The 230,686-nt window shown below is 73.5% G+C and carries 196 protein-coding genes and 4 pseudogenes (2 of these 200 only partly in view); 109 read left to right on the plus strand and 91 right to left on the minus strand.

Translation table 11 applies throughout. From position 1 onward, the window contains the following. The 11 genes from CP973_RS28270 to CP973_RS28320 form a co-directional block, all read left to right on the plus strand. A protein-coding gene (locus CP973_RS28270) for a TIM barrel protein (RefSeq protein ID WP_150246737.1) crosses the window boundary here: on the plus strand, positions 1-608 show its 3' portion. 253 nt of this gene lie to the left of the window's left edge; the window shows 608 of its 861 coding nt (coding positions 254-861); the start codon falls outside the window, past its left edge; it ends in the stop codon at positions 606-608. A 26-nt stretch (positions 609-634) separates the two neighbouring features. After that, positions 635-1,528, plus strand: a complete 894-nt coding sequence (locus tag CP973_RS28275; RefSeq protein WP_150246738.1) for a 2-hydroxy-3-oxopropionate reductase — start codon at positions 635-637, stop codon at positions 1,526-1,528. Continuing rightward, positions 1,525-1,965 carry a thiamine pyrophosphate-dependent enzyme gene (locus tag CP973_RS28280; RefSeq protein ID WP_150246739.1) on the plus strand — a complete coding sequence of 147 codons (441 nt, stop codon included), beginning with the start codon at positions 1,525-1,527 and terminating at the stop codon, positions 1,963-1,965. Before CP973_RS28275 ends, CP973_RS28280 begins: the two co-directional genes overlap by 4 nt. 269 nt (positions 1,966-2,234) lie before the next feature. After that, the gene (locus CP973_RS28285) at positions 2,235-3,704 is read left to right on the plus strand and encodes a catalase (protein WP_150246740.1); all 1,470 of its coding nucleotides are present in this window, start codon (positions 2,235-2,237) and stop codon (positions 3,702-3,704) included. Between the two features lie 349 nt (positions 3,705-4,053). Further along, complete coding sequence (locus CP973_RS28290; protein WP_150246741.1) at positions 4,054-4,788, plus strand: hypothetical protein; 735 nt, start codon at positions 4,054-4,056, stop codon at positions 4,786-4,788. Positions 4,789-4,884: 96 nt separating this feature from the next. Continuing rightward, positions 4,885-5,589: an ABC transporter ATP-binding protein gene (locus tag CP973_RS28295; RefSeq protein ID WP_150246742.1), complete on the plus strand. Its 705-nt coding sequence runs from the start codon at positions 4,885-4,887 to the stop codon at positions 5,587-5,589. After that, complete coding sequence (locus tag CP973_RS28300; protein ID WP_150246743.1) at positions 5,586-7,289, plus strand: DUF6297 family protein; 1,704 nt, start codon at positions 5,586-5,588, stop codon at positions 7,287-7,289. Before CP973_RS28295 ends, CP973_RS28300 begins: the two co-directional genes overlap by 4 nt. A gap of 102 nt (positions 7,290-7,391) precedes the next feature. Further along, the gene (locus CP973_RS28305) at positions 7,392-7,967 is read left to right on the plus strand and encodes a short chain dehydrogenase (protein ID WP_150246744.1); all 576 of its coding nucleotides are present in this window, start codon (positions 7,392-7,394) and stop codon (positions 7,965-7,967) included. A 61-nt stretch (positions 7,968-8,028) separates the two neighbouring features. Next, positions 8,029-8,571 (plus strand): GNAT family N-acetyltransferase, encoded by a 543-nt coding sequence (locus CP973_RS28310; protein WP_150246745.1) that lies wholly within the window; start codon positions 8,029-8,031, stop codon positions 8,569-8,571. 52 nt (positions 8,572-8,623) lie between these two features. Next, positions 8,624-9,661 carry a CopD family protein gene (locus CP973_RS28315; RefSeq protein ID WP_244410050.1) on the plus strand — a complete coding sequence of 346 codons (1,038 nt, stop codon included), beginning with the start codon at positions 8,624-8,626 and terminating at the stop codon, positions 9,659-9,661. 82 nt (positions 9,662-9,743) lie between these two features. Continuing rightward, positions 9,744-10,118: an MmcQ/YjbR family DNA-binding protein gene (locus CP973_RS28320; RefSeq protein WP_150246746.1), complete on the plus strand. Its 375-nt coding sequence runs from the start codon at positions 9,744-9,746 to the stop codon at positions 10,116-10,118. A gap of 51 nt (positions 10,119-10,169) precedes the next feature. On the opposite strand, the gene CP973_RS28325 is transcribed toward CP973_RS28320, so the two are convergent. Both CP973_RS28325 and CP973_RS28330 read right to left on the minus strand, forming a co-directional pair. Further along, a complete protein-coding gene (locus tag CP973_RS28325; protein WP_150246747.1) occupies positions 10,170-11,924 on the minus strand; it encodes an AMP-binding protein in 1,755 nt (584 codons plus the stop codon). Next, complete coding sequence (locus CP973_RS28330; protein WP_244410051.1) at positions 11,921-13,729, minus strand: AMP-binding protein; 1,809 nt, start codon at positions 13,727-13,729, stop codon at positions 11,921-11,923. The genes CP973_RS28325 and CP973_RS28330 overlap by 4 nt, the downstream gene beginning before the upstream one ends. A 93-nt stretch (positions 13,730-13,822) precedes the next feature. On the opposite strand from CP973_RS28330, the gene CP973_RS28335 reads away from it, so the two are divergent. Continuing rightward, entirely contained in the window at positions 13,823-14,665 is an 843-nt protein-coding gene (locus tag CP973_RS28335; protein ID WP_150246748.1) for a helix-turn-helix domain-containing protein, read from the plus strand. A gap of 66 nt (positions 14,666-14,731) precedes the next feature. Here CP973_RS28335 and CP973_RS28340 read toward each other — a convergent pair whose 3' ends face one another. The 6 genes from CP973_RS28340 to mgtA all read right to left on the minus strand — a co-directional run bounded on the left by CP973_RS28340 (position 14,732) and on the right by mgtA (position 21,475). Continuing rightward, positions 14,732-15,079, minus strand: a complete 348-nt coding sequence (locus tag CP973_RS28340; RefSeq protein ID WP_150246749.1) for a PRC-barrel domain-containing protein — start codon at positions 15,077-15,079, stop codon at positions 14,732-14,734. 133 nt (positions 15,080-15,212) lie between these two features. Next, on the minus strand, positions 15,213-15,395 hold the full coding sequence (gene dmpI / locus CP973_RS28345) for a 4-oxalocrotonate tautomerase DmpI (protein WP_150246750.1): 183 nt from the start codon (positions 15,393-15,395) through the stop codon (positions 15,213-15,215). A gap of 115 nt (positions 15,396-15,510) precedes the next feature. Continuing rightward, positions 15,511-16,458 (minus strand): LysR family transcriptional regulator, encoded by a 948-nt coding sequence (locus tag CP973_RS28350; RefSeq protein WP_150246751.1) that lies wholly within the window; start codon positions 16,456-16,458, stop codon positions 15,511-15,513. Between the two features lie 113 nt (positions 16,459-16,571). Further along, a complete protein-coding gene (locus CP973_RS28355; RefSeq protein ID WP_150246752.1) occupies positions 16,572-17,777 on the minus strand; it encodes a GNAT family N-acetyltransferase in 1,206 nt (401 codons plus the stop codon). Between the two features lie 31 nt (positions 17,778-17,808). Continuing rightward, complete coding sequence (locus tag CP973_RS28360) at positions 17,809-18,615, minus strand: MgtC/SapB family protein (RefSeq protein ID WP_150246753.1); 807 nt, start codon at positions 18,613-18,615, stop codon at positions 17,809-17,811. Positions 18,616-18,682: 67 nt separating this feature from the next. Further along, positions 18,683-21,475: a magnesium-translocating P-type ATPase gene (gene mgtA, locus CP973_RS28365; RefSeq protein ID WP_150246754.1), complete on the minus strand. Its 2,793-nt coding sequence runs from the start codon at positions 21,473-21,475 to the stop codon at positions 18,683-18,685. 579 nt (positions 21,476-22,054) lie between these two features. On the opposite strand from mgtA, the gene CP973_RS28370 reads away from it, so the two are divergent. After that, positions 22,055-23,071, plus strand: coding sequence for an endonuclease/exonuclease/phosphatase family protein (locus CP973_RS28370; RefSeq protein ID WP_150246755.1), 1,017 nt, complete (start codon positions 22,055-22,057; stop codon positions 23,069-23,071). 15 nt (positions 23,072-23,086) lie between these two features. On the opposite strand, the gene CP973_RS28375 is transcribed toward CP973_RS28370, so the two are convergent. Continuing rightward, complete coding sequence (locus CP973_RS28375; RefSeq protein WP_150246756.1) at positions 23,087-23,563, minus strand: winged helix-turn-helix transcriptional regulator; 477 nt, start codon at positions 23,561-23,563, stop codon at positions 23,087-23,089. Between the two features lie 115 nt (positions 23,564-23,678). On the opposite strand from CP973_RS28375, the pseudogene CP973_RS28380 reads away from it, so the two are divergent. Continuing rightward, positions 23,679-25,046: pseudogene (locus tag CP973_RS28380) on the plus strand (MFS transporter); the annotation flags it as partial. On the opposite strand, the gene CP973_RS28385 reads toward CP973_RS28380, so the two are convergent. From CP973_RS28385 to CP973_RS28405, 5 genes are all read right to left on the minus strand, one after another. Next, a complete protein-coding gene (locus CP973_RS28385) occupies positions 25,047-26,408 on the minus strand; it encodes an XdhC family protein (RefSeq protein ID WP_150246757.1) in 1,362 nt (453 codons plus the stop codon). Positions 26,409-26,442: 34 nt separating this feature from the next. Then, positions 26,443-27,900, minus strand: a complete 1,458-nt coding sequence (locus tag CP973_RS28390) for an NCS2 family permease (protein ID WP_150246758.1) — start codon at positions 27,898-27,900, stop codon at positions 26,443-26,445. A gap of 169 nt (positions 27,901-28,069) precedes the next feature. Next, positions 28,070-30,454 carry a xanthine dehydrogenase family protein molybdopterin-binding subunit gene (locus CP973_RS28395; protein WP_150246759.1) on the minus strand — a complete coding sequence of 795 codons (2,385 nt, stop codon included), beginning with the start codon at positions 30,452-30,454 and terminating at the stop codon, positions 28,070-28,072. Between the two features lie 2 nt (positions 30,455-30,456). After that, a complete protein-coding gene (locus CP973_RS28400) occupies positions 30,457-31,056 on the minus strand; it encodes a (2Fe-2S)-binding protein (protein WP_150246760.1) in 600 nt (199 codons plus the stop codon). After that, complete coding sequence (locus tag CP973_RS28405) at positions 31,047-31,934, minus strand: FAD binding domain-containing protein (protein WP_150246761.1); 888 nt, start codon at positions 31,932-31,934, stop codon at positions 31,047-31,049. Before CP973_RS28405 ends, CP973_RS28400 begins: the two co-directional genes overlap by 10 nt. 316 nt (positions 31,935-32,250) lie before the next feature. On the opposite strand from CP973_RS28405, the gene CP973_RS28410 reads away from it, so the two are divergent. The 3 genes from CP973_RS28410 to CP973_RS28420 all read left to right on the plus strand — a co-directional run bounded on the left by CP973_RS28410 (position 32,251) and on the right by CP973_RS28420 (position 36,393). Continuing rightward, positions 32,251-33,924, plus strand: a complete 1,674-nt coding sequence (locus CP973_RS28410) for a PucR family transcriptional regulator (RefSeq protein ID WP_150246762.1) — start codon at positions 32,251-32,253, stop codon at positions 33,922-33,924. A 516-nt stretch (positions 33,925-34,440) separates the two neighbouring features. After that, positions 34,441-35,319, plus strand: coding sequence for a hypothetical protein (locus CP973_RS28415; protein ID WP_425282029.1), 879 nt, complete (start codon positions 34,441-34,443; stop codon positions 35,317-35,319). Positions 35,320-35,517: 198 nt separating this feature from the next. After that, on the plus strand, positions 35,518-36,393 hold the full coding sequence (locus CP973_RS28420; RefSeq protein WP_150246763.1) for a hypothetical protein: 876 nt from the start codon (positions 35,518-35,520) through the stop codon (positions 36,391-36,393). Positions 36,394-36,421: 28 nt separating this feature from the next. On the opposite strand, the gene CP973_RS28425 is transcribed toward CP973_RS28420, so the two are convergent. After that, positions 36,422-37,288: a GntR family transcriptional regulator gene (locus CP973_RS28425; RefSeq protein ID WP_150246764.1), complete on the minus strand. Its 867-nt coding sequence runs from the start codon at positions 37,286-37,288 to the stop codon at positions 36,422-36,424. Positions 37,289-37,418: 130 nt separating this feature from the next. Here CP973_RS28425 and CP973_RS28430 point away from each other — a divergent pair, with 130 nt between their 5' ends. Together CP973_RS28430 and CP973_RS28435 are read left to right on the plus strand one after the other, a co-directional pair. Continuing rightward, positions 37,419-38,258 (plus strand): (2Fe-2S)-binding protein, encoded by an 840-nt coding sequence (locus CP973_RS28430; RefSeq protein ID WP_150246765.1) that lies wholly within the window; start codon positions 37,419-37,421, stop codon positions 38,256-38,258. 195 nt (positions 38,259-38,453) lie between these two features. After that, positions 38,454-39,569, plus strand: a complete 1,116-nt coding sequence (locus CP973_RS28435; RefSeq protein WP_150246766.1) for a DUF2637 domain-containing protein — start codon at positions 38,454-38,456, stop codon at positions 39,567-39,569. A gap of 156 nt (positions 39,570-39,725) precedes the next feature. Here the strand turns inward: CP973_RS28435 and CP973_RS28445 are convergent, their stop codons facing one another. From CP973_RS28445 to CP973_RS28455, 3 genes are all read right to left on the minus strand, one after another. Next, positions 39,726-40,184: an ATP-binding protein gene (locus CP973_RS28445; protein WP_425282030.1), complete on the minus strand. Its 459-nt coding sequence runs from the start codon at positions 40,182-40,184 to the stop codon at positions 39,726-39,728. A gap of 151 nt (positions 40,185-40,335) precedes the next feature. Further along, a complete protein-coding gene (locus CP973_RS28450; protein ID WP_150246767.1) occupies positions 40,336-42,078 on the minus strand; it encodes a pyruvate dehydrogenase in 1,743 nt (580 codons plus the stop codon). Positions 42,079-42,207: 129 nt separating this feature from the next. Then, the gene (locus CP973_RS28455; protein WP_150246768.1) at positions 42,208-43,545 is read right to left on the minus strand and encodes a protein phosphatase 2C domain-containing protein; all 1,338 of its coding nucleotides are present in this window, start codon (positions 43,543-43,545) and stop codon (positions 42,208-42,210) included. Positions 43,546-43,662: 117 nt separating this feature from the next. Between CP973_RS28455 and CP973_RS28460 the strand changes: the two are divergent. Beyond that, a pseudogene (locus CP973_RS28460) lies at positions 43,663-44,136 on the plus strand (DUF456 domain-containing protein); the annotation flags it as partial. Here CP973_RS28460 and CP973_RS28465 read toward each other — a convergent pair. The 3 genes from CP973_RS28465 to CP973_RS28475 form a co-directional block, all read right to left on the minus strand. After that, positions 44,022-45,599: a DNA-3-methyladenine glycosylase 2 family protein gene (locus CP973_RS28465; protein ID WP_167538535.1), complete on the minus strand. Its 1,578-nt coding sequence runs from the start codon at positions 45,597-45,599 to the stop codon at positions 44,022-44,024. The pseudogene CP973_RS28460 and the gene CP973_RS28465 sit on opposite strands and share 115 nt — an antisense overlap. Positions 45,600-45,703: 104 nt before the next feature. Next, a complete protein-coding gene (gene rsgA / locus CP973_RS28470; protein ID WP_150246770.1) occupies positions 45,704-46,846 on the minus strand; it encodes a ribosome small subunit-dependent GTPase A in 1,143 nt (380 codons plus the stop codon). Between the two features lie 432 nt (positions 46,847-47,278). Further along, positions 47,279-47,875 (minus strand): TetR/AcrR family transcriptional regulator, encoded by a 597-nt coding sequence (locus CP973_RS28475; protein ID WP_150246771.1) that lies wholly within the window; start codon positions 47,873-47,875, stop codon positions 47,279-47,281. Between the two features lie 56 nt (positions 47,876-47,931). Here CP973_RS28475 and CP973_RS28480 point away from each other — a divergent pair, with 56 nt between their 5' ends. Next, positions 47,932-48,333, plus strand: coding sequence for an STAS domain-containing protein (locus tag CP973_RS28480; protein ID WP_150246772.1), 402 nt, complete (start codon positions 47,932-47,934; stop codon positions 48,331-48,333). Positions 48,334-48,475: 142 nt separating this feature from the next. Here the strand turns inward: CP973_RS28480 and CP973_RS28485 are convergent, their stop codons facing one another. Further along, complete coding sequence (locus CP973_RS28485; protein ID WP_150246773.1) at positions 48,476-49,432, minus strand: LLM class F420-dependent oxidoreductase; 957 nt, start codon at positions 49,430-49,432, stop codon at positions 48,476-48,478. A gap of 298 nt (positions 49,433-49,730) precedes the next feature. Here CP973_RS28485 and CP973_RS28490 point away from each other — a divergent pair, with 298 nt between their 5' ends. From CP973_RS28490 to CP973_RS28520, 7 genes are all read left to right on the plus strand, one after another. Beyond that, on the plus strand, positions 49,731-50,921 hold the full coding sequence (locus CP973_RS28490) for a zinc-dependent alcohol dehydrogenase (RefSeq protein WP_150246774.1): 1,191 nt from the start codon (positions 49,731-49,733) through the stop codon (positions 50,919-50,921). A 55-nt stretch (positions 50,922-50,976) separates the two neighbouring features. Continuing rightward, the gene (locus CP973_RS28495; protein ID WP_150246775.1) at positions 50,977-51,999 is read left to right on the plus strand and encodes an SDR family NAD(P)-dependent oxidoreductase; all 1,023 of its coding nucleotides are present in this window, start codon (positions 50,977-50,979) and stop codon (positions 51,997-51,999) included. Beyond that, positions 51,996-52,673: an HAD family hydrolase gene (locus tag CP973_RS28500; RefSeq protein ID WP_150246776.1), complete on the plus strand. Its 678-nt coding sequence runs from the start codon at positions 51,996-51,998 to the stop codon at positions 52,671-52,673. The genes CP973_RS28495 and CP973_RS28500 overlap by 4 nt, the downstream gene beginning before the upstream one ends. 148 nt (positions 52,674-52,821) lie before the next feature. Further along, positions 52,822-54,627, plus strand: a complete 1,806-nt coding sequence (locus tag CP973_RS28505) for a thiamine pyrophosphate-requiring protein (RefSeq protein WP_150246777.1) — start codon at positions 52,822-52,824, stop codon at positions 54,625-54,627. An 87-nt stretch (positions 54,628-54,714) separates the two neighbouring features. Beyond that, complete coding sequence (locus CP973_RS28510; RefSeq protein WP_150246778.1) at positions 54,715-55,338, plus strand: diguanylate cyclase; 624 nt, start codon at positions 54,715-54,717, stop codon at positions 55,336-55,338. Positions 55,339-55,509: 171 nt separating this feature from the next. Continuing rightward, on the plus strand, positions 55,510-55,842 hold the full coding sequence (locus CP973_RS28515) for a hypothetical protein (RefSeq protein WP_003983312.1): 333 nt from the start codon (positions 55,510-55,512) through the stop codon (positions 55,840-55,842). Positions 55,843-55,856: 14 nt separating this feature from the next. Beyond that, positions 55,857-56,546: a DNA polymerase ligase N-terminal domain-containing protein gene (locus CP973_RS28520; protein WP_150246779.1), complete on the plus strand. Its 690-nt coding sequence runs from the start codon at positions 55,857-55,859 to the stop codon at positions 56,544-56,546. Between the two features lie 20 nt (positions 56,547-56,566). Here CP973_RS28520 and CP973_RS28525 read toward each other — a convergent pair whose 3' ends face one another. Further along, on the minus strand, positions 56,567-56,869 hold the full coding sequence (locus CP973_RS28525; RefSeq protein ID WP_150246780.1) for a helix-turn-helix transcriptional regulator: 303 nt from the start codon (positions 56,867-56,869) through the stop codon (positions 56,567-56,569). A 66-nt stretch (positions 56,870-56,935) separates the two neighbouring features. Here CP973_RS28525 and map point away from each other — a divergent pair, with 66 nt between their 5' ends. Continuing rightward, on the plus strand, positions 56,936-57,709 hold the full coding sequence (gene map, locus CP973_RS28530) for a type I methionyl aminopeptidase (RefSeq protein ID WP_150246781.1): 774 nt from the start codon (positions 56,936-56,938) through the stop codon (positions 57,707-57,709). Here the strand turns inward: map and CP973_RS28535 are convergent. From CP973_RS28535 to CP973_RS28570, 8 genes are all read right to left on the minus strand, one after another. After that, on the minus strand, positions 57,693-58,928 hold the full coding sequence (locus tag CP973_RS28535) for a 4-hydroxybenzoate 3-monooxygenase (protein WP_150246782.1): 1,236 nt from the start codon (positions 58,926-58,928) through the stop codon (positions 57,693-57,695). The two genes, map and CP973_RS28535, sit on opposite strands and share 17 nt — an antisense overlap. Positions 58,929-58,933: 5 nt before the next feature. Beyond that, a complete protein-coding gene (pcaDC, locus tag CP973_RS28540) occupies positions 58,934-60,235 on the minus strand; it encodes a bifunctional 3-oxoadipate enol-lactonase/4-carboxymuconolactone decarboxylase PcaDC (protein WP_150246783.1) in 1,302 nt (433 codons plus the stop codon). Next, positions 60,232-61,728, minus strand: coding sequence for a 3-carboxy-cis,cis-muconate cycloisomerase (gene pcaB / locus CP973_RS28545; protein WP_425282031.1), 1,497 nt, complete (start codon positions 61,726-61,728; stop codon positions 60,232-60,234). Before pcaB ends, pcaDC begins: the two co-directional genes overlap by 4 nt. Further along, a complete protein-coding gene (gene pcaG, locus CP973_RS28550; protein WP_150246784.1) occupies positions 61,715-62,413 on the minus strand; it encodes a protocatechuate 3,4-dioxygenase subunit alpha in 699 nt (232 codons plus the stop codon). Before pcaG ends, pcaB begins: the two co-directional genes overlap by 14 nt. After that, complete coding sequence (gene pcaH, locus CP973_RS28555) at positions 62,413-63,252, minus strand: protocatechuate 3,4-dioxygenase subunit beta (protein WP_244410052.1); 840 nt, start codon at positions 63,250-63,252, stop codon at positions 62,413-62,415. Before pcaH ends, pcaG begins: the two co-directional genes overlap by 1 nt. A gap of 85 nt (positions 63,253-63,337) precedes the next feature. After that, the gene (locus CP973_RS28560) at positions 63,338-64,528 is read right to left on the minus strand and encodes a thiolase family protein (RefSeq protein WP_150250394.1); all 1,191 of its coding nucleotides are present in this window, start codon (positions 64,526-64,528) and stop codon (positions 63,338-63,340) included. Between the two features lie 5 nt (positions 64,529-64,533). Next, positions 64,534-65,271 carry a CoA-transferase subunit beta gene (locus tag CP973_RS28565; protein ID WP_150250396.1) on the minus strand — a complete coding sequence of 246 codons (738 nt, stop codon included), beginning with the start codon at positions 65,269-65,271 and terminating at the stop codon, positions 64,534-64,536. Positions 65,272-65,384: 113 nt separating this feature from the next. Continuing rightward, positions 65,385-66,200: a CoA transferase subunit A gene (locus CP973_RS28570; RefSeq protein WP_150246785.1), complete on the minus strand. Its 816-nt coding sequence runs from the start codon at positions 66,198-66,200 to the stop codon at positions 65,385-65,387. 210 nt (positions 66,201-66,410) lie between these two features. Here CP973_RS28570 and CP973_RS28575 point away from each other — a divergent pair, with 210 nt between their 5' ends. Continuing rightward, positions 66,411-68,102, plus strand: a complete 1,692-nt coding sequence (locus CP973_RS28575) for an IclR family transcriptional regulator domain-containing protein (RefSeq protein ID WP_150246786.1) — start codon at positions 66,411-66,413, stop codon at positions 68,100-68,102. 9 nt (positions 68,103-68,111) lie between these two features. Here CP973_RS28575 and CP973_RS41485 read toward each other — a convergent pair whose 3' ends face one another. The 3 genes from CP973_RS41485 to CP973_RS28590 form a co-directional block, all read right to left on the minus strand. Further along, positions 68,112-68,858, minus strand: coding sequence for a restriction endonuclease (locus CP973_RS41485; protein ID WP_150250398.1), 747 nt, complete (start codon positions 68,856-68,858; stop codon positions 68,112-68,114). A 173-nt stretch (positions 68,859-69,031) separates the two neighbouring features. Further along, the gene (locus CP973_RS28585; protein ID WP_150246787.1) at positions 69,032-69,706 is read right to left on the minus strand and encodes an MFS transporter; all 675 of its coding nucleotides are present in this window, start codon (positions 69,704-69,706) and stop codon (positions 69,032-69,034) included. A 27-nt stretch (positions 69,707-69,733) separates the two neighbouring features. Continuing rightward, on the minus strand, positions 69,734-70,198 hold the full coding sequence (locus tag CP973_RS28590; protein ID WP_150246788.1) for a hypothetical protein: 465 nt from the start codon (positions 70,196-70,198) through the stop codon (positions 69,734-69,736). A 206-nt stretch (positions 70,199-70,404) separates the two neighbouring features. Here CP973_RS28590 and CP973_RS28595 point away from each other — a divergent pair, with 206 nt between their 5' ends. After that, complete coding sequence (locus CP973_RS28595) at positions 70,405-70,590, plus strand: DUF1737 domain-containing protein (protein WP_150246789.1); 186 nt, start codon at positions 70,405-70,407, stop codon at positions 70,588-70,590. An 18-nt stretch (positions 70,591-70,608) separates the two neighbouring features. On the opposite strand, the gene CP973_RS28600 is transcribed toward CP973_RS28595, so the two are convergent. Further along, complete coding sequence (locus CP973_RS28600) at positions 70,609-71,910, minus strand: MFS transporter (RefSeq protein WP_150246790.1); 1,302 nt, start codon at positions 71,908-71,910, stop codon at positions 70,609-70,611. A gap of 86 nt (positions 71,911-71,996) precedes the next feature. Here CP973_RS28600 and CP973_RS28605 point away from each other — a divergent pair, with 86 nt between their 5' ends. Then, positions 71,997-72,341: an ArsR/SmtB family transcription factor gene (locus CP973_RS28605; RefSeq protein ID WP_150246791.1), complete on the plus strand. Its 345-nt coding sequence runs from the start codon at positions 71,997-71,999 to the stop codon at positions 72,339-72,341. Between the two features lie 15 nt (positions 72,342-72,356). Here the strand turns inward: CP973_RS28605 and CP973_RS40220 are convergent. Together CP973_RS40220 and CP973_RS28610 are read right to left on the minus strand one after the other, a co-directional pair. Further along, positions 72,357-72,464, minus strand: a pseudogene (locus CP973_RS40220) (XRE family transcriptional regulator); the annotation flags it as partial. 47 nt (positions 72,465-72,511) lie between these two features. Then, positions 72,512-73,699 (minus strand): YihY/virulence factor BrkB family protein, encoded by a 1,188-nt coding sequence (locus CP973_RS28610; protein WP_244410053.1) that lies wholly within the window; start codon positions 73,697-73,699, stop codon positions 72,512-72,514. A gap of 18 nt (positions 73,700-73,717) precedes the next feature. Between CP973_RS28610 and CP973_RS28615 the strand changes: the two genes are divergently transcribed. The 3 genes from CP973_RS28615 (at position 73,718) to CP973_RS28625 (ending at position 78,462) form a co-directional block, all read left to right on the plus strand. Beyond that, positions 73,718-75,400, plus strand: a complete 1,683-nt coding sequence (locus tag CP973_RS28615; RefSeq protein WP_150246793.1) for an acyl-CoA dehydrogenase family protein — start codon at positions 73,718-73,720, stop codon at positions 75,398-75,400. A gap of 600 nt (positions 75,401-76,000) precedes the next feature. Beyond that, positions 76,001-77,281 (plus strand): GAF domain-containing protein, encoded by a 1,281-nt coding sequence (locus CP973_RS28620; protein ID WP_150246794.1) that lies wholly within the window; start codon positions 76,001-76,003, stop codon positions 77,279-77,281. A gap of 329 nt (positions 77,282-77,610) precedes the next feature. Then, a complete protein-coding gene (locus CP973_RS28625) occupies positions 77,611-78,462 on the plus strand; it encodes an LLM class flavin-dependent oxidoreductase (RefSeq protein WP_150246795.1) in 852 nt (283 codons plus the stop codon). On the opposite strand, the gene CP973_RS28630 is transcribed toward CP973_RS28625, so the two are convergent. Next, complete coding sequence (locus CP973_RS28630) at positions 78,398-78,952, minus strand: hypothetical protein (RefSeq protein ID WP_244410054.1); 555 nt, start codon at positions 78,950-78,952, stop codon at positions 78,398-78,400. The genes CP973_RS28625 and CP973_RS28630 overlap by 65 nt on opposite strands. A gap of 45 nt (positions 78,953-78,997) precedes the next feature. Between CP973_RS28630 and CP973_RS28635 the strand changes: the two genes are divergently transcribed. From CP973_RS28635 to CP973_RS28690, 12 genes are all read left to right on the plus strand, one after another. Continuing rightward, a complete protein-coding gene (locus CP973_RS28635) occupies positions 78,998-79,564 on the plus strand; it encodes a GNAT family N-acetyltransferase (RefSeq protein ID WP_150246796.1) in 567 nt (188 codons plus the stop codon). A 214-nt stretch (positions 79,565-79,778) separates the two neighbouring features. Further along, complete coding sequence (locus CP973_RS41675; protein WP_312024626.1) at positions 79,779-79,862, plus strand: putative leader peptide; 84 nt, start codon at positions 79,779-79,781, stop codon at positions 79,860-79,862. Positions 79,863-80,056: 194 nt separating this feature from the next. Further along, entirely contained in the window at positions 80,057-81,754 is a 1,698-nt protein-coding gene (locus CP973_RS28640) for a nitrite/sulfite reductase (RefSeq protein ID WP_150246797.1), read from the plus strand. Then, positions 81,751-81,948 carry a hypothetical protein gene (locus CP973_RS28645; protein WP_150246798.1) on the plus strand — a complete coding sequence of 66 codons (198 nt, stop codon included), beginning with the start codon at positions 81,751-81,753 and terminating at the stop codon, positions 81,946-81,948. The genes CP973_RS28640 and CP973_RS28645 overlap by 4 nt, the downstream gene beginning before the upstream one ends. Then, complete coding sequence (locus CP973_RS28650; protein ID WP_150246799.1) at positions 81,945-82,652, plus strand: phosphoadenylyl-sulfate reductase; 708 nt, start codon at positions 81,945-81,947, stop codon at positions 82,650-82,652. The genes CP973_RS28645 and CP973_RS28650 overlap by 4 nt, the downstream gene beginning before the upstream one ends. Before the next feature lie 68 nt (positions 82,653-82,720). Continuing rightward, positions 82,721-83,254 (plus strand): adenylyl-sulfate kinase, encoded by a 534-nt coding sequence (gene cysC, locus CP973_RS28655; protein ID WP_150246800.1) that lies wholly within the window; start codon positions 82,721-82,723, stop codon positions 83,252-83,254. Next, positions 83,251-84,222 carry a sulfate adenylyltransferase subunit CysD gene (gene cysD / locus CP973_RS28660; protein WP_244410055.1) on the plus strand — a complete coding sequence of 324 codons (972 nt, stop codon included), beginning with the start codon at positions 83,251-83,253 and terminating at the stop codon, positions 84,220-84,222. Before cysC ends, cysD begins: the two co-directional genes overlap by 4 nt. A 2-nt stretch (positions 84,223-84,224) precedes the next feature. Then, on the plus strand, positions 84,225-85,574 hold the full coding sequence (locus CP973_RS28665) for a sulfate adenylyltransferase subunit 1 (RefSeq protein WP_150246801.1): 1,350 nt from the start codon (positions 84,225-84,227) through the stop codon (positions 85,572-85,574). 211 nt (positions 85,575-85,785) lie between these two features. Next, on the plus strand, positions 85,786-86,892 hold the full coding sequence (locus CP973_RS28675; protein ID WP_150246802.1) for an aliphatic sulfonate ABC transporter substrate-binding protein: 1,107 nt from the start codon (positions 85,786-85,788) through the stop codon (positions 86,890-86,892). Between the two features lie 32 nt (positions 86,893-86,924). Continuing rightward, positions 86,925-87,767 (plus strand): ABC transporter ATP-binding protein, encoded by an 843-nt coding sequence (locus tag CP973_RS28680; protein ID WP_150246803.1) that lies wholly within the window; start codon positions 86,925-86,927, stop codon positions 87,765-87,767. Further along, a complete protein-coding gene (locus CP973_RS28685; protein WP_150246804.1) occupies positions 87,754-88,707 on the plus strand; it encodes an ABC transporter permease in 954 nt (317 codons plus the stop codon). Before CP973_RS28680 ends, CP973_RS28685 begins: the two co-directional genes overlap by 14 nt. Positions 88,708-88,710: 3 nt before the next feature. Next, positions 88,711-89,469, plus strand: a complete 759-nt coding sequence (locus CP973_RS28690) for a sirohydrochlorin chelatase (protein ID WP_150246805.1) — start codon at positions 88,711-88,713, stop codon at positions 89,467-89,469. A 10-nt stretch (positions 89,470-89,479) separates the two neighbouring features. Here the strand turns inward: CP973_RS28690 and CP973_RS28695 are convergent, their stop codons facing one another. The 3 genes from CP973_RS28695 to CP973_RS28705 form a co-directional block, all read right to left on the minus strand. Next, a complete protein-coding gene (locus tag CP973_RS28695) occupies positions 89,480-89,986 on the minus strand; it encodes a metallophosphoesterase family protein (RefSeq protein WP_150246806.1) in 507 nt (168 codons plus the stop codon). Positions 89,987-90,021: 35 nt separating this feature from the next. Continuing rightward, positions 90,022-92,055, minus strand: coding sequence for a CocE/NonD family hydrolase (locus CP973_RS28700; protein ID WP_150246807.1), 2,034 nt, complete (start codon positions 92,053-92,055; stop codon positions 90,022-90,024). A gap of 62 nt (positions 92,056-92,117) precedes the next feature. Further along, positions 92,118-93,416: an ATP-grasp domain-containing protein gene (locus CP973_RS28705; protein ID WP_150246808.1), complete on the minus strand. Its 1,299-nt coding sequence runs from the start codon at positions 93,414-93,416 to the stop codon at positions 92,118-92,120. A 209-nt stretch (positions 93,417-93,625) separates the two neighbouring features. On the opposite strand from CP973_RS28705, the gene CP973_RS28710 reads away from it, so the two are divergent. Further along, the gene (locus CP973_RS28710; protein WP_150246809.1) at positions 93,626-93,820 is read left to right on the plus strand and encodes a DUF2795 domain-containing protein; all 195 of its coding nucleotides are present in this window, start codon (positions 93,626-93,628) and stop codon (positions 93,818-93,820) included. Between the two features lie 86 nt (positions 93,821-93,906). Here CP973_RS28710 and CP973_RS28715 read toward each other — a convergent pair whose 3' ends face one another. The 3 genes from CP973_RS28715 to CP973_RS28725 all read right to left on the minus strand — a co-directional run bounded on the left by CP973_RS28715 (position 93,907) and on the right by CP973_RS28725 (position 96,335). Beyond that, the gene (locus tag CP973_RS28715) at positions 93,907-95,184 is read right to left on the minus strand and encodes an MFS transporter (RefSeq protein WP_244410274.1); all 1,278 of its coding nucleotides are present in this window, start codon (positions 95,182-95,184) and stop codon (positions 93,907-93,909) included. Between the two features lie 516 nt (positions 95,185-95,700). Next, positions 95,701-96,069, minus strand: coding sequence for a PIN domain-containing protein (locus tag CP973_RS28720; RefSeq protein ID WP_150250405.1), 369 nt, complete (start codon positions 96,067-96,069; stop codon positions 95,701-95,703). Between the two features lie 8 nt (positions 96,070-96,077). After that, positions 96,078-96,335 carry a hypothetical protein gene (locus CP973_RS28725; RefSeq protein ID WP_150246810.1) on the minus strand — a complete coding sequence of 86 codons (258 nt, stop codon included), beginning with the start codon at positions 96,333-96,335 and terminating at the stop codon, positions 96,078-96,080. A gap of 260 nt (positions 96,336-96,595) precedes the next feature. Between CP973_RS28725 and CP973_RS28730 the strand changes: the two genes are divergently transcribed. From CP973_RS28730 to CP973_RS28790, 13 genes are all read left to right on the plus strand, one after another. Further along, positions 96,596-97,813 (plus strand): glycosyltransferase family 9 protein, encoded by a 1,218-nt coding sequence (locus CP973_RS28730; RefSeq protein ID WP_244410056.1) that lies wholly within the window; start codon positions 96,596-96,598, stop codon positions 97,811-97,813. 101 nt (positions 97,814-97,914) lie between these two features. Further along, positions 97,915-98,772 (plus strand): polysaccharide pyruvyl transferase family protein, encoded by an 858-nt coding sequence (locus CP973_RS28735; RefSeq protein WP_244410275.1) that lies wholly within the window; start codon positions 97,915-97,917, stop codon positions 98,770-98,772. Positions 98,773-98,999: 227 nt separating this feature from the next. Beyond that, entirely contained in the window at positions 99,000-99,962 is a 963-nt protein-coding gene (locus CP973_RS28740; RefSeq protein WP_208853321.1) for a UDP-glucuronic acid decarboxylase family protein, read from the plus strand. A gap of 102 nt (positions 99,963-100,064) precedes the next feature. Beyond that, positions 100,065-101,861, plus strand: a complete 1,797-nt coding sequence (locus CP973_RS28745; protein ID WP_150246811.1) for a carbamoyltransferase family protein — start codon at positions 100,065-100,067, stop codon at positions 101,859-101,861. Beyond that, positions 101,858-102,910 (plus strand): glycosyltransferase family 2 protein, encoded by a 1,053-nt coding sequence (locus CP973_RS28750; RefSeq protein WP_150246812.1) that lies wholly within the window; start codon positions 101,858-101,860, stop codon positions 102,908-102,910. The genes CP973_RS28745 and CP973_RS28750 overlap by 4 nt, the downstream gene beginning before the upstream one ends. 3 nt (positions 102,911-102,913) lie before the next feature. After that, on the plus strand, positions 102,914-103,615 hold the full coding sequence (locus tag CP973_RS28755) for a D-glycero-alpha-D-manno-heptose-1,7-bisphosphate 7-phosphatase (protein ID WP_150246813.1): 702 nt from the start codon (positions 102,914-102,916) through the stop codon (positions 103,613-103,615). Continuing rightward, positions 103,612-104,709, plus strand: coding sequence for a glycosyltransferase family 9 protein (locus CP973_RS28760; protein WP_150246814.1), 1,098 nt, complete (start codon positions 103,612-103,614; stop codon positions 104,707-104,709). The genes CP973_RS28755 and CP973_RS28760 overlap by 4 nt, the downstream gene beginning before the upstream one ends. Then, on the plus strand, positions 104,706-105,671 hold the full coding sequence (locus CP973_RS28765; RefSeq protein WP_150246815.1) for a glycosyltransferase: 966 nt from the start codon (positions 104,706-104,708) through the stop codon (positions 105,669-105,671). Before CP973_RS28760 ends, CP973_RS28765 begins: the two co-directional genes overlap by 4 nt. Further along, complete coding sequence (locus CP973_RS28770) at positions 105,668-106,909, plus strand: glycosyltransferase (protein ID WP_150246816.1); 1,242 nt, start codon at positions 105,668-105,670, stop codon at positions 106,907-106,909. The genes CP973_RS28765 and CP973_RS28770 overlap by 4 nt, the downstream gene beginning before the upstream one ends. A gap of 114 nt (positions 106,910-107,023) precedes the next feature. Further along, positions 107,024-107,683 (plus strand): D-sedoheptulose-7-phosphate isomerase, encoded by a 660-nt coding sequence (locus CP973_RS28775; protein WP_150246817.1) that lies wholly within the window; start codon positions 107,024-107,026, stop codon positions 107,681-107,683. Between the two features lie 34 nt (positions 107,684-107,717). Then, a complete protein-coding gene (gene rfaE2 / locus CP973_RS28780) occupies positions 107,718-109,121 on the plus strand; it encodes a D-glycero-beta-D-manno-heptose 1-phosphate adenylyltransferase (protein ID WP_150246818.1) in 1,404 nt (467 codons plus the stop codon). After that, positions 109,118-110,041, plus strand: coding sequence for a glycosyltransferase family 2 protein (locus tag CP973_RS28785; protein ID WP_150246819.1), 924 nt, complete (start codon positions 109,118-109,120; stop codon positions 110,039-110,041). The genes rfaE2 and CP973_RS28785 overlap by 4 nt, the downstream gene beginning before the upstream one ends. A 112-nt stretch (positions 110,042-110,153) precedes the next feature. Beyond that, positions 110,154-111,101: a glycosyltransferase family 2 protein gene (locus tag CP973_RS28790; RefSeq protein ID WP_150246820.1), complete on the plus strand. Its 948-nt coding sequence runs from the start codon at positions 110,154-110,156 to the stop codon at positions 111,099-111,101. A 530-nt stretch (positions 111,102-111,631) separates the two neighbouring features. Here CP973_RS28790 and CP973_RS28795 read toward each other — a convergent pair. From CP973_RS28795 to CP973_RS28815, 5 genes are all read right to left on the minus strand, one after another. Beyond that, positions 111,632-112,858, minus strand: coding sequence for a S8 family peptidase (locus CP973_RS28795; RefSeq protein WP_150246821.1), 1,227 nt, complete (start codon positions 112,856-112,858; stop codon positions 111,632-111,634). 568 nt (positions 112,859-113,426) lie between these two features. Further along, positions 113,427-114,656, minus strand: a complete 1,230-nt coding sequence (locus tag CP973_RS28800) for a macrolide family glycosyltransferase (protein WP_244410057.1) — start codon at positions 114,654-114,656, stop codon at positions 113,427-113,429. A gap of 337 nt (positions 114,657-114,993) precedes the next feature. Then, positions 114,994-116,313 (minus strand): ABC transporter substrate-binding protein, encoded by a 1,320-nt coding sequence (locus CP973_RS28805; protein WP_150246822.1) that lies wholly within the window; start codon positions 116,311-116,313, stop codon positions 114,994-114,996. After that, positions 116,313-117,197 (minus strand): carbohydrate ABC transporter permease, encoded by an 885-nt coding sequence (locus CP973_RS28810; RefSeq protein ID WP_150246823.1) that lies wholly within the window; start codon positions 117,195-117,197, stop codon positions 116,313-116,315. Before CP973_RS28810 ends, CP973_RS28805 begins: the two co-directional genes overlap by 1 nt. Beyond that, positions 117,194-118,120: a carbohydrate ABC transporter permease gene (locus CP973_RS28815; RefSeq protein ID WP_425282032.1), complete on the minus strand. Its 927-nt coding sequence runs from the start codon at positions 118,118-118,120 to the stop codon at positions 117,194-117,196. Before CP973_RS28815 ends, CP973_RS28810 begins: the two co-directional genes overlap by 4 nt. A gap of 317 nt (positions 118,121-118,437) precedes the next feature. Between CP973_RS28815 and CP973_RS28820 the strand changes: the two genes are divergently transcribed. Further along, positions 118,438-119,328 (plus strand): aminoglycoside phosphotransferase family protein, encoded by an 891-nt coding sequence (locus CP973_RS28820; RefSeq protein ID WP_150246824.1) that lies wholly within the window; start codon positions 118,438-118,440, stop codon positions 119,326-119,328. 72 nt (positions 119,329-119,400) lie between these two features. On the opposite strand, the gene CP973_RS28825 is transcribed toward CP973_RS28820, so the two are convergent. Together CP973_RS28825 and CP973_RS28830 are read right to left on the minus strand one after the other, a co-directional pair. Next, the gene (locus tag CP973_RS28825; RefSeq protein ID WP_150246825.1) at positions 119,401-120,171 is read right to left on the minus strand and encodes a 3'-5' exonuclease; all 771 of its coding nucleotides are present in this window, start codon (positions 120,169-120,171) and stop codon (positions 119,401-119,403) included. A 191-nt stretch (positions 120,172-120,362) separates the two neighbouring features. Continuing rightward, positions 120,363-123,701, minus strand: coding sequence for an AfsR/SARP family transcriptional regulator (locus CP973_RS28830; protein ID WP_150246826.1), 3,339 nt, complete (start codon positions 123,699-123,701; stop codon positions 120,363-120,365). A 63-nt stretch (positions 123,702-123,764) separates the two neighbouring features. Here CP973_RS28830 and CP973_RS28835 point away from each other — a divergent pair, with 63 nt between their 5' ends. Next, positions 123,765-123,944, plus strand: coding sequence for a hypothetical protein (locus CP973_RS28835; protein ID WP_150246827.1), 180 nt, complete (start codon positions 123,765-123,767; stop codon positions 123,942-123,944). An 11-nt stretch (positions 123,945-123,955) separates the two neighbouring features. On the opposite strand, the gene CP973_RS28840 is transcribed toward CP973_RS28835, so the two are convergent. The 3 genes from CP973_RS28840 to CP973_RS28850 form a co-directional block, all read right to left on the minus strand. Continuing rightward, positions 123,956-125,221 carry an SAV2148 family HEPN domain-containing protein gene (locus CP973_RS28840; RefSeq protein WP_150246828.1) on the minus strand — a complete coding sequence of 422 codons (1,266 nt, stop codon included), beginning with the start codon at positions 125,219-125,221 and terminating at the stop codon, positions 123,956-123,958. Positions 125,222-125,323: 102 nt separating this feature from the next. Next, positions 125,324-126,703, minus strand: a complete 1,380-nt coding sequence (locus tag CP973_RS28845; protein ID WP_244410058.1) for a copper amine oxidase — start codon at positions 126,701-126,703, stop codon at positions 125,324-125,326. Positions 126,704-126,860: 157 nt separating this feature from the next. After that, entirely contained in the window at positions 126,861-127,661 is an 801-nt protein-coding gene (locus CP973_RS28850) for a Tat pathway signal sequence domain protein (protein ID WP_150246829.1), read from the minus strand. Between the two features lie 238 nt (positions 127,662-127,899). Between CP973_RS28850 and glgX the strand changes: the two genes are divergently transcribed. After that, a complete protein-coding gene (glgX, locus tag CP973_RS28855) occupies positions 127,900-130,200 on the plus strand; it encodes a glycogen debranching protein GlgX (RefSeq protein ID WP_150246830.1) in 2,301 nt (766 codons plus the stop codon). 302 nt (positions 130,201-130,502) lie between these two features. Continuing rightward, positions 130,503-132,947 carry a malto-oligosyltrehalose synthase gene (gene treY, locus CP973_RS28860; RefSeq protein WP_150246831.1) on the plus strand — a complete coding sequence of 815 codons (2,445 nt, stop codon included), beginning with the start codon at positions 130,503-130,505 and terminating at the stop codon, positions 132,945-132,947. Between the two features lie 108 nt (positions 132,948-133,055). Here treY and CP973_RS28865 read toward each other — a convergent pair whose 3' ends face one another. Further along, positions 133,056-133,934, minus strand: coding sequence for a LysR family transcriptional regulator (locus CP973_RS28865; RefSeq protein WP_150246832.1), 879 nt, complete (start codon positions 133,932-133,934; stop codon positions 133,056-133,058). Positions 133,935-134,030: 96 nt separating this feature from the next. Between CP973_RS28865 and lpdA the strand changes: the two genes are divergently transcribed. Next, entirely contained in the window at positions 134,031-135,500 is a 1,470-nt protein-coding gene (gene lpdA, locus CP973_RS28870) for a dihydrolipoyl dehydrogenase (protein WP_208853322.1), read from the plus strand. A gap of 381 nt (positions 135,501-135,881) precedes the next feature. Then, the gene (locus tag CP973_RS28880; RefSeq protein WP_150246834.1) at positions 135,882-136,613 is read left to right on the plus strand and encodes a lipoprotein; all 732 of its coding nucleotides are present in this window, start codon (positions 135,882-135,884) and stop codon (positions 136,611-136,613) included. Between the two features lie 30 nt (positions 136,614-136,643). On the opposite strand, the gene CP973_RS28885 is transcribed toward CP973_RS28880, so the two are convergent. Continuing rightward, positions 136,644-137,189, minus strand: coding sequence for a DUF1707 and FHA domain-containing protein (locus CP973_RS28885; RefSeq protein ID WP_150246835.1), 546 nt, complete (start codon positions 137,187-137,189; stop codon positions 136,644-136,646). A gap of 261 nt (positions 137,190-137,450) precedes the next feature. Between CP973_RS28885 and CP973_RS28890 the strand changes: the two genes are divergently transcribed. Next, positions 137,451-138,377, plus strand: a complete 927-nt coding sequence (locus CP973_RS28890) for a GNAT family N-acetyltransferase (RefSeq protein WP_150246836.1) — start codon at positions 137,451-137,453, stop codon at positions 138,375-138,377. Positions 138,378-138,426: 49 nt separating this feature from the next. Beyond that, the gene (treZ, locus tag CP973_RS28895) at positions 138,427-140,304 is read left to right on the plus strand and encodes a malto-oligosyltrehalose trehalohydrolase (protein WP_208853323.1); all 1,878 of its coding nucleotides are present in this window, start codon (positions 138,427-138,429) and stop codon (positions 140,302-140,304) included. 19 nt (positions 140,305-140,323) lie between these two features. Here the strand turns inward: treZ and CP973_RS28900 are convergent, their stop codons facing one another. Then, the gene (locus CP973_RS28900; RefSeq protein WP_150246837.1) at positions 140,324-140,857 is read right to left on the minus strand and encodes a type 1 glutamine amidotransferase domain-containing protein; all 534 of its coding nucleotides are present in this window, start codon (positions 140,855-140,857) and stop codon (positions 140,324-140,326) included. Positions 140,858-141,071: 214 nt separating this feature from the next. Here CP973_RS28900 and CP973_RS28905 point away from each other — a divergent pair, with 214 nt between their 5' ends. Further along, positions 141,072-142,610 (plus strand): PucR family transcriptional regulator, encoded by a 1,539-nt coding sequence (locus CP973_RS28905; protein ID WP_150246838.1) that lies wholly within the window; start codon positions 141,072-141,074, stop codon positions 142,608-142,610. Positions 142,611-142,777: 167 nt separating this feature from the next. Then, entirely contained in the window at positions 142,778-143,683 is a 906-nt protein-coding gene (locus CP973_RS28910) for a metallophosphoesterase family protein (protein ID WP_150246839.1), read from the plus strand. A gap of 99 nt (positions 143,684-143,782) precedes the next feature. Here CP973_RS28910 and msrB read toward each other — a convergent pair whose 3' ends face one another. The 4 genes from msrB to CP973_RS28930 form a co-directional block, all read right to left on the minus strand. Next, positions 143,783-144,190, minus strand: a complete 408-nt coding sequence (gene msrB, locus CP973_RS28915) for a peptide-methionine (R)-S-oxide reductase MsrB (RefSeq protein ID WP_150246840.1) — start codon at positions 144,188-144,190, stop codon at positions 143,783-143,785. Between the two features lie 19 nt (positions 144,191-144,209). Then, entirely contained in the window at positions 144,210-145,613 is a 1,404-nt protein-coding gene (gene murC / locus CP973_RS28920) for a UDP-N-acetylmuramate--L-alanine ligase (RefSeq protein WP_150246841.1), read from the minus strand. Positions 145,614-145,708: 95 nt separating this feature from the next. Then, on the minus strand, positions 145,709-146,365 hold the full coding sequence (locus CP973_RS28925; RefSeq protein ID WP_150246842.1) for a response regulator transcription factor: 657 nt from the start codon (positions 146,363-146,365) through the stop codon (positions 145,709-145,711). Next, complete coding sequence (locus CP973_RS28930; RefSeq protein ID WP_150250423.1) at positions 146,362-147,600, minus strand: sensor histidine kinase; 1,239 nt, start codon at positions 147,598-147,600, stop codon at positions 146,362-146,364. The genes CP973_RS28925 and CP973_RS28930 overlap by 4 nt, the downstream gene beginning before the upstream one ends. Before the next feature lie 241 nt (positions 147,601-147,841). Here CP973_RS28930 and CP973_RS28935 point away from each other — a divergent pair, with 241 nt between their 5' ends. Both CP973_RS28935 and CP973_RS28940 read left to right on the plus strand, forming a co-directional pair. Beyond that, positions 147,842-148,963: an ABC transporter permease gene (locus CP973_RS28935; RefSeq protein WP_150246843.1), complete on the plus strand. Its 1,122-nt coding sequence runs from the start codon at positions 147,842-147,844 to the stop codon at positions 148,961-148,963. Between the two features lie 493 nt (positions 148,964-149,456). Beyond that, positions 149,457-150,188 (plus strand): ABC transporter ATP-binding protein, encoded by a 732-nt coding sequence (locus CP973_RS28940; protein WP_150246844.1) that lies wholly within the window; start codon positions 149,457-149,459, stop codon positions 150,186-150,188. Here CP973_RS28940 and CP973_RS28945 read toward each other — a convergent pair. Then, the gene (locus CP973_RS28945) at positions 150,154-150,681 is read right to left on the minus strand and encodes an indole-3-glycerol phosphate synthase (protein ID WP_150246845.1); all 528 of its coding nucleotides are present in this window, start codon (positions 150,679-150,681) and stop codon (positions 150,154-150,156) included. The two genes, CP973_RS28940 and CP973_RS28945, sit on opposite strands and share 35 nt — an antisense overlap. A 161-nt stretch (positions 150,682-150,842) precedes the next feature. Then, entirely contained in the window at positions 150,843-151,586 is a 744-nt protein-coding gene (locus CP973_RS28950; RefSeq protein ID WP_150250424.1) for a pyrimidine reductase family protein, read from the minus strand. A 347-nt stretch (positions 151,587-151,933) separates the two neighbouring features. Here CP973_RS28950 and zapE point away from each other — a divergent pair, with 347 nt between their 5' ends. Continuing rightward, on the plus strand, positions 151,934-153,019 hold the full coding sequence (gene zapE / locus CP973_RS28955) for a cell division protein ZapE (RefSeq protein WP_150250426.1): 1,086 nt from the start codon (positions 151,934-151,936) through the stop codon (positions 153,017-153,019). Between the two features lie 197 nt (positions 153,020-153,216). Beyond that, a complete protein-coding gene (locus tag CP973_RS28960; protein WP_150246846.1) occupies positions 153,217-154,584 on the plus strand; it encodes an alkaline phosphatase PhoX in 1,368 nt (455 codons plus the stop codon). A 12-nt stretch (positions 154,585-154,596) separates the two neighbouring features. Here the strand turns inward: CP973_RS28960 and CP973_RS28965 are convergent, their stop codons facing one another. From CP973_RS28965 to CP973_RS28975, 3 genes are all read right to left on the minus strand, one after another. After that, on the minus strand, positions 154,597-155,265 hold the full coding sequence (locus CP973_RS28965; protein WP_150246847.1) for an ABC transporter: 669 nt from the start codon (positions 155,263-155,265) through the stop codon (positions 154,597-154,599). Beyond that, on the minus strand, positions 155,262-156,179 hold the full coding sequence (locus CP973_RS28970) for an ATP-binding cassette domain-containing protein (protein WP_150250428.1): 918 nt from the start codon (positions 156,177-156,179) through the stop codon (positions 155,262-155,264). Before CP973_RS28970 ends, CP973_RS28965 begins: the two co-directional genes overlap by 4 nt. A gap of 136 nt (positions 156,180-156,315) precedes the next feature. Then, positions 156,316-156,993 (minus strand): AIM24 family protein, encoded by a 678-nt coding sequence (locus CP973_RS28975; protein WP_150246848.1) that lies wholly within the window; start codon positions 156,991-156,993, stop codon positions 156,316-156,318. Positions 156,994-157,079: 86 nt separating this feature from the next. On the opposite strand from CP973_RS28975, the gene CP973_RS28980 reads away from it, so the two are divergent. After that, positions 157,080-157,859: a peptidyl-tRNA hydrolase gene (locus CP973_RS28980; protein ID WP_150246849.1), complete on the plus strand. Its 780-nt coding sequence runs from the start codon at positions 157,080-157,082 to the stop codon at positions 157,857-157,859. A 163-nt stretch (positions 157,860-158,022) separates the two neighbouring features. Here CP973_RS28980 and CP973_RS28985 read toward each other — a convergent pair whose 3' ends face one another. Beyond that, positions 158,023-158,394 (minus strand): darcynin family protein, encoded by a 372-nt coding sequence (locus CP973_RS28985; protein WP_150246850.1) that lies wholly within the window; start codon positions 158,392-158,394, stop codon positions 158,023-158,025. A gap of 224 nt (positions 158,395-158,618) precedes the next feature. On the opposite strand from CP973_RS28985, the gene CP973_RS28990 reads away from it, so the two are divergent. After that, entirely contained in the window at positions 158,619-159,542 is a 924-nt protein-coding gene (locus CP973_RS28990; protein WP_150250430.1) for a LysR family transcriptional regulator, read from the plus strand. A gap of 75 nt (positions 159,543-159,617) precedes the next feature. On the opposite strand, the gene CP973_RS28995 is transcribed toward CP973_RS28990, so the two are convergent. Next, positions 159,618-160,388: a nuclease-related domain-containing protein gene (locus CP973_RS28995; RefSeq protein ID WP_150246851.1), complete on the minus strand. Its 771-nt coding sequence runs from the start codon at positions 160,386-160,388 to the stop codon at positions 159,618-159,620. A 112-nt stretch (positions 160,389-160,500) separates the two neighbouring features. On the opposite strand from CP973_RS28995, the gene CP973_RS29000 reads away from it, so the two are divergent. From CP973_RS29000 to CP973_RS29025, 6 genes and pseudogenes are all read left to right on the plus strand, one after another. After that, on the plus strand, positions 160,501-161,157 hold the full coding sequence (locus CP973_RS29000; protein WP_244410059.1) for a LysE family translocator: 657 nt from the start codon (positions 160,501-160,503) through the stop codon (positions 161,155-161,157). A gap of 298 nt (positions 161,158-161,455) precedes the next feature. Further along, positions 161,456-162,898: an MbnB/TglH/ChrH family RiPP precursor modification enzyme gene (locus CP973_RS29005; RefSeq protein ID WP_150246852.1), complete on the plus strand. Its 1,443-nt coding sequence runs from the start codon at positions 161,456-161,458 to the stop codon at positions 162,896-162,898. 5 nt (positions 162,899-162,903) lie between these two features. Next, positions 162,904-163,953 carry a TIGR04222 domain-containing membrane protein gene (locus CP973_RS29010; protein WP_150246853.1) on the plus strand — a complete coding sequence of 350 codons (1,050 nt, stop codon included), beginning with the start codon at positions 162,904-162,906 and terminating at the stop codon, positions 163,951-163,953. A gap of 207 nt (positions 163,954-164,160) precedes the next feature. After that, a pseudogene (locus CP973_RS29015) lies at positions 164,161-164,886 on the plus strand (DUF4142 domain-containing protein); the annotation flags it as partial. A 359-nt stretch (positions 164,887-165,245) separates the two neighbouring features. Then, entirely contained in the window at positions 165,246-166,277 is a 1,032-nt protein-coding gene (locus CP973_RS29020) for a DUF1996 domain-containing protein (RefSeq protein WP_341874862.1), read from the plus strand. Positions 166,278-166,484: 207 nt separating this feature from the next. Next, positions 166,485-168,134: an alpha/beta hydrolase gene (locus CP973_RS29025; protein ID WP_150246856.1), complete on the plus strand. Its 1,650-nt coding sequence runs from the start codon at positions 166,485-166,487 to the stop codon at positions 168,132-168,134. 96 nt (positions 168,135-168,230) lie between these two features. On the opposite strand, the gene hemQ is transcribed toward CP973_RS29025, so the two are convergent. Both hemQ and hemG read right to left on the minus strand, forming a co-directional pair. Then, entirely contained in the window at positions 168,231-168,959 is a 729-nt protein-coding gene (gene hemQ, locus CP973_RS29030) for a hydrogen peroxide-dependent heme synthase (RefSeq protein WP_150246857.1), read from the minus strand. A 10-nt stretch (positions 168,960-168,969) separates the two neighbouring features. Beyond that, complete coding sequence (gene hemG, locus CP973_RS29035) at positions 168,970-170,436, minus strand: protoporphyrinogen oxidase (RefSeq protein WP_150246858.1); 1,467 nt, start codon at positions 170,434-170,436, stop codon at positions 168,970-168,972. 144 nt (positions 170,437-170,580) lie between these two features. On the opposite strand from hemG, the gene CP973_RS29040 reads away from it, so the two are divergent. Both CP973_RS29040 and CP973_RS29045 read left to right on the plus strand, forming a co-directional pair. Then, entirely contained in the window at positions 170,581-171,585 is a 1,005-nt protein-coding gene (locus CP973_RS29040; protein WP_150246859.1) for a DUF4349 domain-containing protein, read from the plus strand. 70 nt (positions 171,586-171,655) lie between these two features. Next, positions 171,656-172,876 (plus strand): thiolase family protein, encoded by a 1,221-nt coding sequence (locus CP973_RS29045; RefSeq protein WP_150246860.1) that lies wholly within the window; start codon positions 171,656-171,658, stop codon positions 172,874-172,876. On the opposite strand, the gene CP973_RS29050 is transcribed toward CP973_RS29045, so the two are convergent. Beyond that, complete coding sequence (locus CP973_RS29050) at positions 172,873-173,400, minus strand: hypothetical protein (RefSeq protein ID WP_150246861.1); 528 nt, start codon at positions 173,398-173,400, stop codon at positions 172,873-172,875. The genes CP973_RS29045 and CP973_RS29050 overlap by 4 nt on opposite strands. 162 nt (positions 173,401-173,562) lie before the next feature. On the opposite strand from CP973_RS29050, the gene CP973_RS29055 reads away from it, so the two are divergent. Together CP973_RS29055 and CP973_RS29060 are read left to right on the plus strand one after the other, a co-directional pair. Beyond that, positions 173,563-174,993: an aldehyde dehydrogenase family protein gene (locus CP973_RS29055; protein WP_150246862.1), complete on the plus strand. Its 1,431-nt coding sequence runs from the start codon at positions 173,563-173,565 to the stop codon at positions 174,991-174,993. A 94-nt stretch (positions 174,994-175,087) separates the two neighbouring features. After that, a complete protein-coding gene (locus tag CP973_RS29060) occupies positions 175,088-176,470 on the plus strand; it encodes an FAD-dependent oxidoreductase (protein WP_150246863.1) in 1,383 nt (460 codons plus the stop codon). 30 nt (positions 176,471-176,500) lie between these two features. On the opposite strand, the gene hemE is transcribed toward CP973_RS29060, so the two are convergent. After that, positions 176,501-177,565, minus strand: a complete 1,065-nt coding sequence (hemE, locus tag CP973_RS29065; protein ID WP_150246864.1) for a uroporphyrinogen decarboxylase — start codon at positions 177,563-177,565, stop codon at positions 176,501-176,503. A 102-nt stretch (positions 177,566-177,667) separates the two neighbouring features. On the opposite strand from hemE, the gene CP973_RS29070 reads away from it, so the two are divergent. The 3 genes from CP973_RS29070 (at position 177,668) to CP973_RS29080 (ending at position 180,734) form a co-directional block, all read left to right on the plus strand. Continuing rightward, a complete protein-coding gene (locus CP973_RS29070; RefSeq protein WP_150246865.1) occupies positions 177,668-178,324 on the plus strand; it encodes a DUF3000 domain-containing protein in 657 nt (218 codons plus the stop codon). Between the two features lie 387 nt (positions 178,325-178,711). Then, positions 178,712-179,374, plus strand: a complete 663-nt coding sequence (locus tag CP973_RS29075; protein ID WP_003985651.1) for a response regulator transcription factor — start codon at positions 178,712-178,714, stop codon at positions 179,372-179,374. Positions 179,375-179,459: 85 nt separating this feature from the next. Further along, entirely contained in the window at positions 179,460-180,734 is a 1,275-nt protein-coding gene (locus CP973_RS29080; protein WP_150246866.1) for an HRDC domain-containing protein, read from the plus strand. A 44-nt stretch (positions 180,735-180,778) separates the two neighbouring features. On the opposite strand, the gene CP973_RS29085 is transcribed toward CP973_RS29080, so the two are convergent. Continuing rightward, entirely contained in the window at positions 180,779-181,267 is a 489-nt protein-coding gene (locus tag CP973_RS29085) for a PepSY domain-containing protein (RefSeq protein ID WP_150246867.1), read from the minus strand. A gap of 504 nt (positions 181,268-181,771) precedes the next feature. On the opposite strand from CP973_RS29085, the gene CP973_RS29095 reads away from it, so the two are divergent. Then, complete coding sequence (locus tag CP973_RS29095; protein ID WP_150246869.1) at positions 181,772-182,992, plus strand: thiolase family protein; 1,221 nt, start codon at positions 181,772-181,774, stop codon at positions 182,990-182,992. Continuing rightward, positions 182,989-185,115: a 3-hydroxyacyl-CoA dehydrogenase NAD-binding domain-containing protein gene (locus CP973_RS29100; protein WP_150246870.1), complete on the plus strand. Its 2,127-nt coding sequence runs from the start codon at positions 182,989-182,991 to the stop codon at positions 185,113-185,115. Before CP973_RS29095 ends, CP973_RS29100 begins: the two co-directional genes overlap by 4 nt. A gap of 93 nt (positions 185,116-185,208) precedes the next feature. Here the strand turns inward: CP973_RS29100 and CP973_RS29105 are convergent, their stop codons facing one another. Continuing rightward, entirely contained in the window at positions 185,209-185,724 is a 516-nt protein-coding gene (locus tag CP973_RS29105) for an NUDIX hydrolase (RefSeq protein ID WP_150246871.1), read from the minus strand. 64 nt (positions 185,725-185,788) lie between these two features. Here CP973_RS29105 and CP973_RS29110 point away from each other — a divergent pair, with 64 nt between their 5' ends. Then, positions 185,789-186,172, plus strand: a complete 384-nt coding sequence (locus tag CP973_RS29110; RefSeq protein ID WP_150246872.1) for an NYN domain-containing protein — start codon at positions 185,789-185,791, stop codon at positions 186,170-186,172. Between the two features lie 18 nt (positions 186,173-186,190). Here the strand turns inward: CP973_RS29110 and CP973_RS29115 are convergent, their stop codons facing one another. The 9 genes from CP973_RS29115 to ngcE all read right to left on the minus strand — a co-directional run bounded on the left by CP973_RS29115 (position 186,191) and on the right by ngcE (position 199,232). Next, positions 186,191-187,783: an amino acid permease gene (locus CP973_RS29115; protein ID WP_244410060.1), complete on the minus strand. Its 1,593-nt coding sequence runs from the start codon at positions 187,781-187,783 to the stop codon at positions 186,191-186,193. Between the two features lie 325 nt (positions 187,784-188,108). Continuing rightward, a complete protein-coding gene (gene dxs / locus CP973_RS29120) occupies positions 188,109-190,079 on the minus strand; it encodes a 1-deoxy-D-xylulose-5-phosphate synthase (protein WP_150246873.1) in 1,971 nt (656 codons plus the stop codon). Positions 190,080-190,916: 837 nt separating this feature from the next. Next, positions 190,917-192,227: a sugar ABC transporter permease gene (locus tag CP973_RS29125; protein WP_150246874.1), complete on the minus strand. Its 1,311-nt coding sequence runs from the start codon at positions 192,225-192,227 to the stop codon at positions 190,917-190,919. After that, positions 192,224-193,018, minus strand: a complete 795-nt coding sequence (locus CP973_RS29130; RefSeq protein ID WP_150246875.1) for an ATP-binding cassette domain-containing protein — start codon at positions 193,016-193,018, stop codon at positions 192,224-192,226. Before CP973_RS29130 ends, CP973_RS29125 begins: the two co-directional genes overlap by 4 nt. A gap of 73 nt (positions 193,019-193,091) precedes the next feature. After that, complete coding sequence (locus CP973_RS29135; protein ID WP_167538536.1) at positions 193,092-194,201, minus strand: substrate-binding domain-containing protein; 1,110 nt, start codon at positions 194,199-194,201, stop codon at positions 193,092-193,094. A gap of 149 nt (positions 194,202-194,350) precedes the next feature. Further along, entirely contained in the window at positions 194,351-195,628 is a 1,278-nt protein-coding gene (locus tag CP973_RS29140) for an ROK family transcriptional regulator (RefSeq protein ID WP_150246876.1), read from the minus strand. Positions 195,629-195,884: 256 nt separating this feature from the next. After that, positions 195,885-196,796 (minus strand): carbohydrate ABC transporter permease, encoded by a 912-nt coding sequence (locus CP973_RS29145; RefSeq protein WP_425282033.1) that lies wholly within the window; start codon positions 196,794-196,796, stop codon positions 195,885-195,887. Continuing rightward, entirely contained in the window at positions 196,796-197,719 is a 924-nt protein-coding gene (locus CP973_RS29150; protein ID WP_150246877.1) for a carbohydrate ABC transporter permease, read from the minus strand. The genes CP973_RS29145 and CP973_RS29150 overlap by 1 nt, the downstream gene beginning before the upstream one ends. Positions 197,720-197,789: 70 nt before the next feature. Further along, entirely contained in the window at positions 197,790-199,232 is a 1,443-nt protein-coding gene (ngcE, locus tag CP973_RS29155) for an N-acetylglucosamine/diacetylchitobiose ABC transporter substrate-binding protein (RefSeq protein ID WP_150246878.1), read from the minus strand. Between the two features lie 419 nt (positions 199,233-199,651). Here ngcE and CP973_RS29160 point away from each other — a divergent pair, with 419 nt between their 5' ends. Next, complete coding sequence (locus CP973_RS29160; RefSeq protein ID WP_150246879.1) at positions 199,652-203,077, plus strand: GH92 family glycosyl hydrolase; 3,426 nt, start codon at positions 199,652-199,654, stop codon at positions 203,075-203,077. Between the two features lie 117 nt (positions 203,078-203,194). Continuing rightward, entirely contained in the window at positions 203,195-204,148 is a 954-nt protein-coding gene (locus CP973_RS29165) for an FG-GAP repeat domain-containing protein (RefSeq protein ID WP_150246880.1), read from the plus strand. Between the two features lie 190 nt (positions 204,149-204,338). Here the strand turns inward: CP973_RS29165 and acnA are convergent, their stop codons facing one another. Next, positions 204,339-207,056, minus strand: a complete 2,718-nt coding sequence (gene acnA / locus CP973_RS29170) for an aconitate hydratase AcnA (RefSeq protein ID WP_150246881.1) — start codon at positions 207,054-207,056, stop codon at positions 204,339-204,341. A 261-nt stretch (positions 207,057-207,317) separates the two neighbouring features. On the opposite strand from acnA, the gene CP973_RS29175 reads away from it, so the two are divergent. The 6 genes from CP973_RS29175 (at position 207,318) to CP973_RS29200 (ending at position 213,526) form a co-directional block, all read left to right on the plus strand. Further along, a complete protein-coding gene (locus tag CP973_RS29175) occupies positions 207,318-207,974 on the plus strand; it encodes a class I SAM-dependent methyltransferase (protein WP_150246882.1) in 657 nt (218 codons plus the stop codon). Between the two features lie 100 nt (positions 207,975-208,074). Beyond that, entirely contained in the window at positions 208,075-209,046 is a 972-nt protein-coding gene (locus CP973_RS29180) for an ABC transporter ATP-binding protein (RefSeq protein ID WP_150246883.1), read from the plus strand. Next, entirely contained in the window at positions 209,043-210,020 is a 978-nt protein-coding gene (locus CP973_RS29185) for an ABC transporter substrate-binding protein (protein ID WP_150246884.1), read from the plus strand. Before CP973_RS29180 ends, CP973_RS29185 begins: the two co-directional genes overlap by 4 nt. Further along, positions 210,017-212,122, plus strand: coding sequence for an iron ABC transporter permease (locus CP973_RS29190; RefSeq protein WP_280119038.1), 2,106 nt, complete (start codon positions 210,017-210,019; stop codon positions 212,120-212,122). Before CP973_RS29185 ends, CP973_RS29190 begins: the two co-directional genes overlap by 4 nt. Positions 212,123-212,252: 130 nt before the next feature. After that, on the plus strand, positions 212,253-212,690 hold the full coding sequence (locus CP973_RS29195; protein WP_208853325.1) for a helix-turn-helix domain-containing protein: 438 nt from the start codon (positions 212,253-212,255) through the stop codon (positions 212,688-212,690). Beyond that, complete coding sequence (locus CP973_RS29200; RefSeq protein ID WP_150246886.1) at positions 212,687-213,526, plus strand: alpha/beta fold hydrolase; 840 nt, start codon at positions 212,687-212,689, stop codon at positions 213,524-213,526. Before CP973_RS29195 ends, CP973_RS29200 begins: the two co-directional genes overlap by 4 nt. 116 nt (positions 213,527-213,642) lie before the next feature. Here the strand turns inward: CP973_RS29200 and CP973_RS29205 are convergent, their stop codons facing one another. Together CP973_RS29205 and CP973_RS29210 are read right to left on the minus strand one after the other, a co-directional pair. After that, complete coding sequence (locus tag CP973_RS29205; protein ID WP_150246887.1) at positions 213,643-214,002, minus strand: GntR family transcriptional regulator; 360 nt, start codon at positions 214,000-214,002, stop codon at positions 213,643-213,645. Position 214,003: 1 nt separating this feature from the next. After that, positions 214,004-215,041: a DUF1648 domain-containing protein gene (locus tag CP973_RS29210; RefSeq protein ID WP_150246888.1), complete on the minus strand. Its 1,038-nt coding sequence runs from the start codon at positions 215,039-215,041 to the stop codon at positions 214,004-214,006. A 124-nt stretch (positions 215,042-215,165) separates the two neighbouring features. On the opposite strand from CP973_RS29210, the gene CP973_RS29215 reads away from it, so the two are divergent. Beyond that, positions 215,166-216,695 (plus strand): helix-turn-helix domain-containing protein, encoded by a 1,530-nt coding sequence (locus tag CP973_RS29215; RefSeq protein ID WP_150246889.1) that lies wholly within the window; start codon positions 215,166-215,168, stop codon positions 216,693-216,695. A 158-nt stretch (positions 216,696-216,853) separates the two neighbouring features. Further along, positions 216,854-218,773, plus strand: a complete 1,920-nt coding sequence (locus CP973_RS29220; protein WP_150246890.1) for a TerD family protein — start codon at positions 216,854-216,856, stop codon at positions 218,771-218,773. A gap of 14 nt (positions 218,774-218,787) precedes the next feature. Here CP973_RS29220 and CP973_RS29225 read toward each other — a convergent pair whose 3' ends face one another. From CP973_RS29225 to CP973_RS29240, 4 genes are all read right to left on the minus strand, one after another. Continuing rightward, the gene (locus CP973_RS29225) at positions 218,788-220,878 is read right to left on the minus strand and encodes a nuclease-related domain-containing DEAD/DEAH box helicase (RefSeq protein ID WP_150246891.1); all 2,091 of its coding nucleotides are present in this window, start codon (positions 220,876-220,878) and stop codon (positions 218,788-218,790) included. Between the two features lie 92 nt (positions 220,879-220,970). Continuing rightward, complete coding sequence (locus tag CP973_RS29230; protein ID WP_150246892.1) at positions 220,971-221,468, minus strand: PTS sugar transporter subunit IIA; 498 nt, start codon at positions 221,466-221,468, stop codon at positions 220,971-220,973. Then, positions 221,465-222,634, minus strand: a complete 1,170-nt coding sequence (locus CP973_RS29235) for an MFS transporter (RefSeq protein ID WP_244410277.1) — start codon at positions 222,632-222,634, stop codon at positions 221,465-221,467. The genes CP973_RS29230 and CP973_RS29235 overlap by 4 nt, the downstream gene beginning before the upstream one ends. A 290-nt stretch (positions 222,635-222,924) precedes the next feature. After that, positions 222,925-223,683, minus strand: coding sequence for a DeoR/GlpR family DNA-binding transcription regulator (locus tag CP973_RS29240; RefSeq protein WP_244410061.1), 759 nt, complete (start codon positions 223,681-223,683; stop codon positions 222,925-222,927). Between the two features lie 210 nt (positions 223,684-223,893). Between CP973_RS29240 and CP973_RS29245 the strand changes: the two genes are divergently transcribed. The 4 genes from CP973_RS29245 to CP973_RS29260 all read left to right on the plus strand — a co-directional run bounded on the left by CP973_RS29245 (position 223,894) and on the right by CP973_RS29260 (position 228,653). Continuing rightward, positions 223,894-224,484: an HAD family hydrolase gene (locus CP973_RS29245; protein WP_150246895.1), complete on the plus strand. Its 591-nt coding sequence runs from the start codon at positions 223,894-223,896 to the stop codon at positions 224,482-224,484. Between the two features lie 904 nt (positions 224,485-225,388). Beyond that, on the plus strand, positions 225,389-226,657 hold the full coding sequence (locus CP973_RS29250) for an aspartate aminotransferase family protein (protein WP_150246896.1): 1,269 nt from the start codon (positions 225,389-225,391) through the stop codon (positions 226,655-226,657). After that, a complete protein-coding gene (locus CP973_RS29255; RefSeq protein ID WP_244410062.1) occupies positions 226,654-227,640 on the plus strand; it encodes an inositol monophosphatase family protein in 987 nt (328 codons plus the stop codon). The genes CP973_RS29250 and CP973_RS29255 overlap by 4 nt, the downstream gene beginning before the upstream one ends. After that, complete coding sequence (locus tag CP973_RS29260) at positions 227,637-228,653, plus strand: zinc-dependent alcohol dehydrogenase (RefSeq protein WP_150246897.1); 1,017 nt, start codon at positions 227,637-227,639, stop codon at positions 228,651-228,653. The genes CP973_RS29255 and CP973_RS29260 overlap by 4 nt, the downstream gene beginning before the upstream one ends. 176 nt (positions 228,654-228,829) lie before the next feature. Here CP973_RS29260 and CP973_RS29265 read toward each other — a convergent pair whose 3' ends face one another. Then, entirely contained in the window at positions 228,830-229,189 is a 360-nt protein-coding gene (locus CP973_RS29265; protein WP_150246898.1) for a hypothetical protein, read from the minus strand. Between the two features lie 95 nt (positions 229,190-229,284). Here CP973_RS29265 and CP973_RS29270 point away from each other — a divergent pair, with 95 nt between their 5' ends. Beyond that, a complete protein-coding gene (locus CP973_RS29270) occupies positions 229,285-229,698 on the plus strand; it encodes a hypothetical protein (RefSeq protein WP_208853326.1) in 414 nt (137 codons plus the stop codon). 218 nt (positions 229,699-229,916) lie between these two features. Continuing rightward, positions 229,917-230,686: the 5' portion of a short-chain fatty acyl-CoA regulator family protein gene (locus tag CP973_RS29275; RefSeq protein WP_150246899.1), read on the plus strand. Its footprint extends 637 nt past the window's final position; 770 of the gene's 1,407 nt are visible here — the first part of the coding sequence; it begins with the start codon at positions 229,917-229,919; its stop codon lies off the right edge, out of view.

The following is a 230,686-nucleotide window of genomic DNA, read 5'->3' on the forward strand; positions in this document are numbered from 1 at the left end:
TGTCCCTGCCGGGCGAGGAATCCGCGCGCTTCCGGGCGAACGTGGAGGTGGCGGCCGACTTCGCGCAGTCGCTGGGCTGCACCGCACTCAACGCCCTGTACGGCAACCGTCTCGACGGGGCGGACCCGGACGCGCAGGACGCGCTGGCCCTGGAGAACCTGGCCCTGGCGGCGCGCGCCGCGCACCGCATCGGCGCCACGCTGCTGATCGAGGCGCTCAACGCCCCCGAGTCGCCGCGCTGCCCGATCACCTCCGCGCCGAAGGCGATCGAGGTGGTCGAGGCGGTCAACGCCGCCACCGGCCTGGACAACGCCCGCTTCCTGATGGACCTCTACCACCTGGCCAGGAACGGCGAGGACCTGGAGCAGGTCATCGACCGCTACACCCCGCTGACCGGGCACGTCCAGATCGCCGACAGCCCCGGCCGCGGCGCCCCCGGCACCGGCACCCTGCCGCTGGAGGCCCTCCTGGAGCGCCTGCACCACAACGGCTACCGGGGCTGGACCGGCCTGGAATACCAGCCCGGCGAGCGTCCCGGCGCGAAGGCCTTCGGCTGGCTGCCGCGCCCGCTGCGCGCCGCCGCCCCCACCACCCCCGCCACCCCCTGACACCCCGCGTACGAAAGGCACCACCGATGAGCACTCTGCCAAAGATCGCCTGGATCGGGCTGGGCATCATGGGCGCGCCCATGGCCGAAAACCTCCTCAAGGCCGGCTACCAGGTCACCGGATACACCCTGGAGGCCGACAAACTGGAGCGGCTGGCCGCGGCCGGCGGCACCCCGGCCGCCTCCATCGCCGAGGCGGTGGCCGGGGCGGACGTCATCATCACCATGGTGCCGGCCTCCCCGCAGGTCGAGGCCGTCGCCTACGGGCCCGACGGCATCCTGGAGAACGCCCGCCGCGGCGCCCTGCTGATCGACATGTCCTCGATCACCCCGCAGACCTCCGTGGAACTGGCCGCCGCCGCGGCCGAGAAGGGCGTCCGGGTGCTGGACGCGCCGGTCTCCGGCGGCGAGGCCGGCGCCGTCGAGGCGGTGCTGTCCATCATGGTCGGCGGCGCCCAGGAGGACTTCGACGCCGCCCACCCCCTCTTCCAGGCCCTGGGCACCACCATCGTGCGCTGCGGGCCGCACGGCGCCGGCCAGACCGTCAAGGCCGCCAACCAGCTCATCGTCGCCGTCAACATCCAGGCCTGCGCCGAGGCCGTCGTCTTCCTGGAGAAGTCCGGCGTCGACCTCGGGGCCGCCCTGGAGGTCCTCAACGGAGGCCTGGCCGGCTCCACCGTGCTGGCCCGCAAGAAGGACAACTTCCTCCGGCGCGACTTCACCCCGGGCTTCCGCATCGATCTGCACCACAAGGACATGGGCATCGTCACCGACGCCGCCCGCACCGTCGGCGCCGCCCTGCCCGTCGGCAACCTGACCGCCTCCCTGGTCGCCGCCCTGCGCGCCCAGGGCGACGGCGGCCTCGACCACTCCGCCCTCCTGCGCGGCGTCGAACGCCTCTCCGGCCACACTGCCGCTTGACGGCCTGTCAGGTAATCGACGAAGCCGTCGGCGCGGACGCGCGCATCGTCACCGACGCCGGACTCCGCCGGCTCTGCGGCACCCCGCACCGGTCGTCGCGGCACCACGCACACCGCTATGTGGTGTGCGGCCGGAACGGCCCGCCCGGCAGGCAGGTGCCGGTCACGGTCGGCGTGCGGGTGGCGCTGGACGCCCTGGGCCACCGGGACACCGTGGCCGTCGCACTCCTCCGCGCCGACGAACTTCCGTACGTCACTGCCCCGTTGGCGTACGCCGTGCGACACGAGGTGCCGTTCGTGCTGGCGGCGATCGGGCCCGGCGGCCGGGCCGGCGAGCAGGCGCTGAAGCTGATGCGGGTGTACGGCTGCTCGGCGCACCGGGTGGACGACCCGGCGGCCTGCGCTCAGCGGCCATCTGGGCCCGCAAGGAAGCCGTGACCACCGCGCGGCCGGTCCTGCTGCTGGCCGCCCCGCGCGTGCCACCCGAGGCGTAGGCCCCGGCACCCCTCCAAGACTTCCCGGCGGCGGCGCCGACACCTGTCCTGTCGCGCCCAGGCGCCGCCGCCGGGAACACCCTCCGAGCGGGCCGAATGCCGCTCCTCAGCACCACCCCGCAACTTTTCAACAAAGTGTTGACGATGGTGGGGGTGCTCCATACGCTCCATCACGCGGAAGCCGACTTCCGCGCTCTCGTACGGAAGGTCACCATGCCGAAGCCCACGACGACGCGCCGTCTCACCACGGAGGCCGGCGCCCCGATCGCCGACAACCAGAACTCCGCCACCGCCGGCGTCGGTGGCCCGCTGCTCCTCCAGGACCAGCACCTCCTGGAGAAGCTGGCCCGCTTCAACCGTGAGCGCATCCCGGAGCGGGTGGTGCACGCCCGCGGCTCGGGCGCGTACGGGTACTTCGAGGTGACCGACGACGTCACCGCCTACACCCGCGCGGACTTCCTGAGCGCGGTCGGCCGGCGCACCGACCTGTTCATCCGCTTCTCGACCGTCGCCGACAGCCTCGGCGGCCCGGACGCCGCCCGTGACCCGCGCGGCTTCGCGGTCAAGTTCTATACCGAGGAGGGCAATTACGACCTCGTCGGCAACAACACCCCGGTCTTCTTCATCAAGGACCCGCTGAAGTTCCCGGACTTCATCCACTCGCAGAAGCGCGACCCGTTCACCGGCAAGCAGGAGCCGGACAACGTCTGGGACTTCTGGGCCCACTCCCCCGAGGCCACCCACCAGGTCACCTGGCTGATGGGCGACCGCGGCATCCCGGCCTCGTACCGGCACATGAACGGCTACGGCTCGCACACGTACCAGTGGACGAACGCCGACGGCGAGGGCTTCTTCGTCAAGTACCACTTCAAGACCAACCAGGGCATCCGCTGCCTGAGCAGCGACCAGGCCGCCGAGCTGGCGGGCAAGGACCCCAACAGCCACCAGACCGACCTGCTGCAGTCCATCGAGCGCGGCGTGTACCCGTCCTGGACGCTGTACGTGCAGATCATGCCGGCGGCCGAGGCGGCGGACTACCGCTTCAACCCGTTCGACCTGACGAAGGTGTGGCCGCACGCCGACTACCCGCTGCGGCGCGTCGGCCGGATGGTGCTCGACCGCAACCCGGACAACGTCTTCGCCGAGGTCGAGCAGGCCGCGTTCTCGCCCAACAACTTCGTGCCCGGCATCGGCCCGTCCCCGGACAAGATGCTCCAGGGCCGGCTGTTCGCCTACGCCGACGCGCACCGCTACCGCCTGGGCGTCAACCACACCCAGCTGCCGGTCAACGCGCCGAAGGCGACCGTGGCGAACAACTACGGCCGGGACGGTCTGATGGCGTCCAACGCCTACGGCCGGCACGCCAAGAACTACGAGCCCAACTCCTACGGCGGCCCCGTGCAGTCGGACCAGCCGCTGGCCGCGCCCTTCGCGCTCACCGGCCACACCGGCACCCACGCGGCCCCGGCGCACGCCAAGGACGACGACTTCTTCCAGGCCGGCGAGCTGTACCGGCTGATGTCCGAGGACGAGAAGAACCGCCTGGCGGCGAACATCGCCGGCGGCCTGGCGCAGGTCTCGCGGGACGACGTGGTCGAGAAGAACCTCGCCCACTTCCACGCGGCCGACCCGGAGTACGGCAAGCGCGTCGAGGCGAAGGTCCACGAGCTGCGCGAGGACTGAACCCCCGGTCGGCGCGGGGGCCCGACGGGAGGTCCGGCCCCCGCGCGCCCGTGCCGGCCGGTCCGCTGAGGGGTGGCCGGCCGGCACGGCACTCCCCCCGAAACCCCGCCCGGCGGTGCGATCGTCCTGTCGCGCCCGACTCCCGTGCCGCCGGGCGGCACCATCTTCTACGCGCCGGTGCGGACGGAACCGCTCACGGTGTCCGTACGATCCGGGCAAAAGCCCGGCCCGCGCGCATATCCCTGCGGTATGGTCGGCCTCCCACCGTGAGCCTCCCCCCAACGCCAGCTGGGGGATCATGGACGGCAGTGGAGAATCCTGTCTGCCGACCTACTTGCCAGGAGCGACCATGGCCGACAGCGTCCCGGTGCGCTGCCCGACGTGCCGCCGCGAGAACGCCTTCACCCCGCCGACGTTCCCGTGCGCCTGCGGGGCACCGCTGACCCTGCCGGTGCTGCGCGGCGGCGTGCCGGTGGAGATCGTGCACCGTACGTGGCAGAGCTCCTGGGTGGAGGTGCGCTGCGACACCTGCGGGCGGCTGGACGAGTGGCCGGCGCCGGAGTCGGGCTGTGTGTGCGGCACGGTGGTGCGCGTCCCCGTCGTCCCCGTACCGAATCCGCCCCCGCCGAACCCGCGGGCGCCCGGCAGCCCGCCGGCGGACGCGCCCGAGCCGCACGCCGCGCCGCCGGTGCTGCGCCCGGCCTTCCGCCCGGTCACCATCCGTACGGCCCGCGACTGTGTCACCGCCGCCGCCCAGTACCTGAAGTGGCTCGGCTTCACCGACGTCACGGCGGCGCAGGAGCGCAGCGCGTCCGGCGTGGACCTGCGCGGCACCGGCGTGGTGGCCCAGGTGGACCCGACGACCCGGGCGACCAAGCTGCGGGAGATCGAATGCCTGTGGCTCAACGGACTCAGTGATTCCGCGATCGCGGTCTGCTTCTCCCTGGCGGGCTACTCCCGCGACGCCCGCGCCCGCGCCGACGCCCTGCACCTCCCGCTGTTCGTCATGGACCTCACCGGCACCCCGCAGCCGGTCAACGACCCGGCCGACGAGCTGATCAGGGACGGCGCCACGGGGCGGTAGGGACGGCGGCGAGGCCGTCGGCGGGGGCGGCGGCCGGCCGGGCGGGCCCGGCTGGTTAGGGTCGGTGGGTTCCCGACCAGCGTACGGAGAGGCTCGATGACGGCCAGGAACAGCGCGGACGCGCTGCTGCAACTGCGCGGGGTCAGCCGGCGCTACGGCGACCGGCAGGCCCTGCACCCGATCGACCACGACCTGGCCGCGGGCCGCTGCACCGCGCTGTTCGGGCACAACGGGTCCGGCAAGTCCACCCTGCTGCGGATCGCGTGCGGCCGGGACGCGCCGACCGGCGGCCGGGCGCTGTTCGCGGGCCGTACGGTCGCCGAGGACGACCCGGAGGTACGGGCGCGGGTCGCGGTCGTCGGCGACAGCGTGGCCTGCTATCCGGACCTCACCGTCCGCGAACACCTCGAACTCGTCACGGTCGCGCACGCGGTGGACGACGCCCCGGCCTGGATCGACCAGGTGCTCGCCGACCGGCGGCTGGCCGACCACGCCGACGCGCTGCCCAACGCGCTCTCCTCCGGCCAGTTGCAGTCGCTGCTGCTGGCCGCCGCACTGGTCCGGCCGCGCGACCTGCTCGTCCTGGACGAGCCGGAACAGCGGCTCGACCCCGACGCCCGCGCGCGCCTGGCCGCCCTCCTGGTCGCCGAGAAGGAGGGCGGCGTGGCCGTCCTGCTCGCCACGCACCAGGCCGAGCTGGCCGAGGAGGTCGCGGACCACATGATCGCGCTGGAGGACGGCCGGGTGATCGAGCAGGGCGCTCCGGCGGAGGTGCTGCGGAAGCTGGGTGTGCGCTCATGACGGCGCGCGCTACGGACACGGAGCCGCGCGCGGCGGAGGAGGAGACCGCCGGCCCGGCCGTCTGGAACGAGCAGGAGGACGACCGCACCGCCGAGACGCTGCGCTGGCTGCGCACGAAGCGTCGCGCGCACCAGCGCCGGCGCCGCCGCGACCGTGCCGTCCTCGCGTACTGCGTGGTGCTCGCCGCCCTCGGCTACGGCGGCGGCTACACCCTTCGCTTCCTGCGGTCGCTGGAGCTCGGCGCGGACCACGGCACCCTCGGCGCGGACCTCCGGCGCACCCTGCCGGCCGCCTTCGTCGCCGTGGCCCTCGCGCTGGCCGTGCTCGCCGCCCGCGACGCGCTGTGGCGCGGGCCGGTGGTCGTGTCCGGACCGTCCGCGGGCTGGCTGCTGGCCCAGCCCGTACGGCGCGGCGCGGTGCTGCGGCCCGCCTTCCGCCTGTCCGCCCTGCTGGCGACGGCCGCCGGGGCGCTCGCCGCGTCGGCCGCGGCCGTCGTCCTGCACGTCACCGGCCTGGCGTCCTTCGGCGGCGCGCTGGCCGCCGTGCTCCCGGCCGGGGTCTGCCTGCCGCTGCTGGCCGTGTCGCTGGGCATGGCGGTCGAGCGCAGGCCGCGACCGGCCCGTCTCGTACGGCGGCTGACCGCGCCCGCCGCCCTGCTCCTGGCGCTCGCGGCCGGCCAGGCGGCGCTGGCCTTCGGCGGCCGTCGCTGGGCGCCTCTGGAATGGGCCGAACTGTGGTCCGGCCCGTGGGGCTGGGCAGCGCAGCCGGTGGTGGCGGTCACCGGCGGCCCGGCCCCGGGCTGGCCGGTCGCGCTCGTACTCCTCGCGGCTGTCACCGCCGCCGCTGCCGGGTACGCGCACCGGGACGCCGCGCACGTGCCCAACGCCCAGCTGCGCGGCCGCGCGGCAACGGCCTCGGCCGTCACGTCCGGCGTGTTCGCCCTGGAACTGCGGGCCGCGAAGCTGGCCGTCCTGGAAGCGGGCGGTGACGCGCCCAAGCGCCGGGTCCGGCTCCCGGCGCCCCCGCACCGGTACCTGATCGTGGTGTGGCGCGATCTGCTGGCCCTGCTGCGCATGCCGGGGCGGCTGGGGCGGGCGGTCGCCTGGACGGCCGCCGCGGGCGCGGCGGTGGGCCTCGGTGCCGGGCCGGTCGCCGAGCGGCGCGTGCTCGGCCTGGCCGTGGGGCTGCTGTGCGGGTACGCCGCGGTCGGCGCCCTCGCCGAACCGGCCCGCCTGGAGACGGACGACGCGCGGCGGGCGGCCTGGTCACCGTTCCGGCTGCGGACGCTGATGCTGCACCATGCCGTCGTGCCGGGCGTGCTCGGCGCGCTGCTGGGTCTGCTGGCGGCCGTACCGTACGCGCTCGCCGGCGCGGGATGGGCCCTGCTGATGATGCCGCTGTGCGCGGGGCCGTTCGCCGCGGCGGCGGTCTTCGGCGCCTGCCGCGGCCCGGCCCGCACGGACCTGCTGTTCGCCGGGGGTGCCACCCCGATGGGCGGCCCGGGCCCGTTCCTCTTCGCCGCCTGGTACGCCGCCGGGCCCCTGGTCTCGGTCACCGGACTCGCCCTCGCCCTGAACGCGGCCCTCGCCCACGGACCGGACGCGCGGTCGGCGCTGCACGTCGCCGTCGTGGCCGTACTGCTGACGGCCGGTCTGCTGTTCTTCGCGGCCCGCTCGGCGGACCGGCTCGTACGGCACTGAGCCGTCCGGCCGGGGCTCGCCGGCCGGGGAAGGAAACGACCGCTCCGGCGGTTGTGTCCGGCTGTGACAGCCGACCGCACGCGCGAGGAGCCGGGGGCCCGTATGAAGGTGATCGTCATCGGAGCGAGCGGGGTCATCGGCAGCGCGGTCGCCGACGAGCTGGAGGGGCGCGGGCACACGGTCGTCCGAGCCGCGCGGCGCGGACCGGTGCGGGTGGACATGGAGGATCCGGCGTCCGTGGACGCGCTGTTCGAGAACCCGGCCGTGCGGGGCGCGGACGCGGTGGTCTGCTGCGCGGCGAGCGGCCGGCTCGTCCCGCTGGACGAGCCCTCCGACGCCGAGTTCACCCGTGGCCTGCACGGCAAGCTGCTCGGGCAGGTGCAGCTGACCCGGCGCGCGCTGCACCACCTTCAGGACGGCGGGGCCGTCGTGCTCACCGGCGGACGGTTCGACGAGCCCACGCCGGGCGGCGCGTTCACCGCGCTGGTGAACTCGGGGCTGGACGCCTTCGCACAGGCCGCGGCGCCTGAGATGCCCCGTGGGCTGCGGCTGACCGCCATCAGCCCCGGCTGGGTCGGCGAGACCCTGGAGCGGCTGGGCACGGACCCGTCCGCGGGTATCCCGGCCGCCGAACTGGCCCGTACGTACGCGGACGCCGTGGAGGGACGTACCGCCTGACCCGGCGCCGGACCCGGGAAAACCGGCTGCCCTCCGCCGCGCGACCTGCGACGGTGCTGCCATGAAGGCATCCGGCACCCGCCCCGACCCCGTCATCCGTCCGGCCGCCCCCGGCGACCTCCCCGCGCTGCGCGACATCGAGCGCGCGGCCGGGGAGTCGTTCCGCGCCCTGGGCATGGACCTGATCGCGGACGACGAACCGCCGTCGCTGACAGAACTGACTCACCATCAGCGGGCCGGACGGGCGCTGGTCGCCGAGGACGGCTCGGCGGACGGCGCGCCGCTCGCGTATCTGCTGTGGGAGCCGGTCGACGGCTGCGCCCACATCGAACAGGTCTCGGTCCACCCGGACGGTGCCCGCCGCGGCCTCGGCCGGGCGCTCATCGAGCGGGCGTGGCGGGACAGCGGGCTCCCGGCGCTGACCCTGACCACGTTCGCGGACGTGCCGTGGAACGCCCCGTACTACGCCCGCCTCGGCTTCCGTGTCCTCGGCGGGGCCGAACTGACCCCGGGGCTGCGGGCGGTCCGCCGACGGGAGGGTGAGCTGGGGCTGGACCGGTGGACGCGGGTGTGTATGCGCCGGGACGCCGGCCTGGCGGGGTGACCTCCGGACAGGCCCGCTTGCCGGTGCTCCGGGTGCCGGGGACCATCGCCGGATGAAGCCACCGATGAATCCGCCGCAGCCGGCCTCCCGGCGCCCGTCCGGCCCGTTCGCCGTCGGCCGGACGTGCGCGCCGCCCGCTCCCCTGTCCCCCGCCCGGCGCGTCCTCGCCCTGGCCGCGTCCGCCGCCGTCGTCGTCCTCGTGCCGCTGCTCGGTACGGGGCTCGTGGTCGACGAGTCGTACGAGGTCCGATTACCCGGGGACGGGGCCACCGCGCTGCTGCGCGCGGTGCTGCTGGCCGCGCTGTGCGTGCACCTCGGGGAGTTGGCGGGGGTGCGGCTGGCGCGGCGGGTGGCCGGGGCTCCGGCGGGGCTGCCGCGGCCGTGGGCGGTGCGGGCCGCGTGGGCGGGGGTGGCGGCGGCGGTGGGGCAGTTGCTGCTGGTGGCGGGGAGCGGCTCGCCGGTGGCGGGGCTGTCCGGGCCCGCCCTCGTCGAGGCGTACGGCACCCGGCCCGGCCTGCTCGCGCTGCTGGAGGCCAACGCGTTCCTGCTGGCCGCCCTGTGCGCCGCTTCCGGACGCCCGGGGTGGGCGGCCGTCCCGCTGGCGGCCATCGTGTTCGGCGAGGCGCTGCGGGCCCATCCCGAGCCGTACACCCCGGAGACCGGTACGGCTCTGACCCTCGTGCACCTGACGGCGACCGCGCTGTGGACCGGCGGGCTGCTGTACGTGCTGCGGACGCGGTGGCGGTGGCGGCACGACGCGGCGGCCGGCCGGGAGTTGCTGACGCGGTACGCGCGGCCGGCGGCGCTGCTGTTCGCCGCGATCACCGCGACCGGCGTGTGCAGCACGCTGCGCCGGCTGCCGCTCGCGGAGACGCTCGCCACGGGGTACGGGCGGGTGCTGCTGGCCAAGCTGGTGCTCGTCCTGCTCGTGAGCGGGCTGGCGCTGGCCGCGCGCGGACGGCTGCGGCGGGAGGCGGCCGTGCCGGGCGCGGCCACCCGGCCGGCCCGCGCGGAGCTGGTGGCGCTGGCGGCGGTGGTACTGGTCTCCGCCGTGCTGACCGCCGTACCGCTGCCGCCCGCGCCGGTCTGAGCGGCTGCGGGCGGTGCCGGGCGGAGCCCCGGTGCGGCGGCCGGGCCCGGGGCCGGACCGGACAGCGCGCCATAATGCCTGCATGTTCGATGCCAAGCGGCTGCGGGCCGTGTGTCTGGACTTCAACGGAGCGGTCGAGGAGTTCCCGTTTCCCCGGCACCCGGAGGTGTCCACGTTCAAGGTCGGCGGAAAGATCTTCGCGCTGACCACCCTGGACGCCGTGCCGCTGACCGTGAGCCTGAAGTGCGACCCGGAGCTGGCCGAGCGGCTGCGCGCCGCGCACCCCGAGATCGTGCCGGGTCACCACCTCAACAAGCGGCACTGGAACACGGTCACGCTGACGGGGGCGCTGGACGACCGGCTCGTCCTCGACATGATCGAGGATTCGTACGACCTGATCGTGGCGCGGCTGCCGCGCGCCCGGCAGCTGGCGCTGGACTGGCCGGGCCACGCCTGATCCCCGTCCCCCGGTGGTGCGCGGCCCGGCCGTACCGCGGCTGACGGCCCGTTACGTCTGGGCGGCCTCGACCGGCCCCGCGGCGCCCGCGCCCGTCGGGCGTACCGGCGCCGCCGTCGCCTCCGCCTCCGCCGCCAGCCGCGCCGCCAGCCGTTCCCGCAGCTCGATCTTGCGGACCTTGCCGCTGACGGTCATCGGGAAGGCGTCGAGGACGTGGACGTAGCGCGGGACCTTGTAGTGCGCCAGCCGCGAGCGGCAGAAGCGGGCCAGCTCGTCGCGGGTGAGGCCGGCCGCGGGGTCGCGCAGGATGACGCAGGCGGCGATCTCCTCGCCGTACTTGGCGTCCGGCACGCCGACCACCTGCACGTCCGCGATCTTCGGGTGGGTGTAGAGGAACTCCTCGATCTCGCGCGGGTAGACGTTCTCCCCGCCCCGGATGATCATGTCCTTGATGCGGCCGACGATCCGCAGATAGCCGTCGTCGTTCATCACCGCGAGGTCGCCGGTGTGCATCCAGCGCTCCGCGTCGATCGCCTCGTCGGTGCGCTCCGGCTCCTCCCAGTAGCCCAGCATCACGCTGTAGCCGCGGGTGCACAGCTCACCCGGCTCGCCGCGCGGCACGGTCGCGCCGGTCGCCGGGTCCACCACCTTGACCTCGATGTGCGGCAGCACCCGGCCCACCGTGCCGGTGCGGTGCGCCAGGTCGTCGTCGCGCCGGGTCTGGGTGGAGACCGGCGAGGTCTCGGTCATGCCGTAGCAGATGGAGACCTCGGCCATGTGCATCTCGGAGACGACCCGCCGCATCACCTCCTCGGGGCACGGCGAGCCCGCCATGATCCCGGTGCGCAGCGACGACAGGTCGAACGTGGCGAAGTCCGGGTGGTCCAGTTCGGCGATGAACATGGTCGGCACGCCGTACAGGGACGTGCAGCGCTCCTGCTCGACGGCGCGCAGGGTGGCCGCCGCGTCGAAGGCGGGCGCCGGGATGACGATGCACGCGCCGTGCGAGGTGGCCCCCAGATTGCCCATCACCATGCCGAAGCAGTGGTAGAAGGGCACCGGCAGACAGACCCGGTCGTGTTCCGTGTAGCCGACCGTCTCGCCCACCCAGAAGCCGTTGTTGAGGATGTTGTGGTGGGAGAGGGTGGCGCCTTTCGGGAAACCGGTGGTGCCGGAGGTGTACTGGATGTTGACCGGGTCGTGCGGCGACAGTTCCTTCGCGCAGGCCGCCAGCCGCTCGTGCGGCACCCCGGCGCCCGCCGCCAGCAGCCCGTCCCAGGTCGGGTCGTCGATGTAGACCACGTCGCGCAGCGCCCGGCTCTCGGCCCGCACCTGCTCGATCATCCGCCGGTAGTCGCTGGACTTGTGGGCGACGGCGGAGACCAGGACGCTCATCCCGGCCTGCTTGAGCACATACGCCAATTCGTGGACACGGTAGGCCGGATTGATGTTGACCATGATGGCGCCGATGCGGGCGGTGGCGTACTGCACCAGCACCCACTCGGGGCAGTTGGGCGCCCAGATGCCGACCCGGTCGCCCTTGCGCACGCCCTTGGCCAGCAGGCCGAGCGCCACCTCGTCCACCGCCCGCCCCAGCTCCGCGTACGTCCAGCGGCGGCCGCCCGCCACGTCCACCAGCGCCTCGCGGTCCCCGAAGCGGCTGATCGCGCGCTCCAGGTCGGCGCCGATGGTGCGGTCGAGCAGCGGCCGGCCGCTGTCGCCCCGGGCGTACGCCGGCTGGCGACCCGCCGCACCGCTCTCCCGGGGTCCCGGCGGGTGGCCCGGTGGCCTGCTCATGTCGGTCATCGGTGGTCTTCCTCTCGGTACTCGGCGGCGCCCCCGCCCTCCTCGGCGGTGCGCTCGCGCAGTTCCACGCGACGGATCTTGCCCGAGACCGTCTTGGGCAGGTCCGCGAACTCCAGCCGCCGTACGCGCTTGTACGGGGCGAGCACCGCCCGGGAGTGGGCGAAGAGCACCGCCGCGGTCTCGGGTCCAGGTTCCCAGCCGGCCGCCAGCACCACGTACGCCTTGGGCACGGCCAGCCGGACGGGGTCGGGCGCGGGCACCACGGCGGCCTCGGCCACCGCTTCGTGCTCCAGGAGTGCGCTCTCCAGCTCGAAGGGTGAAATCTTGTAATCAGATGCCTTGAACACGTCGTCGGCCCGTCCCACGTACGTGATGTAGCCGTCCGCGTCGCGGGAGCCGATGTCGCCGGTGCGGTAGTAGCCGCCGGCCATCGCCTCGGCGGTGCGGTCCGGGTCGCCGTGGTAGCCGGTGGTCAGGCCGACCGGGCGGGCCGACAGGTCGAGGGCGATCTCGCCCTCGTCGGCGGGCTCGCCGGTGACCGGGTCCAGCAGCACGACCTCGAAGCCGGGCAGGGGGCGGCCCATGGAGCCCGGTTTGAGGGGCTGTCCCGGGGTGTTGGCGACCTGGACGGCGGTCTCGGTCTGCCCGAAGCCGTCGCGGATGGTGACGCCCCACACCTCCCGCACCCGCTCGATGATCTCCGGGTTGAGCGGCTCTCCGGCCGCGACGATCTCCCGCGGCGGGTTCTTCAGCGCCGTCAGATCGGCCTGGATGAGCATCCGCCAGACGGTGGGCGGCGCGCAGAAGCTGGTGACGCCCGCGCGGTCCATCTCGGCCATCAGCCGGGCCGCGTCGAAGCGGGTGTAGTTGTGGATGAAGACGGTGGCCTCGGCGTTCCAGGGCGCGAAGAGGTTGGACCAGGCGTGCTTGGCCCAGCCCGGCGAGGAGATGTTCAGGTGGACGTCGCCGGGTTTCAGGCCGATCCAGTACATCGTCGCCAAGTGGCCGACGGGGTACGAGGTGTGGGTGTGCTCGACCAGCTTGGGGCGGGCCGTGGTGCCGGAGGTGAAGTAGAGCATCAGGGTGTCGTCGGCGTGGGTGGGGCCCGTGGGCTCGTACGTCTCGGCGGCGGAGTACGCGTCCTCGTAGGCGAGCCAGCCCGCCGCCGCGGCCTCCGCGCCGCCGCCGACCGCGATCCGGGTGTAGTCGCCGGGCACGTCGGCGAACTTGCCGATGTCGGCGCCCCGTACGAGCACGTGCCGGGCCCGGCCGCGCCCGACGCGGTCGGCGAGGTCGAGCGGGCCGAGCAGCGGGGTGGCGGGGATGACCACGGCGCGCAGCTTCATCGCGGCGAGGGCGGTCTCCCACAGCTCGATCTGGTTGCCGAGCATGACCACGATCCGGTCGTCGGCGCGTACGCCCTGCGCGGCCAGCCAGTTCGCGGCCTGGTTCGAGCGGCGGCGCAGCTCGTCGAAGGTGCGGCGGGTGTGGGTGCCGTCCTCCTCGACGATGTGCAGGGCGGTGCGGCCGTTGCCGTCGGCGATGCGGTCGAACCAGTCCAGCGCCCAGTTGAAGTACGCGGGGCGGGGCCAGGTGAAGCCCTCGCGCGCGCCGTCGTAGTCCTCGCGGTGGCGCAGGAGGAAGTCCCGGGCCGCGCGGAACGCGGCGGTCGGGCCGGTGCCGGTGGCGTCGGCACCCGTTACGGCGCCCGAGGGATCCGCCGCACCCGCCACCCCCGCAACGGGCACAACCCCGCCCTTATCACCCGTACCACCCATCACACCGGTCTCTTCCGTGTCCGCCATGTGTCCTCCTCATTGCCGCACCGCCTACCGCCATCGTGTAATCAGTGACGCAGGTCTCACCACCCCCGAACGGGGGGAAGCGGAGGTTTCGGCGTGCGGGTCGAGTCAGAGTCCGGCGGGTCCGTGGACATACGGGCGGCGCTGTCGCGGCTGCGGCGGGCGAGTGGGCTGCCGGTGGCGTTCGGCGGGCTGCGGTCCGGCACCGGCCGCTACCGCATCGGCGAGCTGGCGGGCACCAGGTCCGCCGTGCTGCACGGGCTCGCCATCCGGCACGGCAACGGCCTCGGCGGCAAGGCCGCGGCGCTCACCCGGCCCTTCGCGGTGACCGACTACCGCTCCTCCCCCGTGATCAGCCACGAGTACGACGCGGCCGTGGCGGCCGAGGGCCTGTGTTCCGTGCTCGCGGTGCCGGTCGTGGTGCGCCGCCGGGTGCGCGGCGTCCTGTACGGGGCACTGCGGCACCCCGTACAGCTCGGCGACCGCTCGCTGTCCGCCGCCATGGCGGTCGCCCGGGAACTGGAACAGGCCCTGCTGCTCCAGGACGAGGCCCAGCGGCTGCTGTCGGTCGCCCGGCAGCCGGCCGCCGCCGACCCGGCGGTGTGGGAGGAAGTGCGGGAGGCGCACGGCGAGCTGCGCGCGCTGGCCCAGCGCATCGCGGACCCGGCCCTGCGCCGGGAGCTGCTAGCGGCCTGCGGACGGCTGGCGGCGGCGTCCTCCCCCGGCCACGGCACGCAGGACACGGTCCCGCTGGCACCGCGCGAGGTGGACGTCCTGGCGTGCGTGGCCACCGGCGCGACCAACGCGGTGGCGGCGGAGCGGCTGGGTCTGCGCCCGGAGACGGTCAAGAGCTATCTGCGCTCGGCCATGCGCAAACTGGGCGTGCACTCCCGCCTTCAGGCGGTGGTGGCGGCGCGGCGGGCGGGGGTGCTGCCGTAGCCCTTCCGCCGAACGCGGCGCGGGTCCGGCCGGGTGTCCGGCCGGACCCGCGCGTGGCGCGTGGTGTCACGTGTGATGCGGCTGGTAGTAGCGCCCGAGCTGTTCGTGGTAATCGGGGTTGCCGAGGTGCTTTTCCTTGTCGAACTCCGGCGAGTTCTTGATCTCTTCCTTGGTGCGGGAGACGAAGATCTTGCGTTCGGCGTTGTCCACCGACGCGATGACACCGGCCGGCAGCAGGACGCTCTTGCCGAAGATCCATACGCCGGTGTCCACCACGATCCAGGCGGCGCCCACCTCGTCGGAGTGCTTGTCGACCTTGCCGATGCTGCCGTCCGTGGCCTCGACCTTGTACCCGACGAGGTCCGTGCCCGCCGTGTGCCCGGCGGAGGCGGGGTAGCCCCAGATGTCGGTCATGGAGAGCTCCTTCGCACGTTCGGGAGTCGCAACACGGCGCCGGGTGCCCGGGGGCACGGCGGGCAAACGGCGGCGCGGCGCGGTGCCGTGACTTCCGGCCACCGCGCCGCGCCGCCGTTTCCGGCCGCCCCGCCTACTTGTCGGCGGTCAGCTTCCCGGCCGAGCCCCAGCTGTCGGTGGGCACCTCGTGGATCCACACCTGCACGCTCTCGGCGGGTACGTGCAGCGTGTCCACGAACGCGTCGGTGATCTGCCGGACCAGCTCGCGCTTGAGCTCGGTGCTGCGCGGGCCCTGCTGAACGGTGACGACGGGCATGGCGGAACTCCCCTCACGGCGGCGGCCGCCCGGCCTTTCCGGGCGGCTCTTCCGCAGGTCCCCAGTTCATCCGGAGCGGGCCCCGCGACCAAGAAGCAGTCCGCGCTCGCTGCGATCACGGATCGAGATCGTGTGCGGCGGCCGCACACGCCGCGAGCAGCGCGTCGAGGCACGCGGGCGGCGCGGTGCGGTGCACGGCCAGCGAGGTGGTGAGCGTGAGGGGCGTACGGAAGGGGCGGAAGGCGACGCGCGGGGTGCGCAGTTGGCGGGCGTGCGCGGCGTACACCACGGTCCAGGACGGGTCGGCGGGCCCGGCGGCACCGATCGCGGCCAGGCTGTCCTGGAGCGAGCCGCCCGGCGGGCCCGGTACCGGCACGGGCTCGAAGCCCGCTTCGTGGCAGGCGGACAGGACGCGGTCGACGAGGGCCGGATTGGTGCGGCGGGCGGTCAGGCGCAGCGGTACGGCGGCCAGCTCGGCCAGGTCCACGCCCTCGCCCTCCCCCGGCCCGGGGGCCGCGAGGGGGTGCGCGGCGGGCAGGACGGCGACGAGCGGGTCCGGCCACAGCGGTACGTGGCGGAGCGCGCCGCCGGTACCGCCGCTGTCCGTGCCGACGCTGTCCGTGTCCCGTACGAACGCGGCGTCCAGCTCGCCCTTGGCCACCCGGTCCAGGCGTTCGCGCGTCGGCGCGGAGACCAGGTGGACACCGAGGCCGGGGGCGGTACGGGACAGGGCGTCCAGGACCCGGTCCAGGTGGTCGCCCAGGCCCGCGCTCGTCCCGAGCCGCAGGGCTCCGCGCCGCGTGCCGATCAGCTCGGCGACGACGGCGAGCGCGCGTTCCTCCGCGGCGAGCAGGGCCCGTGCCTCGGGCAGGAACCGTTCTCCGGCGGCGGTGAGCCGTACCTGCCGGGCCGACCGGTCGAACAGGTCCGCGCCCACCTCCCGCTCCAGCCGCCGCACCTGCTGGCTGACCGCCGACTGCACGATGTGCAGCCGCTCGGCGGCCCGCCCGAAGTGCAGTTCCTGCGCGACCGCGACGAAATACCGCACCTGCCGCAGCTCCACGCCGCCCTCCCCCGTCCGTCCGTACGGGGTCATTCTCGCGGAACGCGGAGGCCGGAAGCCGACCGCCCCTCAGGGGCCCTCCCGGCGGTTCAGTGGCCCTCCGGGCGGTCGGCTCAGTAGTCCTCGCCCGTGAACGGCAGGTGCTCCGTCTCCAGCGCGGCGTCCAGCAGCCGGGCCGCGCCGGGCGTGCGCTCCTCCACCAGCCCGGCCCGCACCAGCCGCCGCAGCGGGGTGCCGCCCAGGTAGCAGGACGCCAGGTCCCGTACGTCCAGGGCCAGGTCGGCCGGGGCGCCGGCGGGCTCGTACGTGGCGCCGGACGGGTCCGCGGTCAGCCGGAAGCGGCCGGCGTTGGCGGGCAGCGTGGCGTCGCGCACCTCCAGCACCAGGTCGGCGGGCGCCGCCCAGGAGCGGGCGGTCAGCGCCTCCGCCACGTCCACCAGCCGCAGCCACAGCGCGGGCCACTGGCCGGTGACGCGCACCTGGTCGCGGTCGGCGGCGAACAGCAGCAGCGGGTCGTCGGCGGCCACCCAGGCGCGCACCTTGCGCGTCAGGTCGATGGAGGCGAGGTACGTCCAGAGGGCCGCGGCGGCGGGCGCGTCGGCCGCCTCCATCTCCTGGACGGTGACGGCGCCCTTCTCCCCCACCCGGTAGATGACGTATCCGGCGGCGGGCGCGCCCTTGTCGCCGAGGACGACGATGCGCGCCGGGCCGTCGTCGTCATCGTCGTCCTCGTCCTGGGCGAGCACCGAGCGCCGCCACCACGCCTCGTCGCGGACGAGCAGTCCGGCGCGCCGCGCCCGGCTCGCCTGGTACAGCGGCGCGATCACCGGTACCGCGGCCTCGGGCGCGAGCAGCCGCAGCGGGCGCCGGTCGGGCGTGATGCGCAGGTCCAGGGGGCGGCTGGAGTCGATCTCGACGGCGTACGCCTCGGTGGCCGGGCCGAAGCCGAAGCGGCCGTAGATCGCGTCCTCCGACGCCCACAGGCAGGCCAGCGGGCGGCGGCCGGCGGCGCACCGGCGCCACAGCTCGTCCAGCATGCCGGTGAGCACACCGCGCCGCCGGTGGGTGGGCGCGACGGAGACGAAGTCCAGTTCGGCGGCGGGCAGTTCGCCGCCCGGTACGGAAAGGCCCAGACGGTGCGCCGCCGTGAAGCCGACGATCTCCTCGCCGTCGTACGCGCCCACCCGTTCGCAGTCCAGCAGCATTTCGCGCTGGCGCTTACGGGCGGCGTCCCCGGTCTTCGCGTGGAAGGCCAGGTCGGCGAGTTCCAGGGCCCGGTCGAGGTGTGCTTCGGGGATGTCCCGGATGTCCGTGGTCACCCCGCGACGCTAACCCGGGCCCCGCGCGCCGTCATCCGGTTTTCCGGGGCGGCCGGTCCCGGTAGCCGTCGCCGAAGTTCCCGGCGCAGTCCTCCTCGCCGCCGTCCGGGTGGTTCAGGACGGTCCAGCTCACGGCCGACACCGCGGGCTCCAGCGAGAGCCTGCTGACGGCCTCTTCGAGCAGGCTGTCGTCGCGCCGCTCGGTGGTCAGCTCGGCGGCGACGGTGACCTTCGCCGGCGTACCGTCGTCCGCCTGCCCGGTGCCGTCGTCCCGGCTGTGCACCGCCCGCAGCCGGAAGCCCGGCCGGCTGACGGCCTGTACGACCAGCGCCCTGATGTGGGCCTCCTCGGGCTCGGTGCACACCGCCTCGAAGTAGTAGTCGGTGGCGACCTCGGCGCCGCCGCCGGGCTCCCGGTCCAGCCGGCGGCCCAGCGGGCGCAGCACCAGGTTGGCGCCGACCACCCCGGCCGTGCCGAGCGCCGCGACCACGTACAGCCCGGTTCCCGCCAGGGCGCCGACCGCGGCCGAGCACCAGAGCGTGGCCGCGGTGTTCAGGCCGCGGACGTTCAGCCCGTCGCGCATGATGACGCCGGCGCCGAGGAAGCCGATGCCGGAGACGATCTGCGCGGCGACCCGCGAACCGTCGTAGCCCGTGGTGCTGGTAGCCGCCGCGAAGCCGTACTGCGAGAGCAGGACGAAGAGCGCGGCACCGGCGGCGACCAGCGCGTTCGTGCGCAGGCCCGCCATCCGGGCGCGCCACTGCCGCTCCAGGCCGATGATCGCCCCGAAGCCCAGGCCGGCCGCGATGTTCGCGGCCAGCTGCCACTCGTTCACCATGATCCGCGCTCCTCCTCGTGCGCCGGTGCGGGGCCGCCCGGGGGCGGCCCCCTTTCTCATCGGCGGTTCACAGCCAGGTGTTGAACCGGCGGATGTACCAGGTCTTCACGCCCTGGGTGAGCAGGCAGTACGCCAGCAGCGTCCCGGCCAGCCACGGGAAGTAGCCGAGCGGCAGCGCCTGCATGCCGAGTGCCGGGGCCAGCGGCGAGAACGGCAGGGCGATGCCGAACGCCATGACCAGGGCGGTCATCAGCAGCACCGGCCAGGTGGCCCGGGACCGCACGAACGGGATGCGGCGGGTGCGCAGCATGTGCACCACGAGCGTCTGCGTCAGCAGCCCCTCGACGAACCAGCCGGACTGGAACAGCGCCTGGTGCGCCTCGCTGTCCGCCCCGAAGACGTGCCACATCAGCAGGAACGTGGTGATGTCGAAGACCGAGCTGGTCGGTCCCAGGACGAGCATGAAGCGCCCGATGCCCCGGGCGTCCCAGGCGCGCGGCTTGCGCAGGTACTCCTCGTCCATCCGGTCCCAGGGCGTGGCGAGCTGCGAGATGTCGTAGCAGAGGTTCTGTACGAGCAGCTGGGTCGCCAGCATCGGCTGGAAGGGGATGAACGCGGAGGCGGCCAGTACCGAGAAGACGTTCCCGAAGTTCGAGGAGGCCGTCATCTTGATGTACTTGATGGTGTTGCCGAAGGTCCGGCGGCCCTGGAGGACGCCCTGGCCGAGGACGGTCAGGTCCTTCTCCAGGAGGATGATGTCGGCGGACTCCTTGGCGATGTCCACGGCGGTGTCGACGGACACGCCGACGTCCGCCTCGCGCAGCGCCGCGGCGTCGTTGATGCCGTCGCCGAGGAAGCCGACCGTGTGCCCCGCCCGCTGGAGGGCGCGCACGATCCGGGCCTTCTGCACCGGGTTGACCTTGGCGAACACGGTGGTCGTACGGACCAGTTCGGCCAGGTCCGGCTCGTCGAGCAGGTCCAGGTACGGGCCCGTGACGACGGTGCCCGTCTCGATGCCCACCTCGGCGCAGACCCGCGCCGCGACCGCCTCGTTGTCGCCGGTGACGACCTTGACGGCGACACCGCTGCCGGCCAGGGCCCGCAGCGCCTCGGCGGCGTCCGGCTTCGGCGGGTCGAGGAAGGCCAGGAAGCCGCGCAGCGTCAGCTCCGCCTCGTCGGCGACGCCGTACGTGTCGCCGTGCGCCTCCCCGTCCATGCCGTCGTAGGTGTCGCCGACCGCCGGGAACTCGCGGGTCGCCACCGCCAGGACCCGCAGGCCCTGCCGGTTGTGGTCCTCGGCGGCCCCGGCGACCTGCCGGCGCAGCGCGTCGGTCAGCGGCACGCGCCGCCCGCCGTCGGCGAGGTGGGTGCACAGCGCGAGGACCTCCTCGACCGCGCCCTTGGTGACCATGAGGTGCCCCTCGTCCGGGCCGTCGAGTCCGTCGCGCCGCAGCACCACCGACATCCGGCGCCGCGCGAAGTCGAAGGGGACCTCGTCGACGAGCGTGAAGCGGGCGTCGACGACCACCTCCTCGGCCTCGTGCATCCGGGCGACGACGGCCTGGTCCATGGGGTTGCGCAGACCGGTCTGGAAGTGGCTGTTGAGGTAGGCGTACTCCAGCACCTCGCCGCCCCGGTCCGTGTCCCCGGCCCCGCTCCCGTCGCCCGTCTCTCTGCCGTACGCGTCGAGGCAGCGGCGCAGGACCACGCGGTCCTCGGTCAGCGTGCCGGTCTTGTCGGTGCACAGCACGTCCATCGCGCCGAGGTTCTGGATGGCGTTCAGGCGCTTGACGACGACCTTGCGCCGCGCCATGGCGACCGCGCCGCGCGCCAGGTTGGTGGTCACCACCATCGGCAGCATCTCGGGGGTCAGCCCCACCGCGACGGCCACCGAGAAGGTCACCGCCTCGGCCCAGTCGCCCTTGGTCAGCCCGTTGAGGACGAACACCAGCGGCACCATGACCAGCATGAAGCGGATCAGCAGGAAGCTGACCTTCTTCACGCCGACGTCGAAGCCGGTCTCCGGCCGCTCACCGGCCAGCGAACCGGCCATCGACCCGAAGTAGGTGTCCGCTCCGGTGGCCACGACCACGCCGGTCGCGGTGCCGGAGGTCACCGACGTGCCGGCCAGCACCAGGTTGTCCGCCTCCACCGGGTCGGCGCTCCCGCCGCGGTCCCGCGCCGGGGTGTCGGCCTTGGCGACGGGCAGCGACTCGCCGGTCAGCGCGCCCTGCGCGACCATCAGGTCCTTGGCGGACAGCAGCCGCAGGTCGGCCGGTACGAGGTCGCCGGCGGCCAGCTTGACGATGTCGCCGCGCACCACGTCCGCGACGGGGATCTCGACGGTGGCCGGCGCCTGCGTCCGGCCGGACCGGCGCTGTACGGCGGTGGTCGTGGTGACCAGGGCGCGCAGCGCGGCGGCCGAGCTGTTCGAGCGGTATTCCTGCCAGAACCGCAGCAGCCCGCTGATCAGCACCATCGCGCCGAGGATCGGGATCTTCGGGTCGAAGGGCTCGGTGTCCGCGGCCTGGAGCCACTGCGCGTACATGACGGCGGCCAGGGCGGCGAGGACGAGGATGAACGGGTTCCAGAAGGCCTTGGCCAGCTGGACGTACCAGCGCGGGACGCGCTCGTGCGCGACGACGTTGGGCCCCTCGCGCTCCAGGCGCGCCACGGCGTTGTCGTACAGCAGCCCGTCGCGGCCGGTGCGCAGGTCCTGAAGGACGCGGGAGACCGGGCGTGCGCCGATCTCGGCCAGGTGCGCGCCGACGGCGCGGGTACGGGCTTCGAGCTCGGCGGCCCGGCGCTCCCGGCGACGGCCCGGCGGCGCGAGCTTCTCGGGGGTCAGCAGGTGGGTCATGACGAAACCTCCCTCCGTACGGGCGCGCGGCGGCGCCGAGACACGGCGGCATATCGGCATGACGGCGTGCCCCGGTGGCGCGCGGCGCCGGAACGGGGAATTCGGCGATCGTGAATTACGGAGTTACGGAATTACCGGAGGCACGGAAATGCGGGCACGCCGGAATACGCCGTGACGCGGCGGTGCGCATTCGGGACGCACGGCGGCAGGCGCAGGACGTACGGGCATTCCGCACGGAGGAGAGAAAACGCAGGGCACACCGACCGGACCGTATGCGACGACGAGGCGCGTCGGACGTATCGCCCGCCGCCGGTCGCCCACGGCGAATTCACCGGTCAGCCGACCAGCCGGTACTGATCAGCCGGCCACTGCAACGCTGCGGCAAGGACTTCCTTCGGGACTCATCCCGATCACCTCCTTGCTCGCGCGGACACAAACGCGGTGCCGCGTGTTCCGGCACCCGCACCACCGAATAATGCCATACGCCCCGCCGTTCCCTCCCCCTTTTCGGCCAAGAATTCCCCAAATACCCGTGTGATCCGGCTCGCACCCGCCGGCCGGTACGGCACCATCGTCACCATGGCGACGGAAAACGCCACGGCCGCGCGCACCGGTACGGGGACGGGTCCGGGCCGGGCACCACGGAGACGGCGGGCGGCCCGCGTCGGTGCGGCCCTGCTCCTGTTCGTCGCCACCGCGCCCTTGGTGTTCCGCGCCGCCGGCTCGGACGGGGTGACACCCGTGCCCCAACTCCTCGCCTTCCTGCCGTGGTTGACGGCACCCGCCGGGCTCGCCCTGGCGCTGTCGCTCGCGGCCCGCTGGCGGCCCGGCCTGTTCTGGGCCGCCGCCGCGCTGCTCGTCACGGCCGCGTTCGTCCGGCCGTACGGTGCCGAGGCCCCCGCGCCGCACGGCCCGGTCCTCGCCCGCCTCCGCGTGCTGACCGCCAACCTCGAATTCGGCCGGGCGACGGACGGGCTGCTCGCCACGCTGCGCCGGGAGCGCCCCGACCTGGTCGCGGTCCAGGAGTGCGACCGGGACCGCTGCGCCGCCGCCCTGGACTCCGCGCCCGTCCGCGCGGCCTACCCGTACCGCCTGCGCGCGGGGTACGGCGCGGCCGAGGGCTCCGCCGTACTGAGCCGCTTCCCGCTCACCCGGGACGGCGCGGTCGCGGGCGAACTGGCCATGCCGCGCGCGGCCGTCACCGTCGCCGGGCAGCGGCTGCACTTCCAGGTCGCCCATCCGATGCCGCCGCTGCCCGCCTCCCTGGGCACCTGGCGCGCCGAACTCGGCCGCCTGCGCGCCCTGGCCGCCGCCCGCGGCCACGAACCGCTGATCATCGCGGGCGACTTCAACTCCAGCCAGGACCACGCCGCCTTCCGCGCCCTCCTCGACACCGGCCTGCGCGACAGCGCCCGCCGGACAGGCCACCCCCGCACCCCGTCCTGGCCGTCCCGGACGACCCCCGTCCTGGGCGCCCAGATCGACCACGTCCTGGTCAGCGACGCACTGCGCCCGCACGCGGCACGCTTCCTCGACCTGCCGGACACGGATCACCGGGCGCTGCTCGTCGAACTCGATCTCCACGCGCCCCGCTGAGGCCCGCCCCCGCGGTCACCCCTCCCGCTCGCGGCGGTCGTAGGCGGCGCGCGCCTCGGCGATCTCGCTCTGGTGCACCTCGGTCCAGGTGACCAGCGCCTGGATCGTGTCGTGCAGGGTCGCGCCCAGCGGCGTCAGCTCGTAGTCCACCCGGGGCGGCACGACGGGGTGCACCGTACGGCGGACGAGGCCGTCGCGTTCGAGCTGGCGCAGGGTGACCGTCAGCATCCGCTGGCTGATGCCGTCCACCTCGCGGCGCAGCTCGGTGAAGCGCAGCGTGCGGCGGTCCAGCAGCGCGATGACGAGCAGCGACCACTTGTCGGCGACCCGGTCGAGGATCTGCCGGACCTCGCAGCCCTCCCGTACGTCCCACTGCCGGGCGTCGTAGTCGCACCCGTCGCCGGGAGCACCGCCGTACGCGCCGTCGCCGCACGCCTCGGCCGGATGGGTTACTCCGGTGTGCCCGGGTGACTTCGAAGTGCCTTCTTCCATGGCCGTACACGGTGCCGGAAGATGCGGTCGGTAACAAGAGGTAACCGACCAGCACAGGAGGAACCGAGCCATGACGTCCGACGGTCCGGCCCCGTCGCCCGGGGACGGCGCCCGCATGAGCGGCCGCACCTGGGGCGTGCTGCTCGTCCTCTGCGGCGCGATCTTCCTGGAGGGGATCGACGTCGCCATGCTGAACGCGGCGCTGCCGTCGATCCGCGCCGAACTCGACCTGACCACCGGCGAGTTGCAGTGGGTGATGAGCGCGTATGTGCTCGGCTACGGCGGCTTCATGCTGCTCGGCGGGCGGGCCGCCGACCTGTTCGGACGGCGGCGGATGTTCCTGCTGCCGCTCGGCGTCTTCCTCGTCTTCTCCGGCCTGGGCGGTATCGCCGGCGACGGCTGGACGCTCGTCCTCGCCCGGTTCGTGACGGGCGCGTGCGCCGCGTTCATGACGCCCGCCGGGCTTTCGGTCATCACCACCGGCTTCCCCGCCGGACCGCACCGCACCAAGGCGCTGCTGGTCTACTCGGGTACCGGGGGCGGCGGGTTCTCGGTCGGTCTGATCGTCGGCGGCCTGCTGACGGCGGCCGACTGGCGGTGGGTGTTCTTCGCCCCGGTGGTGCTGGCGGCCCTGATCCTCGCCGCGGGGCTGCCGCTGATCCCGCGTACGGAGCCGGCCCGTGCGGCGGGCAGGCGTCCGGGGTGCGGCCGCCCGCCCCGCCCCCACCTGGACCTGCCCGGAGCGCTCACCGTGACCGGCGCGCTCCTCCTGTTCGTGCTGGGCGTCGAGCGCGCCCCGCACGCCCCGGTGGCCCAGACCCTGGCGGCCCTCGCCGCTTCCCTGGGCCTCCTGCTCGCTTTCGTACGGATCGAGCGGCGCTCCCCCGCCCCGCTGGTGCGGCCCGGCATCTTCCGTACGTGCTCGCTGGTCCGCGCCAACCTCACCGGACTGCTGTTCACCGGCGGGTTCTTCGGGTTCCAGTTCGTCGTCGTGCTGTACCTGCGCGAGCTGCGCGGATGGTCGACGGTGCAGACGAGCCTCGCGATGCTGGCGATGGGCGCCGACGCGGTGCTCGCCCCCGTCCTGACGCCCCGGCTCGTCCGGCGGTTCGGCAACGCGCGGGTGATCCTCGGCGGCCTGCTGCTGGCGGCCGTCGCCTACGCCGCGTTCCTGCCGCTCGGCACGGACCGCGCGTACGCGGCGATGTTCCCCAGCCTCCTGCTGATCGGCATCGCCTTCGCACTGGTCCACGGCCCCCTGACCATCGTCGCCACGGACGGCGTCGACCACCGCGAACAGGGCCTGGCCGGCGGCCTCCTCCACACGTCCTTCCAGTTCGGCGCGGCCCTCGGCCTGTCGGCGACAACAGCCGCCATGCCCCTCGGCGACACCGCCCCGCTCACCGCCTATCGGACCGCGCTTCTGGTTCCGCTTGTGTTCGCCGTACTGGCGGTGGTCATCCGTCCGCGGGGGCGTGCCTCCTCACGCCGCCGAGACCGGCCCGATCCGGTCCAGAGGCGCCGGCGCGTCGTGGTGGATGGGCGTATGCGCGCCGGTCAGCGGCGTGCCCGTGCCGCCGCGGCGGTTGGCGATGATTTCGGCGGCGATGGACAGGGCCGTCTCCTCGGGGGTGCGGGCGCCGAGGTCGAGGCCGATCGGTGAGCGCAGGCGGGTGAGTTCGAGCTCGGTCAGGCCTGCGGCGCGGAGGCGGTCCAGGCGGTCCAGGTGGGTGCGGCGGGAGCCCATGGCGCCGACGTAGGCGACGGGGAGGCGCAGGGCGCGCTCCAGGAGGGGGACGTCGAACTTCGGGTCGTGGGTCAGGACGCACAGCACCGCGCGGGCGTCGAGGTCCTGGGTTTCGAGGTAGCGGTGCGGCCAGTCGACGACGATCTCGTCCGCGTCGGGGAAGCGGGCGCGGGTGGCGAAGACGGGGCGGGCGTCGCAGACCGTGACGTGGTGGCCGAGGAACTTGCCGGCGCGCACCAGGGCGGCGGCGAAGTCGATGGCACCGAAGACGATCATGCGCGGTGCGGGCACGGAGGATTCGACGAGGAGGGTGACGGGTTCGCCGCAGCGGGAGCCGTCGGCGCCGATCTCGACGGTGGCGGTGCGGCCCGCGTCCAGGAGGGCGCGGGTCTCGTGAACGGCGGTGCGGTCCAGGCCCGGGTGACCGCCGAGGGTGCCGGTGACACCGCCGTCGGGGCGTACCAGCAGGGCGCGGCCCAGGAGGTGCGCCGGGCCGCGGACGACCCGGGCCACCGCCGCCGCTTCGCCCGAGGCGGCGGCTGCCAGGGCGGTGGTGAGGGTGGAGCTGGTCGTGGCGGTGGCGGTGGTGGCGGCGGTGGCGGCGTCCGTCGCGGGCTCGGTGCGGGGGGTGCCGTTTCCCGGCCCGGCTTCCGTACGGGGGCCGCCGTTTCCCGCTCCGGTCTCCGTACGCGGGCCGCCGCCTCCCGGCCCGGTCTCCGTGCGCGGGCCGCCGTCTCCCGCCCCCTCCGTCCCGGCATCGCCGTCCCCCGCCCCCTCCGTACCGTACAGCCGTACCGGAGTGATCAGGATGTCGATGACGCCTCCGCAGGTCAGGCCGACCGCGAAGGCGTCGTCGTCGCTGTAGCCGAAGCGCTCCAGAACCGTTTCGCCGGTGCGCAGCGCCTCCTGGCACAGTTCGTAGACCGCGCCCTCCACGCATCCGCCGGAGACCGACCCGACCGCCGCGCCGTCGCTGTCGACGGCCAGTGCGGCGCCCGGTTGGCGGGGCGCGCTGCCGCTGGTGGCCACGACCGTGGCCACCGCGAAGGGGCGTCCCTGCCGGGCCCACCGGTGCAGCTCGTCGGCGATGTCCAGCATGTCGGTCTCCTTACGGTGAGTGCGGGGCGGGGCGTTACTTGACGCCCAGCCAGTTCTCGATGGGGTGCAGCGCGAAGTAGCCGAGGAAGATCAGCGCGAGTACCCACATGAAGGCGCCGACCTCCCGCCACTTGCCCTGCGCGGTCTTGATGGCGGTGTAGGCGATGACGCCCGCGCCGACGCCCGCGGTGATGTTGTACGTGAAGGGCATCAGCGCCACGGTGAGGAACACCGGTATGGACACCGATCGGTCGCTCCAGTCCACGTGCTTGGCGGCACTCATCATCATCGAGCCGATCACGACGAGGGCGGCCGCGGCGACCTGGGCGGGCACGAGCTGGGTGAGCGGGGTGAAGAAGAGGCAGGCGGCGAAGAACAGGCCGGTGACGACCGAGGACAGACCGGTGCGGGCGCCTTCGCCGACACCGCTGGCCGACTCGATGAACACGGTCTGTCCCGACGCGCCCGCCACGCCGCCGATCGCGCCGCCCGCGCCGTCGATGAACAGCGCCTTGGACAGGCCGGGCATCCGCCCCTTGTCGTCGGCGAGCTTCGCTTCCGTACCGACGCCGATGATGGTGGCCATGGCGTCGAAGAACCCGGCGAGCACGAGGGTGAAGACGATCATGCCGACGGTGAGCGCGCCGATCCGGTCCCAGCCGCCGAACTCGACGTGCCCGAAGAGCCCGAAGTCGGGCATGGCGACGGCGCTGCCGTGCAGCTCGGGCGAGGTGCCGCCCCAGTCCTTGTCGGTGAGGCCGCCGAGGGTGGTGGCGAGCACGGACAGGACCGTGCCGACGACGATGCCGATGAGGATGGCGCCGGGCACGTTGCGGGCCTGGAGCATGAAGATCAGCACCAGGGTGACGGCGAAGAAGAGGACCGGCCAGCCGGACAGTTCCCCGGTCAGACCGAGCTGGACGGGACCGCCGGTGCCCTTGCCGACGAAGCCCGCCTTCACCAGGCCGAGCAGGGCGACGAACATGCCGATGCCCATGGTGATGGCGTGCTTGAGGGCCAGCGGGATGGCGTTCATGATCATCTCGCGCAGCCCGGTGACCACCAGGAGCATGATGACCACGCCGTACAGCACGCACATGCCCATCGCCTGCGGCCAGGTCATGTACGGCACGACCTGCGAGGTCAGCGCCGCCGAGACGTTCAGCCCGGCGGCCAGGGCCAGCGGCACCTTGCCGATGAACCCCATGAGCAGGGTGCAGACCGCCGCGCCCAGGGCCGTGGCGGTCACCACGCCGGCGCTCGCGAGCGTGTGCTCCCCGGCGTCCGGCGTCGACAGGATGAGGGGGTTGAGCAGGAGGATGTAGCACATCGCCATGAAGGTGGTGATGCCGCCGCGCACCTCGCGCGCGACCGTCGATCCTCTGTCGGAGATGTGGAAGTACCGGTCGAGCCAGGACCGGCCGGCGGGCTGACGCGTGCCCGCGCCCGCGTCTTCCGCCGTGGTCCTCGGCTCCAGGAACTGCTGGGTCATGGTGCCTTACTCCCAAGGTTCATAGGGGCCCTCGCGCCGCGCACGCACCGCGGCGCGAGATTTGGGATGGAACTTCGGCTGCACGACCCGGGGGACGGCCCAGGTGCCTGCGGCGGGACGGCCGTACGGCGGTGAACGGCACCGCCGTACGGCTGCCCCGCCCGCGCGGCTATGTGCCGGTGAGATGCTCCGGCCGGACCGGGGTCCGGTTCAGTTCCAGCCCGGTCGCGTTCCGGATCGCCGCGAGGACGGCCGGGGTGGACGACAGGGTGGGTGCCTCGCCGATGCCGCGCAGCCCGTACGGGGCGTGCTCGTCGGCGAGTTCGAGCACGTCGACCGGGATGGTCGGCGTGTCGAGGATCGTGGGGATCAGGTAGTCCGTGAAGGACGGGTTGCGCACCTTCGCGGTCTTCGGGTCGACGATGATCTCCTCCATCACCGCGACGCCGAGGCCCTGTGTCGTACCGCCCTGGATCTGCCCGACCACGGACAGCGGGTTCAGGGCCTTGCCGACGTCCTGGGCGCAGGCCAGCTCCACGACCTTGACCAGGCCGAGCGCGGTGTCCACCTCGACGACCGCGCGGTGCGCCGCGAAGGAGTACTGGACGTGGCCGTTGCCCTGGCCGGTGCGCAGGTCGAACGGTTCGGTCGGGCGGTGCCGCCATTCCAGTTCGAGGTCGATGGCCTCGTCCTCCAGGACGTCCGCCACATCGGCCAGCACCTCGCCGCCGTCGGTGACGGCCTTGCCGTTCTCCAGCAGGAGTTCGGCGGTGGCCCACGCCGGGTGGTACGTGCCGAACTTGCGCCGGCCCAGTTCCAGGACCTGTTCGCGCACGTGCTCGCAGGTGTTCTTCACCGCGCCGCCGGTGACGTAGGTCTGCCGGGAGGCGGAGGTGGAGCCGGCCGAGCCGACCCGGGTGTCCGCCGGGTGGATGGTGACCTGGTCGACGCCCAGTTCCGTACGGGCGATCTGCGCGTGGACGGTGACGCCGCCCTGGCCGACCTCCGCCATCGCCGTGTGCACGGTCGCGACCGGCACACCGCCGACGACCTCCATGCGGACCCGGGCGGTCGAGTAGTCGTCGAAGCCCTCGGAGAAGCCGACGTTCTTGATGCCGACCGCGTAGCCGATGCCGCGTACGACGTCCTCGCCGTGCGTGGTGTTGGACAGTCCGCCGGGCAGCGCGCGGACGTCGGCGCCCTCGGTGGTCTCCCACTGGTTCTCCGGCGGCAGCGGCATCGCCTTGACGCGGCGCAGCAGCTCGGCGACGGGCGCCGGGGAGTCCACGACCTGCCCGGTGGGCAGCGGGGTGCCCTGTTCCATGGCGTTCAGCTGCCGGAACTCGACCGGGTCCATGCCCAGCTTCTGCGCGAGCTTGTCCATCTGCGCCTCGTACGCGAAGCACGCCTGGACCGCGCCGAAGCCGCGCATGGCGCCGCAGGGCGGGTTGTTCGTGTAGAGGGCGATGGCCTCGATGTCCACGTCGTCGACCGCGTACGGGCCGACGGACAGGGACGAGGCGTTGCCGACGACGGCCGGGGAGGCGGACGCGTAGGCGCCGCCGTCCAGCACGATGCGGCACTTCATGTGGGTGAGCTTGCCGTCCTTGGTGGCGCCGTGCTCGTACCAGAGCTTGGCGGGGTGCCGGTGGACGTGGCCGAAGAACGACTCGAACCGGTTGTAGACGATCTTGACGGGCTTGCCGGTGCGCAGTGCGAGCAGACAGCCGTGGATCTGCATCGACAGGTCCTCGCGGCCGCCGAAGGCGCCGCCGACGCCGGACAGCGTCATGCGGACCTTGTCCTCGGGCAGGCCCAGGACCGGGGCGATCTGGCGCAGATCGGAGTGCAGCCACTGGGTGGCGACGTACAGGTCGACGCCGCCGTCCTCGGCGGGCACCGCGAGGCCCGACTCCGGGCCGAGGAACGCCTGGTCCTGCATGCCGAAGACGTACTCGCCGGAGACGATCACATCGGCGCGGCGGGCGGCCGCGTCGGCGTCGCCGCGCACGATCGGCTGGCGGTGCACGATGTTCGGGTGCGGTACGTGCCCGGCGTGGTGATCCTTTCGGTTCTCGTGGACCAGCGGCGCGTCCTCGGCCAGCGCGGACGCCTCGTCGGTGACCACCGGCAGCTCGGCGTACTCGACCTTGATCTTGGCGGCGGCGCGGCGGGCGGTCTCCGGGTGGTCGGCGGCGACCAGCGCGACCGGCTCGCCGTGGTGGCGGACCTTGCCGTGCGCCAGGACGGGCGTGTCCTGGATCTCCAGGCCGTAGTTCTTCACCTCGGTGGGCAGGTCGTCATAGGTGAGGACCGCGTACACGCCGGACTGGGCGAGCGCCTCGGAGGTGTCGATGGAGACGATCTCGGCGTGCGCGACGGTGGAGCGCAGCGTGCAGCCCCACAGCATGTCCTCGTGCCACAGGTCGGAGGAGTACGCGAACTCGCCGGTCACCTTCAGCGTGCCGTCCGGGCGCAGCGTGGAGGCGCCGATGCCCGCGTCGGCCGTGCCGCCCTGGGTCAGGTGGGTGGGTGTGCGGGTGACTCCGCTCATGGTCAGGCCCCCGTTCCGGCGGTCCGCGCGTCGCCGCGGGCGGCGGCGAGCCGTACCGCGTCGAGGATCTTCTCGTAGCCCGTGCAGCGGCACAGGTTGCCGGACAGCGCCTCGCGGATGTCCGCGTCGGACGGCTGGGCGTTGCGCTCCAGCAGTTCGTCGGCGGCGACCAGCAGGCCGGGCGTGCAGAAGCCGCACTGGACGGCGCCCGCGTCGATGAACGCCTGCTGAACGGGTGAGAGCTTGACCTGCCCTTCGGCGGCGGGCTTGGCCTGCCGGCGCTGGGCGGCGTCGACGCTCGTACCGGCGGAGCCGCAGGCGCCGGTGGCGCAGCCGCCGTGCTGGGCGCGCTGCTCGGCGTAGTCGGCCAGGCCCTCGACGGTGACGACCTCCCGGCCCTCGGCCTGGCCGGCCGCGACCAGGCACGAACACACCGGCACACCGTCCAGGCGGACCGTGCAGGAGCCGCATTCGCCCTGCTCACAGGCGTTCTTCGAGCCCGGCAGGCCCATCCGCTCGCGCAGCACGTACAGCAGGCTCTCGCCCTCCCATACGTCGTCGGCCTGCTGCTCGCGGCCGTTGACGGTGAACTTCACGCGCACTGGGCGCTCCTCTCGTTGCCGCGGTAGGACTCCCAGGTCCAGCCGAGGGTGCGGCGCGCCATGATCCCCACCGCGTGGCGCCGGTACTTCGCGCTGCCGCGCACATCGTCGATCGGGTTGCAGGCGCCGGTGGCCAGCTCGGCGAACCGCTTCGCCACGGACGGCGGAATGGGCCGCCCCGACTCCCAGAAGCCGCCCTCCTCCAGGGCCGCCGTCAGGAACTCCTCGGCGGCCCTGGCCCGTACGGGTGTGGGGGCGGCCGAGCCGATGCCGGTGCGTACGGTGCGGGTGCGCGGGTGCAGCGCGAGGCCGAAGGCGCACACCGCGATGACCATCGCGTTGCGGGTGCCGACCTTGGAGAACTGCTGCGGTCCGTCCGCCTTGGGCAGGTGCACGGCGCGGATCAGCTCGTCCGGCTCCAGCGCGTTGCGCTTGACGCCCAGATAGAAGTCGTCGACGGGGATCATGCGGCGGCCGCGTACCGACTCGGCCTCGACCTCGCCGCCGGAGGCGAGCAGCGCCGGGTGCGCGTCCCCGGCCGGGGAGGCGGTGCCCAGGTTGCCGCCGACACCGCCGCGGTTGCGGATCTGCGGGGAGGCGACGGTGTGCGAGGCGAGCGCCAGGCCGGGCAGCTCGGTGCGCAGGTTCTCCATGATCTGCGTGTACGGCACGGACGCGCCGAGCCGTACGGTCTCCTCGCCCACCTCCCACTCCCGCAGGTCATCGACGCGGTTCAGGTCGAGCAGGTACTCGGGGCGGCGGTGGTCGAAGTTGATCTCGACCATGACATCGGTGCCGCCCGCGATCGGCACAGCCGTGGGGTGCTCGGCCTTGGCGGCGAGCGCCTCCTCCCAGCTGCCGGGGCGAAGGAAGTCCATACGAGGCTCTCTTCTACGAAATCTTCGGTGCGTCCGGGCGCCGGACGCACCGGCGCGGGCACCGCTCGCGAAATCGGGTCGTCCGCTGCCCGCGGTGAGGACCAACGGTCCTCGACTGCGGGGGCCGTTCCTGTCCTGTCAACGCGGTTGGGCCCAGTGAACGCGCCCCGCACCCGCCGGGTGCAGTCACCGAAACCATGAAGCGGTTGGCTGGCCACGGCGCATGTCTTGTAGATTCGAACGAAAGGCGGGGCGCAGAAACCTCGCGGTATTCCACCGGCAACATCAGTCAGAACAGAACGGCGGGCGAGAGACCATGCGGCTCCGCGCACTCCTGGACACCGGCACTCTCGGCCTGCGGCTGCTGGGCGGCGAGGAGGAACTGGACCGTACCGTGCGCGGGGTCATGACCACCGACCTGCGCGACCCCAGCCGCTACCTGTCCGGCGGCGAACTGGTGCTGACGGGGCTGGCCTGGCGCCGCGAGCCGGCGGACTCCGAGCGGTTCGTGCGCATCCTGGCCGCGGCCGGGGTCGCCGGGCTGGCCGCGGGCGAGGCCGAGCTGGGCGCGGTGCCCGAGGACCTGGTGGCGGCCTGCGCCCGGCACCGTCTGCCGCTGTTCTCCGTGGTGGAGGACGTCTCCTTCGCCTCGATCACCGAGTACGTCGTACGCCAGGTCTCCGGCGAGCGGGCGGGCGACCTGGCCGCCGTGGTGGACCGGCACCGCCGCCTGATGACCTCGGGGCCCGCGGGCGGCGGCCCGGAGGCCGTCCTGGAGCTGCTCGGCTCCGACCTGGACCTGCGCGCCTGGGTGCTGTCCCCCACCGGCCGGCAGATCGCCGGGTCCAGCCTGGCCGGATCGGGGCCCGAGCTGCCCGCCGAGACCGGCGCCCGGCTGGCGGGCGAGCACCTGGCCGCCTCCCGCACCGGCCGCCGCGGCCCCTACCGGCTCCCGCTCGGCAGCACCACGTACTCCCTCTTCCCGATCCGCGGCAACGGCCGCGACCTGCGCGAGACGGTCCTGTCCGACTGGCTGCTGGCGGTCGAGGCGGACGCCGGCGACTGGGCCGAGGAGCGCCTGGACCTGCTGCACGGCGTCACCCAGCTGATCGCCGTCGAGCGCGACCGCCGCGACGCGGCCCGTACGGTGCGCAGACGCCTCGCCCAGGAGGTCCTGGAGCTGGTGCAGGCGGGCGCCGCGCCCGCGGAGATCGCGGCCCGGCTCCGGGTGGCCGCGCCCGTGCTGCTGCCCGGGCTGGGCACGGCGCCGCACTGGCAGGTCGTCGTGGCCCGCGTCGAGTGGACGGGCGGGGACGTGCCCGGCGGGCCGGTCGCGCAGACGCTGCTGGAGGAGGTGCTGGTCGACCCCGGCACGTTCGGGCCCGACCCGTCCGACCGGATCGCCGTCGCGCACACCGGCGACGAGGCGGTGGCCCTGGTGCCGCTGCCGGCCGTGCCGGACGACGACGCGCGGGACGGCCACGCGTCCACCGCCGGGCTCCAGGCCGACGCCCTGCTCGCCGCCGTCCAGGAGCCGCTGACCCGGGGCCTGGGCGACGACGGCCGCCTGACCATCGGCGTCAGCGCCTCCGTCCACTCGGCGGAGGGCCTGCGCGGCGCCCTGGAGGAGGCCCGGCACGCCCGCCGGGTCGCCGCCGCCCGTCCGGGCCGGGTCTGCGCGGCCGGCCACGAGGAGCTGGCCTCGCACGTCCTGCTGCTGCCCTTCGTCCCCGACGACGTGCGCCGTGCCTTCACCGCCCGGCTCCTGGACCCGCTGCGCGACTACGACCGCCGCCACCGCGCCGAGCTGATCCCCACCCTGGAGGCGTTCCTCGACTGCGACGGCTCCTGGACCCGCTGCGCCACCCGCCTCCACCTGCACGTCAACACCCTGCGCTACCGGGTCGGCCGCATCGAGCAGCTGACCGGCCGCGACCTGGCGCGCCTGGAGGACAAGCTGGACTTCTTCCTGGCGCTGCGGATGAGCTGAGGCGGCGGGCGGACAGCGGAACGTACGGCGGGGGCAGCGCTGGAACGTACGGCCGATAGGCGGAACGTACGGCCGGTACGGCGGAACGTACGGCCGGTACGGCGGAACGTACGGCCGGTACGGCGGAACGCATGGCCGGGGCGGCCGTGCACACGGCCCACATTCGGCCACGTATGAATGGCGGATATGCGCCCCTTGCCGGACCGGCGCGCAACGCCCGCCGCGCCAGGCTCGGTTGACCGATCGTCAGCAAAGGTCCCCGGGGCGGCGGTAATCCCTGATCACGCGTCACCCGTTCGGACGTATCCCGACGCCGCTCCCCACCGCCGCATCCGCCCCACCCCGCCCCTCGGGGCGCCGTGTACTGCCGGTTTCGGGCCGCCACGGTGCCCCCGGGAGGCGGCGAAGCGATTGTGAAATCATTCACCTTCCCCCTTGGCCGGGCGGCCGGATTCGTGCTGAGATGCGCCCACTGCTTCTCAGTTCCAGCTCAACGGTGCGCTCGGGGAGGGCAATGTGGCGGACACCGCCATGTCAGGAGCCGCGGGAACCGCGGGAACCGCACAGCCCGGGGAACCGGTGCCCGACATCCCGGCGGCCCGGTCGGCGGCCGGGGCGGACGCCCTGGACCGGGCCGTGTGGCGGCTGCGGTCACGGGGGTGCTGGGACGACGCGGCGGCCCTGCTGGAACCGCACGCGGCGGGACATCCCCCGTACGCCATCCGCCGCGCAGCGCTCCTCGTGGAGCGCTGCATGTTCACCGCCACCGGGTGGGCCACGGCCGAGGACGCGCTGCGCGCCGCCGAGGCGGTGGCGGGCGACAACGACGAGCGGGGCGCCGCGGCCTGCGAGCGCGGCCACCTGGCGTACGCCGCCACGGTCCTGGGCGTACGGGACCGTGCCGACGAGGCGCGGTCCGCGCTCGGCCGGGCCGCGGCCCTGCTGGCCCCCACCGCGCCCGGCCGGGCACTGCTGGACTACCGGCGCGGCCTGATGGCCGAACACGTCGCGCACAGCCCGGAATCCGCGCGCGCCGCCTACCGCCGCGCCCACGCGGGCGCCACCGCGCACGGCGACACCCTGCTGCTCTCCTTCACCTGGCGCCACCTCGCCGGGCTCGCCCTGCGCGACGGCGAACTCGCCGAGGCCCGGCACGGTTTCGCCGAGTCCCTGCGCATCCGCGAGGAACTGGGCTTCCTGGTCGGTACGGCACCGGCGCTGGTCGCCCTCGCCGACGCGGCGCCGCCCGAGGAGGCCGAGGGGCTGCGCATCGAGGCCGCCCGGCTCTTCCGGCTCATGGGCGGCGTACCGACCTGGCTCGCGGAGCACCTGGAGGGCGTACCGGCGGCCCCGGACGCCCCGCCGGCACCCCCGGCACACCGGGCAGGCCACTAGATCCGTTCGCCAGGCGCCCGCCCGCCGCCCGCCCGCCGCCCGGCCGGCTCCGCGTGCGCGCCCCTGGCATATGTGGCTCCGCGGACCCCACCCACCCCGAATTTGGCCTCAAGTCGCACTGTCCGTACGGGACTTGTCCCTGGATGCTGGTGCGGTTCGACTCCCGACCTACGGCAGCGCCTTTCAGGAGGCCACACCTTGGCAGCAGGAGCACCGCACCCATCGGCCGGCTCGGACTGGGGAAAGGCGGATTTCGAGGCCATCTACGACTGCCCCGATCCTCGTACGTACTTCCGGACGCTGCGCCCGCTCGACTACCAGATCCCGCACCACGGCCAAGGGGTGTTCCGCGCCCTGGCCGAGCACCTGCAACGGCGCCGGCCCGGCCGCCGGCCGCTCCAGGTCGTCGACCTGTGCTGTTCCTACGGCGTCAACGCGGCGCTGCTCAACCACAAACTGGGCCTCGCGGACCTGTACGACCGGTACACCGACGCGCGGGAGACCGGCGGCCTGTCGGCGGCCCGGCTGGCCGGCGAGGACCGGGCGTTCTTCGACGAGCTGCGCCGCCCGGAAGCCGTGCGGACCATCGGCATCGACGCGGCCCGGCGCGCGGTCGGCTACGCCGAGCGGGTCGGCCTGCTGGACGCCGGGTTCGCCGAGAACCTGGAGGCCGCCGAACCGTCCGCACGCCTGCGGCACGCCCTGGCGGGCACCGACCTGATCACCGTGACGGGCGGCGTGGGCTACATCTCCGCCACCACCTTCGGGCGGCTGCTCGCCTGCACGCCGGAGCCGCCGTGGGTCGCCGCCTTCGTCCTGCGGACCGTGTCGTACGCCCCGATAGCCGATCTCCTCGCCCGGTCCGGCCTGGTGACCGAACGCTTCCCGGCCCGCACCTTCCGCCAGCGCCGCTTCGCCGACCTGGCCGAACGCCGCGCCGCCTTCACCGCCCTGCAAAGCCGCGACCTGGACACCACCGGCAAGGAGTCGGACGGCTTCTACCACGCCGACCTGTACCTCTCCCGGCCGGCGGCGGATGCGGCGGACGTGGCGCTGGAGCGGCTGGTGCCCTGACCGGGTGGTCGCTCCGGGGCCCGGGCTCTCAGTGCCCCCGCCGCCCCGGCGAGAGGTGTTCGCGGGCGATGCGTTCGACGATGGCGTACTCGCGGGCCATCAGGGCGTCCAGCAGGGCCGTGTGTTCGGAGGCGGCGGCGAGGAGGTCGGCCGTGCGGGACGGGGGGCTGCCGGGGACCGGGGTGCGGGTGCGGCGGTGGAGGTCGTCGGCGACCTGGACGAGCTGGCGGTTGCCCGTGAGGGTGAGCAGGGCGTGGTGGAAGGCGTGGTCCGCGTCGGCGTAACCGGTCCGGTCGCCGTGGGCCGCGGCGGCGACGCCCGCGGCGGCCAGCGGGCGCAGGTCTTCCCACCGCTCGGCCGGCAGCGTCCGCGCCAGCCGCAGCAGCGCCGGTACTTCGAGCATCGCGCGCACCTCGGCCAGCTCCGCGAGGTCGCGGTGGGTGCGCTCGGCGACGCGGAAGCCGCGGTTCGGGGCGACCTCGACCGCGCCCTCGCAGGCGAGCAGCTGCATGGCTTCCCGTACGGGGGTGGCGGAGACGCCGTAGCGGACGGCGAGCGCGGGGGCCGAGTAGACCTCGCCGGGGACCAGTTCGCCGGCCGTCAGGGCTTCGCGCAGCGCGGCCAGCACCTGGCCCCGTACGGAGTGCCGCTGGGGCTGCCTGCGGGGGGCGGAGGAGGGACCGGCGGGCGCCGGTATGTATGCCGTGGCGGGGTCCGGGACGCCGGAGTGGTGCTCGTGGGCGGCGTCCGGCGCGGTGCCGTGCCCGGCGTGCCCGGCCGGGCGGTTCCCGGGGCCTTCGTGGCCGGTGTGCTCGCCCCGCACGGGCTGCGAGCCGCCCTGTGCGGGCACCTGGGCGCGCAGCCGCGGCGCCGGTTCCGCTCTGCCCTGCTCCATGCGGGTTCCTCCTCACGTCCTCCAGCACCATAGGCGCCCCCTGTGACAGTGCAAACCCGGCTCAAACCCGCCGAAGATCGGGTAAGGTAAGGCTTACCTGCCAGCGAACGCGATATCGGTGGTGTCCCGTATGCGTCCTCTGCTCGCCGCCCGACCGCGCATCGAGCCCCTGGCCGGGGCGTATGCCCGGCTCACCGAGGTGTTCCCCGCACTGCGGGTGACCGAGTGGGAGACGGCACCGCCGCGGGGCGAGGGCTGGGTGACCGCCGCCGCGCTGGCCACCGACCCCACGGTCCTGGACGCCTTCCTGGCCTGGGACGACGCGCAGGTCGTACGGGATTACGGGCAGCGGGCCCGCCCCGATGTCGTCGCCGCGTTCGCCCTCCACCGCTACGCCTGGCCCGCCTGTCTGCTGATCACCGTCCCGTGGTTCCTGCACCGCCGGGTGCCGCGGCTGTCCGTCGAGGACGTGGCGTACCACCGCGAGCAGGGCCGGATGGCCGTACGGGTCCGCTCGTTCGCCTGTCTGCCCGGCGACCCGGCGGCGGAGCTGCCCGGCGCGCGGGTCGTACCGGACGAGGAGGCGCTGCGCGCCGAGGTCCGGGAGGCGGTCGCCGAGCACCTCGGGCCCGTCCTGGACGGTTTCCGGCCCCGGCTGCGGCGCGGTCCGCGCGCCCTGTGGGGCATGGCCTCGGACGAGATCGTCGAAGGCCTGTGGTACCTCGGGCACCTGCTGGGCGAGGAGCCGCGCGCGGTGGCCGAGGCGGCCCGGCTGCTCCCGGGCGGCACGGCCCCGTACGCCGGCGGCGCCGCCTTCCGCGAGCTGACCGGCCCGGACGGCACGGCGCTGCCCACCCGGGACCGGGCGAGCTGCTGCATGTTCTACACGCTGCGCCCCGAGGACACCTGTGTGACCTGCCCCCGTACGTGCGACGCGGACCGCATCAAGCGCCTCACCGCAACCACCTGACCCCCACACCACCCGATCGGGTCGCCGGAATCGAACCCAACCCCGCCCCCACCAGCGGCAGTTCGATCCGAACGCGCTCTTCCGCGCGCCCCTGCACCCCCTTGGCGTCCTCCTTTCCCGAAAGCCCCGGCGGGACGGCCGGATTCCGCCAGGATGACGCGCGAAAGCGCGTACGCCGAGGCAAGGGGCCACAGCATGAGAATGACCGATATATCGCTTGGTTGGCTGGCTCCGGGGGTCCTGCTGCTCGTCGGAGTCACCGCGGCCGTGGTCGTGGTCCTGCGCGGCCGGCGTACGGCCGACGCGACGCCGGGCGAGGACTCCTGGGAGCGCAGCCAGGAGCGGCGGCGCCGCAAGGAGGCCGTCTACGGCACCGCCTCGTACGTGCTGCTGTTCTGCTGCGCCGCGGTCGCGGCGGCGCTCTCCTTCCACGGGCTGGTCGGCTTCGGCGTGTCCAACCTCAACCTCTCCGGAGGCTGGGAGTACCTGGTGCCGTTCGGGCTCGACGGCGCGGCGATGTTCTGCTCCGTGCTCGCGGTGCGCGAGGCCAGCCACGGCGACGCGGCGCTCGGCTCGCGCCTGCTGGTGTGGCTGTTCGCGGGCGCCGCGGCCTGGTTCAACTGGGTGCACGCGCCCCGCGGGTTCGGCCATGACGGCGCGCCGCAGTTCTTCGCCGGGATGTCGCTGTCGGCGGCGGTCCTCTTCGACCGGGCGCTGAAGCAGACCCGGCGGGCCGCGCTGCGCGAGCAGGGTCTGGTGCCGCGTCCGTTGCCGCAGATCCGGGTCGTACGGTGGCTGCGGGCCCCCCGCGAGACGTTCGGCGCCTGGTCGCTGATGCTGCTGGAAGGCGTACGGACCCTGGACGAGGCCGTCGAGGAGGTCCGTGAGGACCGCCGTCAGAACGAGCGCAACCGCCACCGCAGGCGCGAGCAGGACAAGCTGGACCGGGCCCGGATCAAAGCGATCAACCGCCAGCACCGCAACTGGAACCGCGGGCGCGGCGGCCGGCAGGTGCCGCTGACGGCGGGCACGCCGACGGCGCACGGCTCCCCCGCCGCCGCACAGCAGGCCGCCGGCGCGGAACCTGCGATAGCCGCCGACCCGGAAGCCCTGCCGCCCGGACTGTCCGCGGGGGCCGATCCGGTGCCCCCGGCCGGTCCCCGTCCGGCGCTGAAGGCCGTGCACGGCGCCGAGGCCGCGGACGCGTATCCGCGGACGGTGGATCTGACCGCCGAGGACGACACCCAGGCGCTGCCCCGGCTGGACTCCCTGGAGGAGAAGCTGGCGCGGATCGAGAAGCGGTTCGGCTGATCCGCGGCGGACCGGGCCCGCACCCCCGGGCTTTCGTCAGGCCGGTCCGCCGCCCGGCCCCCACCATGGGGCCGGCCCGCCGCCCGGCTCACACCATCGGGCCGGTCCGCCGCCCAGCTCACGCCGTCGGGCCGGCCCGCCGCCCGGCCCCCGCCGTCAGGGCGATCCGCCGCCCAGTTCGAACCACACGCATTTGCCCACTCCGTGGGCGCGTACTCCCCAGGCGTCCGCGAGGGAGTGCACCAGCATCAGCCCCCTTCCCGAGGTGCCGTCCGTCGTCGGCGGGCGCAGCCGGGGCCGCCGCCCGGCGAAGTCCCGCACCTCCACGCGCAGCCGGTCGGTGACCGTCGCGGTCACGATGGCGCCCCCGTTCGTGTGGACGAGGGCGTTGGTGACCAGCTCGCTGACGAGCAGTTCGGCTATGTCGCTGTCCCAGGCTCCCCCCCACTGGCGCAACAGCTGGCGCAGCTCGGCGCGGACCCCGGCCACCGCCGTCAGGTCCGCGTGCCGCAGTGTGCGTTCCATCTTCCCCGGCAGCCGGGTGCCGTTGTGGACGCCGATGCGTCCGGCCGCCGGCCCGGCTCTGTTCTCGCGTCGCACAGACTGACGCTTCATCCTCCCCGCCCCGAACGCTTCAGGTCCCTCTCCCTCGAACAGCTTCACGGTCATGCATGCCCATCGGACCCGGTGCCATGCGCCGGCCCACGAGTCCGCGGAACGCCAGGCCGCAGGCATGTGCCTGCGGCGCGGCGGGCGTAATGCCCGGTCAGGGGCGGGGAATGTTACGCAGGTTGGAGCGGGCCATCTGGACCATGCGGCCGACCCCGCCCTCCAGCACGATCTTGCCGGCGGAGAGGGCGAAGCCCTGGACCATGTCCCGGCTGATCTTCGGCGGCATGGACAGCGCGTTGGGGTCGGTGACCACGTCGACCAGGGCCGGGCCCTTGTGCCTGAAGGCGTCGCGCAGCGCGCCGCGCAGTTCCTTGGGCTTCTCGACCCGTACGCCGTGGGCCCCGGCCGCCCGCGCGATGGCGGCGAAGTCCGGGTTGTGGTTGGCGGTCCCGTACGCGGGCAGCCCGGCGACCATCATCTCCAGCTCGACCATGCCCAGCGAGGAGTTGTTGGAGAGGGCCACCTTCACCGGCAGGTCGTACTGGACGAGGGTGAGGAAGTCGCCCATCAGCATGGAGAAGCCGCCGTCGCCGGACATCGAGACGACCTGGCGGCGGCGGTCGGTGAACTGGGCGCCGATCGCCTGCGGCAGCGCGTTGGCCATCGATCCGTGGGTGAAGGAACCGATCACGCGGCGGCGGCCGTTGGGGCTGATGTAGCGCGCCGCCCAGACGTTGCACATCCCGGTGTCGACGGTGAAGACCGCGTCGTCCGCGGCCTCCTCGTCCAGGACGGACGCGACGAATTCCGGGTGGATCGGCGTGTGCTTCTCGACCTTGCGCGTGTAGGCCTTGACGACGCCTTCCAGGGCGTCGGCGTGCTTCTTCAGCATCCGGTCGAGGAACTTGCGGCTCTTCCTGGGCGTGATGCGCGGGTTGAGGCAGCGCAGGGTCTCGCGCACATCGCCCCAGACCGCGAGGTCCAGTTTGGAGCGGCGGCCGAGCCGTTCGGGGCGCACGTCCACCTGGACGATCTTGACGTCGTCCGGCAGGAAGGCGTTGTACGGGAAGTCCGTGCCCAGCAGGATCAGCAGGTCGCACTCGTGCGTGGCCTCGTAGGCGGCGCCGTAGCCGAGCAGGCCGCTCATGCCGACGTCGTACGGGTTGTCGTACTGGATCCACTCCTTGCCGCGCAGCGCGTGGCCCACCGGCGCCTTGAGGCGCTCGGCCAGCTCCATCACCTCGGCGTGCGCGCCCGCGGTGCCGCTGCCGCAGAACAGCGTGACCTTGCCGGCCTCCTCGATCATCCGGAGCAGCTGGTCGATCTCCGCGTCGCCGGGGCGCACGGTGGGGCGCGAGGTGACCAGCGCGTGCTCGATGGAGCGCTCGGGCGCCTCCTGGTCGGCGATGTCGCCGGGCAGCGAGACGACGGAGACGCCGCTGAGCCCGATGGCGTTCTGCACGGCTGTCTGGAGCACCCGCGGCATCTGGTCGCGGCTGGAGATCATCTCGCTGTAGTGGCTGCACTCGGTGAACAGCCGGTCCGGGTGGGTCTCCTGGAAGAAGCCGGTGCCGATCTCGCTGGAGGGGATGTGCGAGGCGAGCGCGAGCACCGGGGCCATCGAGCGGTGGGCGTCGAAGAGGCCGTTGATCAGGTGCAGGTTGCCGGGGCCGCAGGAGCCCGCGCAGGCCGCCAGCCGTCCGGCGATCTGGGCCTCGGCGCCCGCCGCGAAGGCGGCGACCTCTTCGTGGCGGACCTGGATCCAGTCGATGCCCGCGGTGCGGCGGACCGCGTCGACGATCGGGTTGAGGCTGTCGCCGACGACCCCGTAGAGCCGCTGGACACCGGCGCGCACCAGGATGTCGACGAACTGCCCGGCCACGGTCTGCTTCGCCATGCGCTGTCGCTCCTCCGGACGCGGGGCCGCGGGCGGGCACCACCCTCCGGCGGTGGCCCGTTTCGCGGCATTCCTTCCTGGTTCTACCACTCCCCCGGGCCGGTGTCCGTCCGGACTACGCCTGCCGCGTCACCCGGGCCGGGCCGCCTCCCACACCGCCACGGCCGTACGGTCCTGCCCGTACCCCTCCGCACGCAGCCGGACATCGGCCAGGAACGCCGCGAGCCCCGGCGGCCCGGCGGCCGTCCAGCGGGCGGCCAGGCGGCTGCCGAACCCGGCCGCCTCGGTCAGCGGGCCCGCCAGCCCGGCGCTGCACAACAGCAGGAGGTCGCCGGGCCGCGCGGCCACGGTCCGGAAGCGGAACGGCTCCGGCGAGGTGCGCGGAGCGGGCTCGTACGGCGGCTGCCAGGGCCGCCCGGACGGCGCGCGGGGCAGGCCGGGAACGGTGGCCCCGAAGTCGGGAAGGAGGGCGCCCGCATCGGGCGCGATCGGCACATCCGGCACATCTGACAGGTGCGATACGTCCGGCACATCCAGTACATCCGGCGCGAGGGCGTCCGGGCCGGGCGCGCCGGGCACCGGCCACGGCGACGTGTCCACGAGCGTCTCCTCCGAGCCCGCCCCGCCCCCGGGTGCCGGGCCGCCCGTCGCGCCCTCCTGGGGCGGCGGTGGCTCCAGGTCCTGCCAGACGCCGTCGCTCAGCCGGAAGAACCCGCCCGCGCCGACACCGAAGAAGACCCTGGTGCGGCAGGCCGGGTCGGCGGGCAGCAGGAGGCAGCGCAGCGCCGCCGTGTACTGCCCGGGGTCCATCCCGTGCTCGTCCGCGTGCGCGCGGAGCTTGCCGTAGCTGCGGTCGGTCAGGCGGTGCAGGCCGGACCTGAGGGCGTCGCGGCTGCCCGTACGGATGTCCTCGGCCAGCCGGGTGTAGCTGCGGCCGACGGCCCCGCCTATCCAGCGGCAGACGTCGCGGGCCGCACGGTGGGCGCCGCCGTACGCGTACGAGCCGCCGGGGGCCGCGGTGGCCACGGCGGCCAGGAGCAGCGCGTGCTGCCCGGCGCCGAAGCGCGCGGTGAGCAGGGCGTCGCCGCGCGGCTCACCGCGGTGGCGGGCGGCCTCGCCGCGCAGCGAGGCGGCACGCAGGGTCAGCGTTGCGTAACCGGCGCCGTCCAGCTCCGTGTCCGGTACGAGATCGTCCAGCGCGGCCGGGTCGGCGGCGGGCAGGGCCATCGGCTCGGGGCAGGGCCCGGCCGGCGTCCCCCCATCCGTGCCCCCGCCCGCCTCGGCGGACGGTACGGACCCGGCACCGGGCTCCTGCCCCACCGCGCGGAACGCGGAGTCCACCCGGTCGTCGAGCGAGTCCCGGGCCGCGTCCGCGGGGCCGGTGTCCCGGGCGGCGGCACCGTCGTCCCCGTACAACTCCCGCCACCACGTGTCCTCGTGACGGCGCCGGTCCCCCTGTCGGTCCATGGGCCGCATTGTCCACCGGCCGGGGCCGCGGAGACAGGGCGCGGCCGGGCGTCGCCGCGCCGCCCGGCCGGTACGCGCCAAGGGGCGCACCCGACCCGCTTCCGGCACGCTGGGGCCATGGGCGGATGGCAGTTGCTCACGGTCGGCCTGGTCCTGGCCCTCGGGCTGCTGGGCGTGCTGGCCCCGGGGGTGCCGGGGCCGCCGATCGTGTGGGCGGGTGTGCTGTGGTGGGCGATGGCCGAGCAGACCACCCTGGCCTGGTTCGTCCTGATCGGCACGAGCGCCGTGCTGCTGCTCGCCCAGGTTCTCGCCTGGCTGCTGCCGCCCCGCGACCCCCGGGCCGCCGGCGCCCCGTACCGGACCCTGTACGTGAGCGGCGCCGCGGGCATCCTCGGCTTCTTCGTGGTGCCCGTGGTGGGGGCCGTGCTGGGCTCGGTCGGCGCGCTCTACCTGCTGGAACGGGCGCGCCTGGGCAGTCACGGCGACGCGTGGGCCGCCACCCGTACGGCCATGCGGGCCCTCGGGTTCGCCGTGCTGGTCGAGCTGTACGCCTGCCTGCTGGCGGTCGGCGCCTGGACCGGCGCCGTCATCGCGAGCTGATCCTCCCGCGCGCCCGCGCCCTGCCACAGGTGGTGCAGGGCGTACGACCGCCAGGGCCGCCACGCCTCCGGCGACGCCGCGCCGCCGTTCGCCGGCCCCACGTCCGGGTCGCCCAGTGCCCGCATCCTGATGTACGCGGCTGCCGCCGGGCCCACCCCGGGCACGGCGCGCAGCGCGCGCTCGGCGGCGTCCCGGTCCGCGCCCGCGTCCAGCCGGACCGTCCCTTCGGCGAGCGCGCCGCACAGCGCGCGCACCGGCTCCGGCACCCCGGGGCCGGTCAGCGCGGCGGGCTCGGGGAAGAGGTGGGTGAGCGTGCCGTGCGCCGCGTCCAGCGGCTTGCCGTACGTCCGTACCAGCTCGGCGACGCGTTCCGGCGGCCCGCCGGCGACGGCCCGTACGGCCAGTTCCTCGGGGTCGGCGGCGCCCGGCGACCGCAGTCCGGGGCGGGCCGCGACCAGCGGTGCGAGCAGCGGGTCGGCGCCCAGGCGCTCGGCGACGGCGTACGGGTCGGCGTCCAGGTCGAACAGGCGGCGCATCCGCTGGACGGCGGTGGGCAGGTCCCGCAGATCGGTCAGGTGCAGCCGGCACTCCAGCCAGCCGCCGTCCGCGCCCCGGGCGGCCGGGCACACCAGTCCGGCGCGCGGCCGGCGCGGCTGCCGGGAGCCGGCGTGCTCGTCGACCTCGGCGATGCCGCTGCCGTGGGCGAGCCGCAGCGTACGGCGGTACGTACGGGAGCCCCGCGCACCGCGCACCTCCTCCACGCCGGACACCGCGCGCTCCTGGAGGAAGTCGAAGATCTCGGCGGCGGCGTACGGCCCCCGGTAGGCCAGCCGCAGCGGGACACCGGCGGGTGCCCCGTGCCGCGCGCCGCCGGACGGGCCCGTACGCGCCCCCGTACGCGCCCCCGCCGCGCGCAGCTCGCTCGGCGTGCTGGCGTAGATCTCGCGCATCGTGTCGTTGAACTGCCGGATGCTGGCGAATCCGGCGGCGAAGGCCAGGTCGGTGACCGGCAGCGCGGTGGTCTGGAGGAGGAGCCGCGCGGTGTGCGCGCGGCGGGCCCGCGCCAGGGCCACCGGCCCGGCGCCCAGCTCGGCCGTGAGCTGCCGCTGCACCTGCCGCGCGCTGTACCCCAGCCGCCGCGCGAGGCCGCCGACGCCTTCCCGGTCGACCACGCCGTCGTCGATGAACCGCATGGCGCGGCCGACCAGGTCGGCCCGGACGTTCCACTCCGCCGAGCCCGGCACGGCGTCCGGGCGGCAGCGGCGGCAGGCCCGGAACCCGGCGCCCTGCGCGGCCGCCGCGGAGGCGTAGAACCGTACGTTCGGACGCTTCGGGGTGACCGCCGGGCAGCTCGGGCGGCAGTAGATCCCGGTCGTCACGACGGCGAAGAAGAACTCGCCGTCGAACCGCGCGTCCCGGCTCGACACCGCCTCGTACCTGGTCTCGTCGTCCATCACACGATCCAGTGTGCGCGACGCCCGGGAGGTTTCCTGGCGGGAATCGGACATCGCGCTGGGGCGGGGCCGGGCCGCCCGCACCGCGGCGGGCGGCCCCCGCTCTACCTGTCGCCCCTGACCCCCTTGACCCCCCGCTTCCGCTCCATCATGTGGCGGCCCAGGGCCTGCTTCTGCTTCCAGTCCCTGCGGAGCTCCGCCCGCAGCCGGGCGTCGGTCTTGGCCACGATGCGCTCGTTCTCGCGCAGCAGCTTGCGGTAGCTCTCCAGCCGCCGCTGCGGCAGCGCGCCGCTCTCGATGGCCGCCAGCACCGCGCACCCGGGCTCCGTGGCGTGCGCGCAGTCGTGGAAGCGGCACTCGGCGGCCAGTTCCTCGACGTCCGAGAAGGCCCGCGCGAGCCCGGTGTCGGCGTCCCACATGCCGACGCCCCGCAGGCCGGGGGTGTCGATGAGCACCCCGCCGCCGGGCAGCACCAGCAGGTCCCGGGTGGTCGTGGTGTGCCGGCCCTTGCCGTCCCGGTCGCGGGCGGCCCGTACGTCCTGCACGTCCTCGCCCACCAGCGCGTTGGCGAGCGTCGACTTGCCCGCACCGGACTGTCCGAGCAGTACGGACGTGCCGCCGGCCAGTACCGCGGCGAGGACGTCCAGCCCGTCACCGGCGGCCGCGCTGACGGCCAGCACCTGCACCCCGGGCGCGGCGGTCTCCGCGTCCGCGACCAGGTGCGCCAGCACGTCCGGATCACCGGCCAGGTCGGCCTTGGTCAGCACGAGCAGCGGCTGCGCCCCGCTCTCCCAGGCCAGGGAGACGAAGCGCTCGATGCGCCCGAGGTCCAGGTCCACGGCGAGCGAGACCGCGACCACGGCGTGGTCCACGTTCGCCGCCAGCACCTGCCCCTCGGACCGCTTGGAGGACGTCGAGCGCACGAACGCGGTACGCCGCGGCAGCAGCGCCCGCACCACACCGTCCCGGCCCGCGCCGACCTCGCCGAGGTCGATCACGGCCCAGTCCCCGGTGCACGGCACCCGCATCGGATCACTGGTGGCCACCAGCGCGGTGTCCGCCAGCACGGTACGGACACCGTCCCCGTCGGGCACCACGGCGTCCACCCGCCCGCGGTCCACGCGGACGACACGGCCGGGCACGAACCCCTGCCCGGCGTGAGCGGCGAAACTCTCCGCGAAGCCGTCGTCCCAGCCGTAGGCGGTCAGCGGGCGCGGCGAAGCGGAGGAAGAGGAAGACGATTGCAAGGGAAACCCTTCACAAGGGTGGCCCCGGCCCCACGCGCCCGGCGCGTGGTGGGAAATGAGGTCGAGTCAGCCGGAGACCACGGAGGTGGAATGGATGGTCTTCTGATTGCGGGCAGCGCCCAGCGCAATGACAGCCATCGGGTCACACCTCCTGAATCTTCACGGCCGGCCGCGGCAGCCGGACGGCCACCGCGAGGAACGGGCTCACCCTAGCCCGGGCAGGATTCCGGCGCCAACGTATTTTGCGCGCCTCCGCCGTTCCCGTGAGAGCCGTGCCCCGCCAGCACCTACCGGCACGCCTCTGTCAACGGTGCCAGCCAAGCGGCCCGCTGCTGGTAGGCGGGAGAGGCGCCGCTGCCGTCGTCGAAGGCGTAGGTGGGGGCGAGGGCGGTCACGAGCCGTCCGTCCTGCCCCCGTACGGCCCGGGCCGGCTCACCGATGCTGTTCGATCAGGCAGCGGGCCATCGTCTGCGCACGGCGTGCGGCGTGCGGGTCGCCCTCGGCGGCGGAGATGATCGAGCCCTTCATGAGGATGTGCCAGGAGCGGGCGAAGCCGTCGCAGTCGCGCAGGTCCGCCTCTTCGGCCAAGGTGCGGACCACGATCCGGACGTTTTCCAGGCAGCGGATGCTGGCCCGGCCCAGCGGGTGCTGCCAGCCCATCTCCAGCAGGACGTTGATGAAGGTGCAGGCGTCGAAGTCGGGGTGGCGGAACCAGTCGTCGAACACGTCGAAGACGGCCAGCAGGCGTTCCTCGGGGGTGCTGCCGCGGCGGCGGGCGCCGGCCTCGATCAGGCCGCGCGTCCACTGCTGTTCACGGCGGTCGAGGAAGGCGAGGACCAGGTCGTCCTTGGAGGGGAAGTGGCGGTAGAAGGTCGCCTTGGCCACCTGGGAGCGGTGGATGACCTCGTTGACGCCGACATCGCGGATGCCCCAGCGCGAGAACAGCTCGTAGGCGGCGCTCAGCACTCGCTCGCGAGCGCCGGGCCGACCCCCGGCGTGCGACGTGGCCGGCGCGCACTCGGTCGTCATGGTGACACCCAGTGTAGGCGTGGACAGACCGGTTTGACTCCTGACACGATGGGGTCATGTCCCTACAGACAGACCGGTCTTCCCAGGCCGGTCCGGATGCCCTGGGGGTCCGCACCCGGCTGTTCGGCTCCTCGGCCGTCCTGACCGTGCGGGGCGAGATCGACTACGGCACCGTACCCGTCCTGGACCAGGCCGTCGCGGAGTTACCGTCCGGCCTGGGGAGCGTGGTCCTCGAAATGACCGGGGTCACCTTCATGGACGCGGCCGGACTGCACTTCCTGCGCCGGCTGGACGCTTACGGCCGGCGGCGCCAGATCCCGGTCCGGGCCCTCAACCTCCGCCGCCAGCCCCGCCGTGTGCTGGAGCTGGCCCGCACGTGGCCCGGCACGCCACGGGCGGAGAAGTTCTTCGGCCGGGTGGCGCCGGCCGGTGCGCCGGTGGCCCAGGAGCCGCAGTGAGAGGGCGGGGTGACGGGCCGTCACCCCGGCGCGCCGCCGCCTCCCTCGTCCCGCTTCATGACCTGTGTTCCGCTTCGCGAGCTGTGTCCAGCTCCATGACCTGTGTCCCGCTCCGTGAGCTGCGCCCCGCCTACCCGTCCCGCTAGTCCGTGACCTGCGGGAGCACCTTCGTCCGGTAGAAGTCGAAGAACCCCCGCTGGTCCGGGCCGATCTGGCCGACGTAGACGGTGTCGAAGCCCGCGTCCACGAAGGCGCGCAGCGCGGAGACGTGCATGTCGACATCGTCGCCGCAGGGGAACCCCTTCGCCGCGTGCTCCGGCGTGACCAGCTGGGACGCCTGCTCGAAGTGGCGCGGGGTGGGGAGGATCTGGGCCAGTTCGCCGGGGAGCAGTTCGCTGGGCCACAGGCGGTGCGCGGTGCGTACGCACTCGTCCCGGTCGGGGCCGTAGCAGACCTTCAGCCCGGCCTGTACGGGCTTGTTGCCGCCGCCGCCCCGGCGGAAGCGTTCGACGGCGTCCGCGTCCGGCGCCATGGTCACGAAGCCGTCGCCGACGCGGGCGGCCAGTTCGGTGGCGTTGGGGCCGAACGCGGAGACGTCGATGGGCACCGGCTCGTCGGGAACGGTGTAGAGGCGGGCGTTCTCCACGGTGTAGTGCTTGCCGTGGTGGCTGACCTCGCCGCCCTCGAAGAGCTGCCGCATCACCTGGACGGCTTCCTCCAGCATCTCCAGGCGCACCGACGCCTGTGGCCAGTGGTCCCCGAGGATGTGCTCGTTGAGCGCTTCGCCGCTGCCCACGCCGAGCCGGAAGCGGCCGTCGAGGAGCACCGCGCTGGTGGCCGCCGCCTGCGCCGTGACCACCGGGTGCAGCCGCATGGTGGGGCAGGTCACCGCGGTCTCCACCGGCAGCGAGGTGACCTGGGACAGCGCGCCGATCACCGACCAGACGAACGGGCTCTGGCCCTGTGCGTCGTTCCACGGGTGGAAGTGGTCGGAGATCCACAGTTTGGTGAACCCGGCCTGTTCCGCCATGCGGGCCTGTTCGACCAGCTCCGCGGGGCTGTGCTCCTCGCAGGCGAGGAAGTATCCGTACTCGGTCATCGGGGCTCCGTGCGCTCTCGACGGCCCGCGCGGGGCCGGGTGGGTGGGTAGGTGGGTTCGCCCCCTCGGGTGAGGCGCCGGGTAACCGTTTTCCCGGCCGGGGAAACCCGTGCGGCGGGCGGTCGGGGCCCGTGGCACCGCCGTACGGAAACGATTCGGCCCGGGCGATGCGGGTACTGGAGCTGCCACGGCGAAGAACACCGCTTTAGACTCAAAAGCGGCTTTTGGGTTACCGGGCGGTCGGCGCTCCCGGCCGGGTCCGTCCGGTGGGCCGGCCGCCAGGACAAGGAGATCCGCGATGCGAGCCACCGTCTGGCACGGCAAGCGGGACGTCCGCGTGGAGCACGTCCCCGATCCACAGATCAAGAAGCCGACCGACGCGATCATCAAGATCACCTCCAGTGGGCTGTGCGGCTCCGACCTGCACCTGTACGAGGTGCTGACCCCTTTCATGACGCCCGGCGACATCCTGGGGCACGAGCCGATGGGGATCGTCGAGGAGACCGGCTCCGGGGTGCCGGACCTCAGTCCCGGCGACCGGGTGGTCATCCCGTTCCAGATCGCCTGCGGCACCTGCCGGATGTGCGGCGACGGCCTCCAGACGCAGTGCGAGACGACCCAGGTGCGCGAGCACGGCTCCGGCGCCGCGCTGTTCGGGTACACCAAGCTCTACGGCTCGGTGCCGGGCGCCCAGGCCGAGTACCTGCGCGTACCCCAGGCGCAGTACGGGCCGATCAAGGTGCCGCACGGCCCGGCCGACGACCGCTTCGTCTATCTCTCGGACGTGCTGCCCACCGCCTGGCAGGCGGTGAGGTACGCGGACGTCACCAAGGGCAGCAGCGTCGCCGTCCTGGGCCTGGGGCCGATCGGCGCGATGTCCTGCCGGATCGCCCGGCATCTGGGCGCCGGGCAGGTGATCGGCATCGACCACGTCCCCGAGCGGCTGGCGCGGGCCCGCCGCGACGGGGCGACCGTCTTCGACCTGGACGCCTTCGACGACGAGGGCGGGCTGATCGACGCCGTCAAGGACGTCACCGACGGCCGCGGCCCGGACGCCGTGATCGACGCGGTGGGCACCGAGGCGCACGGCAGCCCGGCCGGGAAGCTGGCGCAGCAGGCCGCCGGGCTGATGCCCTCGCGCTGGGCCGAGAAGCTGATGAGCAGGGCGGGCGTGGACCGGCTGAGCGCCCTGCACCTGGCCGTCTCCCTGGCGCGCCGCGGCGGCACGGTCTCCATCAGCGGGGTGTACGGCGGGATGACGGACCCGATGCCGATGCTGGTGATGTTCGACAAGCAGCTCACGTTCCGGATGGGCCAGGCCAACGTACGGCGCTGGGCGGACGACATCGTCCCGCTGCTGACGGACGACGACCCGCTGGGCGTGGACGACTTCGCCACGCACCGGTTGCCGCTGGAGAAGGCGCCCGAGGCGTACGAGATGTTCCAGAAGAAGGCGGACGGCGCCATCAAGGTGCTGTTCACGCCGTGACGGGACGGCGCGGGGCACACCGCAGGGCGTTCAGGCCGAGGTGAAGGGACCGGGCATGCCGCATTTCGCTTCCGCACCGCCGATCGCGGGGCTGTCGGCCCTGGTGACGGGCGGGTCGCGCGGACTGGGCCTGCTGATGGCCCGTCAGCTCCTGGCGCGCGGCGCCCGCGTGACCATCCTGGCCCGGGACGGGCAGGAGCTGGCCGAGGCCGCCCGGTCGCTGCGCCGCCCCGGCGGGCCGCCGGTCGCCACCGCCGTGTGCGACGTACGCGACCGCGCGGCGGTCGACCGGGCCGTCGGGGAGGCCGCGGCGCGCGAGGGCGGGCTGGACATCGTCATCGGCAACGCCGGGGTCATCCAGGTGGGCCCGGCCGCCTCACTGGGGCACCAGGCGTTTCACGACGCGATGGCGTCGATCTTCGACGGGGCGCTCAACACGTCCCTGGCGGCCCTCCCCCACCTCCGGCGCAGTCCGGCGGGCGGGCGGCTGGCGCTGATCGGGTCGGTCGGCGGGCTGCTGGCCGTACCGCATCTGCTGCCGTACTCCTGCGCCAAGTTCGCCGTCGCCGCGCTGGCCGAGGGGCTGCACGCGGAGGAGAGCGGGTACGGGGTGTCGGTGACGGCGGTGCATCCGGGGCTGATGCGTACCGGCTCCCATCTGCACGCGCAGTTCGGCGGGGACGCCGCACGGGAGTACGCCTGGTTCTCGGCGCTGGCGGGCACGCCCGTCCTGTCGATGAACGCCGAACGCGCCGCCGGGCGGATCGTCTCCGGGGTGCAGCGCCGCCGTCCCCGTGTCGTGCTGACCCCGGCCGCCCGGCTGGCCGCCACGGCGCACGGCCTGGCTCCCGTGACCACCACCCGCCTGTCCTCGGCCCTGGCGCGGGTGCTGCCGCGGGACGCGGTCGGCGAGCCGGGCGTCACCGAGGGCGCCGCGGTGGAGAGCGGCGGGCGCCGGGCACCGGCCCCGCGGCTGCGCAAGGTGCTCGGCGCGCTCAACGACCGGGCCGCGGGGCGGTTCAACCAGTGCGGCCGGGCGGCACCGCCCGGCCCCCACGGAAGGAGGAACGACGGGTGAGCCCACGCGGAGCGGCACTCTTCGACGTCGACGGAACGCTGGTCGACAGCACCTATCTGCACGCCGTCACCTGGTGGGAGGCGTTCCGCCAGGCCGGGCACCGGGTGCCGATGGCGGACATCCACCGGGCCATCGGCATGGGGTCCGACCATCTGCTGGACCATCTGCTGAGCGGGGACCGGGACCGCGACCGGGACGAGGCGATCCGTACGGCGCACGGCACGCTCTTCGCGCAGTACTGGGAGCGGCTGGCCCCGCTCGACGGCGCGGCCGACCTGCTGCGGGCCTGCGCGAAGCGCGGCTGGACGGTGGTGCTGGCGAGTTCGGCGCACGGCCCCGAGCTGGCCGCGATGCGCCGCGCGCTGGACGCGGAGGACGCGATCACCGCCGTCACCGGCTCCGACGACGTCTCGGCGAGCAAGCCGGCGCCCGACCTGATCAAAAGCGCCCTGGAGCACGCCGGCGTCTCCGCCGACGAGGCGGTCTTCGTCGGCGACACGGTCTGGGACGTGCGGGCCAGTCACCGGGCGGACGTGCCGTGCCTGGCGGTGCTCAGCGGCGGCTATCCGGAGCACGACCTGCGCGAGGCCGGTGCGTACGAGGTCTACGACGGCCCGGCCGACCTGGCCCGGCGGCTGGACAGCAGCCTCCTCGCGGCACCGGGTGAGCGGTGACGTCCCGTACCCGGGCGTCCGGATACGGCCGGCATGCGGACATCCGGACGAGAACCGTCCGGACGGCCGTGCATCCGTACCGGCCCGGACGGGCACACGGAAAGCCGGCCCGGCACCCGCCGTCACGATCGTGAGAGGAAACATCCGCATGTCCACCAAAGTCTCCGACCACATCCTCCAGCGCCTGCGCGCCTGGGACGTCGACCATGTCTTCTCGTACGCGGGGGACGGCATCAACGGGCTGCTGGCCGCCTGGGGCCGGGCCGACAACCGGCCGAAGTTCGTACAGGCCCGGCACGAGGAGATGGCCGCGTTCCAGGCCGTCGGGTACGCCAAGTTCTCCGGCAAGGTGGGCGTGTGCGCGGCGACCTCCGGTCCCGGCGCCATCCACCTGCTGAACGGCCTCTACGACGCGAAGCTGGACCACGTACCGGTGGTGGCCATCGTGGGGCAGACCGCGCGCAGCGCCATGGGCGGCTCCTACCAGCAGGAAGTCGACCTGATGGCCCTGTACAAGGACGTCGCCTCGGAGTTCTGCGAGATGGTGACGGTCCCCGAGCAGCTGCCGAACGTCCTCGACCGGGCGATCCGCACCGCGTACGCCAAGCGCACCGTCACGGCCCTCATCATCCCCGCCGACGTGCAGGAGCTGGAGTACAGCGCGCCCACGCACGAGTTCAAGATGGTGCCGTCCAGCCTGGGCGTGTCGCAGTACGCGCCGGTACCGGCCGACGAGGACCTGCGGCGCGCCGCCGAGGTGCTCAACGCGGGCGAGAAGGTGGCGATCCTGGTCGGGCAGGGCGCCCGCGGGGCCCGTGAGCGGGTCGAGGAGGCCGCCGAGCTGCTCGGCGCCGGGGTGGCCAAGGCGCTGCTCGGCAAGGACGTGCTGTCCGACGAGCTGCCGTACGTGACCGGCGCGACCGGTCTGCTGGGCACCCGTCCCAGCTATGAGCTGATGCAGGAGTGCGACACGCTGCTGGTGATCGGCTCCAGCTTCCCGTACTCGCAGTTCCTGCCGGAGTACGGGCAGGCCCGCGCCGTGCAGATCGACATCGACCCCTTCATGGTCGGGCTGCGCTATCCCTTCGAGGTCAACCTCGTCGGTGACGCGTCCAAGACGCTGGAGCGGCTGCTGCCGCTGCTCCGGCACAAGAAGGCGCGCAAGTGGCGGGAGAAGATCGAGTCGAACGTCGAGCGCTGGTGGAAGGTCATGGAGCGGCGCGCCGCCGTCGAGGCCGACCCGATGAACCCCGAGTACGTGGTGCACGCGCTCGACGCGCTGCTGCCGGACAACGTGATCCTGGCCGCGGACTCCGGCTCGGCGGCCAACTGGTACGCCCGCCACCTGCGGATGCGCGGCAGCATGCGCGGTTCGCTGTCCGGCACGCTGGCCACCATGGGCCCCGGTGTGCCGTATGTGATCGGCGCGAAGTTCGCGCACCCGGAGCGGCCGGCGCTGGCGATCGTCGGTGACGGGGCGATGCAGATGAACGGCATGGCCGAGCTGATCACCGCGTCGAAGTACTGGCGGGAGTGGAGCGACCCGCGCATGATCGTCGCCGTCCTGAACAACGAGGACCTCAACCAGGTGACGTGGGAGATGCGGGCCATGTCGGGCGCGCCGCAGTTCGAGGAGTCGCAGCGCATCCCGGACGTGCCGTACGCCGACTTCGCGCGCTCCATCGGCCTCGGCGGCGTGCGGGTCGAGCGGCCCGACGAGGTGGAGAGCGCGTGGCGGCAGGCGCTCGCCGCCGACCGGCCGTTCGTCATCGACTTCCGTACCGACCCCAACGTGCCGCCCATCCCGCCGCACGCCACGCTCGACCAGATCGAGGCGGCGGCGACCGCGATCCTCAAGGGCGACCCGGAGACGGCGGGGGTGCTCAAGCAGGGCGTCAAGGCGAAGATCCAGGAGTTCCTGCCGGGCAAGGGCCACGGGGACGACCGGAAGTGACCGGCGGACCGGGCCCCGGGCGGCCCGGTCCCGTCCCCCGCCCACCGACCGACCACCACCGACTTCCACGACTTCCAAGGAGGGCCCGTGGCCAGGCTGACGGCACTGAAGGACTGGCGGAACTGGCGGCAGGGGCGAAGGCTGCGCCCCTCCCCCGGCGCCGACGACGTCGAGAACGCGGCACAGCGCGTCCTGTTGTACGGCATCCTGCCCATGTGGTTCGTGCCGGCCGTCGCCGACTGGGTGATGCACCGGCGCACGAACATCGAGAAGACCACCGGGGTCAAGGAGTCGGCGATCCACGCGGTGATGATGGCCGAGGCCGGGGTGCCGGTGCTGGCCGGCCTGGTCGCGCGGGTCAACCCGCTGGTGCTGTCGCTGATGGGCGGTGCCGCCGCCGCGCACAGCGCGACCGCGATCTGGGACGTGACGGTGGCCACCGAGGACCGCGAGGTGCGCCCGGTGGAGCAGCACATCCACAGCTTCCTGGAGGTGCTGCCGCTGGCGGCGGTCGCCTTCACCGCCTGCCTGCACTGGGAGTCCGTACGGGACCTGGCGCGCGGCGGCAAGCGGCCGGACGCCTGGAAACTGCTGCCGAAGGAGCACCCGCTGCCCGGGAAATACCTCGCGGGGATCGCGGCCGGGGTGGGCGCTTGCGTCGCCCTGCCGTACGCGGAGGAATTCATCCGGTGCGTGCGCGCCCGCAAGTGAGGAACGGACCGGTCCGGACCCCGCACGTTCGGCCCGTCGGGGCAGTCGCGGGGCCCGTTCGTTACAGCCCGGAATTCACGGGTAACCGTAGTCCGGGAAACGCCATACGGCAGGCCCGGGACAGGTACGCCGTACGTGTCCGGGGCGTGTGTGAGACAGAGGAGAAACACCATGCCCGCAGGATCGAACGCCAAGCGTGAGCGCCAGTACGAGCACATCAAGGAAGGCGCCGAGAAGCGCGGTACGTCCAAGGGCCGGGCGAAGGAGATCGCGGCCCGTACGGTGAACAAGGAGCGCGCCCGCTCCGGCGAGTCGAAGACGGCCAGCAAGTCCTCGACCCAGGACCGCAAGTCGGCGCCCGAGCGCGGCGGCCAGCGCTCCGGCAACCGCACCGGCTCCAAGGGCCCCACGCGCGACCAGCTCTACAACGAGGCCAAGAAGCGCGGTGTGGAAGGCCGGTCGAACATGAACAAGGACCAGCTGGCCAAGGCCCTCGGCCGCTGACCCGGCGGGCCGGGATGAACGAGGGGCCGCTGCGGACCTATCTCTCGAAACGGCATTTCGACCGGACGTCGGAGCCGCGGGGCGGCGAGGCGTCGGCCTCCTCCGAGAAGCCGCGGTTCGTGGTGCAGATCCATGACGCGAGCACCATGCACTTCGACTTCCGGCTGGAGGCCGACGGGGTCCTCAAATCGTGGTCCGTGCCGAAGGGCCCGTCCACGGACCCGAAGGACAAAAGGCTGGCCATGCCCACCGAGGACCACCCGCTGGACTACCGGGATTTCGAGGGCGTCATTCCGCAGGGCGAATACGGCGGCGGCACGGTGATCGTGTGGGACCAGGGCCGTTACCGCCCGACCACGCACGACAAAAAGGGCCGCCCGGTACCGTTCACCGAAGCCCTGGAAAAGGGCCATGTGACGTTCTGGATGGAGGGCAGGAAACTGCGGGGCGGTTATGCCCTCACCCGTTTCCGCGGCGGCCCGGACAGCGACGAACGGGAATCCTGGCTGCTGGTGAAGGCCGACGACGAGCACGCCGGCGGCCGGGGCACCCCCGACCCGCGGCGGGCCCGCTCGGCCCTGAGCGGGCACACGCTCAAACAGGTGGCCGAGGACGTGGCGGCGGAGACCGGCGCGGCCGAGGACACCGGCGGGACCGGGAAGAAGACAGCGCGGAAGCGGGGCGGGGGCGGCGGGCGCGGGTGAGTCCCCCGCCGCAGGAGAACCTACGCGGTCAACGGCTCACGTGCGCGCCGACCGGACCCGGCCGGTTCGACGCCGGGCCCGGGCCGGCTGATGTCGGCCCACACCGCGTCGAGGGAGAGGCCGAGGACATCGGCGATCGCCGCGATGGTCGGGAAGGAGGGCGTGGCCACCCGGCCCGACTCGATCTTGCGGAGGGTCTCCGGTGACACCCGGGCGTCGAGTGCGACATCGAGCATCGAGCGGTCTCCCCTGGCCCGGCGGAGCACGGCGCCGAGACGCTGACCGCGTTCGACCTCTTCGGGAGTGAGCGGCAACCTGACCATGGGACCGATTCTAGTACCGGTATAGTATGGCCGGTATAGTTATTGGCCGCATGACAAGGACGTCGCATGATCGAGATCCTCAACCCCACCCTGCTGACCCGGGCGAGAGGCGCGGGCGCCCTGGTCGCCGACATCCTCCGGACGCTGAAGGGCCGCAGCACGGTCGGCACCAATCTGCTGGACATCGACCGGTGGGCCAAGGAGATGATCGTCGACGCGGGAGCGCAGTCCTGTTACGTCGACTACGCGCCGTCCTTCGGACGCGGCCCGTTCGGCCACTACATCTGCACGGCCGTCAACGACGCCGTGCTCCACGGCCGGCCGTACGACTACCCGCTCGCCGACGGCGACCTGCTGACGCTCGACCTCGCCGTCTCCAAGGGCGGCATCGCCGCGGACGCCGCCATCAGCTTCATCGTCGGCGACGCGGCGCCGCACCCGGAGAGCGTCGCGATGATCAGCGCGACCGAACGCGCGCTGGCCGCGGGGATCGCCGCCGCGAAGCCCGGGGCCCGCGTCGGCGACATCTCCCATGCCATCGGGACGGTCCTCGGCGCGGCGGGATACCCGATCAACACCGAGTTCGGAGGCCATGGCATCGGCTCGACGATGCACCAGGACCCGCACGTCTCGAACACCGGACGGCCCGGCCGTGGCTACACACTGCGCCCCGGACTGCTGCTGGCGCTGGAACCGTGGGTCATGGCCGACACCGCCGAACTCGTCACCGATGCCGACGGATGGACGCTCCGGAGCGCGACCGGCTGCCGGACCGCGCACAGCGAGCACACGATCGCCATCACCGAGGACGGGGCCGAGATCCTCACCCTGCCGAAGTAGCCGCGGGCGTACGGGCGAACGGCAACCCCGTGTAGTTCTCCGCCAGTTCGGCCGCGGCATGCGGGGAAGCCGCGATCCGGTCGAGCTGCGCGAGCTGCAACCGGGTGTCGAAGGCGCTCTGGCCCGGGTCGGTGTGCAGCGTCGTCGTCATGAAGTACGAGAACTGCTCGGCGCGCCAGACGCGGCGCAGGCAGGTGTCGGACCAGCCGTCCAGCAGCTCCGTGGAGCCGGTTTCCTTCAGGTGGGCGAAGGCGTGGGCCAGTTCGGTGACGTCGGAGGCGGCGAGGTTCAGGCCCTTCGCCCCGGTCGGCGGGACGATGTGCGCCGCGTCCCCGGCGAGCAGCACCCGCCCGTACCGCATCGGCTCGGTGACCACGCTGCGCATCGGCAGGACGGACTTGGCGGTGATCGGGCCGCGGGCGAGGCTCCACGGCCCGTCGGTGGCCGAGCGGGCGTCGAGTTCGTCCCAGATCCGCTCGTCCGGCCAGTCGGCGGGGTCGGTGCCGTTGGGGACCTGGAGGTAGAGCCGGCTGACGGTGGGCGAGCGCATGCTGAACAGCGCGAAGCCCCGCTCGGAGTGGGCGTAGACCAGTTCGTCGCAGGACGGCGGCACGTCGGCGAGGACGCCGAGCCAGGAGTACGGGTAGCCGCGCTCGTACGTACGGCGGGCACCGGCCGGCACCGCGTTTCGCACGACGCCGTGGAAGCCGTCGCAGCCGACGACGTAGTCGCAGGTCAGGGTATGTTCCCGGCCCTGGTGCAGATAGCGGATCACGGGCTGTTCGGTGTCCACGCGCTCCACCGCGAGCGCGCGCGCCCCGAACACCAGCGGCGGTCCTTCCGCGAGCTGGAGGGCGATGAGGTCCTTGACCACCTCGGTCTGCGCGTAGACGAGCACGCTGCGGCCGCCGGTCAGGGACGGGAAGTCGATGCGGTGGGAGCGCCCGGCGAAACGCAGCCGGATGCCGTGGTGGACGATGCCCTCCCGGTCCAGGCGCTCCCCCGCGCCGCAGGCGCGCAGCGTGTCGGCGGTGCCCTGCTCCAGGATTCCGGCGCGCTGCCGCTGTTCGACGTAGGCCCGGTCGCGGCTCTCCAGGACGACGCAGTCGATGCCGGAGCGGTGCAGCAGCCGGGCCAGCAGCAGCCCCGCCGGGCCGCCGCCGACGATGCCGACCGTCGTGGCGGCGGGGGCCGGGGCCGCGGAGGACGCGGGGCGCATCGGGGTCACTTTCCTTTCCGGTGGTCGGTGATGTCACCCCGGTGTTCGGCGATGACACGGTCGGCCAGCGCGAACGCGGAGTTCGCGGCCGGTACTCCGCAGTAGACGGCCGTCTGGAGCAGGACTTCCTGGATGTCCTCGGCGCTCAGGCCGTTGCGCAGCGCGGCGCGCAGGTGCAGTCCCAGCTCTTCGTGGTGACCGCGCGCGACCAGCGCGGTGATCGTCACGCAGCTGCGGGTGTGCCGGGACAGCCCGGGCCGGGTCCAGATCTCGCCCCAGGCGTAGCGGGTGATGAAGTCCTGGAAGACGGCGGTGAAGGGCGTGCTGCGGGCGGCCGCGCGGTCGACGTGGGCGTCGCCGAGCACGGCGCGGCGGACGGCGGTACCGGCGGCGCGGCGTGTGTGGTCGTCGGCGGCGCCACCGTCCTCCGGATACGCCGCGAGGTGGCCGAGCAGCGCGGCGAGCACCTGCACGGGCCGTTCGGCACTGGCCAGGTGGGCGGCCCCGGCCAGCTCGGTGAGGCTCGCGGCGGGGATGCCGTCGGCGAGTTCGCGGGCGTGCGCGGGCGGGGTCGCGGGGTCGTCGCGGCCCGCGACGACGAGGGTGGGCGCGCCGATCCGGCCCAGGTCGCCGCGCAGGTCGTAGGCGGCGAGCGCGTCGCAGCACGCCGCGTATCCCTCGGGCACCACCGTCCGCAGCCCGGCCAGGAGGTCGCGCGCCCGGGGGCTGTCGGCGAACGCCGGGGTGAACCAGCGGCCGGGCGTGGTCCCGGCGACCGCCGCGATGCCCTGTTCCCGTACCAGCGCGGCACGCGCGTACCACCCTTCCGGCTCGCCGAAGCGCGCCGAGGAGCAGACCAGCGCGAGGGACGCGATCCGCTCGGGGTGGTGGACCGCGAGCCAGGCGCCGACCGCGCCGCCCAGGGAGATCCCGGCGTACGCGAACCGGTCGATGCCGAGGGAGTCCGCGAGGGCGAGGACGAGCCCGGCCAGGTCCGCGACCGTAAGGGCGGTCCCGTCCGCACGGGCGGTTCCTTGCGGACGGGCAGCCTCGTCCGTACGGGTGGTTCCTTGCGTACGGGCAGTCCCGTCCGTACGGGCAGTCCCGTCCGTACGGACCGCGAGTACGTCGTACGGAGTCCCGCCGTGCCCGGGAAGGTCCCAGCGCACGACACGGAACTGACGCGCCAGTGCCACCACTTGGGGCTCCCATACCGCGAGCGACGTACCGAGGGACGGGCCCAGGATGAGCGGGGGCGCGTCGGCGGGCCCGTCTTCCCGGTGGTGCGGGAGGGTGGGGGAGGTCATGCGTTCTCCTGCGGGGTCGGTGCGGCGGGGTGCGTGCCGGGGCGGCGCAGGGCGCGGTCCACGAGCGCTCCGGCCGAGCCGGTGTACGCGGCCGGGTCGGCCAGTTCGCGCAGCCGGGCGGCGGGGAAGGCGTCGGCGACGGCGGGATGCCGGGCGCGCAGGGCCCGGCCCAGCGTCCCGGCCAGGCCGGTGCCGTCCTCCCTGGCTCGGCGCGCCACATCGGTGAGCAGCCGTTTGGCCGCGTCCCGGCCGAGGTGGGCGCCGAGCACGGCCGCGAGGCGTTCGGCGACGATCCCGCCGCCGGTCGCGTCGAGATTGGCGCGCATCCGCTCCGGGCGCACCCGTAGTCCGGCGGTCAGTTCCGCGGCGTCCCGGGCCGCGCCGCCCACCAGCCGCAGGGCGTCGCGCAGCGGCTGCCACTCCGCGTGCCAGGCCCCGGCCGGCCGTTCGTCCTCGGCGGCCAGGGCCCCGTACAGCACTCCGGCCAGCGCCGGGACCTGCCGGGCAGCGGCGGCGATCAGCGTGGCCCGTACGGGGTTGGCCTTGTGCGGCATGGCGGAGGAGCCGCCGCCGCTGCCCTCGGCCAGCTCGCCGGTCTCCGTACGGGACAGGGCCAGCACGTCGGCGGCGACCTTGCCGAGGGCGCCGGCGGTGTGGGCCAGCGCGCCGGCGAGGTCGGCGACGGGGGTGCGCAGTGTGTGCCAGGGCAGTACGGGTTCGGCGAGGCCGGTCTCGGCCGCGTACGCGGCGAGCAGCCGCAGCCCGAGGTCGGATCCGGGCACCGGCTCGCGGCCGTCGGCCTCCGCGAACGCGTGGAACGCGGCGAGGGTGCCCGCCGCGCCGCCCAACTGGGCGGGCAGCGCGGCCCGTACGGCGGCGAGCCGGTCCCGGGCGTCCAGCACCAGCTCCCGCCATCCGGCGGCCTTGAGGCCGAACGTGGTCGGCACCGCGTGCTGGGTGAGCGTACGGCCCGCCATCGGTGTGTCGCGGTGCTCGGCCGCCGCCCGGGCCAGGGCGGCCGCGGTGTCGTCCAGGTCGCCGAGCACCGCGGCCAGCGCACGTGAACAGACCAGCATCGTGGCCGTGTCGACGATGTCCTGGCTGGTGGCGCCGCGGTGGACGTATGCGGCGGCACCGGCGTCCCGTTCGGACACGGCCGTGGTGAGGGCGTCGACCAGCGGAATGACCGGATTGCCGCCGGAGCGGGCCCGTACCGCGAGGTCGCGGGCGTCGTACCGGCCGGTGTCCCGCGCGGCCGCGGTGACGGCCTCGGCCGCCGCGGGCGGCACCAGGCCGACGGCCGCCTGCGCCCGGATCAGCGCCACTTCCGCGTCCAGCAGGGCACGTACGTACGCGGCGTCGCCGGTGGCGGTCTCGACGGCGGAGTCCACCCGGCCCGGGGCCAGCAGGCCGTCGTCCGAGGCCGACGGACCGTCGTCCGAGGGCAGCGGGCCGTCGTCCGAGGGCAGCGGGCCGTCGTCAGCGGAACTCAAGGAAGACCGTCTCCTCGCACGTGCCGTCGTCCGCTGTCGTGCCCGCGTCGGCCGGGGCCTGGAGACGGATGTCGAAGCGGTAGCGCCGCTCGCCGTCGGCGCGCGCGACCAGGGTGCGCGCCCGGTGCGCCGGGAGCTGTGACAGCAGCGGATCGGCCGCGTGGACCGCCGTGTCCTCGGGGAAGTACACCCGGGTGAACAAGTGGTGCAGCAGGCCGCGGGCGAAGACGCACACCGCGATGTACGGTGCCGCGTCCGGCCGGCCCGCCGGCGCGGTGGCGGGCAAGGTGCGCAGCGCGTAACGGCCGTCGGCGTCGGTCGGCACCCGGCCGAAACCGGTGAACTCCACCCCGTCGCGCCCGATGACCGCGCCGGTCGCCGGGTCGCGGCGCAGCGAGCCGGGCGCGCCGCGCAGGCTCCCGTCCGGACCGGCCTGCCAGAACTCCAGCAGCGCGTCCGGCACGGGCTCGCCCGCGCCGTCGAGGACGCGGCCGTGCAGGGTGATGGTGTCGGGGTGACCGGCGGGGGCCATGTCCCCGCCGCCGGGGAACGGCAGCGCGTAGCCGTAGAAGGGGCCGATGGTCTGGGAGGGGGTGGGGGCGAGGGTCCCGGGTGTCTCCCCGGCCTCCGGGGCGGGCTGGTGCGGTACGCCCGGGTACTCGTGCGGTGTGGAGGTGGCGGACATCAGCGTTCCTCCTCGGTCCAGGTGGCGGACGGTCCGTCCAGCACGATGTCCCAGCGGTAGCCGAGGGACCACTCCGCGCGGGCGAGTTCCGGGTCGTACGCGCAGACCAGCCGGGCGCGGGCCCGCGGGTCGGTGCACGAGGCGAGGATCGGGTCGTACGGGAACAGCGGGTCGCCGGGGAAGTACATCTGGGTGACGAGCCGCTGGGTGAAGGCGGTGCCGAAGAGCGAGAAGTGGATGTGCGCCGGGCGCCAGGCGTTGTGATGGTTGCGCCACGGGTAGGCGCCGGGCCGGACGGTGGTGAACGCGTACCGCCCCGCGTCGTCCGTCAGACACCGGCCGACGCCGGTGAAGTTGGGGTCGAGCGGCGCCGGGTGCTGGTCCCGCCGGTGGGCGTACCGGCCGGCGGCGTTGGCCTGCCAGATCTCCACGAGCTGGCCGCGCACCGGGCGGCCCGCGCGGTCCCGCACCCGGCCGGTGACGGTGATCCGCTCGCCGAGCGGTTCACCGGCGTGCTGCCGGGTCAGATCGGCGTCCAGGGCGGTCACGTCGGTGACGCCGAAGGCGGGCCCGGACAGCTCGACGGCCTCCGGGTCGCGCAGTGCGTCGATCGCGGCGAGCGGCTGCCGCGGGTGGCGCAGACGGGTGCTGCGGTACGGGGCGAAGTCGCGGCCGGGATGCGCCGGTACGGGTCCGCCCGCCGCGCGGGCGTCGGCGGCGGCGCCGTGCAGCGCGGCGATCTCGCGGTCGATGACGGACTGCGGTTCGGGGCCCGGGGGCAGCGGTGCAGGGGCCGCCACGGGGTGCGCCGGGGCGGCGGACGCGCTCGGTGGAGTCATCGGGCTTCTCCAGACGTAGGGCCTGCGGGGGCTTTCGGGCTGGTGGTTACGGGCCGGAGGCACGGTCGCCGTGCGGGCGGACCGGTCATCGTTCGAGGGTGAGGGCGAGTCCTTGGCCGACGCCGATGCACAGGGCCGCCAGGCCCGTGCCGGAGGAGCCGCGGGCGGCCAGCTGGTGGGCGACCGCCCCGGCCAGCCGGGCCCCGGAGGCACCCAGCGGATGCCCCAGCGCAATCGCCCCGCCCCGCGGGTTGACCACCTGCGGATCCAGCTGCGGCCACTGCGCCAGACAGCCCAGCGCCTGCGCCGCGAACGCCTCGTTCAACTCCACCACCGCCAGCTCCGCCAGAGTCCGCCCGGCCCGCTCCAGAGCCCGGCGGACGGCCTCGACCGGCCCCAGACCGAACAACTGCGGCTCGATCCCGCTCACCGCACCCGCCCCGATCCGGGCCAGCGGCTCCCGCCCGGTCGCCCGCAACCCCTCCTCATCGGCCAGCAGCAGGGCAGCGGCCCCGTCGCTCAGCGGCGAGGCATTGCCCGCCGTCACCGTGCCGCCCTCGCTGCGGAAGGCCGGACGGAGCCTGGCCAGCGCCTGCGGGGTGGTGGTGGGGCGGATCGCCTCGTCACGGGCCAGGTCGGTGTCCGCCAGCGGCACCACCTCACCGTCATACGCCCCCGCCTCCCACGCCCCGGCGGCCTTGCGGTGGCTGGCCAGCGCGAACGCGTCCTGCTGCGCGCGCCCGATGCCGAACTTCTCCGCGATCAGCTCGGCACCCTCACCCAGCGCCACCGTCCACTCAGGCGCCATACGGGGGTTGGTCATCCGCCAGCCCAGCGTGGAGGAGAACAGCTCCTGATGCCCGGCCGGAAAGGCCCGCTCGGCCTTGGGCAGGACGTAGGGGGCGCGGCTCATCGACTCCACCCCGCCCGCCAGCACGATGTGCGCGTCCCCGAGGGCGATGGCGCGGGCGGCCTGGAGGACGGCCTCCAGGCCGGAGCCGCACAGCCGGTTGACCGTCACCCCCGGCACCGTCACCGGCAGCCCGGCCAGCAGCACCGCCATCCGCGCCACATTCCGGTTGTCCTCCCCCGCCCCGTTCGCATCCCCGAACACGACATCATCGATCCGCCCCGGATCCAGCCGCGGGGTCCGCTCCACCAGCGCCCGCACCACATGCGCCGCCAGATCATCAGGACGCACCCCACTGAGCCCACCCCCGTACTTCCCGAACGGCGTCCGCACCGCATCCACCACATACACATCACGGGCGCCCATGGGGCTCATGCCGCCCTCCTTCCGGCCGCCTTGAGCGCGCGCAGAGCGGTCAGTTCGCCTTCTGTCGGCGCTTCGGTGACCGTCAGGTCCGCCGCCACGCGCAGGTCCCAGCCGGTCGCTTGCCGGGCCTGTTCCACCGTGGCACCGGGGTGCAGCGCCGTCAGCACCAGTTCGGCGGTGCCCGGGTCCGGGCGCAGGATGCCGAGGTCGGTGATGACGGCGGTGGGTCCGGCGCCGCGCATGCCGAGGGCGGCGCGGTCGCCCGGCCCGGTGCCGTGGCCGAGGGTGGTGACGAAGTCGAGCGCGGGCACGAGGTTACGGCGGGTGTGCCGCAGCACGATCAGTACCTCGCCGCAGTTGGCGGCGATCTCGGGGGCGCCGCCGGCGCCGGGCAGCCGGCCCTCCGGCTGGCCCGGGCCGCGGTCCACGACCGTGGTGTTGATGTTGGCGAACCGGTCGAGCTGGGCGGCGCCGAGGAAGCCCACGTCGATCCGGCCACCCTGGAGCCAGTAGTTGAACATCTCCGGCACCGAGACCACCGCGTCGGCGGTGTCGGCCAGTTCGCCGTCGCCGATGGACAGCGGCAACCGGGTCGGCCGGGAGCCGATGGTGCCGGATTCGTAGACCAGGACCAGGTCCGGGTTGACGGTGCGGCGCGCGAGGTTGGCGGCCGTGCTGGGCAGCCCGATCCCGACGAAGCAGCTGCGCGCGCCGGCCAGCGCACGGGCCGCGTTGATCTCCATCAGCTCGTCGCGCCCGCACCGGGCGCCGTCGTCCGTACCGCTCGTGCAGCTTGCTCCGCCCGTACCGCTTGCTCCGCCCGTACCGCTTGCTCCGCCCCTGCCGCCCCTGCCGCTCATCGGGATTCCTTCCGTACGTTGTCGTCCAGCCAGCGCGTGAACGTGTCCCGGTCGCGGGAGACGGCGTCCCACTCCTGGTAGAAGTCGTTGTCCCGGACCGAGTACCCGGCCGCGTACGAGGGGTGGGCGCCGCCGGGCACCGCCGCGACGGCGTCGATCACCCAGCCGGGCAGCACCACCGAGCCGGGCCGGGGCTCCAGCGCTCCGTCGACGATCTCCTCGACGGTGACCAGCACCCGCCGGGCGGCCAGCACCGCTTCCTTCTGCACCCCGGTCAGGCCCCACAGCTGTACGTTGCCGTCGCGGTCGGCCTGCTGGGCGTGGATGACCGTGACGTCCGGGTTGAGGGCGGCCACGGCGGCCAGTTCCTCGCCGGTGAAGGGGCAGGTGACGGTGGCGACGGTGTCCGTACGGCCGGGAATGCCGCTGCCGCGGTAGCCGCGCAGCACCGCGAACGGCAGCCGCGAGGCGCCGGCGACATAGCGGTTGGCCATCCCCGCGTGGCTGTGCTCGTCCAGTTCCAGCGGGCGCGGCCAGCCGTTCTCGACCGCGTCGCGGAAGCGGTGCAGGGATCCCACGCCGGGGTTGCCGCCCCAGGAGAAGACCAGTTTGCGGGCCGCGCCCGCGCCGATGAGCTGGTCGTAGACCACGTCCGGCGTCATGCGGACCAGGGTCAGGCCGGTGATGTCCTGCCGGATGATCTCGTGCGCCGCGGCGAACGGGATCAGGTGGGTGAAGCCCTCCAGCGCGACGGTGTCCCCGTCGTGGACCAGGTCCCCGACGGCGTCGTGCAGGGAACGGATGTCGGCCATGTCCTCACCCTCGCGTCGATCTGCGGCACCGGGCGCCCGAAGCCGTACGGCCCGCCCGCACTCATCTTGTCCGCCACTTCGCCCGCCCTTTGTTCGCCACGTGAACTGAAGTTCACGATCGGGCGTGCCCAGAGTCTGTCCCCCTCTCCCGGCCCTGTCAACGGGTCACCGGGTACGGTTCCGACGAGATTTCCGCACCGTGGAGAGCCCATGACGCACCCCGCCACCGACGCCCCGCCGCCGCCCCAGGAGGCGGTGGGCCCGCTGATGCGCAGCCTGTCCGTGCTGCGCGCGCTCTCCACGGGCGGCGGGCGGCAGGCCGTCGGCGACCTCGTCCGCGCGACCGGGCTGGCGCGCTCCACCGTCGACCGCGTCCTGAGCACCCTGGCCCGCCTCGGGTACGTACGCGTCGAGGGCCGGGACGCGGTGCTCGCGCCCGGACTGTTGGAACTGGGCAACGCCTACCTGGCCGCCTCCGCACTGCCCGACCGGCTCGGCCCGGCCGCCGAACGGCTCGCCGACGCGCTCGACGAGTCGGTCTCGCTCGCCGTGCCGGACGGCGACGGGGTGCGCTTCGTCCACCAGGCGACACGGCGGCGCGCGATGTCGCTCGCGTTCCGCATCGGCGACCTGCTGCCCGCCGAACGCGGTGCCCCCGGCGCCCTGTTCGCGGCCGGCTGGGACGAGGACGCCTGGCGGCGCTGGCGGGAGCGGCGCGCGGCGGACCCCACGGACGCGGGCTTTCCGGCTGTACCGCCGCGCCGGGACACGAACGGCGGTACGGGCGGCCCGGAGCACCCCGGCGCGGACTTCGCGTCCCGGGTCGAGGCGGCCCGTACCGCGGGCTGGTCCCTGGACGACCAGCTGATCGAACCGGGTCTGGTCGCCGTCGCCGTGCCCGTGCGCGACCCCCGGGGCCGCCCGGTGTGCGCGGTCAGCGTCGTCAGCCACACCAGCCGGCTGGCCGCCGCCGACCTGCCCGCCGCCGTACTCCCCCGGCTGCGCGAGACCGTCGCCGAGATGGAACGCGCCCTGGCCGATCCCGTCCCGCCCCGCCCCGTCCCCGAGCCCGCCGCCACCCGGCACGCCTCCTGGATGCGCGCCTCCAAGCAGGAGCTGGGCCCGGAGTTCGTCGAGTCACTGGCCCGCGGCCTGCTCACGCTCACCGCGTTCGGCACCGGCCGCGCCGAACTCCCGCTGACCGCCGTCGCCCAGGCCACCGGCCTCGCCCGGGCCACCGCCCGGCGCGCCCTGATCACTCTGGAGCACCTCGGCTACCTCGCCTCGGACGGGCGCCTCTTCCGCCCCACACCGAAGGTGCTCGACCTGGGCTTCGCCCCGCTGTCGGGCCTGACGCTGCCCGAGATCGCCCAGCCCCACCTGGCCGCGCTGGTGGAGCAGGTGCACGACTCCGCGTCGATGGCGGTGCTGTCCGGTACGGACATCCAGTACGTGGCGCGGGTCCCCACCGTACGGATCATGAGCGTCAACATCACCGTGGGCACCCGCTTCCCGGCCTACCCCACCTCCATGGGCCGGGTCCTGCTCGCCGGCCTCCCCCCGGCAGAACGCACCGCCCGTCTCACCCGCACCGCCCTCACCCCGCTCACCCAGCACACGGTCACCTCCCCCGAACGCCTCGCGGCCCTGCTGGAGCAGGCCGGCGAAGAGGGATACGCCCTGGTGGACGAGGAGTTGGAGGAGGGCCTGCGCTCGATCGCCGTTCCCATACGCGACCGCGACTCCCGCGTCGTCGCCGCCGTCAACATCTCCACCCACGCGGGCCGCCGTTCCCCCGCCGAGGACCGCGACGCCTTCCTGCCCCCGCTGCGGGCTGCCGCGGCGCGCATCGAGGCGGATCTGCGTACGGCGGGGCGGTATCTGCGGATCGCGGCGGCGTAGGTGGCCGGGTCACGCCCAGGGCGCCGCCCCGCCCCCGTTCGCCCAGGCGACCAGCCGTTCGCCGTCGAAGCAGCGGATGCCGCAGGTGGCGGCGTAGTCGGCGGCGGGTTCGGTGAAGGTGCTCGTGGTGACGACGGCGGCGACCTCGGCCTCGTGCACCGTGAAGCAGGTGCCGCCGAAACGCTGTACGTCCTGGGAGCCGACCTTGTTCGTCCCGCCGTACCGCTTGCACTGGATGATGATCCGCCGGCCGTCGGACGCGGTGGCCAGTACGTCCGCGCCCAGGTCCCCCGCGCCGCCGACCACCTGGACGTCCCGGCAGCCGTCGCGTTCGCAGAGGCGGGCTATCGCCTGCTCGAAGCCGTCCGCGTCCAGGGCGAGGAAGTCCTCGACACGCCAGGGCGCCGCGTCGGCCGTCCCGGCCCCGGCCGTCGGACCGGTCTCCGCGACCGGGCCGGCCTCCGTCATCGGACCGGCCTCCGTCATCGGAGCGGCCGGAGCGGCCGCGGCCATCGCCGCCACCTCCGCCTCGGCCTCCGCCTTCCCCTCCCGCGCCGCCCGCCGCAGCTCACGCAGCCGCGGCATGCCACGCACCGCCACCACGGCCACGGCCACGAGCAGCGGGAGGACCACGGCGCCCACGCCGAGCGCCGGGCCCGGGTGCGCGACCGCCCACCGGACCGCTTCCCGTACGGCGAGGTATCCGCCGCAGAGCAGGGCGCCGACCACGGCCAGGACGAACACCGTCCGCCGCATCGGGTACGCGCGGGCACCGGTACGGGAACGGGCACGGACGCCGGGGCGGAGCGAGCCGGGTGACGTGCCGTCAACTCTCCATGGTGCGGCCACGGGCGGGGCTCCTTCACTTCCGCGGGACGGGTACGACTGCGCTGATCACCTCCTGCCCCGCGGAACCGCATCCATGATCGTCACTGGGTCGCGGCCGCCTCCGCCCGAGCCCGCCCCACACCTCGCCCGACGCCCCGGCGCGCCACCGGCGCCAGCGCGACGCTCACCGCCCCGACCAGCCCCGCCAGAGCGAACGCGGCGAATCCGAGGCGGTCGTCGCCGCTCGCGGCCGGCGTGCCGCCGAGCCAGGGCCCGGCGACCGCGCCCGTACGGCCGATGCCGGTGACCCAGCCCGGGCCGGTGGCGCGGCCGGCGGGCGGGTACACGCGGTCGGCCGCCGTGTACACCATGACCTGCGCGCTGAACAGCCAGACGCCGGTGACCGCCACGACCGCGTACGTCAGCCCGAGCGGCAGCCGCGCGCCCAGCGGCAGCGCTCCGGCGGCGGTGAGCAGGAACCAGACGGCCGAGACGCGGACCGGGCCGAAACGGCCGGCGGTGCGGCCGGCCACCAGCATGCCGACGATGCCGCCCGCGTTGACGGCCATCAGGAAGCCGGCCGAGGACGTGAGGCCGTAGCCCGAGGCGCGCATCATCTGCGGCAGCCACGTACTGATCCCGTACACGAGCATCAGGCCGCAGAAGGAGGCGGCCCAGAGGAGGGGCGTCGCCCAGCGGGTGCCGGGTCCGGACAGGCCGAGGACCGCGCCGAGGCGCCCCTTCGCTCCAGCGGACGGCACGTCGGCCGCGGCCACGGATCAGCACGCCGCCCCGACCCCCTGTCAACGCCCCGCGCGCCCCTTCCCCGCGCCCGCCCGCCGCCGGTTCCGCAGGTCGCGCCCCACCGCGGCGGCCACGGCTCCCACGATGATCAGCACCGCCCCCAGCGCGGCCACCGCGGTCAGCGGGCCTCCGCCGGTGGCGGGCAGGGCGGGGCGCCCCGTCGGCGGGGAGGCGGGCCCGGCTCCCGTACGGAGACCGGGGCCGGGCGTCAGAACCACCGGCTCCGGAAGGCAGTCGCCGGGAGTGGAACAGCGGACCGTTCCGTCCGTCCCGTCGGACGGCATGGCCGGATCGCCGGTCGGTACGGGCGGGGCCACCACGGCCGACGACCGGTCGCCGGGCGGCGCGACGGCGTACGCGCCGCCGGGAGAACCGCACACGAGAACCAGGAGCGCGGCGAGCAGCAGTGCGACGGGCCCGCCGGGACGCGGATGCCGCGGCGCACAGAGGGGAAGTGCGTGCACGGCGCTCTCCTGACGGGCGGTGAAATCCGGTTCGCTGCCAGCACTGTGCAGCAAAGCCACCGGCCGCACGCCGTCGCTCGCGGCCCGTCGCCGCCCCGATCACCCGTATTCCGCACACGGCAGTGTCCGGCCGGCGGCCGTACGCGGGGTGCGTACGACCGCGCCCGCCCGTTCGACGGACGGGCAGGTCTGGAATCCTCCTCCTCATGAGCACACCACCAGACGGGCTACCCGCCTACCGCGTCCTGACCGGACCGGACGATGCCACGTTCTGCCGGCGCGTGAGCGAAATGCTGGAGCTCGGTTACGAGTTGCACGAAGGCCCCGCCGTCGCCTTCAACGGCGAGCGCGTCATCGTCGCCCAGGCGCTGATCTGGCCGACACGACCGTAGGGACCCGGCCAGGCACGGTCAATCGCCCCTGAGCCCGTGCGTCCGCGTGCCGCGGCGCGCGCGGGCGTGGGCGACGGCCAGGGCGAGCAGTACCGCCAGGCACAGCACGGCGGTCGCGCAGGCGAAGTACTGCACGGCAGCGAGAAGCCCGACCGCAGCGGCGAGGAGGCCCACGCCGATGACGGGCAGGCCGACGCCGAGGTAGATGATCACGTAGAAGCTGGAGAGCACGTCGGCCCGGCGCTCGGCGGGGGCCGCCGCGTTGACCGCCGTCAGGCCGCCCAGGAAGACCAGTCCCTGGCCGACACCGGCGATCACGGTCGCGGCGAGCAGCAGGGGCAGCGAGGCGAGGCCGCCCGCGAGGGCGAGCAGTGCCAGCCCGGTGGCCAGCAGCGGGAGTCCGGCGAGTTCCAGGGCCCGCGCCGGCCTGCCGTAGCCGAGGAGCTGGGCGAGGGCGGAGCAGGCCAGCATCAGGGCCACGGCCGCGCCGCCCAGGAGCAGATTGCCGCTGCCGGAGAGCGTGGCGACGTAGGTGGGCACGAGGGTCAGGAACAGTCCGATCACGGCGAACGCGAGGAATCCCGCCGTCCCGCTGGTCGCGAACACCGCCCGCACGGCGTGCGGGATCCCCGGCCGGCGGGGGCGCCACCGCCTGCCGGGACGGGCCGCGGGCAGCGCGAGGACGGCTGCCGCCGCGGGGATCAGCAGGGCGATCTCGATCGCGTAGGGCAGGACGTACGGCGCCGGGGCGTACTCGGCGAGCAGACCGGCCAGTACGGGGCCGAGCCCCAGCCCGCCCACGGAGGCCACGGTGGAGACCAGCGCCGCCTTGCGGCGGTCGCCGGCCGGTTCGAGTTCCGTCAGCGCCGCGGTGAGCGGTCCCGAAGCCGCTCCGACGGCGAGGCCTTGCAACACCCGGGCGGCGAACAGCCATCCCGTACCGTCGGCGAGGGCGAGGACCAGCGACCCCAGCAAGGCCACCGCCACCGCCGGCAGCAGCACCCTGCGAGGGCCGACCGCGTCCGAGAGCGGGCCGGCCAGCAGCAGACAGGGGATCAGCACGGCGACGTACGCGGCGAAGATCAGCGTGACGACCAGCGGCGAGAACCCGAAGCGCGCCGCATAGCCCCGGTACAACGGCGTCGGCAGATTCGTGCCGGCCAGCAGGACCAGCAGCGCGTACGCGGCGCCCCGGAACCGCCACCGCCCTCCGGGCGAGGGCCGCCCGGTCGCATGCGGTGAGCCGGAAGACCGGGCGATCCGGCGGGTGGCGCGTGGCGGCCGGTGGCCGGCCCCCACGGCGAGGCGATCGAGCGGCATCCATTCCTCCCCAGGCAACATGTTCAGAGTCGCCGAACATAGCAGATGTTCGGGGGCGTCGAACATGCTTGGGTATCCTGGGGACCATGGCCAGCCGCACCGCGACCGAACTCGTCCACCCCGCCCGCGACCACCTGCGGTTCACCACCGTGCTGGCCGCCCTGAGCGACCCGGTCCGGCTGGCCGTCGTCGCCCGCCTCGCCGACGCCGGACCCGACGGGGAACTGGCGTGCACGACGTTCGCGCTGCCGGTCAGCAAGTCGACGCAGAGCGGGCACTTCAAAGTCCTGCGGGAGGCCGGCGTGATCCGCCAGCGCGACGAAGGCACCCGGCGACTGAACCGACTGCGCCGGGACGACCTCGACGCCCGCTTCCCCGGCCTGCTCGACCTCGCCATCCCCCAGGGCCGCGAGATCATCGCCGGCTGGTGACCGGCACCCTTCCCCCTACGCGGCTACGCGGCTCCCCCGCCCCCACAACTCCTCGGCGTGTTCCGCGAACCGGTCGAACATGCCGCCGTCCTCCTGCCTGCGCAAATGCAGCAGCGGCGCGTCGCGCGCGCCGCGTCCCGCCACCTGCAGCATACGAGCCGCCCCGCCCCTCAGTGCCGCCACCGCCGCTTCGCGTACGCATACAGCCGGGCCTTGACGTCGGCCGGTGGCAGGAACTCGGCCCAGCGTTCGGGGTACTCGGCGGGGGGTGGGGTGTCGTCGTCCTCGGTGTCGTCGTCCTCGGTGTCGTCGTCCTCTTCGTCGTCCGGGTCCGGGGCGGCGTCCGCGGCGGTACTGCCCAGGCCCATGGTGGCGAGGGCCGTGCGCCGGGGCGCGGCCGCCTCGCGGGCGCGGCGTTCCTTCTCGGCACGGCCGGCGGCGGTGGCGACCGAGGGCCACACGCGGTCCAGGGCGGCGTTCATGGCGGCGCCGACCAGGACCGCGAAGGCGGAGACGCCGATCCACAGGAGGACGGCGACCGGTGCGGCGAGGGAGCCGTAGATGGTGGGGCCCTCGACGGTCTGGGTGAGGTAGACGCGCAGGAGGAGGCTGCCCAGCACCCACATGGCCAGGGCGACGACCGCGCCCGGGATGTCCTCGCGCCAGGGTGAGCGCACGGGAACGGACACGTGGTAGAGGGTGGTGAGGAAGGCGACGGAGAGGATCAGGACGACGGGCCAGTACAGGACGCGGATGGCGGTCCCGCTCGCCGGCATCCAGCTCACGACGGTGTCCGGACCGACCACCATCAGCGGCAGCGCCACGGCGCCGACGACCAGCGCGGCCAGGTAGAGCACGAAGGCCAGCAGGCGGGTCCGGACGATGCCGCGCCGCCCGTCCAGCCCGTACATGATCGTGATGGTGTCGACGAAGACGTTGACGGCGCGGGAGCCGGACCACAGGGCGATGGCGAAGCCGAGGGAGATCACGTCCGGGCGGCGGCCGGTGAAGATGTCGTCGAGCAGCGGCCGGGCGATCTCGTTGACGCCCTTGCTGGACAGCAGCGTGTCGGACGCGCTGAGGATGTTCTCGCGGATGTGGTCGATGGTCTCCCGGCCGATCCAGGGCTCCATGTAGCCGAGCAGGCCGATGAAGCCGAGGAGCAGCGGCGGCAGCGACAGCAGGCAGAAGAACGCGGCCTCGGCGGCGAGCCCGGTGACGCGGTACTCCATGCAGGAGTTGACGGTGTCCTTCAGCAGCAGCCAGGCGAGGCGGCGTTTGGAGACGTTCCGATACAGGACCCGGGCCCTGTGCAGACGGCCGGACGGCCGCTGCGCTGCTTCTTTCACTGGCTGCACCTCCTTACCGTATCTGCCATGGCAGCCACCACTCATACGGTCACGAACCAGCCTCCGCCGCTGGTCGGGTACGACGTCTTCGCCGCCGACGCGGCGCTCACCGAGGGCGTCGAGCGGCACGTCCCGTCCGCTCTCCGGGAGGAGGTACGGGGCGAACTGGGCGAGCTGGGCCGCGCGGCGGGCTCCGCGCACGCGCAGCGCTGGGGCGCGCTGGCCGACGGCAATCCGCCCGTCCTGCGCACCCACGACCGCTACGGGCACCGGGTGGACGAGGTGGACTTCCACCCGGCGTGGCACCGGCTGCTGGGGCACGCCGTGTCGGCCGGGCTCACCGACGCCTGGTCGCGGCCGGCCGGGCACGTACGGCGTACGGCCGGGTTCCTGGTGTGGACGCAGGCCGAGGCGGGCCACGGCTGCCCGCTGTCGATGACGCACGCGGCGGTGCCGGCCCTGCGGGCGGACCCGGCACTGGCGGCGGAGTGGGAGCCGCTGCTGACCTCGCGGGTGTACGAGCCGGGGCTGCGGCCGGTGGCGGAGAAGCCGGGCGCGCTGGCCGGGATGGCGATGACGGAGAAGCAGGGCGGGAGCGACGTACGGGCGGTGACGACCGTCGCCGAGCCGCTGGCCGCCGATGGGGAGTATGTGCTGACGGGGCACAAGTGGTTCTGCTCGGCGCCGATGTCGGACGCGTTCCTGGTGCTGGCGCGGACGTCCGGGGGCGTGGGCGGAGGGCCGGACGGGGACGGGGACGGGCTCACCTGTTTCCTGCTCCCGCGGGTGCTGCCGGACGGCAGCCGCAACTCCTTCCGCATCCAGCGGCTCAAGGACAAGCTGGGCAACCGCTCGAACGCGTCGGCCGAGGTCGAGTTCGACGGCGCGACCTGGGCGCGGCGGGTCGGCGAGGAGGGGCGCGGGGTGGCGACGATCATCGAGATGGTCGCGGCGACCCGGCTGGACTGTGTGACGGGGTCGGCGGCGGTGATGCGGCAGGCGGTCGCGCAGGCGCTGCACCACACCGCGTACCGGCAGGCGTTCGGCAGGCCGCTGGCGGACCAGCCGCTGATGCGCAACGTCCTGGCGGACCTGGCGCTGGAGTCCGAGGCGGCGACGGCGCTGGCGCTGCGGCTGGCGGCGGCGTACGACGCGGACACCGAGCGGGAGCGCGCCTTCCTGCGGATGGCGGTCCCGGCGGCCAAGTACTGGGTGACCAAGCGCTGCACCCCGGTGGCCGCCGAGGCGCTGGAGTGCCTGGGCGGCAACGGCTACGTGGAGGAGTCCGGCATGCCGCGGCTGCTGCGCGAGTCGCCGCTGAACTCCGTCTGGGAGGGGTCGGGCAGCATCCAGGCACTGGACGTGCTGCGGGCGCTGCGCCGCGAACCCGCGGCGCTGCACGCGTTCCTGACGGAGATCGGTACGGCACGGGGCGCCGACCACCGCCTGGACGCCGCCATCAAAGAACTGCTCACGGAACTGGCCGACCTGGAGGGCATCGAGGCCCGCGCCCGGCGCCTGGCGGAGCGGATGGCGCTGGTGCTACAGGGTTCGCTGCTGGTCCGGTACGCGCCGTCCGAGGTCGCCGACGCGTTCTGCGCCTCGCGCCTGGGCACCGACCACGGCGCCTCGTTCGGCACCCTGCCGCCCACGCTCGGCCTGCGCGCCATCGTGGAGCGGGCGCGGCCGGTGGTGGACGGTCAGGGGTGAGGGCGGCGTGCCCGTTCCGCCGTACGGCCGGCCCCGTCGTGCGCCCGGCCCCCTCCTCGCCGTCCGTTGCGTCCGGCAGGGCCGGGGAAACCGGAGAAGGTGCGGTGGCGGGCCCCGATCCCTGAGGAGGGGGGTGGGGTTCGAGGCCCGCCACCGCTGTTGCGGGAATCGGTGCCGCGCCGACCCGGCACCGCTTCCCGGACTCGGACCGGCTCTTGGAGCCGGCCCTCAGGGCCTGTTCCCGCCCGTGTGCGCGGCGCCTCGATCGCCGCGGCGGAGTCCGCGGCCCCGGTCGCGGCCGCCGGAAGGTGACGGCATCCGGCGGCCGGCGCCGGGGCGGGGCGGAGCGCCGTGGGGCCGCGCGGGGTGCGCGGCGCGGGCCGTACGGACGCCGTGCGCCGCATGCGCCACGGCGGCGCGAGGAGTGCTGTTCACCATGGCGCCGCCCCCTCTCCGTACTGCCGGTCACCTTCCTCGCCCCCGTCATACGCCACAACAGTTGCAGCCCGTTGCAACCAATTGGCGCAATCCCCCGTTCGGACCGGCCCGGTGGCGGCACCATGGGCGGCAACCGCGGACAGTGCACTACGGAGAGACAGCGTGAGCGACAGACCGATCGACATGGGTATCTGGTCGGCCCAGGAGATACGCGCGACCACGCGCCGGCTCGCCTCGGTCCGTGAGGCCGCGCTCTGCGGTGACCGGCCGGCCACCGCGCCCCGTGCGGTGATCTGCGAGTCCTGGCGCCGGGTGCTCGGCTCCGGCGTCGACCCGGAAAGGGACCGCAGGGAGCGCCCGCTGACCGTGGAGGAGCTGGAGCACCGGCGGCACAGCTCGCAGCTCGCGTCGCTGCTGCCGCTGTTCAACAGCGGTCTGCTGCCGGCCGTCGACGCCGCCCAGCAGATCATGGTCGTCACGGACGGCGAGGGCCGGGTGCTGTGGCGGGAGGGCTGTGCGGCGGTGCGGCGGATGGCCGACCGGCACGGCTTCGAGAAGGGCGCGGACTGGACCGAGGAGGTCGTCGGCACCAACGCCATCGGGACCGCGCTGGTGGCCCGCCGCCCCGTCCTGGTGCACACCACCGAGCACTTCGTCCGCACCCACCACCAGTGGACGTGCGCCGCGGCGCCGCTGCACGACCCGCGCGACGGGCGGCTGCTGGGCATCGTGGACGTGAGCGGCCCGGCGCACACCTTCCACCCCACCACCCTGTCGCTGGTCTCCGCGGTGGCCCGGCTCGCGGAGGGCGAGCTGCGCGAGCGGCACCACGGCGCGCTGGACCGGCTGCGGGCGAGCGCCGCCCCCGTACTGGCCCGGCTCGGCGGCCAGGCGCTGGCCGTGGACATGGACGGCTGGACGGCCGCGGTGACCGGGCTGGCCCCGCCGGACCGGGTCGCGCTCCCCAAGTCCCCCGAGGCCGGGCCGCTGTGGCTGCCGCGCTACGGCATGTGCACGCTGGAACCGCTGCCCGGCGGCTGGCTGATCCGCGTCGGCGGACCGCAGGGCGACGCGCCCCGGCCCAGCCGGGTGCTGCTGGACCTCAGCAGCCGCGCCCGGCCGGCGGTCACGGTCACCGGCCCGGCGGGCAGCTGGTCGCACGAGCTGAGCCCGCGCCACGCCGAGGTGCTGTTCGTGCTGGCGCACCGGCCGCAGGGGCGCAGCGCCGCCGACCTGGCGCAGGACCTGTTCGGGGACCGCGGCCGCACGGTGACGGTACGGGCCGAACTGTCGCGGCTGCGCCGCCACCTCGCGAGTGTGCTGGCACACCGCCCGTACCGCTTCGCCGACGGGGTGGACGTGGAGCTGCGCCTGCCGCCGCGCCCGGTGGACCTGCTGCCGCACTCGACGGCCCCGGCGGTGGTGGCGGCTCGGCACGGGTGACCGTGGCGAGGTGACCGTGGCGCGGCGTGGGTGACCGTAGCGCGGCGGCCGGATCGCTAGGGGGCGTCCGGCCCGCGCACCGTCCGTCCGGTCCGCGCACCGTCCGTCCTGCCCGCGCGCCGCCCGTCCCCCGTGGACCGCGCACCATCCGCCCCATAAATACAGTGCGGCCCCGCGCACCCTTCAGATACCCTCGTCCCGCTTCGAACATCAGCTCCCCAGGAGGACCGTCGCAGAACGGGAGCGACCCACGCCACAGCGCGCGTGCGGCCAAGTGAGCGGGCGACACGACATTTCGCGATCGACCCTGCCCTCCTGGAGGACCTGTCATGTCTGTCGGCCTCGGCCTGCCCATCGGCGACCCCGCAACCCTGCTGACCTGGGCCCGGCGCGCCGACGCCGCCCCGTTCCGCAGCATCGCGCTGCTCGACCGGCTGGTGTACGGCAACCCCGAACCGCTGATCACCCTGGCCGCCCTCGCCGGCGCCACCTCCCGCGTCCGGCTGCAGACCGAGGTGCTGCTCGCGCCGCTGCACCGCACCGCGCTGCTCGCCAAGCAGGCCGCCACGCTCGACCTGCTGTCCGACGCCCGCTTCACGCTCGGCATCGGGCTGGGCGGACGCGCGGACGACTACGCGGCGGTGGGCGTCGACCAGCGCACCCGCGGCCGGCGGCTGGACGGGCAGATGGCCCGGCTGCGGTCCCTGTGGGCCGGTGAGCCGTACGGCGCGGACGTCGGCCCGATCGGCCCGGCCCCGGCCCGCGCCGGCGGCCCGGAGGTCCTGTTCGGCGGCTTCGTACCGGCCGTGGTCCGGCGGGTGGCCCGCTGGGGCGACGGCTTCCTCGGCGCGGCGCTGCCCGCGCCGATGATGGACGGGCTGTTCCGCGAGGTGGAGGCGGCCTGGGACGAGGCGGGGCGGCCCGGCCGCCCGCGGCTGGTCGCCCAGGTGAACGTGGCGCTCGGCCCGGAGGCCGTCCTCGACGAGGCCCGGCGCGAGGCGCGCGCGTACTACGGTCCGTTCGAGTACACCGACCACGTCGTGAACGGCCTGCTCACCACGGAACGGCAGCTCCGCGACGCGGTGGCCGCCTTCCGCGCGATCGGCGCCGACGAGGTCATGCTCTACTGCTGGGCCACCGACCCGGACCAGGTGGACCGCATCGCGGACGCGGTGCTGTGATCCGTCCGGGCCGCGCGGGAGCTGCCGCGCGGCCCGGGCCTGGGCGCGGTCGGCCGAGAGCGGGGTGCGCGAGGTCCAGCGTCAGCCGGTTTCCCCAGTCGTTGGTGAAGACGGCGCTCGTGCCCTCGTACCGCACGCCGACGAACGGGTTGGAGCGGAACATCACGGCGACCCACCGCACCGAGCGGCCGGCGTCGAGACGGGCGAGGTGGCCGATGTTGCCCATTCCGCCGCCACCGCCGGTCAGCCACCCCGTCCCGTCCGGCAGCGGGCTCTCGAAGAAGGTGTCCACCTCGTCGGCACCGTGTTCCTCGACGGCCCGGGCGACATCGAACGGTCCCCCGATACGGAACGGGACCGGCTGCCCGGCATCCGGGTGGTAGGCCCCCGGACCTTCGACGTACAGTTCCGAGCCGGTGTCGTCCGGCCGGTACAGCCCGTCGCGGCCCGGCATCTCCCCGGCGCGCCAGAGTTCCTCGACCCGGCCCATGCCCCGTCCCCCGTCCTCGCGTCGGGCCTGTGATGTGCTGCCCCCATGACCATCACCGTAACGACCTGGCACCTCGAACAGACCGCCCCCGGCGACCTCGCCCCGGCCACCGCTCCCCCGGCGGAGCAGCGGGTGGAGATCGTCCGTGCGGAGGTGGCGTCGCCTGAATTCAGCCGGTTCCTGTACGCCTCCGTCGGCGGGGACATCGCGTGGACGGACCGGCTGGGGTGGTCGCCCGCGCGGTGGCGGGAGTTCCTGGAACGGCCCGGGGTGGAGACCTGGGTGGCGTACGAGCGGGGGACGCCGGCCGGGTACATCGAGCTGGACGCGCAGCCCGAAGGCGTCGTGGAGATCAGCTACTTCGGGCTGCTGCCGGCGTTCCGCGGCCGCCGCATAGGGGGGCACCTGCTGGCGTACGGTACGGCGCGCGCCTGGGACCTGGCCGGGCGGTGGCCGGAGCGGGCGAAGACGCGGCGGGTGTGGGTGCACACGTGCAGCCAGGACGGTCCGCACGCGCTGGAGAACTACCGCAGGCGCGGCTTCCGGGTGTTCGCGACCGAGGTGACCGAGGAGCCGGAGGCGCCCGCTCCGGGCCCGTGGCCGGGCGTCTGAGCGGAAGCGGGGCCTCCGGGCGCAGAAGGGCTTTCCGGCGGAAGAGGACCTCCTGACGGGCAGGTACCTCCCGGCCAAAAGGGGGAGGGCGGGGTCCGGAGGCCCGCCCTCCCATGGCGTGACCGGCGTCACATCGTCTCGCCCTGCGGGACGGCCCAGTCCACACTCCGGACGGCGGTGGACTGGCTCAAGAGCGCCATGACACGCTTCCGTCATGTCTACAGCTGGAATTGCCTTGGTGAGTCGGCGGCACGTCGACCTCGGCCGCATGTCCAGCGCCATCTGTCCGGCGGGCTGACAGTCTCAGCAACGTCGCTCCTTTTCGCCGTCCCCACCGCCGCGGACGCGCGGGCACCCTGTTCCGACCTGCCCCGGACACCCTTGCACCGGCACCTCGCACCGCTCTGCGACGAGGCACGTCTTCGCAGGTCAGCGCGGGGCTGCCGCTGCCCGCTCCCGCCCTCACCGAGCCGCCCAGAAGGACGTACCGCCATGGCCGCCACCTCCGATCGACCCAGCCCCGCCACGACCCGCCGCAAGGCCGGACGCCACCGCGGGGAAGGGCAGTGGGCCGTAGGTCACTTCACGCCGCTGAACGGCAACGAGCAGTTCAAGAAGGACGACGACGGTCTCAATGTGCGGACACGCATTGAGACGATCTACGCGAAGACGGGCTTCGCCTCCATCGACCCCAACGACCTGCGCGGCCGGATGCGCTGGTGGGGCCTGTACACCCAGCGCAAGCCCGGGATCGACGGCGGCAAGACCGCGGTCCTGGAGCCCGAGGAGCTGGAGGACGAGCACTTCATGCTGCGGGTGCGCGTCGACGGCGGGCGGCTGAGCGTCGCGCAGCTGCGGGCCATCGGCGAGATCTCCCAGGAGTACGCGCGCGGCACCGCGGACATCACCGACCGGCAGAACATCCAGCTGCACTGGATCCGCATCGAGGACGTCCCGGCGATCTGGGAGAAGCTGGAGTCGGTGGGCCTGTCGACGACCGAGGCGTGCGGCGACTGCCCCCGCGTCATCATCGGCTCGCCGGTCGCCGGGATCGCGGCCGACGAGATCATCGACGGCTCGTCCGCGATCGAGGAGATCGAGCGGCGCTTCATCGGCAGCAAGGAGTTCTCCAACCTGCCGCGCAAGTTCAAGACGGCGATCTCCGGGTCGCCGGTGCAGGACGTGGTCCACGAGATCAACGACGTCGCCTTCGTGGGCGTCGAGCACCCCGAGCACGGCCCCGGCTTCGACCTGTGGGTGGGCGGCGGCCTGTCCACCAACCCGCGGCTCGGTGAACGCCTGGGCGCCTGGGTGCCGTTGGCGGAGGTGCCCGACGCCTGGGCCGGTGTCGTGGGGATCTTCCGCGACTACGGCTACCGGCGGCTGCGCAACCGCGCCCGGCTGAAGTTCCTGATGGCGGACTGGGGCCCGGAGAAGTTCCGGCAGGTGCTGGAGGACGAGTACCTCAAGCGGAAGCTGCTCGACGGCCCGGCGCCGGCCGAGCCCAGCAGCCGCTGGCGCGACCACATCGGTGTGCACCGCCAGAAGGACGGCCGGTTCTACGTGGGCTTCGCGCCGCGCGTCGGCCGGGTGGACGGCGCCACCCTCGTCAAGGTCGCCGAACTGGCCGCGGCGCACGGCTCGGACCGGCTGAACACCACCGTCGAGCAGAAGATGATCATCCTCGATGTGGCCGAGGACCAGGTCGAGCCGCTGGTCGCGGGGCTGGAGGCGCTGGACTTCCAGGTCCGTCCGTCGCCCTTCCGACGCGGCACGATGGCCTGCACCGGCATCGAGTTCTGCAAGCTGGCGATCGTCGAGACCAAGGGCCGCGGTGCCGCGCTCATCGACGAACTGGAGCGCCGGATGCCGGACTTCGAGGAGCCGATCACCATCAACCTCAACGGCTGCCCGAACGCCTGCGCCCGCATCCAGACCGCGGACATCGGCCTCAAGGGCCAGCTGGTGCTGGACGCCGACGGCAACCAGGTCGAGGGCTACCAGGTGCACCTCGGCGGCGCGCTCGGCCTCCAGGCGGGCTTCGGCCGCAAGGTCCGCGGCCTGAAGGTCACCGCGGCGGAGCTGCCGGACTACGTGGAGCGGGTGCTGACCAACTTTCAGGAGCAGCGCGAGGAGGGCGAGCGGTTCGCCACCTGGGCCGCCCGCGCGGACGAGGGAGCGCTGAAGTGAGCGAGCGGGCCGCGCCGTTCTACTGCCCGTACTGCGGGGACGAGGACCTGCGCCCTTCCGGAGAAGGGCACGGTGCGTGGGAATGCGGGGCGTGCAACCGCGCGTTCCGGCTCTCGTTCCTCGGACTGCTGGCCAAGGGCGTCACCGCCCCGGCCGGGCAGGCAGCCAACCGCCAAGGGGGCAGCGAGATATGACGGTGACTCAGCACCGTACGGAAGACGAACTGGCCGCGCTCGCCGAGCGGGCCGGACGCGACCTGGAGGACGCCTCCCCGTTGGAGATCCTCACCTGGGCCGCCGAGACCTTCGGCAGGCGCTTCTGCGTCACCTCCTCCATGGAGGACGCGGTCGTCGCCCACCTGGCCTCGCGCGCCTTCCCCGGCGTGGACGTGGTCTTCCTCGACACCGGCTACCACTTCCCCGAGACCATCGGCACCCGCGACGCGGTGGACGCGGTGATGGACGTCAACGTCATCACCCTCACCCCGCGGCAGACGGTGGCCGAGCAGGACGCCGAGTACGGGCCGAAGCTGCACGACCGCGACCCGGACCTGTGCTGCGCGCTGCGCAAGGTCAAGCCCCTCGAAGAGGGCCTGGCCGGCTACGACGCCTGGGCGACCGGGCTGCGCCGCGACGAGTCGCCGACCCGCGCGAACACCCCCGTGGTGGGCTGGGACGCGCGGCGCCGCAAGGTGAAGATCGCGCCGATCGCGCGCTGGACGCAGGACGACGTGGACGCGTACGTGGCCGAACACGGCGTGCTGACCAACCCGCTGCTGACCGACGGCTACGCCTCGGTCGGCTGCGCGCCCTGCACCCGGCGGGTGCTGGCGGGCGAGGACGCGCGGGCCGGCCGCTGGGCCGGCCGCGACAAGACCGAATGCGGGCTGCACGGATGAGCGGCCCCGGGGTGTCCGGCCACGGTGCGCCGGATCACGAGGACATACAGGACCTTCGGGAGCGGAAGATGACGGGCGCCACGGTGTGGCTGACCGGACTGCCCAGTGCCGGCAAGACCACGATCGCGTACGCGCTGGCGGAGCGGCTGCGGGGCGAGGGCCACCGCGTCGAGGTGCTGGACGGTGACGAGATCCGCGAGTTCCTCTCGGCGGGGCTGGGCTTCAGCCGGGAGGACCGGCACACCAACGTGCAGCGCATCGGCTTCGTCGCCGAACTCCTGGCGAGCAACGGCGTCAAGGCCCTGGTGCCGGTGATCGCGCCGTACGCGAACTCGCGGGAGGCGGTGCGCAAGCGGCACCAGCACGAGGGCACGCCGTACCTGGAGGTGCACGTCGCCACGCCCGTCGAGGTGTGCTCCGAGCGGGACGTGAAGGGCCTGTACGCGAAGCAGGCGGCCGGTGAGATCTCCGGGCTGACCGGCGTCGACGACCCGTACGAGGAGCCCGAGTCACCGGATCTGCGGCTGGTGACGCACGACCGGACCGTGCAGGAGTCCGCGGCGGCGCTGCACGCGCTGCTCACCGAGAGGGGACTGGCATGACGACGGCCGCTGCCGTGAGCGAGAGCGCCGGGGGCTCCGGCGGACCGGGCGGGGGCGGGGACGCCGACAACCCGTACGCGCTCAGCCACCTGGACGCGCTGGAGTCCGAGGCGGTGCACATCTTCCGCGAGGTGGCGGGCGAGTTCGAGCGGCCGGTGATCCTCTTCTCCGGCGGCAAGGACTCGATCGTCATGCTGCACCTGGCGCTGAAGGCGTTCGCGCCCGCGCCGGTGCCGTTCGCGCTGCTGCACGTGGACACCGGGCACAACTTCCCCGAGGTGCTGGACTACCGCGACCGTACGGTGGCCCGGCACGGGCTGCGGCTGCACGTCGCCTCCGTACAGGACTTCATCGACCGCGGCGAGCTGCGCGAGCGCCCCGACGGCACCCGCAACCCCCTCCAGACCGTGCCGCTGCTGCACGCCATCGAGTCGAACCGCTTCGACGCGGTGTTCGGCGGCGGGCGGCGCGACGAGGAGAAGGCGCGCGCCAAGGAGCGGGTGTTCTCGCTGCGCGACGAGTTCGGCGGCTGGGACCCGCGCCGCCAGCGCCCGGAGCTGTGGCAGCTGTACAACGGCCGGCACTCCCCCGGCGAGCACGTCCGCGTCTTCCCGCTGTCCAACTGGACCGAGCTGGACGTGTGGCAGTACATCGCCCGCGAGAAGATCGAGCTGCCCGCCATCTACTACGCCCACGAGCGCGAGGTCTTCGCCCGGGGCGGCATGTGGCTGGCGCCCGGCGAATGGGGCGGTCCCAAGGACGGCGAGACCGTCGAGACGCGTCTGGTGCGCTACCGCACCGTCGGTGACATGTCCTGCACCGGCGCCGTCGACTCCGACGCGGCCACCATCGAGGCCGTCATCGCGGAGATCGCCGCCTCCCGGCTCACCGAGCGGGGCGCGACGCGGGCCGACGACAAGCTGTCCGAGGCCGCCATGGAGGACCGCAAGCGCGAGGGGTACTTCTAACCATGAGCACGATTGTCGACCCGGTCGACGTGGCCGCCACGGCCACCTCACTGCTGCGCTTCGCCACCGCCGGCTCGGTGGACGACGGCAAGTCCACCCTGGTCGGGCGGCTGCTGCACGATTCGAAGTCGGTGCTGGCCGACCAGCTCGAAGCGGTCGAGCGGGCCTCGCTGGGCCGCGGCCAGGAGGCCCCGGACCTCGCGCTGCTGACCGACGGGCTGCGGGCCGAGCGGGAGCAGGGCATCACCATCGATGTCGCCTACCGCTACTTCGCCACGCCCCGGCGCCGCTTCATCCTGGCCGACACCCCCGGCCATGTGCAGTACACCCGCAACATGGTCACCGGCGCCTCCACCGCCGAACTGGCCGTGGTGCTGGTCGACGCCCGCAACGGCGTCGTCGAGCAGACCCGCCGGCACGCCGCCGTCGCCGCGCTGCTGCGCGTCCCGCACGTCGTGCTGGCCGTCAACAAGATGGACCTGGTGGACTACGCCGAGCCGGTCTTCGCGGCGATCGCCGAGGAGTTCACCGCGTACGCCGCGTCGCTGGGCGTACCGGAGATCACCGCCATCCCGATCTCCGCGCTGGCGGGCGACAACGTCGTGACGCCGTCCACGAACATGGACTGGTACGGCGGCCCGACCGTGCTGGAGCACCTGGAGACCGTCCCGGTGGTGGCCGACCCCTCCGAGGACCCGGCCCGCTTCCCGGTGCAGTACGTCATCCGCCCGCAGACCCCCGAACTGCCCGACTACCGCGGCTACGCGGGCCAGATCGCCTCCGGCGTGCTGCGCGTCGGCGACGCCGTGACGGTGCTGCCGTCGGGCCGGACCAGCACCATCGAGGCGCTGGACGTGCTGGGCGAGGCGGTGGACGTGGCCTGGGCGCCGCAGTCGGTGACCGTACGGCTCGCCGACGACCTCGACATCTCGCGCGGCGACCTGATCGCCCCGGCCGCGGCCCCGCCCGCCACCACGCAGGACGTCGAGGCGACCGTCTGCCACGTCGCGGACCGGCCGCTGAAGACCGGCCAGCGGGTGCTGCTCAAGCACACCACCCGTACGGTCAAGGCGATCGTCAAGGACATCCCGTCCCGGCTGACGCTGGCCGACCTCTCCCAGCACCCGGCGCCCGGCGAGCTGGCCGCCAACGACATCGGCCGGGTCGTGCTGCGCACCGCCGAGCCGCTGGCCCTGGACCCGTACGCCGACTCCCGGCGCACCGGATCGTTCCTGCTCATCGACCCGGCGGACGGCACCACGCTGACCGCGGGGATGGCCGGGTCGGCGTTCGCCGAGGCGGCCGAGGCCGCGGCGGCGGCCGCGGACGACGACGCGGAATGGGACTTCTGACATGACCGGTTCCCTGGCCCTGGACGCCTTCTCGACGTTCGCGAAGGAGGGCGGCCGGATCGGCAGCGGCGCCCTGGGCAGCGGCCAGGGCGGCGTCGGGCGATGTGTGCGCCGATGAGGTACCACCGCCTGCCCCTTCCCCGCCATTCCACCGCTCTGCCGGGCCCGCCCTAGGCGCTGACCGCCCGGCCCTCCGAGAGGACCCCCTCCCGTGCCTGCCGTACGACGCCTCCGCCTCCTCGCGGCCGCCGCCACCGTCCCCCTTCTGCTGGGCGCGCTCGGCGCGTGCGGGTACGGCTCCCGCGCCAAGCAGGACGGCCAGGGCGCGGTCGCGGCCAAGGGCCCGAAGATCGACGGGCTCGACCGGGTGAAGGTCGGCTACTTCGCCAACACCACGCACGCGACCGCGCTGGTCGGCGACCAGAAGGGGTTCTTCCAGAAGGAACTGGGCGGCACGAAGTTCGCGCCCTCGGTGTTCAACGCGGGGCCGGCGGAGATCGAGGCGCTGAACTCCGGCGCCATCGACATCGGCTGGATCGGCCCCTCCCCCGCCATCAACGGGTGGACCACCTCGAAGGGCAAGAGCCTGCGGATCATCTCGGGCTCGGCGTCCGGCGGCGTGTCACTGGTGGTCGACCCGAAGAAGATAAAGAGCCTGGACGACCTGAAGGGCAAGACCGTCGCCACGCCGCAGCTGGGCAACACTCAGGACGTGGCGCTGCTGAACTACCTGGCGGAGAAGGGCTACCGGGTCGACGCCACCACCGGCAAGGGCGACGTGACCGTCCAGCGCACCGAGAACAAGGTCACGCCGGTCGCCTTCCGGCAGGGCAGCATCGACGCCGCCTGGGTGCCCGAGCCGACCGCCTCCAAGCTGGTCGCCGAGGGCGGCCGGGTGCTGCTGGACGAGAAGAAGCTGTGGAAGGACGGCAAGTTCGTCATCACGAACGTGATCGTCTCGCAGAAGTTCCTCAAGGAACACCCCAAGGCCGTCGAAGCGGTGCTGCGCGGCTCGGTGAAGACCAACACCTACATCAGGACCCACCCGGCCGAGGCCAGGCAGGCGCTCAACGACAAGCTGGCCACCGCGGCCGGCAAGGCGCTGCCGGCCGACGTCATCGATCCGGCGTTCCGCAACACCGACGTCACCGACGACCCGCTGGCCGCCACCCTCCGGCAGGAGGCGGACCACGCGGTGCGGGCCGGCCTGCTGAAGAAGCCCGACCTCAAGGGCATCTACGACCTCACGCTCCTCAACAAGGTGCTCAAGGCCGAGGGCAAGCCGGCGGTGGACGACGCCGGCCTCGGCACCAAGTAGTCCGCCGCACGCATCCCCAGGAGGTGACACCGATGACGACCACCACGCTCAGCAAGCCCGGCACCCGGCCGTCCGCCCCGGCGGACGCGGGCGGCGCGGCCGCTTCGTACGCCGCTCGCATCGACCATGTCTCGAAGTCGTTCGGCCGCCCCGGCGCGCAGCAGCACGTGCTGGACGACATCAGCATCGATGTCGCGCCGGGCGAGTTCGTCTGTCTGCTGGGGGCGTCGGGCTGCGGCAAGTCGACCCTGCTCAACCTCGTCGCCGGGCTGGACCGGCCCTCCGCGGGCAGCATCGAGACGCCCGGCGGCCGGCCCGCCCTGATGTTCCAGGAGCATGCGCTGTTCCCGTGGCTGACCGCGGGCCGCAACATCGAACTGGCGCTGCGGCTGCGCGGGGTGCCGCGCGCGGAGCGGCGTCCGGAGGCGGAGCGGCTGCTGGAACTCGTACGGCTCAAGGGTGCCTACGGCAAGCGCGTGCACGAGCTGTCCGGCGGCATGCGGCAGCGGGTCGCGATGGCCCGCGCGCTGGCGCAGGACAGCCGGCTGCTCCTGATGGACGAGCCGTTCGCGGCGCTCGACGCGATCACGCGCGACGTCCTGCACGACGAACTGACCCGCATCTGGCAGGAGTCCGACGACGGCGCCGCCGGCAGCGGCGGCCTGTCCGTCCTGTTCGTCACCCACAACGTGCGGGAGGCGGTGCGGCTCGCCGAGCGGGTGGTGCTGCTGTCCTCCCGGCCCGGCCGGATCGCCCGCGAGTGGACCGTGGACATCCCGCATCCGCGGCGCATCGAGGACGCGGCGGTCGCCGACCTTTCCGTAGAGATCACCGAACAGCTCCGTGGGGAGATCCGCCGCCATGGCCAGCACTGAGACCGGGACGGCCGCCGAGGCCGCCGCAGCCGCCGACGAGCCGGTGGCGAACGCGACACCGGCCGCCGCCGAGCCCGGCGGCTCCGCCGACCTGGCCGGGCTGGAAGCCGGTCTGGACGCCCTGGACACCACCGTCACCGACCGGCAGCCCTGGCTGCGCAGGCTCGGCGCCAAGGCGGTGCCGCCGGTCGTCGCCGTCGCCCTCGTCCTCCTCCTGTGGCAGCTCGCCTACCACTTCGAGGTCAAGGACCACTACCTGCTGCCCAGCCCGGTCGATGTCGCCCGGTCGCTCCAGGACAAGTGGCTCGAAGGCACCCTGCTCGACTACGTGTGGACCAGCGTGTCGCGCGGCGCGCTCGGCTTCCTGGCCTCGGTGGTGATCGGCACGCCGCTGGGCCTGCTCGTCGCCCGGGTCAAGCCGGTACGGGCCGCGATCGGGCCCATCCTCAGCGGCCTCCAGTCGCTGCCCTCGGTGGCGTGGGTGCCCGCCGCCATCATCTGGTTCGGCCTGAGCGACGCCACGATCTACGCGGTGGTGCTGCTCGGCGCGGTCCCCTCGATCGCCAACGGCCTGGTCGCCGGCGTCGACCAGATCTCGCCGCTCTACCTGCGCGCGGGCCGTACCATCGGCGCGCGCGGGCTGACCGGCGTCCGGCACGTCCTGCTGCCCGCCGCGCTGCCCGGCTACCTCGCCGGCCTCAAGCAGGGCTGGGCGTTCTCCTGGCGCTCCCTGATGGCCGCCGAACTCATCGTCAACGCCGCCGATCTGGGCACCGGCCTCGGCCAGCTCCTCGAACAGGGCCGTGAGCTCCAGGACATGTCCTGGGTGCTGTCCGCCATCCTCCTCATCCTCGTCGTCGGCATCGGCATCGAGCTGCTGATCTTCGCGCCGCTGGAGCGGCGGGTGCTGCGCAGCCGCGGCCTGCTGGTCAAGAGCTGACCCATGACCGTACGACCGGCCCTCCTCGTCGTCGCCCACGGCAGCCGCGACCCGCGGCACGCCGCGACCGTCACCGCGCTGTGCGCGCGGGCCCGGTCGCTGCGCCCCGGCCTGCGCGTCGAGGTCGCCTTCCTCGACTTCAACGCGCCGAGTGTGCCCCGGGCGCTGGAGCGGCTGGCGGCGGACGGCGTACGGGAGGTGGTGGCCCTGCCGCTGCTGCTGACCCGCGCCTTCCACGCCAAGACGGACATCCCGGCCGTCCTGCGGGAGGCCGGTGCGCGGCTCCCCGGGCTCACGGTCCGCCAGGCCGGCGTACTGGGCCCGTCCCCCCTGCTCACGGCCGCCCTGGAGCGACGGCTGTACGAGGCCGGGCTGCGGCCCGGCGACCGGCGCTCGACCGGGGTCGTGCTGGCCTCGGCGGGCTCCTCCGACCCGGAGGCGATCGCAGTGATCGCTGAAATCGCGCGGGAGTGGCGGCGTACCACCGGTTGGTACTCCGTGCGGCCTGCGTTCGCCTCCGCTTCCCTCCCCCGCACGGCGGACGCCGTACGGGCCCTGCGGGCCGACGGCGCCGAACGCGTCGCCGTCGCCCCGTACGTCATCGCCCCCGGCTTCCTCCCGGACCGCATCGCCCGCGGCGCCGAGGAGGCCGGGGCCGATGTCCTCGCGGGCGTTCTGGGTCCGGCGCCGGAGGTGGCGCGGCTGCTGGTGCGGCGGTACGAGGAGGCGCTGCGCCGGGAGGCGCTGGCGCCTGCTGCCTGACCGGCGTCCGTCAGCGGCGCGGCGGCAGCCGATGCAGTTCCACGTCCGTGAGCCGCCCCTCTCCCACCCGCGCCGTCATGTACGTGCAGTACGGCTGCCGCCTGCGGTCGGTCGGTGAGCCGGGGTTGAGCAGGCGGAGGCGGCCGTCTTCGGTGGTGGTGTCCCAGGGGATGTGGCTGTGGCCGAAGACCAGGACGTCCAGGTCCGGGTACCGTTCGGCGCAGCGGCGTTCGCGGCCCTGTTTCTGGCCGGTCTCGTGGACCACGCCCCAGCGCAGGCCGCCGAGTTCGGCGTACGCCACCTCCGGCAGGCGGGCGCGCAGCTCCGGGCCGTCGTTGTTGCCGTACACGCCGATGAGCCGGCGGGAGCGGTCCTCCAGGAGGTCCAGCGTGGCGGTGTCCACCCAGTCCCCGGCGTGTACGACCACGTCGGCGCGGGCCACCTGCTCCAGCAGCTCCGGCGGCAGGGCCTTGGCGCGTTTGGGCAGGTGGGTGTCGGACATCAGCAGCAGGCGCACGGGCCGACCGTACCTCTCTCACGGGCGGACGCGGCTCACAGGCAGTCGCGCGGGATCGTCTCGTTCCAGGTGCGGGAGAAGACGCGGCGGTCGTTCTCGTAGCCGTCCAGGGTGGCGTCCACGGTGAACTGCTTCTCGTCGCACCGCACCTTCTGGTGGGTGACCACCCGTACGTCCCAGTCGCCGCGCCGGAAGCGCATGGTCCACCGGGTCTCGCCGGTGGCGGAGGTGAAGTCGTCGGCGACGGTCGCGTAGCGCTCGTAGGCGCGGCGGCCGACCTCCATGCCGGTGTCCTCCAGGCGGGCCAGCCCGCGGTCCTTGACGATCTCCAGCTCGGAGTTGTAGTCGATCAGGTCGCGCCTGACCTCCCAGCGCTCCTCCGGCGCGGTCAGCTGGGTGGCGGTCAGCGGCCGGGTGCCCTCCGGCTCGCCGAACGGGCGCGGCGGCAGCCGGTCGGGTTCGGTGGTGGGCCGCACCGGCAGTGTCAGGGTGCTGGTGCCCTCGTACACGGTCAGCATGGCGGGCCGGGGCGGCGGCCAGGCCAGCGGCCAGTACGAGGTGGACAGCGACAGGCGGATGCGGTGGCCGGGCGGGAACGCCTGGGCGCAGCCGTTGAGCTGGACGGTGGCCCGGTAGCGGCGGCCGGGCTCCAGGGGCTCCGGATCGCCGATCGTCTCGTGGTGGGCGAGGTTGAGCACACCGTAGGTGACCCGGGTGGCCCGGCCGTCGGGGGACACGTCGGAGAGCCGGGCGGCGACCATGGCGACCGGTTCGCTGACCGACAGGTCGAGTTCGACGGTGGGCGAGCCGAGGATCTCCACCCGTTCGGCGAGCCGGTCGCTGTCGAAGACCAGCGAGCCGCCGTCCTCCTCGCGCTGGTCGTACGGCAGGTCCGGCGGCGCGTTGTAGGAGGCCCACTTGCCGGCGAACTGGCCGACGGACAGCGGCGACTGCACGGTCAGCACCCCGCAGCCGCGGTCGCCGCACTCCTCGCCGTCGGCGCCGATCCGGTGCCGGAAGAGCGGGCGGGAGGCGGAGCGGATGTGCGGGGAGGGCCAGTCGGGCTCGCCGACCCAGCGTCCCGGCCGGGTCTCGTAGGAGGTGGACGGCGGCACGCTGTCCTGCATCCAGGCGCTGAGCATGGGGCCGTCCATGACGTTGTTGTCCACGCCCTTGAGCCAGTGGTCGAACCAGCGCACGACCTCCTGGAGGTAGCCGATCGCGGGGCCCGGTTCGCCCAGGTGGGGGAACTTGTGCGACCACGGGCCGATCAGGCCCTTGCGCGGTACGTCGAGGTTGGCCAGCAGCCGGGTGACGGCGTTGGAGTAGCCGTCGGCCCAGCCGCTGGAGGCGAGCACCGGGCAGCGTACCGAGCGGTAGTCCTCGCAGACCGAGGCGTGCCGCCAGTAGGCGTCGCGGCGCTGGTGGCTGAGCCACTCCACGGCCCACGGCCGGGTGTTCTCCAGCCGCTCGTGCCACATCCGCCGCCAGCGGCCGCCCACCACGGCCGGGTCGGGCGGGCAGGTGCCGTAGGCGAACATGGTGCCCGCCTCGGCCAGGTTGTCGGAGAGCAGCTGGCCGCCCATGTAGTGCATGTCGTCGGCGTACCGGTCGTCGGTGAAGGACGCGATGACGATGGCGCGCAGGCTCGGGGGCTGCCGGGCGGCGACCTGGAGGGCGGCGAAGGCGCCCCAGGAGATACCCATCATGCCGGTGGTGCCGTCGCACCAGGGCTGTGCGGCCAGCCAGGCGAGCACGTCCTCGGCGTCGGCCTGCTCCTGTTCCAGGTACTCGTCCCGCAGCACGCCCTCCGACTCGCCGGTGCCGCGCAGGTCGACGCGGACGCAGGCGTAGCCGTGGCCGGCGATGTAGGGGTGGTGGATGGAGTCGCGTACGGCGGTCAGGTCCCCCTTGCGGTACGGGATGTACTCCAGCACCGCCGGCACCGGCTCCTCGTCCGAGGCCGTGGGGCGCCAGATGCGCGCCGACAGGCGGGTGCCGTCGGAGACGGGGATGGTGACGTGGTCCTCCTCCGCCGTGGCGCAGGGCAGATTGCTCACGTAACGCATGCGGCGACCTTCTCCTCACTGTCGTGCACCGGCGCCGCAGCCACGCGGACCGGCCGTCCGGTTCAGCCGTCCCGGCCGCCGGGCCGGGTCCGCTCGCAGGCCAGGTCCAGAGCTGCCACGCAGTGGTCGTACTTCTCGCGCAGCTCCTCCTCACTGTCGCCCCCGGTGAAGACATGGGCCAGTTCGAAGCTGTAGCTGTCCTGCTCCGCCATCTCGGCCAGGTGCTGGCCCGGCCGGGGGATCACGTGGATCCGCGTGCCCGGGATCCGCCTCTCGATGCGCGCGATCTCCTCGTGGGTGGGCACCTTGCGGGCGACGCCGTCGGCGAACCACCGGTAGTACCACTTGGCGGCCGTCTTGTAGCGGCCCGCGCGGTGCGGCATGGACGGGTCCTCGCCGAGGGCGAGGCGCAGCATGGCGTGGTGGTTGGGCGCGCCGTCGACGTACTGGAACAGTTCGGCGTGCGACTGGGAGTGCCGGGGGTTGACCTCCAGCACGTTGATCGCGTCGGTGTGCGGGTCGTAGAAGTACTCGATGCTGAAGGTCGCCTCCTGCATGCCGATCTGCCGCATGACGCGGACGGAGACGTCGCGCAGCCGGCGCAGGACGGGCTCGGGGAGCGTTGAGGGGTACTGGTGGCGCAGGAAGGACGAGCTGTCGGGGTAGTCGATGGAGTCCAGTACGCCGTAGACCGTGACCTCGCCGTCGTGGACGTAGCCCTCGACCGCCACCTGGATGCCGGACAGTTCCTCCTCCGCGAGGCAGACCTGGCCGCCGACGCCCGTCATTTCGGGCGGCAGGTCGAGGCGGCGGAGGATGTCCTCGAACGGGCGGCCGACGCGGCCGATGCCTTTGCGGATCCTGGCGACCGCCGCGCGGAACTCCGCCTCGTCCCGTGCGCCGAAGGCCAGCTCCGAGGAGTACGCGAGGGCGGGCTTGAGCCACATGGGGAAGCGGACGCCCTCGGGCGGGCGCGGGTCGGGCGTGTCGAGGTCGACGCGGCCGAAGCGCGGGTGGGTGTCGACGGCCTTCTCCTGCTCCAGGCGGCTCCAGTACTTGTGCTCGCACTTGACGACCGACTCCAGGCCGGTGCTGCGGGTGCCGTAGCGCTCGCTCAGGATCGGTACGAAGGTGCTGACGGGGAAGTCCCAGTAGCCGACGATCGCGTCGATGGTGCCGTCGAAGGAGTCCAGGATGCCCTGGGCCTTTTCCAGGAGGTCGGGTACGGAGATCTCACCCCCCTGGAGCTCACCGTGGGTGAGCAGCGGGTGGAAGCGGTACCGCTCCGCGTCGGGCACGTCGCGCAGGGCGGGGAGGTTCCTCTCCTCCAGGCCCAGTACGAAGATGTTCTTCCCGCTCACCTGTCCTCCTCGGGCTCACGCGCTGCGGGAGGACGCGGGTACCCCTGCGGTTGCCGCCCATTCGCGGCGCGGCGCGGCCCGGGCCAGGGGCCGGGGCATCGCCCCCGGACAGGACTTTCGTCCGATTAATCCCGTAATGGTCGGGTACTGGAGGGGCGGCCACCGGCAGGCCGCCGGACGGCACCCCACTCCCCCAACCGGAGGATCCCATGAGCGACACCAACCCGATCGAGCTGCAGAAGGCCCTCAAGGGCGCCCACTACCCGGCGAGCAAGGACGACCTGGTCTCGTGCGCCGAGGGCAACCACGCGGACAGCGGCATGCGGGACAAGATTTCCAGCATCCCCAGCAAGAGCTACGAGAACCCGGCCGAGGTGGAGAAGGCCGTGTTCAAGGACCGGTAGCGGCGCCGCGCGACAGCCCGTCACGACGCCGGGGCCGGCGGGACGGGCGTCCCGCCGGCCCCGGCCGGGCGTCCCGCGTCCGGGCGTCAGGCCACGGACCGGTACTCCGCCGCCACGGCGGGCGCGGGGGCGGGGGCGGGCGTCGCCAGCCAGGCGATCCGCTCGCGGGAGCGCAGCAGCGCGCCCGCGCCGATCGCCACCGCGATGATCAGGCCGCCGGCCACCAGGGCGCCGCGGGCACCGGCCACCTCCATCAGGAGGCCCAGCAGCGGCGGGGCCACCAGGCCCCACACCGTGCTCGCGCTGCGCCACACGCCCAGCACCCGGCCGCGCATGTTCGGCGGCGGGTCCGTCTGGAGCACCGTCGTACCGGCGGTGTCGGAGACCGACTCCACCACCGACATCGGCAGCACCAGCACGAGCAGCACGAGCAGCGACGGGGACAGCCCGGCGAAGACCTGGAGCAGCGCACCGGCCGCGGCCAGCGCGCCGACCAGCTTGACCGAGGGGTTGCGCAGCCGCGCGGCGAGGACCGCGCCGACGATGCCGCCCGCGGCCAGTACGGACGAGACGGTGCCGAACGCGCCGGCGCCCGCCGCGAGCGGCCCGGTGACCAGGACGGCCAGGGTCAGCTGGTAGTTCCGGCCGAAGATCGCGCTGAGCCCGGTGATGGCGGCCAGCGCGACCAGCCGCGGCCGGCGCATGAAGAAGGCGAGTCCGTCCCGGGCCCGGTCGCCGACCTCCGGCTCCGCCGCCCCCACGGACGCGACGGCCTCCTCCGTGCCCTGCGGACTCTTCGCGGGCGCCCGCAGCGCCTCGCCCACCGGCTTCAGGAAGGGGATGACGGCCGCGACGAACAGGAAGGACAGGCCGTTGGCCGCATAGGCGGCGCCGGTGCCGAGGAAGCCGACGGCGACACCGGCCAGGGCCGTACCGCCGAGCCGCCCCACGCTGTGCACCAGCGAGCCGACGGCGATCGCGGAGGGCACGTCCTCCCGGCGTACCAGGTCGTTGCCGAGCAGGGCGGTGGCCGGGCCGTCCACCGTGGCGACCAGGCCGGTGACGGCGGCCAGCGCCATCAGCAGCCCGTAGTTCAGCTGGTCGGTGGCGACCAGGACCGCGGTGGCGAAGGCGACCAGGCCCAGCACGGCCTGGCTCAGCCCGGCCGTGAGCTTACGGGGCCAGCGGTCGACGGCGGCACCGCCGAACAGCCCCATGATCAGGCCGGGGCCCGCCTGCACGGACAGCGACAGACCGGTGGCCGCCGCGGAACCGGTGAGCTGGAGCACCAGCAGGTTCTGCACGGTCAGCTGCATCCAGGTGCCGGCGTTGGACACCAGGTTGGCCACCGACCACCAGCGCATGCTGCGGTAGCGCAGCGACCGCCACGGCGCGTGGTCGGCGCCGCCGCCGGACGGCTTGCGGCCCAGCAGGTACCGGAAGCCGCCGAGACGCCGGCGCAGATTTTTCTCGGTTTCGAGTGTTTCGGGGGTTTCCGGGGCGGGAATCGACTCGTGGGACTCCGCTTGCGCCGGGACACGGGCAGCGGATCGAACAGGCAAAGACACAGGCGCGAGAACTTCGTGAAGAGCCCAGCAGGCTCGGAGAGCGGCTCGGCGGGCACGGAGCACGACTGCGTGCACACCATGGGCGCCGATTCGGTCGGAATGCCGGCCTCACTCCGGTCCGCGGACGACGGACCCTTCCAGGCACAGCAATCCCACATGTTCACAGACGCCTCGGGGGCGGGGGAAGAGCGGCCCCCGCCCCAGGCGTGCGGAAACCCCCCGGATCCCTTGGGGCACAAGGGATCCGGGGGGTGGGTGGGGTTGCTCACAAGAGGGGCGGGAGCGCCAGGACAGGAGGCGCCGGCCCCCGGTTCAGGGAGTCAGGTCGAGGACGCGGACCGGCCGGCCCTCCCACTGCTTGGGCAGCGTCGTGGCGATGACCGCCCCGCTCGGCCGGTCGGGTGTCGGCTGCGCGGCGTACTGGGCATGCGCCGCCGCCCAGGTCTGCTCGTGCGCCACCGCCAAGGCGGCCGGCAGGTCCAGGTCGAGGACGGTGATGCCGGGCAGAGCGGCGAGGTGTTCGGCCGTTCCGGGGCGGGCCCGGTCGGCTTCGACCAGGGCGCACGCCGGGGCGTAGAGGAACCAGTCCGCCTCGGCGTGCGCCCGGTGGATCAGCCGCGAGACGATGATGTTGCCCCGTCCGGCCGCGGCCATGGCCGTGTCGTCGAGGACGACGTGCATCGGTTCGCTCACCGGCCGGCCGCCCGGGCCAGGCGTCGGTCGAGTTCCTCGTCCAGGCTCCGCTCCTCGTCCGGGCTCGGGTCGTAGCCCGTCCACTGGCGCAGTGCCGCGCGGGCCTTCTCGGCCTGCTCGGCCCGCTCCTGCGGGGTCAGCAGGGTGTCGGCGAGGCGGGCCAGGTAGGCCCGCAGCGACAGGCCTTCTCCGGCGGCTATCGCGGCCAGCCGCTCCTTGGCTTCCTCCGGCATCCGGACGTTGGCGTCAGCCATCATCGTGCTCCTCTCCACCGTCCAGCTTATGGGTACGGGTACGTACCCGTAAAGGCGCTTCCGGCGCCCGGCTTACGGAGCGGCCCCGGCGGACACCCGGAACCGGCGGGCCCCCGGCGGCCCAGCGGTCGCGAGGCTCCGGAGGTGACCACACATTGGTGTCAGCGGTCCGCGCCGTGAAAGGCGGCCCGCGCCGTTCCGTACCGCCCTTCGCCGACGGCCCCGCACATCAGGAACCCGCACGCCAAGGAGGACCACGTATGACCCCGGCCCGCCCGACCCCGCTCCCCCGCGCCGACCGGCCGCGGATCCTCGTTCTCCGGGCGCTCGGCCTCGGGGACCTGCTGACGGCGGTGCCCGCGTTGCGGGCGCTGCGTACCGCGTTTCCGCGGCACGAGCTGGTGCTGGCGGCGCCCGGCCGGCTGGCCGAGGCCGCCGCGGCGACGGGTGTGGTCGACCGGCTGCTGCCCGCGTCGGCGCCCGGCCGCGGCGTGCCGCGGGCGGTGGACTGGGACGGCCCGCCCCCGGCGATCGCCGTGGACCTGCACGGCAACGGGCCGGCCAGCCATCTGCCGCTGCTGGCGCTGCGCCCGGTCCGGCTGTTCGCGTACGCGCATCCCGCGATGCCCCGCCTCCTGGGCCCGGTCTGGCGCGAGGACGAGCACGAGCGCAGCCGGTGGTGCCGTCTGCTGACCTGGTACGGCGTTCCGGCGGATCCGGACGATCTGCGGATCGACGCGCCGCCGGGCCCGTCCCCGGCGCCGGGCGCGGTGGTGGTGCACCCGGGCGCGGACGCGGTGGCGCGCCGCTGGCCGCCGGAGCGCTTCGCCGCGGTGGCGCACGCGCTGCACCGGGCGGGGCACCGCGTCGTCCTGACCGCCGGGGCCGGTGAGGGGCCGCTCGCCCGGCAGGTGGCCGTGCAGGCCGGGCTGCCGCCGTCGGCGGTTCTGGGCGGCTCGGCGGACGTGCCGTTCGGGGAGCTGGCGGCGCTGGTCGCGCAGGCCCGTGCGGTGATCGTGGGCGATACCGGGCTCGCGCATCTGGCCAGCGCGCTCGGCACGCCGTCCGTGGTGCTCTTCGGGCCGGTCGCGCCCCGGCTGTGGGGCCCGCCGCGGCTGCCCCGGCACCGGGCGCTGTGGCATCCGGGCCACCTGGACCGGGCCCGCCCGGGCGACGCGCACGGGGAGCAGCCGGACGGACGGCTGCTGCGGATCACCGCGGCGGAGGTGCTGACGGCGGTGGCGCGGCTGCCGGAGCCGGTGCGGCGGCCCGAGAACGTACGGCGGACACCGGCCGTGTGGCGGCCGGAGTCCGTAGGGCCGGACGAGCCCGTGCGGTCGGCCGAGCCCGTGCGTCCGGGCGAATCCGTACCTCCGGACGAGCCCGTACGACCGGCCGAGCCCGTATCGCGGCCGGAGCCGGAGGACGTGCCGGATTCGGCGCCGGATTCGGCGCCGGTCTCGGTGCCGGCGCCGTGACGGCCCCGGAGCAGCGGCGCGCCCCCGTGCCCCCGCCGGCCCGCCGGGTCCTGCTCACCGGCTGGTTCAGCTTTCTGCACGGCGAGGTGACGGCCGGGGACATGCTCGCGGCCGAGGCCGTGCAGGACGCGCTGCGCGGTGCCGGGATCGCGTACGACACGGCCTGGTCGCCGGTGTTCCGGCCGGAGGGGCTGCGTCTGGACGACGCCGATCCCGCGGCCTTCACCGACGTGGTCTTCGCCTGCGGGCCGGTGCACTCGCGGCCCACGCCGGACGGCGGGCCGAGCCCGCTGCTCGCGCTGCACGAACGGTTCGCCGGGTGCCGCCGGGTCGCCGTCGGCGTGTCCGTACCCGATCCGGACGATCCGGCGGTGGCCCGGTTCGACGAGGTGCTGGCCCGGGACGTGGCCGGGCGGCGGACCGGGGCGCAGGACCTGAGCCTGCGGGCCCCGGCGCCGCGCGGCGTGCCGCTCGTCGGTGTGGTGCTGACCGGCGGGCAGCACGAGTACGGCGCCCGGCGGCGGCACGAGGAGGTCACGGAGCGGCTGACGGACTGGCTGGGGACGGTGGAAGCGGCCCGCCTGCCGCTGGACACCCGGCTGGACTCGCGCGACTGGCGGCTGCCCGCGACGCCGGACGAACTGCACGCGGTGCTGGCCCGGCTGGACGTGGTGGTGACGACCCGGCTGCACGGCATGGTCCTGGCGCTGCGCGCGGGCACCCCGGCGCTCGCCGTCGATCCCGTCGAGGGCGGTGCGAAGGTCAGCGCGCAGGCGGCGGCGCTGGGCTGGCCGGCCGTACTGCGCTGCGAGCAGGCCGGGAAAGGGGAGCTGGACCGGCTGTTCGCCTGGTGCCTGTCGCCGCAGGGCCGGGCTCAGACGGGGCCGCACACGCTGGCGCCGGAGGGGGACGGGCTGCTCGACGGGCTGCTGCGGTCGCTGGCTCGGACATACGGGTGACTGTGCGGCGGTGGCCGGGCCGGGGAGCCGGGGCCCCGCTCCCTCGACGCACCGGAATTGACTGGCCACGCGCGGCCACCGGGAAGCAACGGGTGGGAAAGCCCGTCATGCGGCGACTTTTCAGCTTAAGCGATGCCAGGCGTGTGCGCAGCGTCGCCGAGCGTGACGTTTTCTCCGGGGCTGGAGTGGCACCCGATGCCCGGTAGCCCCTAGCCGAGGGAGATCCCATGAACGCCGCCCTGTCCCGGAACTGGAAACACGCCGTGGTGACCGGCGGCGCGGGTTTCGTCGGCTCGCATCTGTGCACCGCCCTGCTGGCCCAGGGCGCCGCGGTGACCTGCGTCGACGACTTGAGTACCGGAGCGCGGGAGAACATAGCCCACCTCAAGGGCCGTTCCGGGTTCACCTTCGTGGAGGCCGATGTCACCGAGCCGTTCCGCATCGGGCGCGAGGTGGACCTCGTCCTGCACTTCGCCTCCCCCGCCTCCCCTGCCGACTACCTGCGCCTGCCCCTGCACACGCTGGACACCGGCAGTCTGGGCACGCGCAACGCGCTCGCGGTGGCCCGCGCGCACGGGGCGCGCTTCGTCCTCGCCTCGACCTCGGAGGTGTACGGCGATCCGCAGCAGCATCCGCAGAGCGAGTCGTACTGGGGCAATGTCAACCCGATCGGCCCCCGGAGCGTGTACGACGAGGCGAAACGTTTCGGCGAGGCGCTGACGACCGCCGAGGCGGGCACCCACGGCACCGACACCGGCATCGTGCGGCTGTTCAACACCTACGGGCCGCGGATGCGGGGGCACGACGGCCGGGCGGTGCCGACGTTCATCCGGCAGGCCCTGGCGGGCGAGCCGCTCACCGTCACCGGGGACGGGCGGCAGACCCGCTCCCTGTGCCACGTGGACGACACCGTACGGGGTGTCCTCGCGGTGGCCGCCTCCGATCTGCGCGGCCCGGTCAACCTGGGCAACCCGGTCGAGATCACCATGCTCGGCCTGGCCCGGCTGATCACCGAACTGACCGGCTCCCGCTCCGAGATCCGCTTCATCGAACGGCCCACGGACGACCCCGCGGTCCGCTGCCCCGACATCACCCTGGCCCGCGGCAAGCTCCAGTGGGAGCCCGAGGTGGCGGCCCGGGACGGTCTGGCGCGGACCGTCGACTGGTTCCGCAGGCGGCAGGGGGCCTGACCCGGCGCCGGTTCCGGCCGGGCCGCAGCCCCCGGCGTCCGGGCCGCCCCGACCGGGCGCGGCCGGCCGCCGTCCATCCCGACGAAAGGCCAGCGAACTGCCATGCGCATTCTCGGCATCAACGCGCTCTTCCACGACCCCGCCGCCGCCCTCGTCGTCGACGGGCAGACCGTCGCCGCCGCCGAGGAGGAACGCTTCTCGCGGCGCAAACACGGCAAGCGGCCGGTGCCCTTCTCCGCCTGGGAGACGCCCGACCAGGCCGCCGCCTGGTGCCTGGCCACGGCCGGCCTGCGCCCCGAGGACCTGGACGCGGTGGCGTACTCCTTCGATCCCCGGCTCGCCCGGCCCGCCGAGCGGATGGGGCTGGACGACCCCTGGGACCACCTGCGCCTGACGTACGCGCGCGAGGCCCCCGGGTTCCTCAGGACGGCGCTGCCGGGGCTCGATCCGGAGCGGGTGCGGTTCGTGCCGCACCACATGGCGCACGCCGCGTCCGCCGCGTTCGCCGCGCCGGACGCCGACACCTGCTCGGTGCTGGTGCTCGACGGCCGCGGCGAGGCGACCTCGCACCTGGCCGCGCAGCGCGTACAGGGCAAGCTGGAGCCGCTGTACGGGCAGGAGCTGCCGCACTCGCTCGGCCTGGTCTACGAGGAGCTGACCGCGCACCTCGGGTTCCTGCGCTCCTCGGACGAGTTCAAGGTGATGGCGCTGGCCTCGTACGGCACTCCGCGGATGCTGCCCGAGCTGCGCCGCCACGTGTACCCGACGGGCGACGGCGGATTCCACGCCGCGCACGTGCCGTGGAGCGACCTGTGCGTGCCGCGCGCCCCGGAGGAGCCGTGGAGCCAGGCGCACGCCGATCTCGCGGCCAGTGCCCAGCTGGTCCTGGAGGAGACGCTGCTCGACCTGGCCCGCTGGCTGCACGGCCGCACGCACGACAGTGTGCTGACGCTGGCCGGCGGGGTGGCGCTGAACTGTGTGGCCAACGCGCGGATCGCGCGCGAGGGTCCGTTCGACCGGGTGTGGGTGCAGCCCGCGGCCGGTGACGCGGGCACCGCGCTCGGCGGCGCGCTGCTGCTGAGCGCCGACGGCGGCGAGGAGCCCGCGCCGATGCCCGGCGCCGACCTGGGCCGCGGCTGGTCCGACGCGGAGCTGGAGGCGTGGCTGCGGACCGCCGCCGTGCCGTTCGAGCGGCCGCAGGACATCGCCGCGACCGTCGCGGAGGCGCTGGCCGAGAACGCCGTCGTGGCCTGGTTCCAGGGGCGTTCGGAGTACGGGCCGCGGGCGCTCGGCCACCGCTCCCTGATGGCGCACCCGGGCCACTCCGCGAACCTGGAGCGGCTCAACGACGTCAAGGGGCGCGAGCAGTTCCGGCCGGTGGCCCCGATGGTGCTCGCCGACCGGGCGGGCCAGATCTTCGACGGGCAGCTGCCCAGCCCCTACATGCTCTTCGTGCACGACGTGGCGAAGGAGTGGCGGGAGCGCATCCCGGCCGTGGTGCACGTGGACGGCACCGCCCGCATCCAGACCGTGGACCCGGCCGACGAGCCGCTGGTGGCCCGGATGCTGGCCGAGTTCGAGCGCCGTACCGGACTGCCCGTCGTCGTCAACACGAGCCTGAACACCGCGGGCCGGCCGATGGTCGACGACCCGCGGGACGCGCTGGAGTGCTTCGGCTCCACGCCGGTGGACCTGCTGGCCATCGGCCCGTTCGCGGTGCGGCGGGAGGAGTTCTTCGCCGCCGGGAACCGCTCGGCGCGGCGCCCGGCCGAGGTGCTGTCGTTCCCGTCGGGGCACGAGGAGACGGTGGCGCCCGCCTCGTACGACCGGCTGGCGGAGACCGCGTCCCTGCCGATCGCGGGGCCGGTCGCGGGCAGCGGTGAGGAGGCGGTCCGATGACCGCGCCGACCACCGACTACGTGGTGGTGATCCCGACGCTCGGGCGGCCGAGCCTGACGGCGTGCCTGCGCGCGCTGGCCGCGGCCGAGGGGCCGCCGCCGCTCCAGGTCGTGCTGGTGGACGACCGGGCGCTGGACGACTGCACCCCGCTGCCGGCCGAGATCCCGGAGGCGCTGCGCGACCGGACGAAGATCGTCCCGGGCTGCGCGCGCGGCCCGGCGGCGGCCCGCAACGCGGGCTGGCGGGCGGCGGACGCCACGCCGTGGGTGGTCTTCCTGGACGACGACGTGGTGCCGGGCCCCTCCTGGGGTACGGACCTGGCCGCCGACCTCGCCGCCGCGTCGCCGCGTACGGCCGGGATCACCGCGCGGATCGCCGTGCCGGTGCCCGTCGACCGCCGCTCGACGGACTGGGAGCGCAACACCGCGGGGCTGGCCACCGCCAAGTGGATCACCGCGGACATGGCGTACCGGCGGGACGCGCTGGAGTCCGTGGACGGCTTCGACGAACGCTTCCGGCGCGCCTTCCGGGAGGACGCCGATCTGGCGCTGCGGGTGCTGGCGGCCGGCTGGGCGCTGGCGTCCGGCACCCGCCGCACCACGCACCCGGTGCGTCCGGCCGACCGCTGGGTCTCCGTACGGCTCCAGGCGGGCAACGCCGACGACGTGCTGATGACCCGCCGGCACGGCCGGGACTGGTGGCACCACGCGGACGCGCCGCGCGGCCGGCTGCCGTGGCACCTGGCGGTGACCGCGGCGGCGGGTGCCTCGCTGGTGTGTGCCGCGGCCGGGCGGCGGCAGGCGGCGGCGGTGCTGGCCGGGCTGTGGCTGGGCGGTACGGCGGAGTTCGCGTGGGCGCGGATCGCGCCGGGCCCGCGGACCCGGGAGGAGGTGGTGACGATGGCGGTGACCAGCGTGCTGATCCCGCCGTCGGCGGCGGGGCACTGGCTGCGCGGCCTGGTGCGGCACCGCCGGGTGGCGCCGCTGAGCGTGCGGCCCGCGCCCGCGGTGCCGCAGGCTCTGCCGGAGCCGGTGCCGGAGCGGGTGTAGCCGGTGAACAGGCATCAGGACACCGCGCCGGGCGCCCGTGCGGCGACGGCGGTCGCGGACCCGGCGGCGGAGCGCGAGGAGGCCGGGCGCCTGTGGCTGTACGCGCCGGGGCGGCAGGCCCCCGAGCGGGTGCCGGTCCCCACCCGGCCGCCGTCCGGCGACGCCGGCCCGCTGGAGGCGGTGCTGTTCGACCGGGACGGGACGCTGGTGGCCGATGTGCCGTACAACGGCGACCCGTCGCTGGTGGAGCCGATGCCCGGCGCGCGGGAGGCCGTGGCGGCGCTGCGGGCCCGCGGCCTGAGGGTGGGCGTGGTGAGCAACCAGTCCGGCGTCGCGCGCGGCCTGCTGACGGGTGACCAGGTGGCCGCCGTACGGCGGGAGATCGACGCGCGGTTCGGGCCGTTCGACGTGTGGGCCGTGTGCCCGCACGGGCCCGGGGACCGCTGCGGCTGCCGCAAGCCCGCGCCCGGCCTGGTCCTCGCCGCCTGCGCACACCTCGGCGTCCGCCCCGCGCGTACCGCCGTGGTCGGCGACATCGGCGCGGACGTGGGCGCGGCGCTGGCCGCCGGGGCGCGCGGGGTGCTCGTCCCGACGCCGATGACGCGGGCGGAGGAGGTCGTCGCGGCCCGCGCGTACGCACGCGATCTGCCGGGCGCCGTACGGCTGTTGCTGGGCGGCCGGAGCACCGGGGAGGGCGCCGTATGACCTCGGCCCCGCGGACGCTCGTCGTCCGGCTGGACAGCGCGGGTGATGTGCTGCTGGCCGGTCCGGCGGTACGCGCCGTGGCGGCGGGCTCGTCGTACACCGCGCTGCTGTGCGGCCCGCTGGGCGAGCGGGCGGCGCGGCTGCTGCCCGGTGTGGACGAGGTGATCGTGCACGACGCGCCGTGGGTGGGCCTGCGGCCCGCGCCGGTGGACCGGCGGGTCACGGAGAAGCTGGTCGACACCCTGGCGGCGGGCCGGTTCGACCGGGCGCTGGTGCTCGTCTCGTACCACCAGAGCCCGCTGCCGGCCGCGCTGCTGCTCAAGCTCGCCGGGGTCGGCTGGGTCGCGGCGGACAGCGTGGACTACCCCGGCGCGCTGCTGGACCTGCGGCACCACCGCAAGCCGCACCGGCACGAGGCCGAGGCGGCGCTCGACCTCGCGCGGGACGCCGGGTTCGCCCTGCCGCCCGGCGACGACGGCGCCCTCGGCGTCCTGCCGCCGCCCGACACCTCTCCCCTGACCGGCCCCGACCCGTACGTGGTGCTGCACCCGGGCGCGGCGGTGCCGGCCCGTGCCTGGAGTGCCGCGCGGGCGGCCCGGGCGGCGGGCGCGCTGAGCGCGGCGGGCCACCGCGTCGTCGTCACCGGCGGGCCCGGCGAACGGGAGCTGACCGCCGCCGTCGCGGGCGGCCACGCGCTGGACCTCGGCGGGCGCACCGATGTGCACCAGCTCGCCGGGGTGCTGGCGGGCGCGCGGGCCGTGGTCGTCGGCAACACCGGCCCCGCGCACCTGGCGGCCGCCGTGCGCACACCGGTCGTCTGCCTGTTCGCGCCGGTGGTGCCCGCGCGGCTGTGGGCGCCGTACGGCGTGCCGCACATCCTGCTGGGCGACCAGGACGCGCCGTGCGCGGGCAGCCGTGCCCGGCGCTGCCCGGTGCCCGGACACCCCTGTCTCGACACGGTCAGCGACACCGCGCTGCTCGCGGCCGTGTCCCGGCTGACCGGCCCGGGACGGCCGTCGGTGCCCTCCGCGCCCGGCCGTACGGACCGTTCCGCAGCGGCTCCCGACGACACCGAACGAGGTGCGACTGTATGAACATCCTGCTCTGGCATGTCCACGGATCGTGGACGACCGCGTTCGTCCAGGGGCCGCACACCTATCTGGTGCCGGTCACCCCGGACCGGGGCCCCGACGGGCTGGGCCGCGCCCGTACCTTCCCGTGGCCCGAATCGGTGGTGGAGAAGACCCCGGCGGAGCTGCGGCACACCCCGGTCGACCTGGTCGTGCTCCAGCGTCCGCACGAGGCGGAGCTGGCGGAGCGCTGGCTGGGCGGGCGCCGTCCCGGCCGGGACGTGCCCGCCGTCTACCTGGAGCACAACGCGCCGGACGGCGACGTGCCGCACACCCGCCACCCGTACGCCGACCGGGACGACCTGACGCTGGTGCACGTCACCCACTTCAACCGGCTGTTCTGGGACAACGGCGGCACCCGTACGGAAGTGATCGAGCACGGCATCGTGGACCCCGGCCACCTCTACACCGGGGCCGTCGAACGCGCCGCGGTCGTGGTCAACGAGCCGGTCCGGCGCGGCCGTACGGTCGGCACCGACCTGCTGCCCGAGCTGTCGGCCGCCGCCCCGCTGGACGTCTTCGGCATGCGCACCGACGGGCTCGCCGAGCATCTGGGCCTGCCACCGGACCGCTGCCGCACGGCCGACCTGCCACAGGCCGACCTGCACGCGGCGATGGCGCAGCGGCGGCTCTACCTGCACCCGGTGCGCTGGACCTCGCTGGGCCTGTCGCTGCTGGAGGCCATGCACCTGGGCATGCCGGTGGTGGCCCTGGCCACCACCGAGGCCGCCGAAGCGGTGCGGCCCGGCACCGGCACCCTCTCCAACCGGCCCGAAGTCCTGGCCCGGGCCGCCCGGACGTACCTGGAGGACCCCGACGCGGCGGCCGAGGACGGCGCGCGGGCCCGCCAGGCGGCGCTGGAGCGCTACGGGCTCAAGCGCTTCCTGCACGACTGGGAACGCCTGATCACGGAGGTGCGGACATGACCACCCCGCTGCGTGACACCCCGCGCCTGTCCGTCGCGCTCGTGTCCGAGCACGCCAGCCCGCTGGCGGTGCTCGGCGGCGTCGACGCGGGCGGCCAGAACGTCCATGTCGCGCGCCTGGCCGGCGCGCTGGCCGACCGGGGGCACCGGGTGACGGTGTACACCCGGCGGGACGCCGCCGATCTGCCGGACGAGGTGGTGCTGCGGCCCGGTGTACGGGTCCGGCACGTCCCCGCCGGGCCGCCCCGGCACGTGCCCAAGGACTCCCTGCTGCCGTACATGACCGCGTTCGGCGACCACCTGGCCGCCGAATGGCGGGTACGGGCGCCGGACCTGGTCCACTCGCACTTCTGGATGTCCGGCCTGGCGGCGCTCCAGGCGACCCGCGAACTGGGGCTGCCGCTCGCCCACACGTACCACGCGCTGGGCACCGTCAAGCGCCGCCACCAGGGCGACGCCGACACCAGTCCGCGCTCCCGCGTCGCCTGCGAGGTCGAGGTGGGCGAGGGCTGCGACCGGGTGATCGCCACCTGCCGCGACGAGGTCGACGAGCTGGCCCGGATGGGCATCGGCGACGGCAAGGTCAGCGTGGTGCCGTGCGGGGTGGACACCGCGCGCTTCACGCCGGACGGGCCGGTCGCCGACCACAGCGCGCACCACCCGCTGCTGCTCCAGCTCGGCCGGCTCGTCCCGCGCAAGGGCGCGGAGGTGTCCGTCGCCGCGCTGGCCCGGCTGCCCGAGGCCCGGCTCGTCATCGCCGGCGGGCCGCCCGCCGACCGGCTCGACGAGGACCCGGAAGTACGGCGGCTGCGCGAACTCGCCCGCGCCGCCGGGGTGGCGGACCGGGTGAGCTTCATCGGCGGCGTGCCCTGCGAGGACGTACCGCCGCTGCTGCGCGCCGCCGACGTGGTGCTGTGCCCGGCGGACTACGAGCCGTTCGGCATCGTGCCGCTGGAGGCGATGGCCTGCGGGACGCCGGTGGTGGCCACCGCCGTCGGCGGGCAGCTGGACACCGTGGCCGACCCGGACTGCGGGCGGCTGGTGCCGCCGCGCGATCCGGCCGCGCTGGCCCACGCGGTCGGCGAACTGCTCATGGACGGCGAGCGGCGGGCCGCCTGCGGTGCCGCGGGCCGCCGGCGCGTACTGGCCCGGTACGGCTGGGACCAGGTCGCGGCCGGCACCGAAGTCGTCTACCGCGGCGTGCTGAGCCCGCGGCCCGCCGTCACCGAGGTGGCCTGACCCCTGTCCGCGGCCACGCCCGGCCGGCCGTCCTACGCCCTGACCCCGCCGCAGACGTGTGAAGGAGGTGCGGGCCCCCGGCGCCACCGGCGCCCCTGCGGGAGCCCGACGACCATGAGCCATCCTCTCGACGCCGCCCACCGCCACTGCCAGTCGCTCCAGGACGCGGTGCACCAGCTGCGCCGCCACCACCTGCGCCGGATAGCCGAGTGGGGGAACCAGCTCGGCGCCGTGCTGCCGGTGGGCGGCCGGCTGCTCGCCGCGGGCAACGGCGGCAGCGCCGCCCAGGCCCAGCATCTGACGGCCGAACTCGTCGGCCGCTACCAGCACGACCGCCCCGCCTACTCGGCGATCGCCCTGCACGCGGAGACCTCCAGCGTCACCGCCATCGGCAACGACTACGGCTTCGAGCAGGTCTACGCCCGGCAGGTGGCCGCGCACGGCCGCCCCGGCGACATCCTCCTGCTGCTCTCCACCTCCGGCCGCAGCCGCAATCTGCTGGCCGCCGCCGAGACCGCGCGCGACGCGGAGCTGCGGGTGTGGGCGCTGACCGGGCCCCGGCCCAACCCGCTGGCCGACGCCGCCGACGAGGCGGTGTGCGTGCACTCCCCCAGCAGCGCGACGGTGCAGGAAGCGCACCTGATAGCGGTGCACATCCTGTGCGAGCACTTCGACGCCGTCAGCGCCGCGCCGCCGTCCGCGCCGTCCGCCTCGGACGTCCCGCTGGGAGCCGCGGTGGAAGTCGCGGTGGCGGACCGGGACGGTGCGCTGTGAACGCCCGGTGCGGCACCGGCCCCGGGAGGCGGCTGTGAGCGCCCGTCAGCCCCTGGTCGTCGTGGGGGACGTCCTGCTGGACCGGGACATCGACGGCGAGTCCTCGCGCCTGGCGCCGGACGCGCCCGCCCCGGTGGTGGATGTCACCGACGACCGCAGCCGGCCGGGCGGTGCGGGACTCGCCGCGGCGCTCGCCGCGCGCTCGGGACGCGAGGTGGTCCTGGTCGCCGCGCTGGGTCAGGACCCGGCGAGCGAGGCGGTACGGCGCGCGCTGCGCGGCGTCGTACGCCTGGTGGAGATCCCCCTGGACGGTCAACTGCCGGAGAAGACACGGGTGATGGCGTCCGGACGTCCCCTGGTGCGGTTCGACCGCGGCGGCGGGCGGCCGGGCGGGCCCGGGCCCGGGGTGCGCGAGGCGCTCGCCGGAGCGCGGGCCGTGCTCGTCGCCGATTACGGGCGGGGCACCGCGGCGGCGGTGCGCGACCTGCTCGCCGACGTGGCGCACCGGGTCCCGCTGCTGTGGGACCCGCACCCGAAGGGCGATCCGCCCGTGCCGGGCGCGCGGCTGGTCACGCCCAACGCCTCCGAAGCGCGCGCGCTGGCCTCCGGTGAGGACCGGTCACTGCACGCCTGTGCCGTACGGGGCGCCCAACTGGCCGCCGAATGGCAGGCCGCGGCCGTCGCGGTGACGCTCGGCGCGCGCGGCGCGCTGCTGGCCAGGGCGGGCAGCGACTCTCCGATGCTGGTGCCCGCGCCGTACCGGGCCGACGGCGACCCGTGCGGGGCGGGCGACTGCTTCGCCGCCACCGCGGCCGCCGCACTGGCCGACGGCGCGCTGCCCGAGGAAGCCGTGCAGCGGGCCGTCGCCGAAGCCGCCGCCTTCGTCGCGGCCGGCGGCGCGGGCAACCGGGCCCTGTGGCAGACCGCGCCACCGGCGGACCGGCCGGCGGCGGCGCGGCCCGACGACCCGTTCGAGCTGGCCCGGTGCGTACGGGCCAGGGGCGGCACGGTGGTCGCCACCGGCGGCTGCTTCGACCTGCTGCACGCCGGGCACGTCGGCCTGCTGGAGAGCGCCCGGCGCATCGGCGACTGCCTCATCGTGTGCGTCAACTCCGACGCGTCCGTCACCCGCCTCAAGGGCCCGGGGCGGCCGCTGACCCGGGCGGCGGACCGCATCCGCGTCCTGGCCGGGCTGGGCAGCGTCGACGCCGTCGCGGTGTTCGAGGAGGACTCGCCCGTCGAGCTGCTGCGGCGGCTGCGGCCCGACGTATGGGTCAAGGGCGGCGACTACTCGGTGGACGCGCTGCCGGAGGCGGCCACGCTGCGGGAGTGGGGCGGCCAGGCCCTCGTCCTGCCGTACCTGGACGGCAGGTCGACGACCGCGCTGGCCCGGCGCGCGGCCCGCGCCGCCGCGCCGGGGCCGGAGGTCCGGCCGTGACCGCGCGGACGGTGGGGCTGCCCGGCGCCGTGGCCGCGCCGCAGGCCCGGCGCACCGCGCAGGTGGGCATCGTCATGATCACCAGGGACCGGCGCGAGCGGCTGCTCGGCACGCTGGAGCGGATCACGCGGCTGCCCGAGGAGCCGCCCGTGGTCGTCGTGGACAACGGCTCGTCGGACGGCACCGCGGCCGCCGTGCGCGAGCGCTTCCCCGCCGTACGGGTCCTGACGCCCGGCCGCAATCTCGGCGCGGTCGGCCGTACGTACGGAGCCGCCGCACTCGGCACGCCGCTCGTGGCGTTCAGCGACGACGACTCCTGGTGGGAGCCCGGCGCCCTGGCGCGGGCCGCCGAGGTGTTCGCGGCGCATCCGCGGCTGGGGCTGGCCGCCGCCGCGACCCTGGTCGGTCCGGACGCCGGACCCGACCCGCTCAACGACGTGCTCGCCGCCTCCCCGCTGGGCCGCGAACCCGACCTGCCGGGGCCGTCCGTGCTCGGCTTCCTGGGCTGCGCCGCCGTCGCCCGCCGCGACGCCTTCCTGGAGGTCGGCGGCTACCACCCCGTACTCCACTTCGGTGCCGAGGAAACGCTGCTGGCCCTCGACTTGGAAGCGGCCGGCTGGGGCGTCGCCTACTGTCCCGCGCTCGTCGCCCGCCACCAGCCCGACGGCGCGGGCGGCGCACCGCGGCCGGGCCGCGCCGCCCAGGTGCGCCGCAACGTCCTGCTCACCGCGTGGCTGCGCCGCCCCCTGCGGCACGCCCTCGTGCGCACCGTGCGGCTGGCGCTGGACGCGCGTACTGACCCGGCGGCCCGGCTCGCCCTGGCCGGAGCCGTACGCCGGCTGCCGGCCGCGCTCGCGCGCCGACGGCTGCTGCCCGCGCCGGTGGAAGCCCGGGTGCGGGTGCTGGAGGGGGCGCCGTGAGCGTGGGCGCCGTGGCCGGAAACGGTCTCGGGACCGGTGACGTCACCCGGGCGCCCCGGAGTACGCCGAGGAACCGCAGCCGCACGCCCGCACCGACCCGAGGAAGCCTCCCGTGACCACCGATCCCCGCACCACCGTCATCGTCATCACCCACAACCGCAGCGACGACCTGCTGCACACCCTGGACCGGCTCGCCGAACTGCCCGAGAAGCCACCGGTCATCGTGGTGGACAACGGCTCCACCGACGGCAGCGCGTCCGCCGTCCGCCGCCACCCCCTCGCGCCGCGGCTGATCCCGCTGGCGCACAACACCGGGGCGGTGGGGCGCAATCTGGCGGCGCGGGTGGCGACCACGCCGTACCTGGCGTTCTGCGACGACGACTCGTGGTGGGAGCCCGGCGCGCTGGCCGGGGCCGCCGACCTGCTGGACGCGCACGGGCGACTGGGCGCGGTGACCGCGCGCATCATGGTTCACCCGCATCCGGACGCCCCGGAGGCGGGCGGCGCGGCGGACGGCGGCCCCGGCGAGCCGTTCGAGGACCCGATCGTCCAGGAGCTGCGGCACTCGCCGCTGCCCGCGCCCTCCTGGCTGCCCGGACCCGCGCTCGGGTCCTTCCTCGCGGCGGCGACCGTGCTGCGCGCCGACGCCTTCCGGGCGGCGGGCGGCTTCTCGCCCCGGCTGGTGCTGGGCGGCGAGGAGGAGCTGCTCGCCGCCGACCTCGCGGCCGACGGCTGGTGGCTCGCGTACGCCGACCGGCTCACCGTCCACCACCGGGCGTCGCCGCACCGCGACGCGACGCTGCGCCGGCGCCAGGGCATCCGCAACACGCTGTGGTTCACCTGGCTGCGCCGGCCGCTGCCGGCCGCGGTACGCCGTACCCGGACGCTCGTCTCGACGGTGCCCCGCGACGCGGTGTCGGTACGGGCGTTCGCCGAGGCGGTCGGCGGTCTGCCGTGGGTGCTGCGGGAACGGCGCCCGGTGCCGCGGGAGGTGGAGGGCCGGCTGCGGCTGCTGGAGGCGCCGCAGCGGGAGTCCACGGCGCGGCGCTACTGCGGCTGAGACGGTGGCCCTTCGGCCGCTTCGGTGCCGCGGGCGCGGGCGGGCCCTCCCGTGTTCCCGGGTGCCGCGGCTGAGGCGGGCTTCGGCCGCTTCGGCGCCGCGGGCGGCCCTCCCGTGCTCCCGGATGCCCCGGCTGAGGCGGGCTTCGGCCGCTTCGGCGCCGCGGGCGGCCCTCCCGTGCTCCCGGATGCCCCGGCTGAGGCGGGCTTCGGCCGCTTCGGCGCCGCGGGCGGCCCTCCCGTGCTCCCGGATGCCCCGGCTGAGGCGGGCTTCGGCCGCTTCGGCGCCGCGGGCGGCCCTCCCGTGCTCCCGGATGCCCCGGCTGAGGCGGGCTTCGGCCGCTTCGGCGCCGCGGGCGGCCCTCCCGTGCTCCCGGATGCCCCGGCTGAGGCGGGCTTCGGCCGCTTCGGCGCCGCGGGCGGCCCTCCCGTGCTCCCGGGTGCCGCGGCCGTGGACAGCACGACGCCGGCCGTCGCGCCCCGTGGGGGCGAGCGCGACGGCCGGCGGCCGGAGCCGAACGGACGGGGAGGTTACTTCTCGCCGACCTTCAGCAGCTTGTTGGGCGTGCCCTGGCTCGGGTTCTTGATCTTGTCGGCCGTGGCGCCGTCGGTCAGCGCCTTGGCGACCGCGTCCGGCTTGGCGTCCTTGTGGGCGCTCAGGTAGACCGCGGCGGCGCCCGCGACGTGCGGGGTGGCCATGGACGTACCGGAGATGGTCTTGGTGCCCTGGTCGCTGTCGTTCCAGTCCGAGGTGATGTCCGAACCCGGCGCGTAGAGGTCCACGGCGCTGCCATAGTTGGAGAAGTCGGACTGCTCGTCGGTGTTGGTGCTGGAGGCGACCGTGATGGCCTCCTCGACCCGCGCCGGGGAGCCCTGGCCCGCGTCGGTGGACTCGTTGCCCGCCGCCACGGCGAAGGTGACGCCGGAGGCGACCGCCTTCTGCACCGCCGCGTCCAGCGCCTCGTCGGCGCCGCCGCCCAGCGACATGTTGGCGACCGACGGGCCCTTGTGGTTCTTGGTGACCCAGTCGATGCCGGCGACGACCTGCTCGGTGGAGCCGGAGCCCTGGTCGTCCAGCACGCGCACGGCCACGATCTTGGCCTTCTTGGCGACGCCGTGCGCCTTGCCGGCGATGGTGCCCGCGACGTGGGTGCCGTGGCCGTTGCCGTCGGTGGCGTCGTTGTCGCCGTCCACCGCGTCGAAGCCGGAGGACGCGCGGCCCTCGAAGTCCTGGTGCGAGGTGCGCACACCGGTGTCGATGACGTACGCGGTGACGCCCTCGCCCGCGCTGTCGGGGTAGCTGTACTTCTTGTCGCCCTGGGTGTCCGCCTGGTCGATGCGGTCCAGGCCCCACGACGGCGGGTTGTCCTGGACGGCGTTGACGTGGAACTTCTTGTTCTGCACGACCTTGTCGACGGCCGGGTCGGCGGCCAGCCGGCGGGCCTCCTCGGCGCTGAGGCCGGTGGCGGAGAAGCCGTTCAGCGCGGCGGAGTAGGTCCGCTTGACCTCGCCGCCGTACTTGTCGGCCAGGTCCTTGTTCTGCTCGGCCTGCACCGCGGCGCCGCGGACCGAGTTCTTGAGCATGACGATGTAGCTGCCGCTGACGGCGCCCTTGGCCTCGGCGCCGTACACCGTGCCCTCGGCGGGCGACGCGCCCGCGGTGACCGCGGTGACGGTGGCGATGCCGCCGGCCGCGACCACCGCGGATATCGCGGTGACGAGCCGCTTCTTGCTGGAACGCTTGTGAGCGTGAGCCATTCGAGGGTTCTCCTCGTTCGGGATGTGGGGGGAAAACGTTGCGCAACAGCCCGGACGGAGAACAAGATCTCCGCCGGGCTGGCTCGAAACCCTGTCGGATTGACGCGACCAATTCAAGGCCGACCGGGCGTTGTGAGATAGACAACAACGTTGCGTAATTGCAAAGGACCGCAGAAGGGGTCAAATGCTCCCCCGCACCACCGGACGGTGGGTCAACTCCGTTTACATTCCGGCAACATGGCGCAGGTCAGGGGCGGTGCGAGCCATCCAGTTACCTGCGGTACGGAGGCCGTCCGGCCGAATGCCGGGAGCCCCGCCCGGCGTTGCGGCGCAGCGGCGGGCAAGGGGGCGGCGCGGCTTTCTTTACGGGTCAACAATCCCCCGCCCAGGCGCGCCTCAATCATCGGCGCACCCCCGTCCGGGAGTGACGCCACTCACTTTGCGCCACCCCCGGCCCAATCCATCATTGACGCACCGCATTTCCTCCGGCACGCCACGCTACGGACGCCGTGCACCACGCGTCCTACTTATTGGGAATGCGCCGATATTCCGTTACAGAACACCCACTTCACCTCTGAGGCAGCTCGGCCTCGATGAGGTCCGCCGCGCGCTTCGCACCGCCCTCCGCCGCCACTTCCCGCCGAAGCCGTTGCGAAGCGGCCGCCACCCGCGGATCGTTCACCAGGCTCAGCACCGCCTCACGCAGGACCTGCGCGGTGGCCTCCTCCTTCGGGACGTGCCGGGCCACCCCGAGCCCCTGGAGGATGTCCGCGTTCATGAACTGGTCGACGGCCTGCGGCACGCACACCATCGGCACCCCGTTGGCCAGCCCCTCCTGGCTGCCGCCCATCCCCGCGTGGGTGACGAACGCGTCGGCCTGCCGCAGCACGGCGAGCTGCGGCACCCAGCGGTGGACCTCGAAGTTGTCCGGGATCACGCCGAGTTCGGACATCTCGACGTGCTTGCCGACCTGGAGCACCACATGCCAGCCCGGCAGGCCGCCGAACGCCTCGATGCACTCCCGATAGAAACCGGGCTCCTTGGTGAAGGAGGAGCCGAGCGAGACGAGGAGCACCTTCGCGTCCGCGGCGAGGCCCGCCGGCCGCCGCCAGTCGCCCTGGTGGCCGCGGTCGCCCTGGCAGGCGCCGACGAAGGTGAACCGGGTGTGATCGACGCGGTCGGCGTGCGGCTGCATGGCGCGCGGGATCAGGGCGAGGCCGCGGGCGGGCCGGGTCGCGATCCGTTCCGGGTCGGTGACCTCGGACATGCCCTGCTCGTCGAGCCAGCCGCGGAAGCGCTCGTAGTACGCGCGGCCGCGCTCGGTGCCGCGATCGACGCCCATCCGCTCGCCCATCTCGGCCTCGAAGCCCTCCCAGACGAGCATGTGCGGGGCGAGCTGCACGGCGGGCACGCCCCAGCGGTGGGCGAGGACCTGCGCGGGATAGGCGGTGGTGTCGTGGAGGACGAGATCCGGCTCGTCGCCCTCGTAGGCCGCGGCGAGCTGCGGCAGGGCCTGGATGGCGTCGTCGAGGAACATGTTCATGGCGTTGAGCAGTTCGGCGCCCCACTGCGCCGGGTCCTCGTCGGTGGGCAGCGTCGAGTTCCAGAACTTCGGCTCGGCTCCGGTCGCGGCGACGGTCTCGGCGAAGGACGGGGGGATGGCGTAGGTGACGCGGTGCCCCCGGGCGACGAGTTCCCGGATGACCTCCAGGCTGGGGTTGACGTGCCCGTGGGCGGCGATGCTGAACATCGCGATGTGGGCGGGCCGGTGGGTGCGGGCGGTCGGTAAAGGACTCATGTCCGGAACCGTAAGCGAGACGGTGCGTCTCGCGCAATCGTTGCAAAGGGTGCCGGGGCGGACCGGAGTGGCGGCGCCGGTCCGGTACGGGAGTGGCGGTATCGGTACGGGGATGCCGGTCCTGTACGGGGATGGCGGTCCGGGTACGGGGATGCCGGTCCTGTACGGGGTGGCGGTATCGATACGGAGGTGGGGGTATCGGCACGGGGGTGGCGGTATCGGTACGGGGATGCCGGTATCGGTACGGGACGGAGCGGCGGCACCTGTGCGGGCCGCCTGCGCGCCCCCGGGGCCGCCGGTATGCGTACGGGCCGCCGCCGGGCCCGGTGCGCGGCCGTCAGCGCTGATACCGGGCCAGCACCAGGTTCCCGTCGTGGACGAGGCGTCGGCGCAGCTCGTCCAGGCCGATCGCACCGCTGTAGTACTCCTGGAACCCCGGCGTCGCGATCTTGTCCTTCCACTCCGGGTAGCCGCGCACCGACTGCGCGGGGGCGGCCCGCAGCGTGTCCGCGAGGGCCGTGCCCGTCGCCCAGCCGTACCGGTCCTCGCGCAGCTCCGGCGCCTTCAGCGCTTCCCGGCCGGTCGGCAGCATCCAGTCCCCCAGGGCGAGCCGGACCATGTTGGGCGGCCTCAGCAGGAAGTCGACGAACGCCATCGCCTCCTCCTTGCGGGGACAGTCCGCCGAGATCGACAGGGTCTGCGGGCTGACGCCCTGGACCGCGCCGGCGGCCCCCCGGGGCGCGGGCAGCACCGTCCACTCGAAGTCCTTCGGCGCCTGCTGCGCGATCTGCTGCCGGTAGGAGAAGCCGAGCGGCAGGATCGCGTACCGGCCGGCGAAGAAGCCGGGCAGCGTGTCGGCGCCGCCCATGCCCAGGGTCGTACGGGCCGCGCTGCACACGACGTTGACCTGGTCGTGGATGGTGCGCGGCACCACCTGGCCGGCGGCGTCGAACCGCACCTCGGCCCGGCCGTCCGGGCGGCGCCGGAAGATCCGGCCGCCGGTGGACAGGGCGAGGTTGAGCGTGACGGAGACCGGTTCCTTCAGCGGCCAGGCCACGCCGTACCCGCCGCCGCCCGACAGCTCCTTCGCCACCGCCCCGAACTCCTCCCACGTCCAGGGCTCCCCGGCGGTCGGCACGCGCACCCCGGAGCGCCGCAGCTTCACGCCGTCGGCGATCAGGACGCGCGGCTCCTGGAGGAAGGGGACGCCGTACACCCGGCCGCCGAACGTCCCCGACTCCCAGCTGCGCGCCGGGATGTCGTCCTTCAGGCGCCGGGGAAGGAGGCCGGTCAGGTCGGCGAGGTAGCCGCCGTAGGCGAAGTCCGCGAGGTCGTCGGACGCGTCGTGGATGATGTCCGGCGCCTCGCCGCCCTCGAAGGAGGTCAGCAGCTGGTCGTGGACGGTCGGCCAGGCTCCCTGCACGTACTGGACGGGAATGTCCGGGTGCAGGCGGTTCCACTCCGCGACCAGCTGCCTGTTGGCGTCCACGGACTCCTTCTGCCAGGCCAGCGACTGGAAGCGGAGCACGCTCCGGCCGTCCTTGCCACGCCGCCCGCCGCCGCCCGAACAGCCGGGCAGCAGGGCGGCGGCGGGCAGGGCCGCCGCGGCGGCGAGGAGGGCACGGCGGCGGGGGCCGCCGTCGCGGGGCACGCGCATCAGTTCTTCACCGCCCCGGCCAGCATGCCGCCGGTGATCCGGCGCTGGATGACGGCGAACAGCAGCAGGCTGGGCAGCGTGGCGAGCAGGGCCGCCGCGGCGAGCGGGCCGAGGTCGGCGACGCCCTCGGCCCCGAGGAAGTGGGTCAGCACGACCGGCATCGTCTGCTTCTCCGGCGACTTGAGCAGGACGAGCGCGAAGAAGAACTCGTTCCACGCGGTGATGAACGCGAACAGGCCCGTGGCGACGATCCCGGGCGCCAGCAGCGGCCCGGTGACCGAGACGAGGGTGCGCAGCCGGCCCGCGCCGTCCACCGCCGCGGCCTCCTCCAGCTCCGGCGGTACGGCCCGTACGTAGCCGGTCAGCATCCACAGCGCGAACGGCAGCGACCACACGACGTACACCAGGACCAGCCCGGCCCGGGCGTCGACGAGGTGGAGGGCCTTCAGGACCAGGAAGAGCGGGATGATCAGCAGGACCAGCGGGAACGCCTGGCTGACCACGACCCACCCGGTCGCCGCCCGCGCGAAGCGGGTGCGCAGGCGCGCGAGGACATAGGCCATCGGGGTCGCCAGGACGATCGCGACCAGCGCCGAGACGGCGGCGGCCAGCAGGCTGTTGGCGGCGGCCCGGAGCAGCGGCTGCTCGTCGAAGGCCGTACGGAAGTTGTCCAGCGTCGGCGCCCGCGGGATCCAGGTGGGGTGCAGGGTGCCCAGTTCGCGCGGCGGTTTGAAGGCGGTGGAGACCAGCCAGAGGAAGGGGAAGGCGAGGAAGACCAGATAGCAGAGCAGGGCCAGATACTGCCCGGCCCGGCCGGCGGTACGGCGGGTGACCCGGCGGCGTCCGGGCCACGAGGACTCGCGGGGCGGGACATCCTGGGTCATCGGTCCTCCCCCTCTCCCCTCAGCCGTCGTGAGAGATAGACGGCCAGCAGGACGGCGATGACCGCGACCATGGCCAGCCCCATCGCGGCGGCGTAACCGAACTGTCCGTACCGGAACGCCTCCTCGTACGCGAACAGCATCGGCAGCCGGGTGCGGCCGCCGGGGCCGCCGTCGGTCAGCACGAAGACCAGCGCGAAGGAGTTGAAGTTCCAGATGAAATTGAGTGATGAGATGGCCAGGGCCACCGGCTTGATCGCGGGCCAGGTGACCGTACGGAAGCGGCGCCAGGCCCCGGCACCGTCCATGGCGGCGGCCTCGTGCAGTTCGCGCGGCACGTTCTGGAGTCCGGCGAGGAGCGTGACGGTGGTCTGCGGCATGCCCGCCCAGACACCGACGACGACCACGGCGAGGAGCGCGGTGGCCGTACCGCTCAGCCAGTCCACCCCCTCGTCCGGTCCGAGCCCGAGGCTGCGCAGCGTCTCGTTCAGGACGCCCGCGTCCGGGTGGTAGACCAGCCGCCACATGATGCCCACCACCACCTCGGGCATCGCCCAGGGGACGATCGCCAGGGCACGGGCCAGCCAGCGCAGGCGCAGGTCCTGGCCGAGCAGCAGCGCCAGCCCGAGGGCGAGGAGGAACTGCGGGACCGTGACGCCCACCGCCCACACCAGGCCGATCCGGAACGAGTCCCAGAACAGGGTGTCCTGGAGCAGGTCCGAGAAGTTCAGCAGGCCGACCCACCGGGTGGCCTCCGTACGCCCGGACTGCGCGTCGGTGAACGCCAGCGCGATCCCGTACAGCAGCGGGCCCACGCTCAGCACCAGGATCGGGATCAGCGCGGGCGCCACCAGGAACCAGGTACCGCGCGCGGACAGGTGGGCGGAGCCGTGGGCCGGGCCGCGGGCGGCCACCGCCCCTTTCACCCCCTTTGCTCCCGTACGCCCTCGCCACCGTCCGAGCTCCTCCGAGCCCTCCGTAACCCCCGCCCTCTCCGGACCTGCTGGCCCCAACGCGACTCCCCCGTCTGCTCACCCGGACGGCACCGCCGACCGCGAACGATTCCGCCCAGGACGCCACCGACCACCACGAACGGACCAGCCCGCCCGGGCGGAACGGGGCAGGTGACCGCCGTCATCGTCATGACGGCACCCGCCGCAGTCAAGCACCGGGCACCACCCGGCTGCCGGGGGCCGGGACCTGCGACACTGGTGCCGATCACGCACCGCAGGAGGCCGCCCGCATGACCGCACCGAGCACCACCCCGTTCACGGAGGCGCACGCCCGGGGCATCCTGGCCGCGGCCGGACGGCCCGACGCCGCCGCCGGCGCCCGGCTGCTGTCCCTCGGCGAGAACGCGGTCTTCGCCCTGGGTGACGGCGGTCCGGTCGTACGGGTCGGACGCAGCGCCGAACTCCTGGAACGCGCCGAGCGGGAGCTGCGCGTCGCCGTATGGCTGGCGGAACAGGGCGTGCCCGCCGTGCGCGCGGCCGAGCCGACGGCCCGGCTGGTGAACGGTCACCCGGTCACCTTCTGGGAGCGGCTGCCGGAACCCGTACGCCCCGCCGAACCGGCCGACCTGGCCGCCCTGCTGCGCCTGGTGCACGCGCTGCCCGAGCCGCCGTTCACCCTCCCCCGGCGTGATCTGCTGGGCGGTGTGGAACGCTGGCTGCGGCTGGCCGGCGACGCGGTCTCGGCGCGGGACGCCGATTATCTGCGGGGCCGCCGCGACGCGTTCGCCGCTGCCGCCACCGCGCTGGAACCGCATCTGCCGCGCGGTCCCGTCCACGGTGACGCGCTGACCCGCAACGTCCATGTGGGCCCCGACGGCCCGGTGCTCGTCGACCTCGAAACCTTCTCCTCCGATCTGCGGGAACACGATCTCGTCGTGATGGCCCTCAGCCGCGACCGCTACGGCCTGCCCGCCGCGGCGTACGACACGTTCGTGCGGGTCTACGGCTGGGACGTGCGCGACTGGGAGGGCTGTGCGGTGCTGCGCGGGTCCCGGGAGACGGCCAGCTGCGCCTGGGTCTCCCAGCACGCACCCGGCAATCCCGCCGCCCTCGAAGAATTCCGCCGCCGTATCGCGTCCCTCCGCGAGGGCGACACGACCGTGCGGTGGTATCCCTTCTGACGCTCCGGCGGCCGGGTTCCTCCTCGTGATGGGGCGGGACCCTCCTGACTGCCGCGTTCCAGGGTCCCTTCCTCACACACCGCCGCGCGTGGGCGACGCCTGCGTCGGTCGTCCCTCGGCGCGGTCGCGCGACTGCTGGTACGGGATCAGCGGCCAGGCCGCCTCGACTATCGCCGCCGGGTCACCGGAGCGGCGCAGATACCGCTGGAACGAAGCGGCCTGCTCGGCTGCCGCCTTCTCCTGGAGGGCGTGCAGCGCCGCCGGCGCCGTCCCGGCCACCGCCGGGTGCCGCTCACCGATCCGCCGCGCCACACCGGCCGCGGCCACCGCGTCCGCACCCGCTTCGTGCGCGGCCTCCAGCGGGACGCCGTAATGCGCGCAGAGGGCCTGGAGCGTCCGCTTGCCCTTGCGGTAGCGGTCGACGTGCTTGTCCAGCACCAAGGGGTCGATGACCGGGGCGGGCCGGCGACCGAGCCGCTCGGCGAGCGTCCGCAGGCCGTGGCGGCGGCACTCGCGGTCCAGCAGCGAGAGGTCGTACCGCGCGTTCATGACCACCAGCGGTATGCCCGCCTCCAGCGCGCCGGCGAGGGACCGGGTGATCTCCTCTATGCCGTCCGCCGCGGCCCGGCCGTGGGCCCGGACGTGAGCGGTCGTCAGGCCGTGTATGGCCGTGGCCTCCTCGGGCACCGGTACGCCGGGGTCGAGCAGCCAGGTCTCCCGCAGGGCCTCCCGGCCGTCCGCCTCCACCCTGATGAGCGCGGCGGTGACGATGCGGTCCTGCTCGACGTCCGTGCCGGTGGTCTCCAAGTCGAAGCTGACGAGCAGCCCTTGATGCCAGCCCATGACGGCCTCCTTCGGTGTTGCTTCCCCCGTGTTCCCCTACTCTCCCACGCGACACTGACAACGCCCCGCCCCGCCCGCCCTTCGGCCGTTCCCGCCGTCAGGTCGCGGAGTTGCCGTACGAGCCGGGCGGGCGGCCCACCGCGCGCCCCACCCGTACGACCGGATGCACCGAGCCGCCCGGGCACGGCATCTCACGCACCCCCGCCCGCCTCCCGCACCAGTTCCTCGGCCGACATCGTGGTGCCCTCTTCGAAGGCCGTGGTGAAGGCGGTGTCGCTGCCCAGGCCCTCGCGGGTGCGGGCCGTGATGCGGTCCACGTCCCAGCGTTCGGCGGGTGGCAGGGGGGTGCCCACCGCCGCGCGGGTGGCGGTGGCGTGGCCGAGGAGGCGGGCGGCGTGGGCGCAGTGGCCGGCGAGGGACCGGGCGCCGGCCAGGCCTTCCAGGGCGAGGGCCACCGCGCGCGGGTCGCCGGTGGCGCGGGCCGCCTCGTAGCCGTCGAGGTGGCGGCGGCGGGCCGCTTCGGCGTCGCCGCGCAGTTCGGCGGTGAAGCCCAGTTCGGCGAGGATCAGGGCCGTACCGGGGTCGCCGTCCCTGCTGCGGCACCACTCCAGCCAGCGCGCGTGGTGCCGTTCGGCGTCGTCGAGGCGGCCCGCGCGCCGGGCGCCGATGCCCAGGCCGGTCTCGGCGAACATCTCGCCGCGCCGGTGCGACTGCTCGGCGGCCAGCCGCAGCCCCCGTTCGTGGTGTGCGCGCGCCGCCTCCAGGTCACCGGTCAGCAGGGCGATACGGCCGAGGCCGGAGTGCTTGTACGACGCCTGGATCCACAGGCCCAGTTCCTCGGCGCCGCGCAGGCCGTCCCGGTGCAGCCGGGCGGCGCGCTCGTAGTCGCCGCTGATCTCGGCCAGCGTGCCGAGCACCTCGGCCGCCTGCAACTGGCCCCACCGGTCGCCCAGTTCCCGGAAGAGGGCCGCGCTCTCCTCGGCGTCCCGCAGGCGCGCCGCGGTCCCCTCGCGTGCGGCGCCGGGGGCCGCGTACTGCCCCTGGGCGCGGCTGCTGAGGACGGCCGCCGTGCCCCAGCGGTCGCCGAGCGTCCGGAAGGCCGCCAGCGCGCGCGACAGCCGTTCGCGGGCCACTGCCGGGTCGCCCAGTCCGACCTGGGCGTAGGTCAGGAACCACAGGGCCCAGGCGTGGTCTGGGGACGACCCGTCGCCCGCCCTGCTCTCCGCCCCGTGATCCGGCTCGTCGCCGTACTGTTTCAGTACGGCGTCGGCCCGCGCCACCGGATCGGTGTCGCTGCCTGCCAGCGAAGCCATACCGACCTGCCAGACCATGGCCCGCAGCCGCAGCCCGTCGGGCACGGAGGAGGATGCCGCCGCGTCCAGTGCCATCGCCAGCGCGCGCCCCGCCTCGCCGAGACGGCCGCGCAGGAACCAGTACCAGCACAGGGCGTTGACCAAGCGCAGCGCGCGCTCCGCCGCGCCCTCCTGGACCGCGCTGTCCAGGGCCATGCGCAGGTTGGCGGTCTCCGCGTCGAGCCGCGCCAGCCATTCGCGCTGCCCTTCCCCGTACAGGAAGGGTTCCGCGCGTTCGGCCAGCGAGGTGTGGTGGACGCTGTGGCGCCGCCGCACCGCCTCCCACTCGCCCGCCTCGCGGAGCTGTTCCAGGCAGTACGCGGCAACCGACTCCAGCAGACGGTAGCGCGGGCCGTACGGGCTCTCCGCAACCACCACCAGGGAGCGGTCCACCAGCCGCGCCAGCAGGGCCGCCACTTCCCCGGACCGTACGCCGCCGCCCGCGCACACCTCCTCGGCCGCGCGGAGCGTGCAGCCGTCGGCGTGGACGGCGAGCCGCCGCAGCACGGCCCGTTCGTCCTCGGTCAGCAGCTCCCAGCTCCAGTCGATCATCGCGCGCAAGGTCTGCTGGCGCGGCGGCGCGCCGCGGCGGCCCGCGCTCAGCAGCCGGAACCGGTCGTCCAGCCGCGCGCTCAGCTCCCGTACGCCGAGGGCCCGTACGCGGGTCGCGGCCAGTTCCAGCGCGAGCGGGATGCCGTCGAGGCGGCGGCAGATGTCCGCGACCGCCGCCGCGTTGCTCCGGCCCGGCGCGTCCCGCGCGTCCAGCGTGAAGCCGGGGGCGGTGGCTGCCGCGCGCGCCGCGAAAAGGGCGACGGCGTCGGCCTGGTCCAGCGGCGGCACCGGCCGGACCCGCTCACCGGCCAGCCCGAGCAGTTCCTGGCTGGTCGCCAGCACCCGCAGGCCGGGAGCGGCTGCCAGCAGCTTCGCAGTGACCTCGGCGACCGCGTCGACGACGTGTTCGCAGTTGTCGAGCAGCAGGAGCAGCCGTTTGTCGCGCACCGCGCCCGCCAGGCGCTCGACGGCCGGGCCGGAGGCCGCGCCCTCGCGTACGCCCAGCACCGCGAGCACCGCTTCGGCCAGTTCGGCGGCCGTGCGCGCCGCCGTACGGCCGCCCTCCGCGCCGCCCGGCCGTCCCAGCGCCGCCAGTTCCACCAGCAGGACGCCGTCCGGGAAACCGGCGGGGTCGTCCGCGAGCCGCTGCGCGGCCTCCAGCGCCAGCCGCGTCTTGCCCACCCCGCCCGGCCCGGTCAGCGTCACCAGCCGGCCCGCCTCCAGGAGCGCTCGGACGTCACGCACCGCGGCGTCCCGCCCGACGAGTCCGGTGAGGGCGGTGGGGAGGTTGGTGCGGGGAGAAGCGGCGGGGCGAGCACCGGTGGCGGTACGGGCCGGAGGGCGGCGTTCCGCTTCCTGTTCACCTCGGCTCCCACCCGCCAGCCCGGGGTCCTGTTCCAGCATCGCCTGGTGGAGAGCCGTCAGCTCGGGCCCCGGATCGACACCCAGCTCCTCGGCCAGCCGCTCGCGCAGGGCGGCGTACGCGGCCAGTGCCTCGCCCTGCCGTCCCGTGCCGTACAGGGCGCGCAGGTGCAGCGCGCACAATCGTTCGCGCAGCGGGTGCCGGGCCACCAGCTCGGCCAGTTCGCCGGCCAGCGGGCCGTGCTCACCCAGCTCCAGCCGGGCCGCGGCCTGTTCCTCCAGCGCCGTCAGCCGCTGCTCCTCAAGGCGGCCGGCCGCGGCCCGTACGAAGGGCGCGTCCCCGCAACCGGCGAAGGCCGGGCCGCGCCACAGGCCCAGCGCCTCGGTGAGCAGCGCGGCGCGCTCTCCCGGGTCCGGACTTCCGTACGCGCGGGCCGTGAGCGCGGCGAACCGGCCGGCGTCCACCGCGTCGGCGGCGACGTCCAGCTGGTAGCCGGGCGGGCGCGCGGCGACCAGCGCGCGGCCGCCCGGCCCGGCCGTCTCCAGGGCACGGCGCAGCTGCGACACCTTGGCCTGGAGCGCGCCGGCGGGGTTGGTCGGCAGCCGCTCGTCCCACAGGGCGTCGATGAGCCGGGCGGTGCCGACGGGCCGCCCCTGGTGGGCGAGCAGCGCGGCCAGCAGGGCCCGCACCTTCCGTTCGGGTACCCGTACGGGCCGTCCGTCCGCCGCCCACACTTCCACCGGCCCGAGCACGCCGAATCGCATGCCGCAACGGTACCCGGCCACCCCGCCCGCACCGGCCGGCACCTGCGCGGCGGTGGCGGCGGGGTGCCCGCCGCAGCTGCCGCGCACGTCTGCTGTGCCTGTGCCATGGACGGCACCGGAACCCCTCCCGCAACGGAAGCACGCCTCCTGCCCGTCCTCCAAGCCCTGGCCGCCCGCGAGCCGCTGTTCCACCGCCCCGAGCAGGGAACGCCCGTACAGAACACCACCGGAAACACGGCCTGAGGCCCGCCCCCTCACGACACCGGCCGGCTGTCCGCCCAGACGTTCTCGAACTCCTCCCGGTATGTCTCGAAAAGACCGTGGTCGTCCTCCCGGTCCGCGCCCTGGCGGAGCACCTCGCGGCCGCCGCCGCGCAGGACCAGGACCGGTGACTCCATGCCGCGGCTGCGGCGCAGGTACGACTGGACGACGGCCACGCCGTCCGGGCCGTCGCCGTCGACCAGGTAGGCCGTGAAGCGGGGGGTCTCGTCGAAGACCTGGATCTCGAAGGCGCCGGGGTCGCGCAGCCGGGCCCGTACCCGCCGCATGTGCAGGATGTTCATCTCGATGGAGCGGCTCATCTCGCCCTTCTTCAGGCCCAGTTCCCGCTCGCGGCGGCGGACCGCGCTGCTGGCGGGGTTGAGGAAGAGCAGGCGGACGCGGCAGCCGGACTCGGCGAGGCGGACCATGCGGCGGCCGGAGTAGTTCTGCACGAGGAGGTTGAGGCCGATGCCGATGGCGTCCAGGCGGCGGGCGCCGCCGAAGAGGTCCTCGGCGGGCAGCTGCCGCTGGAGGCGGACCCGGTCGGTGTGGACGCCGACGACGTCCGCGTACCGGTCGCCGACCAGGTCCTCCACCGCGTCGATGGGCAGCCGTCCGGCGGTGCGGGTGCCGATGCCGGAGCCGAGTATGTCCAGCAGCCGGGCGGAGGCCCTCTCCGCCTGGGCGAGGACGGTAGGGGTCAGGGAGCGGTTGCGGGAGACGATGTTGCGGGCCACCTCCAGCTCGTCCAGGGCCAGCTCCACCTCCCGCCGGTCGTCGAAGTACGGTTCGAAGCAGGGCCAGTGCTGCACCATCAGCTCGCGCAGCTGCGGGAGCGTCAGGAAGCTGAGGATGTTGTCGTCGGCGGGGTCGAGCAGGTAGCCCTTGCGGCGGCTGACCTCGCGGACCGCCACCGCGCGCTGGACCCACTCCTGGCCGGTGGGCCCGGCGGCGGCGATAACCCACTCGTCGCCGTGCACCGGCTCGTAGACGGGGCACAGCACCGCGGCCACGACGGCCCGCAGCCGCTGTTCGACGAGGTTCAGCCAGATGTAGGCGCGCCCGGCCCGCCGGGCGCGCGTGCGCACCTCGCTCCAGGCCTCGGCGCCCCAGTCCAGCTCCGCGCCGATCTCCATCGGCCGGGCCAGGGACACCGTCCCGGGCGGGGCGTCGACGGAGCCGCCGTCGTGTCCCTCATGACCGTCCTGGCCGTCATGGCCGTCGTCACCAGGGGGCAACTCCAGCCCGCCCGAGCTCACCTGCGCACCGCCTTCCGAACCCCCGTGCCAACGATCAAGGCAGACTACTGCGGGTCCGGGAGGCGGTGCAGCAGGATGGATCGAGTCCCGCGCCAACTCCCCTTATTCGACGTGACCGTTGTGTCCGGAAAGCTCGGGCGGAGTGAGCGGATTCATAGCGGTCACGTCGCGCGGGGCGAGCTGGAAGCCCTGCCAGTGGACGGGCATGGGCTCCTGGTCCTCGTCCCGGGCGATGTGGTGGTAGCCGATGTTGACCCACGCGATGGGGTGGCGCAGCGGCTGGCCGTTGACCCACCGGTCGACGCTGTCGCCCGCGCCGGTTCCGCAGTTCGCCAGGTTGTTGCTGGCGAACTGCTCGCATTTGTTGTACTCGGTGAAGTACACGTCGTGTCTGGTGAAGGCGCGCCCGGTGTACTTGCTGGAGCGGCCGGGGACGATCTCGTACGACCGGGGGTGGCCGTCCTTGTTCTTGCCGACGTTGCTGACCACCCGCCACCAGCGTGTCGGCCCGGCGTCGCCCGCCAGTTCCTTGGCCACCGGTGTGCGGACCGTCTTCGTCCTGGGCGCCTGCCCGGCGCCGCCCGGGGTGGTCGTCGAGTCGAACTGCTCGACGCGGTTGGCCGACGAGCCGTCCAGGCCGAAGTTCAGGCGCCAGAAGACGTTGTGGCTGTGGCTGGTGGCGTAGTCCTTGGCGCCCTTGCCGATCGGCCAGCCGCGGCCGTCGCCCGCGTCGTAGTCGGCGGGTGAGAGCGTGCCGGTGGCGCCGACCTGCATGTTCATCGTGCCGTCCGCGGAGAAGCGCCACTCGACGATGTATTCGTACCAGCCGGTCTTGTTGACCGTGTAGACGAGCAGGTCCTTGCCCTGGACCTGCTGGATCCTGGTCGTCTCCCCGGGGTAGCGGCCCAGGCGGTAGGCGTGGCCGCGGGCGCGGGTGGTGACGCACAGACCGTTGACGTACGGGTGCTGCGGGTCCCACGCTCCCGGCACCTTGACCGCCTTGATGGTGCCGCCGGGGCACTCCCCGGGGTCCAGCGTCTGCAGGCCCTGGGCGAAGCTCTGCCCGGTGAGGTCGTCGTACTCGTTGCCGCCGTCGTCGTACGGCACGTGGATCTGGGCCAGCTTCGCGGTGGTCAGCACCTGGATCGGCCGGGGCTCGCCCTTGGGCTGGTACGAGACGTTGTCCAGGACCAGCCCGGCGTTGGCCTCGTAGTGCCAGCACATGCGCCAAGTGGTGCCGCCTTCGAGGGTCTGCGTGATGCTGTACGGGGTACTGCACCCTGCGGCGGTGGGGGCGGGGGCCGCCGGCGCGGCCTGGGCGGCGGCCGGCCCGGCCGCCAGTGCCGCCGTGCCGAGCAGCAGCGGCGCGGCGAGCAGCGCGGCACTCCGGGCGCGGGCCCGGCGGGCGGGGACGGGAGGACGGACAGGGACCCGGACGGGTCCGTGGTGGACGCGGGCACGGCGGAAGGATCTTTCGTGCATGGAAACGCTCCTGTACGACGATGAGACGGAAGCCGCGGAGGCTTCCGGGTACGCGGGTGCGAGGTGCCGCACGGTCCCCGCCGGACGGCGTCCGGCCCAGAGCGGGCGCGGTGGCCGTGCCGTGCTCGGTGACCGTGCCCGGGCGCTCCCGGGCGGCTCAGTCCAGCCGGCCGACCGTGCGCGCGCTCAGGTCGATCACGTAGCGCCGGGTGTCGATCCACTGGCCGTTGCGCACCTTCGTGAAGAGCCGCACGCAGCGGTGCTGCCCGCAGGCGCGCAGCTTCTCCGGAGCCGGTCCTTCCGCCGCTCCGCGGTAGACGAAGCCGGTCACGGCCAGCTGGCCGGGGCCGGTGAGGGCCTTTCCGGTGGCGTGTTCGTAGTCCTTGCGCAGGCCCTCCCCCTCGGGCGCGGCGATCAGCAGGCCGGCCGCCGCCTCGCTCTCCGCCCGGTCGGGCGGCGGCTGCACACCGTGCCGGCTGTCGGTCTTCTCCACCTTCCCCGTGGTGAGGTCGACGGTCTTGGTGATGTACGCGTCGGACCGGTAGTCGTAGAACGACACGTTCGCCCGGCGCGGCGGATCGGCGCGGCCGGACTCGTCCGGGCCCAGTTCGGCCAGGTCGGTGGTCAGCCGCTCCGGCCCCGGTCTGCCCCGGACGTCCTCGGTCGCGCCGCGGAACGTCGGGGGCACCGCCAGGGCCTGCGCCCGCGCGATCTCGTCGTCCGTGAGCGGGTCCCGGCCGACGCCCCGGCGCCCCTCGGCGGGGGCGCGCTCCACGGCCCCCGGCCGCACCTGGCCCGTCTGCGGTCCGGGGTCCGCCGCCGCGGCGGCCCGGCTCCCCCCGCCGGCCGCCCCCGCGTCCCCGGGCAGGGTCACCGCGGCCAGCGCGGCGGTACCCGCCAGCGCCACGGCCGCGCCCGCCACCACCTTGCCCAGGTGGCGGTGCATCATGTTGCGCACAGTTCCCCCCTGCTGCCTCATGGTGCTCGGCACACATCGGTCGTCCTGTACGACGATCCGACTTCACCGCGGGTTGCCCGCCTTTCGGCGCAGATCGCGCGAAAAACCAGCCGAATTGGGCAGGTTGAAACACGGGACGAACGCAGCACCGTACGCAGCAATCGAACACGGCGACGCACGACCGACGTGATGCCTCCAGGCGTCGCGACGCCCATCGAGGAAGTGGAAGAGTCGACGCATGCAGGTCTGGCCGGGACAGATGTATCCCCTGGGTGCCACGTACGACGGTGCGGGCACCAACTTCGCGGTGTACTCCGAGACGGCGGAACGCATCGAGCTGTCACTGCTGCACGACGACGGCTCGGAGACCGCCGTCGAACTGCGGGAGACCGACGCGTTCGTACGGCACGCCTACCTCCCCGGCATCATGCCGGGGCAGCGGTACGGCTTCCGGGTGCACGGCCCGTACAAACCGGAACGCGGTGCCCGGCACAACTCCGCCAAACTGCTGCTGGACCCGTACGCGAAGGCGGTCAGCGGCACCATCGACTGGGACGAGGCGGTGTACGGCTACCACTTCGGCAAGCCGGACAGCCGCAACGACCTGGACTCGGCGCCGCACACGATGACGTCGGTGGTGATCAATCCGTACTTCGACTGGGGCGACGACCGCCCGCCGCGCACCGACTACCACGAGACGGTGCTCTACGAGGCGCACGTCAAGGGCCTGACCATGCTCCACCCGGACCTGCCGGACGATCTGCGCGGCAGCTACGCGGCGCTGGCGCACCCCGCGGTGATCGAGCACCTGACCGAGCTGGGGGTCACGGCGCTGGAGCTGATGCCGGTGCACCAGTTCGTGCACGACCACCGGCTGGTCGACGCCGGGCTGGCGAACTACTGGGGCTACAACACCATCGGCTTCTTCGCCCCGCACAACGCGTACGCGTCCTGGGGCGACCGCGGGCAGCAGGTGCTGGAGTTCAAGTCCGCGGTGCGGGCGCTCCACGAGGCCGGCATCGAGGTCATCCTCGACGTGGTCTACAACCACACGGCGGAGGGCAACCACCTCGGTCCGACGCTGTCCTTCCGCGGCCTGGACAACGCCTCGTACTACCGGCTGGCCGAAGACCCCCGCTACTACATGGACACCACCGGCACCGGGAACTCCCTGCTGATGCGCAGCCCGCACGTCCTCCAGCTCATCATGGACTCGCTGCGCTACTGGGTGACGGAGATGCGGGTGGACGGATTCCGCTTCGACCTGGCGGCGACGCTGGCCCGGCAGTTCCACGAGGTGGACCGGCTGTCGTCGTTCTTCGACCTGGTGCAGCAGGACCCGGTGGTCAGCCAGGTCAAGCTGATCGCCGAGCCCTGGGACGTGGGCGAGGGCGGCTACCAGGTGGGGAACTTCCCGCCGCTGTGGACCGAGTGGAACGGCAAGTTCCGCGACACCGTACGGGACCTGTGGCGCGGCGAGCCGCGCACCCTGGCCGAGTTCGGCTCCCGGCTGACCGGCTCCTCCGACCTCTACCAGGGCGACGGCCGGCGACCGCTCGCCTCCATCAACTTCGTGACCTGCCACGACGGCTTCACCCTGCGCGACCTGGTCAGCTACGACGGCAAGCACAACGAGGCCAACGGCGAGGACAACAAGGACGGCGAGAGCTTCAACCGGTCCTGGAACTGCGGCGCCGAGGGGCCGACGGACGACCCCGCCGTTCAGGAGCTGCGGGCCCGCCAGATGCGCAACTTCATCGCCACGCTGATGCTGTCGCAGGGCGTGCCGATGCTCAGCCACGGTGACGAGTTCGGGCGCACCCAGCGCGGCAACAACAACGCGTACTGCCAGGACAACGAGCTGACGTGGGTGCGCTGGCCGGGCACCGGCGAGGGCGGCGGCTCCGGGACGGAGGCCGGAGCGGGGGGCGAGGCGGCGGCCGGGGACGAGGCCGGGACGGCAGTGGAGGAGGCCGGAGCGGGGGGCGAGGCGGCGGCAGCGGACGAGGCCGGGCCGGAAGCGGACGAGGCCGGTGCGGCAGTCGAGGAGGCCCCGGAGCTCACGGCCGTCCGCAAGGAGGACGAGGAGTTCCTCGCCTTCGTCCGGCAGATGGTGTGGCTGCGGCGCGACCACCCGGTCTTCCGGCGGCGGCGCTTCTTCCACGGCCGCCCCATGGAGGGCACCCACGACGAGCTGTCCGACATCGCCTGGTTCACCGCGGAGGGCGAGGAGATGCGGCAGCGGGACTGGCAGGCGGCACACGCCAAGTCGCTGACGGTCTTCCTCAACGGCAGCGCGATCACCGAGCCGGGCCCGCGCGGCGAGCGGATCACGGACGACTCCTTCCTGCTGATGTTCAACGCGCACGCGGACGAGCGGGAGTTCACCGTGCCGGTCGACCACGGCCGCCAGTGGCAGGCGGTGGTGGACACCGCCCATCCGGAGGCGGTGGCCGACGGCGGCGGCATCAAGGCCCAGGCCGGCGACCGCCTGCCGCTGCCGGGCCGCAGCATGCTGGTGCTGCAACGGCCCGCCTAGGCCGGGGGCCGCCGGTCCGGCTACGCCGTGAGCCGTAGGCCCGGCTCCGCCATTCCGGTGGTTCCTGGCGGGCCCGTGCGCTCCGGTCGGGGGCCCGTTCGGCGTAGCCGGGACGCCCGGCCCGGGCGGTGCCCGGGAGGGACGGGCGGGGGCCTGCGGTCGGGGAACCGGCGAAGGTCGCCGCCCGGAGCCGCCCGGCGCGTACACCGGGGCCGCGCGCGCCGTGCCTGCGCGGCGCTCCAGCACCGGGGCGGCCCCGGCCGGATGAAACAACAAGCCGTCCGGCGGGTACGGGTGTTCCCATGACGGCCGAATCCAGTGCGCCATCCACCGCCACTGCGCCACCCACCGCCACGTACCGGCTCCAGCTCCAGCCGGACCTGCCCTTCGCCGCGGCCGAGAAGGCCGTGCCGTACCTTGCCGCGCTGGGCGTCTCGCACCTCCACCTCTCCCCTGTCCTGGAGGCGGTGCCCGGTTCCACACACGGCTACGACGTGGTGGACCACGCGCGGGTGCGGGCCGAGCTGGGCGGCGAGGAGGGCCTGCGCGCGCTGGCCGCGACGGCCGCGGCGCACGGACTGCGGCTGGTGGTGGACATCGTGCCCAACCACATGGCCGTGCCCGCGCCGGAGTCGCTGAACGCCGCGCTCTGGGCGGTGCTGCGGGACGGCCCCGCGTCCCCGTACGCCCGCTGGTTCGACATCGACTGGGACGGCGGGCACAGCGGGCGGGTGCTGCTGCCGGTGCTGGGCGGGCGCCTGGGCGACGAACTGGGGAACATCCGGGTCGACGGTGACGTACTGCGCTACCACGACCACGCCTTCCCCATCCGTCCCGGCACCGAAGGCCTGCCGCTGCCCCGCCTCCTGGACGCGCAGTGGTACCGCCTCGCCTGGTGGCGGCTGGCCCGCAGCGAGATCAACTACCGGCGGTTCTTCACCATTTCGGAGCTGATCGGCGTACGGGTCGAGGACGAGGCGGTCTTCGAGGCGACCCACGCCACGCTCCTGCGGCTGCTGCGCGAGGGCGTCGTCGACGGGCTGCGCGTCGACCATCCGGACGGCCTGGCCGCCCCCGGCGACTACCTCGCCCGGCTGCACGCCGCCACCGGCGGGCGCTGGACGGTGGTCGAGAAGATCCTGACCGGCCGGGAGCGCCTGCCGTACGGCTGGGCGTGCGCGGGCACCACCGGCTACGACGCGCTGCGGCACCTCGACGGCCTGTTCGTCTGCCCGCTCGGCTCCGGCCGCCTGTTCACCGTCTACCGGGACTTCGTGGCGCCACTGGCGGACGCGGGCGGCGACTGGGAGGAAACGGTACGCCGCGCCGCCTACGAGGTCGTCACCCACGACCTCGCCGCGGAGGTCGAACGGCTGGTGCGGACCGCCGGGCGGATCAGCGACCAGGCGTCCCACCAGGGCGACCACGCGCCCTGGGCCCTGCGCACCGCCATCCGGGAACTGCTGGTACGGCTGCCCGTCTACCGGCCGTACGCCACCGACCGCGCCGGGGCGCGGGACCCGCAGCGCGGCCGGCAGGACGCGGCGATGCTGGCCGAGGCCGCCGCCCGGGCGCGTACGGTCTTCCGCGCGCCGGAGGAGGCGCTGGCCGTGGACCTGGTGCGCGACCTGGCGCTCGGCCTGCTCGGGGACGGCCCCGACTGCGAGGACTTCTGCGCCCGCTTCGCCCAGACCTCCTCCGCGCTGCGCGCCAAGTCCGTGGAGGACACCGCGTTCTACCGCTACGTACCGCTGCTGTCGGCCTGCGAGGTGGGGGCCGACCCGGGGGCGCCCACGGTGGGTGTGGACACCTTCCACGCGTACTGCGCCCGTATCCAGCGGGACTGGCCGCTGACCTCGACGGTGCTCTCGACGCACGACACCAAGCGCAGCGCCGACGTGCGGGCGCGGATCGCGGTGCTGACCGAGTGCCCGGAGCGCTGGCGGGACCTGCTGCGCCGGGTGTCCGCCGGCCCGGGCGAGGGCCCGCAGCCGCCGGACCAGCACCTGGCGTGGACGGCCTGGCAGACCGCCTTCGGCCTGGGCAAGCCGTCCGCCGAACGGCTGATCCCGTCGGTGCTCAAGGCCGTACGGGAGGCCGGGCTGCGGACCTCCTGGACGGAGCGGGACGCCGAGTACGAGGAGGCGGTCGGCGAGTTCCTGCGCGCGGGGCCGTGCGGCCCGGCGGCGTCCTCGCTCACCGAGCTGGCAGCCGATCTCGCGCCGTACATCCGCGCCAACGTGCTGAGCGCGGCGCTCCTCCACCTGACGATGCCCGGCGTGCCCGACCTCTACCAGGGCACCGAGACCGAGTACACGGCCCTGGTCGACCCGGACAACCGCCGCCCGCCGCGGCTGCGCGCCGATCTGCTCACCGAACTGGACGACGGGACCGGCCCGCAGGACCTCTCCGCGGAGAAGCTGCTGCTGACGGCCAGGGCGCTGCGCCTTCGCCGCGACCGTCCCGAGTGGTTCGGCGTCCACGGCACGTACGCCCCCCTGCACGCCGACGGTTCGGCCGCCGGTCACTGCCTGGCCTTCGCCCGCGCCGGACGGGCCGTGACGGTGGCCACGCGCCTCTCCCTCCGGCTGGCCGAGGACGGCGGCTGGCGCGACACGGAACTGACCCTCCCGGGCCCGGGTCCGTGGCACGACGTGCTCACCGGCCGGACGGTCCCGGGGCCGGTGGTCTGCCTGCGCGAGCTGCTGGCGCGGTACCCGGTGGCGCTGCTGGCGGGAGAGGGCTGACGGGCGAGGGCTGACGGGCGACGCGTACGGACACGGCCGCGCGACGGCCGACCGGCCCGCACCGGCTCTTCGGCGCCTGGACGCGGGTCGCTCCGCTCCGCCGACCGGTCAGCAGCCGTTCTGCCGAGCCTCCCGGAGGAGGTCCACGAAGTGCTCGGCCGCGCCGGTGGGCGGCACACGGGAGAAGACGGTGATCTCGCGGCGCCACGGCGGGTCGGTGGGGACGGTGGTGCAGTCCAGGCCGGTGAGTTCGTGGGCGGCGGTGAGGAGGACGCCCACGCCGGCCGCCGCCATGCGGACCGCCGTCGAGGTGTGCTGGGTGCGCACGGCGGTACGGGGTGTGAAGCCGGCGCGTTCGCACGCGACGTCCAGCCACCGCCGGCCCGCCACGACCGGCTCCAGCGCGCAGCGCACCCACGGGCGGTCGGCCACCTCCTCGATGCGCACGGCGGTACGGCCGGCGAGGGGGTCGCCGGGCGGCAGGACCAGCACCATCTCCTCCTCGCCCACGACCGTGACCGGCCCCGGCCACTCCCCGGGCCGCGGCCCGACCGCCACGTCGGCGACGCCGCGTGCCATGTGCTCGTACAGCTCGTCGGTGGTGGCGTACTCGTGCAGCACGAGGCGCACACCGCCGTACTCGCGCCCCCAGCGCACGCAGACCTCCGGGAGCACGCCGATGGCGTGCGCGTGCACCGTGGCGATGTGCAGTTCGCCGCCGCGTGCCGCGCCCGACGCCAGCGCGGCGCGGCGGGCCTGTTCGGCGCTGCGCACGGCGAGTTCGGCGTGCGGGAAATAGGCGCGCCCCATGGGCGTCAGCCGGACGCCGCGCGTCATCCGCTCCAGCAGCGGCCCGCCGACCTCCCGTTCGAGGGCCTTGATCTGGTGGGACAGGGCCGACTGCGTCACGTGCAGCAGCTCGGCCGCGCGCGTGAACGAGCCTTCCTCGACCACGGTGACCAGGTACTCCATCTGCCGCAGACTCATCCGGGCCGCTCCCCACCCTCCCCATGAACGCTGTTCATCGCCTCCATGGAAACATTGCCTTGGACTCATGGGCGGGCGGGGGCGGAGGCTGGCCGCATGAGCGACATGAACAGCGGCGGTACCGGAGCGGGGGCCGCGCGCGGCGGCGAGACCGACGTGATCGTCATCGGCGGCGGCACGGGCGGCTACAGCACGGCCCTGCGGGCCGCCTCCCTCGGGCTGCGGGTGGTCCTCGCCGAGCGGGACCTGGTCGGCGGGACCTGTCTGCACCGCGGCTGCATCCCGAGCAAGGCGATGCTGCACGCGGCGGAACTGGTGGACGGCATCGCCGAGGCGCGCGAGCGCTGGGGCGTGAAGGCCACGCTCGACGGCGTCGACTGGGGCGCGCTGACGGCCACCCGGGACGACATCGTCAGGCGCAACCACCGGGGCGTGGAGGGGCACTTGGAGCGTGCCGGGGTGCGTGTGGTGCGCGGGAGCGCGCGCCTGACCGGCCCGCGCTCCGTGTACGTCGAAGCGCCGGACGGCGGGGAGTTCACCGCGCGGCGCGGCATCGTGCTCGCCACCGGCTCCCGCCCGCGCCTGCTCCCCGGCCTGGTGCCGGACGGCCGTACGGTCGTCACCAGCGACGACGCCCTGTTCGCGGCCGGCCTGCCGGACTCGGTCCTGGTGCTGGGCGGCGGCGCGATCGGTGTCGAGTACGCGTCCTTCCACCGGTCGATGGGCGCCCGGGTGACGCTCGTGGAAGCCGCCGCCCGGCTGCTGCCCCTGGAGGACGAGGAGGTGAGCCGCCACTTGGCGCGCGGCCTGAAGAAGCGCGGCATCACGGTCCGTACGGACTCCACGCTGACCGGCGTCGAGGTGACGGAGACCGGTGTACGGGCCACCGTGCGCACCCCCGGCGGCGAGCACGGCGTCGAGGCCGGGCGCCTGCTCGTCGCGGTCGGCCGGGTCCCGGTGACCGACGGCCTGGACCTGGCCGCGGCCGGTCTCGCCACCGACGGGCGCGGCTTCGTGCCGCCCGCCGACTGGTCCCGGCTGGAGACCGCCGTACCCGGCGTCCACGTCGTGGGCGACCTGCTGCCGCCGCCCTCTCCCGGCCTGGCGCACGCCTCGTTCGCGGAAGGCCTGCTGGTCGCCGAGACACTGGCCGGTGTGCCGTCCCGGCCGGTGGACCACGCGGCCGTGCCGCGCGTGACGTACTCCTCGCCGCAGACCGCCTCGGTCGGCCTGACCGAGGCCGAGGCCCGCGCCCGCGGCCTGGCGGTGCGGGTCAACACCATGCCGCTGACGGCTGTCGCCAAGGGCATGGTGCACGGACAGGGCGGCCTGGTGAAGGTCGTCGCGGCGGCGGACGGCGCGGGCGGCGAGGCCACCGGGACCGTACTCGGCGTCCATCTGGTCGGCCCGCACGTCTCGGAGATGATCGCCGAGAGCCAGCTGATCGTCGCCTGGGACGCCGAACCGTCCGATGTGGCGCAGCACATCCACGCGCATCCGACGCTGTCGGAGGCGGTCGGCGAGACGTTCCTGACGCTGGCGGGGAGGGGACTGCACCAGCATTGAGAGGCGGGGGCGGGCGTACGGGGGAGCGTACGGGGCGGTGTACGAGCCCCCTCAGCGGCCGACGAACACCGACCGCGGCCGCGCGCCATCGACGATCAGGACGACGCCGGCCAACAGCACCCCGCACGCCCCCTGTTCGGCCTCCAGCCACGCCGGAAACCCTCCGGGCAGCACGACGATGACGGCGACGGCCCGTCCGCCGCCGGTCCGTCGTCCGGCCGGACGAATCCCGGCCCCGGCCCGCCTCGGGGGCACGCCGGGCGGGCCCGTACCGGATCACCAGGAGGACGGGAACTCCCGCGCGCGGATAACGGTTTGGCACTCCCCGTCCGCCGGGCTAAGTTAACCCGCCAGTTAACCTTTTTATGATGGAAAGACGGTATGGGTAAGTATAAGTGGGGTGCGGTGTCCGCCGTGCTCGCGATCGGTGTGCTCGCCGGCTGTTCGTCCGCCCCCGACAAGGGCGGCGACACCGCCGAGGACGCTTCGCCTTCCGCTTCGGCCGCGGCCTCGGCGAACGCGGCGAAGAAGGACGCGACGCCGGACGGGAAGGCGGACCGGAAGAAGGACGGAAAGAAGGACGAGAAGGCGGCGGCCGGCTCGCCCGACGCGTGGAAGAAGGGCACCCGGGTCGGGGCCGCCGGCTCCCTCTGCGAGCTGCCGGTGTCGTTCGACGTGGCGAAGATGTGGCAGCCCAAGGGGCTCGCGCCCGAGGACGGGAAGCTGCTCGGCGAGTTCATGGGCCACAAGTCGGCCAGGGGCGCCTGTGAGATCGACGCCAAACCGGCGGGCCACATCGGCTTCCTCCGCGTGTGGACCACGGACCCGACGAAGAAGTCGCCGCGCGAGGTGCTGGAGGAATTCACCGGCGAGCAGCCGAAGGTCGTCAAGAAGGAGTTCAGCGACACCAAGGCCGGCGAACTGCCCGCCGCGGAGGTCTCCTACACGACGAAGAGCCCCCTGAAGGACGAGCCCCAGCAGGAACGGGCGTTCGCGGTGGTGACGCCGAAGGGCGCGACCATCGTTCATCTCGGCGGTTTCGACAACACCGAGCACAAGGAGATGCTCCCGGCGTACGAGGGGGCCAAGAAGTCGGTGACCCCGGAGTCCTGACCCTTCCGGCCGGGCCCGGCCGCCCGCCGCCTATCCCTGCGTGAGGACGTACCCCACGCTCCCGAAAGCAACGTGGTCCCCCGGCCGCACCACTACCTCCCCCACCACCCGGCGCCCGTTGACGCAGGTGCCGTTGGTGGAGCCGAGGTCGCGCAGGAGCCAGGTGCTGTCCGCGTTGCGGAGTTCGGCGTGGGAGCGGGAGACGGTGTCGTGGTTGAGGCGCAGGCCGGAGCCGGGAGCCCGGCCAATGAGGAGGGGGAACGGGCCCGGGGCGGGGAGCAGGAGTTTCGGCAGGCGCTCGCGCTGCCAGGCCCGGCGGACCGTGATGTTGAACGCCGACACCTTGCCCACCGCGCGCAGCACGGCGCCCTGCACCCGGCCGCGGGAGGCCAGGTCGGCGGTGGCGGCGTCGAGTTCGGCGTGCTGACGTGCGCTGAGCACCAGTTCCAGCCGCCGCAGGAAGGTGTCCTGGGACAGCCTGCCTTGCGCCGCGCCCTCGCGCAGCAGTTCCAAGGCGCGCTCCCGGTCGGCTTCCGACGGGCGCGCCGGTCGGGCCGGGAACTCCAGCGATGTCATGCGGGTGATTGTCCGGCGCCCGTCGGCCGGTGTCCAGCCGACGAGGCCTGGGTGCGGGGTGGCCGCGGCCGGTGGTGGCCCGTCGAAAACCCCTGGTGTCCCGCCCGTCCTGCGGTTACGCTCACCGTCGGCCCGCGAGAAGGAGAGGAGGCGAGAGCCGTGTCGACGTACCTGTATGCGCGCTCCCGCCCCGTCCGGCGGGCTGTCCTGGGCTGATCGCAGCCGATCGGGAGCGCGACCGCTGCCTTCCGAGAGGACATCATGACCGGGTTGGTCTTCCGCGCGCTCAGCGAGAGCGACGCGCATCTCTTCCACACACTGGACGACCCCACCGCCGGCCTCGTCGGCCACCTGCCCTTCGGGCGTCGCTACGCGACCCTCGCCCAGGGCGGCCTGTACCGCCCCGAGTGGACCTGGGTCGCGCTGCGCGACGGCGTCGTCGTGGCCCGCGCCGCCTGGTGGGCCGGGCCGGACGACGCCCGCCCCGCCGCCCTGGACTGGTTCGACTTCGCGCCGGGCGAGTCGGACGCCGCCGCACGGCTGCTGCGCACCGCGCCCCTGCACGCCGAGTACGTCCTGCCGCTGCCGCCCGGCTGGCGCGACCAGAAGGCCGTACGGGACGCGGCACACGCCCGGATGGACGCGGCCGCCGCGGCCGGGCTCGCACCGCTCGTCGAGCGGTTCCGCTACACCTGGACGCCCGCCTGCGGCCTGCCCGAGGCGCCGGGCCGGCTGGTGTTCCGGCCGGAGCCGGACGACGGGGTGATCCTGGACATTCTGCGGCGCGTCGAGACCGGCTCGCTGGACGCCCACGCCCGGAAGGCGATCGCCGAGGGAGGCGTGGAGCAGGCCGCGCGGGAGGAGCTGGACTTCTTCAACTGGTGCCCGTCGCCCCGCGACTGGTGGCGGGTCGCGTGGACCGCCGATCCCGCGCGGGGCGGCGAGGTCGTCGGGCTGCACGTGCCGGCCCGCAACCACCAGGTGCCGGTCATCGGGTTCGTCGGCCTGGTGCCGGAGCACCGCGGCCGGGGGTACGGCTACGACCTGCTCGTCGACTGCACCCGCCGCCTCGTGGCCGAGGGCGCGGAGACGGTCATCGGCGAAACGGACCAGCCGAACGTCCCGATGGCGTCGGCTTTCGCCAAGGCGGGGTACCCGATGACGCAGGAGCGTGCATTCTTCAGCTGAGGCCGGACGGGGCTTTCTTCGTCCGCGCGCCGGACGAAGGAGGACAGCCGTGCTCTTCGAGGTGTGGGCACCGGACGCCGAACGGGTCGCGCTGCATTTCGTGTCGCCCTACGGGCGCGCGGACGGAGCGGACGCGGAGGACGGTGCGGCGGGCGCCGCGAACGGCGCCCTGACCACCGGACACGCCGTGGCGACCGGGTACGTCCCCACCGGGGCCGTGCCCGCCGAGCACGTCCCCATGGAGCGCCACCCCGGCCGCGCGGGCTGGTGGCGGGCCGACGTACCGGCCCGCCACGGGGACCGCTACGGCTTCCGCCTCGACGACGGGCCGCTCCTGCCCGACCCGCGCTCGGCCCGGCAGCCCGAAGGGCCGGACGGGCCGAGCGCGGTCGTCGAGCACGGCCGGTTCGCCTGGCGGCACGCGTGGGGCGGGCGGCCCCTGCCGGGCGCGGTCCTGTACGAGTTGCACGTGGGCACGTTCACCCGCGCCGGCACCTTCGACGCGGCCGCCGAGCGCCTGCCGCACCTCGCCGGCCTGGGCATCACCCACCTGGCGCTGATGCCGGTGTGCCCGTTCCCGGGGACGCACGGCTGGGGGTACGAGGGCGTCGCGCCCTGGGCCGTCCATGAACCGTACGGCGGGCCGGACGGGCTCAAGCGCCTGGTGGACGCCGCGCACGGGCACGGCCTGGGCGTCGTCCTGGACGTCGTGCACAATCATCTGGGCCCGTCCGGCAATCACCTGCCCGCTTTCGGGCCGTACTTCACGGAGACCCACCACACCCCATGGGGCGCGGCGGTCAACCTCGACGCGCCCGGGTCGGACGAGGTGCGCGCGTACTTCATCGGGAGCGCGCTCGCCTGGCTGCGGGACTACCGGATCGACGGGCTGCGGCTCGATGCCGTACACGCCCTGCACGACACCCGGGCCCGCCATTTCCTCGCCGACCTGTCCGGTGCGGTCGACGCGCTCGCCACACACCTGCGCCGCCCGCTCTTCCTGATCGCCGAGTCCGACCTCAACGATCCGCGCGTCCTCGCGCCGCGCTCCGGCGGCGGTCACGGTCTGCACGCGCAGTGGAACGACGACTTCCACCACAGCCTGCACACCGCGCTGACCGGCGAGTCCCAGGGCTACTACGCCGACTTCGCGCGTGCCCCGCTCGCCGCCCTCGCCAAGACGCTGACCGGCGGCTTCTTCCACGACGGTACGTACTCCAGCTTCCGCGGCCGGCGGCACGGCAGCCCGCTGGACCGGCGCGCCACCGACGCCCACCGTCTGCTGGCCTATGCCCAGACGCACGACCAGATCGGCAACCGGGCGCTCGGCGACCGGCTGGCCGCCGGCCTCTCGCCCGGCCTGCTCGCGTGCGGCGCCGCGCTGGTGCTGTGCTCCCCGTTCACGCCGATGCTGTTCATGGGCGAGGAGTGGGGCGCCCGTACGCCCTGGCAGTTCTTCACCGACCACACCGACCCGGAGCTGGCCGAGGCGGTACGCACCGGGCGCCGCCGCGAGTTCGCCGCGCACGGCTGGCGGGAGTCGGAGATCCCGGACCCGCAGGACCCGGCCACCCGGGACCGCTCCTGCCTGGACTGGTCGGAGCCGGAGCGGGAACCGCACGCCGCCCTGCTGGCCTGGAACCGCGGCCTGCTCGCGGTGCGCGCCGCCCACCCGGAGCTGACCGACCCGGACATGACACGTACGGAGGTCACGTACGACGAGGAGGCCCGGTGGCTGTGTGTGCGGCGCGGGACGGTGCGCGTGGTGGTACGTCTGACCGGGGAGGGCACGGCCGAGGTGCCCGGGACCGGCGGGCGGGCACGGGTGCTGGCGGCGTGGCCGGACGCGGACGCGGTGGCGGCCGGCCCGGACGGCGTCCTTGGACTGCCGCCCGAGTCGGCCGCGGTGCTGAGGGAGGAGGAGTGACGCACCCCGGAGGGGGGAATCAGCGCTGGAACTCCGCCACGAAGGTCTCGCAGAACGCCTTCAGGTCGTCCGGCTTGCGGCTGGTGATCAGCTTGTTCGGGCCGCCGGTGCAGACCTTGACCTGCTCGTCCACCCAGGTGCCCCCGGCGTTGCGGACGTCCGTCCGCAGGCTGGGCCAGGAGGTCAGTGTACGGTCGCGGACCACGTCCGCCTCGATCAGCGTCCACGGCGCGTGGCAGATGGCCGCGACCGGCTTGCCCGCGTCGAAGAAGCCGCGGGCGAACGCCACGGCCTTCTCGTTCATCCGCAGCGCGTCCGGGTTGGCGACGCCGCCGGGCAGCACCAGCCCGTCGAAGTCGCCGACCTGCGCCTGGTCCACGGTCTGGTCGACGGGGAAGGTGTCCGCCTTGTCCAGGTGGTTGAACGCCTGCACACGGCCGGACTCGGTGGAGACCAGCTTCGGGGTGCCGCCCGCGTCGATCACCGCCTGCCACGGTTCGGTCAGCTCGACCTGTTCGATGCCTTCGGGTGCTACGAGAAACGCCACCTGCATGGCCGTTCATCCTTTGCGTTCGTCTTGCGTACGAAGAGGTGTTCCCTCTGCGGTCTTCTTTTCGCATCCCCGATCACAACAGGGCAAAAACGTGCCAAATGGGATGTGATACGCCCTCGGAGAGCGGGTACCGGGATGTGCCGCCCCGCAAACGGACCCACAACCCCAGTGGCCCGACTGTCCACTATGACTTCACCTGATGGACACTGTGTCCATGCCCTTGCGTATCGCCGACCTCCTCGCCCGGCCGGAGCTGAACCTGTCGGTCACCTACGACGTCCCGGCGGGACGGCTGGACCGTACGGTCGAGGCCGCGACCGTCTCCGACCTGCTGCATCCGGGCAAGTGGCTACAGGGCGGCGAGCTGCTGATGACGATCGGCCTGGTGCTGCCGATGGAGCCGGCGGCCTGCCGGGCGTACGTACAGGACGTGACCGAGGGCGGGGCGGCCTGCCTGGCCCTCGGGCTGGGCCGCGAACTCCCCTACCAGGAAGCCCCTGCACCGCTGGTCGAAGCCGCGCGCCAAATAGGTCTGCCGCTGCTGACGGTGCCCGACGAGGTGCCGTTCATCGCGGTCACCAAGGCGGTGTTCGACGCGCGCGCCGACGAGCAGCGCGCCGTGTTGCAGCGCGCGTTCGCGACGCAGCGGCGGCTCACCGCGGCGGCGACGGACAGCGGCCTCCAGCCGATGCTGGAGGAATGGACCGCCGCCACCGGGGTCGGCGCCACGGTGCTCGACCCGCTCGGGCGGCTGCTCGCCACGGGCGGCGGACAGCCCGCCCCGCCACCGGCGGCGCGGGACCTCGTGGAACGGGTCGCCGCCCGCGGCCTGCGCGGCAGCGCGTCCAGTACGGCCGACGGCCGCCAGCTGGAAGTGCAGCCACTGGGCGCACGGCGGCTGCGCGGCCTGCTGCTGCTCACCGGCTCCCCGGACGCGGCAGCGCGCGCTGTGGTGCCCGGTCTGGTCTCGCTCCTCTCTCTGGAACTGGAGCGCCGCCACCTGATGGACGAGCCGGAGCGCCGCCGCAGGTCGGCGCTCCTCGCGGAGCTGCTGTCCGACGAGGAGGGCCCGGCGGGCCGCGCCCACGACCTCCTGGCCGCGGCCGGCCTGCACGACGACCGGGTGCGCGGCGTCGTGGTCGAGCCCCCTGCCGCGGGTCCGGCGGACAGCGGCCCGCACGACATCGCCGCCGACCTGGCCCTGGCCGTCCCCGGCGGTCTGGTCCGCGTCGCGGAGAGCGGACTCGTCGAGGCGGTGGTCGGCGCGGGGCTGGACGTACGGGACGTCCTGGGCCGGTTCGCGCCGCGCTGCCCCGCGGGCATCGGCCCGCTCACCCCGCCGGAGACCGTACGGGTCTCCCTGCGGCAGGCGGCCGGGCTGCTCGGCGTCAGCCGGGCGAGCGGAGTGCCCGAGGAGGCCCGGCAGTCCGCGGCCAGCCGGCTGCTGCTGGACCTCGGCGACCGCCGTACGCTGCACGGTTACGCCGACGCCGTGCTCGGCCCGCTCGATCTCGCCGACCACGGCGAGGAGTTGCTGACCACGCTCGCCGCCTGGCTGGAGACCGGCGGCGCGTGGGACGCCACCAGCCGCCGCCTCGGCGTGCACCGGCACACCGTACGCAACCGGCTCGACAAGGCCATGGACCTGACGGGCCGTCGCCTCGACGACCCCGACGACCGCTTCGACCTGTGGCTGGCCACCCGCATCCGCAGCGGCGGCGACATCCCGGCCGGCGGCCCCGGACGACTCTGAGCCCCGGGTCCGCCGGTCCTCGGCCCTTCGCCCCGTCTCCGGCGGCCCGCCCGACGACCGCCTCCGCGCCCGGCGGGCCCCCTCACCACCGCCTCCGCGCCCCGGTGTGTCCAACAGCCCACCCCCCTGAATATCCCCATCGCCCTCTCCTGTCCTACCGTCAGGGGATGCAGACCCCATGCTCCGAAGGAGACCGCACCGTCGAGGCCGACCGGGACGGGGCGGCGCCCGGCAGGCTGATGGCCATCAGTGACCTGCACATCCGCTATGAGGAGAACCGCGCCATCGTCGACCGGCTGCGGCCCGCGTCGGACGCCGACTGGCTGCTGGTGGCCGGGGACGTCGGTGAGTACGTCGAGGACATCCGCTGGGCGCTGACCGTGCTCAGCCGGCGCTTCGCCAAGGTGATCTGGGTGCCCGGCAACCACGAACTGTGGACGCCGTCCAACGACCCCGTACAGCTGCGCGGCGTCCGGCGCTACGAGCACCTGGTGGCGATGTGCCGGGAGTTGGGCGTGCTGACGCCCGAGGACCCCTACCCGGTCTGGGAGGGCGAGGGCGGCCCGGCCGTGATCGCCCCGCTCTTCGCGCTGTACGACTACACCTTCCGCCCGCCCGGCACCCACACCAAGGAGGCGGCGCTGGCCGTCGCCGAGCAGGCCGGGGTGGTCTGCACGGACGAGTTCTTCCTCCACCCGGACCCGTACCCGACCAGGGAGGCGTGGTGCCGGGCCCGTGTGGCGGCCACCGAGGCCCGGCTCGCCGAGATCCCCGAGGACCTGCCCACCGTCCTGGTCAACCACTGGCCCATCGTCCGCGAGCCCACCGAGCCGCTGTGGCACCCGGAGTTCGCCCTGTGGTGCGGCACCGAAGCCACCGCCGACTGGCCCCGCCGCTTCCGCGCCGCCTCCGTCGTCTACGGCCACCTGCACATCCCGCGCACCATCGAGGTGGACGGCATCCCGCACATCGAGGTCTCCCTCGGCTACCCGCGCGAATGGCGCCGCCGCAAGGCGGCCCCGGGCCAGCAGGTGCAGATCCTGCCGGCGGTGGCGCGGGCGCCGCAGTTCTGAGGGGGCCGCGGGGCGTATCGAGCTGCACGGCCGCCGGACCGGCTCCGCGCCGGGCCCGGCGGCCCCGGGACCGGCCCGCGGTGGGCGGGCCGGGCGGCCTCAGTCCGCGTCCGGCGTCAGCCGCACCGAGATCGAGTTGATGCAGTACCGCTGGTCGGTCGGGGTCGGGTAGCCCTCGCCCTCGAAGACGTGGCCGAGGTGGGAGCCGCAGCGGGCGCAGCGGACCTCCGTGCGGACCATGCCGTGGGAGCGGTCCTCAAGGAGTTCCACGGCGTCGGTGTCCTTCGGGTCGTAGAAGGACGGCCAGCCGCAGTGGCTCTCGAACTTGGTCTCCGAGCGGAACAGTTCGGCGCCGCAGGCGCGGCAGGAGTAGACGCCCGCGGTCTTGGTGTCGGTGTACTCCCCGACGAACGCGGGCTCCGTGCCGCCCTGGCGCAGGACCTGGTACTCCTGCGGGGTCAGCTCGGCGCGCCACTGCTCGTCCGGCTTGTCGATCTCGTACGGCATACCGTCCCTTTTCCTCAGGTCAGTTCTGCAGGCGCGCGAGGATCTGCGGGCCCAGTTCGGTCACGTCGCCCGCGCCCATGGTGAGAACAAGGTCGCCCGGCCGGACCATTCCTGCGACGACCTCGGGGACGGCGGTCTTGTCCGGCTCGGCGGTCACCCGGGCGCCCGCGGCCTGGGCCGCGTCGATGATCAGGGCGCTCGTGATGCCGGGGATCGGGTCCTCACGGGCCGGGTAGATGTCGAGGACCACGGAGGCGTCGGCGAGGGCGAGCGCCTCGCCCATCTCCTTGCCCAGCTCCTGGGTGCGGGAGAAGAGGTGCGGCTGGAAGACGACCAGGACGCGGGAGCCGGCCGCGGCGCCGCGGATGGCCTCCAGGTCGGCGGTCATCTCGGTGGGGTGGTGGGCGTAGGAGTCGATGACCTGGACGCCGGCGGCCTCGCCCTGGAGCTGGAGGCGGCGCTTGACGCCGGTGTAGGTGCCGAGCGCGGAGGCCAGGTTGTGCGGCGGGAGGCCGAGCGCGGTGCCGGCGGCGAGGGCGGCGACGGCGTTCAGGGCGTAGTGCCGGCCGGGCACCGAGACGGTGAAGGTGAGGATCTTGCCGTTGGCGAGGGCGACGGTGACCTCGCTGGTCAGCCCGCGCTGGTTGATCTTGAGCACTCGTACGTCGGCGTCCTCGGCCTCGCCGTAGGTGACGGTCTCGATGTCGAGGCGGCCGGCGAGGCGGGAGGTCAGCTCGCGGGCGCCGGGGTGGTCGGCGGAGACGACGAGGGTGCCGCCGGGGCGGATGCGGGCGGCGAACGTCTCGAAGGACTCGTAGATCTCGTCCATGGACGCGTAGTTGGCGTGGTGGTCCAGCTCCACGTTGAGGACGATGGCGACCTCGGGCGCGTACTTGTGGAAGCTGCGGTCGCTCTCGTCCGCCTCGGCGACGAAGATCTCGCCGCTGCCGTGCTCGGCGTTGGAGCCGGGGGCGTCCAGGTCGCCGCCGATCGCGTACGACGGGGACAGGCCGAGCGAGGCGAGGGAGACGGCCAGCATGGAGGTGGTGGTCGTCTTGCCGTGGGTGCCGGCCACGGCGATCGGGCGCAGGCCGTCCATGAGGGAGGCGAGCGCGTCCGAGCGGTGCACGACGGGGATGCCGCGCTCGCGGGCCGCGGCCAGCTCGGGGTTGTCGTCGCGGATGGCGGAGGAGACGACGACGCTGGTGGCGTCCTCGGCGAGGTGGGCGGCGGCGTGGCCGATGTGCACCGTGGCGCCGAGGGCGCGCAGGGCCTGGGCGGTCGCCGACTCCTTGGCGTCACTGCCCGCGACGCGGGCGCCGCGCTGGGTGAGGATCTTCGCAATGCCGGACATCCCGGCGCCGCCGATGCCGATGAAGTGCGGTCGGTCCATCGCGTCGGGGATGCCCGGGGCCGGTGCCATGCGTCAGTCTCCTGCTCGTCGATCACTTCGTCCGTACGCGCACGATTCTCGCACCCGGCACCGACAGCCGGTGCCGGGCGGGCCGGAGCGCCGGGTCAGCGGCGGATCAGCCCGCGCGCGGTGGCCGCCGCGACCGCCGCCGTACGGGAGTCGACGCCCAGCTTGGCGTAGATGTGCACCAGGTGGGACTTGACCGTGGCCTGGCTGAGGAAGAGCTGTTTGCTGATCGCGGCGTTGGACAGGCCGTCGGCGACGAGCCGGAGCACCTCGGTCTCCCGGCGGGACAGGGCCGTGGCGGGCGTCCGCATCCGGTCCATCAGGCGCAGCGCGATGGTCGGGGCGAGGGCGGACTTGCCGGCCGCCGCGGCGCGGACGGCGGCGGCCAGTTCCTCGGGCGGCGCGTCCTTGAGGAGGTAGCCGGTGGCGCCGGCCTCGATGGCGGCGAGGATGTCCGCGTCGGTGTCGTAGGTGGTCAGGACCAGGACGTGCGGGGCGCCGGCGCGGGCGGTGATGGCGGCGGTGGCCTGCGAGCCCAGCATCCGGCCGCCGAACTGGAGGTCCATCAGGACCACGTCGACGCCGGGGCGGGCCGCCCGCTCCACGGCCTCCTCGGCGGTGGGCACGTCCGCCACGACCTCGAAGTCCGGTTCGGTCTCCAGGACGGCGCGCAGCCCGGCCCGTACGACGGGGTGGTCGTCGGCGAGGAGGAGACGGACGGGGGCGGGGCGGGCGGGGTCGGATCGCTGGGTCACGCGGTGGCCTGTTCGGGAGGGGAATCGGGGGTGGGGTCATGGTCGCGGGTCACGGGGTCCTCGGCGGTCGCGTCCGCCGCCCCCGCGACGGCCCCCTGCGGATACGGCAGCGTGACGGCGACCGCCGTCCCCTCGCCCGGCGCGGACTCGACGGCCAGCGTGCCGCGCAGCGCGCGGGCGCGGGCGCGCATCGCGGCGAGCCCGAAGCCGGTGCCCGCGGCGGTGCCGGAGCCCGGCCCCGGCACCTGGCCGGGTGCGAAGCCCGTACCGTCGTCCACCACGTCGAGGGCGACCTCGGTGTCCATGTAGGAGAGCGTCAGCTCGGCACGGGCGGCGTCCGCGTGCTGGACGGCGTTGGCCAGCGCGGACTGCGCGATGCGCAGCAGCGCGACCTCGTGCGGGGCGGGCAGTTCGACGGGGGCTCCGGAAACCTGGCAGTGCACGGACAGGCCGGAGGAGCGGGCGGTGGTGGCGCACAGCCGCTCCAGGGCGGCGGGCAGCGATCCGGCCTCCAGGTCGGGCGGGCTCAGGGCCCGTACGAAGCGGCGGGCCTCGGCGAGGTTGTCGACGGCGGCCTGCCGGGCCTGCCGGATGTGGCCGAGCGCGGCGGCGGTGTCCGGTCCGGACGGTACGCCCCGTTCCGCGGCGCGCAGCAGCAGCTGGATGCTGGACAGGCCCTGCGCGAGGGTGTCGTGGATCTCGCGGGCCAGCCGCTCGCGCTCGGCGAGCACCCCGGCGGCGTGCTCGGCGGCCGCCAGGTCGCTGCGGGCGGCGGTCAGCTCCTCGATGAGGCGGCGGCGCTGCTCGCTCTCCCGGTAGAGGGCCTGGTAGCCGAGGACGACGGCGACGGCGACCGCCGCGCCCAGTACGGGGCCGACGACCGTGCCGACAGTCAGGGCGTGGGTGTGCCGGCCGAAACCGGCGACCGCCACGAGAGTGGTGACCAGGACCGCCGGGAGCGCCCAGCGCAGCGGGAGCAGGTGGAGCTGGACGAAGAAGAGCGGGAAGGCCGGCCAGACGCCGAGCGGGGTGAGGGCGAGCAGGACGGCCCACACCGCCATGACGGCGGTGAGCCAGAGCGCCGCGGCGGCCGTGGAGGTGCGGACCGGGGGCAGCGTGGGGCCGACGGCGTACACGGCGAGCAGCAGGACGGCCGCGCCGACGACGGCCGGGGCGTTCGCGCTGTGGTCGGCCACGGCCCGTACGGCGGCGAGGGCCAGCAGTGCGGCCACCATCAGGTGCAGGCAGCTGCGCAGCACCCGTAGGGCTGGGGTCAGGGAGTGCGGAGTCACGGCCCCTCCAGGCTAGGCGCCGGAACCGGTACCGGCATCAATCAAAAGGTGGAGTGCGGACCTCGCCTTTCGATGACGGGGAACCACTCCGCGGCGCGATGCCCGGCGGCCCCGGCAGCGGCGACGGTGGGGACGAGCCGCCGGGCACCGGGCCCGGCGCCGGACGGAAGGATGGCCGGGCCCCGTGTTCGTCGCCTGGAGAGACCTGAGATTCGCCAAGGGCCGGTTCGCCCTGATGGGCACCGTCATCGTGCTCATCACGGTGCTGGTGGGGCTGCTGTCCGGCCTGACGGCGGGCCTGGGCCGGGAGAACACCTCGGCGATCACCGCGCTGCCCGCCGACCGCCTCGCCTTCGCCGCCCCGGCGGACGGCCGCGAGGTGTCGTTCGCGGACTCGCGCGTCGGGCGGCGGGCCTGGGAGGCGTGGGCCCGGGTGCCGGGCGTCGCGTCGGCGGAGCCGCTGGGGATCGGTACGGTCAAGGCCGCGGCGGGCGGCGGTGCCGGGCAGCGGACCGCGGCCCTGTCGGCCTTCGGGGTACGGCCCGGCTCGCACCTGGCGCCCGGCGGCGGGAAGGTCGCGGACGGCGCGGCCGTACTGTCCGCGAAGGCCGCGGACGAGCTGGGCGTACGGGCCGGGGACCGGCTCACGCTGAGCGGTCGCGCGCTGACGGTCGCGGCGGTGGCGGGCGAGGCGATGTTCAGCCACACGCCGGTGGTCTGGACGTCGCTGGACGACTGGGCGGGGGTGACCGGGGGCTCCGGACACGGCGGGTCCTCCGGGTCCTCCGGTGACGGTGCCGCCTCGGCCACCGTGGTCGCCCTCACCACCACCTCGGACGCCGGTCTGGACGCCGCCGACCGGCGGCTGGGCACCCGTACCGTCACCACCGGCGAAGCCCTTCGCGCCATCGGCTCGTACACCGCCGAGAACGGCTCCCTCCAGTTGATGCGCGGGTTCCTCTTCGCCATCTCGGCGCTGGTGATCGGCGCGTTCTTCACGGTCTGGACGATCCAGCGCAGCGGCGACGTGGCCGTGCTCAAGGCGCTCGGCGCCTCCACCCGTTACCTGCTGCGCGACGCGCTGGGACAGGCGGTGGTACTGCTGGTCGCCGGCACGGGCGTGGGCACCGCGGTCGCGGCGGCGGTCGGCGCGGCGGTCGGCGGCGCCGTGCCGTTCGTCCTGGACCCGGCCACCGTGCTGGTCCCGGCCCTGGTCATGATTGCGCTGGGAGCCGTCGGCGCCGCGCTGTCGATCCGCCGCATCACCGCCGTCGACCCGCTGACCGCACTGGGCAGCGCGCGATGATCCCGACGCCGCCCATCCGGTCCGCACGCCCGACGCCACCTGCCCGGTCCGCATGCCCGACGCCGCCCATCCGGTCCGCACGCCCGACACCTCCTGCCCGGTCCGCATGCCCGACGCCACCTGTCCGATCCCCGCGCCCGATGCCGCCTTTCCGGTCCGCGCCCCCGGGGCTTTCCCGGACGGTGTGCCCGGGCATTTCCCGGGCGGACCCGGCGATTTCCGGTACGGCCGATATCGGCGGGACCGGCCTCGGCGGGACCGGCTTCGATACGACCGCCTTCGGCCGGACCGCCTTGCGCAAACCCGCCTTCACCTTTCGGCACGACCCCGCGGTCTATTCCGAAAGCAATTCCCCAGCCGCCGGAACACCCCTCCGCATTCCGGAATCCACCCCCGGAATCTCCCTTTCCCCTCCGCTCGGCGAAGCGGAACATCCCCCGCCGAACCATCGGACGCACTTCTGCCCGCCCCCGACACCCCAGCGACGGACACCATGAACGCAGCTGCCCTCCGGACCGGAAACCGGCCGCCCGCCGGCCTCGACCTGACCGGCGTCACCCTCACCTATCCGGACGGCGCCGCCCGTCTCACCGCCCTCGACGACGTGAGCCTGACCGTGCCCGCCGGGAGCGTGACCGCCGTGGTCGGCCCCTCCGGGTCCGGCAAGTCCAGCCTGCTCGCGGTGGCCGCGACCCTGATCGCCCCGGACCGCGGCCGGGTCGTGATCGACGGTACGGACACCGCGGGGATGAGCCGGGCCGAGCTGACCGCGCTGCGCCGTACCCGGGTCGGCATGGTCTTCCAGCAGCCCAACCTGCTGCCGTCGCTCACGGCCGTGGAGCAGGTGCAGGTCATGGCGCACCTGGACGGCAGGCCCGTACGGGAGGCCCGGCGGCGGGCGCTGGAGCTGCTCGGCGCGGTGGGGCTGGCCGACCAGGCGGCGCGCCGCCCGCACCAGCTCTCCGGCGGCCAGCGGCAGCGGGTCAACATCGCCCGCGCGCTGATGAACGAGCCGGCCGTCCTGCTGGTGGACGAGCCGACCAGCGCCCTGGACCACGACCGCGGCGCCGCGGTCCTGGACCTGATCGTCACGCTCACGCACCGGCGCGGCACCGCGACGGTGCTGGTCACGCACGACCGCGCCCATCTGGAGGCGGTGGACGCGGTGGCGGAGGTGCGGGACGGGCGGCTCAGCTCCCGGCGGAGCTCCCTCCCCGGCCGGTAGCCGGGCCCTGCGACGGGTTCTGCGCCACATCCTGGGCGGGGTCGTCGGCCGCGTGCGAGAACAGTTTGAGCACGGGCACGCCGACCTTGTGGCGGGCGCGCGAGGCCCAGTCGCGGTGGAAGAACTCCTCGACGTAGTGCGGGGCGGTCAGCACGATCACCTCGTCGGCGCCGGTCTCGTCGACGACCGACCGCAGCAGGTCCAGGGGGTGGTCCTCGACGATCTGCCCGACGGCCTCGGCGCCCGCCGCCCGCAGGGCGCCCAGGGTGTGGGACAGGGCGCGCTCCGCGGGCGGCTCCGCCTGGGCGCCCTCCGGCTCGTCGCCTTCTCGCACGGCGTCCTCGAATTCCCCCAGCGCCACATCGTCGATGGCCCTGAGCAGGCGGTCCTGCTTGCCGCGCGGCTGCATGAGGACGACGAAGGAGACCTGGTCGTCGCCGTGCAGCGTGGTGACGAACTCCACGTCGGCGGGCGTCAGGGACTTCTCGATCATCAATACGCTCGTGAACACGGCGGGCGCCCTTCTTCTCTTCTCTCGCGGTCCGCCCCCGGGAGCGAAACCGACAGAAACCATCCTGCCCCGTCGCCACACGGGGCCTTGGCCTTTAGTGTGCCCAGCGGAAGCTAAGCGGAACGAGTAATTCCGCTCTTTGTTCAGGACCGACGGTAACGGGTGAACAGGAAACCGGCCTCCTCCAGTACGGACGCGAGTACGAACGTTTCCGGAACAGTGGTCACCGGCGCGTTCATGATGCGCGACGCGTCACCGGCGACCACCAGCGGTGCCAGGGAGAGGCACAACTCGTCGAGTGCCCCGCTTCCGGCGAACTGACCCAACAGACGCGGCCCGCCCTCCGTCAGCAGCCGGGTCAGCCCCCGCGCGGCGAGCGCGCCGACCACCCGCGACGGATCCACGGCAGCGCCCTCACCGGCGAAGACCACCTCGGCCCCGGCGTCCCGCGCGGCCCGCACCCGGGTCTCGTCGGCCCCCGAGCCGGTCACGATCACGGTCGGCACCAGCGGCTCGGTGAACAGCGGCTGGGAGAAGTCCAGGTCCAGGCCGGCCGTGACCACGGCGATGGCCGGGGCGGGGGTCTGCCCGGCCGCGGCCCGGCGCGCGGCGAACGCCTCGCGGGCGCGCGCCGGCCGGTACCCCTCCTTGCGCACCGTCTCGGCGCCGACGACCACCGCGTCCGCCAGCCCGCGCAGCACCCCGAAGATCCGCATGTCCGCGTCGCTGGAGAGCGGCTGCGAGCGGCCTTCGTGGTGGGCCGCGCCGTCCAGCGAGGAGACCATGTTCGCGCGCAGCCAGCCCGCGCCCTCGTCGGTCCGGGGGTACGCGTAGAGGTCGGCCAGTTCGTCCAGGCTCCACCGGCGGTCGGTGAAATCGGCGACGATGTCCGCACGGGGAACGTCCTGCCCGTGCCCACCGGAATCGGCGGCGCCGGCCCCCGCGGTGCGGGAATCGGCCGTAGCGGAACCGGCGGCCCCGGAAAAGGCTCCGGTCCCCGGTACGGTTCCGCCATTGCTTTCCGGTGACGTTCCCGGGGCGGGCGCGGCGGAATTCGCGGTGCCGGCGGTGTCCGGGAAATCGGCGGACCGTACGTACGGGGCGGGAAGGGGAAACAGGCGTCGCATAGGCGGCAGTGTGACATGCCTCGCTCATCCGGCCGAGTCCTCCCGCACAGCGGCTAGGCTGGACGGCTGTGTCGTCTTCGCAGCCCTCGTCGCCCCAGTCCTCCCCCATAGCCGGGCCGCCGGCCGAGGGGGCCGGAACCGCCCCTGTCGCGCTCACCGAGCGCGCGCCGCAGGTCCCGGCCGACCGCCTGGTGGCGGAGATGGTGCCGCCGCCGCGGTTCCAGAGCGCGCGCTTCGAGACGTACATACCGGACCCGAACCAGCCCAGCCAGGCCGCGGCCGTACAGACCCTGAGCGACTTCGCGGCGGGCATCGGCGGCGGTGCGGAAGCGACCGGCGGCAAGCGGCGCTGGTTCGGCCGGAGCCCCAAGAAGGCCGCCGCCCCCGCGGGCCCGCGCGGCGTCTACCTGGACGGCGGCTACGGCGTCGGCAAGACGCACCTGCTGGCCTCCCTCTGGCACGCCACCCCGGCCGCCCCCGAGCGCAAGGCGTTCGGCACCTTCGTCGAGCTGACGAACCTGGTCGGGGCACTCGGTTTCCAGCAGACCGTGCAGACGCTCAGCGGCCACCGCCTGCTGTGCATCGACGAGTTCGAGCTGGACGACCCGGGCGACACCGTTCTCGTCTCCAGCCTGCTGAGCAAGCTGGTCGAGGCGGGCGTGGCGCTCGCCGCCACCTCCAACACGCTGCCCGGCAAGCTCGGTGAGGGCCGGTTCGCCGCGGCGGACTTCCTGCGCGAGATCCAGGGCCTGAGCGCCCACTTCCGTACCCTGCGCATCGACGGCGAGGACTACCGGCACCGCGGCCTGCCCGAGGCCCCGCCGCCGTTCGACGACGCGACCGTCACCCGCGTCGCCCACCGGACGCCCGGCGCCTCGCTGGACGACTTCCCCGCCCTGCTGGAGCACCTGTCGAAGGTGCATCCGAGCCGGTACGGGGCGATGTGCGACGACATCACGGCCGTCTGCCTGACCGACGTACAGGCGGTGCCGGACCAGTCCACCGCGCTGCGGCTGGTCGTGCTCGCGGACCGGCTCTACGACCGCGAGGTGCCCGTGGTGGCCGCCGGCAAACCGTTCGACGCGCTGTTCGGCGACGACATGCTCAAGGGCGGCTACCGGAAGAAGTACTTCCGCGCCATCTCCCGGCTCACGGCGCTGGCCCGGGACGCCAAGCCGCTGACCGAGGCGTAGCGCGCTCCCCGGGGGCGGCACCGCGGCGGCGCGGCGGCCGTTCCCGGGCGGCGGGGCGGCCGTTCCCGGGCGGCGGGGCGGCCGTTCCCGGGCGGCGGGGCGGGTTCCGGACCCGCGCGCGGCCGGTTCCCGGCGGCCGACGTGCGTGGTACACACATGCGGGTCGACACCACCTGTCCGCCAGCAGGGAGTTGCCCATGTCCGCGACACGTCGTCAAGTCCTGGCAAGAACCGGTGCGGTGGGCGTCTCCATCGCCTTCGCCGGCAGCGTCCAGGAACTCCTCGCCGGCACCGCCGCCGCACACGGCGCGGGCCGCCACGGCTACGGCCCCCTGGTCCCGGACCCGGCCGGGCTGCTCGACCTGCCCCAGGGGTTCCGGTACCGGGTCCTGTCCCGTGAAGGCGCCCAGCTGCCCTCGGGCGAGGGCCGAATACCCGGCAATCACGACGGCATGGCGGCCTTCCCCGGCCGGCACGGCCGCGTCCACCTCGTTCGCAACCACGAGAACCGGCGCAAGTCGCGGGTCCCCGTCCCCACCGTCGACGGCCTGACCTACGACCCGGCGGGCGAAGGCGGCTGTACGGCGCTGGAACTGGACCGGCACCAGCGCGTGCTCTCCGAGCGCGTCGCCATCGCGGGCACCTCCACCAACTGCGCGGGCGGGCCCACCCCGTGGCACACCTGGCTGACCTGCGAGGAGACCGAACTGCGGGCGGGCCAGGACGGGTACACCAAGGACCACGGCTTCGTCTTCGAGGTCGACCCGTACGATCCGCGCCGCACCGGCGCCGTACCGCTGACCGCCCTGGGCCGCTTCCAGCACGAGGCCGTCGCGATCGATCCCCGCGACGGCACGGTCTACGAGACCGAGGACGCCTTCGACAAGCCGTTCGGCCTCTTCTACCGCTTCCGGCCCGCCCGGCCGCTCGGCGGACGGGGGTCCCTGCGGGCCGGCGGACGGCTCCAGGCGCTGCGCGTGCCGGACGTCGAGGACCTGTCCGCCGTCCGGGAGACGGGCACCCGCTTCGACCACGTGGAGTGGGTGGACGTCCCCGACCCGCTCGCCCGCCACACGCCCGTCCGCTTCCAGGACTTCGGGCCGCGCGGCATCACCCACGCGCAGAAGCTGGAGGGCTGCTACTGGGGCGGCTCCCGCGTCTACTTCGTGTCCAGCTTCGCGCGGAGCGCGGACGGTTCGGCCGCCGATCACCACGGGCAGGTGTGGCGGTACGACCCGGCCGCCCGCCGCCTGACCCTCGTGGTCGTCTTCGGCCCGGGCACCGACGTCCAACTGCCCGGCGACTCCCCCGACAACATCTGTCTGGCTCCCGGCGGCGGCCTGATGGTGTGCGAGGACGGCGACGGCGCCCAGTACGTCTTCGGCCTCACCCGGCGCGGCACGGTGTACCCGGTGGCGCGCGGGCGGCAGAACATCGGTACCCCGGAGAAGCCCGAGTGGGGGGAGTTCGCGGGCGTCACGTTCTCCCCGGATCAGCGGACGATGTACCTCAACTGCTATACGCCGGGGACGACGTTCGCGGTGAGCGGGCCCTGGGAGGGCTGAGGCACGGGGGCGTCAGCTCCGGCGGGAGCTGAGGCGGCAGGCCACGGCCGTGGCCGCGGCGGCGATCACCGCGGTGGAGATCAGCGGCAGCCAGGGCAGGGTGACCGTGCCGTGGACGGAGCCGGTGATCAGCCCGGAGACGGCGGCGTTGGCGGGCGAGGCGCCCCCGACCAGCAGCAGGACCGCGGCCATCAGGGCGGACAGGATCGACCACCCCGTGCTGCGCAGCACCGGCCAGTTGCACAGCGCCCCGACGGCGGTGCCGAGCAGCACGCAGACCAGCGCGGCCAGCAGTCCGGCGCAGAAGGCGGGCACCTCGGGGACGGCGGTGCGGTGGTCGGAGGCGTGCGGGTCGGCCACGAGCGCGACATACGCCGTACCGGCCAGGGCGAGCACCCCGGCCGACAGCGCGCCCGTCGCGACCCGGGCGAGGTGCGCCCGGCCGGGCCCGGTGGCCGCCGCCGCGCACGCGCGGGCGGCCGGCGGCTCGCCGGTGACGCAGATCCGGCACAGCCACGCGGCGAGCGGCAGCAGGGCGAACGAGGCGAGGCCGTACGAGTCGAGGACCGGCCCGCCGCTCTGCACGCCCACGGCGAGGAAGGCGGCGTACAGCAGGACCGGCGGCAGCCAGCGGTGCGAGCGCAGGAGCAGGGCCGAGTGGTAGCGCAGGAGCGGGATCACGGATACCGGTTTTCGTCGGGGGCCGGGGCCGGGGTGACGGTGCGGATGTGCCAGGGCGGGCGGGCCGCGAGCAGGGCGCGCAGCAGCGCGTCGGAGTGGGCGGCGGAAACGGTCAGCAGGGCCGTCGTACCGTCCGGGCCGACGGCGACGGAGGGACGGCCCGGGAGGTCCGCAACGCCGTGGCCTGCGAGGGTGTCCGCGAGAGCGGAGGTGCCGGCGGGCGCTTGCGCCTCGATGGTCACCCGGGGGCCGGACGGCGCCGCCTCGTGCCCCGCCGGGCCCGGCTCCCCCGCGCCCGCCCCGTCCGGCAGCCGCGCCAGCCGGTTGCCGGTGACCCGGTAGCGCGCGTCGGCCGCGCCTTCCAGGCGGCGCGGGTCGTGGTCGACGAAGACGACCGTGCCGCCCGCCGCGACGCGCTCCGCCACAGCCCGGTCGAGGGTCTCGCGCGCCGCCGGGTCCAGGCCCGTCCACGCCTCGTCCAGGACGAGCAGGTCCGGCTCGGCGAGCAGGGCCTGGGTCACCGCGACCTTCTGGCTGGTGCCCTTGGACAGCTCGGCGAGCGGCGTACGGGCGTGGCCGGCCGCGCCGAAGCGGTCGAGCCATTCGGTGGCGCGGCGCGCCGCCGTACGGCCGCGCAGGCCGTGCACCCGGCCGAGGTGGGTGAGGTAGCCGACGGCGGTGAACGGCAGCGCGGCCGGGAAGCGCTCGGGTACGTACGCGGTGCGGGGGCGGCCGGTGATCCGGCCCGTGCTCGGCGCGTCGATACCGGCCAGCAGCCGCAGCAGCGTGGACTTGCCGCTGCCGTTGTGCCCCTCGACGCGCACCAGGGAACGCCGCGGCAGGTCGAGATCGACGTCCCGCAGCACCCACGGGCCGCGCACTCCGTAGCGCCGCCCGACCCCGTCCAGCCTCATCGGCACCCCGCCGTCCCCTGCTCGTCCCCGCCGCGGGCGTCCCTGCCCCTGGCCATCGCGGTCCCGGCCACCGCCGTCCCGGCTGTCACCGTTCCGGCCGTCACCGTCCCGGCCGTCGCCGTCCCGGCCGTCACCGTCAGTTCCCGGTCGCGCGCTCGGGACGCAGCTCGCTGGGCCGTACGATCACGAAACCCTCGCCGTCCATCCGCAGTTGGACGGCCTCGCCGGAGCCGCCGCGCAGCATCGAGCCGAGGCTCTGCGAGCGGTGCAGCGAGGTCTTCAGCGACGCGCTCCACCCGACCACCGCGTCCGTGTCGACGAACACCGGGGCCTGCGGCGAGACGGGGATGACGATGGGGTTGCCCTCGCACACCACGCCGAGCTTGCCCTGACCGGTGAAGACGGAGTTGAACAGGCCGCCGCCGGTCATCCCCGCGCCCTTGACCGTGGAGATCTCGTACGACAGGGACGGGTCGAAGCACAGCACGTTGCGGCCGTTGATCGTGATGCCGTCGCCGGGCGCGAGCTCGACGATGAAGCAGTTGGCGGCCTCGTGGGCGAACCAGACCTCGCCCCGGCCGCGCACCGCCATCAGGGCCAGGCCCTCGCCGGTCACGGCCCGCTTGATGAACTTGCCGACGCCCTGCCCCTTCTTCTCGAACTGCAGATCGCCGCGGTAGGCGACCATCGAGCCCTGGCGGGCGAGGCACTCGCCGTCCACGGTGTACTTGATCGACTTGGCGTTCTGCAGGGTCATGCCGGGCGCGGAGGCCTGCGTGACCACGTTTTCGGAGGCGAAGAGGTCGCTGTGCATAGGGAGGATAATCACCCGGAACGATCCGCTCCGCCAAGGCGGTGCCCACGGCGGCCCCTTTCCGGGCGGCTGGCACACTGGTCCGTGTGACCAGCACCGACCTCGCCGGCCCCGGCGATCCGACCGGCACCCCGGCCGGCGCCCCGGCCGACGCGCCCCGCTCCGCGCAGCCCGACCGGGACGCCGCCCCGCAGTACGTCCTCCCGCTCGTCGTACGGATCGAGCGGGACGCGCCCCCCGCCCGTACGGACGCGTTGGAGACCGCGGCGCGGGCCGTCCTGGTGCTGCTCGCGGACGAGCGCGCGACCGGCGACGGCGAGTGGGCGGCAGCCGTGCGCGACTGGCAGGACGCCCGCATCCGCAAGGTCGTGCGCCGGGCGCGCGGCGCGGAGTGGCGCCGGGCCGAGGCGCTCCCGGGGATCACGGTGCGCGGCACGGACGCGGAGGTACGGGTCTTCCCGCCGGTCCCGCTGGACGGCTGGCCCAAGGACCTGGCCCGGCTCCAGGTCTCCGGGACCCACCTGGACGCCCCGCGGGCACCCGAAGCGCCCGGCCCCGGCGGCGTGGTGCTGTGGCTCAACCCCGAACTGGACATGTCGGCGGGCAAGGCGATGGCCCAGGCGGGCCACGGCGCGCAACTCGCCTGGTGGGAGCTGACGCCCGCACAGCGCGCGGCCTGGCGCGAGGCCGGCTTCCCGCTGTCCGTACGGTCCGCCGCACCGCACCGGTGGGAGCGGCTGGCCCACAGCGGCCTGCCGACGGTCCGCGACGCGGGGTTCACGGAGATCGCGCCCGGTTCGTGCACGGTCGTCGCCGACCATCCGGCCCTGCGGGAGCGGCTCGGAGCGTCTGCCGGCGGGTTCTGACACGGCCGATGCCCTCCGGCCGTGTGGGGCGGGAGGGCATCGGCGGCCGTCCGGTCCGGGCGGTCGCCCGGGCCGGACGGTGTACCAGGCGCTGATGGATCGGACGGTGTATCAGATGCTGACGGGTTGAACGGTGTCAGGTGCTGACGGGTCGGGCGGTGTGTCAGGTGCTGACGGTGGCGACGGGGTCGACGTTGTAGGTACGGGCGTAGCCGTTCTCGGTGCCGACGAGGAGGTCGACAATCTCGAAGTAGCGGTCCCAGAACGGGGTTTCGCGCAGCGCGTCGATGAGGAGCTGGTAGGCCTCGTGGTCGTCGGCCTCCCAGACCCAGACGTCGGTGACGCGGGTGGAGTAGAACTCCGTGTCGTAGAAGCGGGACCGTACGCCGGTCGTCTTCGCCTTGACCACGGACATGACCTCGGTGTCGAGCGCGTGCACGCGCTCCTCGGGAGTCATGGCGAGCCACTCGGGCATGGTCTTGATCAGCATGAAGGCGGTGACCGGCGGCGCGGTTTCCGCCACGGATGCGGACATGGTGAATGCCTCCGAAAAGGGCAGGTGGAAGCGGTCCTGAAGACCGCGTGGACGTACCGGACCGGTACGTCTTCATCCTGCGGAGCGGCACCGTGTTGCCACAATGGGAATCTCAGCAAGGGATCATTGCCTGAAGTGGAACGACACTGGTGAACAGTCCGAACAGCGGGAACGGTCCGAACAGCGGGAACGGTCCGAACCATGCGGACCGGCCCGAGCCGGTCATCGATGCCAACCTCGTCGTGGCGCTGGACGCACTGCTGGCCGAGCAGAGCGTCACCCGCGCCGCCGCGCGCCTGCACACCTCCCCCGCCGCCATGAGCCGCACGCTCGCCCGCCTGCGGCGCGTCCTCCAGGACCCGCTCCTGGTCCGGGCCGGACAGACCATGGTCCCCACCCCGCGCGCGCAGGCCCTGCGCGACGAAGCCGCCACCGTGGTGCGCCGCCTGGGAGAACTGCTCTCCCCCGGCACCGGCGTCGACCCGGCCGCGCTGCGCAGCACCTTCACGATCCAGGCCGCCGACATCGTCGGCGCGGCGCTGGTCCCCGGGCTGCTGGAGCTGGCCCGGCGGGAGGCGCCGGGGGTCTCGCTGCGGTTCCGGGCCGAGGAGTTGGAGGCCCAGCCGGCCCTGCGGGACGGCCGGATCGACCTGGAGATCGGCGCCATCGACCATGTGGACCCCGAGACCCGGGTCGAGGAACTGGTCACCCTCCGGATGGTGGCGGGCGTCCGGCCCGGCCACCCCCTCGCCGCGGAGCCCCTGACACCGGAACGGCTGGCCGCCGCCGAGCACGTCGCGGTCAGCCGCCGCGGCCGGTTCACCGGTCCGCTGGACAGCGCGCTGGATGAGCGCGGTCTCCGACGGCGGGTCACCGCCGTGCTCCCCAGCCATCTGGCCGCGATAGCCCTCGCCGCCCGCAGCGATGTCGTCTGCCTCCTCCCCATCGCCCTCCCCGGCGCCGCGCCCTCACCGTTCACCGACGCCGCCACCGCCCTCGGCCTGCGCCTTCTCGACATTCCGCTGCCGCTGCCACCGGTGATCATCGCAATGGCCTGGCACCCCCGTCACGCGGCCGACGGCGCGCACGACTGGCTGCGCGGCGCGGTGCGCCGGACTCTTGGGGAGCCTGGGGACTCCGGGGCGTGATGGGGTGAGGTGGGGGCGTGGGGGATGAGGGGGGGGCGTGGTGGGGATGAGGTGGGGAGTGAAGGGCCGGGCCGGTCACGCCGCCAGCCATGTACGGCGGTTTCTGGCGACCGTGTAGACGCGCTCCACGCGGCCCGGCGCCAGTACCCCGCCGAGCTGCCCGAGCGCGGGCACCTCGCGTTCGTCCCGCAGGACCCGCACGCCGCGCAGGGCCGGGTCCACGGTCACCTCCGCCGCGCCGACGAACGCCAGCACCGGCCGGGTCTCGACGCGGAAGCGGCAGCTCCGGGTCAGCACGTAGGAGGCGCGCCGGGCCTCCTGCCGGATGTCCCGGACGTACGGGAGCGCCTGGTGGCCACGGCTGATCCGTACGGCGTCCTCGGCGACCCGCACCCGGGCCCCGCGCACGTGATGGGTGGCGACGCACAGCACGCCGCCGGGGCCGATGAGCAGATGGCCGATGACCGTGGCGGGGGGCATCGGCACGGAGTGGATCACGTACCAGCCGCCCGCCGTCAGCCGGTCGAGCGCCGTGCCGACGGCCTGTTCGCCCAGGAGCCGGCGGTGCCACTCGTCCTGGGGCGGGCGCCGGCCGAGCAGACGGGCCCACCACAGCGCGGCCCTCGCGCGCGGCTCCTCGGCGAGGCGGACCCGCAGCGCCTCCCCCGGGCGGTTCGGCGCGAGGTCGTCGTCCGGCGGCAGGAACAGCCGGTCCGGGTCGCTCGCGTACCGCGCTTCGCGCTTTCCCTCCCCGCTCCCCTCGGTGTTGAGGTCCGCGACGGCGTCGGCGGGCCGCTGGTCCCCGGACCCGTCCTCCGCGCCGGGCTGATGACGGATGTCGCTCATGTCCCCTCACCCCCCGATGGCCATAGGAGCAGGCACCCGGCTCCCGGGCAAGGGGTACGACCGCCAGGCCCCGGGAAAGCCGAGGTCAGCGGACAACGTACGGTTGTCTCCCGTGTTCTCCTCTCTCATAGGTTTCACCGCGGTGGCCGTCCTGCTGACCGTCTCGCCGGGTCCGGACTTCGCCGTGGTGCTGCGGACCGCCCTCGGCTCGGGCCGGCGGGCCGCGCTGTGTTCGGCGCTGGGCATCGCCGCGGGCTGTGTTGTCTGGGGACTGGCCGGCGCGATCGGCCTGACCGCCATGCTGTCCGCGTCGCGGACGGCGTACGACGCGCTGCGGATCGCCGGGGCGCTGTATCTGATGTGGCTGGGCTTCCAGGCACTGCGCAGCGCGCGCCGCCGCTCGCCGGAGGCCGCACGGGCGGAGAGCACCGGCCCGGCATCCGGCGTCCCCGACGCCGGCCGGCAGTCGCCGCTGCGGTCGTTCCGCACCGGCCTGCTGACGAATGTCCTGAACCCGAAGGTCGGGGTCGTGTACATGTCGCTGCTGCCGCAGTTCATCCCGCACGGCGCGCCGGTCGTGGCCACGACGCTGCTGCTGGTCGCCGTCCACGTCACGCTGGGCTTCCTCTGGCTCGGCGGCATCGCCCTGGCGGTGCACCGGGCCCGCGCCCTCTTCCAGCGCCCCCGCGTCCGCCGCCGCCTGGACCAGGCCACCGGCGGGGTCCTGCTCGCGCTGGGTGCGGCGGTCGGGGTCGAGACGGCCCGCTGAGCGGTACGGGAAACGGGGCCGGGCGCCCGCGTGCGGGGGCGGGTGTCCGTGTGCGGGGGCGGGTGTCCGCGTGCGGAGCGGGTGTCCGCGTGCGGGTCCGGGCGTCCGTGTGCGGGGGCGGGTGTCCGCGCTGTACGGGGCCGGGCGTTCGCGTATGGAGATCGGCGTCCGCACTCGGTGGCACGCGCCGTCGCAAGCTCAAATCATCCTCTGAACCCGTCTGCTCCGGGGTTGGTTCCGGACCGGCGGGGCGATGACTACCCAACACCACGGGGGTGCACGAATGGGAGGGGGAACCATGGAACATCTCGGTACGGGCATCGGCTGGCGGCCCGAGATCGCCGACGGGGTGGCGGAGCTGCCCGGCGTGGACTGGGTGGAGGTCGTCGCCGAGAACATCTGTCCCGGTCATCTCCCGCCCGCCTTGCGGGCGCTGCGCGAGCGGGGCACGACGGTCGTGCCGCACGGCGTCTCGCTCGGGCTCGGCGGCGCCGAACGCCCGGACCCGGCCCGGCTGGCCGCGCTCGCGGAACGCGCCGAGGCGCTGGGCGCGCCGCTGGTCACCGAGCACATCGCGTTCGTACGGGCCGGGGGCCCGCTGACCGCCTCCCCCGCGATGGAGGCGGGGCACCTGCTGCCCGTGCCCCGGACCCGCGACGCGCTGGACGTGCTCTGCGAGAACATCCGCATCGCGCAGGACGCGCTGCCCGTGCCGCTCGCCGTGGAGAACATCGCGGCGCTGATCGCCTGGCCCGACGAGGAGATGACCGAGGGCCGGTTCCTCGCCGAACTGGTCGAGCGCACCGGTGTACGGCTGCTCATCGATGTCGCCAACCTCCACACCAATCAGGTGAACCGGAACGAGGACCCGGCCACGGCACTGGACGAGCTGCCGGTCGAGGCCATCGCGTATGTGCACGTGGCGGGCGGCATCGAACGGGACGGCGTCTGGCACGACACCCACGCCCACCCGGTGACCCGCCCCGTCCTGGACGTACTGGCCGAACTCTGCGCCCGCACCACCCCTCCCGGCGTCCTCCTGGAGCGCGACGAGAACTTCCCGGCGACCGGCGAACTCGCCGCGGAGCTGGACATGATCCGCGCGGTGGTGCGGGAGGCCCCGGCGGTTCCGGTACGCCGGGGGTCCGGGCCCGCACCGGAGCCCGTGAGGGAAGGCGACCCGGCCACCGCCCCGGCCACGGCCACCGGCCAGGCCTCAGCCGCTGCCCCGGCCACGGCCACGGCCATCGGCCAGAACACAGCCGCCGCCCCGCCCCTGGCCACAGCCGACGCCCTGGCCACGGCCACCGCCCCGGCCACGGCCACCGCGCCCGCCCGGCAGCGCCTGGCCGTCGCGCAGGCCGCGCTGCTCTCCGCGCTGGTGGCCGGGACACCGGCGCCGGAGGGCTTCGACCGGCGGCGGCTGCTCGTGCAGAGCCGGGCCCTGGCCGACAAGCGGGCCTCCGTGGTCGCCAAGGTCGCGCCCGAGCTGCCGGGCATCCTCGGCGCGGACTACCGGCCCGGCTTCCTCGGTTACGCGCGCCACCGGCCCATGAAGGGCGGCTACCGCCAGGACGCCATGGACTTCGCCGTCCACCTGCTGGCAGACAACCGGCCCACCGACCCGGACGCGCGCCAACAGCTGACGCAGTGGTGGCGGGACCGCTCCGGGCCGAAACCACCGGGCAGGCCCGCGAACCGGCTCGTCCGCGCCGCACGGCTCGCCCTGGGCCGGAGGTGATCAACATGCTCGCGCTCCTCGTGACCCTGGTGATCGCCGCCTCCTCGCTGCTGCTCGTCGTCCGTACCGTCCGCGTCGTCCGTGCGACCCCCCGGCCCAAGCGCCGCAAGACCACACACGAACTCTGGGAGATCGCCTTCCTCGCCGGCGGCCCCGCCCGGGTCGCGGACGCCGCGATAGCCGGTATGCACCAGGACGGCCGGCTCGCCGTGGGCGGGCCCGGTGTGGTGTCCGTGCGGCAGGCGGTGGCGTACGACCCGGTCGAGACGGCCGTGCTGGACTCGCTGGCGCGGACTCCGGACGGCGCGCTGGCCACCCTGCGCCGCCACGTCATGCGGGCCCCCGCCGTCCAGGCCATCGGCGACCGGCTGGCGAAGCGCGGTCTGATGCGGCACCCGCGCACCGGGCGCCCCTGGCGGCTGTACGCCGCCTGGCAGACCGGGATCTGCATCGCGGGCTTCCTGCTCGTCCTCCTCTTCACCTTGACGGGCGCCCTCATCGGCGCGAACGGAGAGACCCCCTTCGTCATCCGGGTCCTGCCCGCGGCTCTCCTCGGCACCGTGGCCGGCGCGGTGTGCCGGAAGGTCCTGGGGCGGCGGGTGACGCAGGCCGGTGTCTCGGCGGTACGCACGTTCCGTACGGCGCACAAGGCGGAGCTGGTGAGCGACGCGACCCAGTCCGCCGCGCTGCTCGTGGCGCTCGGCGGCACCGCGCTGCTCGTGGACGAGGTGCTGCGCGACCATCTCACCGAGGCGCAGCACTCGATGGCGGGTGCGTCGGCGGCGCCGTACTCCGGGTCCTCGTCCACCACGTCGACCGGCTCTTCGACCGGCTCGTCGACCGCGAGCTGCGGCTGGAACGTGCCGGACGACAGCTCGGACACGGCCTGGTGCGGGTCGTCGTGCGGCGGCGGGTCGGGGTCGGGGTGCGGCAGTTCGTCGTGCGGCGGTGGCGGGTCGTCGTGCGGTGGCGGGTCGTCGTGCGGCAGCTCCGGGTCCAGCTGCGGCAGCAGTTCCTCTTCCTGCGGCGGCGGTGGCGGCTGCGGGGGCAGCTGATCCCCCACGGCGCCTGCGGCCCCCACAGCGCCCCAGGCCCCAACAGCGCCCCAGGTCCCCACGGCGCCCCAGGCCCCCACGACACCCGCGGCCCCCGAGCAACCGGTCAACGTACCAACGGCGGGCGGCCGTTGGCGGGGCTTCCCCGAACGGGCGACGAGGCCGACACAGGGCGCACTAGCGTGCGGTGCCGCATCAGGAGGCACCATGCGATCCGTAACCGGCACCGGCCTCGTCGTCACCGCGCTCGCCGCGACCCTGGCCGCGCTGCTCTTCCCGATCTGGTCGTTCGCCGGCAGACCGGGTCCGGACGGGGGCGTCGACACCCAGACCGTCGCGACCTCGTTCGGCCCGCTGTCCGCGCTCGACCGTGACTTCGTCAACCGCGTACGCCTGGCGGGCCTGTGGGAGCTGCCCGCGGGCCAGCAGGCCCAGGAGCGCGGGACCGTGCAGTCCGTACGGGAGGCGGGCACCCATCTCGTCGAGGGGCACGCCTCGCTCGACCGGCACGTACGCGAGGTGGCGGCGCAGCTCGGTCTCGCGCTGCCCGACCGGCCCAACGCCCAGCAGCAGCAGTGGCTGGCCGAGCTGAGCGCCGCGCGCGGGGCGGCGTACGACCGGAAGTTCGCGAACATCCTGCGGCTCGCGCACGGCAAGGTCTTCACCCTCGTCGCGCAGGTGCGCGCCACCACCCGCAACGCGCTCGTGCGCGGTCTGGCCGACGACGCCAACCGCACCGTCCTGGACCACATTTCCGTCCTGGAGCGGACCGGGTTCGTCGACTTCGACGCGATCGCCGAGGACGCGGCCACCTCCTCCCCGCCGCCCAGCCCCTCGGCCCCGCCGCCGTCCCTGGACGCGCCGGCCGCGTCACCGTCGCCCGTCACCCCGTCAGCGACGTATCCCCTGCCTCCGCCCGCGACGCCACCCGCCACCGCCACCGGGAGCCCGGAATCCGGCCGCTCCCCGGCGGCCGGTGTCAACACCCCCGAGAAGACGGGAAGAAGTGACCGCCCATGTCCGACCCACGGCACTCCGCGAGCCCACAACCTCCGCCAAGCCCCCGCCCCTCGCCACCTCCCCGGCCCTCGCCACCCGTCCCGAAACCCCCGCAGTCCCCTCGCCACCGGCGCCGGCTCGGCGCCCGGCACCTCGTGCTGATCGCGGTGCTCGCCGTGCTCGGCTCGGCCGGCACCTTCGTCTCCGTCACCGGAATCGCCTCGGCCCACAACGCCACTCCCCCGTCCGGCTCCCCGCCCGTCGGTCCGTCACCTTCACCAACGTCACCCAGCGTGACACAGCCCACTGACAACGCCCCCGCGAACTCCTCCGCCGGGGCCTCCACCGATGCCTCGGACACCCCCGCCGACGCTCCCGACGGCCCCGCGGGCCCGACCGGCTCCGGCACCCCCGGCAGCTCCGCCGGACCGGGCCAAAGCGCCCCGGCCGCAGGGGACTTCGCCGACATCCGTTCCGCAGGCCCCGGCCCCCGCCCCCCGCGCAACGGCCCCGGCGCGTCCACCGGAACCTTCACCAGCGACTGCGGCCGCAACGAGGAACGGCACAACAACCCCGACAACTTCATCGTCACTCCCGGTGTCGCCAACGGCGCCCACCACCTGCACGACTACGTCGGCAACCGCTCCACGGACGCCTTCTCCACCGACGACTCGCTGCGCGCGGCCGGCACCACCTGCGCCCGCGGCGACAAGTCGGCGTACTTCTGGCCCGTACTGCGCCGGCTCAGCGGCCGGGACGGGCCGAGCGGCGGCAACGGGCAGGACCCGGCGGACGGGAACACGGGACAGGTGCTGACGCCGGTCTCGGTGTCGCTGGCCTTCCGCGGCAGCCCGGCGGGCAAGGTCGCCGCCATGCCCGAGGGCCTGCGCGCCATCACCGGCGACGCCAAGGCGTTCACCAACGGCACCGCCAACGCGCGGGCGCAGTGGACCTGCACGGGCTTCGAGGACCGGCGGCTCACGGACAAGTACCCGCTGTGCCCCGGCGGCAGCCGGGCCGTACGGGTCCTGCACTTCCCCAGCTGCTGGGACGGCACGAACAAGGACAGCGCCAACCACCGCACCCACCTGCTCTTCCCCGACCGCGCCACCGGCCGCTGCCCCGCCGGCACGAAGGCCGTGCCCCAGCTCCGGATGCGGCTGACCTACGCCGTCACGCCCCGGCCGCGCGCCTTCGCCCTCGACAGCTTCCCCGAGCAGCTGCGCAAGCCGGTGACCGACCACGCCGACTTCGCCAACTTCATGCCGCGCGACCTGATGGCGCGCGCGGTGGCGTGCATCAACTCCGGCCGCCGCTGCCGGTGAGGAACACGCCGGTGAGGAACACGGGACCGTACGCACGCAAGGCTGTACGAGCCGAACGGCCGTGACCCCCGCACCGCGCTCCACTCGTTGGGGGCATAGCTCCCGACACCGGAGCGCGGTGCTTTACAACCTCAACCCTCGCCCCAACTATCCCTTTTGTATGCGCACCGGGCGTCTTCGTGGCGCCTTCATACGAAGGGACGGCTTGTGAAAGCAGTAGCGCTCTACGGCACCCTCGGGTCGCTGGTCCTGTCCGCCCTTGTCGCCGTCCCGGCCGGCGGGACCACCCGGTCCGCGGCGGCCCCGGCCGGGACCCCGGCCCCCGCGCCGCCCCGGATCGCCTTCGGCCGTTGCGCACCCGAGGAGCACCTGCCGGCGGGTGTGGAGTGCGGCCGGCTCGCCGTCCCGCTGGACTACGCCCGCCCCAAGGGCGAGAAGATCACCCTCACCGTGAGCCGGGTCCGCGCCACCGGCTCCCCCAAGGAGCGCCAGGGCGCGCTCGTCTTCAACCCGGGCGGCCCCGGGGCGTCCAGCATGAACTTCCCGCTGTACGGGCAGCTGGACCGGTGGCGCAGGACGGCGCGGGCCTACGACCTCGTCGGGTACGCGCCGCGCGGTGTCGGGCGCTCGGCGCCGCTGTCCTGCCAGGACCCGGCGGAGTTCGCCAAGATCCCGAGCCGGAGCCCGAAGCTGCCTCCGGAGGCGTTCAAGCGGAAGAAGTCCGCCGAGGCCAAGGCGTACGCGCAGGGCTGCGCGCGCAAGGCGGGCCCGGCGCTGCGCCACTTCACGTCCGCCAACAACGCCCGTGACCTGGACATGCTGCGCGCCGGTCTCGGCGAGCGGAAACTCACCTTCATGGGCGCCTCCTACGGCACCTACTTCGGGGCCGTGTACGCGACGCTCTTCCCCGGCCACGTCCGCCGGATGGTCTTCGACAGCGTCGTCAACCCCGACCCCCGGCAGGTCTGGTACCGCAACAACCTCGAACAGAATATCGGCTTCGAGCGCCGCTGGCAGGACTGGGCCCGCTGGGTGGCCAAGCACCACAAGGTCTACCACCTGGGTACGACACCGCGGGCGGTGCTGCGGACGTACGACACCGTGCGGACGCGGCTGGACCGCAAGCCCCTGGGCGGAAAGGTCGGTTCGGCCCAGCTCCAGGCGGCGTTCCTCAAGACGGGCTACAACGACGCGTACTGGCCGGTGCGCGCGGCGGCGCTCGCCGCGTACGTCAAGGGCGACCCCAAACCGCTGCTCAAGCAGGCCACACCGCTGCCGGACGGCGCGAAGGCGGACGAGAACAGCAACGCGGTCTACACGGCCGTGGAGTGCAACGACGGACTGTGGCCGCGTGACCTGCGGGTCTGGGACCGGGACAACACCGCGAGCGCACGGGTGGCACCCTTCGAGACCTGGGACAACGCCTGGATGAACCTGCCGTGCGCCTTCTGGCCCCGCTTCTCCCCCAGGGGCGCCGCCGCCGTACAGGACCCGATGGGCTACGCGGCGGACGTGGGCGAAGCGGCCCGGCCGCCGGTCGGAGCGCCGCACCGCCCGGTGGACGTGCGGACGGCGCCGGGCGCGCTGCCGCCGGTGCTGCTGCTGTCGGCCGAGCGGGACGCCGCGACACCGCACACCGGCGCGGTCGAGCTGCGGCGCCGGCTGCCCGGCTCGGCGCTGGTGACGGAGCGCGGCGCGGGTACGCACGGCGTCTCGTTCGGCACGAACACCTGCGCCAACCAGTATGTGGACCGGTATCTGCTGACCGGGCAAGTCCCTGCGCGGGACACGTACTGCGGGCCGCGCGCGGAGCCCAAGCCGGTGCTGCCGACGGCCGGGAAGCGCGGGAGCAAGTAGGGCGGCGAACCGCTCGGTGACCGACAGGCCGGGTGGTACACCCGGCCTGTCACGCTGTCCGGGTCCGGGCCGGACGGCCGGCCCGGACCCGTCGGCTCAGGCCAGCCCGGCGACCAGCTCGGCGACCGGCTTGCGGCGGCCGGTGTAGAACGGCACCTCCTCGCGGACGTGCATCCGCGCCTCGGAGCCGCGCAGGTGGCGCATGAGGTCGACGATGCGGTACAGCTCGTCGGCCTCGAAGGCGAGGATCCACTCGTAGTCGCCCAGCGAGAAGGAGGGCACCGTGTTGGCGCGCACGTCCGGGAAGCCGCGGGCCATCTTGCCGTGGTCGGCGAGCATCCGGCGGCGGTCCTCGTCGGGGAGCAGGTACCAGTCGTAGGACCGCACGAAGGGGTAGACGCTCACGTACTCGCGGGCGACCTCGTCGGCCAGGAAGGCCGGGATGTGCGACTTGTTGAACTCGGCCGGGCGGTGCAGCGCCATGTTCGACCACACCGGCTCCAGCGCGCGGCCGAGCTTCGTGCGGCGGAAGAGGTTGTACGCCTCCTGGAGCGCGTCGGAGCTCTCCGAGTGCCACCAGATCATCACGTCGGCGTCGGCGCGCAGACCGGAGACGTCGTAGGTGCCGCGCACCACGACGTCCTTGGCGGCGAGCTGCGCGAACAGCGTCTCGACCTCGTCGGCGTAGCCGGTGCGGTCCTCGGGCAGCACGTCGCGCAGCTTGAACACCGACCAGAGTGTGTAGCGGATGACCTCGTTCAGGTCCTTCGCCTTCTTGCCGGCGTTCGGGGTCTTCTCGGGAGCGGGGGCGGAAGCGTCAGTCATGGGTCCATTCTCACTCGGCCGGTGCGGCGGCTCGCGGCAGGGTGTCCAAGATGTCGTCCGCGGCCGCGCGCGCGGAGGCGATGCAGGCCGGGATGCCCACGCCGTCGTAGATCGCGCCGCACAGCCGCAGGCCGGGCAGCTTGCCGGCCTCGGCCCGGATGCGGGCCACCCGCTCCAGGTGGCCGACCGGGTACTGCGGCAGCCCGCCGTTCCAGCGCGTGACCTGCTGCGCGACGGGCCGGGCGGCCAGCCCGACCGCCTCGCCCAGGTCGCGCAGCGACAGCTCCACCAGGTCGGCGTCGTCGCGCGCGAGGTCGCTCTCGTCGCCGTACCGCCCGACAGAGGTGCGCAGCACGAACAGGTCCCGGCCGGCGTCCGCGAGCCAGCCCCACTTGTTGCTCGCGAAAGTGGACGCCTTGATCTTGCGGCCGTCGACCGGCGGCACGAGGAAGCCGCTGCCGGACAGCGCCGCCGCCACGTCCGCGCGGCGGAAGGCCATGGTCACCAGGGCCATGGAGGCGTACTCGACGGCGGACAGCTCGGTGGCGGCGGCCGGCGCCTCGGCGGCCAGCAGCCGGGCGGCCGCGGGCGCCGGTGTCGCCAGGACCACGGCGTCCGCGTCCAGCGCCGCCGGGCCGTCGCCGCCGTCCAGGACGACGCGCCAGGCGTCGGCGGTGCGGCGCAGTTCCCGTACGGGTGTCCCGGTGCGGAGGGTGCCGCCGGCGGCCCGTACCGCGTCGGCGACGGCGCCCGGCAGCGTGCCCACGCCGCCGTCGATGCCCGTGAAGACCGGTGTCGGCGCCCGGCCGGAGCCGTCGGCGCGCGCCGCCGTGCGCGCCTGGATGCCCCGTACGCCTTCGATCAGCGAGCGCTCGGCGCGCGCGGCCTCGAAGAGCTGCGGTACGGCGGCGCGCATCGAGATCCGATAGGCGTCGCCCGCGTAGACGCCGCCGAGCAGCGGTTCGACCAGCCGGTCCACGACCTCGCGGCCGAGCCGTTCGGCGACGTACGCGCCGACCGCCACGTCCTCGCCGACCTCCGTACGCGCCAGCGTCCGGTCCTCGGAGATCCGCGCCATGCCCTCGGCGGAGATCACTCCGGAGGCGGCCAGCAGGTCCGGATCGCCGGGCACGCCCATCACATGGCCCTTGGGCATCGGCCGCAGCGCGCCGCGCGTCCACAGGGCGGCGGTCGCGGTGGTGGGCGGCTGCAGCCGGTCGCCGAGGCCCACGGCACGCGCCAGGTCCACCGCCTCCGGCCGCCTGGCCAGCATCGATTCGGCACCGAGATCGACCGGTACGCCCGCGATCTCCCCGGCGCGCAGCTTGCCGCCCAGCCGTCCGGACGCCTCCAGTACGGTCACCCGCGCCCCGCCACCGAGCAATCGGTGGGCCGCCGCCAGGCCCGAGATGCCCCCACCGATGACGACGACGTGGCTTCCGGGCGCGCGGCCCGTACTGGTGTGCGCTGTGCTCATGCCCCCACTCTCTCAGAAGCCGCCTCCCGCGGAGTCCGCACGGAGTCCGGACCGTGACCGCATCGCGACCCACAAACGGCAACCCACGGCTCCCCCGCCCCGTCGAAGCGGCAACGACGGCACACCACTTCGGGGGTACGGATCATGGGCACAGCGGGCCGGGCGTATCGGGCGCGGCGGGCGGCCGCGGGAGCGCTGCTCGCGGCCTCCCTCGCGGTCGCGGGGTGCGGGGCCGCCGGGCAGGGCGACTCCGGGGCGGCGAGCGCGCCGCGGGCGGACAAGGGCTCGGCGCGGGGCGAGCAGGGCATGGTCGGCCCGAAGGCGCCGGCCGACGGCAAGGCCGGGTCCGGGGCGGGCAGCGGGACCGGAAAGCCCACGCCGGTCTCGACGGCGCAGATCATCCGTACGGCGTCGGTCACCGTCGAGGCCGCGGACGTACCGGGAGCGCTGGCCAAGGCCCGTACGGCGGTGAAGGGCGCCGGCGGCTACGTCGAGGACGAGTCCACCGACCGGGACGGCGAGGGCCGGGAGCGCTCCCGGGCCGTCCTGCGGGTACCGCCCGGGGCGTACGACGGGCTGCTGGACCGGCTCTCCCGCCTGGGCACGCTCAAGCAGCGGCAGGTCTCGGCGAAGGACGTGACCGACCAGGTGGTCGACACCGACAGCCGCATCAAGTCGCAGCAGGCGAGTGTGGCGCGGGTGCGGGCGCTGATGGACAAGGCCACGTCGATCGGCGACATCGTCACCCTGGAGTCCGAACTCAGCCGCCGCCAGTCGGAACTGGAGTCCCTTCAGGCGCGGTTGAAGTCCCTGAAGGAGCAGACCGGCATGGCCACGGTCACGCTGGTGCTGCGCGAGCCGGACGCGGCGGACGACGACCGGGAGACCACCTTCGGGGACGCGCTCAGCGGCGGCTGGGACGCCTTCACCGCGGGGGTGCGGTGGCTGCTGGTGGCGGTCGGCGCGGCGCTGCCGTTCCTGGCGGCCGGTGCACTGGTGTACGCGCTGTGGCGGGTGCTGCGCGGCCGGCTGCCGAGGCGTACGCGGTCGCTCGACGTCCCCCCGGCGCCGCCGCGGCAGTTCCCCACGGAAGCCGCGCCGGAGGGCACGGACGCCGCACGGGAGGGTGACGGCCCAGGGGGCCGTTGACAGCCACGCACGGCGGGCAAAGACTCGGGGCGACAGCGCCGATCTTCGAGCGGACAGGGCGGGCGGGCTGATGACCGAGCAGGGTGCACGGGGCGCTTGGGGCGCCCGGGATGTGTATGTCGTGGATGCGGTGCGGACGCCGTTCGGGAAGTACGGCGGTGCGCTCGCGGGGACCCGTCCTGATGATCTGGCGGCGCATGTGGTGCGGGCGCTGGTGGAGCGGACCCCGCGGCTGGATCCGGGGCGGATCGATGATGTCGTGTTCGGGGATGCGAACGGGGCGGGGGAGGACAACCGGAATGTGGCGCGGATGGCGGTGCTGCTGGCCGGGCTGCCGGTGACGGTGCCGGGGGTGACGGTCAACCGGCTGTGCGGCTCCGGCCTGGAGGCCGTCCTCCAGGCCGCCCGCGCCATCGCCCTCGGGGACGCGCACATCGTGCTGGCGGGCGGGGTGGAGTCGATGAGCCGCGCCCCCTACGTCCTGCCCAAGGCCGAGCGGGCCTTTCCGGCCGGGCATCAGGAGCTGTTCTCCTCCACGCTGGGCTGGCGGATGACCAACCCCCGTATGGCGCCTGAGTGGACGGTGGCGCTGGGTGAGGGTGCCGAGCTGATCGCGGAGAAGTTCGGCATCGGGCGCGCGCAGCAGGACGCGTTCGCGCTGGCCAGCCACCGCAAGGCCGCCGGGGCGTGGGAGGCGGGGGCGTATGACGGTGAGGTGGTGCCGCTGGCGGACACCGACCTGGCCCGTGACGAGGCGATCCGCCCCACCACCACCCCGCAGGCGCTGGCCAGGCTCCGTCCGGCCTTCCGCAGCGAGGGCGGCACGGTGACGGCGGGCAATGCCTCGCCGCTGAGCGACGGGGCCGCCGCCCTGCTGCTGGCCGATGAGGAGGGGTTGCGGGCGACCGGGCGGGAGCCGCTGGCCCGGATCGGGGCGGGTGCGGTGAGCGGGATCGAGCCGCAGTTGTTCGGTCTGGGGCCGGTCGAGGCCGTCCGCCGGGCTCTGGAGCGGGCCGGGCGGACTCTGGCGGAGCTGGCGGTGGTGGAGTTGAACGAGGCGTTCGCGGCGCAGGCGCTGGGCTGTCTGGCGCAGTGGCCGCAGCTGGATCCGCAGGTGGTCAACCCGCGGGGCGGGGCGATCGCGCTGGGGCATCCGCTGGGTGCCTCCGGGGCCCGGCTGGCCGGGGCGGTCGCCCACCAGCTGGCCGCCCGCGGCACCTCCGGCACGGGCCTGGCGGCCCTGTGCATCGGCGTCGGCCAAGGCCTCGCCCTCACCCTCGAACGCGACTAGGGGCCGTCTTCCGGCCCGCCACCGGCCCGGTACCCGTTCAGGATCTCCAAGTACGCCCTGCCCGCCTCCGTGACGGCGAAGTGTTCCCGGACGTCCCCCGCCTCGCCCATCTGTGCGAACGTACGGCCCGGCCGGCGTTCGATCAGCCCCACGCCGGTGAGGCGGCGCAGTTCGGCGTCGAGGAGCGGGCGGGTGTAGCCGTTGTCGTACGGCAGCGGTGACCCGTCGGCGAGGGCCTGGAGGTGCCGCAGCTCCTCGCGCGGCACCAGGTGGTCGAAGAGGAACTTCATCCGGTCCATCTCCTGTTGCTGACCGGCCTGGGTCTTCTTGATCTCGCGCAGCACCACGCCGCCCGCGACCGTGTCGATGCGCTGGAGGATCGACGACATCCAGGGGACCAGCGCGAGGACGAGCAGCGCCACGGCCGTCGCGTCCACCCGCTCCGGGACGAGGAGTTTGAGGGTGAGGCCGAGCAGCGCCGCCATGGTCACCGCCGTACGCGTCCACAGGTCCTCCTTGGGCACGGTCCGCCCCCTCCCGGCCGCCCGCCGTCCTCAGTGACGCTGCTCCCGTGGGGCGGCGTCCGCAAGGCCCGCACCCCGCCGTTCCCGTTGATCACCGGTGCGAGAGGATGAACCGAACTGGTTCATTCCTCAACCGTTCCCCTTCGTCCGGAGGCCACGCCGATGCCCCTGCTCGACCTGGACCACCTGCCCCCGCTGCACGGCGGCGAGACCACCGCGGTCGAACCGGCGACCGGCGAGACCCTGGCCTCGTTCACCCTGGCCGCCCCCGCCGACGTGGAGCGCGCCGCCGCCGGGGCCGCGGCCGCCCAGCGCTCCTGGGCGCGCACGCCGTACACGGAGCGCGCCGCGGTGCTGCGCCGGGCCGGGGACCTGATCACCGAGCACGCCGCCGAGCTGTCCGAGTGGATCATCCGGGAGGCCGGGAGCGTGCCCGGCAAGGCCGGGTTCGAGATCCGGACCGCCGCCGAGGAGTGCTACGAGGCCGCCGCCCTCGCCCACCACCCGCTGGGCCAGGTGCTGCCCTCCGCCGCACCCCGCCTCTCCTACGCGACCCGGGTGCCGGCCGGCGTGGTCGGTGTCATCGCGCCGTTCAACGTCCCGCTCGTCCTCGCCATGCGCTCCGTCGCCCCGGCCCTGGCGCTCGGCAACGCGGTCGTCCTCAAGCCCGACCCGCGTACCGCGGTGTGCGGCGGCCACGCCGTCGCGGCGGTCCTCGCGGCGGCCGGGCTGCCCGAGGGGCTGCTGCACGTACTGCCGGGCGGCGCGGAGGCCGGGCAGGCCCTGGTCGGCGACCGGCACGTGCGGGTGATCTCCTTCACCGGCTCCACGAACGCGGGCCGCGACGTCGGCGCGCTCGCCGCGCGCCACCTGAAGCGGGCCCATCTGGAACTGGGCGGCAACAGCGCCTTCCTCGTCCTGGAGGACGCGGACCTGGACGCCGCCATGTCCGCCGCGGCCTGGGCCTCCTTCTTCCACCAGGGCCAGATCTGCATGTCCTCGGGCCGCCATCTCGTACACGCCTCCCTGTACGACGAGTACGTGGAGCGGCTGGCGGCCAAGGCGGACTCGCTCGCCGTGGGCGATCCGTACCGCGAGGACGTACAGCTGGGGCCGGTCATCGACCGCGGCCAGCGGGACCGGATCCACGGCCTGGTGGAGGCGAGCACGGCGGCGGGCGCCCGGCTCGCGGCCGGCGGCAGCCACCGCGAGCTGTTCTACCGGCCCACCGTCCTGGCCGACGTGGACGACCGCTCCCCCGCCTACGCCGAGGAGGTCTTCGGGCCGGTCGCCCCGGTCCGCAGGTTCCACACCGCCGACGAGGCCGTGGCGCTGGCGAACGACACCGCGTACGGGCTGGCGCTCGGCGTCGTCACCCGGGACACCGCCCGCGCTCTGGAGCTGGCCGAGCGCATACCGACCGGGCTGCTGCACATCAACGACCAGACGGTCAACGACGAGCCGGTCGCGCCGATGGGCGGCCTCGCCGCCTCCGGCACCGGCGCGCACTTCGGCGGCACGGCCAACCTGGACGCGTTCACCGAGACCCGCTGGACCACGGTCCGTGCCACCCCGGCCGGATATCCGCTCTGACCCGTAATCTGCGCCGTACGGGACAGACGGCCGTACGGAGGGCTGTACGGGACAACGGCCGTACTGAGAGCCGTACACGAGAAGGGAGCCCGCGATGGCGGAGCGACTGGTGGTCATCGGCGGCGACGCGACGGGCATGTCCGCCGCGTCCCAGGCCCGGCGGCTGCGCAAGCCGGCGGACCTGGAGATCGTCGCGTTCGAGCGCGGCCACTTCACCTCCTACTCCGCCTGCGGCATCCCGTACTGGGTCGGCGGCTCGGTGGACGGCCCGGACGACCTGATCGCCCGGTCGCCGGAGAAGCACCGCGAGCGCGACATCGACGTACGGATGCGCACCGAGGTCACCGAGCTGGACCTGGACCGCGGCCGGGTCCGCACCCGCGACCTGGCCGGCGGCGGCACCGAGTCCTGGACCGGCTACGACAAGCTGGTGATCGCCACCGGCGCGCGGCCGCTGCGCCCGCCGCTGCCGGGCATCGACGCGCCCGGCGTGCACGGCGTGCAGACGCTGGACGACGGGCAGGCGCTGCTGGACACCCTCCGGGCCACCGAGGGCACCAGGGCGGTCGTGGTGGGCGCCGGTTACATCGGCGTCGAGATGGCCGAGGCGCTGGTCACCCGTGGTTACGACGTGACGGTCCTGGACCGCGGCGAGCAGCCGATGTCCACCCTCGACCCCGACATGGGGTCGCTCGTCCACGAGGCGATGTGCGGGATGGGCATCGAGACGGTGCGCGGCGCGGTCGTCACCGACGTCCGCACCGACGACTCCGGGCGGGCCTGCGCGGTGACCACCGAGGACGGCGGCGAGTATCCGGCCGACGTGGTCGTGCTGGGCCTGGGCGTACGGCCCGAGACCTCCCTCGCCGAGCGGGCCGGCCTGCCGCTCGGCGACACGGGCGGGCTGCTCACCGACCTGTCGATGCGGGTGCGCGGCCACGAGAACGTATGGGCCGGCGGGGACTGTGTGGAGGTGCTCGACCTGGTCCTGGGCCGGACCCGGCACATCGCGCTGGGCACCCACGCCAACAAGCACGGCCAGATCATCGGCTCGAACGTGGCCGGCGACTACGCGACCTTCCCCGGCGTCGTCGGCACCGCCGTCTCCAAGGTCTGCGACCTGGAGATCGCCCGCACCGGCCTCCTGGAGGAGCAGGCGACATCGGTCGGCCTGAAGTACGTGACCGTCACGATCGAGTCGACCAGCCGCGCCGGCTACTACCCGGGCGCCCGCCCGATGCGCGTGAAGATGATGGCCGAGCGGCGCACCGGGCGCCTCCTCGGCGTCCAGATCGTCGGCCGGGAAGGCGCCGGCAAGCGCGTGGACGTGGCGGCGGTGGCGCTCACGGCGCGGATGACGGTCGAGCAGCTGACCGCCCTCGACCTGGGTTACGCGCCGCCGTTCTCGCCCGTGTGGGACCCGGTCCTGGTCGCGGCCCGCAAGGCGGCGGCCGCGGTGCGGGCGGCGGGCGGCTGACGGGCGGGCCGCGGTGGCCCGCCCGCGCGGTCAGCGGGCCGAGCGCTCGTGGACGTACTCGACGAGGCGGGTCAGCGCGGCCGGGTCGGTGTTCGGCAGCACGCCGTGGCCCAGGTTGAAGATGTGGCCCTCCAGGCCGGCGGCGGCGTCCAGCACCTCGCGGGCCTTGTCCTCGACCGCCTCGCGCGGCGCGAACAGCACGGCCGGGTCGAGGTTGCCCTGGAGCGCCTTGCCGGGGCCGACGCGGCGGGCCGCCTCGTCCAGCGGAACGCGCCAGTCGACACCCACGACGTCCGCGCCCGCCTCGCCCATCAGGCCCAGCAGCTCACCGGTGCCGACGCCGAAGTGGATACGCGGGACGCCGTACCCGGCGACCGACTCGAAGACCTTGGCGGAGGCGGGCAGCACGGAGCGGCGGTAGTCGGCCGGGGCCAGCGCGCCGGTCCAGGAGTCGAAGAGCTGCACGGCGCTCGCGCCCGCCTCGATCTGCACCTTCAGGAACACCGAGGTGATCACGGCCAGGCGGTCCAGCAGGTCGGCCCACAGCTGCGGGTCGCCGTACATCATGGCCTTGGTGTGCTCGTGGTTGCGGGACGGGCCGCCCTCGACCAGGTAGCTGGCGAGCGTGAACGGCGCGCCCGCGAAGCCGATCAGCGGCGTGCTGCCCAGCTCGCCGACGAGCATCCGCACGGCCTCGGTCACATACGGCACGTCGCCGGGCTCCAGCGGGCGCAGCCGCTCCAGGTCGGCGCGGGTGCGGACCGGCCGCTCGACGACCGGGCCGACGCCCGGCCTGATGTCCAGGTCGATGCCGATGGCCTTCAGGGGGACGACGATGTCGCTGAAGTAGATCGCCGCGTCGACGCCGTGCCGGCGCACCGGCTGGAGGGTGATCTCGGTGATCAGCTCGGGCATCATGCAGGAGTCGAGCATCGCGATGCCCTCGCGGACCTTGCGGTACTCCGGCAGCGACCGCCCGGCCTGGCGCATGAACCACACGGGCGTGTGCGGCACCGGTTCCCGGCGGCAGGCCTTGAGGAAGGCCGAGTCGTACGTACCGGTCTGCTGCTGGCCCGTCGGGCGGTTGGCACTCACACACCGAATCTTCGCACGCGCGCGAGGGCGCCTCCGAATGGGCGACGCGCGCACCGGGTGTCGTCCCTCACCCAGGGGCTCCTTCCGCCTAATCTTCCGGGCATGGCTGCGGCTCACGAACACCTCGCGGACAGCGCGGACAACGTACCGATCCCCTTCCGTCAGGCGATCGAGGCGCTCCGCACGGCACGGCTGCGCCCCGAGATCGAGATCGAGCCGACGCCCGCGCCCAAGCGCCTCGCGCCCTTCGCGTACGCGCTGGAGGCGGCGGTCGTCGAACCGGGCGCCGGGCCGGAGGGCGAGGACGTGGACCTGGCCGACGGGAGACTGGTGCTGCTGCACGACCCGGCCGGGCACGACGCGTGGCAGGGCACCTTCCGCGTGGTGACGCTGGCGCGCGCCGAACTGGAGCCGGAGATGGGCGCCGACCCGCTGCTGCCGGAGGTGTCCTGGTCGTGGCTGACGGGGGCGCTGGACGCGCGCGGCGTGCGGTACGGGGAGATCGGCGGCACGGTGACGCGGGCCAGCTCGCACTCCTTCGGCAGCCTCGCGGAGCGGGAGCCGGCCACCCAGCTGGAGATGCGCGCCTCGTGGACCCCGGAGGAGGGGCAGGGCGGGGTGCCCGACACCGCGGCCCACCTGTCGGCGTGGTGCGACCTGCTGTGCCAGGTGGCGGGCCTGCCGCCGGCCGCGCCCGAGCCGTCGCCGCGCGGCGGCGTGGTGCCCCTGCCGCAGCGCCGGGGGCCCCAGGCCCGCTGAACGCGCTCCGCGCGCGGGGGCACCGGGGGGCGCGCGGCTCCGTACGCCCTCCGGCGCGGCGACGCACCCGCCGGCGTACGGCGGTGCGGCGCAGCGTACGGACGCACCGCCCGGCGCGACCGCGCGCCCACCGGCTCACCTCCTGACAGGCAGGCCGGCACCGGCCTCCTCCACCCCCCTCGAACGCTCACCCGGCAACCTCCCGGCACCGGATCACCCTTCAGTCGATCAAGCGACCGATTTGCCCGAAATGAACCTAACTAGTTGAGATCAAACTCTAAAGTCGAGCCCGTTTGATGCCGAAGAGGTCAGTGACCCTTCAAAGACGGAGCATTCCGACTCGCCCCAAATGCCGGATCCCGTCCCGCCACTCCCCCAGGAGGCCCGGTGTCAGTTCTCCTCGAGCAACCTTCGAGCCTGGTCGCCTACCGCCCGAACAAGCCGACGGCCATGGTCGTCGTGGCCGACCCTCGCGTCCGCTCCACCGTCACCCGCCACCTGTGGGCGCTCGGCGTGCGGGACGTGATCGAGGCGTCGTCCATCGCGGAGGCCCGTCCCCGCGTCGGCAGCCCGCGCGACATCTGCGTGGCCGACGTCCACCTGCCCGACGGCTCCGGCCTGACCCTGCTGTCCGAGACCCGGGCGGCCGGGTGGCCCAACGGCCTCGCCCTGTCCGCCGCCGACGACATCGGCGCCGTACGCAACGCCCTGGCCGGCGGCGTCAAGGGCTACGTCGTCACCGGCACCCGTACCAACCTCGGACTCCCGGGCCGCCCCGGTGCCGCGCCCATCGGCGCCAACGCGGCCCGAATGCACCGCCGTCCCCCGGGTGCCCCCGGCCACCCGGGCGGCTACCGCGAACTGTCCGGACGCGAGGTCGAGGTGCTGCGGCTGGTTGCGGAGGGCCAGTCCAACAAGGCCATCGGCGTCTCGATGGGCCTGTCGGCGCTCACCGTCAAGAGCCACCTGGCCCGCATCGCCCGCAAGCTCGGCACCGGCGACCGGGCCGGCATGGTCGCCGTGGCCCTGCGCACCGGCATCATCCACTGACCTCCACCCCCCGAACACCACCGTCCCGCCCGTCGAGGGAACGTTCCCTCGACGGGCGCAGTGCATACACAGATACCCTTGACTGGTGACCGACGCCCAAAAGACCGCAGAAGACTCGACACTGCGAACCCCCGGAGACTCGCCTCCGGACACCCGCCCGGCGCCGGTCCCCCTGCTGGAACCGCGCGAGGGCACCCCGCCCGTGACGGCCACGGCCGGGGAACTTGCCGAAGTCGTGGCGGCCTTCGCGGCCGGTACGGGACCGGTGGCGGTGGACGCCGAACGGGCCTCCGGCTACCGCTACGGCCAGCGCGCCTACCTGGTGCAGCTGCGCCGCGAAGGCGCCGGCAGCGTCCTGATCGACCCGGTCGGCTGCCCCGACCTCTCGGTACTGGGCGAGGCGATCTCCGACGCCGAGTGGGTGCTGCACGCCGCCACCCAGGACCTGCCCTGCCTGCGCGACATAGGCATGGTCCCGACCCGGCTCTTCGACACCGAGCTGGCCGGCCGCCTCGCCGGCTTCGCCCGCGTCGGCCTCGGCGCCATGGTGGAGAACGTCCTCGGCTACGCCCTGGAGAAGGGCCACTCCGCGGTGGACTGGTCCACCCGCCCCCTGCCGGAGCCCTGGCTGCGCTACGCCGCACTCGACGTCGAGCTGCTGGTGGACCTGCGCGACGCCCTGGAGGAGGAGCTGGCGCGGCAGGGCAAGCTCGAATGGGCGCACCAGGAGTTCGCGGCCATCGCCGCCGCTCCCCCGCCGCCGCCCCGCAAGGACCCCTGGCGCCGCACGTCCGGCATGCACAAGGTCCGCCGCCGCCGGCAGATGGCCGTCGTACGGGAACTGTGGACCACCCGCGACCAGATCGCCCAGCGCCGCGACATCTCACCGGGCAAGGTCCTCGGCGACGCCGCCATCATCGAGGCGGCCCTGAACCTGCCCCCCAACGCCCACGCGCTCGCCGCGCTGGCCGGCTTCGGCCACCGCATGGGCCGCCGCCAGCTCGAACAGTGGCAGGCCGCCGTGGACCGCGCCCGCGCCCTGCCGGACAGCGAGCTGCCGCAGCCCGGCCAGCCGCTGAACGGCCCGCCGCCGCCCCGCTCCTGGGCCGACAAGGACCCGGCGGCAGCGGCCCGGCTGGCCGCCGCCCGTACGGCGGTGACCGCCCTGGCCGAGGACCTGAACCTCCCCCAGGAGAACCTGATCACCCCCGACACGGTGCGCCGCCTGTGCTGGGAGCCCCCCGCCGAGCCGACCAAGGAGGCGGTCGCGGCCGTCCTGGCCGGCCACGGCGCCCGTCCCTGGCAGATCGAACAGGTCACCCCGGTCCTCACCGAGGCCCTGGCCGCGACCGGCGCCTGATTCCCCGGGGGCGGGCCCGGCGATCCCGGCCCGCCCCCGGAGGCTCAGTCCCGGTCGACGTGCTCGCGCAGGATCTTCCGACTGGCCGCGTCCACGTCGAACGTGGTCTTGTTCCAGTCGTTCTTGGTCACCACATCCACCGACCAGATCTCCTTCTTCTGGTCATTGGTGTCCAGCTCCACGGCGGTGACCGTCCCGCTCTTGCGCCCCGTCGCCGTGGCGGCGGCCTGCTGCGGCGTCACCGTGGCCCGCTTGAGCCGGTCCGCCAGCTCCTTCATGTCGTCGTCATCGTCCTTCTTCGCCTCCGGCTGCCCCGCCTTGCCGGAGACCGCGTCGACCCGCACGGTGCTGGCCTTCCCGTCCTCGGTGGCCACCTCCGTGACCCATTCGGGCTTCCCGCCGCTCCCGCGCTTGAGCTCCACCGACACCCCCTTGGAGCCCGACACCGCCCCCGTGGCGGCCTTCAGCGCCTGGTCGTACGAGGTCTTCGCCTCCGGGACCAGCGCCTTGCGCGAGCGCTGGTCCTCGGTCATGCCGCCCGGGGAGGCCCCGGACGACTGCCCGCCCCCGGCGGACTGCGAGGGGGCCGAGGCCGAAGGCGAGGCGGAGTTAGAGCCCCCGTCCCCGTCATCGTCGCCGCACGCGGCCAACAGCCCCCCGGCCAGTACGACGGCGCACACAGCCCCGACAGCCCGGACACGTTTGGTCATGTCTTCGCTCCTCTCCGCTTTCCTAGCCGCACCATACGGCCGCAATCCGCCACATTCCCCCTGACACCGCGCATCCGGCCGACATCACCACCCCGTGTGCCCAGGGTCCGCCTCCCCACGCGAACGACCTCGGCCAACCCCCGCCCGCCGGACCCGTGGGCCGGAAACCCCCACCCCCACCAGGCCGGACGAAGACCACCCCTGTGACCTTCGCCGCAGACCCCAAGAGGGCTGGGCAGTCTGGTTACCCGCAAGTAGCATGAGGAACGTGACGCGCCCCCGGGCGCGCCCGCAGCAGTGCCATCCCGCACCTGGAGGAGAGCCAACGTGCCTCGTACCGCTAGGGACGTCGTCTTCGTCGACGGCGTCCGCACCCCGTTCGGCAAGGCGGGCCCCAAGGGCATCTACCACGAGACCCGCGCCGACGACCTGGTCGTCAAGTGCATCCGGGAGCTGCTGCGCCGCAACCCGGACCTCGACCCGGCCCGTATCGACGAGGTCGCCCTCGCCGCCACGACCCAGATCGGCGACCAGGGCCTGACCCTGGGCCGTACCGCCGGCATCCTCGCGGGCCTCCCGCAGTCCGTGCCCGGATTCTCCATCGACCGGATGTGCGCCGGCGCCATGACCGCCGTGACGAGCATCGCGGGCGGCGTCGCCTTCGGCGCGTACGACATCGCCGTCGCGGGCGGTGTGGAGCACATGGGGCGCCACCCCATGGGCGAGGGCGTCGACCCCAACCCCCGGTTCGTCAGCGAGAAGCTCGTCGACCAGTCGGCCCTCTTCATGGGCATGACGGCGGAGAACCTCCACGACCGCCTCCCCCACCTCACCAAGCAGCGCGCCGACGAGTACGCGGTCCGCAGCCAGGAGAAGGCCGCCAAGGCGTACGCCGACGGCAAGATCCAGGCCGACCTGGTGCCGATCTCGGTACGCCGCACCAACCCGGAGGGCGGCGAGACCGGCTGGGGCCTGGCCACCGCCGACGAGCCGATGCGGCCGGGCACCACCCTGGAGAACCTGGCGAACCTCAAGACGCCGTTCCGCCCGCACGGCCGCGTCACCGCCGGCAACGCGGCGGGCCTGAACGACGGCGCCACCGCCTCCCTGATCGCCGCCGAGGACGTGGCCCGCGAGCTGGGCCTGCCGGTCAAGATGCGCCTGGTGGACTACGCCTTCGCGGGCGTCGAGCCCGAGGTCATGGGCATCGGCCCGGTCCCGGCGACCGAGAAGGCCCTGGCCAAGGCGGGGCTGACGATCGACGACATCGGCCTCTTCGAGATCAACGAGGCGTTCGCCGTCCAGGTGCTGTCGCTGCTCGACCACTACGGCATCGCGGACGACGACCCGCGCGTCAACCAGTACGGCGGCGCGATCGCCTTCGGCCACCCCCTCGCCTCCTCCGGCGTGCGCCTGATGACGCAGCTGGCCCGGCAGTTCGAGGAGCAGCCGCAGGTGCGTTACGGCATCACGACCATGTGCGTCGGCTTCGGCATGGGCGGCACGGTCATCTGGGAGAACCCGCACTTCGAGGGAGCAGGCAAGTGAGCACCACGACGGAACTGCTGAAGGGCGCGGCCGAGCTGTTTCCCGACGAGGTCGTCACCCAGGCGCACGTACGGCACCTGGAGCTGCCCGGCGCCGGCGCCTTCGCGCTGATCACGCTGGACAACGGCCTGGACCACACCAAGCCGACCACCTTCGGCCCGCAGTCGCTGGCGAACCTCAACGCCGCGATCGACCAGGTCGAGGCGGAGGCCAAGGACGGGAAGATCACCGGCGTCGGCATCACCGGCAAGCCGTTCATCTTCGCCGTCGGCGCCGACCTCAAGGGCGTCGAGCTGCTCAAGCGGCACGAGGACGCGCTGGCCATCGGCAAGGGCGGCCACGACGTCTTCAAGCGCCTGTCCGGCCTGGCCGTGCCGACGTTCGCGTACTACAACGGCGCCGCGATGGGCGGCGGCGTCGAGGTCGGCCTGCACTGCACCTACCGCACCGTCTCCAAGGCGGTGCCCGCCTTCTCGCTGCCCGAGGTCTTCCTCGGCCTGGTGCCCGGCTGGGGCGGCTGCGTCCTGCTGCCGAACCTGATCGGCGCCGACCGCGCGGTCTCGGTGATCATCGAGAACTCGCTCAACCAGAACAAGCAGCTCAAGGGCCAGCAGGTCTACGACCTCGGCATCGCCGACGCGATCTTCGAGGGCGCCGACTTCCTGGAGCAGTCGCTGCTGTGGACCGCCTCGGTCCTCAAGGGCGACACCGAGGTCGTACGGACCGAGGTGGACCGCGGCGAGGCCTGGGACCAGGCCGTACAGCGCGGCAAGGCCATCGCGGACGGCAAGGTGCACGGCGCCGCCCCGGCCGCCTACCGCGCGCTGGACATCATCGCCGCCGCCAAGAACGGCGACCTGCGCCAGGGCTTCGACGCCGAGGACCAGGCCCTCGCAGACCTGATCATGGGCGGCGAGCTGCGCAGCGGCATCTACTCCTTCAACCTGGTGCAGAAGCGCGCGAAGCGCCCGGCCGGTGCCCCGGACAAGTCCCTGGCCCGCCCGGTGACCAAGGTGGGCGTGGTCGGTGCGGGCCTGATGGCCTCGCAGCTGGCGCTGCTGTTCGCGCGCCGCCTGGAGGTGCCGGTGGTGCTCACCGACATCGACCAGGAGCGCATCGACAAGGGCGTGAAGTACGTCCACGACGAGATCGACAAGCTGCTGCTGAAGGGCCGCGTCAACCAGGACCAGGCCAACCGCCTCAAGGGCCTGGTCAGCGGCCACCTGGACAAGGCCGCCGCGTTCGGTGACGCGGACTTCGTCATCGAGGCCGTCTTCGAGGAGATGGGCGTCAAGCAGCAGGTGTTCGCCGAGGTCGAGGCGGTCGTGCCGGAGCACGCCATCCTCGCCACGAACACCTCGTCCCTCTCGGTCACCGAGATGGCGTCCAAGCTCAAGCACCCCGAGCGGGTCGTGGGCTTCCACTTCTTCAACCCGGTCGCGATCCTGCCGCTGCTGGAGATCGTGCGCGCCGAGAAGACCGACGACGCGTCGCTGGCCACCGCCTTCTCCGTCGCCAAGTCGCTGAAGAAGACGGCCGTGCTGGTCAAGGACGCCCCGGCGTTCGTGGTCAACCGCATCCTGACCCGCTTCATGGGTGAGATCCAGAACGTCATCGACGAGGGCACCCCCGTCGAGGTGGCCGAGAAGGCCGTCGAGCCGCTCGGTCTGCCGATGTCGCCGCTGGTGCTGCTGGAGCTGGTCGGCCCGGCCATCGGCCTGCACGTCTCCGAGACGCTGCACGGCGCCTTCCCGGACCGCTTCACCGTCTCGCCGAACCTGGCCGCCGTGGTCAAGGCCGGCAAGCGCGGCTTCTACGTGTACGACTCCGGCAAGCCGGAGCTGGACCCGGAGGTCAAGGCGCTCCTCAAGCAGGGCGACTCGGTGCTGACCGAGGAGCAGGTCCGCGACCGCGTCCTGGACGCGGTGGCGCAGGAGATCGGCCTGATGCTGGACGAGGGTGTCGTCGCCGAGGCGCAGGACATCGACCTGTGCCTGATCACCGGCGCCGGCTGGCCCTTCCACCTGGGCGGCATCACGCCGTACCTGGACCGCGAGGGCGTCTCCGAGCGCGTCAACGGCAAGAAGTTCCTGGCGCCGGGCGTGGCGAGCGTGCCCGCGTAACACGGGACGCGATCCGCGCCGCCCGCCCCGGCACCGCTGCTCCAGTGGTGCCGGGGCGGGCGCGTTCTCCGGGGTGGCGGCCCGCCCGTGCCCTCAGTGGTGCCAGGGCAGGCGCACGGGTTCGGCCGGCGTCCGGCCGCCGCGTATGTCCGCGAGCAGCGGCGGCAGCCCGTACGGGAAGACCGTCTCCGCCGTCGTCGCCAGCTCGTCCACCGGCCACCAGCGGTGCCCGGTGACGGAGGCGCGCTCGTGCTCCCGGAAGCCGCCGGTGTCGATCTCGTACGGGGCGACCCGGAGCAGGAAGAACACGTCCTCGAACTCGCCGCTCGCCCAGGGCAGTTCGGCGTACCCGGAGGTACGGGCGACCAGCGGCCCGAGCGCGTCGGGCGCCACCCGCAGCCCGGTCTCCTCCGCCAGCTCCCGCGCCGCCGCCTCGGGCAGCGTCTCACCTTCCTGGACGCTGCCGCCGGGCGTGAACCAGCAGTGCCCGGCTTCGGGTCGGGCGGGGTCCAGGTGGCCGCGGAAGAGCAGCAGACGGCCGTCCGTGCCGAGCAGCAGGACGCGGGCGGAACGGCGTACCGGATCGGACCGGTTCTCGGTGGTGGGCATCCCGGCAGCGTACGGCCGCGCCCGCGGTGTACGACAGGAGTTTTCCGCGTGCCACGCTGGGATCATGAGCACTCTGGTGGTCGTGGACGCGGCGAACGTGATCGGCTCGGTGCCCGACGGCTGGTGGCGGGACCGCCGCGCGGCGGCCGAACGCCTGCGGGACGCGCTGGCGGGGCAGGCGGCCGACGGGCTCCCCGGGCTCGCGCTCGCCGGGCCGCCCGTGCGGCTGGTCCTCGTCGTGGAGGGCGCGGCGCGCGGCGTGGCGCCGGTGACCGGGGTGGAGATCGCCGAGGCGCCGGGGAGCGGGGACGACCGGATCGTGGAGCTGGTGCGGGACGCGGACCGGGGGCCGGACACCGTGGTCGTCACCGCCGACCGCGGGCTGCGGGCGCGCGTGACGGCGCTGGGGGCCCGGGTGGCCGGGCCGCGGGCCGTACGCCGCGCGTGACCGCCACACCCGTACGGATCAGCTGCCCTGCCCCGGGCCACCGCCCACGGGTCCGGTGGCCGCGTTCCTGTTCCCCGGACTGTTCATCCGGCTCCGCGACCGCCCGTACAGGAAGTAGATGACGAAGCCGACGAGCATCCAGATGCCGAACCGCAGCCAGGTCTCCGCCGGCAGGTTGAGCATCAGCCACAGGGAGGCCAGCACCGACAACGCGGGCACCAGCGGGACCAGCGGGGTGCGGAAGGCGCGGGGCAGGTCGGGGCGGGTGCGGCGCAGGATGACCACGCCGATCGCGACCACGACGAACGCGAACAGCGTTCCGATGTTGACCAGTTCGGCGAGCTCGTCGATCGAGGTGAACCCGGCCACGACGGCGACCACGACGCCGAGCACGACGGTGGAGCGGTACGGGGTGCCGAAGCGCGGGTGGACCTGCGAGAAGACCTTCGGCAGCAGGCCGTCGCGGCTCATCGCGAAGAAGACCCGGCTCTGGCCGAGCAGCAGGATCATGCAGACCGAGGTCAGGCCGACGGCCGCGCCGAAACTGATCAGCCCGGCCCAGAACGGGTGCCCGACGGACTTGAACGCGTCGGCCAGCGGGGCGTCCGTGGACAGGTCGCTGTACTTCTGCATGCCGGTGACCACGATCGAGACGGCGACGTAGAGCACCGTGCAGATGGCGAGGGAGCCGAGGATGCCGCGCGGCACGTCCCGCTGCGGCAGGCGGGTCTCCTCGGCCGCGGTGGCGACGATGTCGAAGCCGATGAAGGCGAAGAAAACGACCGCGGCGGCCGCGAAGATGCCCATGACGCCGAAGTTGGCCGGGGTGAAGCCGAAGATCAGCTGGGACAGCGGTGCCGCCAGGCCGTCACTGCCCTCGGTGGCCTTGCTCGGCGGGATGAACGGCTGGTAGTTGGCGCCGCTGATGAAGAACGCGCCCGCGACGATCACGAGCAGTACGACGGTGACCTTGACGGCGACGATCACCGAGGTGACGCGGGACGACAGCTTCACGCCGACGACGAGGATGGCCGTCAGCACCAGGACCAGCACACACGCGAGCAGGTCGAACCCGAACGTGCCCTCATGGGTGCCGGACAGCCCCTGCGGCAGATGGACACCGGCCGTGTCCAGCAGCGAGCGGACATAGCCGGACCAGCCGACGGCCACCACCGCGCAGCCCAGCGCGAGCTCCAGGATGAGGTCCCAGCCGATGATCCAGGCGGGCAGCTCGCCCAGCGAGGCGTACGAGAAGGTGTACGCCGAGCCGGCCACCGGAACGGTCGAGGCGAACTCCGCGTAGCACAGCGCGGCCAGCGCGCAGACCAGGCCGGCGGTGACGAAGGAGAGCGCCACGGCCGGGCCCGCGGTCTCCTTGGCGATCTTGCCGGTGAGGACGAAGATGCCGGTGCCGATGACGACACCGACGCCGAAGACGGTCAGATCGAGGGCGGAGAGGGATTTCCGGAGCGCGTGTTCCGGCTCCTCGGTGTCCCTGATCGACTCCTCGACCGTTTTGGTCCGGAACAGACCGGTGCGGCGTACCCGGGTGTGCTCCGCGCCGCCGCCGCGTTCCGGTCCGTGTGCCGTGCCCCGCTGTGTGCTGCTCATGGGCCAACCTCCGCCTGGACGACCGTCGCGACTCGTGAACTGACCGAGTCTGCGCAATGGTCGGGACGAGTACGGTGCGGCGGGCCTGTGTGCGGCGGGGATTCACCCGATGGTACGGACGGGTGGATATGCCGAAGGGCCGGTGAAAGCACCCGTTCGGGTGGCCCACCAGCCCATCGTATGACCGCTCAGCGATGTTTGTGCAGTGTTGCGCGTCGGATTTGTGCGGCCTTGAGCGGCGCCGGGGCGGCCGGTGAACGGCCGGTGAAGCCGTTGACCGGCTGGTGTACGTACGGCCGCGTACGTACACCAGCCGCTTCCTCCGTCAGTCGCGGGCGGCCTCGGCGCGCTCGGCGTCGTCCGCGGAACCCACCGACTCCGCCGCGTCCACCGACCGGTCCGTGCCCTCGTACCGACCGTCGATCTTCGAGACCAGACCGGTGACCTGCCGGGCGATGTCCGGCGCGGTCAGCCCGATCTCGGCCAGGATCTCCTTGCGGGATGCGTGGTCGAGGAAGCGCTCCGGAATGCCGAAGTCACGCAGCGGCACGTCCACGCCCGCGTCGCGCAGCGCCTGGGCGACGGCGGAGCCGACACCGCCCGAGCGGCTGTTGTCCTCGACCGTGACCACGACGCGGTGCCCGTCGGCCAGGCCCGGCAGCGCCGCGTCGACCGGCTTGACCCAGCGCGGGTCCACCACCGTCGTGGAGATGCCCTGCTTGTCGAGCAGATCGGCGACCTCCAGGCACATCGGCGCCAGCGCGCCCACCGACACCAGCAGCACGTCGGGGCGCTCCACACCCTCCCCGGGCTTTCGCAGCACGTCCATGCCGCCGACCCGGCCCACGGCCTCCACCGCCGGACCGACCTTGCCCTTCGAGTAGCGCACCACGGTCGGCGCGTCGTCCACCTCGACGGCCTCGCGCAGCTGCGCCCGCACCTGCTCGGCGTCGCGCGGGGCGGCGATCCGCAGCCCCGGCACCACCTGGAGCAGCGACATGTCCCACATGCCGTTGTGCGAGGCGCCGTCGTCACCGGTGACGCCGGCGCGGTCCAGCACGAAGGTGACGCCGCACTTGTGCAGCGCCACGTCCATCAGGACCTGGTCGAAGGCGCGGTTGAGGAAGGTCGCGTACACCGCGAAGACGGGGTGCAGACCGCCGGTCGCCAGACCCGCCGCGGAGACCGCCGCGTGCTGCTCGGCGATGCCCACGTCGTAGACCCGGTCCGGGAACGCCTTCGCGAACTTCTGCAGGCCCACCGGCTGGAGCATCGCGGCCGTGATCGCCACGATGTCCTCGCGCTCCTGGCCCAGCTTGACCATCTCGTCCCCGAAGACGGAGGTCCAGCTCGCGCCGCCGGCGGCCACCGGCAGGCCGGTGTCCGGGTGGATGACGCCGATACCGTGGAAGCGGTCGGCCTCGTCCTGCTCGGCGGGCTTGTAGCCGCGGCCCTTCTCGGTCAGGCAGTGCACGATGACCGGGCCGCCGAAGCGCTTGGCGCGCTGGAGCGCGGACTCCAGGGCCTCGATGTCGTGCCCGTCGATCGGCCCGACGTACTTCAGCCCCAGGTCCTCGAACATGCCCTGCGGCGCGATGAAGTCCTTCAGGCCCTTCTTGGCGCCGTGCAGCGTCTCGTACAGCGGCTTGCCGACGACCGGGGTGCGCTCCAGGAGGTCCTTGCCGCGCGCCAGGAAGCGCTCGTAGCCGTCCGTCGTGCGCAAGGTGGCCAGGTGGTTCGCCAGGCCGCCGATGGTGGGCGCGTACGAGCGCTCGTTGTCGTTGACGACGATCACCAGCGGGCGGTCCTGGGCGTCGGCGATGTTGTTCAGCGCCTCCCAGGCCATGCCGCCGGTCAGCGCGCCGTCCCCGATCACCGCCACAACATGATCGTTTTTGCGCAGCACCTGGTTGGCCTTGGCCAGACCGTCCGCCCAGCCGAGCACCGTGGAGGCGTGGCTGTTCTCGATCACGTCGTGCGGCGACTCGGCGCGCGAGGGGTAGCCGGACAGGCCGCCCTTGCTGCGCAGCCTGGAGAAGTCCTGGCGGCCGGTGAGCAGCTTGTGGACGTAGGACTGGTGGCCGGTGTCGAAGAGGACCTTGTCCCGCGGCGAGTCGAAGACCCGGTGCAGGGCGATGGTCAGCTCGACCACACCGAGGTTGGGGCCGAGGTGACCGCCGGTCTTGGAGACGGCGTCGACGAGGAACGTACGGATCTCCCCCGCCAGCTGCTCCAGCTGCTCCGGCCCCAGCCGGTCCAGATCGCGCGGTCCCTTGATACGGGTCAGCAGCGCCACCCGTGCCTCCTTGCTGTCGAGCTGGTTCGGGCGATTCGTGCAGATTCGCCTGGTTGTAGCTGGCTCTGGCTGGTCGACCTTGTCGATCCGCCGAGTCTAATGTTCCGCCTGCGGCGGCGGATAACGGGCCGTGCGATGTATGTCACGCGGATGGCCTGTTTGCGGACGCGGCCTTCGGCCGCGGAAGCGGCGTGGGGTGACGGGTGGGGATATCTGTGCTGCGTGGTGGGGGTACGGGTGCTGCGCGGGCTGTCCGGTGGGTGGGGGTGCGCGTCTCGCGCCTAGAGTTCGGTGGGTGGGGGCTCGGGGCCCCGCAGGGGTCACTCCTCGGCGCCGGGAGTCATCCTTGTGTTCGTTCTTAACCGGGGTCTCGGTCGTCCTGCGGGGAGACCCCTACGTGTCCCCGAGCCCGCGCCGTTCGCGGCTTTCCCGCCGCCGTGGCTGGGGTCTTTACAGACCCCGGCACGGCTTACGCATCACGTCGAGGTGCCCGGGGGCCCTGCGCCTATGCCCCGCGAGCCTCACCACAGGGTGGGCGCGCACCTGGGTCATCGAAAAAACTCCCCCCACCGGCCCGCACCCGCCAAACCGGCGGGAGGGGGTGTGCAGGGGGACACTCCCCGCAGGACGACCGTAGCCCCGGTCACCAACGAACACTGGTTCACTCCAGGCGCCGAGGAGATGGCCCCCTGCGCACCCCCGCCCCCAAACAAACGCAACGCGCATCCGCGCGAAGCGCGGGCCCGGTACCCCCCACCCGCCGCGACAGCGGCATGTCAAGGCCGAAGACCAGGGCCCCCAGTATGTACCGGTGAACCACGTGCGCAGCACGCCCCGCTACGCCCGCCCCGCCGTCTTCTGCGTACGCCGCGACACCGAGTCGATGACGACCGCCGCCAGCAGCACCGCCCCCGTGATCATGTACTGCACGGCCGACGCGATGCCCAGCAGTGCCATGCCCGAGGCGATGGACTGGATGACCAGGACGCCCAGCAGCGCGGACCACGTCTTGCCGCGTCCGCCGAACAGGCTCGTACCGCCGATGACCGCGGCGGCGATCGCGTTCATGAGGAGACTGCCCGCCCCGGAGGACTGGTTCGCGGCGTTGATCTGGGAGGCCAGGAACATGCCGCCGACGGCGGCCATCGTGCCGGCGAGGGAGAAGACGGAGATGCGGATGAACGCGACGTTGATGCCCGCACGGCGTGCCGCTTCGACGCTGCCGCCCAGGGCGAAGACCTGCCGTCCGTACGTGGTGCGCCGCAGCACGAAGTCGAGGGCCACCACGACGCCCAGGAAGATGACCACGGCCAGCGGCAGGCCCTTGTACTGGTTGAGGAGCCAGGCGGCCAGATAGGCGGGGACGGCGAGGATCACCGTGCGCAGGACGATCTCGCTCAGCGGCCTGCTCGGGACGCCCGCTGTCTCCCGGCGGCGCGCGTCGAGCAGCGAGAGGCCGAGGAAGGCCAGGACGGCGACCGTCGCCAGGCCGTACGCGGCGGCCACGTCGGTGAAGTAGTAGTTGGTGAGCTGGGCCACGAGGCCGCTGTCGTCGAGGTTGATGGTGCCGTTCGACCCGAGGATCTGGAGCATCAGGCCGTTCCAGCCGAGCAGTCCGGCCAGTGTGACGACGAAGGCGGGGACGCCGATGCGGGCGAAGAAGAAGCCGTGCAGGGCGCCGGCCACGGTGCCGGTGAGGAGGGCGAGGATCAGGGCCGGCCACTCCGGCATGCCGTTGTTGATGGTGAGGACGGCGAAGACCGCGGCGGCCAGGCCGCTGACCGAGCCGACGGACAGGTCGATCTCGCCGAGGATCAGGACGAAGACGATGCCGACGGCGATCAGTCCGGTGCCGGCGGCCGTCACGAACAGGTTCGAGAGGTTCTCGGCGCCGAGGAACGCGGAGTCCTGGAGCTGGAAGACCAGGCCGATGACGATGAGGCCGACGATGACCGGGAGGGAGCCCAGCTCACCGCTGCGCGTCTTGCGGCGGAACTCGTCGAGGTACCCCTTGAAGCCCTGCTGCCGCACGAGCAGCCGCGGGTCCACGGCGACAACGGCGCCCTCAGCGGCGCCATCGGCGGCGCCATCGGCGGCGGCATCGGCGCCCACCGGCTCGTCGCCGGCTTTCGAGAGGTTGGTGGTCATGTCCGGCCCTCCGCGGTAGCCGTCCGCGCCTTGCGCCGGGTCACGGCGTTGTCCGTGGCACCGGTGATCGCGGAGATGATTTCTTCCTGGGTGGTGCCGCGCACCTCGAAGGTGCCGTTGTTGCGGCCCAGCCGCAGCACCGCCACCCGGTCGGCGACGGCTTTGACGTCGGCCATGTTGTGGCTGATGAGGATGACGCCGAGGCCGCGTTCCCGTAGCCGTTCGACCAGGTCGAGGACCTGGGCGGTCTGCTCGACGCCGAGCGCGGCGGTGGGCTCGTCGAGGATGACGACCTTGGGCTCGCCGAGCAGTGAGCGGGCGATGGCGACGGTCTGCCGCTGGCCGCCGGAGAGCGAGGCGATGGGGATGCGCACGCTCGGGATGCGGATGGCGAGGGTGGCGAGCAGTTCGCGGGAGCGGCGTTCCATCTCGACCTCGTCGAGCACCCCGGCCCGTACGATCTCGCGGCCGAGGAAGAGGTTGCCGACGACGTCGAGGTTGTCGCACAGCGCGAGGTCCTGGTAGACGGTCGCGATGCCCAGTTCCTGGGCGGTGTGCGGCCGGTCGACGGTGACCGGCCGGCCTTCCCATTCGATGACGCCGTCGTCGGCGGGGCCCACGCCGGCGATCGCCTTGACGAGGGTGGACTTGCCGGCGCCGTTGTCGCCGACCAGGGCGACGACCTCGCCGGGGTGGATCTCCAGTTCGACATCGGTGAGCGCCTGTACGGCGCCGAACCGCTTGGAGATCCCGCGCAACGCCAGCACGGGCGCAGCGGACACGTGAATCATCTCCTTCGCCGCCTGACCGGCGGTGACGCGCCGTCCGGCCCCCGGGTCGGCGGGGCCGGGCGGACGGCCGGGCCTACTTCAGGCCGGCCTCGGCGCAGGCGGACTGGAACTTGGCGGTGCAGATCTCGGCCTTGGTGAAGAAGCCCTCCTGCCCGACATACTTCGCAATATCGGCCTTGGTCAGCGCGAAGGGCGTCACGATGACGGACGGCACCTTCTTCTCGGTAGCACTGTCGACGGTCGACTTGGCGATCCCGTCGAGCTTCTTGCCCTGGGCGAGCGCGACGGCCATGGACGCGGCGGCGTCGGCCTCCGGCTTGTACGGCTTGTAGACGCTCATGAACTGCTCGCCGTCGAGGATGCGCTGGACGGCGGAGAGTTCCGCGTCCTGGCCGGTGACCGGCGGCAGCTTGGTGAATCCGGCGCTCTTGAGGGCGGTGATGATGCCGCCCGCCATGCCGTCGTTGGCGGAGTAGACGCCGATGATCCTGTCCTTGCCGAGCGAGGAGATGGCGCCCTTCATGTTCTCGTTGGCGTTCTCCGGCTTCCACTCCTTGGTGTCGTACTCCTTGCCGATCTTGACCTTGCCGTCGAGTACGGAGTGCGCGCCGTCCTTGTACATCTTGGCGTTCGGGTCGGTGACGGACCCGTTCATCATGACGATCTCGCCCTTGTCGGCGTTGTCGCCGAGCGCCTTCAGGAGCGATTCGCCCTGGATCCGGCCGACGCGCTCGTTGTCGACGGAGGTGTACGCCTTGATCGGGCCCTCGGCCAGCCGGTCGTAGGCCACCACGGGTATGCCCTTGTCGTTCGCCTTCTTGACGGAGGCGGCGATGGACTTGGCGTCCACCGCGTCCAGGATCAGCGCGTCGACCTTCTTGGTGATCATCGTGTCGACCTGCTGCTGCTGGACGGAGGGGTCCTGCTTGGCGTTGTCGTAGAGGATCTCGGTGTCCTTGCCCGCCAGCTCGCGGATCTTCTTCTCGATCAGCGGCTTGTCGAACCGCTCGTAGCGCGCCGTCTGGTTCTCGGGCAGCAGGAGGCCGATCGTCAGCGGCCCCTTCTTGTCCTTCTTGGCGTCCGAGTCGCCGCCGGCCTCCTTGGCGGAGCCGCAGGCGGCGAGTCCGAGGGCCATCGAGACGGCGGCCGCGGCCACGGCAGCACGACGCAGATGCGTGTTCACGGTGAAACCTCCCTGACGAGGCCGCGTCGTTGCGGCCGAGGTGGCTGGAAGTCAACTCGGCCGCTCGCAGACCGTCAAGGAGTAAATACTTAACGAGATGACAACGGTGCCATGCGTTAGCTGTGTGAACTCAGCGTGCGCCGTGTACGTCAGGCAATGGCCGTGGTGCCGGTGCCATCGGCCTGCCGGGCACCGGCGGCCACCGGCACACCCGGGGCCGTACGCCCGCCCGGCGGAACCGCTCCGTCGGTGGGCAGCGTGCCGTCCAGCAGCGTCGAGTCACCCATCTCGCTCAGTACGAGCGCGAGCGCGCCCAGCACCTCCGCGCGCCCGCCGAGTGTCCCGGGCACGATGCTCAACTGCCGCGCGGCGCTGGGGATCGCGTACCGCGACACCGACTCCCTGATCGGCCCCAGCACCAGCTCCCCCGCTTCCGCGAGATCGCCGCCGAGCACCACCCGGCTCGGGTTGAGCAGGTTGCACAGATTGGCCACACCGCTGCCGATGTGCCGTCCCACGTCCCCGATCACCCGGCGGCACCCCGGGTCGCCCTCCCGGGCCAGCCGGACCATCTCCGCCATGGTCAGGCCGGGCCCGTGGCTGGGCTGGAGCAGCGGGAGGACGTACCGGGCGGCGGTGAAGGTCTCCAGGCAGCCGCGGTTGCCGCAGCGGCACACCGGCCCGGACTCGTCCAGCGTGATGTGCCCGATCTCGCCGGCCGTGCCGCCCGGTCCCCGGTAGATCTGGCCGCTGATGACCAGGCCGGCGCCGACGCCGCTGGCGACCTTGATGTACGCGAGGTCGGCGGCGCCGCGCCCGCTGCCCCACACCAGCTCGCCGAGCGCGCCCAGGTTGGCGTCGTTGTCGACGTACACCCCGACGCCGAGCCGCCCGGACAGCTCCTCGCTCGGGTTCGTACCGCTCCAGCCGGGCAGGATCGCGGTCGAGCCGAGCGTGCCGGACTCGACGTCGATGGGGCCGGGGACGCCGAGGCCGACCCCGATGACCTTGCCCGCGCCCACGCCGGTCGCCTCGATCAGCCGGTTGACCAGGCGCTCGGCCCGGTCGAAGCCCTCCGCGGCGGAGGCGTCCACGTCGATCGGCTCGGTCTCCTCGGCCAGCACCTGGTGGGCGAGGTTGCCGACCGCGACGCGCAGGTGGGAGTGGCCGAAGTCGACGCCGACGACGATCCCGGCGTCGCCGGAGAGCGAGACGCTGCGGGCCCGGCGGCCGCCCGCCGAGGTCGGCGTGACCTCGACGGTCCCGGCGTCCTTCAGTTCCCGCACGATGTTGGAGACCGTGGCCGCCGACAGACCCGTGGTCCGGGCGATCTCCGCCTGGGTGAGCGAACCCGCCATGCGCACCGCGCGTACGACCCGCTCCAGATTGGCCCGGTGCAGCGAGGACTGCGAACCCGGAGTCTCCATCGACTCATCCACTCCCGCCTGTAGCGCCCGGCACGACGACCGGCCGCCGGCCGGGCCACACCCACGGGACCCGGCTTGTCTCCAACATGTGAATCTAAGCTGACGTGCCAGGGTCCGGTTACGTCAAGTCCTCGACCGGGTGCACCGGCCCTGTGGCCGAATCCGGCCGCCCGGCGCGCAGCACCGCGGCCCCCGCGGGTGGCGGGGGCCGCGGCGGCGTACGGCGGCGTACGACCGGCCGGCACGGCGCGCGGGGCTACTTCAGCGCCCCCGCCGTCAGACCCGCCACCACCTGCCGCTGGAAGATGATGTACGCGCCGAGCACCGGCAGCATCGCGATGGTCAGGCCCGCGAACAGGCCGGACCAGTCGCCCTTGTACCCCTGGCTGACCGCCAGCGCGACCAGGCCCTGGGTCAGCACCTTCTTGTCCGGGTCGCCGACGTTCAGCACCGTCGGCAGCAGGTACTGGTTCCACTGCCCCAGGAAGTTGAAGATGCCGACGCTGATCAGCCCCGGCTTGGCCATCGGCAGCATGACCTGGAAGAAGGTGCGCGTGTGGGAGGCGCCGTCGATGAGCGCGGCCTCCGCCACCGACGTCGGCAGCGTTCTGAAGAACCCGCTGAGGAAGAAGACGGTGAACGGCAGGGAGTAGCCGATGTAGACCAGGATCAGCCCGTGGTAGGTGTCCAGCAGGGCCATGTTCTTCATGACGAAGAACAGCGGGACCAGCGCCAGGATGATCGGGAAGCCCATCCCGCCCACGAACAGGAAGTAGATGAAGCGGTTGCCCGGGAAGTCGAACCGGGCCAGTACGTACGCCGCCATCGAGCCCAGCAGCATCGTGCCGATCAGCGAACCGCCCACCACGACCAGCGAGTTGAAGAAGTACTGGCCCATGTTGGCCTTGTCCCAGGCGCGCGCCCAGTTGTCGAAGTGCAGCGCCGACGGCAGGCCCCAGGGCGAGCCGAAGATCTCCCCGTCGTCCTTGAAGGAGCTGATCACCGCCCACAGCAGCGGCATGGTGACCAGCAGGCCCCAGATGACCAGGACGCCGTGCGAGAAGACGTTCAGGACGCGGCCCTCACCGCTCTCGCCGCCCTTGCGGCCCCGGCCGCCCGCGCCGTCCCGGCCCGTCGCGGCCGGGGGCTTGGTGGTCTGCACGCTCATCAGAACTCCAGTCGCTCGCGCCGGCCCAGCCGCATGACGATGGCCGAGAAGATCAGGGTCACGATCAGCAGGGAGACGCCGATCGAGGTGGCGTAACCGGCCTGACCGTCGCGGAAGGTCTTCTGATAGACGTACAGCGGCAGGACCTCGGTGGAGTAGTCGGGGCCGCCCGGCCCGACGCTCATGATCTGCACGAACGCGAAGGCCGACACGTCCAGCGCCAGGATCCCCATGTAGATCCAGCCGGTCTGCACGGTGTCCCAGAGCAGCGGCAGGGTGATTCTGAAGAACGTGTTGAACCGGTTGGCGCCGTCCAGCAGCGCGGCCTCGTAGAAGTCCTTCGGTATGGAACTCATGCCGGCCGAGAAAAGCACGACGTAGAAGCCGACATTGGCCCAGAACATCGCGCCCATGATGCACCAGAGCGCGAGCTGCGGATCGCCCAGCCAGTCGGGCTGCACGTTGTCCAGTCCGATCGCCTTGAAGAACGCGTTCAGCGCGCCGCTCTCCGGGTTGTACGCGAACTGGAAGAGCAGGGCGACGATCGGGATCGACAGCACCTGCGGGAAGAAATAGAGAATCTTGTACGTGCCCGAGCCGCGCACACCGCCGATGACCGCCTTCTTCCTGCGGCGGCCACCGACGTTGAGCATGAAGGCGAAGAAGAGCCCGAGCGAGAGCGTCACCACCGGCAGCAGCAGCAACAGCGTCACACTGTTTCCCACCGCGGCCCAGAAAACGCTGTCCTTGAAGAGGCGCGTGTAGTTGTCGAACCCGACCATTTTCATGTCCGAGCTCAGGCCGGTCCAGTCCGTGAAGGAGTAGTAGATCGCCTGCACGAACGGCGATATCACGAAGATCGCGTATATCGCCAGCGGGATGACCAGGAACCCCACTATGAAGCGGTATTTACCGTGCTGCATGACTACCGATCCCGTTCTTTCCCCGCGGTTTCGCGTGACCGCCACCGCTGGTGACGCGTCCGACGCACGGTCAGCGCTTGTACTTCTTGACGCTGCTGTCCTCGCGCGTCTCGTCCGCGTACTTCTGGATCTTGGTGATCGCCTCGTCGGGAGTCATGCGGCCCGCCATCATCTCGCCCAGCGCGCCGACACCAATCTTCTCCTTCTGCAGCGCCACGTACCAGTCCTGCAGCCGCGGGTTGACGATGTTCTGGCCGGCCTGCTCCAGCGCCTGCTGCGCCGAGGCCAGGCCCGGGGGCAGCTTCAGCCCCTCCGTACCGCCGTTGAGCGAGGTGAGCGAGGAGACCTGCTTGATGAAGTTCTGCGAGGACTTCTTGCTGAGCATGATGCGCAGCATTTCCATGCCGCCGGGTGCGTTCTTGGCCTCCCGGGGCACGATGTACGGCTCACCGCCGGAGGCCCAGATCGTGCCGAACGGCATCTTGTCGGAGGACGAGAGGCTGGACGGCGCGCCGACCGAGAGCTGGAAGTCCGGGTTCTTCTCGATCTGCTTGGCGGATTCGTTCTCCACCCACGAGCCGTTCGGTATGAACAGGGCCTTGCCCTCGGCCCACGCCTTCTGCGACTGGAGGTGGTCCAGGCCCGGCGAGCCCTTGAGGACGTACCCCTTCTTGTACAGCTCGTAGTACGCGTCGAAGGCGGCCTTGACGGCCGGGTCCTTCCAGGCGTTCGGCTCCAGGTTGTCGATCTTCCGGAGCACTTCCTCGCCGCCGATCTTGGCGATGAACGGGTAGAGGCTGAAGGGGAGGTAGTACGGGTACTTGCCGGGGTACGTCCATCCGGCGACGCCCTTCTTCTTCGCCTTCTCGCACACGGCGAGCATCTCGTCCCAGGTCTTCGGGTATTCCGCGTCGGCGACCTTCTGGAGGTTCGTCTTGGAGTACCAGACGCCGTAGACCGTGTACGCGTAGTACATGATCCAGGTTTCCTTGCCGCCGAACTGGCCCATCTCGACGACACCGGGGCGCAGCGTGTCGCGCACCTTCTTGTTCGGGTCGTCGATCGACGGGGCGTCGAGCAGCGGGGTGAGGTCGGCGAGCTGGTTCTTGGCGACCAGGGTGCCGAAGTCCATCTGTTCCGCACCGGAGTTGTCCACCAGGTCCGGCGGGTTGCCGCCGTTGAACCGCGGCTGGAGGGTGGACTGGATCTTCTGGGTGGAGGCGAGCTTGACCTTGCCCTTGGTCTTGGGGAAGGCGGCGACGTATTCGGCCTGGGCGTCCTTCGCGTATTTGTCGCCGAATCCGCCGTCGAAGATGACGACGTCGAGGGCGGCGCTGTCATTGACCGCCAGCGGATTCTTGGCGGACTTCTGCCCCTTCTCGGCCTTCTCCCCGCCGCCGCCACCGCTGCTCGCACACGCCGACAGGGCGCTCATGGCCGGCACGGTGACGATTCCGAGTGCCGCGGCCCGCTTGATCAGGTCACGGCGGCTGAAATCTGAGGTGGATCCCATGCGCAAGTCCTCGCCTTCTTCAGGACTCAGGCGGTGTACCGGAGCCACCCCGGCACCGCGGGTCAGATGAAGCTGAGTTGTACGGGATGTGCACCGGGCGCGCTAGAGATGTGCGGGGCCGTTTTCCTGTGCTGCTCCGCAGGTCCCCCCGGGTCCGCGACGTCGTTCGCACAGTCGCTCGGACGCCGACAGGTATAGTCCACTTCAGGTCAACTCGGCAAGATCGTAAGCAAGTTCGGGCCGCCATCTTTCCCGAGTTGAGACCTCGGCGGTATGCGTCGCTTCCGCCGGAAACTTCTGGCCGCCGCCCGCGGGGTCACCCTTGACAACAAAGACCCCACGCACCTTACTTATCTCTGCATTATGCGGCTGACAACGATGTCACCGCTGGGGAATTGTCGCTTCGTTGAGAGGTACGCGTGCGGCTCAGACACCGGCACAGATCCCTGCCCGGCACGGCCCGCCCCGTCGCGCTCGCGGTGGCGGCCCTGCTCCTCCTGACGGCGCACGCCCCCGCCGTCGCGGCCCCGCCCGGAAAGCCCCCGGGCGCGCGGCAGTTCAGCTCCTCCTTCGAACCCGGCGATCCCGCGCCCACGTGGCCGGACACCGTCGAGACCGGCCCGGACGGCGCCGGGAAGACATCCGGGGTGGGCCCGGAGAACGGTCCGGGCTCCGGTATGAGCAGCCACCCCGACTCCGGCCCCACCGCCTCCCCCACCGCCAAGGCGAACGCCGGCTTCAGCGGGCTGCGGGCGCTGCGGTACGCGGGCACCCACACCGCGGCCGGCCGCGGCTACTCGTACAACAAGGTCTTCGACGTCGACCTGCCGGTCACGGCCGCCACCTCGCTGTCGTACCGGCTCTTCCCCGAGATGGCCGCCACCGACCTGGGCTACCCCGCCACCCACGTCGCGCTCGACCTGGCCTTCACCGACGGCACGTACCTCAGCGAGCTGGGCGCCACCGACCAGAACGGCGCCCCGCTCACCCCGCGCGGCCAGGCCGCCGCCAAGACGCTCTACGTCAACCAGTGGAACCACCGCCAGTCGCGCATCGGCGCGGTGGCGGCGGGCAAGACCGTCGACCGGATCCTGGTCGCGTACGACGCCCCCACCGCGCCGAAGGCCACACCGGTCTTCCGCGGCTGGGTCGACGACATCGCCCTGGGCCCCGCGGCCCGGGAGAAGCCGCCCGCCCACCTCTCCGACCACGTGGCGACCACCCGCGGCACCAACTCCAGCGGCAGCTTCTCGCGCGGCAACACCTTCCCGGCCACCGCCGTGCCGCACGGCTTCAACTTCTGGACGCCGGTGACCAACGCGGGCTCCACCGACTGGCTGTACGAGTACGCGCGGAAGAACAACGCCGCCAACCTCCCCACCCTTCAGGCATTCGCCGCCAGCCACGAGCCGAGCCCCTGGATGGGCGACCGCCAGACCTTCCAGGTCATGCCGTCCACCGCGACCGGCACCCCGGACGCCGGCCGGACCGCCCGCGCCCTGCCCTTCCACCACGCCGACGAGACGGCGAAGCCGCACCACTACGGTGTCACCTTCGACAACGGCCTCCGGGCGGACATCGCCCCGGCGGACCACGCGGCGCTGATGCGCTTCACCTTCCCCGGCGACGACGCGAACCTGATCTTCGACAACGTCAACAACAACGGCGGGCTCACTCTCGACACGGACCGCGGGATCGTCACCGGCTTCTCCGATGTGCGCAGCAACCTGTCGACCGGTGCCACCCGGCTGTTCGTGTACGGCGTGCTGGACGCGCCGGTCACCGCGGGCGGCCGGCTGAGCGGTGGCGGTGGCCCGGACGTGACGGGCTACCTGAAACTGCGGCCCGGCGCGGACCGTACGGTCACGCTCCGCATCGCCACCTCGCTGATCGGCGTCGACCAGGCGCGCGTGAACCTGGAGCGCGAGATTCCGGCGGGCGACTCCTTCGAGCGGGTCCGGGACCGCGCCCGTGCCCAGTGGGACGGCATCCTCGGGCGCATCGAGGTCGAGGGTGCGAGCCGGGACCGCCTCGTCACCCTCTACTCCAACCTCTACCGGCTCTACCTGTACCCCAACTCCGGCCATGAGCAGGTGGGTTCACGCGTCCGGTACGCGAGCCCCTTCTCGCCGCGGACCGGCCCGGACACCCCGTCCCGCACCGGCGCGAAGATCGTCGACGGTGAGGTCTACGTCAACAACGGTTTCTGGGACACCTACCGCACCACCTGGCCCGCCTATTCCCTGCTCACGCCGAAACAGGCGGGAAGAATGGTGGACGGGTTCGTCCAGCAGTACAAGGACGGCGGGTGGATCTCCCGTTGGTCCTCCCCCGGCTACGCGGACCTGATGACCGGCACGAGTTCGGACGTGGCCTTCGCCGACGCCTATGTGAAGGGCGTGAAGTTCGACGCCGTCGCGGCCTATGAGGCGGCGGTGAAGAATGCCACCGTCGCCCCGCCCAGCCCCGGCGTCGGCCGCAAGGGGATGGCCACCTCGCCCTTCCGCGGCTATACGAGCACGGACACCAGGGAAGGCATGTCCTGGGCGCTGGAGGGATATCTCAACGACTACGGCATCGCCCGTATGGGACAGGCGCTGTACGCGAAGACGAAGAACCCGCGCTACAAGGAAGAGGCCACGTACTTCCTCAACCGCGCCCGCGACTACGTCAAGCACTTCGACGACAAGGTCGGCTTCTTCCAGGGCAGGGACGCGGCCGGGAACTGGCGGCTGCCCCCGGACCGCTTCGACCCGCGCGTCTGGGGCCACGACTACACCGAGACCAACGCCTGGACCTTCGCCTTCACCGCACCGCAGGACACCCGCGGCCTGGCCAACCTCTACGGCGGCCGGGCGGGCCTGGCGAAGAAGCTCGACGCCTACTTCGCCACTCCGGAAACCGGCACCAGGGAATTCGCCGGGTCGTACGGCGGCGTCATCCACGAGATGACCGAGGCCCGGGACACCCGGATGGGCATGTACGGGCACAGCAATCAGCCGTCGCACCACATCGCGTACGCCTATGACGCGGCCGGGCAGCCGTGGAAGACGCAGGAGAAGGTCCGCGAGGTGCTCTCCCGGCTCTACCTGGGCAGCGAGATCGGCCAGGGATATCCGGGCGACGAGGACAACGGCGAGATGTCCGCGTGGTACGTCTTCAGCTCGCTCGGGTTCTATCCGCTGGTGATGGGCGCGCCCGAATACGCCGTCGGCTCCCCGCTGTTCACCAAGGCCACCGTCCACCTGGAGAACGGCCGCGATCTCGTCGTCAAGGCGCCGCGCAACAACGCGCGCAATGTGTACGTCCAAGGGCTGCGGGTCAACGGAAAGGCGTGGAATTCCACGGCGTTGCCGCACGCCCTGCTCGCCCGTGGCGGCACCCTGGAATTCGCGATGGGCCCACGCCCGTCCTCCTGGGGCACGGGTGAGAACGCGGCGCCCTCGTCCCTCACCCACGACGACCGGGTGCCCGTACCGGACGGCGACCTGACGACGCCGGACGGCAGCCCGCTGCTGGACGACACGTCGGACACCTCGGCGTCCTTCGACGCCGTCCCGGTCGCCCTTCCGTCGGCGGCGCGGGTGACCTCGTACACCCTCACCTCGGCCGCGAAGGGGGACGCGCCCGGCGCCTGGGTGCTGGAGGGCCTGGACCGGCACGGGAAGTGGCGGACGCTGGACCGGCGGACGCGCGAGACCTTCAGCTGGGACCGGCAGACCCGGGTGTTCACGGTGAAGTCGCCGGGAAGTTACCAACGTTACCGGCTGATTCCGACAAAACCGGCTTCCTTGGCGGAGTTCGAGCTGATCGGCCCGAAACGGTCGGTTTCCGGGGCCGATTGATCAGACCATCCGTAAACCCGTTGACATGTGAAAAGGCTGTGCAAAGATCCTGTCGATCACGTGACGCACTCCCATGGGGGTGCGTCGCGCCTCATCACATGGCAAATGGAGATTTACGTGGCCAAACTTCCCGGCCGTAAGCGCGGGCGCGCCCTGTCGCGCGTGGCTGTCGCGGCGATCGCCGCCGCCCTGGTCGGCACGAGCGCCTCCGCCGCGGTGGCGGACGCGCCGGTTCCCGCCCCCGTGAAGAACGTCGACATCAGCAAGCTGGCGCAGGCGGCCCCCAAGGCCGGTGCCGGGGCCAAGGCCCGCGCCACGGCCCGTGCGGCGGCGACGGCCGAGGCCCCCGTGTTCGGACTCTTCGGTGTCCAGCGCTCCGACGGCTTCCTGTACCAGTACCTGCCGAACGGCACCGGCGGCCTGGACGAGCGCCTGTTCGTCACCGGCGACTGGGACCTGCTCAAGGCCGCGGCCAACGTCGACCACAACGGCGACGGCGTGGGCGACGGCATGTGGGCCTGGGACAAGGCCGGCAACCTGTACTTCAACTCGGAGACCGAGAGCCGTACGGTCGGCGGCGGCTGGAACATCTACGACAAGGTCCTGTCGCCGGGCAACCTCGGCGGCGGCACCGCGTACGACATCATCGCGCGCGACAAGTCGGGCGTGCTGTGGCTCTACCTCGGTTACGACAACGGGCAGGTCACCTCGCGGATCAAGGTCGGCGGCGGCTGGGACGCCTACACCGAGATCTCCGGCAAGGGCGACCTGAACGGCGACGGCAAGGCCGACATCGTGGCCCGGGACTCCTCCGGCGTCCTGTGGTTCTACAAGGGCACCGGCGACTACAAGGCCCCCTTCGCGTCGCGCGTGAAGATCGGCGGCGGCTGGAACGCCTACAACGCCCTGGTGTCCGTCGGTGACGTGGACCTCGACGGCCGTGCGGACATGCTCGCCCGCGGCACCGACGGCAAGCTGTGGCTCTACAAGGGCAACGGCGGGGCGCAGGACCCCTTCGAGTCGCGCAAGCAGATCGGCTACGGCTACAACATCTACAGCTGGATGTTCTAGTCCCCAGGACACCGGTAGCCGGGGGACTCCGGTCGGCCGTGTGCCGGTGAGGTGATGGTGCGGCGCGTCTCCACGAGGCGCGCCGCACCGGTCTGTGCGCGGCCGCACAGCGCGGCGACACCACGAGGGCCGCACCCCAGCCGGGGTGCGGCCCTCGCGTCTCACCCGCCCCGCGGGGCGGGATCGCCGGTTACTTCCGGATCAGCGAGCGCAGCACGTACTGCATGATGCCGCCGTTGCGGTAGTAGTCCGCCTCGCCGGGGGTGTCGATGCGCACCTTGGCGTCGAACTCCACGTCGCCGGCCTTGACCTTGACGGTCTCCGGGATGCCGCCGTCGTTCAGGGCGGTGACACCGGTGATGTCGAAGGTCTCCTCGCCGGTCAGGCCCAGCGATTGCGCCGAGGCGCCCTCGGGGAACTGGAGCGGGAGGACGCCCATGCCGATCAGGTTCGAGCGGTGGATGCGCTCGTAGGACTCGGCGATGACGGCCTTGACGCCGAGCAGCGCGGTGCCCTTGGCCGCCCAGTCGCGGGACGAGCCGGAGCCGTACTCCTTGCCGGCCAGGATGACCAGCGGGATGCCGGCCGCCTGGTAGTTCTGCGACGCGTCGTAGATGAAGGAGACCGGGCCGCCCTCCTGCGTGAAGTCACGCGTGAAGCCGCCCTCGGTGCCCGGCGCGATCTGGTTGCGCAGGCGGATGTTGGCGAACGTACCGCGGATCATGACCTCGTGGTTGCCGCGGCGCGAGCCGTAGCTGTTGAAGTCGCGGCGCTCGACGCCGTGCTCCGTGAGGTACTGGCCGGCCGGGGTGTCGGCCTTGATCGCACCGGCCGGGGAGATGTGGTCGGTGGTGACCGAGTCGCCCAGCTTGGCGAGCACGCGGGCGCCCTGGACGTCGGAGACCGGGCTGGTCTCCATCGTCATGCCCTCGAAGTACGGGGGCTTGCGGACGTAGGTGGACTGCGGGTCCCACTCGAAGGTGTTGCCGGTCGGGATCGGCAGCGCCTGCCACTGGGCGTCGCCCGCGAAGACGTCCTCGTACGACTTGGAGAACATGTCCTCGCCGATGGCGTTGGCCACGACGTCGTTGACCTCGGCCTCGGAGGGCCAGATGTCCTTGAGGTAGACCGGGTTGCCGTCCTGGTCGGTGCCCAGCGCCTCGGTGGTGATGTCCACCTTCATGGAGCCGGCGATGGCGTACGCGACGACCAGCGGCGGGGACGCCAGGTAGTTCATCTTGACGTCGGGGTTGATCCGGCCCTCGAAGTTGCGGTTGCCGGAGAGCACCGAGGTGACCGCGAGGTCGTTCTCGTTGATCGCCTTCGAGATCTCCTCGTCCAGCGGACCGGAGTTGCCGATGCAGGTGGTGCAGCCGTAGCCGACCAGGTTGAAGCCCAGCTTGTCCAGGTAGGGCGTCAGGTTCGCCTTGTCGAAGTAGTCGGTGACGACCTTCGAGCCCGGGGCGAGGGTGGTCTTGACCCACGGCTTGCGGGACAGGCCCTTCTCGACCGCCTTCTTGGCCACCAGCGCGGCGGCGACCATGACGTAGGGGTTCGAGGTGTTGGTGCAGGAGGTGATCGCGGCGACCGTGACGGCACCGTGGTCGATCTCGAACACCGAGCCGTCGGCGGCGGTGACCTGGGTCGGCTTGCTGGGCGTGCCGTTGGAGACCGCGGGGGCGTCGGAGGCCGGGAAGGACTCCTTGCCCGCCTCGTCGAGGTCGGCCTCGCTGACGTAGTTGCGCACGTCGTGGGCGAACTGCTGGGCGGCCTCGGCCAGGATGATGCGGTCCTGCGGGCGCTTCGGGCCGGCGATCGACGGGACGACCGTGGAGAGGTCCAGCTCCAGCTTCTCGGAGAAGTCCGGCTCGGCGGCCGGGTCCAGCCACAGGCCCTGCTCCTTGGCGTACGCCTCGACCAGGGCGACCTGCTGCTCGGAGCGGCCGGTCAGCTTGAGGTAGTTCAGCGTCTCGTCGTCGATCGGGAAGATCGCGGCGGTGGAGCCGAACTCCGGCGACATGTTGCCGATGGTGGCGCGGTTGGCGAGCGAGGTGGCGGCGACGCCCTCGCCGTAGAACTCGACGAACTTGCCGACGACGCCGTGCTTGCGCAGCATCTCGGTGATGGTGAGCACCAGGTCGGTGGCGGTGGTGCCGGGCTTGAGCTCACCGGTCAGCTTGAAGCCGACGACGCGCGGGATGAGCATGGAGACCGGCTGGCCCAGCATCGCGGCCTCGGCCTCGATGCCGCCGACGCCCCAGCCGAGGACACCCAGGCCGTTGACCATGGTGGTGTGCGAGTCGGTGCCGACGAGGGTGTCGGGGTACGCCTGGCCGCCCCGGGTCATGACCGTACGGGCCAGGTGCTCGATGTTGACCTGGTGGACGATGCCGGTGCCGGGCGGGACGACCTTGAACTCGTCGAAGGCGGTCTGGCCCCAGCGCAGGAACTGGTAGCGCTCCTTGTTGCGGCCGTACTCCAGCTCCACGTTCTGCTGGAAGGCGTTGGCGGTGCCGAACTTGTCGGCGATGACGGAGTGGTCGATGACCAGCTCGGCCGGGGCCAGCGGGTTGATCTTCGCCGGGTCGCCGCCCAGCTCCTTGACGGCCTCACGCATGGTGGCGAGGTCCACGACGCAGGGCACGCCGGTGAAGTCCTGCATGATCACGCGGGCCGGCGTGAACTGGATCTCCTGGCTCGGCTGCGCCTGGGAGTCCCAGCCGCCCAGCGCACGGATGTGGTCGGCGGTGATGTTCGCGCCGTCCTCGGTGCGGAGCAGGTTCTCCAGCAGCACCTTCAGGCTGTAGGGAAGGCGGGCGGAGCCCTCGACCTTGTCCAGCCTGAAGATCTCGTACGACTCGTCGCCCACCTGCAGCGTGCTGCGGGCGTCGAAGCTGTTCGCCGACACGACAGTCTCCTTCAATGCATGAATTCGCGCGTACCACCGCATCCTGCCGTCACAGATCCTTGCCGATCAGCTAAGGTAAGGCTAAGTTAGGCAAGCCTTACTAGCGCGGCAGCGGTACGCCTCCCGGCAGATATCTCGATGTCGAGATAACTCTAGTACATCGCCGCCGCGAGGTCATGCGTGCCCGGCCGCCGGCCACTCCGATCCAGGCGGCCGGCCCTACGGACGACGCGGGCACGACGGGCCTGATGGAGTGACGGCATGACCGCACCCGCGCACCGCGTCCTGCGAGCACTTGAGCAGTTCAACGCCGCTCACCCGTGGGACCACAACGCCCACTACCACCCGTGGATCCTCCGGCAGCTCCCCCGGCGTTTCGGCAGCGCCCTGGACGTCGGCTGCGGCAGCGGCGACCTGGCCAGGCTCCTGGCCACGCGCGCCGACGCCGTGCACGGCATCGACTCCGACCCGCAGATCACCGCCCGGGCGCGCGAACTCACCCCTTCGGCGGCCCCCGTCACCTTTACGACCGCGGACGCGCCGGCCGGGATCCCCGCGGGCCCCTACGACGTCATCACCTGCGTCGCCGCGCTCCACCACCTGCCGTTCACCGACACCCTCACCGCCTTCCGCCACCACCTGGCACCCGGCGGAACCCTCGTGATCCTCGGACTGTCCCGCCCGTCGACCCCGGGTGACCACGTGCTCGGCACCGTGGCCGCCCCGCTCAACGCCGCCACGGGCTGGCTCAAGAACCGGGGCCGCGCGGCGCCTCGCCCGGTTTCGATGACAGCCGGGACCCGGCCGGCGGACATGACCTTCCCCGACATCGTCCGCCGGGCCCGGTCGGCCCTGCCCGGCGCGCGACTGCGCCGTCGGCTGTTCTGGCGCTACACGCTCGTGTGGCGGCGGAGTTGAGCGCCCCTTCCGTCCCGTTCGATGCGGCCGCCGTCCATGGCCACCGCCCCTCGAAGGGCCACCTTTCGGCCAAAAATTAGGTTAGGCTAACCTTTGCCGCGTGAAGCCCGGTGATGAACTCCCCCCGTCCGCGCAGCCCCGCGGCCACACCCTCAGCGCCACGGAAGTCACCGTGGCGTACGACGGTGTCGATGTCGTGCACGAGGCCTCGCTCCAGCTCTCGCCCGGGCGGGTGACCGTACTGGTCGGCCCGAACGGCAGCGGGAAGTCGACACTGCTGCGCACCGTGGCGCGTTTGCAGCGGGCCCGCAGCGCCGCGCTCACCCTCGGCGAGGAGACGGACGGCTTCGCGCTCACGCCCCGCGAGTTCTCGCGGCGGGTCGCGCTGCTGCCCCAGGGGCGGCCCGTGCCCAGCGGACTGACCGTGCGGGACGTCGTGGAGTTCGGGCGCTATCCGTACCGGGGGCGCTGGGGCCGGGCCGATCCGGGCGGCCACGAGGCGGTGGAGCGGGCGCTGCGGATGACCGGGGTCGCCGACCTGGCCGAGCGGGGTGCCGAGCACCTCTCCGGCGGCCAGCTGCAACGGGTATGGCTCGCGGGCTGCCTGGCGCAGGACACCGGCGTACTGCTGCTGGACGAGCCCACGACCTACCTCGACCTGCGGTACCAGGTGGAACTGCTGGACCTGATACGGGACTTGGCGGACGACCACGGTATCGCCGTCGGGGTGGTGCTGCACGACCTGGACCAGGCGGCGGCCGTCGCCGACCGGATCGTGCTGCTCCGGTCGGGCCGGGTGGTCGCGGACGGGGCGCCGGCGGAGGTGCTCACTCCGGAGCGGCTGTCGGACACGTACGGCATCCGGATCGAGGTCTCCACCGATCCGTCGACCGGACGACTGCGCACCCGCGCGATCGGCCGGCACCACACCCGCCGGACGCCGGACGGCGACCCGGCACAGGACGGCACGCGGACGCCGGACGGCGACACGCCGCAGGCGGACCGCACGCCGCGGAACGACAAGCACGACGCGCGCGACGCGCACAGCGAAAGGCTCGGTGCCACCTCATGAGACGACTCCTGCTCACCGTCGCGGCGGCCACCGCCGCCGCACTCACCCTCGGCGCGTGCGGTACCACCCAGCCCGCCGCCGACCAGGGGGAGAAGTCCTCCGGGCGCATCACCCTCACCGACGCGTCCGGTACGAAGGTGGAGCTGGACGGGCCCGCCAAGAAGGTCGTCGGGACCGAGTGGAACGTCGTCGAGCACCTGGCCGCACTGGGTGTCGCGCCGGTCGGTGTCGCCGACGTCAAGGGGTACAAGTCCTGGGACAAGGCCGTACCGCTGAAGAACGAGCCGAAGGACATCGGTACCCGCGGCGAGCCGAGCATGGACACCATCGCCACGCTCGCTCCCGACCTCGTCGTCGCCACCAGCGACCTGCCCAAGGCCGCCGTCACACAGCTGCGGAAGATCGCCCCGGTGCTGGAGCTGAAGTCCGCCGACGCCGCCGACCCGATCGGGCGGATGACCAAGGACCTCGACCTGATCGCCAAGGCCACGGGCACCACGGAGCGGGCCGAGACCCTCAAGAAGAACTTCGCGGCGAAGCTCGCGGACGGCCGGCGGAAGCTGGCGAAGGCCGGGCGCGAGGGCACGGAGTTCGCCTTCGCGGACGGCTATGTGCAGGGCAGTCAGGTGACGATCCGGCCGTACACCGCCGGTTCGCTGGTCGGCGCGGTGAACGAGAAGCTCGGGCTGAAGAACCCCTGGACGGTGAAGGGCGACCCGGCCTACGGGCTCGGCAGCACCGACGTCGAGGGGCTGACCAAGCTCGGCGACGTGGAGTTCGCGTACATCGGCAGCGACGACGACAAGAGCGCCACGCCGTTCACCGGTGTGCTCGCCGACAACGCGGTGTGGAAGTCGCTGCCGTTCGTGAAGGCGGGCAAGGTGCACCGACTGCCCGACGGCGTGTGGATGTTCGGCGGCACCGGGTCGATGGAGTCGTACGTCGACTCCGTCGTCACCGCGCTGACGAAGTGACGACGGGACCCACGCGCAAGACCATGGCCGTCACCACCACCGCTCCCCCCGCCCCCACCGCCACGGCGGCGTCCCGGAAAGGCGGCGCGGCCGCGGTGACGGCCGGGCTCGTCCTGCTGATCGCCGTCCTCGCGCTGGTCGACATCGCGCAGGGCACCTCGGGCGTCGGCGCGGCACAGGTGTGGAAGGCGCTCACCGGGCAGGCCGACGCGGCGGACGCCTCCGTCGTCGTCGCCTCCCGGCTGCCGCGCATGGCCGCCGGGATCCTGGTCGGCGCGGCCCTCGGCACGGCGGGCGCCGCCCTCCAGGCCGTCAGCCGCAACGTCATCGCCGCGCCCGACACCCTCGCCGTCAACGCCGGTTCCTACCTCGCGCTGGGCCTGGTCGCCGCGACCGGCGTCTCGCTGCCGCTGCTCGCCTCCTCCGGCGTCGCCTTCGCCGGCGGGCTGGCGGCCGCCGCGGTGGTCCTCGGGCTGTCCGGGCTGGGCACCGGGACCGTACGGCTGGTCCTGGCGGGCAGCGCGCTGACGCTCGGCCTCACCTCCGTCACCGAGGGACTGCTGCTGTTGTTCCCCGAGCGGACGGAAGGGCTGTACGCCTGGAACCAGGGCAGCATCGCGCAGAACGGGTTCGGCGCGGTGCTGTGGCTGCTGCCGCTCGCGGTCACCGGACTGGCGGGGCTGCTGCTGGTCGCCCGCCGGGTCGACGCCCTGGCCCTCGGCGACGACGCCGCGCGGGGGCTGGGCGTGCCGGTGCGGGCCACCCGGGTGATCGCCGTCGTGCTGGCGGCGCTGCTGTCCGCCGCGGCCGTCACCCTCGCCGGTCCGATCGGCTTCGTCGGGCTGAGCGCCCCGGCCCTGGTACGCCTGCTGGCGCGCCGCTACCGCGGCTTCTCCCGTACGCGCGCGAACGTCACGCGGTCCGCGCTGACGGGCGCGGCGCTGGTGCTCGGCTCGGACGTCGCGCTGCGCGCGGTGGTGCCGGCCGACGTGGCGGTGGCGGTGCCGACCGGCGTGGTGACGAGCCTGGTCGGCGCCGTGTTCCTGGTGGTGCTGGCGACCCGGGGCCGGGACACCGGCGCCGCCGCCGCGCCCGACCGGCTGCGCATCCGCAGCCGGGCCGTCTTCCTGGCGGTGACCGGAGCGCTGGTGGCGGTACTGATCGCCGTGACCATCGCCTCCGTACTGCTCGGTGACTCCAAGCTGCTGCTCGGCGATGTCGCGAACTGGGCGCAGGGCAGGGCCGGGCGGGCCGTCTCCTTCGTCCTGGACACCCGGGTGCCCCGGGTGCTCGCCGCCCTCCTCGCGGGCGCGGCCCTCGCTCTCGCGGGCACCCTGGTCCAGGCCGTGACCCGCAACCCGCTCGCCGAACCGGGCGTCATGGGCGTCTCCGGCGGCGCGGCGCTGGGCGCGGTGATCCTGGTGACGGGTGTGCCCGAGGCCGGGCCCGCGGGCCTGGCCGCCGCGGCCTTCGCCGGTGCCGCCCTCGCCGCCGCGCTCGTCTTCGGGCTGTCCGCGCGCGGCGGCTTCCGGCAGAACCGCCTGGTGCTGGTGGGCATGGGGGTCGCCACCGCGAGCGCCGCCCTGATCAGCCTGCTCATCGTCCTCACCGACCCGTTCAACGCCACCAAGGCGCTGACCTGGCTGTCCGGTTCGACCTACGGACGGACGCTGCCCGATCTGCTGCCGCTCGCCGTCGTCCTGGCGGCGGGCCTCGCCGTGGCGGTCGCGCGGCGCACCGAACTGGACCTGGTCGCACTCGACGAGGACACCCCGCGGCTGCTGGGCCTCGGGCTGCCCCGGGCGCGCCTCGGCCTCCTGACTCTGGGCGTCCTGCTGAGCGCGGCGGCCGTCGCCGCGGCCGGCACCATCGCCTTCGTCGGCCTGGTCGCCCCGCACGCCGCCCGCGCCCTGGTGGGCCGCAGGCACGTGCGCGTGGTGCCGGTGGCGGTGCTGCTGGGCGCGGTGCTGGTGGGGACGGCGGACATGGTGGGCCGGACGGTGATCGCACCGGCCCAGCTGGGAGCGGGGCTGCTCACGGCGGTCATCGGTACGCCGTACTTCCTGTGGTTGCTGGTGCGGACGCGGGGCGGGGGGCGGTAGGAGCCGTGCCGGCCCGTGCTGTCCACGGGCCGGGGCTGCCGTAGTCCCTCCACACTCCTCCACGTTCCTCAAACTTCTGCGAACTTCCCTGACCTTCCCTATTTTCCCCTCAGACAGGGAAGGTTAAGGTATGTTCGTGAACGAGCGTCTCTACTCCGTGGAACAAGTCGCCGAGCGCCTGGGGCTGCACGTACGCACCGTCCGCAACTACGTGCGCGACGGGCGCCTCGCCGCCGTCCGCATCGGCAAGCAGTACCGGATCGCGCACGAGGACCTGGAGGCCTTCACCGGCCGCCCGGCCCCCGCCGCCCCGGAGGGCCCGGCCGACGGGCCGCGGCACAGCGAGGTGTCGAGCATCGTGGAGATCGACGCGGTCGACGCCCGGACCGCCGACCGGGTGGCCACCCTGCTCACCGCCTCGGTCGCCCACCGCGGCCCCGGCGAGCGGCCGCTGCGGATCGAGACGGCGTACGACCCGGAGCGGGCCCGGATGAAGGTCATCATTCTCGGCGGCCTGGCCGACACGGCCCGGCTGTTCGACTACATCGAGGGGGTGCTCTCTTCGTGAGCACGATCTACAAGTCCGCGGCCGGCGAGCAACAGCTCCGGCGGCGCTACGAGGAAACCCTGGCCGCCTGGCCCGTGACCGCCGAGCACCTGCGGATACCGACCCGCGAGGGCGAGACCTTCGTCCTCGCCTCCGGCCCGCCGGAAGCTCCGCCGCTGGTCCTGCTGCACGGCGCGGGGGCGAACGCGAGCATGTGGCAGGGCGACATCGCCACCTGGTCACGGCACTTCCGTACGTACGCCGTCGACCTCATCGGCGAACCGGGCCTGAGCTCGCCCTCCCGCCCGCCGCTGGCCTCCGACGCGTACGCGCGGTGGCTCGACGACGTCCTGGACGGCCTGGAGATCGGGACGGCCCCGGTCGTCGCCACCTCCCTCGGCGGCTGGATGGCCCTCGACCACGCCATCCGCCGCCCCGGCCGGGTGACCCGCCTGGCCCTGCTGTGCCCCGGAGGCGTGGGTGGTCAGCGGATGGGCCTGTTCTTCAAGGCCCTGCTGCTGCGCCCGCTCGGGCGCTGGGGGATGCGCCGTTCCGCACGGAGCGCCACGGGCCTGAACACGCCGCAGGCGGAGCCCGTCCTCGACCAAGTGGTGCTGACCTTCCAGCAGTTCAGGCCGCGCACGGAGCGGTTGCCGGTGTTCACGGACGATGCGCTGCGCGGCCTGGGCATCCCGCTGCTGGTGATCGCCGGAACCGACGACGCGGTCTTCGACTCGGCGGGCACGGTCCGGCGCGTACGGGAGAACGTCCCGGACGCGACCGTGCGGCTGCTGGCCGGCGTCGGGCACGCGATCTTCGGGCAGACGGATGAGGTGCTGGCGTTCTTGCGGAAGTGAGGGCTGCCTCGAAGGGACGGTCCCGGCCGGAGGTAATCCGCCGGACCGGCCCCACTCCCTGCCCCCACTCCCTGACCCCGCTCCCATTCCCTCAACCCACTCCCTCGGCCCACCCCTCACCCCATCGCCAACCCGCTGCGCACCAGGGCCACGACCTCCTCGTCCGAGAGACCGAGGGTGCGGGCCTCGGTCACCAGCCGGCCCACCTGTTCGGTGAGGCGGGCGCGGGCCGGGGACGCCTGGCCGGTGACGACGGCGCCACGGCCGCGGCGCAGATCGATGAGACCCTCGTCCTTCAGGCGCTGGTAGCCGCGCAGCACGGTGTGGACGTTGACGCCCAGGGACTCGGCGACCGTACGGGCCGCGGGCAGGCGCTCGCCGGGGCGTAGGGAGCCGTCGGCGAGGGCGCCGCGCACCGAGGCGGCGATCTGGTCGCCGAGCGGGACCGGGGAGGCGTGGTCTACGCGGAAGAGCACGTCAGTCCTCCTGGCCGGATCCGGTGGCGCGCCGGTCCCGGTTCCGCTCCCGGGTGAGCAGGGTGTTCAGGAGGGCGGCGCCGGTGGCCGCGTCGTCGACCGTCACCACGAAGACGCGGCCGTTGGCCAGCCGCAGCGCGAGCGCCTCGCCGCGGCGCAGCACGATGCCGCTGCGCCCGGACCGCAGGCGGTAGCCCCAGCCGCCGAAATCGGCCAGCGGACTGATCCGCTGGACGCCGGCCTCCCGCATGCGGGCGAGCGGGATGCGCAGGCGGGGGCGCGGTACGAGGGACGAGGCGACGGTCAGACCGCGACGGTCGGCCGTGACCTGTACGCCCGCGAACACCAGGCAGGACAGGGCCGCGACGGCGAGGGCCGCGGCGCCGACCCAGCTCACCGTCAGACCGACCAGGAGAGCGACGCTGAGGAGCGCGGCGCCGGACACGCCCAGGGCGGGTGAGTCGATGGTCCGCGACCAGCCGGCGGTCTCGCCGTCCGCGAGGCCGAGCGGCGGTGTCGCGCGCCCCGGACCGGCCACCTCGTCGGCCCGCACCCGGTCGCGGCCCGCGCACAGCCGGCCCACCACCGCGGCGAGGGCCGCCACGCCGAGGGCCAGGCCCAGGTACGACGGCGGGAAACGGACCGTCGCCGCGTCGTCCGCGTCCGCGTTCCGCAGCAGCATCGACACCCCCAGACAGCCGGACAGCCCCGCCATCGCGTAGCCGGTGGTGATGGCCCAGCGCAGGGCGCCCGCGGCCGCGTCGCGCAGCACCAGTACGCCGATGGCCGCGCCGGCGACCAGCGGCAGGCCCAGCATGAGCGTGAGGAAGCCGGCGGCGGTGGCGAAGTCGTCGCTGGTGCCGTCGGCGGCGAAGTGCACGGCCAGCGGATCGGGGATCCGGTCCCGTACGGACCAGAAGACGGCGGCGACGGCCGCGACGGCGATCAGGAACGGTAGTACGGCGATCAGCGCCCGCCAGGGACGGACCGCGGGCGGCCCGGCGGCGGGACCGGCCTGTGTGGCGTTCACAGAGTTCATTCAGCACCCCTTGTTCGCATAGTACTAGAACAAGAGGGTCAGGCGAGCACCGTCCGGCAAGTCAACACCCATCCCGCACCACTCGATTACTCGCTGATCTCATATCTGAGATACCGTCTACCTCATGGCAGACGATTACCTCGTACGCATCGGCAAGCTCATCCGCGACGCGCGCCAGCACCGGGGCTGGACGCAAACGCAGCTCGCGGAGGCTCTGGGCACCAGCCAGAGCGCGGTCAACCGCATCGAACGCGGCAACCAGAACATCAGCCTTGAGATGATCGCGCGGATCGGCGAGGCGCTGGACAGTGAAATCGTCTCGCTCGGGTACGCGGGTCCCATGCATCTGCGCGTCGTCGGCGGCCGCCGCCTCTCCGGCAGCATCGACGTCAAGACGAGCAAGAACGCGTGCGTGGCCCTGCTGTGCGCCACGCTCCTCAACGCGGGCCGCACCACGCTGCGCCGGGTGGCCCGCATCGAGGAGGTCTACCGGATCCTGGAGGTGCTGGGCAGCATCGGCGTCCGCACCCGCTGGATCAACGACGGCAACGACCTGGAAATCGTGCCGCCGGCCGAACTGGACCTGGACGCCATGGACACGGAGGCGGCCCGCCGCACCCGCAGCGTCATCATGTTCCTCGGTCCGCTGCTGCACCGCATGGACCACTTCAAGATCCCGTACGCGGGCGGCTGCGACCTCGGCACCCGTACGGTCACGCCGCACATGACGGCGCTGCGCCACTTCGGCCTGGAGATCACCGCGACGGAGGGCACGTACCACGCCGAGGTGGACCGCTCCGTCGCCCCCAAGCGCGCGATCGTCCTGACCGAGCGCGGCGACACCGTCACCGAGAACGCGCTGCTCGCCGCGGCCCGCCACGACGGCGTCACCGTCATCCGCAACGCCTCCTCCAACTACATGGTCCAGGACCTGTGCTTCTTCCTGGAGGAGCTGGGCGTACGGGTCGAGGGCGTCGGCACCACCACGCTGACCGTGCACGGCGTCGCGCACATCGACCGCGACGTGGACTACGCGCCGTCCGAGGACCCCGTCGAGGCGATGAGCCTGCTGGCGGCCGCCGTGGTCACCGAGTCCGAACTGACCATCCGCCGCGTCCCGGTGGAGTTCCTGGAGATCGAACTGGCCGTCCTGGAGGAGATGGGCCTCAACCACGAGCGCAGCCCGGAGTACGCCGCCGACAACGGCCGCACCCGCCTCATCGACCTGACGGTCCGTCCGTCCAAGCTCCAGGCTCCCCTGGACAAGATCCACCCCATGCCGTTCCCCGGCCTGAACATCGACAACGTCCCGTTCTTCGCCGCCATCGCGGCCAGCGCTCAAGGCCAGACCCTCATCCACGACTGGGTCTACGACAACCGCGCCATCTACCTCACCGACCTCAACCGCCTCGGCGCCCAGGTCAAACTCCTCGACCCGCACCGCGTACTGATCGACGGCCCGACCCGCTGGCGCGCAGCAGAAATGATGTGCCCCCCGGCCCTGCGCCCCGCGGTGGTCATCCTGCTGGCGATGATGGCGGCGGAGGGGACGTCGGTGCTGCGCAATGTGTATGTCATCAACCGGGGTTATGAGGATCTGGCGGAGCGGTTGAATTCTGTGGGGGCGCAGATCGAGATCTTTCGGGATATCTGACCGGAGGGCCGGGGGCGGCGGATGAGGCCCCGGAACCCCGGACCTTTGGGCCACTGGTCCCGGAGGTCCGGGCTTCCACGGGCTGCCGAGCGGCCGACTCCGAAGCGATATGTCATGCCGGTTGATACCGGGGCACAAACCGGATCATCCTTGGCCCCATGAGGCTTTCCACCACCGGTTTCGACATACCCGCCACGGGCGGCTACGCCCACGACTGGGCCCTGGTCGACGTCGAGACCTCCGGTCTCATTGCCAGGCGGGACCGGGTGCTGTCCATCGCGGTGGTGACCGTCGGGCCGGACGGCGAGCGGACCGGAGAGTTCACGACGCTGCTCGACCCCGGGTGCGATCCGGGCCCGGTACACGTCCACGGGCTGACCGCCGAACGGCTGCGAGGGGCACCGACCTTCGACCAGGTCGCCGGGAAGATCGCGGAATTGCTCCAGGGCCGGGTGTTCGTGGCCCACAACGCCCAGTTCGACTACGACTTCCTGGCTCATGAGTTCGCCCGCGTGCGCATGTCGCTGCCGGTGTCACAGCGCCTCTGCACGCTGGCCCTCAACCGTCAGGTGGATCCGCCGACCGACGACATGAAGCTCGGCACCCTCGCCGCCCACTACGGCATACCGCAACAGCGCGCGCACGATGCGCTGGACGACACCCGTGTGCTGGCCGGCGTTCTGCGGGCATCGCTGCGGGACGCGGCGCGGCTCGGCCTGCCGTTGCCGCTCGTCCCCTGCCCGCCACGACAGGACCCGTCGTTCTCGCCGCAGCCACCCAAGACTCCCTGCGCGTACAGCAACCCGGGGCGCCTGGTTCGGGGTGGGCCGCTCCGGCAGGGGATGAAGATCGCCATTACCGGTTCGACGGCTGCCTCTCGCGCCGAACTGGTCGCTCGGGGCGTCTCCGCCGGACTGAACATGATGAAGTCCGTCAGCCGGCACACCAGCGCTCTCGTGAGCAATGAGCCCGCGTCCGTATCGGCAAAGGCCCGGCGGGCGGTCGCCGAAGGGGTGCCGGTCATCGACGAGCAGACGTTCCTTCGCCTGCTGGCCGACGTACGGCCCGGGAGGTCCCACGAGGGAGTGGTCACCGCCGTCGTGTCGGAGGCGCGTCCGGGACGGACCGAGGTCCCGGAGGCGGCGGGTCCGGGTGCCGCGGTCGCGCCCGGCCCCGGGCCAGGCCTCGTACCGGAGGTGCCGTGCCCTCCCGCGGCTTCCCTCGGAGCGCCCGTTCCCGCCTCACTTCGGCCCGTCCGTTCTGCCGGTACGCCGGGCAAGCCGCTGGCAGGGCGACGGGTACTGGTGCTCAGCGGTACGCACGCCGTCGCCGTGGCGGCCCGTACACGCGTCGTCGAACTGGGCGGGTCCGCGGCGGTCAATCTCTCAGCGAGCGTCACGGATGTCCTGCTGCTCCCCGGCGGTGAGCAGGATCGGCGTATGCGCCGCATCACCGCTCTTGAGCTCCCGGTGCGCGACGAGCGCTGGCTCGCCGCGCCGGCGGCCACCGCGCAGGCCGCGGCGGCCGGCCGACCGCACGAGCCACAGGTCCTGCCGAGGGGCGGGGTCATCGACTTGCCCCGGCCGACCGGGACAGTCGCACCCGAGTGGCACGTCACCGCGGCCTGGGCGCCACAGGCCGACTGCGAGATCGATGTCGTCGCCTTTGTCCTCGACGAGGAGGAACAGGTCGACTGCGACGAGGATTTCGTCTTCTACGGCGCTCCGGAGAACCCGGCCGGGACCGTGCGCCTGCTCACCGGCGGCCCGGCCGAACAGAGCATCGCCATCGACCTCGGCTCCTTGCCGCCCGCCGCCCGCAAGATCGTCGTCGCCGCGGCCATCGACGGCACTGCCACCTTCGGCGATGTCGGCGCCGTCCAGATCGGCGCCGCCCCTGGCAGCAGCGGGGCGCCACTCGCCAGGGCCACCCTGGACGCCGCCACGACGGAACGCACCATGCTCCTCGCCGAGGTCTACCGCAGGGGCCCCCTTTGGCGTCTGCGCGCGGTCGGCCAGGGATACGACCACGGCCTCGGCACTCTCGCACGCGGGTACGGCGTCGACATCACGGACTGAGCCGCCCACCGCTCCTACTGGCTGACGCTCCCCAGCCACAGCATGTCCCGAGCCCGCGTCATGGCCACGAAGAGCTGGCTGCGGCGCAGTTCTTCCCGTTCCCGCGCCGTTTCGGGAATCGCCGTCGTGCCGGAACCGCCGGTACACGCCTCGTTCGACAGAGCAGCGTCGTGCTGGGGCAGGTATACGTACTTGAACTCAAGGCCCTTGGCTCGGCGGTAGGTACCGAGCTTCACGGAATCAACGGCGCGGCCATCGTAATGTTCCAGCAGGCACACCGGGATGTCCGCCTGGACGAGCAGCCGCTGATAGTGGTCGATGGCCCGCATGGACGGGCACAGCACGGCGGCATCGGCTCGGTCGCCGTCACGCAGGGTGCGCAGGGCGCCCAGGAGTTCCTGGTCGTGTGTGTCCACGGTCGGTTTTGTCACGCGGACGACGCGTCCGTCGTGGTAAGTGAGGTCGACATCGCGGCGGCCAGGCGTACGCAGACCGTCGATATCCTCGAAAGAATCACCGGCCACGACCGTGAGCGCGGCGTCCAGAACCTCTTTGCCGTTGCGGTAGTTGGTCCTCAGCACCTGCCCGCGGTCACCGCGGATGTCGATGCCCGCCTCGGCGAGGCGGAATCCGCCTGGGTATACGGCCTGCTGGCCGTCACCGACCAGCAGCAGCCCGTTGGGTGCGTCGCCGACGAGAGCGTGCAGGAGGCGGACGCCGACAAGGGTGAGGTCCTGGACCTCGTCCACGATGACGGCCGCGTACGGGGACCGGTCCGCGTGACGCGTCGCCTCTGCCAAAGCGAGGGAAAGCACGTCGTTGAAATCGTGCACACCACGCTCGACGCGCCGCGACTCGTACGCCTCGTACAGCTTCCACACCGCCTGCCGGTGCGCCCTGCGCAGGTTCGTCCGTCGCCGGCGCCGGGGCACGCTCGCGTATTCCTCGAAGGTGGTGACCCCACGTCCCTTGATGACGTGGTCGATCTCCTCACGCCAGTATCCCGGCCGCGGATCGATCTCGGCCAGGTGACTGCCGCGCCCAACGTGCTTCCAGGCGAGACTGAAGGCGGTTTCGGCCTTGTCCCCGTGCAGCCGTACGGAGACGCCGCGCGCGTGCAGGAATTCCTGCGCCCAGGAATGCAGACTGCGGAAATCCACCCGGTTCGCGACTTCCGGGGACATGGCCTTGAGAAAGGTGCCTTGCACGCGGGGCAGGTTGTTGGCGAACGTGACATACAGGATTCGGCCGTCGGTGCGCTTCGCCAAGTGGACCGCGCGATGCAGCCCGACCACCGTCTTGCCCGTGCCCGCCGGGCCGCTGATGCGTGCCGGGCCCGACCAGTTGCGGCGCACCAATGCGACCTGGTCGGGGTGCAGGAAGGTCATCCACCGCTCGATCGGGGCCCGCAGCGCCTCTTCCAGCGCCGCGTTGCGCAGACTTTCGATGTCCAACAACCCGTCGGGCATGGCCTGTTGCAGCGTGTCGGGCTTCGGCGGCGCCTGATGTGTGACCGCCGATCCTTCGTAGTCGGGGAAGACCCGTTCCAGGTGGTCGGCCATCGCACGGACCGACTCCGTCCGCAGCCTGCGGCACTGCGACAGCAGCGCCGGGCCGACCTCGTGTTCGCCCAGCAGCCGGATGCGGCCGAGGGCGGTGTCGACCCGTTGCCCCGCGAAGACCATGAGCGGCTGCACCGCCACGGGGGACATGCCCAGCGACGCGACCGCGCCTTCAGCGGCTTTCGTCACCGCGAGCAGCTTTGCCGCGTGCGCGTCCCGCCACTCGCCTCCGGCCCGGAGCCGTCCGTCCGACACCTCGGGAGCAGAGCGCCAGTTCTTCACGTCGATGACGAAGACACCACCGGGGCCCACCAGCAACATGTCCACATTGGCAGTGCGGGTCCCCGGCCATCGCCGGTCCACGAGCAGGCGCCACCCGCGCTCCGTCAGCACCAGCAGTTGTGCCGCGATCCGCCGTTCACCCTCGCTCGCCGCTTCCCATCGGCTTGCCTGCCGGCGCGCGGACTGCCACTGCTCCCGCAGCAGCCGTTCCTGCCGCCGCGCCTCTTGCGCCCTCCGCGAAGCCGATCCGCCTGCCGCCATGCCCAGCCCCCCTCGTACGCGGTGCAGCGATCATAGGGCGGGCCATTGTCGGAACGGCAGGGTGCGCAACGGCCCCGGGAACCCGGACTCGGTCACCGAATCAAGGAGAACAGTGCGTACAGTTCGTCCGCCGTACGCGCCCCGGCCAGCAAGTGACGGAAGCCCGGGTGTGCGGTGTGGCGCGCGAGAATCGAATACGCCTGGATGGAACCGGTGTCTTTGAGTTTGTATGGGGCGGTGAGGACGAAGACATCGCGAACCGGGCGGTTGTCGGCGCCGCGCCAGGTGAGTTCCGGTGTGATGCGTGCGAAGGCGGCTGCCGGAGTGTTGACCGTGCGGGTGCGGGCGGTCAAGAGGGCGATGCCGTGGAAGCCGTGGGGGGTGTGGGCCAGGCGGGTGTGCAGTGCGCGAGTGAAGGTGTGAGGGTTGGAGATGGTTCCCGCGGCGTGAAGGTCTCGTGTGAGGGATCGCAGGAGTTCGTGGGTGGTGGTGGCCCGGGCGTGGGGGTGAATGCGTTGTTCGGGTAAGTAGTCGGCGAGGGCTGCGCGGATTCGGGGTGGGGCTTGAGGGCGGGTTCGGGAGCGGGTCATGCTTCGGCCCGCGCGGGTTCGGGCCGGGTGGTCTTCCTGTGGGCCGGGCGGAGGATTCCTGCGGAGACGGCTGCCGCTACGCAGAAAGCCACGGGGAGGAAGAAGGTGAGATTCAGGGGGACCAGGTGTGTGAGCGGGCCGATGATGGCGGGGCCCGCCAGCATTCCCACGTAGCCGAGGCCCGCCACCTTGGAGACGTTTGCCCCGGACGATTCCGGGTCCACATTTCCGGCCGCGGTGAAGAACTGCGGAATACAGCCGGACAGGCCGATTCCGAAGACGGTCCAGCCGAAGAGGGCCAGTGGCACCCACGGGGAGAGCGACGCGACCGTGAGGCCCAGGGCCCCGAAGGCCGCGCCGTACCGGACCACGAAGACCCGGCCGAAACGCCCCACCACGCGGTCGGTGACGAAACGGCCGACGGTCATGGCGGTGGCGAAGCCGCCGTACGCCAGGGCGGCCGTCGCGGCGGGTGCGTCCAGGACGTCCTTGAGGTGGAGCACACTCCAGTCGTTCGCCACGCCTTCGCACAGCATGAGCAGCAGGGCGAGTACGCCCAGTGCCCAGACCTGGGAGGGGGTGCGGCGTTTGGGCGCCGGCGCCTTGGGCGGAGACGGGGGCGGAGACGGGGTGGAGTCGGTCTGTCGCGGGGGCGTCGTGGCCGGTGAGGGGCGTTCGGGGGGCAGCATGCCGGGGACCAGGGCGAAGGTGATCAGTACGCCGGTCACCGCGACGGCGGTGAGGGTGGTGGCGGGCCGCCAGTCCCAGCTGAGGGTGCGGGCCCCGATGAGCGACGCGATGACGCCGCCGACCGAGAACACCGCGTGGAAGGCCGACATCACCGGACGGCCGTAACCGCGCTCGACCTGAACAGCCTGGGTGTTCATGCTGACGTCCAGGCAGCCGTTGCCGAAGCCGAGGGCGAGCAGGGCCGCCGCGAGGGCCCAGGGCGAGGCCGCCAGGCCCGGGAGGACGACCGTGGCGCTGCACAGTGCGCCGCCGGCCAGCACGATGTTCCGGCTGCCGAAACGATCGGCCAGCGCCCCGCAGACCTGCATGCCCGTGAAGGCACCGCCGCCCAGGAACAGCAGCAGCCAGCCCAGTACGGCATGGGTGATGCCGACCTGGTGCTCGATCGCGGGGATGTGCACGATCCACATCCCCATCACGAAGCCGTTGAGCGCGAAGGCCAGGAAGGTGCAGACACGCGCCGTGCGCAGGCGCCGGGACGGCGGTGGCACGGGGACAGGTGCGCAGGAGGACCCGGCGGGCGCTCCGCCGCCGGGCCTTCCGCCGGGGGACCCAGTGGCTGGGGCAGTCGATTCACTCATCACGGGTGACCGTAACGCACATGAAGTTTGTGCGAAAGGGTGATGAGTGGTTTTTCGACAGGCGCCCAGGCGGAGGTTAGGCGGGCTTCCGCGCGCTGCCGCCAGGGGCGAGGGAGGGCGACGCGTCACACGTGGACGATGTTCACCCCTGCCGCGCGCATGTCCTCGACCATCGGCGTGCCCTGGGCCGCGTCGGTCACCACCACGTCGATCTGCTCGACCGAGCAGATGCGGCCGAGCGCCACTCGCCCCAGCTTCTCGGCGGTGGCCACCAGGATGATGCGCCGCGCCGCCCGCGCGGCCACCCGCTTCACATGGACGTCGTCCAGGTCGTAGGCGGTCACCCCGCTCGCCACGTCCACGCCGCAGCACCCGAGGACGAAGGTGTCGTACCGCAGGTCCTCGAAGGTGCGCAGCGCCGTCTCCCCGTAGAAGGACAGCTCACCGGGGCGGACCTGGCCGCCGGGGAGCAGCAGGCGGATGCCCTCCTGTTCGGCGAGCGGCATCGTCGCGTGCAGGGACAGCGGGGTGACGGTCAGCCGGCGGCCCGCCATGGCGTGCGCGACGGCGACGGCGGTGGTGCCGGTGTCCAGGGCGACGGTCTCCCCTTCGTTGAGCATCCGCACCACCACGTCGGCCAGCTTCGCCTTGGCCTCGCCGCCGACCATGGCACGTACCGCGTACGGCGGTTCCACCCCGCTGAGCAGCGCGCTGACCGCGCCGCCGTGCACCCGGCGCAGGGCACCCCGGGACTCCAGGAGTTCCAGGTCCCGGCGGATGGTCATCTCCGACGTCTTGGTGGAGCGGGCGAGTTCGGCCACGGAGGCCCGGTTGCGTTCGGCCAGCAGGGCCAGGATGAACCGGTGGCGTTCGGAGACATTCATGCCGCTGATGTAGCACACCAACACATCGGGTGCGACTTTCCGCCCGTCCGCCCGTAGGACTCGGAGGCTTGAGGAGGGAGCGGCCGTTGACACCCACCCGTTTCGAGTGTGTACTCACACATCTACCGTGTGAGAAAAGGTCGTCGCACGGGCCGGGCGAGCGGAGCGCGGCTCGCCGCCGCCCGGAGCGGATTCCTTCGAGGTGATGTCATGACCGCGGTGCTCTTCGACATGTTCGGCGTGATCGCCCGGCTCCAGTCCCCGGCCGCCTGTGACCGGCTGGAGAAGACGGCCGGGGTGTCCGGTGACGCCTTTTGGGAGAGTTACTGGCGGCTTCGGCAGCCCTATGACCGCGGCGACCGGAATGGCGCGCAGTATTGGCGGGAGGTCGCCGAGGCGCTCGGCACACGCTTCGACGAGGAGCGGATCGCGGAACTCATCGCCGCGGACGTGGCGAGCTGGAGCCGGGTCGACGGGGAAATGGTGGAGTACGTGGAACGGCTGGCGGACCGCGGCACCACCGTCGGCCTCCTGTCCAACATTCCGGAGGAACTGGCGGCGCATTACGAGGAACACCAGGGGTGGCTGAAGCGCTTCTCGGTCCTGGCCTTCTCCTGCCGCATCGGCCACGCCAAGCCGGAGTCCGGCGCGTACACGTGGTGCAGTACGGCCTTCGGCCTGCCGCCCGAGCGCATCCTCTTCGTCGACGACCGGGACGCCAACGTCCGGGCGGCCGAAGCCCTGGGCATGCGGGGCCATGTGTTCACGTCGCTGGCGGAGTTGCGGCCGGCGTTGGACTGAGTCCGGCGGTACGGGCCGTACATCGATCGGCACGCGTCGCGCATCGTACGCGTCGTACGTCGGCACGCGTCACGCACCGGCACGCGTCACACATCGGCATGCCCCGCGGATCAGTCGGAACGCTCCCCGGGTCAGTCGGAACGCTCCCCGGATCGGCCGCACGCTCCGCACCACGGCGCGCGCCCTCTCATACCGGCGCCGGGGCGGGGGACCTGACACCCCCGCCCCGGCGCCTTTCCGTCGGAGCGGTCACGGCCCCACGGCCGCCCCCCCGCGCACACACCGCCCTCTCCCCACCCCTCCCTGCCACCTCGCCTGCCCCACCCGTTCCGCAACCCCTACGCCCACGCAAACCCCGTTCAAAGCCCCATCAACGATGTTTGAAATTTGCGTAAGGGAGTGAAACAAAGGGCGATCGGTTCCGTACGTCGCGCCTTCGAGGGTTGTCGAGGGTCCGGTCCGCGTCGGCGACGGAACTGCGCCAACGTCCACTCGTCCGTCCGAGCTGCCGGACAACTCACCTTCCGTGCAGGTCAACGGCCCGCGCGCCATCGCCCGGACAACGTGCCCCGCACACTCACCTGATGCATTCCAGCCGATTGACAATCGATCAGCCGAAATGAACACGCTCCCTGTTAGGGTCGATATCGTCAAAGCTTGAAGCGTGCAGGAAAGCGCGATCCACTCGACGTCGCCGAGCGACGTCCCGCCCGAGCGGTGAGACCACTGTCCGGGCCCGCAGGTGTGCGGCCACGCGCCGACGGCCGCCGGCCGCCCACCTCCACCACTCCATACCCGGCCCTGCGGCGATGCGGCACGCCCGGTGATCCGGTGATCCGGCGATCCGGCACCCCACGCCCAGCGGCCCGGCACGCCCGCCATTCCTTCACAAGGAGAACCGTTCATGGACACCACGAACGTCCGCGATCTGCTCTACTACCCGGTCAGCGCCCAGAAGATGGTCCGTGGCGAGGGGATCTTCCTGTACGACGAGGACGGCAACGAATATCTCGACTGCGCCTCCGCCACCTTCAACTTGAGCCTCGGCTACTCCCACCCGGCCGTGATCGGGGCGATGAAGGAGCAGCTGGACGTGTTCGCCCATCTCACCTCGTCCGTACAGAGCGATCCGATCAACGGGCTCGTGCGCCGGCTCGTGGAGGTCTCCCCCGAGAACCTGACCAAGGTGCATCCGAAGGTCTCCGGAGGCTCCACCGCCAATGAGGGCGCCATCAAGATGGCGCAGCACGCCACCGGGCGCTCGGAGGTCATCTCCCTGTTCCGCAGCCACCTCGGGCAGACGATGATGATGACCTCGATGTCGGGCAACGCCTTCCGCAAGGAGCCGTTCCCCTCGCTCTTCCCGCGCACCCTCCAGGTGCCGGACCCGTACTGCTTCCGTTGCTTCTACGGGCAGCAGCCGGGCACCTGCGGGATGATGTGCGTCGACCGCATCGAGGACTTCCTGGAGTACGCCAGCACCGGGCAGGTCGCCGCGATCATCGTCGAGCCGATCTCCGGCAACGGCGGCAACATCGTTCCGCCGGACGGCTATTTCCCGAAGTTACGGGCCTTCTGCGACGAGCACGACATCGTGCTGATCTTCGATGAGATCCAGACCGGCATCGGCCGTACGGGGCGGATGTTCGCGGCCCAGCACTTCGACGTGGAGCCCGACGCGATCACCACCGCCAAGGGCCTGGGCGGCTCGGGTGCCCAGGTGGCGGCGATCCTGACCAACGAGCGGCTGGCGGGGCTGCCGGCCAACCACCACTCCTTCACCTACGGCGCGAACCTGCTGGCGGCCGCGGCGGCCAACGTCACCCTCGACATCGTCCGGCAGCCGGAGTTCCTGGCCAACGTACGGGCCACCGGCAACTACATCCTCGGCCGGCTCGCGGACATGCGCACCCGCTACCCGGCGATCGTCGATGTGCGCGGGGTCGGCCTGATGATCGGCTTCGAGATCGCGCACCCCGACGGCAAGCCCGCCGTCAAGCTGACCAACCACCTGGCGAGCGCGGCCGGGCAGCACGGCCTGATCCTGCGCACCTCGCGGTACGGCTACGGCAACGTCCTCAAGATCCGTCCGCCGCTGATCCTCACCCTCGACCAGGCGGAGCTGCTGTGCGACCGCCTGGAAAGCCTCTTCCGCGCGGAGCTGTCCGCATGACGAAGACGACGAGGACGACCGGCACGACGGCCATGAAGGACCTGCTGACCGGTCTCGGCCGGCACGTCCGGGCCGAGCTGACGGCGTACGCCGGCCAAGGCCTGGCCCGGCGGGTGCACGGTGACTCGCCGGGCGGCGACGCCCAGTTCGACGTGGACGAGGTCGCCGAGCGGGCCGTGCTGGACCACCTGCGCGAGCACGCTCACGTACCGCTCGCGGTCTACACCGAGGACGGTTCGCTGGTCGAGCTGGCGCCCGACCCGGAGTACGTGCTGGTCGTGGACCCCATCGACGGCACCCGGCCGACCTCGGCGGGCCTGGAGATGGGCATGGTGTCGATCGCGGCGGCGCCGCTGACGGCGTCCGCGCCCACGCTGGACGATGTCACCGCCGCGCACCTGCTGGAGATCAAGTCCGGCGCCTGGATCTACGGTGACGACGAAGGGCTCTCGTACGGCGGGTTCCCGCACCCGCTGCCCCGGCTGAGCCGCACCACCGACCCGGCGAAGATGTTCTGGTCGATCGAGTTCAACGGCCACCCGATGCACCTGATGACGGCGGCCTACGCGCACCTGGTGGACCGGTCCGCCAACACCGGCGGCGTCTTCGTGTTCAACAGCGCCACGTTCTCGATCTCGCGCATCATCACCGGCCAGCTCGACGCGTACGTGGACATCGGCAACCGCCTGCTGCGCGACCACCCCGGGACCGAGGCGGCCTTCCGGGAGGCCGGGCGCGGCTCGGTCCTGCACCTGTTCCCGTACGACATCGCCGCCGCGGTCCGCCTCGCGAAGCTCAGCGGGGTCACCATCACCGACGCGTACGGCGAAGATCTGGGCACCACCGCGCTGCTCGACCTGGATCCGATGAACCAGAAGTCGTGCATCGCGGCGGCCACCCCCCAGCTCCACAAGGAACTGCTCGGCGCCATCCGGTGGGACATCCCGGGCGCCGCTCCCACGACCTCAGGAGGAACGCGATGAAGGCCCTGGTGCTGACCGAGCGGCGCACGGTGTCGCTGGTCGACCATCCGAAGCCGGCGGCCACGGCACCCGCCGATGTGGTGGTGCGGGTCGCGCAGACCGGCATCTGCGGGACCGACCGCAGCGTGCTGGTGGGCAAGTTCCCCGCCGAGCCGGGCGTGGTGATGGGGCACGAGGCGGTCGGTACCGTCGAGGAGGTGGGGTCCGCGGTCACCGCGCACAAGCCGGGCGACCGGGTCGTCGTCAACCCGACGCTGTACTGCGGCAGTTGCGCGTCCTGTCTGCGCGGGCACTGGGACTTCTGCCTCAACAAGGCCGGTACGGAGGTCGGGCTCGACCTGGACGGCGCGTTCGCCGAGTTCATCCGGCTGCCCGAACGGTTCGTCCACGCCGTGCCCGAGGGGATGGACTTCGACCGTGCGGTGGGCGTGGAGCCGCTGGCCTGCGCGCTGAACAACATCGAGGCGGGCCGCCTCCGGGCCGGCGAGACGGCGGTGATCGTCGGCGGCGGCCCGGTCGGCGTGGTCTGCGCGATGGCGGCCCAGCACCACGGCGCCCGGGTCCTGCTGGCCGAGCCGGACCCGTACCGGCAGGAACTGTGCCGTGCGGTGTTCGCCGAGGACTTCGGCGGCCGGGTCACCGTGCACACGCCGGACGACCCGCACCTCGCCGGGCGCGGTGACGTGGTCGTCGACACCGTCGGCAACCTGCTGGAGCCGAGCATGGCGTACGCGGCGATGCGCGGCCGCGTGGTCGTCATGGGCTACAACAGCAACGCGTCGGCCACCGTCCGGCCGCTGGAGATCCTCCAGCGGGGACTTCACATCATCGGAGCCGGGGACTACAACAGCAGGCTGTTCCCCGAGGCGATCGAGCTGGCCCGGTGGCTGCCGCTGGAGCGGCTGGTGACCCATCGCTTCCCGCTGGAGCGGCACGAGGAGGCGTTCGCGGCCCTCGCCGCGGCGCCCGGGACCCCGTACTCGGCGCTCAAGGTGGTCCTCGTACCGGAGTGACCCGCGGCGGACGGCCCTTCCGGGCGGCGGAACGGCGCCGGCCGGAAGGGCCGTCGCGGCGTTCCCGTACGGCGGACGGCGTTCCCGTAAGGCTTCCGTACCGCTTCCATGTTCCGTACCGCTTCCGTGTTCCGTACCGCTCCCGTGTTCCGTACGGCTGCCGCTCCCCGGCCCCGTCAGGAGAAGTCAACCGCTGCCAGCACCGGGCCGGCGACGAGAAGGCCGTACTGGATCCAGATGGTGATGCGCCGGGCCCGGTGGCCCGGGGTGTCGGGGAGGCAGAACGAGACCAGGCCCGCGGCGGGGGACAGCGTCAGCGCCGCCTGAGCCGCGCCCGCCAGTGGCCCGCTCGCCCCGTCGCCGCTGTACGCCTGGTGGAGGACGATGATCGCGAACAGCACCCACGCGACGGCCAGCAGCGGAAAACCGAGGAGGGCGAAGACCCGGAGGGCCGCCTTGGAGGGCGCGAACGGGTCGCTCCGCGGCAGATCGGCGGGGGCGGCGGCCGGTGAGGTCGACGGGGCTGGTGTGCTCATGATCGCCAGTCTTGCCGCGGCGGGGCGGTGCGGTATCGGTACGGGTACTCAGGAGGCGATGGGCGCGTACTCAGTCACCGCCCGCCTCCTACGAGGTGCAGGACGGGTACGGCACGTCCCTGGCGGTCGTCACACGGGCGCCGGCCCGGAGCGACGGCACGGGCCGGACGCGCTGGACGGTCCGGCAGACCGGCCGGGAACCCGCCGTCGGCCTCAAGGGGCGGCTCTTCTGGTGGTGGGTGTGGTGGCTGATCCTGCCCGTCCAGGTGCTCATCGTGGTCGGCAGCCTGGCGTCGGGCAGCGGTGGCGGTGCCCGGATGCCGCGCCGTATCCGGTGGTACGCGGGCGACCGGCGGAGCCCGGTCCTGGACGGGGCGAGCGGTGTGGAGGACTTCGAGCTGGAGGTGCCGGCCGACGGGTGGGGCCCCCGGGTGACCGCCGCCCTCGTCGCCCTGCTCACCAGTCACGCGGGCCTGCTCGGCACAGCGTGGGACGAGGCGGAGCGGTAACGCCGCGCGTCCGGCGGGGCGCTCGGCCGGCCGCCTTCTCTCCCACCCCCGGCCGGTGAAGACTGCGAACCCACCGGTGCCTCGGCACAAGGCGTCGCCAGCCGGCCCCCGCAGCCGACTTCTGCCGGCAACCGCTCCCGGTTCGCCAAGGTTGCGAAGGTCCGCGACGCCCTGTCGGCCACTAAGGTGTGCCGCGCGGCAGCGACGGAGGGGGCACCGTGAGCAAGATCTACGCCGGGGCGCGGCTGCGCCGGCTGCGGGAGGAGCGGGGGTTCAGCCAGGCCGCGCTGGCCCGCGTACTGGCCATCTCGCCCAGCTATCTGAACCAGATGGAGCACGACTCGCGGCCGCTGACCGTGCCCGTACTGTTGCGGCTGACCGAGGCGTTCGGGGTGGACCCGGGGTTCTTCGCCGAGCGGGACACCAGCCGGGTGCTGGCCGACCTGCGCGAGGCGCTGGCCGACGAGCTGGCCGCCGCCCGGGTCTCCCCCGCCGACCTGTCCGAACTCGCCTCGCGGCAGCCCGCCGTGGCCGCCGTCCTGCTGGATCTGGGGCGGCGCAACCGGGCGCTGACCGAGCGGCTGGCGGAGGTGGCGGAGGCGCGGGGCGGCGGGGCCGACCCGGCCGCGCCGCTGTCGCCGCACGAGGAGATCCGCGAGTTCTTCTACCGTCGGCAGAACTATCTGCACGAGGCGGACACCGCAGCGGAAGAGCTCGCCGCCGAACTGGGCATCCGCCCCGGCGAGGTGGGGCGCGCGCTGGCCGCCCGGCTCACCGAGCGGCACGGCGTACGCCTCGTCGACACCCCGGACGGGCCGCTGCACCACTACGATCCGGCCGCCCGGGTGCTGCGCCTGTCGACGGGGCTGCGTCCCGGCCAGCGGGCCTTCCGCATGGCCACCCAGCTGGCGCTGCTGGAGGCCGGTGACGAACTGTCGCGGCCCGCCTCGGAGGACTTCGCGGAGGGCTCGGCCACTTGGTCGCTGGC

Source organism: Streptomyces albofaciens JCM 4342 (genome assembly GCF_008634025.1).
Lineage (GTDB): Bacteria > Actinomycetota > Actinomycetes > Streptomycetales > Streptomycetaceae > Streptomyces > Streptomyces albofaciens.

Coding starts and splice junctions, on each gene's coding strand:
- CP973_RS28275 (WP_150246738.1), top strand. CDS start 635: ATGAGCACTCTGCCAAAGATCGCCTGGATCGGGCTGGGCATCATGGGC.
- CP973_RS28285 (WP_150246740.1), top strand. CDS start 2,235: ATGCCGAAGCCCACGACGACGCGCCGTCTCACCACGGAGGCCGGCGCC.
- CP973_RS28290 (WP_150246741.1), top strand. CDS start 4,054: ATGGCCGACAGCGTCCCGGTGCGCTGCCCGACGTGCCGCCGCGAGAAC.
- CP973_RS28295 (WP_150246742.1), top strand. CDS start 4,885: ATGACGGCCAGGAACAGCGCGGACGCGCTGCTGCAACTGCGCGGGGTC.
- CP973_RS28300 (WP_150246743.1), top strand. CDS start 5,586: ATGACGGCGCGCGCTACGGACACGGAGCCGCGCGCGGCGGAGGAGGAG.
- CP973_RS28305 (WP_150246744.1), top strand. CDS start 7,392: ATGAAGGTGATCGTCATCGGAGCGAGCGGGGTCATCGGCAGCGCGGTC.
- CP973_RS28310 (WP_150246745.1), top strand. CDS start 8,029: ATGAAGGCATCCGGCACCCGCCCCGACCCCGTCATCCGTCCGGCCGCC.
- CP973_RS28315 (WP_244410050.1), top strand. CDS start 8,624: ATGAAGCCACCGATGAATCCGCCGCAGCCGGCCTCCCGGCGCCCGTCC.
- CP973_RS28320 (WP_150246746.1), top strand. CDS start 9,744: ATGTTCGATGCCAAGCGGCTGCGGGCCGTGTGTCTGGACTTCAACGGA.
- CP973_RS28325 (WP_150246747.1), bottom strand. CDS start 11,924: ATGACCGACATGAGCAGGCCACCGGGCCACCCGCCGGGACCCCGGGAG.
- CP973_RS28330 (WP_244410051.1), bottom strand. CDS start 13,729: ATGGCGGACACGGAAGAGACCGGTGTGATGGGTGGTACGGGTGATAAG.
- CP973_RS28340 (WP_150246749.1), bottom strand. CDS start 15,079: ATGACCGACATCTGGGGCTACCCCGCCTCCGCCGGGCACACGGCGGGC.
- dmpI (WP_150246750.1), bottom strand. CDS start 15,395: ATGCCCGTCGTCACCGTTCAGCAGGGCCCGCGCAGCACCGAGCTCAAG.
- CP973_RS28360 (WP_150246753.1), bottom strand. CDS start 18,615: ATGGTGAACGAGTGGCAGCTGGCCGCGAACATCGCGGCCGGCCTGGGC.
- mgtA (WP_150246754.1), bottom strand. CDS start 21,475: ATGACCCACCTGCTGACCCCCGAGAAGCTCGCGCCGCCGGGCCGTCGC.
- CP973_RS28370 (WP_150246755.1), top strand. CDS start 22,055: ATGGCGACGGAAAACGCCACGGCCGCGCGCACCGGTACGGGGACGGGT.
- CP973_RS28375 (WP_150246756.1), bottom strand. CDS start 23,563: ATGGAAGAAGGCACTTCGAAGTCACCCGGGCACACCGGAGTAACCCAT.
- CP973_RS28385 (WP_150246757.1), bottom strand. CDS start 26,408: ATGCTGGACATCGCCGACGAGCTGCACCGGTGGGCCCGGCAGGGACGC.
- CP973_RS28390 (WP_150246758.1), bottom strand. CDS start 27,900: ATGACCCAGCAGTTCCTGGAGCCGAGGACCACGGCGGAAGACGCGGGC.
- CP973_RS28395 (WP_150246759.1), bottom strand. CDS start 30,454: ATGAGCGGAGTCACCCGCACACCCACCCACCTGACCCAGGGCGGCACG.
- CP973_RS28405 (WP_150246761.1), bottom strand. CDS start 31,934: ATGGACTTCCTTCGCCCCGGCAGCTGGGAGGAGGCGCTCGCCGCCAAG.
- CP973_RS28410 (WP_150246762.1), top strand. CDS start 32,251: ATGCGGCTCCGCGCACTCCTGGACACCGGCACTCTCGGCCTGCGGCTG.
- CP973_RS28425 (WP_150246764.1), bottom strand. CDS start 37,288: ATGGAGCAGGGCAGAGCGGAACCGGCGCCGCGGCTGCGCGCCCAGGTG.
- CP973_RS28430 (WP_150246765.1), top strand. CDS start 37,419: ATGCGTCCTCTGCTCGCCGCCCGACCGCGCATCGAGCCCCTGGCCGGG.
- CP973_RS28435 (WP_150246766.1), top strand. CDS start 38,454: ATGAGAATGACCGATATATCGCTTGGTTGGCTGGCTCCGGGGGTCCTG.
- CP973_RS28445 (WP_425282030.1), bottom strand. CDS start 40,184: ATGAAGCGTCAGTCTGTGCGACGCGAGAACAGAGCCGGGCCGGCGGCC.
- CP973_RS28450 (WP_150246767.1), bottom strand. CDS start 42,078: ATGGCGAAGCAGACCGTGGCCGGGCAGTTCGTCGACATCCTGGTGCGC.
- CP973_RS28455 (WP_150246768.1), bottom strand. CDS start 43,545: ATGGACCGACAGGGGGACCGGCGCCGTCACGAGGACACGTGGTGGCGG.
- CP973_RS28465 (WP_167538535.1), bottom strand. CDS start 45,599: ATGGACGACGAGACCAGGTACGAGGCGGTGTCGAGCCGGGACGCGCGG.
- CP973_RS28475 (WP_150246771.1), bottom strand. CDS start 47,875: ATGACGACCGAGTGCGCGCCGGCCACGTCGCACGCCGGGGGTCGGCCC.
- CP973_RS28480 (WP_150246772.1), top strand. CDS start 47,932: ATGTCCCTACAGACAGACCGGTCTTCCCAGGCCGGTCCGGATGCCCTG.
- CP973_RS28485 (WP_150246773.1), bottom strand. CDS start 49,432: ATGACCGAGTACGGATACTTCCTCGCCTGCGAGGAGCACAGCCCCGCG.
- CP973_RS28490 (WP_150246774.1), top strand. CDS start 49,731: ATGCGAGCCACCGTCTGGCACGGCAAGCGGGACGTCCGCGTGGAGCAC.
- CP973_RS28495 (WP_150246775.1), top strand. CDS start 50,977: ATGCCGCATTTCGCTTCCGCACCGCCGATCGCGGGGCTGTCGGCCCTG.
- CP973_RS28505 (WP_150246777.1), top strand. CDS start 52,822: ATGTCCACCAAAGTCTCCGACCACATCCTCCAGCGCCTGCGCGCCTGG.
- CP973_RS28515 (WP_003983312.1), top strand. CDS start 55,510: ATGCCCGCAGGATCGAACGCCAAGCGTGAGCGCCAGTACGAGCACATC.
- CP973_RS28520 (WP_150246779.1), top strand. CDS start 55,857: ATGAACGAGGGGCCGCTGCGGACCTATCTCTCGAAACGGCATTTCGAC.
- CP973_RS28525 (WP_150246780.1), bottom strand. CDS start 56,869: ATGGTCAGGTTGCCGCTCACTCCCGAAGAGGTCGAACGCGGTCAGCGT.
- map (WP_150246781.1), top strand. CDS start 56,936: ATGATCGAGATCCTCAACCCCACCCTGCTGACCCGGGCGAGAGGCGCG.
- CP973_RS28535 (WP_150246782.1), bottom strand. CDS start 58,928: ATGCGCCCCGCGTCCTCCGCGGCCCCGGCCCCCGCCGCCACGACGGTC.
- pcaDC (WP_150246783.1), bottom strand. CDS start 60,235: ATGACCTCCCCCACCCTCCCGCACCACCGGGAAGACGGGCCCGCCGAC.
- pcaG (WP_150246784.1), bottom strand. CDS start 62,413: ATGTCCGCCACCTCCACACCGCACGAGTACCCGGGCGTACCGCACCAG.
- pcaH (WP_244410052.1), bottom strand. CDS start 63,252: ATGACTCCACCGAGCGCGTCCGCCGCCCCGGCGCACCCCGTGGCGGCC.
- CP973_RS28560 (WP_150250394.1), bottom strand. CDS start 64,528: ATGGGCGCCCGTGATGTGTATGTGGTGGATGCGGTGCGGACGCCGTTC.
- CP973_RS28565 (WP_150250396.1), bottom strand. CDS start 65,271: ATGGAGATCAACGCGGCCCGTGCGCTGGCCGGCGCGCGCAGCTGCTTC.
- CP973_RS28570 (WP_150246785.1), bottom strand. CDS start 66,200: ATGGCCGACATCCGTTCCCTGCACGACGCCGTCGGGGACCTGGTCCAC.
- CP973_RS28575 (WP_150246786.1), top strand. CDS start 66,411: ATGACGCACCCCGCCACCGACGCCCCGCCGCCGCCCCAGGAGGCGGTG.
- CP973_RS41485 (WP_150250398.1), bottom strand. CDS start 68,858: ATGCGGCGGACGGTGTTCGTCCTGGCCGTGGTCGGCGCCCTGCTCTGC.
- CP973_RS28595 (WP_150246789.1), top strand. CDS start 70,405: ATGAGCACACCACCAGACGGGCTACCCGCCTACCGCGTCCTGACCGGA.
- CP973_RS28600 (WP_150246790.1), bottom strand. CDS start 71,910: ATGCCGCTCGATCGCCTCGCCGTGGGGGCCGGCCACCGGCCGCCACGC.
- CP973_RS28605 (WP_150246791.1), top strand. CDS start 71,997: ATGGCCAGCCGCACCGCGACCGAACTCGTCCACCCCGCCCGCGACCAC.
- CP973_RS28615 (WP_150246793.1), top strand. CDS start 73,718: ATGGCAGCCACCACTCATACGGTCACGAACCAGCCTCCGCCGCTGGTC.
- CP973_RS28625 (WP_150246795.1), top strand. CDS start 77,611: ATGTCTGTCGGCCTCGGCCTGCCCATCGGCGACCCCGCAACCCTGCTG.
- CP973_RS28630 (WP_244410054.1), bottom strand. CDS start 78,952: ATGGGCCGGGTCGAGGAACTCTGGCGCGCCGGGGAGATGCCGGGCCGC.
- CP973_RS28635 (WP_150246796.1), top strand. CDS start 78,998: ATGACCATCACCGTAACGACCTGGCACCTCGAACAGACCGCCCCCGGC.
- CP973_RS41675 (WP_312024626.1), top strand. CDS start 79,779: ATGTCTACAGCTGGAATTGCCTTGGTGAGTCGGCGGCACGTCGACCTC.
- CP973_RS28640 (WP_150246797.1), top strand. CDS start 80,057: ATGGCCGCCACCTCCGATCGACCCAGCCCCGCCACGACCCGCCGCAAG.
- CP973_RS28650 (WP_150246799.1), top strand. CDS start 81,945: ATGACGGTGACTCAGCACCGTACGGAAGACGAACTGGCCGCGCTCGCC.
- cysC (WP_150246800.1), top strand. CDS start 82,721: ATGACGGGCGCCACGGTGTGGCTGACCGGACTGCCCAGTGCCGGCAAG.
- cysD (WP_244410055.1), top strand. CDS start 83,251: ATGACGACGGCCGCTGCCGTGAGCGAGAGCGCCGGGGGCTCCGGCGGA.
- CP973_RS28665 (WP_150246801.1), top strand. CDS start 84,225: ATGAGCACGATTGTCGACCCGGTCGACGTGGCCGCCACGGCCACCTCA.
- CP973_RS28680 (WP_150246803.1), top strand. CDS start 86,925: ATGACGACCACCACGCTCAGCAAGCCCGGCACCCGGCCGTCCGCCCCG.
- CP973_RS28685 (WP_150246804.1), top strand. CDS start 87,754: ATGGCCAGCACTGAGACCGGGACGGCCGCCGAGGCCGCCGCAGCCGCC.
- CP973_RS28690 (WP_150246805.1), top strand. CDS start 88,711: ATGACCGTACGACCGGCCCTCCTCGTCGTCGCCCACGGCAGCCGCGAC.
- CP973_RS28700 (WP_150246807.1), bottom strand. CDS start 92,055: ATGCGTTACGTGAGCAATCTGCCCTGCGCCACGGCGGAGGAGGACCAC.
- CP973_RS28710 (WP_150246809.1), top strand. CDS start 93,626: ATGAGCGACACCAACCCGATCGAGCTGCAGAAGGCCCTCAAGGGCGCC.
- CP973_RS28715 (WP_244410274.1), bottom strand. CDS start 95,184: ATGCGCTGGTGGTCGGTGGCCAACCTGGTGTCCAACGCCGGCACCTGG.
- CP973_RS28720 (WP_150250405.1), bottom strand. CDS start 96,069: ATGCACGTCGTCCTCGACGACACGGCCATGGCCGCGGCCGGACGGGGC.
- CP973_RS28725 (WP_150246810.1), bottom strand. CDS start 96,335: ATGGCTGACGCCAACGTCCGGATGCCGGAGGAAGCCAAGGAGCGGCTG.
- CP973_RS28730 (WP_244410056.1), top strand. CDS start 96,596: ATGACCCCGGCCCGCCCGACCCCGCTCCCCCGCGCCGACCGGCCGCGG.
- CP973_RS28735 (WP_244410275.1), top strand. CDS start 97,915: ATGCTCGCGGCCGAGGCCGTGCAGGACGCGCTGCGCGGTGCCGGGATC.
- CP973_RS28740 (WP_208853321.1), top strand. CDS start 99,000: ATGAACGCCGCCCTGTCCCGGAACTGGAAACACGCCGTGGTGACCGGC.
- CP973_RS28745 (WP_150246811.1), top strand. CDS start 100,065: ATGCGCATTCTCGGCATCAACGCGCTCTTCCACGACCCCGCCGCCGCC.
- CP973_RS28750 (WP_150246812.1), top strand. CDS start 101,858: ATGACCGCGCCGACCACCGACTACGTGGTGGTGATCCCGACGCTCGGG.
- CP973_RS28760 (WP_150246814.1), top strand. CDS start 103,612: ATGACCTCGGCCCCGCGGACGCTCGTCGTCCGGCTGGACAGCGCGGGT.
- CP973_RS28765 (WP_150246815.1), top strand. CDS start 104,706: ATGAACATCCTGCTCTGGCATGTCCACGGATCGTGGACGACCGCGTTC.
- CP973_RS28770 (WP_150246816.1), top strand. CDS start 105,668: ATGACCACCCCGCTGCGTGACACCCCGCGCCTGTCCGTCGCGCTCGTG.
- CP973_RS28775 (WP_150246817.1), top strand. CDS start 107,024: ATGAGCCATCCTCTCGACGCCGCCCACCGCCACTGCCAGTCGCTCCAG.
- CP973_RS28795 (WP_150246821.1), bottom strand. CDS start 112,858: ATGGCTCACGCTCACAAGCGTTCCAGCAAGAAGCGGCTCGTCACCGCG.
- CP973_RS28800 (WP_244410057.1), bottom strand. CDS start 114,656: ATGAGTCCTTTACCGACCGCCCGCACCCACCGGCCCGCCCACATCGCG.
- CP973_RS28805 (WP_150246822.1), bottom strand. CDS start 116,313: ATGCGCGTGCCCCGCGACGGCGGCCCCCGCCGCCGTGCCCTCCTCGCC.
- CP973_RS28810 (WP_150246823.1), bottom strand. CDS start 117,197: ATGACCCAGGATGTCCCGCCCCGCGAGTCCTCGTGGCCCGGACGCCGC.
- CP973_RS28820 (WP_150246824.1), top strand. CDS start 118,438: ATGACCGCACCGAGCACCACCCCGTTCACGGAGGCGCACGCCCGGGGC.
- CP973_RS28825 (WP_150246825.1), bottom strand. CDS start 120,171: ATGGGCTGGCATCAAGGGCTGCTCGTCAGCTTCGACTTGGAGACCACC.
- CP973_RS28830 (WP_150246826.1), bottom strand. CDS start 123,701: ATGCGATTCGGCGTGCTCGGGCCGGTGGAAGTGTGGGCGGCGGACGGA.
- CP973_RS28845 (WP_244410058.1), bottom strand. CDS start 126,703: ATGCACGAAAGATCCTTCCGCCGTGCCCGCGTCCACCACGGACCCGTC.
- glgX (WP_150246830.1), top strand. CDS start 127,900: ATGCAGGTCTGGCCGGGACAGATGTATCCCCTGGGTGCCACGTACGAC.
- treY (WP_150246831.1), top strand. CDS start 130,503: ATGACGGCCGAATCCAGTGCGCCATCCACCGCCACTGCGCCACCCACC.
- CP973_RS28865 (WP_150246832.1), bottom strand. CDS start 133,934: ATGAGTCTGCGGCAGATGGAGTACCTGGTCACCGTGGTCGAGGAAGGC.
- lpdA (WP_208853322.1), top strand. CDS start 134,031: ATGAGCGACATGAACAGCGGCGGTACCGGAGCGGGGGCCGCGCGCGGC.
- CP973_RS28880 (WP_150246834.1), top strand. CDS start 135,882: ATGGGTAAGTATAAGTGGGGTGCGGTGTCCGCCGTGCTCGCGATCGGT.
- CP973_RS28885 (WP_150246835.1), bottom strand. CDS start 137,189: ATGACATCGCTGGAGTTCCCGGCCCGACCGGCGCGCCCGTCGGAAGCC.
- CP973_RS28890 (WP_150246836.1), top strand. CDS start 137,451: ATGACCGGGTTGGTCTTCCGCGCGCTCAGCGAGAGCGACGCGCATCTC.
- CP973_RS28900 (WP_150246837.1), bottom strand. CDS start 140,857: ATGCAGGTGGCGTTTCTCGTAGCACCCGAAGGCATCGAACAGGTCGAG.
- CP973_RS28905 (WP_150246838.1), top strand. CDS start 141,072: ATGCCCTTGCGTATCGCCGACCTCCTCGCCCGGCCGGAGCTGAACCTG.
- CP973_RS28910 (WP_150246839.1), top strand. CDS start 142,778: ATGCAGACCCCATGCTCCGAAGGAGACCGCACCGTCGAGGCCGACCGG.
- msrB (WP_150246840.1), bottom strand. CDS start 144,190: ATGCCGTACGAGATCGACAAGCCGGACGAGCAGTGGCGCGCCGAGCTG.
- murC (WP_150246841.1), bottom strand. CDS start 145,613: ATGGCACCGGCCCCGGGCATCCCCGACGCGATGGACCGACCGCACTTC.
- CP973_RS28930 (WP_150250423.1), bottom strand. CDS start 147,600: ATGGTGGCCGCACTGCTGGCCCTCGCCGCCGTACGGGCCGTGGCCGAC.
- CP973_RS28940 (WP_150246844.1), top strand. CDS start 149,457: ATGAACGCAGCTGCCCTCCGGACCGGAAACCGGCCGCCCGCCGGCCTC.
- CP973_RS28945 (WP_150246845.1), bottom strand. CDS start 150,681: ATGATCGAGAAGTCCCTGACGCCCGCCGACGTGGAGTTCGTCACCACG.
- CP973_RS28960 (WP_150246846.1), top strand. CDS start 153,217: ATGTCCGCGACACGTCGTCAAGTCCTGGCAAGAACCGGTGCGGTGGGC.
- CP973_RS28970 (WP_150250428.1), bottom strand. CDS start 156,179: ATGAGGCTGGACGGGGTCGGGCGGCGCTACGGAGTGCGCGGCCCGTGG.
- CP973_RS28975 (WP_150246848.1), bottom strand. CDS start 156,993: ATGCACAGCGACCTCTTCGCCTCCGAAAACGTGGTCACGCAGGCCTCC.
- CP973_RS28985 (WP_150246850.1), bottom strand. CDS start 158,394: ATGTCCGCATCCGTGGCGGAAACCGCGCCGCCGGTCACCGCCTTCATG.
- CP973_RS28995 (WP_150246851.1), bottom strand. CDS start 160,388: ATGAGCGACATCCGTCATCAGCCCGGCGCGGAGGACGGGTCCGGGGAC.
- CP973_RS29005 (WP_150246852.1), top strand. CDS start 161,456: ATGGAACATCTCGGTACGGGCATCGGCTGGCGGCCCGAGATCGCCGAC.
- CP973_RS29010 (WP_150246853.1), top strand. CDS start 162,904: ATGCTCGCGCTCCTCGTGACCCTGGTGATCGCCGCCTCCTCGCTGCTG.
- hemQ (WP_150246857.1), bottom strand. CDS start 168,959: ATGACTGACGCTTCCGCCCCCGCTCCCGAGAAGACCCCGAACGCCGGC.
- hemG (WP_150246858.1), bottom strand. CDS start 170,436: ATGAGCACAGCGCACACCAGTACGGGCCGCGCGCCCGGAAGCCACGTC.
- CP973_RS29040 (WP_150246859.1), top strand. CDS start 170,581: ATGGGCACAGCGGGCCGGGCGTATCGGGCGCGGCGGGCGGCCGCGGGA.
- CP973_RS29045 (WP_150246860.1), top strand. CDS start 171,656: ATGACCGAGCAGGGTGCACGGGGCGCTTGGGGCGCCCGGGATGTGTAT.
- CP973_RS29055 (WP_150246862.1), top strand. CDS start 173,563: ATGCCCCTGCTCGACCTGGACCACCTGCCCCCGCTGCACGGCGGCGAG.
- CP973_RS29060 (WP_150246863.1), top strand. CDS start 175,088: ATGGCGGAGCGACTGGTGGTCATCGGCGGCGACGCGACGGGCATGTCC.
- CP973_RS29070 (WP_150246865.1), top strand. CDS start 177,668: ATGGCTGCGGCTCACGAACACCTCGCGGACAGCGCGGACAACGTACCG.
- CP973_RS29085 (WP_150246867.1), bottom strand. CDS start 181,267: ATGACCGAGGACCAGCGCTCGCGCAAGGCGCTGGTCCCGGAGGCGAAG.
- CP973_RS29105 (WP_150246871.1), bottom strand. CDS start 185,724: ATGCCCACCACCGAGAACCGGTCCGATCCGGTACGCCGTTCCGCCCGC.
- CP973_RS29110 (WP_150246872.1), top strand. CDS start 185,789: ATGAGCACTCTGGTGGTCGTGGACGCGGCGAACGTGATCGGCTCGGTG.
- CP973_RS29115 (WP_244410060.1), bottom strand. CDS start 187,783: ATGAGCAGCACACAGCGGGGCACGGCACACGGACCGGAACGCGGCGGC.
- CP973_RS29125 (WP_150246874.1), bottom strand. CDS start 192,227: ATGACCACCAACCTCTCGAAAGCCGGCGACGAGCCGGTGGGCGCCGAT.
- CP973_RS29130 (WP_150246875.1), bottom strand. CDS start 193,018: ATGATTCACGTGTCCGCTGCGCCCGTGCTGGCGTTGCGCGGGATCTCC.
- CP973_RS29140 (WP_150246876.1), bottom strand. CDS start 195,628: ATGGAGACTCCGGGTTCGCAGTCCTCGCTGCACCGGGCCAATCTGGAG.
- CP973_RS29145 (WP_425282033.1), bottom strand. CDS start 196,796: ATGAGCGTGCAGACCACCAAGCCCCCGGCCGCGACGGGCCGGGACGGC.
- CP973_RS29150 (WP_150246877.1), bottom strand. CDS start 197,719: ATGCAGCACGGTAAATACCGCTTCATAGTGGGGTTCCTGGTCATCCCG.
- ngcE (WP_150246878.1), bottom strand. CDS start 199,232: ATGGGATCCACCTCAGATTTCAGCCGCCGTGACCTGATCAAGCGGGCC.
- CP973_RS29175 (WP_150246882.1), top strand. CDS start 207,318: ATGACCGCACCCGCGCACCGCGTCCTGCGAGCACTTGAGCAGTTCAAC.
- CP973_RS29185 (WP_150246884.1), top strand. CDS start 209,043: ATGAGACGACTCCTGCTCACCGTCGCGGCGGCCACCGCCGCCGCACTC.
- CP973_RS29195 (WP_208853325.1), top strand. CDS start 212,253: ATGTTCGTGAACGAGCGTCTCTACTCCGTGGAACAAGTCGCCGAGCGC.
- CP973_RS29210 (WP_150246888.1), bottom strand. CDS start 215,041: ATGAACTCTGTGAACGCCACACAGGCCGGTCCCGCCGCCGGGCCGCCC.
- CP973_RS29215 (WP_150246889.1), top strand. CDS start 215,166: ATGGCAGACGATTACCTCGTACGCATCGGCAAGCTCATCCGCGACGCG.
- CP973_RS29220 (WP_150246890.1), top strand. CDS start 216,854: ATGAGGCTTTCCACCACCGGTTTCGACATACCCGCCACGGGCGGCTAC.
- CP973_RS29225 (WP_150246891.1), bottom strand. CDS start 220,878: ATGGCGGCAGGCGGATCGGCTTCGCGGAGGGCGCAAGAGGCGCGGCGG.
- CP973_RS29230 (WP_150246892.1), bottom strand. CDS start 221,468: ATGACCCGCTCCCGAACCCGCCCTCAAGCCCCACCCCGAATCCGCGCA.
- CP973_RS29235 (WP_244410277.1), bottom strand. CDS start 222,634: ATGGGGATGTGGATCGTGCACATCCCCGCGATCGAGCACCAGGTCGGC.
- CP973_RS29240 (WP_244410061.1), bottom strand. CDS start 223,683: ATGAATGTCTCCGAACGCCACCGGTTCATCCTGGCCCTGCTGGCCGAA.
- CP973_RS29245 (WP_150246895.1), top strand. CDS start 223,894: ATGACCGCGGTGCTCTTCGACATGTTCGGCGTGATCGCCCGGCTCCAG.
- CP973_RS29250 (WP_150246896.1), top strand. CDS start 225,389: ATGGACACCACGAACGTCCGCGATCTGCTCTACTACCCGGTCAGCGCC.
- CP973_RS29255 (WP_244410062.1), top strand. CDS start 226,654: ATGACGAAGACGACGAGGACGACCGGCACGACGGCCATGAAGGACCTG.
- CP973_RS29260 (WP_150246897.1), top strand. CDS start 227,637: ATGAAGGCCCTGGTGCTGACCGAGCGGCGCACGGTGTCGCTGGTCGAC.
- CP973_RS29265 (WP_150246898.1), bottom strand. CDS start 229,189: ATGAGCACACCAGCCCCGTCGACCTCACCGGCCGCCGCCCCCGCCGAT.